This is a genomic window from Aeoliella sp., from assembly GCF_965227375.1.
Classification (GTDB): domain Bacteria; phylum Planctomycetota; class Planctomycetia; order Pirellulales; family Lacipirellulaceae; genus Aeoliella.
Map to the genome: position 1 here is coordinate 228,262 of NZ_CBDDFX010000002.1, position 230,686 is coordinate 458,947.

The window sequence follows — 230,686 nt, forward strand, 5'->3', positions numbered from 1 at the left end:
GTACAATGCGGGTGCTTATTTGGTCGATTCGCCGGCCAACCTTTTCCTCCGCTTAAAAGCTGTCGCGACCAAAGACTGGTCCCTTCCCTCGCTGACAAGAAGTTCAGGTGGTCTTGCCCCAGCGGTGGGTAGTTATGTGACAAGCCTTAGCGTTAGGGCCTTCGTGGCCACCCCCCCTGGATGGGCGGGGCGACTTGAGCATGGGAGACCTGGTTATGAAAGTATCTCGTTCTATGGCATACGCCGTGCAGGCGTTGCAGCAGTTGGCGATCGCAGACTCGAAGTCTCCCATCCCCTGCAATCTACTGGCCCGCGAGGGACAAATGCCCGAGCGGTTCCTACTGCAGATTTTGCGAACCCTCGTGAACAATGGTTTGTTGAACTCCATTCGTGGCGTGGAAGGCGGCTATGTGTTGGCCAAGCCAGCGGCCGACATTAGCCTGTTGGACGTGTTCGAAGCGTTCGATACACCGATCGTGCCGAGCATTCCTCCGCTGCCATCGCTGTCCGACTACGCTCGCGAACAGATGTCTCAGAGCATGAACCGTTTGGCGGGACTGGTGCGGCGCGAGCTTTCCCAAACCAGCATTGCCGACCTGCTGGATCCGCAGGCGATGCCGCAGCCACAGGGAGACTTGCGACCTCCGTTGCGAACGCAGCCTGTTTCGCAAACGCCCTCGGAAGTTTAAGCCGAACGCTGGGCGATGCTATTGGGCAGCCGTTTCGCGGCCTTTCGATGAGAGCAGGATCTGCTGGTCGCCTTGCAGTGGGCGGAGGTCGATGGCGAAGCCGCGCTTGCGGATGGCGGTCTGCAGCGCGCGGCACTCGACTACGCTGTCGGTGTACGCCCACAAGGTTACCACCGTATCGCGCGGGTTGGATCGATCGAGCAACTGATCCAACGAAGTTCCTTCCTGTAGCGCAAGTTCCACCGGTTCGCCCACGTCCTCGGTCAACGGCAACACTTCGCCCACCTCCATCGCGTCCACCGGTCGAACGCCCAAGGGACCGACCTGCGCCGACGCCAGGATGATGGCGTACTCCAGAATGTAGCCGTGGACCGGGCCCACCCGCGCTACCCCCTCGAGCCGGTTCAGGTCGCGACGAATGGCGTCGCCCGAACGCTCCTTGACCAGCTTGAGAAGCTGTTCGAGTGGCACCACCGATAGGCGATTTTCGTGCAGGCGGAGATGGATGTTCCGTTCCGCGCTTTTGCGGACTAGCGGTGTGGGAGAGTTGAGTAGTTTCTCGCTGTCGTCTTCTTTGCTGGCGAGTCCCACTTTCTGCAGCATGAGTTGTTGCCACTCGAAGTCGGCCTGAGCAAGTTCACTGCGGACACTCAGTCGCTCCGCCTCGCCCTGATCGAGTTTCGCCTTTTCGCGCTCCAGCTCTGCTTCCACGGCCGCCGTATAGGTGGCCAACTCGATGCGCAACGCATCCCGCTCTTCTGCTTCCACCGTGGCGGCTACGGCTTTGTCGAATAAGCGCTCGGTTTCGCTCCACTCCTTCTTCAGCGCCGCGGCGCGCTCTTCGATCGCAACTTCGCTAAGCAGGCCGACGGGTTCGTTGGCGGCGGCGACTGGTTCTTCTGCGAGCTGCGGTTGCATCGCCGCGCGAATTCCCACGACGATTACCAGCAAAATCAGTATGCCGACAATGTTGGCCACAATGTCCAGGAACGAATCCTGAACACCGTTGTCGTTGGTCGCTGAGTCGTGACGTTTTCGGCCCATGGCTGTTCCGTCTAGTTGCGAGTGTTTCCGGGAAGCATCGCCACGCGGACGTCGAACCCTCCTTGGCGGAGTACGGCCGCCAACTGGTCGGCAAGTTGCTGTCCGCCGGGGGCAACCGACATCTCCAGCACCGGCTGCCAGTAGAGTCCCTGGCCCGCCCAGCCCCAGCCGTCGATCTCGCCACGAATGGCCTCGACGAATTTGCCCGCTGCGTGCTGACCACCTTGCTCAAGCGGAATGCTGCGATCGGCGACGGACTGCTTGCCCGACCGAACTACCAGGCGGCTGGCTTCCACCTGAACACGAATGGTGCGCACGAGCGCCACACCATTCTTAGGTTTGGTGGATCTCCCCGCACCTTGGGCTCCAGCAGCCGCATGCATCGAGTGGTTCTGGCCCGCCAGGTCGTCTGCATTGCCCTTGGCCGCCCCGCCCGCAGCGTTGGGGGCATCGGCCTGCTGGTTGCCTGGTTGAGCGACCTGTTGGGCTTGTGAACTGGTTGGTTGGCCGGTTGGTCCCGCCACTTGTTGTGCGTTGGGTTGTTGTTCTGTAGCGGAGGCATCTTCGTGCTGGCCATTGCCCTGCTGCGCGGTGGTGGAGTTGGCTGGCTGCCAGCTGCGCATGGCGGCCTCCGCTCGCGCGCGATCGGCCGCGGCGTAGCGGTTGGGATCGCGTGGTGCGCTGTTGTCGCCTTGGCGACTTGCTGGCGCTGGACCACCGCGAGTCTGGGCTGCGTGAGCAGAGTCCAGAACCGACGCGATCCGATTGATGTCAATCGAATTGTTACTGAGCAAGATTTGCGAATTGGCTGCGCCAGAGCGTCCACCGACCGGCGATAGCATGCTGGGCAACAATCCCTTTCGCACCTGCTCTAGCGGGCTGGGACCTTGCTCGAACGAGTGCACCTCGCTGTGAGCGTAGGTGGGCGCGCTGTCTCGCTTGGCGGCCATCCTCCGACGAGCGTTCTCGACCGCGTGCTGTATTTCGTTCGACAGCGCGGGATCGGCGGCGGTATAGTCCAGCTCGCAATCGGCCTCCACCAATTCGTACCCGTACTGCATGTTCGCGCGTTCTAGCGTGGTTTGCACGATGGACAAGGCGCCGATCGCGTCGGGCCTGGCGACCACCAGCGGATATGCTTGCTTCTGGCTCGCCAGCCCGTGATCGACGTAGTACTGCTGAGCAGCACGAATCGCCGACGGGAGCGGACCGCCAGCGCCCAGACGCCGGTTGAAATCGGACGGCGTGAGCTCGATCCCTTCGGGCTGGATGACCACGGAATTCCGGCGGCACTCGACGTAGATCGGCTGCCGCCGGGTGCCATTGGGACCTTCGTAAGGAACGATGGCGTATCGTTTGGTGTGCTTCTCCGCCTGGCGTTTGAGTCGTTCGATCTCCTTCTTGGTTTCGGCGATCAACTCTTGTTGCTTGGCTAGCCGCTCCTTCGCCTTCTCCAGATCGTCGGTGTTGCCTTCGTCGAGCGACTTCAGCTCGTCGATCTCCACCCGCAACATTCCCAGGCGTTCATCGTAGCGGCGGATGTTTTCTTCGATCTGGCTCAACCGCAGTTGCTCATCGCCGAGCTTCTTGTTCAACTCGCTACGTCGCTGCTCGAGCTTCTGCGCAGCTTCGTCGAGTTTCTCCATCTTGGCGCGGAGCTTCTCCTGCTCTGCCTCGTCCACCTGGGGCGCGGCAGCCTGCTTGGCCAATTGCTTGCGTTCCGCCTGGTCGAGCTGCACGCTGGCCATGACCACCAGCAGCACCACCAGCACCCCCATCGTGCACAGCAGCACGGCGAGAAAGGGGAACAGCGAACCGGAGTTCGAATTGTCGCGGCGTGATGCGCGGCTCATGCGGCGTGGCTAGCTGGGTTGCCAGTCGAAGGACCGTCAAAGTCGATGTGAGGTCGGCTGCCGCTCTCGCGTCCCATCCGGGCGCTCAGCAGTTGGATGGCGGCCGACAGGCTCAACAGCGTCTCTTCAAAGTTATGCGTACGTCCCAACGCGGCCATGTTCTGGTTGAGCGTCTCTTCCAGTTGCTTCACCTGCCCGGTGGCGTCGACCACCTTCAGCAGGATGTCGCCCTGGCGAACGAGTTGTTTCTGTTGCTCGACCGTCGCGCCGGCGGCATCGACCAAAGCGGATTGCATGTCTTTGAGCAGCTTTTCGCTTTGTCCTACCAGTTTCTCTTGGCGGTCGGCCGACAGCACCATGGCCTCGCCCAACGCGGCTTCCACTTCCGACAGATGGCGGCGGTTCTCCTGCGCCAGCTCTTCCTCGCTGCGCGTGAGCGTCTCGCCGTGCTTGTGCAGTGCCTCGACCAACAGCTCGGCCATCCGCTCCAGCCCGTCGCGCAGCCGCCCGATCAACTCGGCGGTGCCTTGCTGAATGGTTTCCGACTGCGTCTGCACCGCCACGCCCAGTACGTCTACCTGCTTGGCGACCAGTGTTTCCAGTTCACCCAGCTGCTTGGCGAACACGTCGTCCACCAGGCCCAGGCGATTGACCACGCCGTTTTCGATGGCGTTTACATTGCGCTGCACGCCATCGTTGAGCATGTTAATTTGCTTTTCGATGTTGGTGTTCATCGCCGTGAGCTGATGCCCCAGCAGGTGCTCGAGCGCGGCAACTTGGCGATCGGTCGACGTGGTGAGTGTCTGGGCGTGGCGTTCCAGGCTGTCGTGCAGCGTGGCTTGCAGCGATTCGTCGAGCAATTTGCCAGTGGCTGCTGTGATATCGGCCCAGTGGCGGTGGCTCTCCTCGATGGTGTCTTGCAGGATCTGACCCTGGCGAGTGCTCATCGCTTCGACCGTGCGAACCACCTGCTCGGCCATCCGTCGCACCGCGGCCACTTGCGGATCGTTGGCCGATCCGTATTCGAAGAACCGGCCGACTAATTCCTCCTCGGTGCGAGCGTCCACTGCTTCCAGCGCGGTCTGTTCGATTCGCTCGACGACGAATTTACCGAACATAATTGGTATCGACAGGGCGAGCGACAGCGTGGTGGTGTCGAATGCCGAGGTGAGCGGCGGAATTACTTGCTTGAGCGACTCGACGATGTTCTCCGCATCGAAGGACAGATGACCAATCGCCGCCGCGATGCCGATCACCGTGCCCAGGAAGCCGAGACTCGGCACCGCCCACAACACGACTCGCACCAGCGAGTAGCCGGACGACATGCGGTCGATGTCGACTTCTTCCAGATGATGCAGTTGCTTGTCGAGCGTCTCGGCCGAATCCTTCCGCCGCACGAACTCGAGCGCCGCCCGAAGACGGCGGATCAGGTAGGTCTGCTGGAACAAGTGCGGTACCGAGTCGAGTTGCTCCGCCAGTCGTGGCGCGTCTCTCGTAGGTTGCCCGCCAACGGTGGGTGGCTCTAGCAGCGTCCGTTCCATGACCATGAACTGCGGAATGAGCCCGATCGCGCGAATCACCAAAGCGGCCATCGCAATGAAGAACAGGACCGTCGTGGCGATCTCGATCCAGTGACCCATCAGGTAGCGGTCGAGCACCGTGTTGTTAATGACGTCCTGCTTCAGGAGGGCGTACATCAACATCGATGCCAGGCCGCCCCAAATAAGGGGCGAACGAAGCAGCCATTCGGAAGCGGAGGCAATGCGTGACACGATCGAGCGTCCTTTCTCGGTCTCAGTTAGTGAACCACTCACAGCCAACGCGCAGCACCTGCGCAGCCGACCAGTGGGCCCTCAACGGTAAGATCGGCCTAATCGATAGAGTCAACCAACAAAACTGTCAAATTGAGCTTGGTGCTAGGATGGCAATGCTAGCAACTGGAGGCGGCGCAGCATGTTATCGGAACTGACCACAGCCCCGCGGTTAACGCGGCGTTTCAGCCTGCTGGCGACGCTGCTGGTGATGGTCGTGATTGCGATTCTAGCGGCGGCGGCCGTATATTCGTTCCGGTGGGCGGAACGAAATAGGTGATTCTCATGAACTTACTTCGACACGCCGTGGTGTTTGTGGTGTTGGCGACCGTGCTCTTGGCGATCGTCGGTTGCTTGGCTCGCGGTGGGATCATTTCGTTCAATCTCGACCTCGATCAGGCGCCGCTGGACGCGGGCACACAGCGGTTTGTCCGAGCGTGGCTAAGGCTCGGGCTGGTTCTCGGAGTCGTGACGCCGCTGGTTGTTTGTCTTTGCTGGCTCCGCTCCTCCGACGTCCGCCAAACGCTTGGCGTGTATGTCATGGTGCTGGTAGCTCAGATTGCCACCGAGGTGATGATGCGACGCTTGTTCTTTACATCGATGCTCGTGATCATCGGCACCACGTACACGGCGTATCGTCTGTGGCAATTGTGGCGGATAGAGCAGGTCCTTGGCACATCGGAGCAACTCAGCCAGAACGCTCGGCGGCTGATGATGGGGTTGCTCTACTTCTTGGTTGCCTTCTGGACAGTCAATCTGACAGTGGTTCTCTTGGGGATTGAATGGCCACGGTTGTTTGTCGAAGTGTGATGATAGTCCTAATGGTCGTGAACAACATACTCGACCTTCCTGTCTGTCGAAAAGCGAACGGTGACGTGGCAAAACGTGACGCCCGAGTACTCCCAATCGCCGTCGCGCGTTCTTGTGGGCGGTCCGAGTAGTGACTCTACCTCGGCCTGGGTCATTCCCGGCTGCACTTGATTTAGTCGATACAACGGAACGGGATGCGCATCCATCACGACGATGGGGAATCCAAAGACACCAACAGCAAGTATGGCTAGAATGCACAGTGTGGCGGGCAACAGCTTTCGGTAGCATACTGCCACAATGGCCAGGCAAACGAGTCCGAATAGCAACGCGAAGAGAGGTCCCAGCGGATAGAACGATCCGTAAAGCCAGGCGGCGATGGCCACGACGGCGACCAACAGCAAAAGTTGTTTCAATGAGAAGCGGCCAGATATCATTCGCTATTCTGCTCCCGATCCGTTGAACGCCAAATGACAACATACCAAGGAACGCTCGCAAATGCCTGATGATCATTCCCCCTTGGATATTTTCGAAGGTTGGTCGCTGTACGATTGTGTGGTCAACAATAACTACATGCTGCACGAGGAGTTGATCGAGGCGGTGGCTCCCCACGCGGCGCGGTATGGTGAGCCGCTGCGGGTGTTGGATCTTGGTTGCGGCGATGGTTACATGGCCGCTGGCGTACTCAAAGGCGCGAACGTCGAGAGCTATCGGGGCGTCGACTTGTCCGAGTCGGGCTTGAAGCGGGCAGCCGAGCGGCTGGCTCCGATCGCCGCGCGCGTCGAGGTGCATGAAGGGAGTATTCGAGCCGCGGTGCGCGAGTCGATCGAGCCGCCGCCCAACTTTTTGCTTGCCAGCTTCTCACTGCACCACTATCGGGTGACCGAACTGGGGCCGCTGATCGCCGACTGCCAGCGCCTGATCGCGGCTGGTGGGCTGTTTGTGTGGATCGATGCCCGTCGAGGCCACGGCGAGTCGCGCGAAGAGTACTTGCGGCGATTTCACGAAGTGCTCCTGCCCACCTGGTCGGAGTTGAGCGAGGACCAAATGCAGGAAGTCCGCCAGCACATGAATGACGAAGACTTTCCCGCCTCGGACGACGAAAAGCTGGCTCTGGCCAAGTCGGCTGGCTTCGACGAGCCCGACGTGTTGTACGCCGACGACTACTTTTCGGCACACTTGTTTCGTAAGACGGGAACCAATTCGCTGCCAACTGCGTAATACCCACGGAACATCATCTGCAACTTGCACAGAGAGGCTAGGCAAGACAGTAGCGTCGCGAGTATCCGGATAATTGCCAGAGGGGGCGATTCGGTGACCGACAGCAGTTCCTACGTGCCGCTTCCGCTGGACCGCAGGCCGCCTTGGCGGCCGCGCGTGAGCACCCAGATTATGCTGCTAGTGGTGACGCTCGCGTGCATGGGATTTGCCTACGGCGCCCGACATTGGCACGCCTACGTGGCCCACCAGCGCGACCGCGAGATCGCCCAACTGCTTGAATCGCTGGGCGGCAAGACGCGTTATCTGGGAGAATCGCGGCGAGCGTTTTGTCTCGAGTTCGAACCGACCGAACGAGTGCTGCAGGACGATGGCATGCAGCTGGTCGTCCAGATGGACGCCTTGGACTACATCGACCTGCGCCGCACGGCGATTACCGATCGGGGGCTCAAGCAACTCTACAAACTGCCAGACCTGCGGTGCGTGCGCCTCGATCTCCATTCATTTTCGGAACAAGCGGTGACAGAGTTGATGGAGCGGATGCCGCAGGTGCGCGTCGAACCCCGCCAACTCTCTCGGACGAGCACCGTTGGTGGGTTTCGCGCGATCTGCAACGCCATGGAGAGCACGCATGGGCCGCTGTGGGAAGGAAGTTTCAAGGTCCGCATGCCCTCGGAGGTGCTGCCTTACCTCAGCGAGATTGAACACCTCACTAGCGTGGACCTGAGCAAGAGCAAAACACAGGACCGCGACCTCCGCCACCTGCGGAAACTGGGTAGCCTACAAGAGCTGAAGCTAAATGGTACCCAACTAACCGATCTCTGCCTGCCGCACCTGGAGCACCATGAAGACTTGCGCGAAGTCTTTCTGCTAGATACCGACGTCAGCCGAACGGGGGTGGAGTACCTGTTCGAGCGGCTGCCCAAAGGCTGTCGGGTGCATTGGATCGAAGGCAAGTTCCGCAAAGGCAAGATCGCCAGGACACCCGACATCTTCGCCCGCGATCCCAGCGCTGTGTGGAATAGCGTCGAGTGGTTCGAGACCCACAGCGACTTGATCCGCTTGCAGCTTGTCGATCGGTACCTCGACAATTTGCAGCTCGACCAGCTCGGTCAGTCGTTTGCCAACTTGCAGGACCTCGAACTCTATCGCGTCGGTGTCATCATCAGCGACGCCGAGAAACCGGCTCCGCTGGCGAGTCTGCGTTTCTTGCGTCTGAGCCATTGCGATCTGAGCGACGAGGTGATGGAGTTCGTTGCCACGCTCCCCGCGTTGGAGGTGCTCGACTTGAGCCACACCAACCTCACCTCCGCTGGGGTCAAGCAGCTCGAAAACTCCGCGATGCTCGTGGAGATCGATCTCACGGGAACGACGGTCAGCGACGAGTCGGTGGAGCAGTTTCGACAGGCGCAACCTCGCTGTGCGGTGTTGAGGGGGGACTCTAAGGCTCCGCCGGGAGTCGGATCTACCGACACTGGTGTCGTAACAGTCGACATCGAAACGTGGTGAACCACCGATCTTTGGGGCGGAATCGCTGAAAAACGCCCGGAATGGCGCGAATCTCGCCTCCAGGTATCGACACGGGCGCGGGATGTGCTTTCAATGGCGACCAAACAGCCGGGGACGGTGTGTCCCCAGACGGAACAGAAGATCTCAGAGAGAGCGCAAGCACACAAATGGATTCTACGATATCTCCGCGCCGCCGCGGCGCGTTTACGTTGGTCGAACTATTGGTCGTGATCGCCATCATTGGCATCCTGGTTGCGCTGTTGCTGCCAGCCGTACAAGCCGCCCGCGAAGCGGCGCGGCGGAGCCAATGCAAGAACAACCTGAAGCAGCTGGGGATCGCTGCGTTGAATTATGAGAGCGGTCTCAAGCACTTGCCGCCCAGCGCGCTAGTGGACCTGACTGTCACCAGCACCGACAACAACGGGTCGTGGGGCGTGCACGGTCGGCTGTTGGAATACATCGAGCAGGCTCAGCTTCACGACCTGATCGACGTCGAAGTGGCGTGGGATGCACAGCAGGCGATTCACGATGTTCGCATCGACGTGTTCCAATGCCCCAGCGATCCCAAGGCTCGTGAGTCGCGTGTGTTCACCGACGGCAAGCCCACGTTGTGGCCAACCAACTACGGTTTCAACTTCGGCACTTGGTACGTGTTCGATCCGTCCACTCGCAAAGGTGGCAACGGAGTGTTTTATCCCAACAGCAATTTGAAGCTATCGCGCATCACCGACGGCACTAGCAACACGCTGCTGGCCGCGGAAGTGAAAGCGTGGACTCACTACACCCGCAACGGCGGCCCCTCCAGCACCGAGATCCCCAATGACCAGGCGGCGGCCATCGCTGCGGTGAACTCAGGTGACCAACAGAAGAACACGGGGCACACCGAGTGGCCCGACGGTCGCGTGCATCACACAGGATTCACGGCCACGCTCGTGCCGAACTCCTATGTGCCCTTTGAGTACAATGGCACTGAAGTCGATGGCGATTTCAACTCCTGGCAGGAGGGCAAGAATGGCAGTGCCGGTTCGGCCACCTACGCGATGATCACCTCGCGGAGCGAGCATCCTGGCGGCGTGCAGGTCGCCATGGTCGATGGCTCGGTGCAGACAGTAAATGAAGACATCAACGTCGATGTGTGGCGATCAATGGCCACCCGCGCCGGCGGCGAGACGCTGCAGAACGGGTTTTAGCGGGCAGTGCCTCAGTCCAAACCTGTGGTAGACTCTTCCACTGCTTCGATGAGCATGGCTCGTTCTACATCGAAGGGGAAGAGCAGATCGCCAAGTGGTTGCACATGAACCCGTAGGCGTTTCGAACCCTCATCCGCTGGTTTTGGCGAGAGCTGGCCGTGGAACTGCGGCGTCACCACGGCCTCGCGCGGCAACGTTTCGCGTTGTCCGGAAGTCTCGCCACCGCGCTGCGAAACCAGAACGCCGGCGCCGAAGGCAACGACAACCGCTAGCAGCAAAAGCAACGCGTGAGATCGATTGTCCGAAGGCATGACACTTCTTGCCGTTCGAGGAATAGAGGTGCGGCTGACTCGCGCAAGTTGATTGTACCGCAACTGCATAGCGTTGCCATACACGAATATCCAGGCAGTGGACTTGGGTGCTGGTAGGGTGCGATGGGGGCCTGCGCCGGGTAGAATCTCCACTAGTCCATTGGACAGGGTTCGAATTCTCCGGCCGCTTGGCAGCCATCTTACAAAGCCAGGAGCAAACCAAGTGCGATTCAGCATTCGCGAGTTGGTGGCAGTCGTTGCCGCAGTTGGCCTGGGACTTAGCGCGTTCAAGCTAGGCGGGATGACCCTGTCGGTATTCAGCGCGCTGGTTGCGATGGGCACGTTGGCGGCGATCATCGTCGGTCTGGTAGGCACCGGCGCCTGGCGAGCGTTCGGTATCGGCTTTGCCATTGGCACGGCCGGCTACCTGGTGCTTCACCTGCTGAGCCCCTTGTCGGCGTCAGACGATCAATTCTTGTCTGGCGAAGCCACCAGACTAGCCCGCCGGTACTTTCAACGGACCTTCTATATCAATAGAGAAACCGGTGAGCAGGCAGAACCGGATGATCCAAGAGTGCAGCCTAACCCTGCCACGATGCCGTTTACTAGGTGGCGTCGCGTCACGCAGCCGAGCACGTCAGACCTGACGGCGGCGGTCCATACGATGCTGGCGTTGCTCCTCGGTTACCTGGGCGGCAAGTTTGCCTCGGCGGTTTTCCGAGTTCAGTCTGGCAATCGAACTGATGGCGCCGAAACCGGCTAGTGCCAGCCTCGGCGATGGGCGTCGCCAGTTCCGTGTCTTACTCGCCGCGATTCGACACGGAGTGTCGAGCTACAGTTGGCTACTGTATCGCTCGCACCGAACCCAATCGCCCGCTGGGTGAGAGCAGGTTGATCGTGACCGGCACCTGGGTTTGGTCGCTCGAAACGTTGCCGGCCAGGTCGCGGACTTCGAGGCGGACGTAGAACGTGTTGGGCAGGTGACGCGCGAGTCGCCAGGAGTAACGGCCGTTGTTGGGCAAGTTCGAGGCCGCAGTGGCCCACGGGCCGGTGGGCGTGCTGCTGTACTGCAGCGTTGCCTTCTCGTCGTCCGACAGGCTTGCCGGGCGTTGCCACTCCACGTGCAACAGGTTGGCCTCGGCGCCGGTGCCCTGGCGAATGCCAGTGAGCTTGGCCGCCGGTGGCGTGGTGTCGACGCGAACGAATATCTCCGGTCGATCGCCGGGCCGCGGGCGGACTGGGTCGATTCCGCCCGCGGTTTCCACGACGATTTTCAGTCCATAGTCACCCGGCGCGGGTACCGTTGCCAGTATTGGACTGCGATTATCGCTATCGACACTCAACCGCCGCCAACTATTGCCGCCGTCGGGAGTGCCCCACAACTCGACGCGAGTCACCCCATACGTACCAGCCGTATCGACGTCGTAACCGATCTCGAAGTCCAGCGAGTTCAGGTGCTGTACCGCCGATGGAGCCGGTTGGTTGTTCGAACCCGCGAATCCCGTCGCCGGCTGCGCGGTACTGCCAAGCGACGGCAGTCGATGCAGATCAGGCGCCTGGAGGTTCGTATCGATGCCGCGCGACGCTGCTCCTTGGAACGGTTGCGCCGAGGCAGTTCGCATCTGTGGGTAGTTCGGCCGACTCTGCGGCAATTGAAACGGTGAAGCGGTCGACTCAGTGGGTTGCGGACTGGCGTTGGCGCTCCAGCCCATGCTGCTAGTGGTGCTACGATTGGGCGACATTGCCACGCTTGCGGGCGGAGGTGTCAGGCGGTGCACTTCGCCCGAACGGGGCGAACCAAGCGGCACGGGCGACTCGCCGTCGCTGGGCCAATGCTGGATCGCGGGTGGCGGTGTGGTGGCCGCCACCGAGTTGCTCACCATGCCCGTTGCGCCAGGTCCCGACCAGCCGACTCGCGCCGAAGAGGCCAACGAGTTCGAGGGCGGAGGAGGCAATGCATGGAAGGGACTGCCGGACGACGCTCCGTTGCCAGCGATGGCACTGCCAGCTGCAGGACCAGTCGTTGGCTGTGGCAGTCGGTAGCTGCTGCTGGCGAGTTGCGCACCAGGTGTCGCACCCACGCGGGCTTCGGCGCCCGCTTCGCGGATGTTGCCGGCCAAGTCGCGGACGCCCAGTCGGACCCACACCACTTCGGTTCCCGGCGGCACTTGCCAGGTAGCTTTGCCCTGTGCGTAGCCAGCGGCGGGAACTTGCAGCGACCCGCCCGGCACCGTTTGCCAGTGACTGTCGCTGGGCGTGCGGTATTCGAGCGTCGCCTGGGTGGTATCGAGGTTTGTGTCGCTCGCTTGCCAGACCGCTTGAACCGAACCACTGGATGCGAGCTGCGCCGTCAGTGCTCCGATGGTGGGATTCTGTGTGTCGACGACCACCCTCAGTTCCCCCTGAGGAGGCCCGGCGGGCCAAGGTTGGCCCTTGGTGTCGATGGTCTGCATGGCGAACAGGTATTCGCCGTCGCTAGGCGCGTGATACTGAAAGAACTGTACTTCGGGTTTGGCATCGGAAACGATCTCCGACCACGAGGCCCCACGGTCTTGCGACAAGAACAGTTTCACAGCCGCCGCATCGGTGACCTTGCTCCCACTATCCCACTTGTACTCAATCTTAAACAGGCACTCCGAGGAGTACGCTAACGGGGGCTGCTGCGTTGCAGCGGGGGCTGACCGTGCGGCCGAGTGCGACGGAGTCGCCGCGGGTTGAGCATGCACCGGCGGAAAGGCCGATTGCACTTCCGGAGGTGCGGATGTAGGGAACGGCGACTGGCCTTGCGCTGCCGTAGCCAAATGGGCTACGGCGAGCGCGGCCAGCACAGTCCAGCGGTCGATTTGACGCATTGGTGTACGCACAGCAAGTTCGCTTCGAGCCGGAGCGACCCCCTGAGTCGCTCCATCGATAACGCGCAGGTCACGCACGACGGCGCGGCCCACTTGCTGCCAAATACACACGCTGGCAGCCCCCCATGAGGAAATGTATCGGTTATGCCAGGCCTGCGGCTTTGGGGGAATTTGCCGGCAAAGCAAAATGATTGCTAGCAGGCGGCTGGGGGGTTATGCTGGAATGCAGCGGATCACCGTTGGTCCCGCAAGGAACAAATGCCTCACTTTTCCGCTGCCCGCCTGCCGCTCGTGATCTAACGCCACTGTCGCCCCCTCCAATCTGCCCTCGACGGGTGGCTCTGTTGGGCGAAGTCTCTTTCGCATGCGTCCCACGACCGTTTTCGGTGTATGGCTGCGCGCAGGACCGGCGACTCACGGTATTTGAATTCTCTTGAGCGGTAGGGCGTGTGGAAAAGTTTGCTGCGGCTTCGGTCGCCGACAGACCTTCAACAGAAAACCCCTGCCGATGAATGCCAGCAACTTGCTCCGCGGTCTCTGCCAATTGGCGGACGACCAGCCGCGCACGGCGTGTGGGCACCGCAGAAGCGATTGCTTTTGTGGGTCCGACGACCGTTGTGTGGGCGGCTGCGCGCGCGACGTCGGCCAACCGCCGGAGTAGCCAATGCCTCGTTCCAATTGGAGTCTCGCGTGCGCCATGGCCATGGCTTGGTGCGCGACGATACCAGCCTGGGCCTGCCAATGGTGCGGTGGTGGAGGCGGTGCGCTATCCTATTGCACGCTCGAGGCAAGTGTCTGCCCGACCGCCGCGGCGTACGAAACCAGTGGCAGTAGCGACGAGCCGGGCCTTGCGCCCTTCAACACCCAGAACAGCGGTTGGACCAGCACCTCGCAAGGCACCTCGGGGCTCGGTCGTCCAGTAAAGGCAACCTGGAGCATCGTGCCCGACGGAACACAACTGCCAACCGGCGTGGGGGAGCCAACCTCCAACAGCGACCTGGTTGAATTCCTCGACGACCTGTTCGAAGGCGGAGCGAGTCCCGGCGGCACCAGCGACCTTTCGCAGCGTAGCTGGTTTGGCTTGATCGAAAGCTCCTTCAACCGCTGGACCGAGGTGGCCGGCATCGACTTCGAGTACGCCAGCAACTCCAATGGCCAGTACGCCGTCGACGACGGTGCCCGCCTGCCCAACTCCAGCGGACTGAACAACGTGCGTGGAGATCACCGGTTGGGAGGGCACTTCATCGATGGCGACGTCCGACCCAGTGTGCTGGCTTACAACTACTTCCCCAACTTCTCCGACATGGTGATCGATACATCGGAGGTCACCATTCTGGGCAACCCGGCCGACAACTACCTGCGGTTTCGTAACACCATCATGCACGAGTTGGGGCATGGCTTGGGCCTGGCGCACAACGAGTCGGACGATACGACCGAAGGCGACGATAAGCACGTGTTCGGTTCGTTCCTGATGGAGCCCATTCTGTCCACCACGTTCGACGGACCGCAGTACGACGACATCCTGGGCATGCACCGTTTGTATGGCGACGTGCTGGAGAAGGACGGCGGAAACGACACCGCCGGCACGGCTACGGATCTGGGAATCCTGCGCACGCACGAGTCCATCATCCGCGGCGCCGATGGTCACGACGCGCACGTCGATCCTGTCGACACCGATTTTGTGAGCATCGACGACAACGGCGACGTCGACTACTTCCAGTTCACGATCACCGAAAGAAAGTCCATCAACGTCGAGCTTTCTCCGGTTGGTCCCGACGAGTACCTCAACGGCCGCGACAAGAGCGCCGAGAATGGAACGCAGACCACGTTCTACCCCAAGAGTCAGAGCGACCTTGTGCTACAAATGCTGGGCCCCAATGGCATCTCCTCGCTGGTCACGGAAAATTCCACTGGCTTGGGATCCGCGGAGGAGATCATCGAGTACGAGCTCACGGAGCCTGGCACGTACTATCTGCGGATCTCCGGCCTCCAAAACGCCGCGCAGATGTACGAGCTGAAGATTATCAGCGTGCCCGAGCCGGCCTCATGGGCCCTGGCGGGCGTAGGATTCTTGGCCGGCGCGTGGCAATGGCGTCGTCGCCGCCGGTAAGGTGTCGCCTGCCCGGTGTGCACGGTTTTTCTCGGGCCGCAAATTCTGGCGCTCCCATTTTGCGCCAACCGCGTAGAATAAGGTGACGGCGTCGCGAGGCGCCCCATCAACTGAGATTCGATGCGAGAGAGGCTCGGATGGCGTTTAAGCGATTTCTAACGTTCCTGCTACTGCTGGCCACTGCCGGTGGCTGCAGCGCGCAGTTGGCCATTGGCGAAGAAAAGCCAACGGCGAAACCAATCACAAAGGCGGACAAACCGAGGGAGAAGATGGCTCAAGCGACGTTCGGCGGAGGATGTTTCTGGTGCACTGAGGCCGTGTTCCTCGCCTTGGAGGGAGTAGAAAAGGTCACCAGCGGCTACAGCGGCGGCCAGGTCGAGAATCCGACCTACCGAGAAGTGTGCATGGGTACCACCGGCCACGCCGAGGTGATTCACATCGAGTACGATCCCGAGAAGGTGACCTTCCAGGAGCTGTTAGAGGTGCATCTAAAGACGCACGACCCCACCACGCTCAACCGCCAAGGCAACGACATCGGCACCCAGTACCGCAGTGCTGTGTTCTATCACACGGATGAACAGAAGAAGCTCGCCGAGACAGCAATCGACGAACTCAACAAGGCCGGCGCGTACGAGAACCCGATCGTCACCGAGGTAACCGAGTTCGAAAAGTTCTGGCCCGCCGAGGACTATCACCAAAACTACCTGGCGGAGAATCCCAACCAGGGCTACTGCCGCCTGGTCGTGCAGCCGAAGGTGGATAAGTTTCGCAAGGTGTTTAAGGATAAGTTGAAGAAGGAAGAGGCGAAGTAAGGGGTGTGTGGCGAAGCTTGGTGTAGTGACCATTCTCCAGCGGTTTGTTAGCCCCGGCATTCATGCCGGGGTTCGCTCTCTGCAAAGCACTGCCCGCCCCTTTAGGGGCCTTCATCAAACAGTCCTTCTCACGCATCGAACTGTTCAATCGTCTCCAAGCGTTTCGCGATACTCCCTTTCGCGTGGTGTTCCTTTTGGTTTCGAATGTAGTCGACAACCCAAGGCAGGTCCTTCGTGCCGAAACTGACTACACCATTTCCGGTTTGCCATTGCAGCATTTTGTCGCGGGTTTCGCTCTGCTAGTTCACATCGTGAGTTGAACCTCCCTTGAGTTGTCCAATCCACTCACTCGGAGACAACGTAGGTGGAACTGTGACGGCAACATGGATGTGAGTTGCGATTCCACCAATTGCGTGGAGAAATGCGCCGGGCGTGTCTGCTATGCGATCCTTAATCGCCTGATGCGTTAGAGGCTCGACCTTCGGCGTCAACAAAGGGAGGCTATTCTTGGTATGCCAAGTAATGTGCAGATTGATTTCGCTGTAGTAGTTGCGAGCCATCGGAACCCCCTGACGATGGATATGGAAGGCCCATAAATGGGCCTAAACGGTGTACTTTCAGCCGTTTCCCCCGGCGTAAACGCCGGGGCTAATGCAGCAAAAGACGTCAGTGGCCTCTTCTCTCCCCGGCATCTCATGCGGGGGTTGCCCCTTACACCTCGTACCCCAAATTCGGCGACAACCACCGCTCGACTTCCGCGACGCTCATCCCTTTCCGCTTCGCGTAGTCTTCCACCTGCTCCTTGGTGATGCGGTCCACGGCGAAGTAGCGGGATTCGGGGTGGGCGAAGTACAGACCGCTCACGCTGGCCGCCGGCATCATGGCGAAGCTGTCGGTCAGCGAGATGCCAGTCTTCGCTTCCGCGTCGAGCAGGTTGAAAAGCGTCCGTTTCTCGGTATGGTCGGGCTGCGCGGGGTAGCCGGCGGCTGGGCGGATGCCGCGGTACTTTTCGGCGATCAGCTCTTCGTTCGAGAAGCTCTCGGAGTTGCCGTAGCCCCACTCACTTCGCGCGCGGGCGTGTAGCGACTCGGCGAACGCTTCGGCCAGGCGGTCGGCCACGGCTTTGATCATGATCGAATTGTAGTCGTCGTGATCGGCCAGGAACACTTCGGCCAACTCCTGACAGCCGAGCCCAGCCGTGACCGCGAAGCCGCCCAGGTAGTCCTGGCGGCCCGAATCGACCGGCGCGACGAAGTCGGCCAGCGAGTAGAAAGTCGACTGACCTTTACGTTCCCACTGCTGCCGCAGTCCGTGGAACCGGCAAAGCTCCTTGCTCCGCGAGTCGTCCGCGTACAACACGATGTCCTGCCTGTCGGAATTCGCAGGCCAGAAGCCGTATACGCCGCGCGCGGTGAGCAGTTTCTCGTCGATCACGCGATCGAGCAGGTCGTTGGCGTCTTTGAACAGCTTCTTCGCTTCGGTGCCCAGGTTCGGGTCGTCGAGAATCTTCGGGTACTTGCCCCTCATTTCCCAGGTCAGGAAGAAAGGCGACCAGTCGATGTACTCCCGCAAGTCGGCCAACGGATAGTCCTCCAGCACCTGCGTGCCGGTGAACTCGGGTGTGGGGATGTCGACCTTGGCCCAGTCGCTGGCAAAGTGCTTTGCACACGCTTCGGCGTACGGCACGAGCGTGACGCTTTGCCGCTTGTCGTAGCTGGCCTTCAGGTCGGCTTGCAGCTTTTTGTTCTCTTCGACCAGCTTACCGAGTTGCTCGGGATTCATGATCTTCTCGACCACGGGCACGCTTCGCGAAGCGTCGACCACGTGCAGCACCGCGCCCGAATAGCCGGGTGCGATCTTTACGGCCGTGTGTTTGGCGCTGGTCGTGGCGCCGCCGATCAATAGCGGGGTCTTCAACTCCAGTCGCTGCATCTCGCGGGCGACGTGCACCATTTCGTCGAGGCTCGGCGTAATGAGTCCCGAGAGGCCAATCACGTCGACGCTCTCTTCGGCCGCCTTTTCCAAGATGCTCTCGCACGAGCACATCACGCCCATGTCGATCACGTCGAAGTTGTTGCAGCCCAGCACCACGCCGACAATGTTCTTGCCAATGTCGTGCACATCGCCCTTCACGGTGGCCATCAGCACCTTGCCGCGACTCGTGCCGGCGGTGCCGGCCGCTTCCTTCTCGGCTTCCATAAACGGGGTGAGGTACGCCACGGCCTTTTTCATCACGCGTGCGCTCTTTACCACCTGCGGCAGGAACATCTTGCCGGCGCCGAACAGGTCGCCCACGATGCTCATGCCGTCCATCAACGGGCCTTCGATGATCTGTAGGCACTTACTGTACTTCTGGCGAGCTTCTTCGGTGTCTTCATCGATGTACTTAACGATGCCCTTCACCAGCGCGTGCTTCAGTCGTTCCTCGACGCTTTCGTTGCGCCACTCTTCAGTCGCAGCGGCTGCATCGCCGGTCGCCTGGTTCTTGATCGACTCGGCGAAGTCGACCAGTCGCTCGGTGGCATCGTCGCGGCGGTTGAGGATCACGTCTTCCACCAGCTCCTTGAGCTGCGGCTCGATCTCGTCGTACACCACCAGCTGGCCGGCGTTCACGATGCCCATGTCCATGCCGGCCGCGACCGCGTGGTACAGGAACACGCTGTGGATCGCTTCGCGCACGGGATCGTTGCCGCGGAACGAGAACGACACGTTCGACACGCCGCCGGAGACCTTGACGCCGGGGCATTCCTGCTTGATTCGCCGCGTGGCGTTGATGAAATCGACCGCGTAGTTGTTGTGTTCCTCGATGCCGGTGGCCACGGTCAGGATGTTGGGGTCGAAGATGATGTCTTCGGCTGGAAAACCAATCTTGGTCGTCAAGAGTTCGTAGGCTCGCTTCGAGATACGAACCTTCTCATCTTCCGTAGCGGCCTGGCCTACCTCGTCGAACGCCATCACCACGACCGCTGCACCGTACTGCCGGCAGAGCGACGCGCGGCGGAGGAACTCCTCTTCGCCATCCTTCAGGCTGATCGAGTTGACGATCGCCTTGCCCTGCACCGCCTGCAGGCCCGCCTCGATCACTTCCCACTTGCTACTGTCGATCATCACCGGCACGGCTGCCACGTCGCTCTCGCCAGCCAGCAGGCGCAGGTAGCGGACCATCTCGGCTTTGCTATCCAGCAGACCTTCGTCCATGTTCACGTCGATCACGTTGGCGCCATTCTGCACCTGCTCGATGGCGATCTCCACTGCCTCTTCGAACTTCTGCTCTTTGATCAGCCGAGCGAACTTGCGACTGCCGGTCACGTTGCTCCGCTCGCCGATCATCAGGAAATTGCTGTCGGGGCGCAACTCAAGCGGCTGCGTCCCGCTCAAGCGAAGTCGCGAGGCGACGGTTGTCTTCTTGTGCGGCCCGATGTCCTTCAGTCGCTCGACCATCGCGGCGATGTGATCCGGCGTCGTGCCGCAGCAGCCGCCGACGATGTTCACCCAGCCACGCTCAGCAAACTCGGCGACCGTTTCCGCCATCGCGGCAGGGCCGAGATCGAACTGGCCCATCTCGTTGGGTAAACCCGCGTTGGCGTGGCAACTGATGTATGGCGTCGCCACGTTCTGCAACGTTTCGATGTGTGGGCGCATGATGTCGGGACCGAGCGCGCAATTCATGCCAACCGACAGCATGGGGAAGTGCTCAATCGCGTTCCAGAACGCCTCGATCGACTGGCCGGAGACGAATGTTCCGCCACCTTTGTCGAACGTGCCGGAGATCATCACCGGCACGCAAAGGCCGCTGTCGCGGAAGTAGTTCTCGATCGCGAACAGGCACGCCTTGAGGTTCAGCGTGTCGATCACCGTCTCGGGCATCAGGATGTCGACGCCCGCGGCCACCATCGCTTCCACCTGCACGTAGTACGACTCGACCATCTGGTTGAAGGTGACGTCGCGGTTTGCCGGGTCCTCGACGCTCGTGGAGATAGCCATCTGCTTCGAGGTCGGGCCGATCGAGCCAGCCACGAACCGCGGCTTGTCGGGCGTGCGCTCGGTGAACTCTTCGCACGCCTGCTTGGCCAACTGCACGGCAGCTGCATTCAGTTCGCGGGCCAGGTCTTCCGGGTTGTCGAACTCGAAGTCGCCCATCCCCACGGGGCTCGCGCCGAACGTGTTGGTCTCGACGATGTCCGCGCCGGCCGCCAGATAGTTGCGGTGGATGGTGATCTGCGCTTCTGGCTGCGTGATGCAGATCAGATCGGGAAAGTTTTTTAGATCTTTATGGTGCTCGGCAAACCGCTCGCCGCGAATCTCGGCTTCACCAATGCCCAAGGCCTGCACCTGGGTGCCGGTGGCGCCGTCGAGGAACAGAATCCGCCGCTGGAGCAATTCATCCAACTCGGCCGTACGATCAATCACAGCAGTCTTGAGCATGAAGTTTTCAGCAACCAGTTATCGATAACCGGACCGCCACGCGGTCCACGATTCTCAGCCCGCGGTTATGCGGTCGGGGTAAACGCTCCATCATACCATCTAACTCGGGGCTGCTTAACCCTGGAGCATGGACACACCACAGGGTTTTCCGTTCGCTTCCAGAGCTGACAATCTGCCAGCGGGCGGGGCGGGTGTCCGGGAAACTGGAGTGAATGCCGGGAAAAGAACCTATGATCCCCGCACAGCGGTACTTACAGTAGGGCTACCGCTCCAAGCTTGTGTTCCCCGCTTGCGGTGCCTCCTGCCAGCTACCCTCCAGAAAAAGGCGTTTACCATGAAGCTCCAACACGCGCTACTTTCGCTTGCCAGCCTGCTCCTGTTGCAGGTATCCGCTACGGCTCAACCGCCCCAGGGCGATGGTTTGTTCGACGTCGACAACGAGATCATTTCGCGGTCCATCTCCGAAGAGAACCCCACCGGAGAGCCCGGCGAAGGGGGCAAGGCCGCCAGCCAGATTGGTGTCGGCCGCAAGGGCGCGCCGCGCTTCGAGTTGAAGGCTGGCGAGACCCATCAACTGTGCGACATCGAGGGCTCCGGCACCATCCGCCACATCTGGATGACCGGCACCTGGGGACGCAGTCGCGAGATCCCCATGCTTCGCAGCGTCGTGATCCGCGGGTACTGGGACGGCCAGGAGCACCCCAGCATCGAGTGCCCCATCGGCGACTTTATGGGCAGCGCCCACGCCAAGTCGGTCGCCTACCAGTCGGCAGTCCACTCCACCGGCGAGAAGGAGGCATTCAACTTCTGGCTGCCGATGCCGTTTACCAAGCGGGCGCGGTTCACGCTCACCAACGAAGGCGACAAGGACTGCACGGTCTACTACCAGATAGACTACACGCTGAACGAAGACCATTCCGACACGGTCGGCCGCTTGCACACCAACTTCCGTCGCGCGAACCCCACGACCATGAAGGAAGACTTCGAGCTAATGCCCAAGCGAACCGGCAAAGGGCGGTTCATTGGCTCGGTGATGGGCATCCGTACGCTGCATCCCGGCTGGTGGGGCGAGGGCGAGGTGAAGGTCTATATGGATGGCGACGACGAGTACCCCACCATTTGCGGTACTGGCAGCGAAGACTACGTCGGCCTGTCGTATGGCATCCAGAACACGACTCACATGTACCACGGCTGCAGCTTGCTTGAGAAGTCGAAGGAGAAGTTCGAGCAGCTCGACATTCCCAAGAACGAGAAGGTCAACGTGCCGATGTCGTACATTTCGATGTACCGCTGGCACCTGCCTGACCCGATCTACTGGAAGAAAGAGTGCCGCGTCACCATCCAACAGATCGGTTGCTGCTACTACGAACGCGACGACGACTGGACGACCGCCAGCTTCTGGTACGAACCCGTGCCAAGCGAACCTCTGGGACCGTTCCCGTCCGAAGAAGAGCGCACGGCGGATTTGAAGCCGCTTTTGAATCCGTAGAACATGTTTTGAAATCGCGTGAGCCAGACGCGATACTGGAGATCGCCATGACGAAGTCACGGAGGCAAGCCGCGAAGTGGGGCATTGCCGCGGCCGTGTTCGCGCTGTCGGGCGTCGCTGCGGCGGAAACGGGCGACCTGGATCGCCCGTTCAGCCCGTTTGGCATTGGCAATTGCCACGTCAATGGTCGCTCGGTCGCCGACTTCGAGCGGTGGATGCCAGCGATGCAGGCGATCGGCATCACGGTGCAGCGGACGCCTCACTGCCATTGGGGTGCGCTCGAACCGAAGCCAGGCGAGTGGAACTGGGCGAACCTCGACGCCCAGATGGACTATCTCGACCAGCATGGTTTCCGTTACGGCTGCTTGTTGATTGGCAGTCCTCGCTGGAACACCGCCGACCCGCCCGGGCATTTGCCGGTGAACAACCTGGATGGTTGGTCGAACTACGTCACGCAACTGGCCACGCACGTTCGCGGCCGGGCCAATCGGCTGGAAGTGTGGAATGAGCCACCTAACTTCACCGGCAAAGACCAGACGCCGGAAGACTACGCCAAGATCGTGGTCGCATCCTACGATGCAGCCAAAGCGGTCGATCCCAACTTCCAGATTGGACTGGCCGCCAAGAGCGTGCACGTCAACTACCTGGAGAAGGTGATCCGCGCTGGCGCCAAGGACCACTTCGACTACATCGTGCTCCATCCTTACGAGGTGTTCGACGGCATTGCCGATAACGCCGGCAGCGAAGCGGTGTTCATGAACATCGTACCGGTGGTGCGAAAGATGCTTGCGGAGGTCAACCCGGAAAAGCAAAACGTGCCGGTCATCATCACCGAGCTCGGCACCGACGCCGACCGAGGCGCGGAGCGACAAGCTCACGCGCTGGTCAAGGCTTACGCGATGGCGATTGCCCAAGGCGTCGAGTGCCTGCAGTGGTTCGAAGGTCGCGATGGCGACAGCGGACCGAAGGGTCTGCTCGACCGCCAGGGCGCGCCGCGCCCGTCGTACCACGCCATGGCCACGATGATTAAGCATCTGGGAGCCTATCCGGAGTACATCGGTTGGACCCGCCTGGGCGGTGATTCGCTCGCTTTCGCATTCGAAGGTGCCAGCGGTCCCGTGGTAGTTGCCTGGGGCCCGGCGGGCGAGGCGGCAGAGGTTGCGCTTGCCAGCGACGTGCGGGTGATCGATCCGATTAGTAGTGAAGCAACCCTTACGCGCGAACTGTCGCTAGGCGTTGCCCCGGTGTTGGTGCTCGACGCGCCGGCTTCGACGCTCGACGCGGCCCGGGCGAATGCAGGTCGCCCGCTCGTTTGGGGCGGCGACTACTCGGATGCCGAAGAAGTTTCGATCACCTATGGCAATCTGACCGCCGAGCGAGGCCTGCACACCCGCAGCGGATCGCAGAACGACCGAATGGTGAACGTCGACGGTGTTTCCGCCCGAACTGGCGACACGCCAGGCGGTAACGCGTTCATCGTCGACCCGGGCTTCCTAAGCTACGATCGGACGCCGATCGAGATCACGGTCGAGGTCCGCCGCAACCGCGCCAACGACAACTCGGGCTTCAAACTGGTGTACGAATCGACCGACGGCTTCAAAACAGCCGGTACCTGGTACACCGTGCCCGACAACAAACAGTGGCACACCGCCCGTTGGCGAATCGACGACCCCCAATTCGTGAACTACTGGGGCTACAACTTCCGCCTGGAATCTGACGGCAACGTGCACAACAAATACCTGCTCCGCCGCGTGTCGGTGCGGAAGTTGGGGGAGTGAACGAGGGCCAACGGTCACCCGTTACGTATTATCGGCAGCGGAAAGTGTGAGGACGACGGCTACAGATTACGGATCTTGAGTGCTGCCTGGCTGCGGAACTTCGGTGGGATCACCGACCGCATTTTGCAGTTTGATCTTCGCGGTTTCTGTCCGAATCAAATTGGCAATTCCCTCGGTAGGACACAACCTGAGATACGTGACCCCGCCTTCGGTGGCTCCGCGTGCCAACGTGCCGATTACCTTCCCCGTCTGTTGGCTGATGATCGGCGAACCGCTTTGCGACTGCAGACGTAGTTCGTCGTCCAGCTCGATGCCGATGTACTTCCTGGTCACTTCGTCGACCTTGCCTTCCACCAGCACATGCCCGTCTTTGGCGTTGGGGTCCTTATTCGGCAACCACACACGCTCGCCAACGTTGGGTAGCGGGCGATCGTCCAACTCTAGCGGCTTGCACACAGCGAAGTTGTTTTCGTCGCCCACCACAATGAAATAATCGCGGCGCAAGTCGAATTCCGTCGGCCCCACCTGTCCCCCATCGCCCGGCGCGCCAAGCGAGTGCGTGAACTGAAATATCTCCTCGTCCGCTAGCCCGGCGAGCCACTCGGCCGACAGCATGGGCGCTCCCTCGAAATCCAAGAAGTGCGCGCTGGTCACGCCCACCGGCGTGCCGTCAGACGCAGCCACAACAAATCCCGTCCCCTGATGAGTAACGTCGCCATCGGCGAATTGGAAACGAGGCTGAAACACTAGTTGCCCCGTCGGCGGGGCGACTTTCGTTGCCATCGCAGGCGTGGTGGCGGCTCTGTTGCAGCCACACAATGCAGCACAGGCTATCGCCAATGTCAGACAATAGAGCTTCATAATTTTTCGATCCTTCGAATCAGGAAACCAGAGATCGACACCAGCAGTGGAGTGTTTGCATGAAGTATAACGGGAGAACCGGAGGATTGAACACCGCGCCGCAGCGTGAATCAAATCGACACCATAGACTTATGCAGTGCTAGCTAGCAACTAGCCCACGCGGCGAGCTTAATGCTCAGAGTTAGCCATGCGGCAAGCGAGGCGATCGACATTAGGGCAGTCAGCACCTTCGGCCAGATCACGAAGGAAAATATTCCCAAAAGCAGTGCCAGGCAGATGCCCGAACTAATCAGGTACTCATCGACTGATGAGGACGTGTGCAGCAGAACGAGGCCACCCGAAAAGGGATGGTGCTCGAACGAAGTGTTCGGCGTCATCTGGGCCAATTGCAGTAGACAATAGAGCAGGAAGAGGCCCGCGGGATAAAGCCGCCACTGCCATGTTGGACGGGCTGGTCGCTTCTCACCAGTCGACTGGTTTGTCGGTGCTTTGTAGGGGTTATCTTCCACGCTAGTTAACTCCGGTCAATCTAAGTCCATAACTCACCTGCCGTGTTCTTTGTACACAATCGGCTTCTAGCTGAACTCGCGATCAACGGTGTACTGCACCCGCGGGCCGGTGGCGTGTGGAGGTGTCACGATGGACAATTGTACGTACGTGTCCTTCTCGGTATCGCGCGCAAGGCATTGGATGAGTCCATCTTCGCGACGAAGCTGATCGACGATTTCATATCGGTCGAGATAGAAGCCCTTCCACTTCCCATTGCGGAGCATTTGACACTGCCAAGGGGTGAGTGCACCAGCGGAAACGAGGTACGAGCAGAACGCGGTGATCGTGTCGGGCAGGGGCGAGGAGTCGAGGAAGTTCTCTCGATAGGCGCGCACGTGGTCGGCCGCCATCTGCTCGGTCGCTAGCTTGCTTCGCACCCACAATTCGACGAGTTCTTCGATCGTATTCACGTCGCGATGATCGCCCATCGTTCCACTCGTTCTCCATGGGTTTCACGTATCTATTCGGCTCGTGCGGACCTTGCACACGGTCCATCCAATCGCGGCGACTCCGACCATCGTGAGGCTGAGCAATTGCACCAACGCAAGCAGCGCATCGAAGATGGCGAACAGGTCGGACTTTGTTGGATCGTCGCGGGTCCGGTTTGCAAAGTGATGGAAGCCTAGTAATTAGCGTTAACTTGTTGGGTAGGAGTTTTGAAACTAGCCACGGATATACCCAGTGCGGCCGAGCCACAACCAAAGTACTAATCACCGAGGGCACGGAGACCGCAGAGAACGCAAAGCCGCGACTGCTAGTCGCGTTTGAATATTAGCCACGGATGAACACGGATGGACATAGATTTTTGGCCGAGAAGCATTGAACGAGAATAGTCCCGCAGGGACGAACTTCGACAGCCAAGCGCCACCCTGGGTCAGTTATCCGCGGTCGAGGGGCAGCACGAACCGACACGGATCAAGAATGCATGAGTTTGAGACCGCCCGCGGCTAACATTGTCCGTGTTTCATCCGTGATCATCCGTGGCTGAATTCCAAACCTCAATCGCTCTCAGTAGGCTCAAAAGAAGACGACGTCCCATGCCCGATAACTCCTCCCTTCGACCTCACTCAAGCCCACCGCTACTTCGCGGCTCATTGTTTCAACGAGACGTGGCCCCAGATCGAGAAGGCCGATCGCACGCGGGAGGAGGACGATGCGATGGTGCTTACGGCCGCCGCGTCGCTGTGGCACTGGATGCAGCGGCCTGATTGCACCGATCAGAACTTGTCGGTTGGTCACTGGTTGCTGTCGCGCACGCTCGCTTTGGCCGGCGTGGGGCAGGGGGCCCTGCGCAATGCCAAGCGGTGCCTCGCTCTGGCGGCCGAAAGCTCCAAATTCTACATCGGCTACGGCCACGAAGCGGTCGCCCGCGCCGCCGCGGTGCTAAACGATCAGGCGAAGTGCCAGGCCCACCTGCTCGAAGCCCACTCCTGCTTGGCCGAGATCACCGACGACACGGAGCGCGAAATGTTGGAGAAGGACCTGCAGGAACTGGCGCACAGCTTGGGGCTGGACGTGTGAGGGCGCAGGGCTATGGGAACGTCTTGCGTCGACGACAATCTCACCAATGGCGTGCTTGGCGAATCGGGCAGCTTCAAGCTACATTCCCTGTAGCGCACTTTGAACTGCTCAGGCGAAAGGTTGCATGATGGGCTTGTTCGACTTCTTACAACGCAAACGCACTCCACCCGCGGTCCGGCCCCAGGCAGCCAGTCCACGAGCACGCGCGCCCAAGGCGGAGGACGAGGGCCCCTCGCCCCACTACGTGTTCGCCCACTACGCGCTGCGCCAGTTCGCGCTGGAGAACCCGCTGCGATTCCTCGCGGTCGTGGCCTCTCCCGACGCAGAAGCATTCTTCGAGGCCGTGCTGCAAGATGTATGCGAGCATTGCCATTGCCAGCCGCCGTTCGCGGCCAGCTCTATCCAGGTTCACACGGTGAGAATCCAGAACTCACCGTGTGCCGTGATCGAACTCCCCGAGCCTGGCGGAATGACCGAAGCATTCATGGTGGCCCTGGTGGTGCTGATCGATATCGAGTCCGGCGAGCCTCCCAACCCCGAAGACGTGGAGGCGCGGTACTTCACCCTCGAGCAAGGCTTCACCTTGTCCAACGAACCCCGAACCGTCTTGGCCGAATGGGACTCGCAACGCCACTCGAACTACGGCGACGGCCCCGAACCCACGGTCGAAGCGTTTGTTCGAGCGATTGGTGGACAGATCTAACTTGAGCCACAATGCCATGAACGAAAACAACATCGCGACGAACACCTGGTCCAATATCGATTCCAAGGCTCTCTACGAAGACAACTGGCCGAACGAACCTGAGTTGCGGCAACAATACGAAGAGGGCCAGCAATGTGGAGGCTGTTCCTTCTTCGCCCCCTTCAACGCCGACTGGGGGCTATGCGGCCACGCCGCGTCCCGCCATCACCTTGAGACCGTGTTCGAGCACTTCACGTGCACTTCATTCATCAACGAGGGCTGGGGACCGCATAGCTTCACCGAAGACGCGAGCCTTCACTGTCGCTGCGGTGGCGAGTCGTCGCAGTAGGGAGCGCATCGCGTAGCCGGATTCGCAAGAATTCGGAGGCTATCGCTGCGCAGTCCGAATTCTTGCGAATCCGGCTACGAGGGAACACTATGCGCCGCCCTTATCCAGCTTCACTTCGAACTCATGCTCACCCGGCTTCAGTTCTTGCGACTTGTCGCCGCCCGGTAGGGTGAGCGTGGCGGTGGTGTTGGGCGGCACGACGACTGTGAGTTGAGCCGAATCACCCGACTTGGTCCAGGCGCTCGAGGCGGTACCGAACGGGGTTTCGAGCTCCGCCTTGGCCGAGGTGAGCGGGCCGTCGATCAGCGGTTTGACGATCAGGTGCTTGTAGCCGGGCTGCGCGGGATCGGGCGCGAGGCCGGCTACGCGTTCGTACATCCACTGGCCGATCGCACCGTAGGCGTAGTGGTTGAACGAATTCATGCCGGCGTTGCCGAAGCCGTCGGAGTGGCTGTAGCTGTTCCAGCGTTCCCACATCGTGGTCGCGCCCTGGTTGATGGAGTAGAACCACGAAGGATAGGTCTCCTTCAACAGCAGGTCGTACGCCAAGTCGTGGTAACCTCGCTCATCCAGCACGCTGATCAGATAGGGCGTGCCAAGAAAACCGGTTCGCAAGTGGCCATCGGCCTCTTCAACCAGTCGTACCACGTTCTCTACGGCCGCTTGCTTCTGGTCGTCGGGAATCAAATCGAAAGCGATCGCCAGCAGGTAAGCGGTTTGCGTCTGCGGGGCGTTCTGCAGGTTTCCTTTGCCATCGAAGTAGTGAGCAGCGAAGGCTTTGGCTACCTCGTCGGCTTCGGCGTCGTACTTATCGGCCAGGTCGTCGCGGCCCAGCGTGCGGGCGGCCTTCGCGGTGAGCCGCGCACTGTGGCCGTAGAACGCGGTGCCCAACAGCGGGGCAGGGGTGTCGCCCTGGGTGCGCGGCGAATACGGCTGCAGCCAGTCGCCGAACGCTTCGATCTCGGTCACGAGGCCGTCCTTCGACTTCGAGCGGTAGTAGCCGATCAGCTTCTCCATCATGTCGATGTTCTCGGCCAGAATCTCCTTGTCGCCGGTTCGCACGTAGACTTCCCAGGGAATGATCGTCGCCGCGTCCACCCAACCGGGGCTGCCGCCATGGCCCAAAGCGTCGGGCAGTACGTGTGGAATGGCGCCGTTGGGCAATTGGTCGTCGCGGAGGCTTCGCATCCAAGCTTTCCAGAACGCGTGGCAGTCGTAGTTGAACATCGACGTCGGGCAGAACACCTGCGCGTCGCCGGTCCACCCCATGCGCTCGTCGCGCTGCGGGCAGTCGGTCGGGATGTCGAGGAAGTTGCCCCGCTGGCCCCAGATGATGTTGCTCTGCAACTGGTTGAGCTTGTCGTGCGACGAGGCGAACAATCCGATCTTGGGCAGATCGGTATGCAGCACCACGCCGGTTACCCAATCTTCGCTGGGCTTGGCCCCTTCAGGCAGGCCGGAGAGTTCGACATACCGAAAACCGTGGAACGTGAATTGGGGTTCCCACTCGATGGTGCCGGTCTCGGCGGCTGTATAAGTGTCGGTCGATTTGGCGCCGCGGTAGTTCTCGGTGTACATGGTGCCGTCTTGGTTGAGCATCTCGGCGAAGCGCACCGTGACCGTTTTGCCGGCCTCGACGGGAATCTTCAGGCGCTCCCAGCCCACCATGTTCTGCCCCAGGTCGAACACAAATCGCCCGGGCTCGGGTTCGGTGATCTTCTGCGTGGCAACCAGCTCCGTTTGGCGAACCGGCGCGAACGGCTTGGGCGCGAGCTTCGCGTCGTTCAGATCTTCCACGGCGACCTGTTCCCAACCGCTGACCTCGCGGCGGGCGTCGTAGATTTCGCCGTCGTAGATGCTGGAGAAAGTGATCGGCCCGTGCCACGTGCCCTGCCATTGGTCGTCGGACACGATCGTGGCGGTCGAACCGTCTTCGAGCGTTACTTCCAGTTGCAACAAAAGCTCGGGAAGCTGCCCGTAGATCCCACGGTCCTTCTTGCCCATCAACTGCCCCGCGTACCACCCGCAGCCGAGCGACGCGGCGAACTTGTTCTCTCCCTTGGCGAGTTGGTCGGTCACATCGTAGGTGAGGATGTCGATCCGATTGTTGTACGAGGTCCAACCGTTGGCGAAGTACTCCTGGCCCACCTTCTTGCCGTTGAGCGCGAGATCGAACATCCCGCGAGCAGTAACGTACAGCCGCGCTTGCTTCACGCCAGCGGGGAGGTCGAACGATCGTTGGAGCCAGGCCACCGGCTCGCGCACGTCGGGCTTGTCCTGCGAGGGACGAATCCACTTCGCCTGCCAATCTTCCTTCGACAACAGCCCCATCTCGAACGTGGCCACCTCGCTCCATCGGCTCTCGTCGCCCGCAGCATCGCGGTAGCGCACACGCCACTCGACTTCGTCGCGCGACTCAAAAGGCTTACCTCCGTAAGGCACCAGCGTCGACTGGTCCGACTCGACCCAACCGCTGTCCCAAGTCTCGCCATCGCTGGTGACTTCGAGCTGGTAGGCCGTCTGTCGCTCGACGCCGACGGGCAGCTTCCACGAAAACGTGGGCGACGCGTCGTAGAAGCCCAGCGGGTTCGTAAAGCCTTCGGAAACGGTGAGCGAATGGGCGGGCTCAGCGGCAGTGGCCGAGCTAAGGCTTGCGGTGAGGATAATCGTGGCGATCAGCGAAGTTAACTTTGTCATGACTCTATGTTGCTCCTACGGGGAGGATTTCGATAACACTGACAGAACCAAGCATAGCTGGACCACGCTCTGCTTGCCATAAGCACGTACTATGGCCGCCCCGGCCGTAGCAACTGTGTCATTCCGAAAGGAGGCTCGCCGACTGAGGAATCTACGTGGCCGAGACACTGAGCATGGCGAGCTTGGGGGCATGGTGCTCAGAACTCCCCAAATGTGTAAGGTGTGAAGTGCAAAGCAAAGTAGATTTCTCGGTCGTGGAACTCCCTTCGAAATGACACCAAAGGCCACTGGCTACGTCTCGGCGCTACGGCCGAGGCGGCCATAGTACGAATGAGCGTTACTTCACGCGGCGGGAAACGCTCGCTGCGTGGGCCGTCAGGCCCTCCTTGTTGGCCATCAGCAGCACGTCGTCGGCCACGCTTTGCAGGTTGGCCTCGGTGTAACTAATCACGCTATTAGTCCGCAGGAAGTCGTTGCTCGACAAGCCGCTGGCGAAGCGGGCGGTTGCGCCGGTCGGCAGCACGTGGCTCGGGCCGGCCGCGTAGTCGCCCACCGCTACCGGTGCGTGCGGCCCGAGGAACACCGCCCCGGCCGCGCGGATGCGATCGAGCATTTCCTCTGGCTCGCTGCAAGTGATGTGCAAGTGCTCGGTAGCCAGCGTGTCCGCCAGCTCCGCCGCTTCCGTGCGGTCGCGAACCAGGATGAGCGCGCCGAATTCGTCGAGCGATTGTCGCGTCAAATCGCTGCGCGACAACTCTGCCAACTGCGATTCGACCTCGCGATCGACTTCGTCGATCAAAGGAGCGTGCCAGGTGATCATCACACTCGAGCCGGGCGAGTGCTCGGCTTGAGCCAACAGGTCCGCGGCGGTCCACTCGGCGTTGGTTGTTTCGTCGGCGATCACAATCACCTCGCTCGGCCCGGCGATCGAGTCGATGTCGACGTCGCCAAACACGTGCTTCTTCGCCAGCGCGACAAACAAGTTGCCCGGCCCCACAATCTTGTCGACCTTACCAATCACTCCCTCCCCCTCAGGGGGAGGGCCGGGGTGGGGGTCTGTAGAAGGCGACGACGCAGTGCCTTTGTTCTGCCCCTCCCCTAACCCCTCCCTGGAACGGGGAGGGGAACTAATGCCATACGCCAGCGCCGCCACCGCCTGCGCGCCGCCCATGCGGTAGACTTCGCGGATGCCCAATTCGTGACACGTCGCCAACAGGTCCTGGTTGTAGCTGCCAAACGGAGTGGGCGGGGCGACTACCGCTAGCTGCTTCACGCCGGCTGCCTGAGCGGGCAGGGCGGTCATCAGCACGGTGGAAGGATACGCCGCCGCGCCGCCAGGGATGCACAGCCCGGCCCGTTCGATGGGCAGGTACCGCTGCCGCAGCCAGCCACCGGCAGCCAATTCGACCGTAGTGTCGCTGTGCAGGATCTCGGTCTGGAACTTCAGCACGTTCTCGCGAATCCGGCGAATGCACGCCAGAAACTCCGCATCAGCCGCCTGATGCGCGGCTTCGAGTTCTTCCTGCGGCACACGAATCGTCTCGGCGGTCAGTTCCGCCCCATCGAGCTTGGCGGTGTACTCGAGCACTGCGTCGAGCCCGCGCTCGCGAACGTCGCGGCAGATGCGATCGACCACTTCCACCGGCGTGAGTGGCTCGCCGAACACCTCCATGGTTTTCTTGCGGCCCGCTTCGCTCACCACGTCGCCGCTGGCAGGGGCGAGCTTCTGGCGAAGTGAATCAATCTGCCGACGAGCGTCGGGCTGGGAAGTGTCGATGCGGAGCATTTTTTGGGGGCTAGGGGCTAGAGGCTGGAGACTAGGGGCTGTGAGCTTGCCGCTCGATCGTCCGCCCAATCTGTCTGACAAACACCGGTGAGAACCTTATGATACACGCTTGCGATCCCCCGACCCCAGCCCCCAGTCTCTAGCCCCTCGCCCCTCACCGATGATCGATCTCCGCAGCGATACCGTAACTCAGCCCACGCCCGAGATGCGCCAGGCGATGGCCCAGGCAGAGGTGGGCGACGACGTTTTGGGCGAGGACCCCACCGTGCTGCGGCTCGAGCAGCATGTGGCTGAGATGCTCGGCAAAGAGGCCGCCTTGTTCGTCCCCAGCGGCACCATGGGCAACCAGCTCGGCGTGCGGGTGCATTGCCGGCCGGGCGACGAATTCCTCTGCGAATCGCAGTGCCACATCTACCACTACGAGCAGGCGGCCTACGCCCAGTTGTTCGGCATCGCCACGCAGCCGATCGAAACGCCGCACGGGTTGCCGAGCATCGAGCAGCTCAAACCCCGCGTCCGCGGCAGCGACTTTCATCACGCCCGGACTAAGCTGCTGTGCTTGGAAAACACCCACAACCGCCACGGCGGTGTGGTGCTCGACTACGACGCCTTGGCCGAGTTGTGCGCGTGGTCGGCCGAGGCGGGCCTCGCCCGACACCTGGACGGCGCGCGACTGTGGAACGCCTGCGCCGCGACGGGCCGCTCGCCGGCCGAGTGGGCGCAGCACTTTGACACTCTGAGCGTGTGCTTCTCCAAGGGGCTCGGCGCGCCGGTCGGTTCGGCGCTGGCGGGACCGCAAGCGCTCGTCGACGAGGCCCGCCGCGTCCGCAAGGCGCTCGGCGGCGGTACACGGCAAATGGGCATCCTGGCCGCCGGCGCGCTGCACGCGCTGGAGCACCACTTCCCGACCATGGCCGACGATCACGCCAAGGCCGACGCCCTCCGCGCAGCAATCGCCGACGCCCCGCACCTCGAGGTCGAACAACCGGGGCCGCAGCTGACCAACCTGATCTTCTTTCACGTCGACCCCGAGTGGGGCACCGCCGCAGAGTTCGCCCACCGCGCCCGCGAGCAAGGCGTGGCCATGTTCGACCTCGACCCCACACGCGTCCGCGCGGTGGTGCATCGCGATCTGACGATGGACGACGTTCACCAGGCCGGCGAGATCCTGCAGCGAATCGCACGAGGGTAACCTGGCGGATGAAGTGGTGGCCGAAATTCTCGATCGTCGACTTGCTATGGCTCACGGTGGCCGTGGCGCTCGGGTTTGCGATTACCGGTACACCAGAGGCAACCTCGATTGGAAACCCATTCAACGGGCTTATCTCGGATACGCGCTGGCCCGATGGATTGCAGGCGATCGGTAGTTGGCTGTTGTTGTTTGCACTCGTGCAGCACGGTCGCCGATTGATGCAAATGTCGACAACGGTGGCTCACGATCCGTCTGGACTTCGTTGGCGCATCTGCGTCTGTTTCCTGCTTGCGTTGGCGCTCGGATTGTTGTCGGTCTTGCGGCTACTGTTCACTCGCGAACTCATCAGCGAGCCCAACCACGAGGACACGTTTCAGGTCTGGAACGCCCTGTGGCCCAACATACTGCTTTCAATTGCAGTGCTTGTATCGCTACGCATGTTCCTGGTGATCCGACTCGATCGCCTGTCCGGAACCTGGTGGCGACGTATGGTCGATTTGCTCATGGTCGGCATCTTGCTGCTATTCACGATTTGGATGCTCACGGACCGGACAACAATCACGATGCTCGTTCACGTTGCTATTAGCGGGATCGAAGCGTATCACCCTAGTTGGCTGCAGCGACAGGGTGTGTTCCCGAATCACGTCATGGAGGGGTACTGGTCGTTCTGGGTTTCAACCATCGCCGCGATATTCGCTTTGGTGGGCGTACTTTTGCTTGCGTACGATAGACATATTGGGTCCGCCAGATGGAAGCGGAGGGCCCGGGTGTTGTTTTGGGTACTCGTGGCGTCGCTTGCTGTGTTCGCATGGTGGTTTACGTACCGCGAATTCCCACGTATCAATCCCGACATGGCAAGCGTACCCACGCCACGACTGTGGAGCGACACGTTGGCTGGTGCGATCCTATTGGGTGGATTGGCTATATACTTGGCGTTGGACTGCGCTCGAGAGCGCGACACATACCTCGACTGTCAGGTTGAGGTGCCCATGGGAGGCTTGCTCGTCGCGGCGGGAGCCGTTTTTGTAGCTGTCGCAGAGGTCTGGTCGCTTGTTGAAAGTGTCCGGGCAGTGGGCTCGCTAGCGGACGTTTTCGGGGGCGTCGGAGGGCCAATGTACCTCTTGGAGACCTTCGGCGAGATGCTCTGCTGGCCCGAGACATTGCTACCGCTGCTGGTACTCGCGTCGGCCCTGGCGCTTTTGCGGCAATCAATCCGCCGCGCGAATGCCACCAAGGTGATCTTCCCCATTTCCCCCCGGCGGTTTGGTTACTTTGCCCTAGCCTGGGCCGCGCTCCTGGCGGTGGCAGTGCCTGCTTTTTGGGCATTTGCCATGTGCTATTGGCTCGGACCGCTGGTACTCTGAGGTGCCAGGCTCGATTGTCCGGATTCCCGAAGATATACCGGCTAGCGTTTGTAGAATCTTCATTTGATTGTTACGTGCCGAGTTGCTCTAATAGCCAAGTCGATTTCTCGTTAGCCTGGGGGCCCATTCGTCATGCATTTCGACTACTTTTCCACTCAAATTCGCTTTCGTGGTTTGCTGGGTGCGTTGGCCTTGGCGGCCATCGTCGCCTCGCAGGTTCGCGCTGAGGAAGCGGTGGAAGTGTATCAAAAGGTGCACCCCTCGGTCGTCTCGTTGTTCAACGTCGAAGGCAACGGCACCGGCGTGATCATCGATGGCTCGGGGCTGATTCTCACCAACGCCCACGTGGTCGCCTCGCCACTGCCGATGCACTGCACGGTCGACATCGTGAGCAGCAGTGGCGAAGTCCAAGACACCGTCACATTCAAGAAGGTACAGCTGGTCGGCCTGCATCCGACGAAGGACTTGGCTGTGGTGCGGATCGATCCCACCGAGCATGATGTGAACCTGACCGTGGCCGGCGTGCTGAAGTCGAAGGCCATGCCGGGACAACGCGTGTACGCCATCGGCAATCCAGCGGCCGGCGGCACCGTGCTGAACAAGACCATCACCTCGGGTCTGTTGAGTGGTGTCGACCGAGAAATGGAAGGCGTGAAGTACTACCAGGTCGACGCGGCCATCAACCCGGGTAACTCCGGCGGCCCGCTAGTGAACAAGGATGGCAAGGTCCTGGGGATCGTGACGCTCAAATTTATGGACGTGGAGAACGTGGGCTTCGCCATCCCGATCCACGACCTGGAAGCCAAAGAGTTCGAATCGCCCAACAAGCGGAAGTCGAATCCCAAAGCGGCCCGCGAGGCACTGGTCATGGCGGAGCACATGGTGGCCAAGGCTAACCAAGTGGCGAAGGCCAAAGGCTCGGATCACGAAGAAGTCATTCTGCTGCGTGCTTACGCTGCTTACTGCTTCCATTCGGCACTGGCCGAGGACATGAGCAACCCGACCGTTTACTACAACTGCGGCATGCTGCTGCGAACGCTGGAGGAACCGGAGATTGCGGGCGCCTACCTGCTGCACTCGATCGAGATGAATCCCTGGTCCAGCGAGGACGGTCGGTCGTACCGCGAACTTGGTCTGTGCCTGGCAATGCAGGACAAGTTCGACGACGCCAAGGCGGTGTGGAACGAAGGCATTGCCAAGTACCCCACCAAGAGCGTTCACTGCCGTGAGGACTTGGCGATCGCTTGCGCCAGGAAGGGCGAGTTCTTCGATGCGGCCACGCAGACCGCAGTGCTGGTGCACCAGAACAACTCGACCAGCCGGATGGACGTGGTTCGCAAGCTGCAACAGAATTGCGTGGCTCGGCTGCGAGGTACGCAACGCAGGGATTACGACCGCGAGGCGGCAGACGTGAAGTCGACGCTGGAGAAAGCCGCAACCAGCGCCCGAAAGGCGAAGCGGGACAAGACCGCAGCGATGACCAAGGAGTTCGATCGCTTTCTCAAGACCCATGGCAATCTGGTGCCACCTTCGAACGAGCCACTAAGGTTCGTGCTTGGCAATGGCGGCATCCAGAGGCACACGGTGGCTCATTCCGGTCCTCGCCCCGCCTCGACACAAGATGAAAAGGCGGCCGAGTCGATGCTCAACATGGCGAAGCGTTACGCTGATTCGGGGCGCAACACCCAAGCCAAGAAGTGGTACCAGAAAGTGGTCGACGGCTACCCGCGCACCAAAGCGGCCACCGACGCCCGCACCGCGCTCGGGCTGCCCGAGCCGCCTCCGCCCGCGCCCCCCACACCCGCCGCGGCCCCCAGTACGACGTCGCCCGCGGTTGCCGGCGAGTACCGCACTTGGTCGGACACGACGGGCAAGTTCCGCATCGACGCCCGCTTCGTCGATGCCGCAGGCGGTCAGGTCCGCCTGGAAACCAAACAGGGCCGACTTCTCTCGGTGCCCATCGAGAAGCTTAGCGGCTTCGACAAGGCTTGGCTTGAAGAGCACAAGTGAGAACCCGGGCGGTTCGGTGGTCTCATATCGGATATTTGACGCACTTTTCTAGGAATCGGTCTGCGCATTCCCGCGAAACTGCGTGCCCGGGGTGACGGGTATGCCGAAAAATCGCCTCGGCTAGCTGCCAACATTTGCAATTCTGCCGACCCTAGGCGAGAATGCCCAACAACGTTCGTTGTTGCCTGCTTTTTTGGTGACAGTTCAGCACGGTTAGGCACTCTTATTAGGTAGGCCTTGCCGAGTGCAACAACGAATCCCGCCTTTACTATTGCCAAAATTACAGGAAGGTAGCCGTGGAATACCATCAGGGCGGTATCGAGCGACGGCAGTTTATCCTCTCCACCGCCGGCGTCATCGCAGCCAATGTCGCTGCGCCCTCGCTATCGCTGGCCCAGGATACCGCTGAGGCGGCCGCCAATCGCGGTCGAATCTTCAAGTCGGTGAAGTGGGGCATGATCGGCGACGGGGGCTCGGTGCTCGAGAAGTTCGAGTTGTGCAAAGAGCTCGGCTACGACGGCATGGAACTCACCGCTCCCTCGCGGCACAACCTCGACGAGGTACTGGCCGCTTCGGCCGCCACTGGCATGCCGGTTCACGGCACCGTGGGTCAGAAGCATTGGGGCGTGAGGCTGTCCTCGCCCGACGCTGCGGTGCGGGAAGAAGGCCGCCAGGACTTGCTCACCGGGCTGGCCGACACCAAGGCCTACGGCGGCGACTCCATCCTGCTGGTTCCTGGCAAGGTAACCGGCGAAGGCGAAACACACGACGACGTCTGGCAGCGTTCCATCGAGCAAATCCGATTGGTGCTGCCCACGGCCTCGAAGCTGGGCGTGCGAGTGCTGATCGAGAACGTATGGAACGGCTTCTGCGAAACGCCCGAGCAACTGCGCGACTACATCGACGAGATCGACAGCCCATGGGTGGGCGTGTACTTCGACATCGGCAACGTGCGGAAGTTCAGTCCCAGCGAGAACTGGGTTGAAGTGCTAGGCCCGCGGATTGTGAAACTCGACGTGAAAGACTGGGGTAAGTCCAACGGGTTCTGCAAGATCGGCGACGGCGACGTCGACTGGGCCGCGGTTCGTGCGGCACTTGCCGAGACCGGATTCACCGGCTGGTGCACAGCGGAAGTGAGAGGGGGAGGTCGCGAGCGGCTGGCCGACATTGCCGCCCGCATGAATCGAGTTTTGGATTTGTAGGCGCATGAGACGTTCTCGGCGGTTTCTTGTAACGTTTCGCAAGTGCGTTGACATAGACATATAACCAAGGAGTTGATTGATTATGTCCGACCAAACACCCAAACAGGCTGCGGATTCGCGCCGCGACTTCCTCAAACACTCGGCCGTGGCCGGTTCGACGCTTGCGGCGATGAGCGTGCCGCAGTACGTGCATGCCGCTGGCGCCGACGAGACGATCCGCGTGGGTCTGGTGGGTTGCGGCGGTCGCGGAACGCAGGCGGCCGAGCAAGCTCTCAAGGCCGAGCCGAACGCCCGACTGGTGGCCATGGGCGACGCTTTCCTCGACCGGGCGAAGTACTCGCGCGACGAGCTGGCCGCCAAGCGTTCGGTCCGCGATCAAGTGAACGTGCCGGACGAGATGGTGTTTGCCGACTTCGACAACTTCAAGCACGTGACCGACGCAGTGGACGTGGTGCTGCTGGCCACGCCGCCCCACTTCCGCCCCGAGCACTTCCGCTACGCGGTGGAGCAGGGCAAGCACTGCTTCGTCGAGAAGCCCGTGGCGGTCGATGCGCCCGGCGTGCGGCACGTGATGGAGAGCTGCCAGATGGCCGAAGAGAAAGGCCTGAGCGTGGTCTCCGGCCTGTGCTGGCGATACGCTCCCCCAGTGCGAGCCGTGATGCAGCAGATTCTCGAAGAAGGCCTGATCGGCGACGTCGTGGCGGTCGAGTCGCACTACAACTCTGGCGAACTCTGGCATCGTGGCGACAAGTCGGATTGGAGCCGCATGGAGTACCAGATGCGCAACTGGCTGTACTACACGTGGCTGTCGGGCGATCACATCGCCGAGCAAGCGATCCACAGCCTCGACAAGTGCGCCTGGCTGTTCGGCGACGCCGCACCTACACAGGTGATGTCGATCGGCGGCCGCCAGCAACGCACCGCCGAGAAATACGGCAACGTGTACGATCACTTCACCGTGTTCTACGATTTCCCCTCCGGCCAGAAGGCGTTCTTCACTTGCCGCCAGCAAGATGGCTGCAGCAAGGTGGTGAACGAGCGTGTGCTCGGCACCAAAGGTCAGGCCTCGATTCTCGACGGCCACTTCATCGTCGATGGCAACGGCAAAGAGATCTGGCGATACAAAGGCCCGAAGCCCAACATGTGGCAGCAGGAGCACATCGAGATGTTCCAGGCCTTGCGCGACGGCAAGGTGATCAACAACGGCCACTACATGTGCAACAGCACGATGATGTCCGTCGCCGGCCGCATGGCGGGCTACACCGGCCAGACACTCGACTGGGAAACCTGCCTGAACGACACCGAGCGATTGGGCCCCGCCGAATACGCCTGGACCGACGTGCCCGAGCCCCCCGTAGCCATGCCCGGCCGCACCAAACTGGCCGGCACCGTGGCCCAAGGCTAAGCCGTAGTCGACGGGCGGTGTCGACGGCGACAGGGGCCGGCTTTCCGGGAATTGTTCCCCCCAATCGGCGACCCGTTGCAGCTGCCCGTTTGCGCGAAAGCAACAGTTTCCAACGGATTAAAAGCCTCCCACCCCTTGTACGCTTGGGTTACGATAGAAGACATGAAGAACATTGTTCCTTGGTGCGTGCTCACTGCCGCGCTGCTGGCTAGCGGTTTATCGAAAGCCGCCCCCGCAACGCCTGGACTGGTCGACGAGCGTCCAGCCAAGGGCCACTACGTGGAGACCGACCGCGGTTTCATGGTGCCGTATCGCTCGACGATTCCGGGTACCGACGTGTCGTTCGAAATGGTCCCCGTGCCGGGCGGCGATTACCAGATGACTCGACACGGCAAGACGTTCACCGTGAAGATCGAACCGTTTTGGATGGGCAAAACCGAGGTTAGCTGGGCGGAGTACCAGAAGTACATGGACCTGACGACCGCGTTCGCCAAGTTCGACGACCAGGGCATTCGACAGATCGACAACAGTAACGAGGTCGACGCGATTACCTCGCCATCGAAGCTGTACGAGCCGAGCTTCACGTTCGCCTCGGGCGACGATCCCGACCAGCCGGCCGTGTCGATGACCCAGTACGCGGCCAAGCAGTACACCAAGTGGCTAAGCCTCACCACCGGACAGTTCTTCCGCCTGCCGAGCGAAGCAGAATGGGAGTACGCCTGCGGTGCGGGGAGTGCGGAAAACTTCAGCTTCGGCTCCGAGCTGGACGGGCTGGATGAATATGGTTGGTTTATCGACAACTGCGACTACGAGCTCGGAACCGTGGCCGAGAAGAAGCCCAACGCGTGGGGCTTGTTCGACATGCACGGCAACGCCGCTGAGTGGGTTTTGGACGCCTACGAGGAAATGGACGACGACCCCGAAGACGGCAGCACCGTGACCGTGGAAGAGTCGATCGCCTGGCCCGTGGAACTTTATCCCCGCGTGCTGAAAGGTGGCTCGTGGCAGCATGAAGCCGAAGAGTGCACCACCGCGAGCCGGTGGGCGAGCGACGACGACGAGTGGCGGATCAACGATCCCAACTCGCCACTGAGTCCGTGGTGGTTTGCCAGCGACGAAGGCCAGCAGGTGGGCTTCCGCCTGCTACGCCCACTGGTGGACGCACCGCGCAAAGAAAAAGAAAAGTATTGGCAGGCGGACGCCCCGCGCATCATGGCGCATGCCAATCGCCGCATTGACGAAGAAGGCAAGGGCGAGCGCGGCATCGCCGATCCTGAATTGCCAAAAGCCATCGAGAAACTGGATTGAGCCATGAGTAGCGTTTCAAACATTCCCCCTTCAAAATTCTCGGAGTCCGGCCGCACCATGCGTTACGACAATGCGCCGCTGGACGAAGTGGAGCACATCCCTTGCCGCGTATTCCGCCACGCCACGCAGGCCAGCCAGGCCGTGGCGCAGCAAATCGCCGCGCTGATTCGCACCCGCGAAGGCGAGGGCCGGCCCTGTGTACTTGGTCTGGCAACCGGAAGCACGCCAGTTGGTGTGTACAACGCGCTAGTGGAGATGCATCGCGAGGAAGGACTGTCGTTCCGCAACGTGGTGACGTTCAACCTCGACGAGTACTTCCCCATGCAGCCGCACGAGCTGCAGAGCTACGTCCGCTTCATGCGCGAGCACCTGTTCGACCATGTCGACATCGACCCGGCGAACGTCCACATCCCCGACGGCACGCTCGACGAGGCCGACATCGAGGACTACTGCCGCCGGTACGAGCAGGCGATCCAGGACGTCGGTGGCCTCGACCTGCAACTTCTGGGCATCGGCCGCACCGGGCACATCGGCTTTAACGAGCCGGGCTCGGGACGCAACAGCCGCACCCGCCTGATCACGCTCGATCGCATGACGCGCCGCGACGCAGCCAGCGACTTTTTCGGCGACGAGAACGTTCCCCGCCGCGCGATCACGATGGGCGTCGGCACGATTCTCGACGCTCGCCAGGTGGTGATCATGGCCTTTGGCGAAGGCAAAGCCCGCATCACCGCCGAAGCCATCGAAGGCGAGGTCTCCAGCCTGGTGGCCGCCAGCTTCTTGCAGGATCACCCCAGCGCCCAGTTCTTCATCGACGAAGCGGCTGCCGAGTCGCTCACCCGCCGCCGCGCTCCATGGACGCTGGGCAAGGTAAAGTGGGACGAGACCCAAACTCGCAAGGCGGTTATCTGGCTCGCCCAGCAAGTCAAGAAGCCGATCCTCAAGCTCACCGAGGAAGATTACAACGAAGAGAGCTTGCAGGAACTGGTCGCCACCCGCGGCAGTGCCTACGAGATCAACCTGCAGGTGTTCCGCGATCTGCAAAGCACCATCACCGGCTGGCCCGGCGGCAAACCGAGTCACCAGAAGCAGCCGGGCGATCGCTCGCGGGCGCTGGAGCACATTTTCCCCAAGCGGGTGCTGGTGTTCTCGCCCCACCCGGACGACGATGTGATTTCGATGGGCGGCACGCTCATCCGCCTGGTCGATCAAGGCCACCAGGTGCACGTCGCCTACCAGACCTCCGGCAACATCGCAGTGTTCGACGACGACGCAATTCGCTTCGCCGAATTCGCGGCCGAGTACAACCGCCACTTTGGCATCGACCCGGACCGCACCGCGGAACTCGACTCGCACATCGACGAGTTCGTCAAAAACAAGCAGCCCGGCCAGGTCGACAGTCCCGAAGTGCAGTTCATCAAGGGTTTGATCCGCAGGACCGAGGCCCGCGCGGCCACTCGCTCGTGCGGCGTGCCGGCCGAGCAGTTGCACTTCATGGACATGCCGTTCTACGAAACGGGTCGCGTGCGGAAGAAGCCGCTGGGCGAGGAGGACATCCAGATCACGATGGACCTGCTGAACGAAGTGCAGCCGCACCAGATCTACTGCGCCGGCGACCTGTCCGACCCGCACGGCACGCACCGCACCTGCCTGAGCGCAGTGTTGAACGCCTGCAACCGCCTGAAGGACGAAGCGTGGTATCAGGAAAGCGAAGTCTGGCTGTACCGCGGCGCCTGGCAGGAATGGGGCCCGCACCAGGTGGAGATGTCGGTACCGCTCAGTCCGCAAGAACTGATGCGGAAGCGGGCGGCCATCTTCAAGCACGAGTCGCAGAAGGACAAGGCCCTGTTCCCCGGCCCTGACCCCCGCGAATTCTGGCAACGCGCCGAAGATCGCAACCACGCCACGGCCCAGTTGTTCGACGCACTCGGCCTGGCCGAGTACGAAGCCATCGAAGGTTTCGTCCGGTGGAAGGGCGACATGGACAGCGTGCTGTAAGGCAACTTCGCTGCTACAATCCAAAAGCTCGAACTAGCCCCGATCAAGCTTGGTCGGGGCTAGTTCGCGATTGGTCACAAACCGAGGGAGGACCAGATGGGACGTGGTTGGTTTGTTAGTTTAGCTGCGTGCTTCATGTTACAGCCGCTTCTTCCGTGCCAAGCGGACGAGAATTCTTCGACGCTGGGCATCGTTGCCGAGCGTCCCACCGAAGGCCGCTTCGTCGAGCACAACGGCCGCTTCCTGGTGCCCTACACCACAAATATCCCCGGCACCGAGATCAAGTTCACGATGATCCCCGTCCCGCCGGGAAAGCTGAAGGTCGAGGGGGAGGTGACGTACTACGTCGAACTGCCGCCGTTTTGGATTGGCAAGACGGAGGTTACCTGGGCGGAGTACCGCGAGTACATGTCGCTTGACAAAGCCTTCCCTCGGATTGCCCGGCTGCACCTTCGCAAGATCACCGAAGAAAACAAGATCGACGCGATCACCGCGCCTTCGATGCTTTATGAGCCCGATTTTACGCACGAGGTTGGAGAGCGCGGTGATCAGCCGGCTGTATCGATGCGGCAATACGCGGCGAAGCAATACACCAAGTGGCTCAGCTTGATTTCCGGCGAGTTCTATCGACTGCCAAGTGAGGCCGAATGGACTTATGCCGCCAGAGCCGGTGCGACGACACGGTACTGCTTCGGCGATGACGAAAGCAAGCTCGACGAGTACGCCTGGTACGCCGACAACACCGAGGACACGTGGCAAACAGGATCCGTGGGTACCAAAGCTCCCAATCGCTGGGGTATCCACGACATGCATGGCAACGTTGCCGAGTGGGTGCTCGATGGAGATAGTGGCAAACTCCCCACCGTAAAACCCGACGAGCAGATCTCGGTGGAGAAATCTATCCGCTGGCCCACCAATGTATTTGGGCGAAAGGTAATGGGTGGAGGCCTGTGGGACGAGGCGGCCGATTGCACTTGCACCAGTTTTCATTTGTCGAAACTCTTATGGCTTGCAAACGATCCTGATGTTCCTGCCAGTCCAGGGTGGCTCTGCTACGACGAGGGATTGCAGGTCGGTTTTCGGATTGTCCGACCATATAAGGCGCCGCAGCGGACGGAACGAGAACGCTACTGGGAGCCCCAAGTCGCAAAGATCAAGAACGACGTCGCCCTGCAACTGCAGAACTACCGTATGCACAAAGGAATAGCCGACCCGATGCTGCCCCGCATGATCAAGCAGCTCCCTGAGGAAGACTAGGTAGGTCACGGACGCAGTGTTGTCTTCCCCGACCAGGCTTGGTCGGGGCTAGTTCTCTACGGTCCTTGCATCTGCGTGGTGGTTAAACCTTAACTTTCCTCGCAGCCACTCCGCCTGTTTGCCCCGCGAGCCAACTTCCGTCAGAATACGCCTACGCTGCTTTTCCATTCATGGGAGGATGTAGGCCATGGCTGCCACGGCGACTGCGCTCGATTTTACATACAAGTACGCCTATCCGTCGGAGGTGGGTGAACTGGACGACGGTTTTGGGTTGCAGCTAGCCACCTGTGGGGCGAAGCACGAGCAGCCGTATTTCTTTCATGGCACGCTCCGCAGCCCGCGGGAGATGGGCGAGATGCTGTTGGTGCTGTCGGACGTGGTGCGGACGCACTTCTTTCTGCCGCGGCCGCCGATGACAGATCCCGTGGTGACCGGCAGCGAGTCGATGCTGCGGTTCGAGGGATTCAGCGGCTGCTGCGGCGTGTACGCCCGGGTGGATTTGCCGGCCGAGGCGTTCGACAGCGAGATTCAGGGCCGCGGCACCACGAACGTCGACTTCAACCAGCCGATGCGCTCGGCGCTCGCCCGGCTCCGCGATCACGACGACGCCAAACTGGCGGTGGGAAAGGAAGGCGTCGAGTTGACCAAGGACGACACCCGCGTGGTGGAGAAGAAGGTCAAACTGCCGATTCGTTGGATCAAAGGCTTCAGCGAAGTGCAGGCGTATCAGCCTAATATGACGATCAAGCTCGAAGCGCCGGCCGCCGAGGCGCGGAAGTTCATTCGCAGCATGCCCAAGAGCGCCGCGCCGAAGCAACCGTCGTTCGTCACCATGACCGGCCGCGCGCTGCGACTGAGCCAGCGCGAGGGGCGCGGAGCGGTGAAGTTCGCCGGCACGCACCGCGTGAAGATCCTCGAGCCGCTGCTCAGCTCCGCCAAGTCGCTCCGCGTGTGGGGCGACGACGAGACCGGTGTCACCGGTTGGGAAGTGCTGCTGAAGAGCGGCCGGTTCTTCCTGATGCTCAGCCCCGAAGTCTACCGTGGCTTCTCCGGCGAGGGCCAAGTGCTTTCGCAACTGGCCAGCAGCCAGTGGCAGGACGCGCTACCGCGCGTGCAGGCGGCTCTCGAGTGGCAAGCATCGCTCGACGCCGATACGCTTTCGGAAGACCTGAACTTCCCCCGCGGCGAAGTCGAAGCGGCGCTGGCGGTGCTCGGCGCGCGGGGCCTGGCGGGGTTCGACGCCAATCGTGGAGCGTACTTCCACCGCGAGTTGCCGTTCGACCTGGACCGCGTCGAACAACTGCAACCACGACTCAAGAACGCCCGCAAGCTGGTCGAAGCAGGCAAGCTCCGCGTGCTCGCCGAGGCCAAAGGTCTGGCCTCCGGCGAGGCCGACATCGAAGTCGCCGGCACCGACGTGATGCACACCGTGCGACTCCGCAACACCGGCGACAAATGCACCTGTCCGTGGTTCAGCAAGTACCAGGGGCAACGAGGACCGTGTAAACATATCCTGGCGGCTCGTTTATTAACCGACGGCGAAGAAGGGGAGGGCGAGGAGGCATGACGAAGGAAGAACTCGAGAAGTCCATAAATCTGGGCGCTAGACACGCCATTGCCGATGGATTTGCTAACGTTTCCGAGGGGGAGCGCAAGAAGTCCTCAACGTACGTTGGAAAGATCCTTGCTGAGTTGGAACGACTGAATCGGACCCAGAATTCGCTCACGGATGCCGCTCTTAAGAAGGCGAGCAACGAACTGAAGTCGCTTGTCAATTCGTGTGAAGGCGGAAGGGGCCTTCCAAAAAAGCTGTCTGCCGCACACGTTGCCGCACTTGCGGTATGTCCGATCTCCGTCACTAAAAAAATCTCAGTAGGTGGGACTGACATCCGAGGTAAGATAGCCCCTTCACTTCAAGTGCTAATGGATCGGCGCCCAAGTTGGATAGACGAGTGGCTGCAAGAACGCCTGCCAGACGGATGGCAACAAATAAGTTGGAAAGAGTACCGCATTCTCTATGAGTCAGGCGCATGCCCAAAGCCAGACTCGGATGATTACTATCGATTGTTCGCCGATGCTCTGGCGGGTTACTCCGCACGGTATAATCTCGACGGTACCAAACTACACGAAGTGCTCTCAAAGGATGACGAACTTCGGAACGATGTCTGGAAGTTGTTCGAAGTCGAGACCGAGGCTTTCATTACCGAATCGTATGCTTGGGAAGGCAAGGAATTTGAGTCCTGGCCGGAGGCAATCTGCAAACTTGCCGACAACAGTCTGCTGGACCGCGATCGTTTGCTCGATAGTTCGCTGAACAGCCTGACCATGGACTTCAAGCAGAATATGATTTCGGGGGTTGCGAAGTTCCATGATCAGTTGCTCGAAAACGACGAGCAGCGGTCCGCCCGCCAAGCAAAGTACCTCGAACTGCTGAATGCCAAGGTGAGCTTGGTCGTAACCTTCGCCCTCAAACAGCTCAAAGCCGTCGATAAAGCGAAAAAGCTCGACGATCGGGCGTTCGTCGCAGGAGCCGGCTCGGCGTTTAGCGCACCGACCAAGAGCCCGGCAAAGTCGACGCTCACGCTGCTCAAGAAGATTGGCAAACGCTCGCCCGAATTGCAGCCGCGAATCGCCGAGATGCTCATCGAATCCGCCTTGCGCCACCCGGCCGACGACATCGTGACCGGGGCCATAGACCTGATGGTCCAGTGGCCTGAGGCCATGAGCAACGCAGCCGCCGAATCTTTGGCAGGCACACTGCCTGACTTGCCGGCCGCCGTGCAGGCGAAAGCTCGCGAGCTGTTGTCGTCGGCCGATGTCGAGGTAGACATCGAAGAGACGGTCGACACGCAGGAAGTGGCCGAGCAACTGCAGCAACTCAAGAGCGACGCCAACGAACTTGGCGAGCCGTGGCGCTCACTCGCCGGCGTGGGCGATGCGCTGGCGGCCATCGATCTGGAAGCCTGGCCCGGACCGCTGGAGTTCTCGCCGCTGGAAGTGCCAGTGCTCACCGGCGTCGAGCCAATCATGCCAATCGAAACGCAGGACGAACTGTTCGATGTCGTGGCCCACGCGGTGGAAGAGGTCACGAACCCAGCTGACTTCGACCGCATCATCGACGCCATCTGCCGCCTGGGGCGGGAGGAGACTCCGGAGTTCGAACGACTGGCCGCGCCGGTGTTGAAACGAATTTGCGACCGACCCTACGACGAAGCCGGCAGGTGTTTGTTCATCGGGGGTCGTACACCAGTTGGCATGGTAAAACTACTTGAGTGGTGGTTGACTGGCAAAACGAACGTTCTGTTCGAAAACAAGCAAACGCAGAGCAGCAATTGGTGGGTCGCCTCGGAAACCCTGACCAACATGCATAGCTGGATCAATTTACATTTTAAGGCCACCCTCGACCGACTAGCGAGTGGCCACACGGGGCCGCTTTTGTCGGCTCAGACGCACACAGGCGGTTGGATCGATCCGTTGGTACTCGTCGAGCGCTGGAAGGAATTGCAAGAGGCTGGCGCACCACTGCTGGAGACCGACCTTTCGCTGGCGCTATTGCGACTCGCGCCCGACAACCGACCGCCGGCGTTGGAGCAAGCAGCGGCGTTCAACCACTCGTGGGCCGATGCGCTGCGCTGGGCACTGGGCGACGGTGATGCACTCAAAGGCTACCAGTCGGACTGCGACATGGTGTGGGTGTCGGCCGCCAACGCTCGTGGCGATGAGGCGTCGTTCGAGGCGCTCGCCGCCGCAGGCATGAAAACGGTTGGTCCCGCCGTGTCCGAGCGACCGAAGCACTCTTGGGAGGCACGGATTCACACTTGGGAGTCTCGTTACCATCCTGGCGAGGTGTTGAAGAGCAATAAGTTGGACCTGTCGCTCCAACCACAACTGCCCGGCGAGCGGTACCCGTCGGTTCTGCTCCACGATAACAAGACGAAGCGATACGGTTGCGAAGCGAGGTGGATGATCGCGGTGCTTGCGAGCATGCATCCCAGCGACGCATCGGGGCAAATAGCCGCAGGCTGCCACAAGCTCATGGAACGGTTCGACGACGACGGTTCGACCTACGAGCCAAACTATCCCTACATCGATCTGCTATTTGCCGAGGATCGGCCGATGGACGAACTCGCCTGCCTGATGCTCACCATCGGGCTGGCGGGGCGCGATCAAGACGTACGGGGGCTGGCCATCGATGCGGCCATCGAGAGCATCGCCGACGGGCGGTTGCACCCGGCCGTGTGGGGCCCGGTGCTCTCCAGGCTCAACGAGCCGGGATGGCTGAAGCTCAATCGGTTCGGACCCAACCTGGCCGAAGTGGCGAGGGTCGGACCGCTGCATACTTGGGTGGTGCGGCAGTCGGTCGATGCGCTAGTGGCCGCCTACGAAAAAATGCCGCGGGACGCGACGCACCTGTTGGAACTGTTCAACGAGCTGATCGTCCAAATGGGCGGAGCCGCATCGCCGGAAGCCGCCGCGGTGCTCGCCAAAGTGAAAGGTAGCAGCAAGACCGCCAAACTAGCCAAAGCCATCCTTGCCTGCGACGCGCTCGAGTCACCAGCGGCCCAGCAGGGTCGATTGGAGCTACTAGACCGCCGAATTGCGCGCGGTCAACGCTGGGAGGGCGGTGACATCTGATCCACGCGCACGCGCCTCAACCAGTTGTGGTGCGACGAAACCAACAGTAGCCCAGCACGGCCACAGATAAGATCGTAGCCGCTGCCGGCTCGGGGACGTTGGTCCGCTGGGTAGCCGCTGTGGACGCGGACGTGCCCCCAAAGTTGGCTTTCCACACCGCGTAGTCTTCCACGTCCACAACGCCTGGCGTCGTCGTTTCGTTGGGCATGGAAACAGAACTGCCCAACAAGTTGCGCCACACGACGTAGTCTGCCAGGTTCACCGTGCCATCGTCGTTGAAGTCGCCCGCCAAAGTTGGATCGTAGGTCACAGCGAGGTACTGATCGACCGGCACGTTCAGCAGATACTGAACGGCGCCGTCTGACCAAACAATCTTCAGCTCGTCGACTACCTCCACGTCGCCCAAGCCGAAATGGACCGGTAGATCACTCTGATTGAAGGTGCCAGCGTTGGTGTTGGCCTCGCGTCGTAGCGTCCGCTGTTCAGGCCCGCCGGTGTCCAGCGTGGCGTACAGCGACGAGCCCAACCCGGTTGTATTGTAGCTGGGACCGTTGAGTTCGACCTGCAGCCAGTGGTTGCCGTTCTCCGTGGCGTTGCTCAGAAACACCCGCTCGTCATAGCCGTTGCCGGTGGTAGCGATCAGGTCCATGTCGCCATCGCGATCGATGTCGGCCCAGGGGCTGTCGTAGGAGCCTTCGTTCCCCGCAGCAAGCCCTTCGGCATTCGTCACGTCGGTGAATTGCCAGTTGCCATCATTGCGATAGAGCTTGCGTGCCTGATTGCCATCGGCAGGCAGGTGATCGTGAATGAAAAGATCGAGGTCACCGTCGTTGTCGTAGTCCACCGCTCGCCCACCACCCAGATCGCCACCAACGTCGGACAGCAGCGGTTGCCCCGTGAGAGTATCAACGTCGGTAAACTGATTCCCACCGTCGTTGCGGTAAATCTTGGTAGGCTGCTTATCGGCGCCCACGACGATCAGATCTAGGTCGCCATCGTCGTCGAAGTCCATGAACTCCGCCCCATAGCTGTTGCGATAGTTCTGAGTGCCATTGGTATCGGCGATGTCGATGAAGCTTAGCGACCCAGTCTGAGCAAGCTGATTTTCGTAGAAGTTGTTGCGAACATTGTTGTCGCCGCGGCAGGTGGAGATGTAGACATCCAAGTCGCCATCTCCATCGGTGTCGCCAATGGCCATGCCGTAGCCTTTGTAGCCAAGATCTTCCTGGAAACCGACAGCCGAGCCGACAGGCGTAAAGTTGCTACCGGGGCCTTGCAGGTAGATCTCGTGCTTCTGGGGGCCTTCCATGCCGAGCACGAGATCAAGGTCGAGATCGTTGTCGATGTCGGCCCAAGCGACATTCTGGTGAAAGCCCGCGTCGTTGAGTCCGGTTGCTACACTCGCGTTGCTAAAACCGCTCGCACCAGCATTAAGAAGAAAGTCGCCAGTAGCGGCGCCCAAGTTGCTCTGCCCAACGAATACATCGACCAAGCCATCGCCGTTAACATCAGCCCAGGCGGAACTCCACGAGGATCCCAGCCCGGTGGGTAGCAAGCTGCTCGCGTCGGTGAACCCTAGTCCGGCGCCGCCGATCAACCCGTTGCGATACAGCTTTTGAGCGCCTAGTGCGCCTTGGAAGAAAAGATCGAGGTCACCGTCGTTGTCGATGTCCGCGAGCGAGGCGCTGCGAGCATTGAGGTCCACGCCCAGCACGGTCCCACCAAAGTCGGAAAACGTCTGGGCGGCTCCTGATGGACAGAAGACGAGGCCGCACACAGCGGCGGCACTAACGATGACTCGGCGAAGCATGAGTGGGAACAACTTGGCAAGTGGCGGGACGGGCAAGCTGCCATCCTATCACCGCGCCAGCCCATACGGCAACGATTTTTTGGGCCTTGGCTCGAGTAACGAAAATAGCCCCGAGCAAGCTCGCTCGGGGCTATTTGTTGCTACGAGTAACTCTAGCGTCGTCGCGCGACCAGGATACCCAGCATCGAGAGTACGCACAGCGCGACGCTCGTTGGCTCCGGAATCGCAGCGGCGACAAAGGGTTCGGCGTTGGACAGCACCAACCCGAGGTTCGAATTCCAAATGTTGTAGTCATCGGTGGAAGCAAGGTTGTCGCCGTTACCGTCGGCGAGGCCTGTTTCGCTGCCCAGGTTGTTTCGCCAGAACGTGTAGTCGGCCAGGCTCACCACTCCATCGGCGTTGAAGTCGCCTACCGAGCGGCCATCGTAATTGGCCAGCAGCACTTGATGGTCATGCTCGCCAATCTCTCCGTCGCCGTCGAAGTCGCCGTACATCCAATAGGTGTCGTCGGCCGGCGGGGGCGAGGCCATGCTGGCCAGCACCGTGGCCACGTCGTTTCGGTCGACATCACCATCGAAGTCGGTATCGCCTGGTCGCGTGTTGCGATGCATCACGGCGCGCCAAGCTTCGATCACGCCATCGGGGTTGCGGCCGACGCCCACGATGGTGGTGCCGTCGTCGGAGATGGCCGTGGCTTCGTTCAGCCGCCAACCTTCAAAGTCGAGCCCAAAGTCGCCCGCCAACACCCGGGCCAGGGGTCGCATACCGTGGTGGGCGTCCCAAATGAAGGGCACCTTGATCCGCCCAAAGCCATCGGCGTCGCCTTCGAGCCATGCCGAGGAGTTCGTCGCGTCGGTCGACACCAGATACGCCTGGCCGACGATCGTGCCGGTTTCGGACGAGACGTCGACCGCTTCGGAGCCTACAAACTCAGGCCCCGGCGGCATGCGGAACTGCCTGAGGTCCTGCCATCCATCCTCTTCGGTCCACATCACCGCTTGCGTGAAGGGGTACTGCGTGATGGGATCGACGTTCAGATCCCACTCGAGCTTATCAACGCCGACGACCACCTCGCCATCGGCCGAGATAGCATTGGCGGTTGTCTTCTGGCGCGGCGGGGGGTAGATGGCCGGGAAGAACCGCGCCGGATTGCCTATTCCCTGCATGCCATGTTCCTCCGTCCACAGGAACGGCTGTGCGTGGTCGATATGAATCGCGTCCGTCGTCTGGTAAGGACTGCGAAACGCGTTGCCTGCAATCACACGGCCATTGGCGGTGACGTCGACCGCTTCACTGGACGAGTCCGACTCGTACTCTGGCAGGGTGCCGAGGTCCTGAATGCCGGTCTCGTCGGTGTAGCGGAACGCACGCTGAAAGTACCCGGGAGGCACCGGAGCAAACGAAGGCGGGTAGAAGTCGTCGACGCCCACCACTACGCGACCATTGCGCGAAGTGGCCCGCGCTTCGCTCGTGGCGTATCCTTCGTGCAAGTTGCCGAGCCCCTGCATACCTCCGCCGAGCGACCAGCGGAAGGCCTCTTCGTTCTGGATGTTGTAGTCGTCCCTCGAGGCCGAAACGCCCACCACGTAATTGCCTTCGGCCGAAACGCCGAGCCCTTTGCTCGTGCCACCCTCGCCGCCGGGTAGCAGTCCAAGTGGAATCATGCCGGTCGACTTCGACCACGCAAATGCCTGGCTGGAGACCTGGTTGGTGAGTACGTTGCTGGTAGTTCTGCCCGTCACCACTTGCCCGTTGGCCGATACGTCGTAGGCGGCGCTCGAAGCCCCGTGCCCCAGACTGCCGAGCCCATGGAACTCGCCCCGCGGCGGTGGATAGATCCAGCCCAGGAAGTCGGGCCCGCTCACTAGTTCTCGAATGCTGCGGTCGGCGGGATCGACCGAGTAGATTGAGCCCATGATTTCGTTCACGTCCGCAAACAGCGGCCCAAACTCTTCGGTAAGCGTCCACGGAGTGAGCGCGTCGCCGGTGCCGACATTCAAGTCGGGAGCGGAGACGGAAAAGTGTAGCTGGCCATTCACCACGCTGTGCGAAATGGCATCCGGCGCGCCGGTGTCGATCCAGGTTCCTTCCAGCGTTACCGCGCCGATGCCCCCCAGTCCGGGTGGCGAGACGCTGACCGAATCGACCCACCAGGGCAGTTCTATTGCGAGCGCCGAAGTTCCACTAGTAGCAACCAGCATCAACGCTGCAAGAGTGCGAGCGATCATCAGATACATCCCCTGCATTAGGATGGCAGTAGCCCCTGCAACGGCCGATTGTAGCAGGTGCAGTAAGTGGGTCAAGGTTGTTTGCCCGCGCGGCTCCGCGCTGTGATAGAATTCATTTTGTCTTCACGCTTCCACTCTTGCAGCGAACGCCAGCATGCATGCCCACCGATCGTTTAAAGCTTACAGTGTCCTACTGATCCTGCTGGTACTGGCGTCGATAGCAGTCGGTTACTGGGTAGTCCGGCGCGGCGACTCGGATCGCATCGAGTGGCCTCCGCTAAAGAACGCCAGCGAGGTAGCAGGAACCACCATCGTACCAACACTCGATACACCGCTTGAAGACGCCGGCAACGCCATCTGGTGCGCGACGTTTCAAGTGGCGTGGAATCTTGCCTGCGACGACGTCGTAGGGGGACCGCTCGAAGTTGCCGGCGCCGAGTCGGTCGCCCAGCGTCTGAACGACTCGCCGGTCACTAAAGCGGTACTGCCGCCGGGCAGTTACTACGCGATGGCCGGCGCGCCGGAGGATGGTGCGGTTGAAGAAATTCACGCAGAGATGGCCGAGAAGTTTCCCGGTGTCGAGCCGCCGACATTCGAAGGCGCGCAAGGACTCGTGGCGTACGCCTACTTGAAAGTGGCCGCCGAGTTCACCACTCCGTTCGAGGATCGCCGGCGTCCGATCGAGTTTATCGACGGGGCCGGACAAAAAACGCCCGTCGAAGGATTCAGCCTTTATCACGGGCACGACCACGGCATCACCTACGATCAGCTAGAGCAAATCAAAGTGCTGTTCCGCGAAACCAGCCAGGACCCTGAGTCGCGTCACCTGGAGACCTTTGCGATCGATCTGACTGCCGACCAGGACGACACGCAGGTGATCGTGGCCGTGTTGCCACACGCCGATAACCTGCAAGCGGTGCTCGACAACTTGGAGCAGCGCACTAGCGATTACGAAGGAGCTACAGAGATTCGCGACGGCGACACGCTGGGCGTACCCAACGTGCTGTTCAATCTGCAGGAAACCTTCAATCAATTAACGGGAGAGGACAGGTTGATCGAAAACTCCACGAAGCTCCAAGGGTTGTTCATCGACCAGGCGTGGCAAATGATTCGCTTCAGCCTCGACAAGAGCGGCGCGATCGTCGAATCGGAAGCAGTTCTGAAGGCGGCCACTGCCGCGGCTCCTATGCAAGAGCGATTCTACGACTACATCGCCGACCGCCCGTTCCTGGTGGTGATGAAACGCCGCAGCGAGAAGTATCCCTACTTCGCCGCATGGTTTGGGAATGCGGAGTTGCTGGAAGCAAGGTAAGCGAGAGATGTGCTGCTCAGCGTGCGGCACCCCTTCTAGGGGCGATCTCCATCCGACTTTGTAGTCGCCTCCGAAGACGCCTGGAGTCCTTCCTGATCTCCAACCATGTGCAGGTGGTTGTGGTCGAGGTAAATGACGTATGGGCGTTCGTCGGTTCCGTATGCAGAGCGGGGGTAGAGCGTGCATTTGTAGTGGGCATGGTGCTGCTGGGCGGGACCGATCATCGGATACACCCGCACTGGATCGTCGTAATCGGCAATCTTTTGCTTGACGATTCGCATTCCCCGCTTGCTGGGGAAAATCCGTCCCGGAGGAAGGACCTTGCGCAGTGCATTCAGCACCTCATTGTCGCTCGGCGGATCGAGCGCAACGGCCTTCTGTCCAGAGGTGATGGGACCAAGCACAGCGACGCGTTTGGTAAACACGCGCTCGCGCGGGATGATCTGCAGCACGACAAAGACCAACAGCGAGACGATCACCGTCAGGAACAACAGCGCTCGCATGCTGAAGCGCAGCCGGAACGGTTTGTGTATCGCACTGTAGTGGCCGATCATCTTTGCCCTTCCGTTTTGAGGTTTAAGGTCTAGCCACGGATTAACACCGATGGAACACGGATTGCTATTACTCACGCCGCGGGTCGATTGCGGTCTGGCTTGTGGAGGGCGTGCTCCTCGACCGCGGCAATTGGCTACTGCGAAAGCTTGCCAACAAAACCCAGCTCTTGGAAGCTCTCGGCCTTCAGCGGGTCGATGTATTTCAGAGCGCTTACCGATGCGTATTCCAGGACGATGAAACGCGCGCCGAGCGAGTCAGGGTTCTGGCGTTCCAAGAGCAGCATCTTATCGGTGGTCATGAAGCCCTTGAATGGGATGTGCTCGTCAAGCACGGTGGTCAGGATGCCGCGGCGGGGGATCGAGGCGGGCCACTTCAGAAAAGTCTGCTGCCACTGGGTACTGCTGCTGTCGGCCATGGGGGCGTCCTCCGGATTGACGCTTGAGGGGTGTGGTAACGCCAAACGCGGCGAACGTCCGGCAATGTAGGTCGCCGCAGGGCGGAACGCAAGTGTGGATGGCCGCTTGGGCACTGTGCCAGCGAGGGAAAGTTGCTACTTTGAATGGCCAACGCATGAGCCAAACTCGCCGCTGCACTTTCCTGGAGCACGCTTTTGGATACGCCTCAACCCGAGACCACGCTGCCACCCGAAGACCGCCCTGCGGAGTCCGCCGAACAACTTGCCGAAGAGTTGTCGGAACTGGTTCGCACCGGCGGCGACGACGATCTATCCCAGTACATCGAATGGCTCGAACCCCGCGAAGCGGCCCGGGCGGTATGCGAGCTATCGGACGAGGACGAAGTCCGGTTGCTGGAGCGGCTGGTTCCCCAGCAGGCCAGCGACTTGCTGATCGACGTGCCGGAGGTGGAAGCCATTGAAGCGGTCGCCGCGCTGCCGCCGGAGACCTCGGCCGCCATCCTCCAGCAGATGCCAAGCAACAAGCAGGCCGACCTGGTGGCGGCGCTCGCCGAAGAAGACGCCGACGCCATTCTGGCGGAGATGAACCCCACCGAAGCCATCAAGCTGCAACAGCTTGCCAGCTACGACCCCGACACGGCGGGCGGCTTGATGCAAACCGAGGTGGTGGCGTTCCGGGAGAATTCGACCGTCGAGCAGATTCTCGAGCGCATGCGCGGCGACGCCGGGCGGTTCCGCCAACTCGACATTCAATACGCTTACGTGGTCGCCCGCGGGCGGAAGCTGGTAGGCGTGTTGCGGTTGCGTGATCTTCTGCTGGCCGACGACACCGCCACGGCCGGCGAGCTGATGATCGAAGACCCCATTGCACTCGACGTGGAGACACCCATCGCGGAGTTAGACGAATTCTTCGACGACCACGCGTTCCTCGGCGTGCCGGTGGTGGGCGCCGAAGGGCGATTGCTGGGCGTGGTGACGCGGGCCGCGGTTGACGAGCAAGGCCAATCGAACGCCGAACGCGACTACCGCCGGGCGATGGGTGTGGTGCAGGAAGAGATTCGCACCATGCCGACGCTCAAGCGTTCGCGATTGCGACTATCGTGGCTCAGCGTGAACATCCTACTCAACGTCGTGGCCGCCAGCGTAATCGCCGGCTTTCAGTCGACGCTCGAACAGGTGATCGCGTTGGCCGTGTTCCTGCCGATCATCTCCGACATGAGCGGTTGCAGCGGCAACCAGGCGGTGGCCGTGAGCATGCGGGAATTGTCGCTCGGCTTGATCGAACCTCGCGAGCTATGGCGCGTGTGGCGCAAGGAGGCCACGGTCGGGGTGCTGAACGGGCTGGCGCTCGGCGCGCTATTGGGCGCAGTCGGCTGGTGGTACGCCGGTAATCCGTGGCTGGGCCTCGTGGTGGCCGTGGCGTTAGGCGCCAACACGGTTGTCGCAGTGTTGATTGGCAGCTCGCTGCCCTTGATTCTCAAAGCCCGCGGCGTCGACCCCGCACTGGCGTCGGGCCCCATCCTGACCACCGTGACCGACATGTGCGGTTTCTTCCTGGTGCTGGGATTGGCCACGCTGATGCTAAGCTATCTGGCGTAGGCGGTGAATTCTCTTCGGAGAGATGGCTCAGCGCGGTCCCTTGGCGGGCAGGGGGCTGCGGGGGTAGCCTGGAGCGATTGCAAAGCACCCCAAACCCGGAGCACAACGCATGCGCCTCTGGCTTGCCATACAGTCGTTTTTTCAAGTCTTGCTGAACCGCGACTTCGCCGACGGCGTCAAGCAACTGCAGCTCAGCGGACCAACCGCCACTGTCGAAGCGGAACCCGCGAAGCCCGAACCTCCCAAGCCTCAGCCGCCCAAGCCAGCCGCGCCGGCTCGCAACGAGGCGATCACGCTATTGGCCACGCTGCAACGCGAAGCACGCTTTGTGGACATCGTCAGCGAGTCGCTCGACGGCTACTCCGACGCGCAGATTGGCGCCGCCGCGCGCGACGTGCTGCGCGACTGCGGCAAGGTGATCGAGCGGATGTTCGCGCCGCAGCCTTTTGCAACTCAAGAAGAAGGTCAGCCAGTCGAAGTGCCCGCCGGATACGACGCGGCCGAGTACCGACTAACCGGCAACGTGTCGGCCGAGCCACCGGTCACCGGCCAGCTGGTCCACGCGGGCTGGAAAGCCACCAAGTGCGACGTGCCGAAGTGGTCGGGCAGCAAGCAGGCCGCGCTGGTCGTCGCGCCGGCCGAAGTGCAGGTAGGGTAGGGGAGGGCCGCACCATGACAGCCAAGTACGTAGTCGGCATCGACCTGGGCACCACGAACTGCGTGCTCGCCTATGCACCGCTCGAGGGCGACGCGCCGCAGGTAACCTTGCTCGCGGTGCCACAACTGGTGGCCGCCAGCACAATCGACAAGCGAGAGTCGCTACCTTCGTTTTTGTATCTGGCTCCTGAACACGAGTCGGGCGGGGCGCTCGACTTGCCCTGGGCCGAAGGGCGCAAGTTCTCCGCCGGCGAGCATGCTCGCCGCCAAGGCGCGGAGATGCCCGACCGCACGGTTGTCGCGGCCAAGAGCTGGCTGTGCCACAGCCGTGTCGACCGCCGCGCGCCGCTGTTGCCGCACGGCGCGCCAGACGATGTGCAGAAGGTCTCCCCACTCACCGCGTCGCAAAGGTACCTCGAACACCTGGCTGCCGCGTGGCAAGCCGAGTTCCCCGATGCACCGATCGCCGAACAGCAAGTGGTGCTTACCGTGCCGGCTTCGTTCGATGCGGCCGCGCGCGAACTCACACGCGAAGCCGCGCTGGCCGCCGGCCTTCCTGCCGGCCTGGTGCTGCTGGAGGAACCACAAGCGGCCGTTTACTCCTGGCTCGCCGAGCGCGGCGACGACTGGCGCAAACAGCTTTCCGCCGGCGACCGGGTGTTGGTGTGCGACGTCGGTGGCGGTACGACCGACCTGACGCTGGTCGACGTGGCGGAAACCGATGGTGAACTGTCGCTCGAACGACTTGCGGTGGGCGATCATTTGTTGGTTGGCGGCGACAACATGGACTTGGCGCTCGCGCATCAAGTTGCTGGCCTGTTCGCCGAGCAAGGGGTGATGCTCGACGCGTGGCAGTCGGTCTCGCTGTGGCACTCGTGCCGCGACGCCAAGGAAACGCTGCTGGCGCCCGACGCGCCGGAGTCGCACTCTATCTCGGTGCTGGGCCGCGGCAGCAAGTTGATCGGCGGCACCGTGTCGGTCGACGTTCCGCGGAGCATGGCAGAGCAGTTGCTGGTCGGCGGTTTCTTTCCCGAATGCACACTCACCGACCGGCCCAAGAAGCGGCGCGTGTCCGGCTTCCAGGAGATTGGCCTTCCGTTCGAGTCCGACGTGGCGATCACGCGTCACCTGGCCGCGTTCCTCGCCGCGCACGCGGACGATGGCCAGGGAGCGGCTTACCCAACCCACGTTCTGTTCAACGGCGGTGTGTTCAAGGCCGACGTGCTTCGCAAGCTAGTGCTGGAGATCATCGGCAAGTGGTCCGGCGATGCGCCGCCGGCCAGCGAACTGCCGGGCGGTCGCGACCTCGACAACGCGGTGGCTCGCGGCGCCGCCTACTACGGCTGGACCAAGGAGCACGGCGGCGTGCGAATCCGCGGCGGCGTCGCCCGTTCTTACTACGTGGGCATCGAGTCAGCCGGCCTGGCGATCCCGGGCATGCCGCGGCCGATGCGGGCGCTGTGCGTGGTTCCGTTCGGTATGGAAGAAGGCACCTCGGTCGATGTGCCTTCGAGTGAAATTGGTTTGGTGCTCGGTGAGCCGGCCCACTTTCGCTTTTTCAGTTCAGCGGTGCGCAATTCCGATCAGCCAGGAAATGTCTTGCCAACGATTGACGAAGAGCAACTTACCGAAACCGATCCGCTCGAGGCAACGCTCGAAACCACCGCCGACTCAGACGACTCGTACGTACCCGTCCGCTTTCAATCACGCATTACCGAACTTGGCATGTTCGAACTATGGTGCGTGAGCGCCACTTCCGACGAGCGGTGGAAGTTGGAATTCAACGTTCGCGAACAGTAGAATCCGCAACGGATTTTCGTCTGATTCTTGCGCAAGCCACGTTTTCTGGCACTTTCTGCCTAGATTGGACTTTTTAGGGAGAATCTTGTTCATATTGAGGCCGCTGGGGGCGTTTAACTACTGGAGTTCCCCACTCGCTTTACCGGTACAGCGGGTGTTTTGCTTGCGGCCAGCGAACGTGTAGAATAGGAGGGACCCATCGCTTCCCACCTCTCCATCCTCCCCGGAGACAGCGACGTTATGAAGGGCGGAAAACGCGCGAAGTTTTCTACGTTGGCGGCTTGTTTGACTCTGCTACTGGTTAGCGCATCCTCGGCGGCTTGGGCCGAGGCGCCGATCAGCTACAACCGGCAGATACGACCACTGCTCTCGGATCGATGTTTTCAATGCCACGGGCCAGATCAGGGGACCCGCGAAGCGGGCCTGCGGCTCGATGAGCGCGAAGCAGCCACCAGCGAAACCGACTCCGGCTACGTTGCCATCGTTCCTGGCAATCTCGACGAGAGCGAACTAGTCGCGCGCATCGCGACCGACGACGCCGACCTGGTGATGCCCCCACCCCACTCGGGCAAGTCGCTCAATGCTGAAGAGATCGAACTCTTAAAAAAATGGGTCGCGCAAGGCGCTGAGTACCAGCCGCACTGGGCATTCATCACTCCCAAGAAGGGCAAGCCTCCGGAAGTCAAACAGACCGATTGGCCCAGCGGCCCCATCGACCAGTTCATCCTGGCCAAGCTGGAAGAAGAAGGCCTGGAGCCTTCAAGCGAAGCCGACCGGGTAACCTTGATGCGGCGCGTAACGCTCGACCTGACAGGTCTGCCACCCACGCGCGAAGAGGTGGAGGCCTACCTGGCAGACAAGTCGCCCGGCGCCTATGAGCGGTTGGTCGACCGCTTGCTGGCCTCGCCGCACTACGGCGAGCACATGGCCCGCTATTGGCTCGACGCGGTGCGGTACGGCGACACGCACGGACTGCACCTGGACAACTATCGCGAGATGTGGCCGTATCGCGACTGGGTGGTCCGCGCGATGAACGACAACGTGTCATGGGATCGCTTCACGATGATGCAAGTCGCCGGCGACCTGCTGCCGAACGTATCGCTGGACGACAAGATCGCTTCGGGGTTCAATCGCTGCCATGTAACCACCAACGAAGGTGGATCCATCGCCGAAGAAGTCTACGTGCGCAACGTGGTCGACCGCGTCTCGACCACCGGCACCGTGTTCCTCGGCCTGACAATGGGTTGCGCGGTCTGCCACGACCACAAGTTCGACCCGATTTCACAGCACGACTTCTACTCCTCGTTTGCATTCTTCAACAACATGGACGGCCCCGCGCTCGACCTCAACCGGGCCGACCCGGCGCCGACGGTCAGAGCGCCGTCCCCAGAGCAATCCGAGCAACTCAACAAGCTCAAGGAGCAACTGGCGCGTGCCGAGGCCAAACTCGGTGAGCCATGGGAGGAGGTCGACCAGTTGCAAGCCGAGTGGGAAACGACCAAGCTCCAAGAAGTAGAGAAATCGAACAGCGACGCCGCGGTGTTCGGGCTGTGGCATAGCGTGGGTCCGTTCCGCAGCGACGTTCGCTACCTGCGTTCCCGCAATCACGGTCCGCAAGGCAAACCAATCGACTTGGGAGAAGAGTTCAAGGAGTCCGATGGCGAGATCCTCACGTGGCAGCAGCGTCCAGAATGGGGCGATGGAGAGATCCACAACGATTTGAGCCAGAAGATCTCCGCCACGTTCTTGTATCGCGAGATCGTCTCGCCTCGCGAGCAGACGATTACTGTTGGTCTGGGCACGGATGATAGTTGCAGGGTGTACCTAAACGGCGAACAGGTGCACCGCACCTCGAAGGCGCGTTCGGTGAAGCCGGGCGAAGACCAGATCAAGCTCGCTCTGAAAGAAGGCGCCAACGAACTGTTGATCAAAGTGGTCAACCACGGCGGCGTGTCGGGTTTCTGCTTCACCCCGCCCGCCGCGGTCGAAGGCATGCCGGCCGAGGTACTCGGCGCGCTGCGTATCGAACCCACCGAGCGAACCAGCGAGCAGCAGAAGAGCCTCGAACGGCACTACCGTTTGCAGGAGTGCCAGTTCGACGAACTACAACAACTCAAGGGCGAGGTGGCTCGCCTGCGAGATGCCGTTTTGAAGGTGGAGGCTGACATCCCCACCACGTTGGTGATGAGAGAACGCGCCAAGCCGCGCGAAGCGTTTGTGTTGCTCCGCGGTCAGTACGACGCGCCGGACAAAGAGACGGGCCCACTGTCGCGCGAGGTGCCGAAGTTCCTTCCCCCGTTGCCCGGCGGAGCCCCCAAGGACCGCCTGGGCTACGCCCAGTGGCTGGTGATGCCCGAGCAGCCGCTCATGGCGCGGGTAACCGTCAACCGGTTCTGGCAGCAGTTCTTCGGCATCGGTATTGTCGAAACGGCCGACGACTTTGGTTCGCAAGGCGCGTGGCCCAGTCACCCGGAACTGCTCGACTGGTTGGCGGTAGACTTCCGCGAGAACGATTGGGACGTCAAACGGCTCGTAAAGCAAATCGTGATGACGAAAACCTATCGCCAATCATCCAAGGCCACGCCCGAGTTGCTCAACCGCGATCCGCAGAATCGATTCCTCGCTCGCGGGCCGCGATTCCGACTCGATGCCGAGGTGATTCGCGACCAAGCGCTCGCGGTCAGTGGGCTGTTGGAAGCCAAGCTGGGCGGTCCGGGCGTCAAACCGCCGCAGCCCGATGGGTTGTGGAACGCGGTGGCCTATTCGGGCTCGAACACCCGTCACTTTGTGGCCGACACCGAGGCGGAGAAGATTCACCGCCGCAGCTTGTACACGTTCTGGAAGCGCACGTCGCCGCCGCCACAGCTCACTACGCTCGACGCCCCGTCGCGCGAGAGTTGCATCGTACGCCGCGAGCGAACGAATACTCCGCTAGCAGCGCTCTTGCTGCTGAACGACCCGCAGTACGTTGAGACGGCCCGGGCGCTCGCGCAACGCTCGATGCTCGAGGCTGTGGGTCCTCCGGAGAAGGTTTCCGCGGTAATGCTGCAATTGGCGATGCTGCGTGAGCCGACTCAAGTGGAAATCGACCGGCTAGTCAACGTCTACCAACAGAGCCTGCCGAGATACCAGGCGGATGCCGAGGCAGCGAATAAGCTACTGGCCATCGGGGTCGCGCCGGTCAGTGAGGAACTCGACCGTGCGGAACTCGCCGCTTGGACCCTGGCTGCTAACGTCGTACTCAACCTGGACGAAGTGCTCACCAAGGAGTGAGCGTTTCACCAACTTCCCCAACCTCAGGCACGGTTATGTCTCCAGTTGAGCAATACCTTCAGCATCTCACGCGTCGCCACTTCTTCGCTAAGGGCGCGATGGGCCTCGGCACGGCCGCGCTGGCGTCGATGACCGGCATTGCGCCCACGGCCGATGCCAAGTCGATCGGTGGGCTGCCGAGCATTCCGCACTTTGCTCCCAAGGCGAAGCGGGCGATCTACCTGTTCATGGCGGGTGCTCCCTCGCCGCCCGACTTGTTCGACTACAAACCCAAGATGGTCGACAAGCTCCGCGTCGACCTGCGGGGCGAGAAGTACGAAGACGGCTCGCCGGTGCTGCGAACACGAGTGACCACGATGACTTCAGGTCAGTCGTCGTTTCCCATCGCACCGACGCGGTACGAATTCAAGCAGCGTGGCCAAAGCGGTGCGTGGGTCAGCGAGTTGCTGCCACACACGGCCAAGATGGTGGACGACATCGCCATCATTCGCTCGATGTGGACCGAGGCGATTAACCACGACCCGGCGATCACCTACATCAGCACTGGCAACCAGCTGCCCGGCTATCCGAGCCTGGGAGCGTGGCTCAGTTACGGTTTGGGCAGCGAGAACGCCGACCTGCCTTCGTTTGTGGTGATGACGCCGCGCTGGTCGGCCAAACGCGACGCCCAAGCGCTGTACAACCGGTTGTGGGGCACGGGCTTTCTGGCCAGCAAGCACCAAGGCGTGTCGCTCCGCTCGGCTGGCGATCCCGTGTTGTTCCTCTCCAATCCGCCGGGCGTCGACGCCAGCGACCGCCGCAGGGTGCTCGACTCGATCGCCGAATTCAACCAGGATCATTACGAAAAGTACGCCGACCCGGAAACTTCCGCCCGGATCGCGCAGTACGAGATGGCCTACCGCATGCAGACCTCGGTGCCCGACCTGGTCGACATCTCTGACGAGCCGCAGCACATCCTCGACATGTACGGGCCGGATGTACACAAGCCGGGCACGTTCGCCGCGAGTTGCCTGCTGGCTCGCCGCATGGCGGAGCGCGGCGTGCGGTTTACTCAGATCTTCCATCGCGGCTGGGATCAGCATGGCGACATCCCCCGCGATCTGCCCTTGCAGTGCAAAGACGTCGATCAGGCGAGTTGGGCGCTCGTGCAAGACCTCAAGAATCGGGGCATGCTCGACGACACGCTGGTGATCTGGGGTGGCGAGTTTGGCCGCACCATCTACTGCCAGGGCGCGCTAACCGACAAGACCTACGGCCGCGACCATCACCCTGGCTGCTTCTCTATCTGGATGGCCGGCGGCGGCGTGAAGGGCGGCGCCGTGCACGGCACCACCGACGATTACGGTTGTAACATCGTCGACGCTTCCGGCGCGCCGACCGACAAGTTCGAAGACGGCGCCGTGCACATTCGCGACCTGAACGCCACGATCCTGCACCAACTGGGCATCAACCACGAAAAGCTGAGTATCAAGTTCCGCGGCCTCGACCAGCGTCTGACGGGCGTAGAGAAAGCTCACATCGTGACGCCGATCTTGGCTTGATGAAACGACTACCGGTCACAGCCTCTGTACGATGGTTCCTTGCGCTGGCCGCTTTGGCTGTGTGCCAGTTCGCCTTGGCCGAGCCCATTGCGTCGAAGTACCAGGGCGAGTTCCCTACGGCCAAGTCGAAGAAGGGCCTGCAAGTCGAGATGGTCGACGACGCGCTGGCGCTCGGCGTCAAGCACGCGGCCATCAACGTGGCTCTGTCCCAACTAGCCATTCCACCTGGAACACAGGTGGAGGGCGACACACTGAACTTCGAGGCCAACGGCCATTCTTACGCAGTTCGCAAGCGGTACCTGCAATCGCTCGACGCGCAGATTCGTGGGCTCAGCGACCAAGGCGTGCTGGTGTACGCCATTCTGCTGGTGTACGCGTCCGAACACCCCGGCGTCAACCAGTTGATGATGCACCCACGGTTCGATCCCGCCGCGCCCAACCACATGGGCCAGGCGAACATCGCTAACGAGCAAAGCCGCGAATACCTCACAGCTCTCATCGGCTTTCTGGCCGAGCGGTGGTCGAACCCTGACGGCGAACATGGCCGCGTGGTGGGGTACATCGTAGGCAACGAGGTAAACTCGCACTGGTACTGGAACAACGTCGGACGGGCGTCGTTCGAAGAAGTGGCCGACATGTACTGGCAAACCCTGAAGCTGGTGCATCATGCGGTGCGTCGGCAGGCGTCGTGGCCACGGGTGTACATTTCGCTCGACCACTTCTGGAACATCCGCTACCCGGCCGGCGACGCCGACCAGACGTTTGCGGGCCGCCGCCTGGTGGACGACTTCGCCCGTCGCGGCCAGGAGTCGGCCGAGGACGACTTCGACTGGCACGTCGCCTACCATCCGTACCCAGAAGATCTGTTCAATCCCCGCTTCTGGAACGACAAGACCGCGCTGCCGACGTTCGACACACCAAGGATCACGTTCAAGAACCTCGAAGTACTGGTCGACTACATGGCACAGCCGCAGCTGCAACATCAAGGTCAACCACGGCGGATCATCCTCAGCGAGCAAGGCTTCCACTCGACAAACGACCCCGAGGGCGAGCTGCTGCAGGCCGCGGCCTACTGCGCTGCGTACCGCAAAGTCGCCAAACTCAACGGCATCGACGCGTTTATCCTCCACCGGCACGTCGACCATCCGCACGAAGGAGGATTGAACTTGGGCCTTCGCACCCGAGAGCCGGATGGAACCCGCCGCCCGAAGAAGATCTACGAGTGCTTCCGCGTGGCCGACACGCCCCAGTGGCATGAAGCGTTCGAGTTCGCGCTTCCCATCCTGGGTCGTGAAGAGTGGTAACCACTTAGGCCGGGGCGTGGCTTCGCTCGCCGAGTCGCTTGAGCAACTCAGCCGCCGCGCCGCTATCGATTGCTTCGGCAGCCATCGCGGCGGCGGCCTTCGGGTCGTCGGACCGACCGGCGGCGATGAGTCCCGCGGCGGCGTTCAGCACTACCACGTCGCGCGGAGGTCCCGCTTCGCCAGCGAGTAACCGCCGCACCAGCGCCGCGCTCTCTTCCGGCGTTTCGATCCGCAGTGTGTCGAGCGGCGAAACCGCGATGCCAAAATCGGCGGGCGTCCACTCGAACTCCTCGATCCCTGCCGGTGTGACGGACAACACGCGGGTCGTGGTGCTGCAGGTCACGTCGCCCATCCCGTCGCCGCCGTGCACGACCAAGGTTCGCTTCGTGCCCAACCGTCCGATTGCTTGGGCCAGCAAGTCTTGCTGGTTGGCCAGCCCCGCGCCCAACAGTTGGTACTCGGCGCCGGCCGGATTGGCCAGTGGGCCGAGCAGGTTGAAGATGGTGCGGATGCCGAGCTTCTTCCGCACCGGGCCGACGTGCCGCATGGCGGGGTGGGCAAGGGGGGCGAAGCAGAAGCAAAGGCCCAGTTCCTCGAGGCAAGCTTCCACCTGCTCGCGCGTGGCGTCGAGGTTCACTCCCAAGGCAGCCAACACATCGGCCGAGCCGCTGCGGCTGGTGACGCTTCGATTGCCATGCTTGGCGACCGGCACGCCGGCCGCGGCCGCCACGATGGCCGCGGTGGTGCTGATGTTGAATGTCTGCGAGCCGCCCCCACCGGTGCCGCACGTATCGAGCAGCCTAGTGCGCGAGGTGCGTATTGTGGTCATATGGGTCCGCATCGACGCAGCCGCGCCGGCGAGTTCGTCGACCGTTTCGCCCTTCGCGGCCAAACCGGTCAGCAAAAGGGCAGTTTCCTCGTCGGTGCAGTCGCCGTCCATCATCAAATCGATGGTGGCCTGCATTTCGGGCATCGTCAGATCGATTCCCCCGGCCACGCGGCCGACAATTTCAGCAATTTGCGGATTCATTCTGGTATGGCTCGACCCTTGGAAAACGAAACCCACATTGTGTTATCTTGGGCGGTCCAGGATAAAGGAAGTCCCGGCCGAATCCTAGGTCGGCAGCGACACACGGATCGACAACCGCACGAGGAATGAATGCCCCGTAAAGTAATCTTGGACATGGACCCCGGCTACGACGACGCCATCGCCCTGTGCGTGGCGGTTGCAGCCGAAGAGTTGGACGTGATCGCGGTGACGGCCACGGGTGGAAATGTCGAGCCGCAATTGGCCAGCCGCAATGTTCAAGCCTTGATCGAGCAACTCGATCCGCCGCGTTGGCCGCGGATCGGCGCAGCCTCGCCCGACCAGATCTTGCGCGCCGACGCGCGGCACCTGCATGGCGACGATGGTTTGTGCGGCGCGCACTTCCAAGTGGCCCCGCTGGCGAATCGGCATATGTCGGTGAAAGTGCTGGGCGACGAAATCCGCAAGTCGCCAGGCGACGTGACCATCGTAGCCACGGGCCCGCTTTCGAACATTTCAGACGTCCTGCGGTGCGAGCCTGACTTGGCGAGCAAAATCGGCCATCTGATCATCCTGGGCGGCACGGTCTGCTCGCCCGGCAATATCACTGCCGCGGCCGAGTTCAACATCTATTGCGATAGCGACGCGGCCAGCCAGGTGTTCCGCTCTCCGGTGACCAAGACGTTGATCCCGCTCGATCTGACGAACGAGGTCGTGCTGGGATTCGACTTCCTGGAGCAACTCAAATCGCTCAATACGCGTTCGTCGCAACTGCTGCAGAGGATTCTGCCCGGCGCTTACCGCAGCGCGCGGCAGCACTTAGGGGTCGAAGGAATCCACGCCCACGACGCGGTAGCAGTGGTGGCCGCGATGCGGCCTTCGTTGTTCACCACCGAGCGGTTGTACGGCGACGTAGAAACGAGCGGCAACCTGACACACGGCGCTACTGTGTTCGACCGCCGCCCGCACAGTGTCGAGCAGCCGAACATGGACGTCGCGATCGAGATGGATGCGGCCGCAGTGGAAGCGGTGATCGTCGACACGATCCACCGCGCTCCGTGAAGTAAGCAGTGGCTTAGCTGCCCGAGTCTTCTTCGGGCGCGTCGCCGATCTTCACGTCGAGTTCAATCGCCCGCCGGTCGCGATAGACGATGAGCGGGATCTTGCGACCGATTTCCGTCAGCCCCACCAGGCTGATCAGGTGGTCCATGTCGGAGACGCGGATGCCGTCGAACATCAGGATCACGTCGTCGGGCTTGAGCCGTGCGCGGTCGGCAGGCGAGCCCGCTTCGACCGACTTGACGCGCGTGCCAGACAAACCGGGCAGCCCAAGTGCTCGGGCGCGGCGGTCGTCGAACAGCGAGTCGAGCGTCACGCCCAGGAAGCCGCGGTTCACGTGCCCCACGGTGGTCAGATCTTTGGCGATGCGAACCACCGCGTTGATGGGGATCGAAAAGCCAATGCCTTCGTTGCCGCCCGAGTTGCTGGCGATGGCCGTGTTAATGCCGACCACTTCGCCGCGGAGGTTGATCAACGGTCCGCCGCTGTTGCCAGGATTGATGGCCGCATCGGTCTGCAGGAAGTTCTGCAAACGAACATCGCCGTCGCCCAGGTCGAGATTGTAGCGTCCCTTCGCGCTGATAATGCCGCGGGTGACGCTCTGGCTCAAGCCAAACGGGCTGCCCACGGCCAGCACCTGCTCGCCGATATCCAGATTGCTGCTATTCCCCAAACGGGCGGCCAGCAGATCGTTGTCGGGCAGTCGCAGCACGGCGACGTCGGTCTGGGGATCGCTCCAAACCTGATTGGGCCGGGTGACGTTGCCATCGGCGAACTGCACACGGATGTAAGGAGCCGAAGAGTGTTTGATCACGTGGCGGTTGGTCAGCACGAATGGCTTGTTGTTGATCTTCACGATCACGCCAGAGCCTGCTTCCTGAAGATCGGACCGCTGGCCCGAACCTCGCACGGGGCTCGCTTCGATGTGCACCACAGCCGGAGTCACCAGCTTGACCACCCGCTTGATGATGCCCAGTTCGCGTTCCAGGGCCTCCACGTCGCGGGCCAGTTGGTCGTACTCTTGCTCGCGCTCGTTGGCGGTGGAGGTGGCGCCGAGTGCGGCAATCTGCGCCAGCGCCTCGGTCGGCCACATCTGGCCAAGCGCACACGATACGGCAAGCAAGCAAAGGGCTTTGGGCAAAGTGCGATGCACAGACGACCTCGAGGTGGCATCAGGACGAGTGACTGGGGAACTCTCGGGAATTATAACTCATCCACTAAACAGGCCCAGCAAATCGGAGTGGTTTACCGCCGACGAGCGAAAAAAAGAAGCCGCCGACCTGGGGGGTCGGCGGCTTCGTTGGATTGCGTGGACTCTGCGGGATGAGACAGCAGACCCTACATCTCCAGGTCGGTAAGCGACACGTCGGCATCGGTGAAGCCGGTGTCGACTACTCGCCCCCAGTTGGCGTCTCCTCGCAAGTCGAGCTGGCCGTTCTCTGCGGCGCGCTGGCAGTCGATGCACATCGTCGCGTAGGGCAATGCTTGCAGGCGGGCGAGCGGGATCTTGGCGTTGCAGATTTCGCAATTGCCGTAGGTTCCCTGACGCATACTATCGAGCGCCCGCTCGATGTTGGCCAACTCGCGCGATTCCACTTCGGCCAATTGCGAACTGATTTCGTCCTGGGCGGCATCCAGCGCGGCATCCACCACGTCGCTGCCCGACTGCTCGCGAAGCTGTTTGAGCAAGCTCAAGTCGCCGGCCAATGCCCTACGTAAAGCGTCGCGGCGCTTCACCAGCACCTCGCGCATCTTTTGGATGGAATCTTTGCGTGCCATGGGTGTGCTCCTCGTTGCCTCCGACCGATCGCCATGCGGATCTGGCTGGCCGGCTCTCTGCTCTTCCGCAGTTTTACAATCCTCAGCAGGGGCTGCCTGCCGGGACTACATGGTGAGTAACTGCCGGTTGGGATGGGCTAAACCACAACCCTCCAGCCGTCACGGTAACTATAGTACGCAAGCGGGAATGGGAAGGTTGTCGTGGAATCGGTTTTTGTGGCTTGGCTGCTCCCAGGCTGCGTAACCCGCAGGTGTGAATTTTCCCTACTTTTTGTGTTGCAAATCGACCACACGACCCGGTCGGGTGCCCGCAAAACGACACCCGAGCGGGGGAGACACCTTGGCAAATGGCCGCTTGCCACCCGAAGCGCATTCCCGCTACACCAGCGCAATCGGCACATTCGGCGCAAGTGAATGAGCCCGATCAACGGGATTCCCGAACTTCGAATTGCTCCTCTGGCAGTTTTTGACGAGCAACACGCTGCGAGCTACATCTAATCAACGGGCCTTCACTGCGCGCAGTCTACGAGAGTTGCACGTTTGCGCAAGTAGCGAGGTGACCGGGGCAGATAGACAACGACAGAAGAACACGAAACCAATGACCCAAGCAGCCCTTCAAGCACCCGACACATCGTGCGAAGCCACCTGGCTGCTCCGCCGCGCCGACGAAGGCGATTGTCTCGTCCAGCTGGCGGTCGACAAGGTGACCATCGGCAGCGGCCAAAGCTGCACCCTGCGGCTCACGGACGAGGGGGTCCGACCGCTGCATTGCCTACTCACGCCCGGGCAGGAGGGCCCAGTGGTACGTCGGTGGTCGGATGGAACGCTTCTCAACGGCGAACCTTTCACCGAAGCCACCATGGCGCTGGGCGATCGCTTGACGATTGGTCCGGTGGAACTGGTTCTCGACCACCCTGCGATGGCCGAATCGGCCCCAGACACGGAGCCCGAGGAGGCGTACGCCGGCGATGGCGAGGAATCTGAGACCTGGTCGGACGACGCGACGCCAGAAAGCAACGAGTGGACCGACGTCGAGGAGCCAGCGGCCGAAGCGGAAGAAGAACCCGCTGCGCACGCTAGCAGAATCCAGCCGCTTGAAGCTTCGGTACGAACCAACCGCACCCGCGCCCGCCAGTTGGTACAACTGGCACGCCGCCAACGGCTCGAGAACGAGCAACTGTCGGCCGACTTGGCCAATCTTCAGGTCCGCCTGGTAGAACTCGAAGCCGAGCGGCATCAGCTTACTGGCGAGCGGGACGACCTGCGTAGCCAGCTCGGAACCTTGGCGCACGACATGCTCGAGGTTCGTGAAGAACTCAACGCGCGCACCAAAGCCGAGAACGAGCGAGTCGCGGAGTTGGAGCAACGCCTGACCGATCTGGAGCAACAGATCAGCGAGCGCGACGCCCTGGTGTACGACTTGCGTGAAGAGCTGTTGCGCAAGCAGGAAGCTGCCGAAGTTCAGCAGGCTGCGAGCGAGCCAACTGAAAGCGAGCTGCCCCTGCAATACGCCGGCGAAGCGGAGCCGACCGCTATTGCCCAGCAGCCGCCCGAGGCCGCGGAAGTTGAACCGGAGGCCGAACCCACGCCCGCGCCCGAACCCGTCAGCGAGAATCTCACGGAGCGGTTTGTCGATTGGGGCGCTGCGGACGAGCCCGAGGAAGCAACAAGCCACGAAGAGCAGCCCGCCGAACCAGCCAGATTTGCTTTTCCCGAGACGGAAGAGCCGACCGCTGCGGCCGATCCCATCAGCGACTATCTGTGGGATGCAGATCAACACACCGAACCAATGGACGACGACCCGCTGAACGCCGAGGCAACGCCTGAACCCGCTCCGGCGGGCGAGGGGTTGTGGGATATCGAAGTCCAAACGCCAAAGGCAGTAGAGTCGGCCGAGTATGACCTGAGCGAGCCGGAGCCCGCAGTGGCCGAGGAGTCCCTGACTTCGACCCGCGAGCCTGAAAGCCCGCCGGAAGAGCCGACCACAGACCCGATCGCCACGGCGGACACCGAACCGGAAGCTGAGGGCGACGTATGGGGCCGTTTGAACTCGCTACGAGCGGCGGCGTCGGAAAAGTTGCATCACGAAGTGGAGCATACTGAGGAAGAAGCGGAGGTAGCCGAATCGCTGCCCGACGCTACTGACGCGGGGACAGAGATCGACACACCAGAAGCCGAGCAGGCTTTTGACCCATTCCAGCAACCGACCGACGAACCTGCGGACGAACCCGCCGCCGAAGATTCAACAAGCGATGATGCCTGGAGCAGCACTACCGATGCAACCGAGTTGGAGCCGCAGGATGAGTCTTCAGTCGAACCACCGACCGAATTGCTCGCCGAGCCGCAACCGGAGCCACTTGACGAACCAGTCGCCGAGGAAACTCCGGCGGTGCTGCCCACTACGGCATTCGACGCACCCCCCGAACCGGTCAAGGAACAGGAAGAGCAGGTTTCGTTCGTAGAGCGATACAAGCACCTGCTGGAAGAAGAAGGCAACGACCTGCAGCCACCGGCCGCAGAAACACCCGCCATTGAACCGCCGGTGCCGCAGCCGGTCGCTGAGACTCCAGCAGGTGAGGAAGACGGAGACGAGTCGATCGAAGACTACATGGCGAAGATGATGGCCCGCCTGCGCGGCGAGTCGTCTCCCGAGCCCGCACCCACCGCGAACGATTCCCCCAAACCGGCAGAGTCCTCTGAGGTAGCTTCGGCGCATCCCATGCCGAAGTCGACCGAGTCCATTTTGGCGCGGCCCAACCCACTGACCTCCATGCTGACGGCAGAGTCGGCGGAGCTGGCGGAGCCCGAGAAGCCATTGGAGAATCTGGAGGAGATCAAGTCGGCGGCGAAGCCGGAGCAAGCAACCGATATGTCCTCCCTACGCGACCTGGCCAATAGCTCGGCGCGCGAGGCGATCAAGATTGCCAACTCGCGGCGTCATCGCGAGCTGGCGTTGTCGAACCTGCTGATGTGCGCCACCGGCGCGATCGGCGGAGCGTACCTGGTTTGGTCCTCTGGCGGACAACTCGGCCTACAAATGTTCTGCGGCGCCGGCGCCATCGCGGGAGCGGGCTTCTGGGCACTGCGCACCGCACGTGCTATGTCCGCGCCTTCGGCGCCGAAAGTGAAGCAGCCGGTGCAGGACGACAGCTCCAGCGAACTGCCCATCGCCGGCGTCGAGAAGCACTAGAAGCCTCGCGAAGCGACGACGTCGTCCCAGCCGCGGATGTCGTACTCGATGCCGACAAAGTCGAGCACCCGTCGCAGTCCACGCAGCGCAACGCCCATTCCGTCGGGGCCGCTAAACCCACCGAACTGGCCGCCGCCTTTGAGGTGCGGCTCGAGATCGAGGAACACGCCCGGAATGCCCCGCCGTTTGAGCTTGCGGGTGAGCTTGGGCAGCACCTCCTTGAAATCTTCCAGAATCCGCGCGTGGCCGCTGTCGCCCATGTCGGCCGGCACAAAGTTCTTCAGCTTTTCCTCTTCGACGTGGTCGGTCTTGCCAGTGAGCGTCGGATCGCGGTAGTCCTTGATGTGCATCCAGCCGAGGCTGGGCTTCATCGCCAGGTACTCCTGGTACACCTCGTCGGTGCTCATGCCCTGACTCACGAGGTTGCCCCCGTCGAAGATGGTGACCATCGCCGGGTGGTTCACTTTGCGGTGCAGTTCGGCCAATAGCTCGCCGGTCTGGCCAATCAAGTTGGCCTCGACCTCCAGGCCGAAGGTCAAATCGCTGCGATGGCACAGCTCGGCGATTTCGCCCAACTGGTCGGCCGCCTGGTTGATGTGCTCGCGCGGGTCGGTGCCCTTGGGATGGTAGAAGCTGAAGCCGCGAATCAGTTTGGTCTCGAATGCATGGGCCAGCTCGCACGCCTTCTTCACTTCGCTCTTCAAGTACTTCTTGAACGGCACGTAGCGGTTCTTGGTGCCGTCTTTCTTGTCGAGCAGCTTGACCTTGCCGATGGGCGAGCCGATCGACGCCACGTTCATGCCGAATTCGTCTTCCAGGTGGCGGAGCTTCGTGATTTCGCTCTTGGTGAGCTGCATCACGTTCTTGATGCCGTTGCCGACGTCGACGAATCGCAGGCTGTAGTACTCCAAACCAATGGCAGCGAATGCGGCGAATTGTTCGATGGCGGTCTTGTGGTTGGCCGCTTCGTCAGCAAAGCCAGAGAGGATAACGCGGGGTTGATCGGCCATTGATTCCTGAGGGGGTACGAGTCGATACGCCTGCGCGGACGCAAGAATAGGGTTACTACATTACCGCGACGATTACATCGCCGCGGCATATTGGGCGGTTACGGTTTCGGTAATGCCGCCTCGGGCGTTGAACGCTGCCTCGATCTTCATCCAGCGCGGCTTGCTAACCGAAACCAGATCGTCGAGCATCGTGTTGGTAACGTGCTCGTAGTAAATGCCCTGGTTGCGGTAGCTCTGCAAGTACATCTTCAGGCTCTTTAGCTCAATGCAGGCCTTGTCGGGAGTGTACGAAATGGTCAAGGTGCCAAAATCGGGCTGACCTGTTTTTGGACAGACCGAAGTGAACTCCGGGGCCACGATCTCGATCTTGTAATCGCGGTCGGGAAACTGGTTTTCAAAAGTCTCGAGTAGTTGACGGTTTTCAGACATGATGGGGACCTTTCCTCCTATCGGGCGAGTGGCCATTTTGGCATGATGACCCGTGTGGCGAAAGGTGCCGCAAAACTGAGTCTAATCACTTCAGGCTGCCCGCTGACCCAAATTTTAGGGACCATGACTCTGAATAAACGCGACAAACCAAAAGCCGTTGTGCTGCTGTCGGGGGGGCTCGATTCGGCTACCACCACGGCCATCGCCCTCGACCAGGGGTTCGACGTCCACGCCCTGAGCGTCGACTACGGGCAACGTCATCGGTTCGAACTCGAAGCGGCTGACCGCGTGGCCCAGGCCCAGGGAGTGAGCGAGCACAAGACGGTTTCGATCACGCTCGACCGCCTGGGCGGAAGCGCACTGACCGACGATATCGAAGTGCCACACGACCGCGACGATGAGTCGATCGCCACCGGCATCCCGGTCACCTATGTGCCCGCCCGCAATACGGTGATGCTGTCCTTGGCACTGGGATATGCCGAAGTGGTGGGCGCGGCCGACATTTTCATCGGCGTCAACGCGGTGGACTACAGCGGTTACCCCGACTGCCGGCCCGAGTACATCGCGGCCTATGAAAAACTGGCGAACCTGGCCACCAAAGCGGGCGTCGAAGGGACGTTGCGGTTCAAGATCCACACGCCGCTAGTAGAATGGACGAAGGCACAAATCATCGAATGCGGCACCCGACTAGGCGTCGACTATGGTTTGACCCACACCTGCTACAGCCCCAACCCGGCTGGCGTAGCGTGCGGCCACTGCGACGCCTGCCATCTGCGCAAGAAGGGCTTCGCCGAGGCGGGTTTGACCGATCCGATTGAGTACCAAGCCTGAAGAAGTCTGAGAACAGAGAACCGAGTTAGAGTAAATGCGGATCGCGGAAATCTACAAATCGACGCAGGGCGAAGGACTACTCACCGGAATGCCGAGCGTGTTCGTTCGCACCAGCGGCTGCAACCTTCGCTGCTGGTATTGCGACACGCCGTTCGCCTCGTGGATGCCCGAAGGCATCGACCTGGGCGTCGACGAGATCATCGCCCAGGTGGACGAGTGGGACTGCCCGCACGTGGTGCTGACCGGCGGCGAGCCGATGCTGTTCGCCGAGTTGATCCCGCTGTGCGAGGAGCTTCGACGTCGCGGACGTCATGTGACGATCGAGACGGCCGGCACGCTATTCTTGCCGCTGGAGTGCGACCTGATGTCGGTGAGCCCGAAGTTTGCCAGCTCCGCACCCAACCGCCAGGAGCACCACCGCTGGCATCATCGCCATAACGAGACGCGTCACCGTCCCGACATCGTGCGCGAGCTGATCGACCAGCACACCTACCAACTGAAGTTCGTCGTCGACACGCCCGACGATCTCACCGAGGTCGACGAGTATCTTGCGGAACTCGGCCCTGTGGAGGGCGACCGCGTGCTGTTGATGCCGCAGGGCACCGAACAACCGGAACTCGATCGCCGCGAAACATGGCTGCGACCCTACTGCCAGGAGCAGGGCTACGTGTTCTGCCCACGCAAGCAGATCGAGTGGTACGGCGGTGTGCGCGGCACTTGAGTAACCAGAAGTTTCAGGGTGGCTGGGGACGAGCTCCGCGAGCCCCCAGAAACTCACTTGCTGGGGGCTCGTTGCACTCGACCCCAGGCACCCGCAGACCGCGTGGCGGTCCGGCTATTTCGCACTATTTGGCCAGTGGATTTCGTGCTTCCGCCGGTTTGGCTTCGTCCACTTTTGGCTCTGGCTTGGGTTTCTCTTCCACTTTCTTGGCGGGTGGTTTGCCCCGGGGAGCGAACACCAGCACCATGGCCGAACCGGTGATAGCCAGGATCAATCCGGCGAGGAACCACGGACTCAGGTGCTCGAAATGTTCGTTGTACCAGGTGTCGAACAGCACGTTCACAACGGGTGCTCCGCCGAACACCAGTGGCATCACAAAGACTGGCTTGCCGCCGAAGTTGAACGCCATGATGATGCCCAAAGCGCCAACCGCGCCCGCGGCGCCGGCTCCGAGGCTCCACAGGGTTCCCGAAACCTTGGCGAATGAACTCGCTTCCGGCAGCACGCTGTTGAGCAGCATGAACGGCACCACCACCGCAATGGCAAAGTAGGCCAAGCCGACGCATAGCAGTGGTCGCAGTCGGCTGTGATCCATCGCCGCCTGACCTTTGTGCAGCACTGGCCCGTAAGCGCCCCAGCAGGCAATCACCGTGAGGATCGAGAGGATTCGATACACCCAGTCCATGAAGCCGCCGCTCAGGTCGGCCTCGCCGGTCGAAGGTTTGAACACCAGCACGGTCACCGCGCCGATCAACACGATGATCAAGCCGGCGAGGAACAGCGGCCCCACTTCTTTCAGCTTCTTGGCCCATACGATGGTGAGGAACGAGTTGACCACCGGCGCGCCGCCGAACACCAGCGGCATCACGTAAACCGGCTTACCGTCGAAGTTGAACGCCATGATGATGCCCAATGCGCCAATCGCACCGAGCGCACCGCCCGCCAGGCTCCAGATGACGCCCGACATGCTCCAGTGGCCCTTTTCGCCTTTGAAGTACAGGATCAAGGCCGGGACAATCACGCCGATCAGAAAGTAAGCGAGTCCCACGCAAACAAACGGCCGTAGCCTTGCAATATGTGGAGGCGGGACGTCGGTAGGACCGGTATACATGCCGTGCTGCCCGAAGTGCAGCACCGGCCCGTAAAGACCCCAGCACAGGATCGTGATGGCGAACGAGGCAACGACGAAAAGCAGGCTGCGCATGTGGAGTAGCCGGGGGAGATGGGAAGGGGAGGTGTTGGCGGGAACTCTACTCTAGCTAAAACGACGCTCATCGGCCACCGCAGCCGTAGGAAGCAACTCGCTGGGGGCTCGCGGAACTCGACCCCAGACACCCAACAGCAACTGGTCCTCAGTCGCCGCGCAGGGCCGGCAGGATGGCCTGTCGCAACGCGCCACGGGTGGCGAGCCACGTGGCGGCCACGCCAACCGCCACAACAACCGCGAGCAAGCCCAGCATCGTCCGCCAGGGCAGGGCGGTTTGGTACACGCTCAATTGCGGTAGGAGGGCCAGCGCCGCCGCGATGCCGCCCAGCAGCAGGCCGCCCAACAGCAGTGCGAGGTTCTCGAGCAGCACCAGCGCCACGACGCGCCGACGGGAGAAACCGACCGCCTGCACCAAGGCCAACTCGCCGCGTCGTTCCAGGACATTGCGAAGCTGCACCACGGCCAGGCCAATGGTACCGAGCAACAGGCCCAGCCCGCCGAGGACCTGGAACGTCGAGAGGTACGTGTTCTGCACCGCCAGGAAGCCGGCGAGTCGATCGCTGGCCGGAGTGACTGCCATGCCGTAGTCACCAAGCCGGTCCTCAAGCATTGCGCTGAGCGAGGTCTCTGCATCCGTTGCAAGTTCATCGGTGTCCTTGATCAGAAACAACTGCGAACCCGACTCGCCGGGGTAGAGCCGGCGGAAGTTTTCGTCGCTCACCACCAGGTCGCCCTGTAGGATGCTGTTCTTCAATAGCCCCACCACTTCGAGCGTAACCAGTTGGTCATCGCCATCGCGAATCGTCAGCCGGTCACCCGGCGAGCCCGACAGGTGCAGGCTGTACATGGCCGTGGCGAAGTCGAGCACCACCGGCACCACCCGACCATGCTCATCGGTTCCCAAGTCGGCACTAAGGTCGGGCACGGCCCGCTCGGCAGCGAGTTTCGCGCCCCAGGCAAAGTCGGCCAGCACGCGGTCGCTATCGCGCACACCCACCACGCGAGGCTGCGCGGTGCGGTACAGATTCAAGCAGCTGGCGTCTTCGCCGCCGTGCACGCGAAGCGACTCGACCCGGCAACCGGCCAGGCGGTCCATCTCCTCGTCGCGGAAGGCGAGTTCGATCTGCCCATCTTCGGTGCCGAAGTCGTAGTGCAGCGGGACGTCGCTGGTGGTAAACCAGTCGTAGCCGCCGGTGCCCTCCTCGGTGGGCGCTAACCGGAACGCACTGATCGACAGCAACAGAAAACTAGCGGCCGCTACCAGTCCGACGGTCAGTGTGCTCCGCCCCGGGCGGCGGGCGAGGTTCGCCAAGGCCAACTGAACGAGCGACATGTGTCGCACCTGCTGCCGACTGGCGGCCGCGCGTTGCCAGTGCCGACGAAGCAATCCCAACAGCCCGGCGAGCACCAACGCGCCGACGCCAAAGAACGCCCCCGCCTGAGCTTCGCCGCGGATGGTGGTGCCAAACACGGCAAGCCCTACCGCGGCCAGCAGCATCAGTTCCGACAGATGCCAATTGCGCCGCGGCTTGCCTGTCGGCGTGCGGTCGTCGACCACTCCCGCGAGCAGACCGCGGGGCGATTGCCGCAGGACGCTTCGCAATGTCCACCAAGTGGTTGCCCACGCGGTGGCGAGCCCCAACAGCAGGCCGATTGGCAGGCTCCAGGGGCCGACGTGCACCTGCAGGAACGGCGCCGAGATGGCCGCTACCCACAAGGTCTTCAGCCCCGTGACCATCGCCCAAGCGTAGAAGATCCCGAGCAACACGCCGACCAGTGCCCCGGCCGCCGCGACACACATTGCTTCGACGGTGAGCAGCCGGCGGGAGCGTTTGGCGTCGAATCCCACGGCCGACAGCAAGCCGATCTCCTGTGCGCGGCTTTCAATGCCCAGGCGGAACAACAGCACCAGCAGCATAATGGCCGAGGCGATCAGGAACATGCTGAAGCCCAGGAACAACCCGTCGAAAGGAGTCGTGCCGCTGGCCGCCGCCAGGCCCTGTGCTTTGACCGGCATGAAGGTGAATCCCAGCGTCCCCGGGTCGATGGCCGCCCGCAGCCGCTCAGCGACCGTCTCGGCGGTGACGTCTTCGGAGGCTGCAGTGCGAAGTAAACTTACGCTGCCCCACCGGGTACTCCAGGTGGCACTCGCCAGGCGGAACGACACGAAGGCCTTAGGCGTGGTGCGGAACTCGTCCCAGTAGTCTTCGTCGTGTTGGGTGATTCGCTCCACCAACTCGAACGGCAGATCCCAGTCGGCGATCGACTGCTGGTCGGTCACGCCTTCGAGTTGCGGCGTCAGGTTCGGGTCGGCCGCAGCCGTGGGTGTGCCGTCCGGCTTTTGCAACTCAACAATCGCAGCCAGCGTTAACTCCAGCGGCGGTTCGTGTTCGCGGAGGTTGCCGTGCGTGCTCTCGGGCTCGTAGTAACGCAGCGTTACTTTGTCGCCAACCTCTGCGTCAAGTTGATCGGCGGCCCAACGATTGAGCACGATCTGGTCGTCGGTCAGTTCGATCACTTTGCCTTGCTCGTCCAGCGTCGGGCCGAGTTTGTCGCTGGAATAGACGCCCGTCACCGTGGAGTAGGGCACTTTCTTGCCATTCACCTCGAGCGTGTTGGCCAGGTAGGTGATGATGGGCTGCAGCGTCTCTTCGGCAAACTCACGCTGCGCGGCCAGCACCACTTCGGGCGGGATCACCAGCCCTTCGGCCGAGATCTGCACATACGGGCCATCGACGTCGTGCTGCTCGACAGCGAGCCCCAGGTCGACAAGTTCGGGATCGAAGTAGGCGGCCAGCCAGTCGCCGGCCGAATCGTCGGTGGCTCGGTTGATCTCGTCGCTGGTGACCAGGATGGCGTTAGCGCGGCCCGGTTGTTCGATCGCGCTGGCAAGCTGCTCGAGCGGGGCGAACACCGCCCGCGGCGGGCGCTGCGAGGGACGCAAGCCAAACCGCGCCAGCCCGCGATCCGGCAGCACGCCGGCCACCCTGAATCGCTCGCCGGCCACGGTGTCGACCTTCTCGCCCAGCGGGCTGTCGGCCGGCACGTCCGACACCAGCGGCAGTTGCAACAGGATCTCGTCGCCGGCCGCAACACCGAGATCGTTGGCCACTTGCTGCGTGATCCAAACTCCCTCGGCACCCGCGTTGGAACGTGGATCGCGCTCGCCGACCGACCAGAACGCTTCAGTCACTCCGTACAAGTCGAGTTCGCTGGCGCGCCGCAGTTTGTCGTCCACGCGAGCAGTGGCCGAGCCTCGCAGGATGAGAGCCGGCATGGCCGACTCGAAACGCTGCTCGAAGCCTTCAGTCGCGGCGAGTTCGCTGGCTAGCTCTGCGCGAAACAGCCGCGGCGTCGTGAGCACCTGATCGATTCGACCGAGCCGCTGTAGCGTGAGATCACGCAGGCTGCCCCGCACCGAATCGCCTACCACCAACGCTCCGGTCAGCACGGCCGTGGCCACCGCCACCGCGGCGGCGACCGCCAGGTGCATCCGCCAATGATGCCGGAGGTTGGCCACGATGTAGCTGAATGCGTCGATGTCGATTACCCCGCCGAGATGGCTTTGTCGGCGATGTCTTTGCGGCACCAGGCGCCTTCCCAGCGGATGCACTTCACCGCCTGGTAGGCCAGCAGTTTGGCTTTGGCGACCGTGTCGCCCAGGGCGGTGACGCCCAGTACGCGGCCGCCGGTGTTCACCACCTGGCCATCGACGATCGAGGTGCCCGCGTGGAACACCTTCACGTCCTCCAGCGCGGCCGCTTCGCTCAATCCGCGAATCGGATAGCCCTTCTCGTAGCTGCCAGGATAGCCCTCGCTGGCCATCACCACGCAAACCGCCGGGCGGGGGTCCCACTCCAGGTCGCCCACTTCGTCCAGTCGCCCGTCCACGGCTGCTTCGAGCACATCCAACAGGTCGGTCTTCAGTCGCATCAACAGCGGCTGGCACTCGGGATCGCCGAAGCGGACGTTGTACTCCAGCACCTTCGCGCCGCCCTTGGTGAGCATCAGTCCCGCGTACAACACGCCGCGGAACGGCTTGCGGCTGCGCTTCATCTGATGAATCGTCGGCACCAGCACGCTCTCCTCGACGCCGGCCAACATATCGTCGGTTACCAGCGGTGTGGGGCAGTAGGCGCCCATGCCGCCGGTGTTGGGTCCTTGGTCGCCATCGTAAGCCGGTTTGTGATCCTGCGCGGCCGGCAGCGTGATGAGCGTCCGCCCGTCGGTGATGGCCAGCACGCTCGCTTCCTGGCCGACCAGCCGCTCTTCGATCACCAGTTGATTGCCGGCCTCGCCGAACTCCTTGCTGCCGGCGATGCGATCGACCGCGATCAGCGCCTCGGCGCGATTGCTACACACGATCACTCCCTTGCCGGCAGCCAAGCCATCGGCTTTGACCACCACGGGATCGTCATCCCGCTCGGTCAAGTAGTGCGTCGCACTCTCGGCGTCGCGAAACACGCGGTAGTCGGCGCTTGGCACGTCGGCGTTGCGAAGCAAGTTCTTGCAAAACACCTTGCTGCCTTCGAGTTCAGCCGCGGCCTTGGAAGGACCAAACGCGCGAAGGCCCGCATCCTGCAGCGCGTCGACCATGCCGGCCACCAGAGGAGCCTCCGGACCGACGACCGTCAGGCCGACGTCGTTGTCTTTGGCAAACTTGACCACCGCGGGGATGTCGGTGGCCGAAATGTCGACGTTCACCGCGTCGGTCGCCGTGCCGGCGTTGCCGGGCGCGACGAACACCGTCTCGACGCGCGGACTTTGGGCAAGCTTCCAGGCCAACGCGTGCTCGCGGCCGCCGTTGCCTACGACTAGAACGTTCATGACTTCACCAAGCTATGGATACAGAGTGGAATGAATGCCCAAATTCTACGCCTTGGGGTGGTTTGTCGAAACCCACACGAATCAGCAGGTCCCGGTGCGACGATTCGTCGCGGGTGGCCATTTGGCGGGGCTTTCGATACGCTAACATGGGCTGTTTCCACCTCTCCTGCCAAGGATTGATCCATGCGAACTCTGGGACTGCTGCTGGCCGTTGTCTGCGGGTCGATGATCGCCACGGCCGCGCTCGCGGACGAAGGCTGGGGCACCTTGCGGGGCAAGCTGGTGCTCAAAGGCGCCCCGCCCGAAGCGTTGAAGCTCGACCTGGGCAAAGACAACTACTGCTGCGACGCTGAACCCAAAGACCAAAGCCTGGTGCTCGACGAGTCGCAGGCCATCGCCAACGTGGTGATCTACCTGCGGCCGCCGCGCGGCGAGAAGCTGGCGGTGCATCCCGACTATGAAAAGGCGGCCGACAAACCTGTGGAGCTGGACAACAAGGGCTGCGCGTTCGAGCCGCATGTGGTGACCGTTCGCACCGGGCAACCGCTGGTGCTGAAGAACACCGACCCGGTGGGCCACAGTGTGAAAGCCGAGCTTGGCGACGAGTCGTTCAACTTCATGCTCTCGGCCGAGGGCGACCAACAGCTCGAGTTCGAAGAGGCCCAACGCCTGCCGCGGCCCATCTCGTGCAGCATCCATCCCTTCATGCGGGGGTGGATCGTCGTGCGGGACGATCCCTACATGACGATCAGCGCGAAGGACGGCACTTTTGAGATCAAGAACCTGCCGGCCGGCGAGCATGAGATCCAGTTCTGGCACGAGCGCCCCGGGTACTTGAAGAACTGCAAGTCGGACGCAGCCGAACTCGATCGTCGCGGGCGAGTGAAAGTGACCATCACTCCGGGTGAAGAGACCAACCTCGGCACGATCGAAGTCGATACCGCGTTGATGGCCGTCGAAAGCGAGCCAGCTGAGAGCGAGCCCGCCAAGAGCGAATAGATGCGACCCATGCGCTTTCACTGGCTCCTTCCCACCGCACTGCTGGCGCTCTCCGCCATCGGATGCAAGAGCCGCGCGCCGCAATTCACGCCCAACCACATGGCGATGGACAACGTGCAGTTGGTCGCCGAGCACCAGCAGCAGGTAGCTGACGTGCTCGAAGAGTTGTTTGGCACGCCCGACGATCCCCGCGTGCCCGACGGTGTGGATTTGGACTTGGAACTGCTGCAGATGGCGGCCGGCCAAGCGGGCTACGTCAAAGACCCTGAAGACCCGCAAGGCGAGGAGTACCTGCAGCGCGGGCTGTACCGCCAACATTGCGCAAGTTGCCACGGCGTCACGGGCAATGGCCGGGGCCCAGCGGCCGCGGTGCTCGAGCCCTACCCGCGCGACTTTCGTCCCGGCGTGTTCAAGTGGAAGTCGACCCGCCTGGCGAGCAAACCAACTCAGGACGACCTGCTGCGCGTCATCGAGCGCGGCGTGCCCGGCACCTCGATGCCGTCGTTTGAACTGCTGAACGAGCAGCAACTCGCCGCGGTGGCCGAGTACGTTCGTTACCTGGCCGTGCGAGGGCAAGTGGAGCGCGAACTGGTGCTCACGGTGGCCGACGAATTGGACTTCGATCCCACCACCGGCACGACCGACGACCCGTTCGACCCGGCGGGCGATGAAGACCATCAAGCGATCGTCGACGAGATCGTCCGCAACGTGGCCACCAGCTGGCAGAGAGCGGGCGAGCAGATCGTCGAGCCCGATCCAAAGTTCATTCCGGCCGAAGATCGTACCGAGCAACAAATCGCGCAATCCATCGAGGCCGGGCGAGAGTTGTTCCTCTCGCCGCGGGCCAAGTGCACCGATTGCCACGGCCCCGACGGCAACAGCCCCGTGGTAAAGGACTACGACGACTGGAACCAAGCGGTGCTCGACTTCCGTAAGCAGACCGCCACGCTGGCTGCGCAGTTGGATCGCGAAGCCGAAACTCTGCAGTCGCTCGACCCGCCCCAAGCGAAGCGGGCCAGCGAGCGACTCGCGGCCGAACGCGAGCGGCTGCAAGAGCGCGAGCGGGTGGCGGCCGAGTTGCTCACACCGCAAATGTCCCGGCCGCGGGACTTGGCCGACGGGGTGTTTCGTGGGGGTGACGAGCCAATCGACCTGTTTCGCCGCCTCCACCAGGGCGTGGCCGGCACGCCGATGCCGGGGCAGGGGAGCCCGCGGCCCGGCGTGGAGGGAGCACTGACCGAAGAGGAAATCTGGCAATTGGTCGATTTTGTGCGAGCCGCACACGACCAATGACACCCCCATGGGGTGCGACAATTTGACCACTTTTGTCGGCCCCTTGGGTGTCCGTATACTACTAAGTTTGCTCATGTCGCCTCCCGAATCCCAACGCCGAACCTCCACCGACGCCGAGCTTGCGCCCGCGCGCTGGACTCGTCGGGTGGCCTGGCTGTTGTGCGGCGTGACGTTTCCGCTGCTGTGGGTCGGCGGGCTGGTGACCACCACCAAAAGCGGCATGGCCGTGCCCGACTGGCCGGCCACCTATGGCTACAATCTGCTGCTCTACCCATGGACCACCTGGATCTTCGGCCCCTGGGATCTGTTCGTCGAGCACGGTCACCGCCTGCTCGGTATGCTCTCGGGGCTGGTGACCATCCTGTTGCTGATGATGTTCTACAAGTACGAAACGCGACCCTGGATAAAAACCGTGGGCGTGGTCGCCCTGGTGGCTGTGATCGCCCAGGGCGTGCTCGGCGGCTTGCGCGTCGTGCTCGACGAGCGACTGCTGGCCATGGTGCATGGGTCGGCGGGTCCGCTGTTCTTTGTGCTCACGGTGGCGATCGTGGTGTGGACGTCGCGCACCTGGCTCACCGCGCAGCGAAACGATCAACAAAGCTTGGTGCGCCTGGCAACGCTGGCCACCGCCACTGGGGTACTGGTGTACGTGCAAATGGTGGTCGGGGCGATGCTTCGCCACATGCCGGTCACCGTGTCGCCCTATTCGTTCGAAAGCGTGGTAAAGGTTCATCTGCTGCTGGCCGGCATGGTGCTGTTGCTCACGCTGCTGGTCGCGCGCATGGCGCTAGCCACCGACGCGCCGACTGGCGTGCGCCGCACCGGATGGGCCATGCTGTTGGTCGTCGTCGCACAAATCACTCTGGGACTCGCCACTTGGGTGAGTAAATACGGCGTGCCGGTCTGGGCGCGGAGCATGTATCCCGTTGCGACCAAGTCGGTGCTGGCCGACGGCTGGACACAAGCGCACATCGTAACCGCGCACCAGGCGGTCGGCTCCGTGCTACTCGCCACGCTTGTCGTTTCCGCGATGCTCGCCTGGCGATACGCCCCTGAGACCATTACACAAACCGATTCGTTGCCTACAGGAGTTGCCACAGGATGAGCACTTCGACAACCACCACCGCAACTTTGGCCCCCGAGCGAACCGGTTGGACGGCGCGGCTGGCCGACTACTGGGAGCTGACCAAGCCCCGCATCGTGGCGATGGAACTGATCACCATCGCAATGGGCTTCTACCTGGCGGCTTCGGCCGATTGGTCGGGTTGGGTGCTGTTCGCGACGTGTCTCGGTACGGGACTGGTCGCCGGCAGCGCAAGCGCGCTGAACATGTGGCTCGAACGTCGACTCGATGCCCTGATGGTGCGGACCGCCAACCGGCCGCTGCCCGCCCAGCGATTGCGGCCGCGCGAAGCGTTGGTGTTCGGCAGTGTGCTGCTGGTGGCCGGAGCAATTCTGCTGGCCGCGGGTCCCGGCGTGCCGACGTTGGTGCTGGGCATCGTCACCTGGGTCCTGTACGTGGTGATCTACACCCCGCTGAAGACGCGATCCACGCTGAACACGGCCGTCGGCGCGGCGAGCGGTTCGTTGCCAATTGTTATGGGCTGGGTCGCTGCGGGTGGTGAGTTCGGTGGCTTTGTCCTTTCGCTGTTTGGCGTGTTGTACCTGTGGCAGTATCCGCACTTCATGGCCATCGCCTGGCGTTGTCGCGACGATTACCAGCGTGGCGGGTACGTGATGAGCACCACCGTCGACCCAACAGGTCGCCGTGCGGGCATCGAAGCGGTGGTTGGCTCGCTGCTGTTGTTGCCGGTGAGCCTGGTGCCCGCCTGGCTGAGTTCGTCTAGCCTGTTGGCTGGTTTGTACATGGTGTGGGCCGTGTTGCTGTCGAGCGTTTACATTTGGGCGTCGATTCAGTTTGCCCGCTCGCCCGGCGACGCCACGTCGCGGACGCTGCTGCGGGCGAGCTTGCTGTACTTGCCGCTGTGGATTCTGGGGCTGCTGTTGGTGGCCGTTTAATTTCGCCCGGCGGGCAGTTACAGTGTTACCTTTCGCGGCCATCCGTCCCTCGCCCTGGTTCGTACCCTCATGCCCGACACGCCAGCCCTCTCGATTCGCGACGTTCGCTACCGCTACGGCGAGCACCAGGCGGTCCGCGGCGTCTCGCTGGATGTCGCCCCCGGCGAAGTGTTCGCCCTGCTGGGCCCCAACGGCAGCGGCAAAACCACGCTGTTCCGGCTGATCTCGACGCTCGTGCCACTGCAAGAGGGCGAGATCGACGTACTCGGCGTCAGCCTCCGCGAGCACCCGGCCGCGGTTCGCGGCCACCTGGGCGTGGTGTTCCAGTCGCCCAGCATCGACAAGAAGCTCACCTTGCTCGAAAACCTGATGCACCACGGGCGGTTGTACGGGCTCGGCGGTAGCCTGTTGAAACATAGGGCCACGGAGATGATCGAGCGGCTCGGTCTGGCCGACAAACTGACCGACTCGGTCGAGACGCTCTCCGGCGGCCAGCGCCGGCGAGTCGAACTCGCCCAGGCGATGCTGCACGATCCAAAGCTACTGGTGCTCGACGAGCCAGCCACCGGGCTCGACCCCGGCGCGCGAAGCGACATCTGGAAGTACTTCGCTACGCTCTCCGAAGAGGGCGTCACCATCGTGCTCACCACGCACCTGCTGGAAGAAGCCGAGCGGGCCGATCGTTTGGGCATCATGCACCGAGGCGAACTCGTGGCGCTCGACACCCCGCTGGCCCTGCAGTCTTCGCTCGGCGGCGACACGATCACGCTTCGCACCTCCGGCGCGCAGCCGCTCGCAGACGAGATCGCCGGCAAATTCAGCCTCACGCCCACCGTGGTCGACGGCACCGTGCGACTCGAACACCCCGACGGGCACCAGTTGATACCGCAACTGGTCGAAGCGTTCGGCGACCAGATCGACGCAGTCACGCTGGGCAAACCAACGCTCGAAGACGTGTTCATCGCTCGCACGGGGCACCGTTTCTTTACCGACACCGAAAACGAGTGATGCAGCAGGATTCGCCAGAATTCTGACCAAACCACCAGACCATCCGAATTCTTGTGAATCCGGCTACGAATTATTCTCTCAACTACCAAACGCATGTCTTCCACCACGCTCGAAACTCGCTCGGTGCCTGTGCTTCCCGCCATCGCTACGCTGGCGTGGCGCGAACTGGTGCGGTTCTTCCGCCAGCGCACCCGGGTGTTCGGTGCGCTGGGGCAGCCGATCATCTTTTGGCTGATGTTCAGCGAAGGATTCAAGGCGGTTGACCTCGGCTACGCGTATCAGTTTCCCGGCATCCTGGCGATGATCCTGCTGTTCACTGCCATCTTCACCACCATCAGCATCATCGAAGACCGCAACGAAGGCTTCCTGCAAGGCGTGCTGGTCTCGCCGGTGCCGCGGTGGGCCATGGTGTTCGGAAAGGTGCTCGGCGGATCGATCATCGCCTGGTTGCAAGCGCTGCTGTTCATGCTGTTGGGCTGGGCGACTATCTCCGAAATCAATCCACCGATCTCCGGCGTGCTGGCCGCGATGGCGCTGATGATGGTCATGGCCATCGCGCTGACCGGCCTGGGGTTCTTCCTGGCCTGGAAAACCGACTCGAGCCAGGGTTACCACGCCATGATGAGCTTGCTGCTCTTTCCCATGTGGTTGCTCTCCGGTTCGTTCTTTCCTGTGCATTCCGACAGCATCATTGGCTGGCTTGTGATGGTGAACCCACTGACCTACGGCGTCGCCGGATTGCGACATCTTTTGGCGGATGGCAAGACCATCGACGACGGTTGGCTGCCCAGCTTGGAACTCTCCTGGGGCGTGACGATTGCGTTCGCCGTGGTGATGCTGGTGCTCTGCACCCGCATCGTCGAAACTCGTACCCAAGGCGACCTTAAGTAACATGCTGCCCCTTGCCGCTCATCCGCTGGTCCATGTGAACGCCTCGCTCAACTCGCTGGCCACGGTGCTGCTGGTGGTTGGTTTCTTGCTCATCAAGCAACGCAAAGAGGCGGCCCACAAGCGGGTGATGCTCTCAGCGTTTGCGGTGTCTGTCGTCTTTCTAGCGTGCTATCTGTATTACCACCTCATGCTGCAATTGCAGACGCCGTTCGGTGGCGAGGGATCGGTTCGCTACGTTTACTTTGCCATTCTCATCTCTCACATCGTGCTCGCGATGGCGGTACCGCCGCTGGCGATTACTTCGATCCTGTTCGGCCTCTGGGCACACGGAGAGCATCTACCCAAGAAGCTCGCCGACATGTCGGACGCCGCGCGGCAGGAGTTCAAGGGCCGCGCCCGCAACATCCATCGCCGTTGGGCACGGATCACCTTTCCCATCTGGTTGTATGTGTCCATCACCGGCGTAGTGGTGTACCTAATGCTGTACCACCTCTACCCAGCGGCGGCCGGGTAGTGCCAGCCAACGTGGCTCCTACCACGAGCACGAGCGCCGGCCCAACCGCCGAAGGCTCCGGCACCACGACCGCCGTGGCGGTGCTGGCCGATGCACCGAGGTTGTTTCGCCACACCGTGTAGTCCGCCAGGTTCACCTGGCCGTCGCCGTTGCCATCGGCGAACAGCAGTTCGGTCGAGCCGAACGTGTCGCGCCACGATTGATAGTCCTCTGCGTCGACCAATCCGCTGCAGTCATAGTCGCCCGCCAGCATGCAGCTCGGCGGAATCGCCTGGAACGCTACCACCGTATTGCTGCTCAGCGAGTCGCCACTATCCACCACTCCCACCAGCACCCAGCTTCCATCGGCCAGCTTTGGCCCCAGAGCCAGGCCTTCGAGGTTCTGCCCAAAGCCACCGCCCGCCTGGCCCGACCAGAGCAGCGTCTTGCTTGCCGGCGTGAATGTCTCGCCTTCGAGTCCCGAGTCGAATGCCGCGTCACTGGTGTCTGTCGCACCGGCCAGGTCGACTTCGTAAATGCGGCTCTGGAACGGGGGAATGGCAACCGCCAGCGAGCGTTCCAAAGCGAGTAGTGACCCGTTCGGCATGAGCACCAGATCGGACAGACCGCTGCGGGTGTCAGCGTTTGTGCCCCCATGGATGGGATCGACCTCGTAAGCGAACTGCCGGCTGGCGGTGAATTCGTTGCCCGACACGTCGTACTGCTGCAGCCGCACCGTGGTGCTTGCCGTCGACGTCGAAGCGGGGCCGTCGACGAGCAGCGCCTCCTCGTTGGCGGTCCACATCCGCGTGCCACCCACCGAGCGCGTGAGCGACTCGAGCGCCCGATTGTTCCTCCGCTGCCCGTACACCAGCGGAGGCAAGTCCGACTGCAGGTGAGTGCCATCGGCCAAGCTGTATTCGCGCAGGGCCGGCGTGCTCTCTTCGCTCAGGAACACGCTGTTCCGCGTTGGGTTGGTGAACGCGATGCCTTCGAAGTCGAGGTCGATCCCCAGCGGCAGCGCGCTGGTGGCTGTGGCCGACTGGATCGCACCGCTCGAGGAGAACGATGCCGCGAACCGCACCACCTGCCCGCCGGAATCCTGCGCGGCGGCAAACTGATGCACCCCGTTGATGGCGCCCAGGTTGGTCACGCCGCTCATCTCGGCCACCCCGCTGACTCCGCCAGAGTCGAGCACCACCGACCCCCGCGGCACAATCGTCCACGCCGCCGGGCTCGGCGGGGCGAACCACCAGAACAAGGCCAACACCAAAAGGGCCAATTGTCGCAGTGGTGCGACATTCCGATTCCCTGCGACAAAACTCCCCGCTGTCAAATCCCACGCGACGCCATAAGTCGTTACACAGTTACAAGTTGCGAATTCCATGAGGTTCCATGTCCGACGAGTTGTTGCGCTCGGTTCACCGCAGGTGCGACAAAACCCCGATTCTTCCCTCCCCCGGGCGGTTTCGCGCGCGGATCATTGATGCTGCCACAATGCTCGTACGCGAAATCGTCTGGGGGAGGGCTAGGGTGGGGGCTTGCGTGCAGACCACTCCGCTCGCACCATTCTCCCACGCCATCTGTCCAATTCCCACAACTCGGCCGGGGAAACCCGAAATTCGTCGCCGACGTGCGCGGGGCACTTTCGACTCGCGGAGCCGCCTTACAGCTTCCGCCCGTACCACCAGGCGAGGCTCTCGTAGTGCTGGTTGGTGTCGTTCGCGTGGCCCGACTCGATGGTGGCCCGCAGCGACTTGGTGAATCCGATCGGATCGCCCAGGTGCCAGCGGTACACCACGAACCGCCCGTCGAAGAAACGGTCGTGATCGGTAATCGGCTTCTCGAAGTGCGACACGCCGTGATCGTGGGCCTGGTACGGCCGGTGGATGCCCCACGCCATGCCAAAGTAGTCTTCGGTCCCGGTGCCGTGCAGGCGCGGCGGCCAGGGCTCGTCGTCGATCACGAACATATCGTCGCCTTCGTACCACTTGCCTGCGCGGTCAGGGTGCGACTCGACACACAGCACCGTGCCGACAAAGTTGCCGCGATAGCCCTGGATGTTGGCGATCTGGTAGTTCCGCTCGACGTTCTTGGTCGCGTCTCCCGGTTGGGGCTTGGTCATCCGCCGGTTGTAGTCCGCGTGCAGCAGCAGCGGCGGGGTGTCGTGCTCGAGTTCTTCGTAGTCGATGTAGTAAAACTGCTTAACGGGCTGGTCGGTCTCGTTGGTGATTTCGATCTTGAATCCCTCGGCAAACGGCATCTCCCAATGCAGATTGAAACTGCCGTGGCCCACGCCTTGCTGCTCGCGTCCTCCTTGATGCGACCGCATCACGTTCACCACTGGCGTGACCACGTCGTTCACCCGCCACGGGCCCGTGGCGAACAACATGCCAACCGGCACGCGTTCGATGGTCTTCTGGCCGTCGAAGGTAAAGCTGTAGCGGATTTTCTGCAGGTGGTCGTCCGTGGTCGACTTGTACGTCATCCAAATGCGGGTAACCTTGCCACTGCCGGCCACATCGGCCACGGTGAGCGTCTCGCCAGGCTCGATGGTCTTGTTGTCGCCGTTGCGCCCGGTCGGGTTCCACGACGAAACCCGCATACGCTTGCCGGCCGGTTCTCTCCACAGCTTCGCCAGTGGCTCCTCGGCGATGCCGATGTTGGCCGTGAGGAGCAGGACCGCGAGCAACATGGTATTTAGGCGCAGGTTCATGGACAGTCGTCTCCATCTGGAAAACGGGAAAACCGAAGTCTCTCAATATAGCTGCCCAGCGGGGCCGATTCAGCCGCGCTTGCCCCGAGCAAAGCTTGCTCAGGTCTGGTGCGGGGAATCTTCCAGAGAAATCCCTTGCGTAGCTTGGCCGAAGCGACGATACTAACGCCATGGCAAGCAAGTTTTGGTACTACTTTTGGTTTAGCTTTACCTGCCCGGGTTCCGGGGCCGGAGGTTGTGCCTGATTGCTTTGCCAAGCACCAAATGACCAAAGCCCTGAGAACCCCGCGGTTCTCAGGGCTTTTTTCGTTTTGGCGCGTTGTCCTTCCCTGACCCTCGAAACCTGATCCCTAACCCCTCGTTAAAACAATGATCATCGTAATGAAGCGGAACGCGTCCGAAGCGGAGATTGAACACATGATTGCAGAAGTCGAAAGCGCCGGCCTGAAACCTACCACGCTGCGTGGCACCGAACGAACGGTGATCGCCGCAATTGGCGACGAACGCAAGGCGGGCGACTTGCGAAAGCTCGAAAGCTCGCCCGGCGTCGACAACGTGATGCCGGTGCTCGCGCCCTACAAGCTGGCCAGCATCGAAACGCAGCCCGAGCGGTCGGTCGTTCAGGCGGGATCGCTCGCAGTGGGTGGCAAGCACGTCGGCATGATTGCCGGTCCTTGCTCGGTGGAGAACGAACAGCAGATCATCGAAACGGCTCGCGCCGTGAAAGCGGCCGGCGCTACCGCGCTGCGAGGTGGAGCCTTCAAGCCGCGAACCAGTCCCTACAGCTTCCAGGGACTCAAGGAGGATGGGCTCAAGATGCTGGCCGCCGCGCGCGACGAGACCGGCCTGGCGGTAGTGACCGAAGTGGTCTCGCCCGAGGACGTCGACCTAGTGAGCGAATACGCCGAAGTGCTGCAAATCGGCGCTCGCAACATGCAGAACTACCGCTTGTTGGAAGCTTGCGGCAAGAGCCATCGCGCGGTGCTGCTAAAGCGTGGGCCGAGCGCCACGATCGACGAACTGCTGCTGGCGGCCGAGTACATCCTGGATGGCGGCAACCCCAACGTGATGCTGTGCGAGCGCGGCATCCGCACTTATGAAGCCCACACGCGATTCACGCTGCCGCTGGCTTCGGTGCCTTACCTGCAGGCGAAGACCCACCTGCCGGTCGTGATCGACCCCAGTCACGGCACGGGGCACGCCGCGCTAGTGCCGGCGATGGCCAAAGCGGCCGTTGCCGCCGGCGCCGATGGCGTGATTGTCGAAGTGCATCCCGAGCCGGAGCACGCGATGAGCGACGGCTACCAGACCCTCGACTGCGAGGCGTTCGCCCAGATGATGACCGAGTGCCGCCGTGTGGCCGACGCGGTGGATCGCACGATGTAAGGAGAATAGCTCAGTCCCCTCTCCCGGACCTCACCTGGGTGAGGGCCCGGGAGAGGGGACTCTATTTGAGTGCCGCCTGATGCACGTGGCGGTTGCCGTACACCAAGACGAACCGACCCGATGGGTCGGCCTGGAGTACGAATTGCTGTAGGAACTGTGGCTCGACGGTAGTCTCGATCCGCTCGCGGAGCTTATCGGCGTCGGCCTTTGTGTAGAACTCCACCCAGCAGGCGCGGTCGGCTGCGGCCAGCGTGGTGAGTTGGAGCGTACTGCCATCGGCGACGGTCCAACCCATGTCGAGCGGTGCAAGGCAACGGTCGAGCGCGTCGCCGAAGGCCACGTTGTCGACCGAGCCAGCCATCGTCGCCAGCGGTCGCAGGTCGCTGTCCGCCAACTGCTCCCAATCGGCCAGCACGGTCAGGCCACTTACGTCGCTCCAGTAGTCCTGCACTTCACCCAACGGTGTCCAATCGACGAATGCAAAGGTGGTGGGCCGCGCGAGCTGTTTTTTCATGCTCGCCAAGCGTGGCTCAATCGTCAGCATCGACTTGGGATACTGGCTTCGCGTGGGCAGGCCGCGCGCCATTCGCAGGCGTTCGAGGAACCGCAGCAAATCGTAGTGCACGTTCAATTGCTGACGAACCTTCAGCGCGGTGCCATCGACCGCCAGCTTCGCCTCGGTGTTCTTCCAAGACTCGGGAGCGACGACTTGCTGGATAAGGTCGGCCAGGGCGTTTACTTCATCAGCCCCCTTCGCCAGGTCGGCAATGTCGTACTGCGGCGCACCGACATCGCGCCACTTTTCGGCGCCTGCTCGAACCAGCGCGAGCCCATGCGGTGTAGTCTGGGCCTTTAAGCGAGCCGCCTTGGCAAGCTCGGCAGCGAGTTGACGCACGGTAGCGTTCTCTTGCGACACCGACACTTCGTGCACCGCCGTGATGCCTGCCATCTGCAAGTCGGCCGGACGCACGGTGATCGGCACGCCGGAAAGCTGTTCGAGTTCACGCACCGCCACCGCCAGCGGAGTCCGCTTCCACGCCACGCCCGGTAGTTTCATTTCTAGACGCGAAGCAAGTTCGCCGTCGGCCAGTGGTTCGGCGTACGAAGGACCACGGCTCGCCGTGCCGGGCTCGAAGCGAATGTTCTTGGGTTCGGGTAGGTCGACTTCCGGTGGCTCGGTGTCCATCGGTTCTTCGGGACCGAACTCAACCGGCGCGTCGGCGGTGACTTCTGTGTCGCCGTCTGGGATCAACAGCAAGTCGAGGTTCGCTGAATCGACCGCCAGCGGATCGAGCGGCGCCAGGTTCAATCGCTTGGGCTTGGGCTCGGTCGGCTCTGGTGCGGCGGGCTCGGTGTCGTCGAGCGAAGGTAACTCAGGAAGCGGTTCTACCGGCGGAAGTTCTGGTGCAGGGGTTTCGGCCTCGGGCTCAACGACCGGCTCGGTGGGTTCTTCTGGCTCGGCTTCTACTTCCACCGCGGGCTTGTTGACGGACACCTCTTCGGAGGGCTGCTCTTCGGTCACTTCCACAGCGCTCTCAGGCTCTGGAAGCTCGGTGATGCTGGCGACCTGCGCGGCCTGGGGCTCGTCGCCGCCACGCGTCCACCATGCAGCCGCCAACAAACCAAGTGCAAAGCACCCCACGCACCCGGCCGTGGCCCACACATAGAACGCGGTGCGACTGGTGCCGCTGGCGACCAGCGTCTCAGCCGAAGCAACTGGCTCATCTGCGGCCGGCTCTGCGGCTTGAGGCTCGCTGAGATCTGGCTCCGGCACCTCCGTGGGGGCGCTTTCAGCGACTGGTTCTGGCGCCGGGGTCGGCTGCTGCAGCAGGTCGTCGATCTCGGTGGCGAAGTCGTCTGGGGCGATGGTGCCATCGGCGGCGGAGCTTTCGACGGGTGCCGCTGCGGCGGGGGGCGAGGGAAAGCTCGAGGCGGCCGCTGGCACCGCGATCAGCACCATGCTTTCGCATTTGGGACAAGAGTGAATCTGACCCACCACCGCCGGATCGCGAACCTTGAGCTTCGCGCCGCAAGTCTCGCAGAATACGGAAAAAGGCTGCATGGGTGGTGCGTCAGGTCGAAGATGGTCGCAGCGAGCGAGATATGGGTGGTCTACGGCGGCAATTCGTCAGTGGATCGCTCGATTATTCCAGCTTACCACACAGAATTGCGCCGCGTGAGCCGTACAATCGGAACAGGCGTCGGAAGTCCCCACTCCTGGGCCCTCCACCTTGGTGAGGGCCCGGGAGAGGGGGCTTTTTGCCTATTCGGCGAACACCATAGGCAGTTCGTCGCCCCGCTTTGCGGCTTGGGCTCGGGTGGTGACCAGCACGGCGGGCTGACCGGTCTGGGGGTGCTTGCCAATCACGTACACCAGCTTCTGCTTGGGGTCGGCGGGGCCGGTGGCCGTCTTATCTGGGTTCGCCAGGCGGAGGATCGACACCAGGATCTCGCCGGCCGGCTTGTTCTTTTCGTCCAGCGCGAACGACTGGTTCTTCGTGATGCCGTCAAGTTGCAAGTCGCCTCCCAGCAGCACGATGTCGACGCCCACGTCCTCGCCCAGCAGTTTCACCGCCATCTCCAGCGTGTCGCGAGCGAAGCTCAAACTTGTCATCTGGTTCAGCGCCTCGTCGATGCTCTTGGGCTTGGCCTCCGGTGGTGTCGCCGCTGCCACAGAACCACCTCCTGCAGCGCGCTCGGCCAACAGAAGCTCTCCGGCCATCAGCAGGTTGTGCCCAGCCGACGGAGGCAAGTACACCCGCAACAGCGCCTGCTCGCCATCGACGCCGACGCGCTGGTAGCGGTTCAGCACCCGCAACATGGCCGGCAGCCGCGCGACCACCGCCGCGCTGTGCTGCGAAGCGGGCACACTGGCGATGGTTCGCTCGACACTCGCCGGCCAGGTGGCCACCTTGTCGGCGAACTTCTCCCCGAACGCCTGGGGGCGTTGGTCGATGGTGGCCGATAGCCGCGCTTCGGCAAAAAAGTCGTCGCCGGCATGCAGGCTGAGCGCCGCGCAGCGAGTTGTGTCGGGCAGCATCTGGAACAACAGGTCGCGTAAGCCGCTTAGCGAACCTTGCCACATGGCGCGGCCGTCGTCGAACAGGAACATCGGCGAGGCCATCAGCGTCACATGCCGATCGGCGTCGGTGGCCGCGACCAGCGACTCGACCTCGCGCCGCAGCGGCGGCGCCCAACCTTCCAGCTCTTTGACCTCGTCGAGCACGCGCGGAGTGGCGAACACGTAGTAGTCCTTCTCGCCAGTGACGTGGTAACCACGGGCGCGCGGCGTGACGCCGGCCGTGGGCGTGACCACTAGCGCGGTCTCGATGGCCGACTGCGGGGCAGGGCGGACGCCGACCAATAGCGTGTTGATGTCTCGCAGTTCGAGACCGCACGTTTGTTCGACGTACTGCTTGGCCAACTCTCCCCGCGGTCCCAGCGCGGCGAGCCACTTCGCTCCGTCGCCGCTGGCCAGTAACTCGGCGGGCCGCAGGGCGACGAACAACTCGCAGCCTGGCGGCAGCCCCGCCAAGTCGATTGGCCCGCCGTCGGTTGGCGACATCCACATGGTGCGTCCATCGTCGTCCACCAAGGTAGCGGACGCGGGTTCTGGTTCGTCCGGCTCTTCCACCGCTGCTGGTTGCGGTGCTGGCACCACTGGTTGGCCGCCTTCGGGTGGTTCCTGCACCGCTTGCGGGGGCTGCTGCTCGCCCGACCGCATCGCCATGATCACCAGCAGCCCCACAAACAGCAGGCCGGCTGCCGACGCGCCGGTGATCACCAGCCGCGTGGTGTTATTCTTTCGCCGCGCGGCCTGGCGTTCGCTGACGGAGGTCTCGCGGGTTTGGATCTCGAAGTCAGACATAGCAGTGGAGCTACCAAATCGGATAGGATGGTTCCCTTCAGCTTACGACAAACCCGGGCCGCGGCAAACGGCTCGGCGGCCCCAGGGACCTACCATGCAAGCATTCGAGGCAGTTCAGCACTACTTCAACACGGCGGCCGACGAATTGGAACTGTCCGAAGAACTGCGGACACTCCTCTCCACGCCCGAGCGGGAAATCACCGTCCAACTGCCGGTGGAGATGGACGACGGCCGGTTGGTATCGCTCCTTGGCTATCGCGTGCAGCACAACCGGGTTCGCGGCCCCATGAAGGGCGGTTTGCGTTACCACCACGAGGTCGACCTCGACGAAGTCCGCAGCCTGGCGTCGCTGATGACTTGGAAAACGGCCGTGGTGAACATTCCCTTCGGCGGCGCCAAGGGCGGAGTGACGGTCGATAACCGCGCGATCAGCCCGCGCGAGAAAGAACGCATCACGCGCAAGTTCGTCGACGAGATTCACGAACTGATCGGCCCCGACAAGGACATCCCCGCACCCGACATGGGAACCGACCACGAAGTCATGGCGTGGTTCGTCAATCAGTACAACAAGTACGCAGGATTCAATCCCGCGGTGGTGACCGGCAAGCCGGTCGAGCACTACGGCATTCCCGGCCGCGAAGAAGCCACCGGCCGTGGTGTCGGCATCCTGACCATCAAGTCGCTAGGGCGACTCGGCTGCAAAGCCCGCGGCGCGACGGTCGCCATTCAGGGTTTTGGCAACGTCGGTTCGCACGCGGCGAAGTTCCTCTCCGAAGCCGAGTGCAAGGTCGTGGCCGTGAGCGACCTCTCGGGCGGGTACTATAACCCGGAAGGATTGGACATTATGGAAGCGGTCCGCTACGCGCGCGAGCATGGCAACTCGCTGGCCGGTTACCCCGGCGCCGAAGCGATCACCAACCACGACCTGTTGGAACTCGATGTCACCGTGCTGATTCCCGCGGCGCTGGGTGGTGTGATTCACACGGAGAATGCCGATCGCATCCGCGCGAAGCTGATCGTCGAGGCGGCCAATTCGCCAGTGCGCCCTGAGGCGGATGAGATCCTCGCCCAGCGCGACGTGGCCATCCTACCCGACGTACTGGCCAACGCCGGCGGCGTGACGGTCAGCTATTTCGAGTGGGCCCAAAACCGACAGTTCTACCAATGGAACCTGAATCGCGTGCGCGGCGAACTCGACCACCTACTGTCGACCGCGTTCGAGCAAGTGTGGGACCTGTCGGCCGAGCGCAACGTCACGCTCCGCACAGCCGCGTTCATGGTCGGCATTCAACGCGTAGCGCGCGCGGCGAAGTTGGCTGGGTTGACGTCTTAGCCAAGATATTTGTCAGTGGTTCCCGTAGTTGGTGCAGACACCGCAGGAATTCGTCGCGGATCGTCGCAGATTTATGCGGATCAGCGCGCATTGAGTGACTTCTTCTGAAGCACGTCCTCGACGAAAGTGCATTGTCGAGCAAAATCAATCGGCGTCGCGAGACTTCTGATCTGCGCAGATCCAGTTCAATCCGCGCTGATCCGCGACTGATTTTCTTTGAGCAAAGACCCAACGCTCAAAACGGCAAGGGCTACAGCGAGTCGATCACCATTTGGCCGATCTCGTCGGTGCCGTAGCCGGAGCGGTCGAGGCTTTTGCCTGCGAACTTTGGTGTCACCGCTTTGACTGCCGCGCCGACTCGTTCGCCGCACGCCACGGAGGCCTTGTCGCCCTTGATGCGGCCGGTCTCACGCAGCAGGAGCCCCAATGAGTCGATCGTCGCGATTGGGTTGGCGAGGTTCTGGCCTGCGATGTCTGGTGCGGAGCCGTGTACCGGTTCGAACATGCTCGGCGCGGTGCCGTCGGGATTGAGGTTGCCGCTCGAGGCGATGCCCATGCCGCCGGCGATCGCTGCGCCCAGGTCGGTGATGATGTCGCCAAACATGTTCGGCACCACAATCACGTCGTACACTTCGGGCTTGGCCACCATGTACATGCAACACGCGTCGACGTGGTGGTAGTCGGTCGTAACCTCGGGGTAGTCGCTGGCTACGTCTTGGAACGTGCGGAACCAGGTATCGCCGGCGAACGTGAGCACGTTGGTCTTGTGCACCAGCGTCAGTTGCTTGCGCTCGCGGGTCTTGGCCAGTTCGAACGCGTAACGAATGCACCGCTCGGCGCCAAACCGCGTGGCGACCATCGTTTGGTTGCTTACCTCTTGAGGCGTGCCTTTGCGAACAAAGCCGCCGACGCCGCAGTACAGGTCTTCGGTGTTCTCGCGGACGCAAATGAAGTCGATGTCGCTCGATGTCTTGCCAGCCAGTGGCGTTTCGATGCCCGGGTACAGCGAAACTGGCCGCAGGTTGATGTACTGGTCCAACTCGAATCGCAACTTGAGCAGGATGCCTTTCTCGATCACGCCGCCCGCCAGCCGCGGATCGTTGGGCAGCCCGCCCACAGCGCCCAGGAAGATGGCGTCGTACTTGCGAAGCTCCGCGATGTCCTTCTCGTCCAGCACGTGACCCGATTCGAGAAAATGGGTAGCCGAGAAAGGGAACTCGGTCGACTCGAACTTGCACCCGCTGGCAGGCGCTGCGGCTTCAAGCACGTTCATGGCGGCCCCGACCACTTCGGGACCAATTCCGTCGCCACCGATAATGGCAAGCTTCAGTAGATCGGACATCGTATTTGAGGATACTCAGGGTTCAATGAAGGGCCCGCAGAAGTCGACTGGTGCAGGTCGAAACACGTAGTTTATCAGGCCGGCCGGCACCGCGTCAGGCCCGCACTTTTTTGCGGCAAATGCGTGTTGGTCTCTAGGATCGAGCGGTTCATCGCTTACACTAAAGGTGGGACGCTGCCAGACCCACCTTGCCCCACCGAGAACTGATTTTCTCGGTGTACCTTCTCAACAATTGTTGCATTGAATCTGGGGAGACTCGAACATGAAACTCGGCCCTTCACTCATTGGCGCCGTTGTGGGCGGACTGGTTGGCGTGGCAGCCCAAATTGGCTTGGAAAGTTCCATGGGCAACGAGGCGATCTGGTTTGCGCTGGTTGTTGGCCTGCTCACTGGCTTGGGCGCTCGCATCATGGCCGGCGATGGCATGCGGCAAGGCAGTTTCATCCGTGCCGGGCTGGTGGCGTTTATCGCCTTGGCGGCCATTTTTGGCGCCAGCATGACCTCGGCGAAATTAACTCGCCAACGCAGCTTGGAAGCCTATCAATCGAAGCCAACTGCGCCGCCCCGGGACCAAGACAAAGCAGACCAGGCCGAAGAATCGGAAACCGACGAGACGGCCACCGAGCCGGACGACGAAACCACCGAGCCCGCAGAGACCGGAGCGGAGGACACCACCGGTGAGCCCAGCGACGAAGAGCCTGCCGACGAGGCAGCTGCCGACGATGTGGCCGATGACGAGCCTGCGGATGACGAAGCTACCGAGCCCGCCCAGCCGCCCAAGCCGGTCGACTTCAAGAAGCTCGAGGCCGACCCCAAAGACACCCCCAAGCAGAAGCTCGACGTGCTGCAGCTAGTCTTCGTGGTCGTAGGCACGCTGCTGGCATACGAACTATCTCGCGGCGGCGGCAAGAAGCAACACGCCTAGTCCGACTTCAACCGATCGTTGAAGCGAATGACACAACGCTCCACATACCCCAGGCCCTGCCGCTCAGCGGCGGGGCCTGTTTTCATTTCGTCCTGCAGCTTCTTCTGCACGCGCTGGACGACCGGCCGAATCTCGTCGGCGTGCTCGTCGAAGTCCGGCAGCAGGTCGATCACGTTGGCCGCCTGAAGTCGGTCCCAGGGGGATTCGGCGTTTTCGAGGGCGTCGAGGAGGAAGGGTATATATTCGGTCTGTCGATGAGACAGTGTGAGCATTTCGGCTGCCGCGATCCGAACTGAATCTTTGCGATCCAGTAATGCCTCTTCAAGTAACTCATGAGCGAGCCCAGCACTAGGTGCATGTGGACCTCCTTCGCCGGGTGGAGCGCTCGGGCGGCCGACACCATAGGCGGACCAATATCGGTTCTCGGGTTGCGGCAATGATATATCGCGTTCTAGAAAAGAAACGCGGTCTTTCATCTTATAGGCGGGGAAAGCACACGAAAATCCGAGAGCGCTTATGGTGTACGAACGCGTGCTAAGTTCATTTATCGGAAAGATCGGAGATTGGAAGAACCAACCATAACGGGACCCGCACTTCGTTTCCAAAGTTGCGAATTCGCTCTCCGGTAATATTCCCAAGTCGCGATAAGCCCGCTCGCAGAACAATAGGTGCCCTTGCAGAGACTTCGTTTCATCATTCTCGGGCCTTTCGGTGGATGCAAACAGATTCACCAATTCATGCGGATCCTCATCCAGATCGTACAATTCGTCAACCGGCTTCACGTCCGCCATCCACAACAACTGCTCATCGCTAAGCTTCCCCTCCGCCTTCAACCGCCGCAGTTCCTGCATTGTCCCGCACTGTTCGGCGTAGTTCAGCCACTGCGTCCACGGTCGCCATGGCATGTAGTTGCGAATGTACTTGTACCGCTTGGTCCGCACGCAGCGGCTCATGTCGTAGCGCTCGTCCATCCGGTCGCGGGCGGCGTAGATGTACTCTCGCTCGGGCGTGAGGTTCGTTCCTAAAAACGCGCGCCCTTGCATGTAAGTCGGAATCGCAACTCCCGCGAGATTCAAAACGGTTTCGGGAAGATCAATCAGCGAAACCAATTCATCGGTCCGAGTCCCCGCGTCCATCGACGGACCCTTGTCACCGAGCTTCTTCTGCCACTTCTCCGGGATGCGCACGATAAGCGGCACCTGGATTCCCGAGTCGTACAGCCAACGTTTGCCGCGAGGCAGTCCGACTCCGTGGTCGCTCCAGAAGAACACGATCGTGTCGTCGGCCAGCCCCGCTTCGTCCAGTTCCTTGAGTTTCTCGGCTGCCCACTTGTCCATGGCGGTCATGCAGTTGTAGTAGCGGGCCCAGTCCTGGCGAACCTTCGGCGTGTTGGGGTAGTAGGGGGGTAGTTCGAGCGCGGCAGGGTCGTGCAACTCGTCCTTGCTGAGCACCGAAATCACCCGGTCGTACTTTGGCTGATCGCCCCTTGTGGCGCTTTCGTGGGTGCCCGTGAAATTAAACACCGCGAAGAACGGCTGATCGTCTTTCCGATTTTTCCAGTGAGCCTTACCACTCGAATCGTCCCAGGTGCCCTTGGGCGTCTTGAACTGGTAATCCTGCTTGCTGTTGTTAGTGCAGTAGTATCCCGCGTCGCGCAGGTACGTGGTGAAGGGCCGAATCTCGGGCGGCAACTTCACCGTCGAACGCATGTTATGCGTGCCCAACGACGTGGGGTAGACGCCGGTGATGATGCTCGATCGGCACGGCGCACAAACCGGAGCGCAGACGAACGCGTTCTCGTACAGTACGCTCTCGTTGGCGAACTCATCCAGATTGGGTGTTCGCGCATGCTCGTCGTCGTAACAGCCGAGATGACACGAAGCGTCCTCGATGCTCAGCCACAGAATGTTCGGCCGGTCGCTAGCGATTGCACTCGCGGCCAAGAAACAAAGAGATACTGCGATGCAACCACGAAACACGGCCCGACTCCTCGAATAACGGAAGCAAAGAACAAGCTATCTTCGCATCGTAGCAGAAGTGGGGGAGAGAAGGGGCGAGAAATCGGCTACCGAACTCCGTCTGTTCGGATACTTCCGCACGCCAGTACTATTGTGGCGTCACCCAGCGGCGGTGCTCTTGCGGTGCAAGCACCGCCCACGACCGGCCGATAATCAGCTCTGCCGGAATCACGCCGTTGAAGCGGCTGTCGTCCGAGTCGCGAGAGTCGTCGCCCAGCACGTAGTAGCCCCCCTCGCACACGAATTCGCTGCCACGACGCAGGTTCCCGTAGGGATAGTACTTGATGTCCGCCAAATCCCTCGGGCGCGGGAGCACCTTGCCGTCGATCATCAACTCGCGGTCGCTATTCAGCGATACCGTCTCGCCCGGCAGGCCGACCACTCGCTTCATCAGCACGCCACCTGGCCCCGGAAACGTGACGATCTCCCAACGTTTGGGCGTACGAAAGTGGTAGCTGACCTTTTCAGTCAACACCAAGTCGCCCGATACATGATCGGTGCCCCACAGCGTCGGCGCCATCGACTCGGACACCACGCGCGACATGTGGAAGCACGTGTGATAGAGAACCAGCACTACGCCGACAACGGCAAATGCATCGCGGGCGACACGAAACAGCACGCGCGGCTTGAAGAAGCACCGCCAACACTGGTGGCTTTCAGTCGTTGTGTTGTTCGGCTTGGCCATCGGGCGCTTGCTCGCTTATGGCTTGATCGATGAGCGCTTGCTGCTTCTGCCACTTGAGTCGCGACGAGCGCGTCGCGCCGGCGCAGGTGGTGGACTGAAGAGCGGGCACAATCAAAGCGAGGCCGACACACCCGAAGCCGACTCCCGCCAACAGCTGGCGCAAACTGAACCTGGGAGGCGTCTGGTTGGTCACCGGCATCACCGGTCCGTTGGGGTCCGGCAAGCCGATAGGGTCGTGGATGCCCCTTTCGCGGGATTCACGTTCGTCATCGCGATAGTCCATAGCAGAGTCCTTTCGTGGCTGTCAGGAGGTGGCCAATGCGTGACTCGCGGCGGAAAGTCGCTCGAGTACGCGTCGGGTCTCTCGGTAGCAAGCCTGGTCGAACAGGCAGAGCAGCCCATCCGGTTGGCGAACGTCGCCCGTGCGGATGTAGTTGTTGCAGCGGCATACGGTCGAACACTGCGGCTGCAGCACGCAACCGCTGCAGCCGGTGTGCAAAGGTCCGTCGGGCGACTCGAGATCCAGAAAGTGCTCGCCATCGAGCGCTGTGCCAAACAGCCGAGCGGCGTTGCCGCTGCGGTCCTCGCCCACCAGCCGTTCACACGGGTACAAGTTGCCCGACGGAGCAATCGCCACCTGCCCATGCCCAAATCCACATCGCGCGGTGCAGCCCGAGCTCGGTGCATCAATCAGCGCGGCCGCTTTCTCGTCGAACCAGCTCACCGCCAACTCCGGCAGGTGCTCCGCCCACACGTCGGCCGCTTCGGCAATCGACTTGGCAAGTGCCTTGGCATCGCTGGCGGACCAATTCGACCAGACGTCGAGCGACGGAGTCACGTGGGACACACCCATCGCGTGCAACATCTCCAACCCGGCCGCGAAGTGCTGTACCGTGTTCGGCCGCACCACCATCACCGCGCGGACCTCTTGCCCTGCGGCGATTAAGCGCCGAATGGTATGCAGCACCAGTTCCGAAGTTCCCAACCCACGCCGGTCGACGCGGTTCAGGTCGTGCACTTCGGGCAGTCCATCGCAGCTTACGTGCAAGGCCAGCTTGGGGTGCATCATCACCGTCCACGCCGCTCCGCCGCACAGGGTGCCGTTGGTCGTAAGCCCCAGTCGAAGCTGCATACCCGCTTCTTCCGTGCGGCTTCGAGCGTAGGAAATCCACTCCCAGATGGTTTCCGCTTCGAGCAGCGGCTCGCCACCAAAGAAGTCGAGTTCCAACACTCCGGCAGGTGCAAGCGACGCGATGGCGCGGTCGATACCGCGACACCCAACCGCCAGCGGCATGGCCCGCTGGAACTTCGCACCGGTGTAACAGTAGTTGCAACGCAGGTTGCAGGCGTGGTTTACCACCAGGGTGAGATTGAACGCAGGAAACACAGAAACCGCCTCCGTGGTTTGCCAATTGGCACGCCAAGAGAGCGCATGGGCGTCGCACGAGCGCACCTTGACGCTGCTCCTCATCGGAGGTTCGCAGTCCCGGGCTCGTTTATTCCCGGCCGGTTACTTAACCGGCGTGAGAGTCAAACTGCGGAGGTTGATGGGCTGCCACTGGCTGGAGCGGGGTTTGAGTTCGACAGATAAATCGCCAGCTTTCCGCAGGTCGACTTCGCCCCAATCCTGAGTTTCGAAATCCTGGTAGCTGCGGGTGGCGCTGACTGCCACGTCGACCTTGGCGTCGCCCACCGCAACCACCAGTTTGCTGCGAGACGGAGCGGCCACTACGGCCGAAATGCGATACTTGCCGGCCTTGGCCGATTTGCAATGCCAAACGATCACGTCGGCTGCGTCGGTCCAGTAGCCGATGTTCGACTTGCTGTCGATCGCCTCGACTTGAGCGTTGCCTTCGATCACCGCGTCGTCGGCTGCCAGAACCAGCTTGCCATCAGCGCCCGGCTTGATTCGGCGGAATATCTCTTTGGGCGTACCCACGATGTCGAGTTCCACCACGGTGTCGATCGCGTCGATCGGCTCGCCCTTCAAATGCACCACCACGCCCGCTTCGCTGGTGGAGACTTCGAATTTTCGCGACGATTCGGCCAGCAGCTCACAGCCGGTCGCTTCCACCTCGACCGGCACGACGAGCTTTCCATCGCTCGGCCAGTCGAATACGTGCAAATACAGCTTGCCGGGCTTGCTGGTGATGCGTCCCCAATCAGGTCGTCGGCAAGGGCTGGCGGTGGTGCCGTAAATGGAGTCGCCGTTGACGTCCATCCACTGGCCAATCTCCGCAAGCCGCGCAATCGACTCGGGCGGTATCTCGCCTTCGCTCGTCGGACCGACGTTCAACAGATAGTTGCCGCCCTTCGAGACGATGTCGACCAGGTTGTGCAGCAGCACTTTGGTGCTCTTCCAGTTGTGGTCGTAGCTCTTGAAGCCCCACGTGTCGTTCATCGTCATGCACGTTTCCCAGTCGCGGTCCTTGTAGCCGGTCGCGGGAATGTGCTGCTCGGGGGTTTCGGTATCGCCACGATAACCGCCGCCCAGGCGATTGTTGGTGATGATGTCGGGATAGTCGGCCAGTGCATCGTGGAGCGGCTTCGCGCGTTGCTCGTTCATCCACGTCGGCGTGTCCCACCACAACACATCGGGCTGGAACTTCGCTAGGATCTCTTTGGTCTGCGGCAGCGCTATCGCGCGCAGGTACTCGTCGAAGTCGCCCTTGTTGGCCTCGTCCCACGACTGACCTTCTTGAAGCCCCGCCTTGGCGCCGCCGGGATGCGTCCAGTCCTGCGCCTGCGAGTAGTACAGCCCGAACTTCAGTCCCTCGCCACGGACCGCATTGGCCAAGGGAGTCAGCAGGTCCTTGCCGTACGGCGTGGCGTCGGCGATGTCCCAGTCAGTCACCGCCGAGTCGTACAGCGCGAAGCCGTCGTGGTGCTTGGAGGTAATCACCACGTATCGCATCCCCGCCTGCTTGGCCAGCGCGGCCCATGCTTCGGGATCGTACTTCACGGGATTGAAGTCGCCAGCGCAAGCCCGGTACTCGGCCACCGGAATCTCTGCGCGGCGCATAATCCACTCGCCAATGCCGCCGATTTTTTTGTCCTTGTAGGTTCCTGCAGGAACCGAGTAGACGCCCCAGTGAATGAACATGCCGAACTTCGCATCGCGCCACCAGTGCATGCGAGCGTCGCGCTCGGCGGGAGTTTCGCACCAGGCGTTCGGCGTGAGAGTAGCAAACGCAAGCACAACACACAGACAAGTCGTAAGGCGAGCCTTCATCGTCAGAGTCCTCATCATGACCAGTGACACAAGCAGTCGGCCGTTGGAAGCAGTGCTTCGCAGGCCGCGGAATACCTGGCGATTATAAGGGCTCCGCGCGGTGCAAGTGAACCAGTGTCGTCGATGGGATAATGACTATCGTTGTCCGCTTTTCCAAACCGGATCGTGGTGCGACTCATGCTCCTGCGGCCAGCGGGTAAGCGTCACTTTCTGTCGCGTGTAGAACTGGATGCTCTCGGTGCCTTGGATATGCAAGTCGCCGAAGAACGAGCGATTCCACCCCGTGAATGGCAGCCACGCCATCGGGGCCGGCACGCCGACGTTCACGCCGATCATGCCCGCGTTGAAGTGCTGCTTGAACTCGCGGGCAGCGTAGCCACTGCGGGTGAAGATCACCGCGCCGTTGCCGAACTCGCAGTCCGCGCCCATCGCCAGGGCGTCGTCGAGCGAGTCGACCCGCGCCACCGACAGCACCGGGCCGAAGATTTCCTCCTTGGCCACCCGCATGCCGGGCTTCACCTGGTCGACTACGCTCGGGCCAAGCAAGAACCCATCGCCGGCAAAACCCCGCCGGCCATCGAGCGGCACCGTGGCGCCTTCGCCGGTGGCGATGTCGAGGTACTCGGCCACTCGCTGGCGGTGTTCGTCGCGAATCACCGGGCCCATGTCGACATCTTCGTTGCCGTCGCTCGGACCAACGCGCAAGCTGCCCGCGTAGTCAACAAGTCCGTTGACAACGGGATCGGCCGCGCCGCCCACGGCCACAGTCAAGCTACCGGCCATGCAGCGTTGCCCCGCGCAACCATAAGCGCTGGCGGCGAGTTGCTTCACCGTTTGATCCATGTCGGCATCCGGCATCACGATCAGGTGGTTCTTCGCGCCGCCCGCCGACTGCACGCGTTTTCCATGAGCCGTACCGGTCTCGTAAATGTACTTGGCGATCGGCGTCGAGCCGACGAACGACACGGCCGCCACCTTAGGATGAGAGAGTAGCGTGTCGACGCACTCCTTGTCGCCATGCACGATGTTGAACACGCCCGGCGGCAAACCGGCTTCGAGCAGAAGCTCACCGAGCCGCACCGCCGATAGCGGCACCTTCTCCGATGGCTTCAACACAAACGTGTTGCCGCACGTAATCGCCACCGGGAACATCCACAGCGGGACCATGTTCGGAAAGTTGTACGGAGTGATCCCCACGCACACACCAACTGGGTGCTTCACCACTTCGGCATCCACGCCCGGTGCGATGTTCGGCAGCGCGTCACCCATCAGCAGGCTCGGGATGCCCGCGGCGAATTCCACCATCTCCACACCGCGATTCACCTCAGCCCGCGCCTCGGCCAAAGTCTTGCCATGCTCGCGAGTCACTAGCGCGGTCAGCTCCTCGAAGTGCTGCTCCATCAGCATCCGATAGCGAAACATCACCCGCGCCCGCTCCACTACGGGAGTCTCGCTCCAGGAGGGTAGGGCGGCAGCCGCGGTTTCGACCACCTCGGCGGTCTCGGCGGACGTGGCCAGCGGAGTGCGGGCGATCACCTGCCCGGTCGATGGGTTGTAGACGTCGGTCGTGCGGGCGGCATCCAGCGTCTGCCAACGCTCGCCACATAGCACGGGGACAACATCAACGGCGGCAGCACTGCTCATGGCACTTTCCTTGGCGCTGGTAGGAAGCGGGGTTCGGTTTCGTTAGGATAACCGAGTGGCCGCCTGCAACCAAGTTGCTGGTTGCCACACGCCCACTGCACTAGCCAACTTTTCAACACCACTCAGGCGAGTTGGAGGAACTACCACATGCCACGCCCCGTCCGCGGTGCTTTGATTCAAGCCACTTTGTGCGAACCCACCACGTCGCCGGTCGAGAAGATCAAGCAGGCCATGATCGACAAGCACGTCGCCCTCATCGAAGAGGCGGCCAGCCAGGGCGCGCAAGTCGTCTGCCTGCAGGAGATCTTCTACGGGCCGTACTTCTGTGCTGAGCAGGAGTGCAAGTGGTACGACACCACCGAACGCATCCCCGACGGGCCGACCACCAAGCTGATGCAAGAGCTGGCCAAGAAGCACAAGATGGTAATCGTCGCGCCGATGTACGAGGAAGACATCACCGGCGTGTACTACAACACGGCCGCGGTGATCGACGCCGATGGCGAGTACCTGGGCAAGTTCCGCAAAATCCACATCCCGCACTGCAACCCGGGCTTCTGGGAGAAGTTTTACTTCAAGCCAGGCAACCTCGGTTACCCCGTGTTCGACACCCGCGTCGGCAAGGTGGGCGTTTACATTTGCTACGACCGCCACTTCCCCGACGGCGCGCGGTGCCTGGGCCTGAACGGCGCGGAGATCGTTTTCAATCCGTCCGCCACCGTGGCCGGATTGAGCGAGTACCTGTGGAAGCTCGAACAACCGGCCCACGCGGTCGCCAACCAGTACTTCGTCGGCGCGATCAACCGCCCCGGCTGGGAAGAGCCCTGGCGGATCGGCGAATTCTACGGCCAAAGCTACTTCTGCGACCCCCGTGGCCAGTTCATCGCCCAAAGCGAGAAACGTACCGAAGACGACATCGTGATCGCCGACATGGACCTCGACATGATTCGCGAGGTGAGGAACACGTGGCAATTCTTCCGCGACCGCCGGCCGGAGACTTATGGGGCGATTACGGAGTTGTAGAGTCGGAATCAGCCGCGGATTTGCGCGGATGATTATTCGCCCTGGCAGTAAGTCATTCGGACCGAATCTATGGCTGCATCTGGTTGGAACTACTTGGTAGAGTTCGACGGCACGGCAAAGGCTTTGCTGCATAAGGTTCAGCAGCAAGCCTTTGTCGCAGGAAAGTATCAGATTCCAATTGTCGAATCCGAATTTCTCGACGAAATCGAATTCTTCGACGTAGGCGATGTGGAACGTGAGGACATCGTAGAACATTACGGTCTTCAGCCGCTGCTTGCACAAGCGAACAAGATTGGGTTAAACAACATCGTTCCATGGTGCATCGAGCGCATGCATGAGAATCGAGTCAAAACCATTGACGAACTCCGTGCGATGCAATGTTTGTCTTCGAGTGGCACGCATTCCCCACTGGATATTTCTGGCGTCTCCGAAGTACCCGCAGATTTCCGGTTGTTTCCGTTGACTCGACAGCAGATTGCCCGCACGTTTGGTGTCGACCGCGTTACGTTGGATCATGTGAGTTCTATGGATATGTACGTAGCACGTGCAATCCCTGACGCGTATGCTCCATGGCAAGCTGTGTTTGTGCCCGTATATGAAAACGTCTCCCTCACACACGCCTATGTTGAAGGTGCAAGTGGAGACTGACAGATCGAGGCCACTGTGAAACTAGTTGCAATCACCCTCAACCTGCTCGCGGCAATCATCTTCATTGCCCTAGGATTGGTCGCACTAGCGATCTACGAGGCGCACTGCTTTAGCACCTATCGCGAATTCGTGTTCGCCGAAGCCATCAACGAGCAAAGGCTTGAAACGTTACGAGATCCGTCCAACCCGGAGGCGACGGGCTACGACATGCATGCCAAGATGCAGCAGATTGGCAACGTGAAGACTTGGATCGTGAGGATTTCGGTTCTCGCCGCGGCTGCATGTGTTTTGAATGCGGTGGCCGCTGGGTTTCTTGTGCCGAAGCGTAGTGTGCTGAGCGACAACGGCAACGCCGGCTAGCCTAAAGCGAGATATCCAACACTACTTTCATCAACCTTGGGCAGGAATCGCGGATGGCCCGAGTGGCTCGCTCACCAATTGAATACCCGAAAGTAAGCATCCCATAGCTCATCGGCGTACTTCAGGGCGTAGGCTTCGGCGTATGGTTCGCCTCGTGCCGAATCCATCTGGCTGCGAGTGCTCATCCGATCGTGATGGTGTCCCAGTTCGTGAAGCAAGATGTGCATCAGTTGGAACCCCTTGATGGACGATTCACTGAAGTAGCAAAAGGATGCTTTGGAATCTTCGGGCATCGGCTCCCACGTGACGCCCAGGCGTTCGAGGATCTCGGAGTGATCCTCGATGAAGTCGTTGTCCCAATCCGATACTAGCTCCCTCTCCCAAGCACAGATGGCCACGATTCCGTTGAAATGCCATCCCATCGCGTCGCCACCCTCGTCGAGGATGATTGCATCGAGTCCGCGCGACAATGCGTCCCAATCCGGCAGAATGTCAATGAACTGACGGACGTCGGCGATCGTCAAGTAGTGCTTGTATCCCTCCCCAGGTCGGAGGCGGTCGATGACTGTCTTGTCTTGCCTGACTTGAGAGTAGTGGTTCGACAACTCGGTGCGATTCTTCCGAGTCACCTTCCCGTTGCGAACCTTAGTACCAGTTTTACGTTGAGAGCGGCGCATGTCGGATCAGGCGAAGCAAGTAGTAGCAATTGCGTGGCACCCGATTGTAAGTGTCGCCACAAGCGGCGTTCAAGACCCGGCAGTACGCGTATTGCTCTCTAGCCCTCTCCAACTGCTGCGGCATCCACCCGCGGCAACCGCACCATCGCCGTGAATACGCCGGCGACCAACGTCGTGGCCGCCAAGCCGTACAGGGCAGGGGCGAAGGAGCCGGTTTGTTCGAAGGACTGGGCGAACAGCACCGGGCCGATCGCCGAAGAGAGCACCGTGAGCATTTGCGCGGCGCCTTGGATGCGGCCGAGGTGGGCGCGGCCGAATTGTTCGGGCCAGATGGCGAAGAACACGACCGTGATGATGCCACCCGCGGCGCCCATCAATACCGCGTTGGCCCACAGCGCGGTGTGGCTCGTAACGTGCGGCAGCCACACGAGGGCCGTGCCGTACAGTGTCATGGCCACCACCAGCAGGCTGCGAAGCGACCAGCGACCGCCGGCCCAGCCCGTAAACATCTGACTCACCAATCCGATCAGCGCGGTGCCAGCCAGGATGGCGTGGTACGTTGAGGTTTCGAATCCGAGTTCGCGGAGGATCGCCTCGTTGAATAGCCCCACGCCCGACACGGCGAGGCCAAACAGCGAAGTCGCCAGCGCAAACGCCCAAAACGCCGGCGCGGCGAGCGCGGCCGCCAGTGTCATGCCCTGCTGAACCTGCTGCGGCGCGTCGCGACCCGAGTTTGTCGGCTCGGCGGGATCCCCTTCGAGGCCGCAGCGTTTGGGATCGGCTCGAACCAACCACCACGCCAGCGGGGCCAGCCCGCACAGCAGCAGCAGGCCGATCTCCTGCCAGGCGGTTCGCCAACCTTGCTCGCGAATCGCGTAACCCACCGCGCCAAATGCAATGGCGAACAAGAAGCCCACCATCACAGAGAAAGTGCCCATCGCCAGACTCACTTTACGGTCGAACCACTTGCCCACCAACGAGATGCTCACCACCGACAGCGCACTCTGCCCCAAGGCACGCGTGAGCAACAGCAGCACCAGCAGGCCGCTGGATGACTGCAAGCCGCTCATCGCGATGACCGTGAGTCCCAACCCGACCGACACGACAACGATGACTAGTCGCGAGCCAAAGCGATCGACCGCGCGGCCCACTGGCAGACAGAACAGCGAGCCCAGTACGGTCGCCCAGAAGTTCATCGTCGCATACGCTCCGCGCGTGAGCGACAGGTCGGCCAGCAGCGACTCGGTAATCAGCCCAAGGCCTTGCGTGCGACCCGGCAGCGTGCCCACCATGGCCAGCGCGGCGACCGGGACGATCACCCAACCGTAGTAGAAGGGAAGTGGCAGCGGGACGCGCGCCGTGGACTCGGCCGATGGACTTGGTTCAGCAGTGATGGTCGCGGTCCTCTTGTGCGTGGCGTGAATCTGGTGAGCGAAACAGTGGGCGTTCAGAGCGGCGGAGTGGTGATGCCAACATAAGCGGTCTGGCTCGGCCTGTTTGCCGTGGCATACATCGACGTCCACCAGACGATCGGCAGCAGAAGGAACATCGCCACGCCTGCCCAACGGATGAAGCCGGTCTCGAAGACCACCATGCCATTGAACACGATGAACAGCATGAACGCGTGCAGCGCCCGCCCCACGAGCGGAGGCCGCGCGGCATACGCCTGCGGCCGCCACCACCAGAACAGCACATCCAAGCCCCATAGCAGCAGGAACAGATATGAAACGTAAATGCCCTCGCCGGCGCCGCTCACTTCGCGGGTTCGGTTGAACGCGTCGGCGTGCGACCAGTGATGGTGAAAATGGAACGCCATGGCGACGTGAATCATGAACACCACCCACGCCCAAGTCCAACTCCAGCGGGCGACCTGGCCAAGTGCCGACTCGGCGCTCCACCCAGGGCGGTCCAAACGCATCATCATGCAGAGCGCCGCGGCGTACCAGGCGAGGGACAGCCGAATAGTGTTGCGAGTGAGCAGCATGCCGGCTTCGCCAGACAAGAGCAGCGACACCGCGACCACCAACACCAGGCTCAAAAGGCCTAGTGCCAATAGCGATGCGTTCAGCTTGCTCCGCTTCCCATCACTCATTTCGTCCGCTCGTATTCACCCCGTTCGAGATTGAAGCATAGAGTATACCCACCCGACGATCGGCTCGGCAAACGCTGCATAGAGTGGTCTCGTGTGCCACTGCTGGTTTATAGAGCATTGACACCCGATGAGCCGTAGCAGCCCACTTGGAGTCTAACAATCACCGCCGGCTTGCCCAGAGCCAGCAGTGTTCTCGGCACGACCATCTTGCAACGGCACTGCTGGCTCACTTCAGGCCGGCGGTGCTGCAGGAAGATCCAATAGCCCGCGACAGGCTTCCTGGAAGCAGCCACCGGTAAACCAGCAGTGGCACACGAACAACCTTCCCGAGGGAGGGTGAAGTTGTTTGCCGCTCGCTAGCAGTCCGATCTTAAAAAATTTCGCAACCCTCTCGCTGCTGCGGTGTTCTAACTGTCAGCGGCGCACAATGCGCAGGCTTTGGCCTGCGGTGTTCCAAGGTGCGTCGTCCTCGCCCCATGCGCTGAAAGGGATCGCCGTGCGCACTCACCTATCGGGCCGCGGCTTCACGTTGGTGGAGTTGCTGGTAGTCATTGCCATTATTGGCATCTTGATTGGTCTATTGTTTCCTGCGGTGCAAATGGCGCGCGAGGCGAGTCGTCGCACCGAATGCAAGAGCAACCTGCGGCAGATAGGGCTAGCGCTCACGCAGTTTCTCGACATTCAAGGAGAGCGCGGCAAGTTTCCCGCGGCCGCAATGTTGCCATCGGCCACGCCGTACGACGAGAAGGACAAGAGCACGTGGCCTATCTATCAGGTGCTGGCCGATTTCGGCGAGGGCAACCAAGGCATGTACCGTTGTCCGAGCGACTATGGACCGCTGAAATACAACGAAGACCGCATCGCCTACGACGGCTACGTCCGCCCCGACGGCACCCCGTACGCGAACGGCGATTCGTACTACAACAACGAAGGTTTGAGCTTCGAATACCCGTCGTTCCGCCTGGAAGACCGCACCCGCCAGCAGGTGCTCACCACTCGGCGGGGCAACCAACGGGGCTCGGGCGAGGTGTGGATTGTGTACGACTTCGAGTCGTTCCACGGCAGCCCGGGCGAAGACGGTTCGCGGAATTTTCTGTATCTCGATGGGCACGTCGATGCGCTGATTGTCGCCCAGTGAATCCCCTGACGCCCCGGTGGTTTTCTAACGAGCGGCTCAAGAGTAGCTTCCGCAGTTCTTTCTCCCCCCTCCTCACCTCTCCCCGCGATGGGGAGAGGGAAGAATTGGTGGAAGCTACTCTTGAGCCGCTCCAAAAGGAGTGCAAGACATGAATCGTAAACGTGTGATCGGTGTCGTGATCGTGTGTCTGATGCTGCTTTGCGGTGGTTGGGCGCTCGGTTGGTTCGGCGGCGAAGACCGCGAAGTGGCGGCGCTGCGCGAGCAGATGGAGAATCGAGAAGATATGACCGAAGCGGAGCGCGAGGCGTTCGGCGAGCGAATGCGCGCGCTGAGCGACGACCAGCGACGGGCGCTGTTTGAACCGATGATGCAGGCCCGGCAGGCCGAGATGCAACGTCGCGTGATGAACCTCCTATCGATGCCCGAGTCGCAGCGACGCAAGGAACTCGACAAGTGGATCGACGACATGGAGCAACGCCGCCGCTCCTGGGAAGACCGCCGCGCCGCTGGCAATAGAGGGCCCGGCCGCTTTGGCGGCCCCCCGCGCGGCGAAACGTCCGGCGCCCGGCGCGCTCAGCGTGGCAAAGGCCGCCTGGATCGCTCCACGCCCGAAATGCGGGCGGCGATGACACAGTTCTTCAAGATGGTGAACGACCGCCGCGAAGAGCGAGGGCTGGAGCCGATGGGTCGGTATCGGTAAGTGCGTGGGCAGAAGCAATTGAAACGGGGGTCCACTGGAGACCTCCCCGATCACCCGACTTTCGCATCCCCACGCAACCATGCGACCACATACTCTGCATACGCGTCCCATATTTCAGGGAAGCGTGTGACATTCGGAATATGGTTGACTTCGAGTAAATGGGGCCTGTCATCGTTAGTGACTATGTAGTCATTTGCTACGACTTCAAGTCCGAAACCGCGAGCGATGTTCCTTGTGTCAGCGACTAGTCGCGGATCGGGTGTCATGAAACTTGCTGTGGGATCGTGGATCGACTTCAACCACTCGGTGCCTTCCAGCTTGATCTGCCAGTAGCGATCTCCAATGATCACAACACGTACTGATTCGCCCTCGAGGAAGTGCTCGATAATCGCCGGCTCCTCGGGCCGATAGCTACCATTGAATCTTGCCTTGTTTTCGCCGCAGTGCCAGTTCCCCCATTTGGCCACCCGCTCGACGGCGGAGTCGTATTCCACGTTGGCGCTGGCAAAGCCACGCTGGGGTGATGGAAACTGGCTGAGTTGCAATGCACGAACCAGGCACGGAAGCTTCAGACGGCAATCCATCATGCCCGTGGCGTTAGGCAGGCAGGGACCTCCCCACAACGCCAAGCCGGCTATCAGGTCATGATCATTTTCGAAGATGCCATGGAAGACTACTCGGGAGGTCGGAAGCATGCCGAATCCCGATGGAGACTCAACAAAGAGTTCACCATCACGGACCATGATTCGCGGCAGCGTATCGTGCGCGCAGAAGGGCTCCGCGATGCGATTTCTAAGATCAGCGATCTGCGGTTCGTCCAGCCCGATAATGCAAGGTCGGCGTTTCATGACACTCCGCGGGCGGAGCATTGCCCGCTATCCTCCCCGGTAGACGAAGCGTTGGTTTGCAGTTTTCGGCGCTGCCGAAGCCGGTATTAGACAGTGCCTAACGGCCGAAGGTTCACGCGCGAGTTGAGCCCAGCGCGTATCGGCTCGCAATGATTGCCGCCAGCAACAACAAAGCGACCGGGCCCCAGTAGAACGTCATCAGTGCGCGGCAAACCGCTGTGAATCCACTGCTACTAACCGAGTCGGGACCGAGCCCGTCCCTCAGTACCCAGCAAAATGGGCCTACGAAGACGACCCAGACAAACAGGGCAGCCGCCGACAGACTCAGAACCGCTTCGCCGACCATTGCCGTGACCGATCGGCGGGGAGGATCGTAATTGGCTGTGGTTTCAGACGAGTACTTCGATCTCGGAGATTGATAAGGGTTCATTACTGTGCGAAGAATACGCAGTGGCGACTCGGCTGCTAACCCCCGTATCCGCTATACCGGTTGAACCCTCGCTGCATCGCCACTCGGCAGATGATGATGAACACGATGACCCAGATGGCTTGGACGATCAGGCCGTTGATGAGTTCGGGGCCGGTGATCTTGCCCAGGAACACCGCGGCTGGGAAGTAGGCCAGGTACTGCAGTGGCTGGTAGTGGGCCACTGGTTGCAGCCAGCCGGGAAGGAACTCGGTGAGGAACGTGAGCGGGAACATGTGGCCGCTGAAGAAGAAGTTGAACAGCATGTACACGAACAGCAGCGAGCTGACTTCCAGGAACCAAAAGCCGATCATGCCGATAGCCGCTTCGAGGAAGAATCCCAGCAGGAACGCCATAATGAGCGACATCACAAACGCAGCCAGCACCGGGGCAGGGGGCCAGCCGGCGGTGAAGAAGTCGCGGCACAGGTAGAACACCAGCGCGAACGGAATGATGGCCACCGCGTAATACACCAACTTGTGGGCGATGCGTGCGAGGAGCAGAAAGCCGATCAGGTCAATCGGCTGGATCAGAAACTTCTTAATCTCGCCCTCGCGAATCTGCCGCGCGATGCCCGACGCGAGTCCTGGCATGCTGGAGAACGCGCGGCCGACCATCGTAAGCAGGTAGTAGGCGATCACGTCCTTCCTACTGAAGCCGCCAGGCAGTTCCTTGACGCTGGCGGCGGCGTACACGGCGGTCCATAGGAAGATCTGCGTGATGATCGGCATGAACCGCATCAACGTACCGAGCATGAAGTCGCCCCGATAAACGAGCCGCTCTTCGATGCAGATGCGGAGGATGGTCCACCAAGTTTGAGCTTTTGCAAGCATGGCTACTGCGCAGCTCCCACTTCTTCGTGCTGGGCTAGTTCGCTTGACTGAGTAAACAGGTCGGCGATCACTTCTTCCAGCGGCGGGTCTTCGACGCTTACGTCTTCCACCGAATGGTCGGCCAGCACGGTAGACAGGATTCGCGAAATGTCGGCCCGCTCGACGCGCAGCTTTACCTTGGGCGGCACCAGTTCGATCACTTCGCCGTACCGACCGAGGTCGCTCGGAACGTGGTCGTCGGCGAACTGCAGCGTAAGTACCTTGCTTGTGCTGAAGCTATCGATCACACCAGCGAGCGAGCCGTCGTACATGATCTGTCCCTGAGCAATGATCACCACCCGCTTACAAAGTGCGGCGACGTCCTTCATGTAGTGGCTGGTCAACAGGATCGTGATCTTGCGGACTTCCTGGTAATGCTTAAGGAATTTCTGGATGTTGTGCTGGGCGATCACGTCGAGGCCGATCGTCGGCTCGTCGAGGAACAACACCTCGGGCGAGTGCAGCAGTGCGGCGATCAGCTCCATCTTCATGCGCTCGCCGAGCGACAACTCGCGGACCGGCTGGTTGAGCAGCTTGCCGACGTCGAGCAAATCGGTCAGCTCTGCCAGCGTGCGATCGAAGTCGGCCGGCTCGATGCGATAGATCTGCTGGTGCAGGCGGAACGACTCGGCGGCTGGCAGATCCCACCACAATTGGTTCTTTTGGCCCATCACCAGGGCGAAGCGGCGGCGGTACTCGTTGGTTCGCTCCCACGGCACGAAGCCCATCACCCGGGCGTCGCCGGCCGAGGGGCTGATGACGCCGGACAGCAGCTTGAGCGTGGTGGTTTTGCCAGCACCATTGGGACCAAGGAAGGCGACGAACTCGCCCTCGTCCACGGTCAGATCGATGCCCCGCACCGCGTGTACGTCGCGGAATTCGCGACTGAACAGGCCCGTGAGCGACGCCCAAAGTCCTTCCTGCTTCTGATAAACCCGGTAGGACTTCTTCAGCCCGCTGATTTCGATGACGGCCATAGCCACCGATTATAGACCGCGGCCTCGGCTGCGGGTAGGACACACGATTCTGCGAGCCTTTCGGTGCAGGGCGATTCCGATTACGCTGTGTGGTTTGCGTTCACCCGTCCGGTCTCGCCCGATACCCACCCGATGAAGCTGCTCGACTGGTTAGAGCGACGATTGTCGCGGTTCGCCATCCCGAACATCACGCTGCTCCTGATCCTGGGGCAGGTGGTGGTGTACGTGGTGAGCTGGCCGCAAATGCGACCCGATGGCGGGGCGCCGCTGTTGGACAACATCGAGCTGGTGCCCAACCAAGCAATGGCCGGCGAGTGGTGGCGGGTGCTCACGTTCCTGATCTTCCCGCCAATCACCAATCCGCTGTTCGCGTTCTTCGCGTGGTACCTGTTCTACCTGATGGGCACGGCGCTGGAGAACGTGTGGGGCGTGTTCCGCTTTAACGTGTTCCTGTTGATCGGTTGGGTAGCGTCGGTGGCCGCTTCGTTTCTCGCGCCGGCCGAAGTCGCCAGCAACGCCTTCCTTTACGGAACCGTATTCCTGGCGTTCGCGAGGTTCTATCCCGAATTTGTGATCAACCTGTTCTTCATCCTGCCCATCAAGATCAAATGGCTTGCGCTGCTAATGTGGCTGGGCTATGCGGCTCGGTTTGTCACTGGCTCTTGGGTCGACAAAGTGCTGATCATCGCCGCGGTGTTGAACTATATCCTGTTCTTCTGGCGCGATCACTGGACCGCTGCGCACGATCACCGACGGCGACTGAAGTTCGCCACCAAATCGGCCAAGGTCAAGGCCATTGTGCATCAATGCGTCGTCTGCGGGCGCTCGAGCGCCGACGAGCCAAAAACTTCGTTCCGCTACTGCTCGCAATGCGCCGGCCAGCAGTGTTACTGCCCCGACCACATCCGCGACCACGAACATGTGGCCGAGCCCGTGGCGAACGAGTAGACTGAGGGGTGGAATAGGCTGGGGACTGTGGGGCGAATATACCCAACTGCTCTCCATCCATCCGTTGCCTCGCCCTTGGATGTTCGCCATGAACTGCCTCCAACTATTTGTTGCGCAAGCCATTGCGTCACCCCCGCCAGGACCGAGTTGGACCGCCTACTGGTTTGCCTTCTTGATCGTTGTCGTGTTGGTGCTCTTGCAGTTGTGGATCCTGTGGCGCATCGGCTCGCTGGTTCGCGTAACACGACAGCTTCAGCAGGGTAGTGGCCAAGGCCAGCCCGTCCCTGGGCCTCTAGGCTTCTTGCGATTTCGCATGCGGACCATGCTGGTCGCCTTCACCATCGCGGCGGTGTTGCTCGGTCTTTTCGCCAACGAGTTTTCCCGTGCTCGGCGGCAGGGAAAAATTGTTGAACACCTGCAGATATCTGCCGACTTCAGAGAATACGATGGAGTGCACTACCAATTGGGCAAGTTGGGCGATAGCAAAGTCGCCAGTCTAATCTGCGACTGGGTGCATCCGCACTTCGGCTGCCGACTGACGCGACTGGTCCTCGAAGGCGACCGGTCTCGCGTGGTGACCACGCCGGAGTTGGAGGCGGACTTCCTGGCGAGCCTGGCAGATCTGCGCGATCTTGAAGCACTGCAGATCATCCAGGGCGATCTTACCGACGAGGAGCTGGAAGCCATCTGCAGCCTGCCAAAGCTCTACAAGCTGTCGCTCTCCGAGTGCAACCTCCCGCAGCATCTGGGGCAGCAGCTAGAGAGGTTGCCCCAACTTCAGGAACTCGAACTCAGTAGTTGTCACCTCGTGGACGAGGCCATTCAGGGCATTGGCAATCTGAAACAGCTCAGGCGACTGTCGGTGCGCTCGAATCGCTTGACCAATAGCTCGCTACGTGAGATTGCGAGGCTGCATACTCTCGATGTGCTGGACGTGTCGGACAATCCAATCGACGATGCGGGAGTAGGTCAACTGCTGAAACTCAAGAAACTCGTCCGACTGCATGTCGGGCAATCCAACTTAACCCCCACGGCGGTAGCCAAGCTCGACCAGCTTCCTCGGCTCCGATACCTGAATCTCGTTGGTATCGAGTCCATACACTGGAACGAGAGGGGCGAACCCGAGGCGTTTCTGGAAGAGCTTAGAGAGAATCCCCTCATCGAGATCGATTGGGATTATGGAGCCGGCCACGGCGAACCGTGGGAACTGCGGGACAACCGGCCCGGTTCGTTGTACTTCGGGGGCGGTGGAGTGTTTTGAAATTGCAGACAACAAGGGAATCCGCGATCACGAACAAGTGGTCGAGCCGGCACTGAACGAGTAGACTGAGGAGGGAATAAACCAGGCGCCGCAGGGCGAACGTCCTGGGCCAGTGTTCCTCTCCTACCAAGGGGCGACGTCATGCCCGCCGACCTCCAAGTGAGTTATTCGCCGGTCGTTCCACCGTCGCCCGGTGGACCGCGCGCTCCGGACACGTATGACATCTCCTGGCTGCTGCTGTGTGTCTGTTTTCTCTTGTTGTTTGTCCTGCTCGCGGCGTGCGGCTGGCTGATGTGGCGGATGAGTTCGCTGGTGCGGGTAGTGCAGCAGCTGCAATCCGGCGATGGCAACGCAACCAGCGTCCCTGGCCCATTTGGCTTCTTGCCGCGGTTCAAGATGCGTACGCTGCTGGCGATGTTCACCGTCGCGGCGATCCTGCTCGGGCTGTTCGCCAAGGAGTTCGCCCGCGCTCGGCGGCAGGGACAGATTGTCGAGCAAATGGAGATGACCGACGCATTCGACACGTTTGGTTCCTCCTACTACGAGCTCGGCATGTTGGGCGACAGCTACGTGGCCGGGCTAATGTGCGAATGGGTTCACCCCCACTTCGGCTGCCGCCTGACGCACCTGAGTCTCGATCTGGAAACCGGTTACTATGCCCAGTCGCACCCCATTGAGACGGCTGTGCTGGAGCACGTCGGCGAATTGCGCGACTTACAGGCCCTGCGAGTCGCCAACTACCATTTGCTCGATGAGAATATCGAGGCCATTGCGCGACTGCCAAAACTAAAGATGCTCTCGCTGGCAGGCTGCAGCTTGCCACAGGGCGCCTTGGACAAGCTCGGCGGCATCGACACCCTGGAATACCTCGACTTGTCGAACTGCAATCTACACGACTCGGAGCTTGCCGCGTTGGGCCCCTTGAACAGACTCGAGTTTCTTTCGCTGGCATACAACCAGCTGACCGATGAAGCCACCGAGCATCTCGCGCAGCTTACGCAGCTGCGCATTCTCTCTCTGGAAGGCACGGATATCACCAGCGCCAGCGTCATCGAGCTTGTCCGCCTCGACCAATTGACCGAGCTGAATCTCGCCAAGACAGAGGTGGACACACAAGGCGCAGAATTCCTGGTGGAGCTTCCCAACCTGCGGAGCCTGAACCTCGCTCAGTGCCACAACCTGACAGGCCGAGATGAGCCTTATGTTGAAGATGCACTTCGAGAGAATCACCGACTGAGCATCGAATGGGACGAACCGAACGACGAGTCGGAAGCGTGGGATTTCTACGACAACCGTCCAGTTGGTCCTCAGTGGCGTGACTCTGGCAGCGTCGGTGCGTTTGGTTCGTCAAGCTATGTTCCCGCCCCACCCACTTCCAACAGCAGCAGCGAATGACAGCTTTCGGCATGTTCAGCCTCGCCTCGAGCTACGTCGCGCCGGCAAATGGTCCGACGTCGGCTTCCGCCACGCCCTACGGGTGGGCGGTGGTGGTCATGGCCGTATTGCTGCTGCTGACGATGCTAGTCTGTGCGTGGCTCGTATGGCGGGTCCGCACGCTGGTGCGCGTGGTTCAGCAAATCAACGACAAGGAAGCTCCTGACGTCGCGGTTCCTGGGCCGCTCGGCTTCCTGCGTTTCAAGATGCGCACGATGCTGATCGTGTTCACTCTCGCGGCAGTGGTCCTGGGGATGTTTGCCGCTGAACTCTCCCGCGCCCGGCGACAGGCCGATGCGCTCGATCGGCTGATGGTTAGTAGCCAATTCTTTGGAGGCGAGACAACGTACTACCGCCTGGGCCGACTGGGACGAGGCAAGCTGGCGACGCTGGTGAACCAGTGGATTCACCCTCACTTCGGCTGCCATCTGACGCATCTGGAAGTCGGCCAGGCGATTAATCGGTTTGGTCAGATGCCTTCCCACCAGGTAGACCTTGCCGCGCTCGGCAGCCTGCGCGAGTTGGTGGATCTGCGAATCCACGGCCAGCAAATCAACGAAGACGACATCGAAGCCATCGCCAGGCTGACGAATTTGAATCGCCTGATAATCACCGACTCGACACTGCCCACAGGAGTCGTGCAGCAGCTTCAGCAGCTAGAGCAACTGGAAATGCTCGAACTGTTGAGTTGCAACCTGGAAGATACGGATGTCGCTGGCGTCGCGAGGCTCAAGAAGTTGGAAGAGCTGTCGCTGGGGTTCAATGCGCTGACGGACAAGTCGCTTGTCGAAATCGGCCAACTGCCGCGTCTGAATGTCCTGTTACTGACTGGCAACAAGGTGACGACCGATGGCCTCGAGCATCTGGTGACTTTGCCACAACTCTCTCAGCTGAGCCTTTCGTACACCGATGTCGACCAGAATTGTGACAAACCACTGCTCGACATGCCCCAGCTACGTTACATCAACTTGGCGGGATGCAATTCGATTCCGATTGCCGAAGTGGATCGTCTCAGCAACCGGTTGGCGGGGAACACCCGTCTCGATATGGAGTGGACTTCGCCGCGACCGAAACTCAAGCTGGAGGGATTCACCGACAACCGTCCCACCATGCCCGACTGGTCGACCGCCCCCGGCGGTGGGGCGTTCTAGTCTTGGAGTAAACGATGGATGCGGTATTTGAAGATTTGTATATCCCGAACGGCGAAACCACGTTCTCCGTGGCGCCGGGCGAATCACTTGGCATCCCTATTCAGCAACCGAAATCCACCGGTTGGGACGTCGCGCTCACGGTGCTCAGTTTGCTGGCCATTTTGCTCGCTGCGCACCTCTGGTGGCGACTCCGTGCGCTGCGGCGCGAGGTGCGCCAGTTGGCCAGTCAAGTGGTTGATGGTTACACCCCACCGCCCAGCCGCTTTGGCCTGCCGAAGTTTGGTATGCGAACCTTGCTGGTCCTTGTCACTCTGGTGGCAGTTGTCCTTGGTACGTTTGGTAGCGAGTTGATGCGCGCGCGACGCCAGTCGCGGGTATTGGAAGAAATAGAACAGGCGGGAAAGTTCGGCACTAATGTGGCCTGCGCCTACCAACTTGGTCTATTGGGCGATGGAGCTTTGGCCCAGGGAATATGCCAGTGGATCCATCCCCACTTTGGTTGTCGGCTGCAGCGATTGTCGCTGAACTTCACGAACCATTTGAGCTTCTCCAACCGACATACGGAGGAAGGACAGCGAATCCAAGGCGATGTCGATCTGATCGGCCTTTCCACCTTCCGTGACCTGGAAGAGTTGCAGCTCTCCCAGGCCGATTTGGGCGATGAGTCACTGCAGGCGATCACCAGCCTAAAGAAGCTCCGCCGACTGTCGCTCATCGACTGTCGCTTACCTGAGAACTCCGTTCGGGAGCTTGCGAAACTTCCCAATTTGCGGTCGTTGCAACTTCGATACTGTAGTGTGACCGACGAAGCGCTTGCCGGTCTGGAACGGATGACCGAGCTGCGGGAATTGAATCTCTCTGAAAACCCTTTCTCTGACGCCTCGGCCGAACGACTCACCAACCTCGAGAAGCTCACCACGCTTAATCTGGCGGGTGTGAAAGTTTCCGGCGCGACCATGGAAAAGCTATCATCGCTCCCCAAGCTGCAATCTCTCGATCTGCAGCGGACCGAAGTCGATCTCGATGTCCTGCAGCCGTTGACCGAGATCGCGTCACTGCGATACGTCGCGCTGTTCGGCAGCAAGGTGGGGTGGCAGCTCAAGCCATCGGAACACAAGCAGGCCGAAGAGGTTTTCGGCGACCATTCGGCCGTGAAACTTCACTGGCACAGCTTGAAGAATGAAGCGCTTTGGAACTTGTACGACAATCGTCCCGGCGTATCCGGCAACCCGTTTGCGTTTTGAGCTACTCTTCCACCACGAACAGCAGTTCCACCTTCCGCTTGCCTTTGGTGAACTCGAGGCCGGTCTGCTTGGAGATGTTTCGCAGCACTGCCACGGGATCGTGATCTCGGCGGCGATTCTCCTCGTTGTGCGGGGATTGTTCGTACTTTCTCCAGGTAAGCCGGCGTCCGGTCGGCACGTCCAACTCGTTGACGATTGGCATACCAATCCAGTCGCCCACCGCGTTGAGGAATTCGTCGAAGTCGCCGAGCCCGTTGCCAACGAACTGGTCGGGTAGCGACTTCGTGCCGAACACCTGAATTGGGTCACTGGCTCCGCGGCGTTGTCCCGCTTCTTCGTCCTCCAGCGGACTGTAGTGATATCGACCGCTCACGACGTAGACGTCGCGCTCGACCTCGCGGAACTCAAGCTTCACGTTCATACCAAACTCATCGCGTAGGATGGCCTCGACCTGGGCAACGACTTCATCGCGGTCCGCACTCCGCCGAAGAACCCAGTCGCCGGGCAGTCGCTTATTGAGAAGCCTATCCGGTCCATCCATCTGAGGCGGTTTGATCCGCAGTAGGGCGTTCATCAGCTCCTTGAGCGTATATCCCGGATTGTCTGTATCGCCGTAAGTTGTCGACCACCGCGTGAGGTTCTCGCCGTCCCAGCGAAAGGTCATGGAGGTTGGCAAAGAGGAGTCCGCCTCGGCATTTCGATCCAAGCGGTGCCATTCTCCGCGAAGCGGCGCAAACGGCGGGGCAACCCGACCGACCACCTGGTGCTCCGCCAAACCGTAACCATTCAACAGCGCCATCGAGTCGAGTAGCGACTTCAGTGTGTCACTTCGGTCTTGGTACGAGATGGATGGTAGATTTGTGTCCTCGGCTTTGCGCTGGAGGGTGAAGTTTACGTCGTCGGTTGGTTGTTGATTCTTCCGCACCTTGAGTATCCTGGCCTCCTCCTGCCGCTCAAACTCGGGTGGCATCGAGCCGAGGTGCAGTCCGAACGTCCCGCTCGGCAGACGTAGCGTGTACGAACCATCTGCTTTGGTCGAATCGCGCCGGACTTCGTGGTGCGTACGATTCTCGACGAGTGCTGCAATGGAGACGCCCTTCACTGGCTCGCCCTCTGGGTCCGTTACCCGACCCGATACGGTCACTCCAGCTTCCAACTGCAGGTCCAGCGTCTCTCGACTACCGGGCGAGAGGAAGAATGGTTCGCTGGGGCATACAATCCAGCGCTGCTGTGGGTCGCGAATCGACACAACCAAGTCCCATTCGGGTAGCCCCCGCAGTTCGTAGCGACCTTCCGCGTCGGTCACGGTGCGGAAGGTGGTTAGGAATCCAACAGACTGATTCAAGCTGGCTTGAATCCTCGCCGCGACCTCGATATCCGCTGCCGGCAAACCGTCGGGCGTGGTGATTTGACCTGTTAGCACCCCTTCGGCAACACACTTTAACTCGAGCGGACCCTTCAGGTTACCTGTGTCTCGGTTGTGCCACTGGGCTTCTGCCACACCTTCGGCTTCACCCACCAGCGTTAGGCGCCCCTCGACCGGTACATCATCGATGCGAAACGTGCCATCGGGTGCAGGCTTCCGCTCGAATAGATGGGGCAGGGCGGTGTCGAGCGTGGCGAACGAATAATGGCGGGGGAAACTCTTGAAATCCATCTCTCCAGGACCAGTCTTCACCGTCAAATACCTGACGGATAGTCGGACCTTCGTCGGATCGAATCCCTCGGGAACCGTCACTTTGCCAGTCAACGCTTGCGAACGCCGCATTTCGATCTTGCCTTCAGCGTTAAAGGGGTCTTGATTCTTCCAAGTAGCAGAGCGACCCACGCCCACCAGCTTGCCCGGCAGGCGGGCGTAGTAGAAGCGGTCGTAGTTGCCCTCGTCGCTGGTGAACACCGCCGGGTCGCACTCGGCGTGGCCTTCGCTATTGGTAGTGAATGGGCCGTGCTGCTGGTAAACCCCGTCGTCGCCACCGGTGTGCTGAAACACGTAGACTTCGGCGCCTGCTACTCCGTTGCCTTTGGAGTCGACGCAGAGGATGGGCACTTTGGGCGCAGTTTGCGAAGACTTGTTCTTGCTACCGGATTCCAAGGCACGCTTTGCCAGCCTCAGCGACTCTTGCGATTCCAACAGCTCGCGTTTAGCTTGCAGAATCTCCTCCTCCAACACGGCGCCGCCCGCTTGATGCATTTGCTCCAGCATCTCCACGTTCTTCTGATTCGCAGCAAACGCTTCGGCCATGAACTTGGACTCTTCCGCGTCGCCCTGAATATGGGCGAGTTCGGCCTGGGCGACAGCCAGCCGGCCCTTGGCCAACACTTCATCGCGAAGCGAGCTCTCGCCTGTTCGAACTCGCATTTCGACGATGGCGAGTTCCTTGCGGCAGGACTCGACAACCCCTTCTTGATACTTGATGGCAGCTTCATCAAAGTCGTTCGACTTCAACTTGTCGACACGGTTTGTTTTGCCGTCAGCTAGCGCACTCTGTGCGCGCCTCAGTCGTTCCTTCGCTTCGGCCCGCTGCTGCTGTGCCGCGAGCACATCTTCCAAGGGAACCATACCCGTCTTGTACGCGGTCTCCAGAATTTCAACATTCTCTTGAGCTGCTGTGCTTGCTTCGGTGTAACGTTGAACCGCTACTTCCGCATGCCCTTGCTCGTCCGCCAGTTCCGCCAACGCGGCGGCCACCGCGTATTGAGCCAGAATCACGTCGCTTCGTGGCCTCTGTCCCTGCTTGAATCTGCTCTCAGCGAGTTGGAGCACCTCCCGCGTCGACTTCACCAGCTCTTCGAGATACGCGATCCGCTCAGCGTCGGGAACGGGCCGTGATGGCTCGAAACTACTCTGCAACTGCTCTTCCACCTCGGCAATCTCACGCGTGATTGCTTCTTCGTCCGGCGCGGCGTAGAGGAACACACCGTGCGCAGGTTCATTGGGGTCGAGCAGACTCTGCACAAGGTCGTCGGAGTAATTGGCTTCCAACACCTCGATCTCGACATAGTAGCCAGGCTCATCGGACTTTCGCTCCGGATGTCCGCGATAGTCGGTCCGCGACCCAATGACCCGCCAAGAGTCTTTGTATTTCTTAAGTCGCGTGGCGTTCCACTCCGAGTGGAGTTGATCGGTATCAGCATCGATTCTCTGCATGCGGGTAGGGAACCAATCGTGCTTTGCGCTCAGCCAGACGACGAAGTTAGAACGAATGCCGGGTTCTCCGAAGGAGAACCTCAACTGCGCGTCGTCGCCGCGCCAGTCGAGCTGCACTTCTGTTTCACCTAGCTCGATTGCCTTGGTTAGCGGCCGTCCATTGGAGTACATCGACAATGGCAGCACGCCCAGAATCGGTTCGGCCCAGCTATAGGTCATTACCCCGGTGGCGTCCTCCGTGATGCGTGGTGCGTCATCACCCCCTGGATTGTCGTGCGACACCACGGTCACCACCTCGCCATCACAGAACCAAGCCGCCTGTGAGGTGACCTCGTGGTCGATGAGCGAAATCTCCTTGCGCATCCACTTGCCAGCGTCGCCCTGAACGTACTCCATCAGGTCCTGGTGCAGTCGGCCGTTGCCCCATGGCAGGGCCTCCCGCATTTCTGGGCTCGCCTCCTCGTCCATGCCAATCGTCTTGAGCGCCGTCAGGTAGTGGGGCAGGTGGGCATTCTCGTACGCAGCGAACCTGGTGAGCAGTTCATCCAGCGTCGGCCTGTCGGAAACTGCCTCGGCTGCGTTGTCGATCTTGTCGTGGTCTTCGACAGTAGCCTGCGACTGCGCGAACACGCCGCAGCCCACTAGCATTGCTACGCCTACGAGCCACATCGCACCGCGCGATAGCCGCACCGGCTCGGTGAGTGGCTCGCCGAACAACCGCGCCACGCGGCGACGCAGTTCCGACGGAGTGCGACCTGTTGCGGCGAGTGTGGCCAACTCGGCGCACGTGATCCTGGGCCGCGCGAGTTCCACCACCCGCAACAGCGTGCTCGCGTACTCAAGGCGCGCCTCGCTTGTGGCATTCACTTGCCGACAAGTCATTTCATCGCAGCAGTACTCGCGCAGCGATCCGATGCGGCGACTTAGATACCAGAGCGCGGGATTGAAGAACAGCGCCACCTCGGCCACGCGTTGCAGCAGGTTCACCCACAGGTCGTAACGTCGCACATGCGCAAGCTCGTGCAGCAGGATCATCTCCAATTCGCCGGCCGAGAGACCGGTTACGGCCGAAGCCGGAAGTAGGATCGTGGGTTTCACGAACCCCACGACCGTCGGCACCACCACGTCGCACGACGAGGCCAGCGTGCATCGCAGTCGCATGGCGAGCTCGCGCGACAGTCGCTCGAGCGTTTGAGCAAGCGGGCCAGTGGTTATTGGCTGCGACTTGCCGCGGAGGCGTTCGGTGCGGTGGATGCTTCGCACCAACCGCAGCAGCATCAGCGCCACGCCCAACAGATAGGCCGCGCTAACCCACGCAGCGATGCTTGGCCACCAGCTTTTGATTGGGGTGCTCGGTTCGAGGTTGGCCACCTCGGGCGCCGGCACCGCGTTGGGCAGCAGCGCTGCGGAATCAGGTTCTGCCATCTGTGGCTGCGGCTCCACCGGCGTGACGCCTCCGACCGGTGCGGCCGACGATTCGACAGCATTATCGGTAGCTTCAACGGGTGCGGGCTCGTTCGGCGTGGAGGTTGGTGGGGAATACAGCATGGCGTAGGTTACCGGTAGCGCGGCAAGGCACACTACCAGCCCAGCGACGTACAGAGCGTAGAGCCGTTCGACCGATAGACGCCGCGCCAATCGGCCGATGCACCACAACAGCGCCACGGCCAAGCTCACCTGCCACAGCGAGTGAACGAGCGTCAGGCAAAGCGCGGCACTAGCTTCGGAATTGAACCAGGTTAGCGGGTTCATTGCTGTTGCTCCTTGGCTTTGCGGCCTATCAAGCGACGAAGCTCGGCCAGCTCCTCGGCGTCGAGGTCCGACGATTCAATGAGGTTGAGCATCATGGCCGCCGGCGAGCCGTCGAACGCCCGCTTCACCAGATCGGTCATCATCTGCCCGGTCACTCGCTTCTTCTGAACCTTGGGCGAAAACAGAAACGCCTTGCCTTCCTTCTTGCGATTCACCAAGCGTTTGCGGTGCATGATGTTCAGCATGGTGATCACGCTGGAGTGGGCCAAGGTGCGCCCCGCATTGGACTCGAGCCTCGCCCGCACTTCGCGCACTGGCAAGGGTGACTCGTCCCACAGCACCTTGAGGATCTCGAGCTCCAGCTCGGTAGGATGTTCGGATTCGGGCCGAGGCATGCTGGCTCTCCTGACGCAAGCAGAACGATCATCGAATTATTTAGATGATCCTATCGATGCTCCATCGCCGAGTCAACGGAATCTTCTAATTTTTTCGACGATCAGGTGGGCATCCCCATTTGCAGTGACTCTGGCACGCAGTGGTTTCACCACTTGTGGGACCAAAAGTTCCGGATTTCGGGCTCGATCGCAGACCTCGGCGTCCAGGTTTGGTTCGAAACTGCAACTTGTTGGTATGCTGCGAAGATCCGAGATACAATGGCGTCCACAACCTGGAGGGGCACTCATCGACTTGGCAACTTTAGGGTATTGGCATGCGACATCGGTATGTTGGGGACCGGCGGCGTGGATTCTTTGAGCAGCTGGAAGGGCGGAACCTGCTGGCCCTGGTAGGCGACGCGCCCGATCCCTATCCCGAAGCCAGCGTCACCGCGTCCACAGGTCCGCGGCTGGGCATCTCGCGAGCCACCGACGACGGGGTCGAGTTCAGCGCTATGCTGGTCGGCCAGCTCGACGCGCAGCTTGTGCTGACGATCTCCGGCGCCAGCAGCGGCGCGATACTCGACGCGTGGATCGACTTCGACCAGGACGGCTCGTTCAGCGGCGCCGCCGAGCAGATATTCGACTCTCTCGACGTGAGCAACGGCGCAATGCTACTGGAGTTCGACATCCCGGCCATCGCCGAAGACGGAATCACCTACGCACGGTTCCGCGTGAGCAATGGATCGATCGTCGGCGGGGTAGGGCAGGGGGGTGACGTGAACAACGGAGAGGTGGAGGACTACGCGATCGAGATACTGCCGCCGGCCATCACCGATGGCACGTTTGGCTCGGCGCGTACCGTGTCGCCTACCAACACGGCCAACGGAGTCGTCGACGTGCTGGCCGCCGACATCAACAACGATGGGCGGATGGACATCGTTTCCAGCTCGCACCTGGACGGCGAAATTGCCGTCTACCAATCCAACGCGAGCTTCAGCAACTGGTCGCGAACGATCGTGGAAACGGTCGCACCCAGCGGCGCTCCCTTCGAAGTCTCGCCGGTGGGCCTGGCGGTAGCCGACCTGGATGGCGACGGTGACTTGGACCTGGCCTCGGCATCGGCCTCCGACGACACGGTTGCCTGGTACCGCAACGACTCGTCCGGTTCGAGCTTGTCGTTTACCAAATTCACTATCACCAACACGGCCGACGGCGCCCGGGCGGTGGTCGTGGCGGACTTCGACCAGGATGGCCGACTGGATCTTGGGAGCGTCGCCCTGGTAGACAACACCATTCGCGTGCATCGCAATACCGGAGGCGGAGGCAATTCGCAGTTCAACACGATGACCGCCGCTTTCTCGCCGGGCAGCGAGCTATCGGACATTTACGCGGTCGACATCGACACCGATGGGTTCATCGACCTGGTGAGCATCTCCGCCGGCGCGAACGATGTGTTCTGGCACCGAAACGATGGCACTCCGTTCGTCGGCACCTGGAATTCGAGCACGATCATCTACAACGGCCCGAACTCGACCGGCGCCCCGTTCGGATCGGGAGTGTTCGCAGGGCACATCAACGGCGACGCTCAGATCGACGTGGTGTACACCTCGTTTGCCGAGAATCGCGCCGACTGGTCGGCCAATCCAGGTTCCAGCGGCAGTTGGACCGGCCCGAATTCGGTGGACACGGGACTCGACGGAGCCAACCCACCGTTTGTGGCGGACGTCGATGGCGATGGCGACATGGACGTCGTGGTGCCAGCGTACGACGACGACAATATAACCGTACACCTGAACAACGGCAGCGGCGGGTTCACACTGAGCGACACAACCAGTTTCTTCTCCACACCTACCAACGTGGTGCTGGCCGACATCAACGGCGACGGCGCGCTCGACCTGGTGGCCGGCGGCAACGACAACGATCGGGTGAGTTGGTGGGAAGGCGAAGTGGTACCGCCAGAAATCGTCGTCACCGGAAACGACCTAACCATCAGCGATGGCGACGGCACCCCCCGCTCGGCCGACGGCACCGACTTCGGGGCGGTAACGCTGGGTTCGATCGCAACCCAGGAGTTCGTGATCGAAAACGATGGCACGGGACTGTTGACGCTGGGCGAAGTAACGTTGCCGAGCGGCTTCCAAATTGCCGCGCCGCTGGAAAGCATCCTCCTGCCGGGTGAGTCAACGGGGCTTTTGATCCAGCTCGACACCGCCACGCCGGGCTACTATTCTGGCCAGCTGAGCATCGCCAACAACGACCCGAACGAAGACCCGTACAACTTCGCCATCCGCGGTGCAGTGATCACCGTGCTAGGCGACTACAACCTCGACCACAAAGTAAACCTGGCGGACTACACGGTGTGGCGCAACTCGCTGGGCGCACTCGTGCCGCGCCACACCGGCGGCGACGGCAACGGAAACGGCGTCGTCGACTCAGCCGACTACGCGGTGTGGAAAACTCACTTCGGCGAGTCGATCCCCGCGGCCACGACGAGCGAACCCGCCACGATCGCCGCGCCTGCGGCGTTCACTACCACGAAAGCGGCCGCACCGGATGCTTCACCACCAAGCATTCAAGTCGAGCGAGGTTTGCTGGACGAGAAACGACAGCCATCCAGCACCGCGCTACCGCAGAACGCCGAACCACTTGGCTCCACTTCGTTGCCTCTCGACGTGGCCTTCGCCGAAGAAGACGATACGTCCAGCACTCAAGCTTCCAGCAGCCAGCAGGAAGATAGGGAAGGGCAGGTGGGCAAGTCGCCGTTCGAGCCATTGGATTTGGCCCTCGAACTGCTTGGCGACACGCTGTAGGTTGGTGACAAAAGAGAACAGCTCCAAGCCTCGCGGCGTGGAGCTGCTGGGAGTTTCGTTTGGCGAGACACAAAGCGGCACTATTGCTGCTGCAGCTTCATCATCTCTTCGAACTTCTTGCTCTCTTCCTGCGTTCGCTTGAAGTGCTTGTGAATCAGCTTCACCACTTCCGGATCGTCGGAGGTAATGAGCGTGACACTGCCAAAGCCGGTTTCGACGTCTTCCATGTTGGCTCCGGCCTCCATCAACGCGCCGTACGACTTGCAGAAATTGCACAGCGGCAGATCCTTTCCTTCGCTGGCCATTTCCGTCATCGAATCTTCCATCGTCTTGCAGACCGCATCCCAACGCTTCTTGTGCTTCTCGGGCACCGCGGCGGTCATGATGCCGCCGTTCTTAATCAAGTGGTTCTCCCACTGTACTTCCATCAACATGTCCATGTTGTCGCCCAGGTGCTTACAGCAGGTGCAACCTTCCATATCGAACCAGGGCTCGGACTCCGCCGTCTTCTCGTCCGCCGCCACGGCCCAGGCGCCGAGGGCAGCCACACCGAGAACCAACGCGAGACTCATGAATCGTTTTTTCATCGTCTGCTCCTTGAAGAAAAGGTCGGAAACACAAATCGCCACCGCCGGTCATTGTGGCAGAGGATTGTGAGGAATTGAAGTAGGAGAAAACGACTAGCTGGTGTAGCTGCGCACGGCACCCTGCAGGGGGGAATGCGCAATCGCAACAGTGGCTACCGCTATCGCGTGGCCAAATCCCGCAGTACCGCCAGCCCGCGTTCGATGGTCTCCTCGCTCGCCGCGTAGGAGATGCGGAAGTGGGTGTCGCGCTGGCTAAAGATATTGCCGGGGATGATCAGCAGCTCGCGGGCGATGGCCTCGGCGACGAACTCGCTGCCGGTGCCCCAGGGGGCTTTAGGGAAAACGTAAAACGCACCGCCCGGCTGCGCCACTTCGTAGCCGGCGTCGCGTAATCCATTGACCACCATGTCGCGGCGCAGGCGGTAGGTATCGACGTACGGCAGCATGTCGACGTCCATCGCAGCCAGCATGGCCCACTGCAGCGGCTGCGGCGCGCAGACAAACGTGTACTGCTGCAGCATGGTCATCTTTTCAATGATCTCGCTCGGCCCGTGCATGAACCCCAACCGCCAGCCGGTGACACCGTACGTCTTGCTGAAGCCGTCGACCACGATCGTCTGATCGTTGTACTCCGCGGGGCTCACCAGGTCGCCGTCGTAGCAAAACTGGCGGTAGATCTCATCGGAGATGATCGCCACGTTGTGCTTGGCGGCCAGCTCGGCCAGGCCGCGTGCTTCGTCGGCAGTGGCCAGTGCGCCGGTGGGGTTCGCCGGGCTGTTGAAAAGGATGGCCTTGGTCTTGGGCGTGATGGCCGCTTCGACTTTGGCCAAGTCGATGTGGAAATCGGGGTAGGTATCGACCTTCACGACCTTGCCGCCCACCATGCCAACCAGGGCAGGGTACATCACGAAGTAAGGGTCGAGGCAAATGACCTCGTCGCCAGGGTCGACCATCGCCATCAACGCGAGCACTAGCGCGCCCGACGTTCCGGAACTCACCAGCACGCGGCGATCATCGTGACCGTACCGCGCGTCGACTTCGGCCTGCAATCGCTCGCGCAACGCCGGCACGCCCTGAGTGAGACTGTAGCCGTTCTTGTCGTCGTTGATCGCGTCGGTGGCCGCCTGCTTGATCTCGTCGGGTACGGCGAAGTCGGGTTGGCCGATCGAAAGGTTGATCGGATTCTCCAACTTGGCCGCCAGGTCGAACACTTTGCGGATGCCGCTGCTGTCGACGTATTCGGTACGCTTCGCAATCCAGGGATGCATGGATGTGTGGGGGCTAGGAGTTGGGGGCCAGGTATTTGGGACTGGGGGAGGCTACTCTGAAGTAGCGTAATTTGCTTGACTCGACTGCACCAGGGCGACCATCGCCAGGATGCCGGCGATGCCTACCAACTGAAGGGCGGTAATGGCTTCGCCGTCGGCAAAGCCCCACGCCAATGCGACCGGCGGCACCACGTAGGTGACCATGCCGGCGAACAAGGGTCCGCGATCCTGCACCAGGTTCACAAACAAGTAGATACACAAGCCGGTCCCGATCGGTCCGAGGATCAACATGGACATGATGGCCGTTCGCCATTGGGCTGCGTCGGCCTCGATTGACCGAGTGGCGATTTCGTGCGCCGCGCCGGGGGCGAGCAATACTCCGGCGGAAAGCAACAGCAGCGTCGAGGTAACCAAGGACGAGACCCCACGTAGATTGCGCCGCAGGTAAACATTGGCAATCGCATAAGCCAAGGGAACGGTCATCGCGATCGGTACTAGCCAGTCGGGAAAGTTGTGCGACTCGGAGTCGTGCAGCACGATGCCTACCAAGAGAGCAAAACCAACCACCACGCCCACCGACTGCTGCCAGGTGGGGCGGACACCAAGCATCGGCACCGCAGCGGCAATGGTCAGCAGCGGAGTCATCGGCACGAACACGGCCAGGAAACTATGATCGGCGCCGTGTGAGAGAATCCAGGGCTGGATAAAGAATGGGTAGGCGTTTCCCACCACCGCCACAAACAAGATGCGGCCCAGGGTAGTGCGATCGACTTTGAGCGACTCGCGTTTTGCCAGTAGCACCGGCAGCAGAACCAATGTGCCACCCCACAAACGCCCGATCGCGATGGTGAGCGGCCCGAACACCTGCGTGGCGTTGTCCATCAGCTTGAAGTTCGAGCCGAAGACCAGACAGACAATGGCAAAGTAGACGTACGCCATGCAACACAAGCGGGGCAGGGGGGTGAGGGGGGAACCGCCGATTCTAGTCCACGGGCCGCCACCGCGGGAGTGCGACGGTGCTCCGCAGACGCTGAGATGTGCTTCAGCACTCGTCGCCGTACGCTTCGCGCTCGAAATAGTTGTCGCGGTAGGCTCGGCGTCCGGTCCACCAGGCGACCAGCGAGCACCACGCGTACGCCGGCAAGAATAGTGGTCCCCACTGCTGGTATTGCCGCACGTGGACATGTTCGTGGTCGCGGGCGATGTCGAGCGCGGCGGGCGAAAGCCCCAAAATCGTGTGCCCGAGCGTCATCGCGAGAATGCCCTCCGGCGAGAGCCGACTCAGCAGCCAACTGGAGAATCCGCCGTAGAACTCCAACACGCCGCGACGCACCTGAGCCCGGCCGCCGGTTGCCAGCGTGGCCAATCCCAGCACCAGGCCAATCAGCGAATTGGGCCCGGCCCACAGCACCGCAAGTGTCTGTTTCATCAGGAGCCTCTTGGCAAGGGGCGATTGCTGCCGGCCTGCGGCCAACGGCAGGGGAAAAGAAGCGCACTTTATCCGGTAGGAGTGGCTGGATAAACTGTTAGGGGCATTCCTGCGCAAGGCGGCAAACGCCCCGTGCGTCATCATTACGGTTCAGCGGCAAAGGTCAAGCGTGTCGGCAGGCAGTGAATTTGTAGGCAACTATCGGATGTTTCACCTGATTCGCGCCGGCGGCGTGTATCAAATCTGGGCCGTGCGCCCGATGTCCGAGAACAAACTGTTCGCCATGAAATGGCTGCCTCCGGGGGAGAAATACACCCGCCAGGCGTTGGGCGAACTGCGACACGAGTTCGCCGTGGGCAAGACGCTGGATCACCCCGAGATCATCAAGACCTACGAATTCAACACCACCAACAACGGCGCCTACATGCTGCTGGAGTTCTTCAAGACTCCTAACCTCAAGCAGCAGATCGTCGGCAATCCGTACGACGTGAAGTGCAGAGCTAAGGAGATTCTGGTCAACTGCGCGTCGGGACTGGCGCACATGCACAAAGTTGGTTGGGTGCATCGCGACGTCAAGCCGGATAACTTCCTGGTCGCCGACGACAGCGAAGTCCGCCTGATCGACTTCAACTTGGCGCGCAAAGTAAAGACCGGGCTCAGCAAGATGTTCGCCGGCAAGGCGGGAGTGCAGGGCACCCACAGCTACATGGCGCCGGAACAAATCCGCGGCCAGCACGTGGACGCCCGGGCCGACATCTACAGCTTGGGCTGCGTGGCGTTCGAACTATTCAACGGCAAGCCGCCGTTCACGGCCAACTCGTTCCAGGAATTGCTCAGCAAGCACCTGAAGTCGAAGCCGCCCGACCTGACCGTGGTCGACAAGAACATCACGCCCGAGTTCGCCGCGTTCGTCAAACGCCTGATGGCAAAAGACCCTGCGGAGCGGCCGCCGAGCATGAAAGACGTGCAAATGGAACTACGCGGCATACAACTGTTCTACGCACCACCCAAACCACCCAAAGAAAAGCGCGAAGAGGAAGAGGCTTAAGACCCTTCCGATTCGACTCAACCAATCTACGCACCACAACACGGATGGCGAATAGCCATCGCACCACCTAATGGCGAACACATCGTACCAACTCGACTTCGAATCTCCCCTGCGCGAATTGCAGGAACGCATCTATCAACTGGAAGCCGACGACCAGGACTCGGCCAGCGTACGCGACGAACTGCGTGCAGCGCGCAAGGCGTTGCTCGACAAAACGCGCGAAGTCTACACCAACCTCGACGAATGGCAGACCGTCCGCGTTGCCCGTCATCCCGATCGACCGATGTTCACGGACTACATCGACTTGATCTGCGACGAGTTCGTCGAACTACACGGCGATAAGTTCTTTGGCGACGACCGCGCGCTGCGCACCGGCTTTGCCAAGATCGACGAGTTCAAGGTGATGATGGTCGGCCATCACAAAGGCAAGACACTCAAAGAACGCAACGAGTGCTACTTCGGTTGCGCGCACCCCGAAGGCTATCGCAAGGCGATGCTCAAGATGAAGAAGGCCGCCAAGTACGGGCTGCCGATCATCTGCATGATCGACACGCCGGGCGCGTACCCGGGCATCGGCGCCGAGGAGCGTGGTCAGGCGCAAGTGATCGCGGAGAGCATGTTGGAGATGTCGCGGCTCGAGACGCCCATCATCTGCGTGGTGATCGGCGAAGGTGGCTCCGGCGGCGCGCTGGGCATCGGCGTGGGCGACCGCGTGGCCGTGCTGGAGTTCTCCTATTACTCGGTCATCAGCCCCGAAGGCTGCGCCGGCATCTTGTGGAAGAGCCACGACTACGCCGAGAACGCCGCCAAGGCGCTGAAGCTCACTTCGCGCCACCTGGAGCGGCTCGGCGCCATCGACGACGTGATCGAGGAGCCGACCGGTGGGGCGCATCGCGACCACTACCAGATGGCCGCTCGACTGAAGATGTACCTGGTGAAGACGCTCCGCGAACTGGCGGAGCTGCCCGCCGAAGAGCTGCTCGCCCAGCGGTACGACAAGTTCCGCAAGATCGGTATGTTCCTGGAGGAAGCGACCACCGTGTGACCCATCGGCACCCGCGACGAGGCTGGCGAATATGAAGCAAAATCAGGCGGTCCGATACTCCGTTGCGTTTCTCTTGCTGCTGATCACCACGGCGGCGGTCTGGATAGCCGCCTTTCGGCACGGCTACCACTCCGGCGACCGGGCTTGGCGTTACAACGAAGTCTACACGCTGGCGTACGACGTCCACGATCTGGTCGAGCCGATCCCCAACCAGCCAATCGACCTCGGCCCGAATGCGCCCGCGGTGAGGCAGGGCTCGGTCGACGCCGAGCCGCTCCTGGCGGTGCTCGAGTCGGCCGTGGACCACGTGCCTGGCGACTCGACGCGCATCGTTTTCTTTTCCGGCAATCTGTCGGTCATCGTCTCCGGCAACGGCCGCGCTCATCGCCACGTGACCGAGACACTTCAGCGGTTGCGCGAGGGGCCCGCCAAGTGGAAAGTACTCGTCGCTGGAGACGAGAAGTGGATCCCTGAAGGAACGGTTGTTTACGACGAACTGCCGTAGGTCCGTTGTTTAACAGCAGATTTTTTCGCCGAATCGAGCGTACAAGTAACGACTGACTATCACAGTTCATTTACCCGAGCTCGCAGGTGACCTGCGGCGGCATCCCATCTTGATCCCGCGCGAAACCTAGAATTCCCCCATCGTGGGAGATTTTAACCGCAAGTCCGTATCTGGCTAGGGCAATCGCAGCTGCCCGACGCGCCCCTGCGTGGCTTCCTGGTGGAACTTCGACAATTGCGCCTGCGCTGAGCAAGTTGCCCGTGTGATCGAGGATTGTCGCGCCGTCAATCGCGACCAGCTCTTGACGCAGTCTGCGATCCATCTCCGGAAAAGGCCGTTGCATTATCTGTTGGAGGCACCTTGATTTGATTGCAGGTGCGCTAAGCAAATCATCGTCATGGATAATCTGCCCTAGTCGAGATGCAGCACTACTGCTGATGATTGCGATACATCCCCCCGTCCTAGCAAAGGAAACGTCCAGACACGTTTCATAGACTGATTCTCGAAGCGTCGTCGTACCAATTCGTCCTAATCTTCTAGCCATCGATTCATGAGGAAAGTGAAACCAACGTCCACGCCGCTTTGCGAATGACAGATTACCTTGATTAAATATTAGTAACTCGCCATTGCGGTTCAAACTGAACAGAATCCGTCCTTGTTCTGTCCATTCAGCAAGCTGCATTAGTCTGTATGGGGCTAGTCCCGTGAACTTTGGCGGTGGGAGCGCATCAAATGAAAGTACGTTTAGATCTTGTGTAGCAACAAGAACTGTGTCTAAACCCGAAGTCAACACCGCACTAAAATCGTGATCCCAGATCTGATCGAGCGTTGGTGTCTGGTCATTCTCTTCGTGTGAGTCAATGCCGATTGCACAGGTTATCGGCTGCCCTTCGTATGTCTGTGCGGCCCAGCTCTCAAGCTGTCGAATTATTCGGAAGGCTGCTGGTCGAGCGCGTTGAAACTGAGACGTGAGGTAGCCAGAAATGGCACTTGGAACCGCGTTCTCAACGAGAGCTTCGAAGAAGTCACGCGAATGCAGTTCCGAAATCTCGGAAACAGCCGCCATAAACCAAGACGCGAATACGACGTCTGAATGAGAGAATGCCTGGCTTCGGTTCACCAGCAGCCGAGAGCTCGGCGTGAACGAAAGTGAGATCGCAATAGTGCAGGGATCGGAAAAGGATGCTAAGTCAACTTTCCGACTCGTGGGTAAGGTCTCATAAAGAAGGCGAGAGCCCGGGAACATTGGGAGCAAGTACTTGGAGACAACATTGCGTAGCTGCGTTTCATCCATTTCCAGCGCTCAGCAGCTGTTTGGAATTTAGGAATCCGAAAGCCGTCTCTTCGGCAAGAGGAGTATCGCCTGAAGGCCTACTTGCAGCAAGCGCGAAGGCTCTTCACACCGGTACGCAACGTCCGATAATCGCTGTTATGTTCGTTTTGGATCCATTTTTCCCGGGGTTTTACGCTCATCCCCTTGGGTACGGACGTTAGATCTCAAAGCGACGATTCGCGCGAAGCTGATGCGCGCGTAGCAGCGATCGCGAGATTTCACGGCGCGCTGGCGCCGCGGAACGCGCGCCGGCGATGCTTCCAGCCGCCCTGTTATTGGTTCGGCCAGGGGGTTGGATTCGTGGCCGTGCTGGGCCAGGAGTTGGGCGTCGAACCGGTACCGCCAGACGTGGGCCACGGCGTTACGCCTCCGTTGGCAGGGGGCCTCGGGGCAGGTTGCACAGGGGGCTGCGAACCCTGGTTGCTGGTCGGCCAACTGGTCCCCTGCCCCCCCTGCCCGCTCGCCGGCCAATCGCTTGATGCGGGCCATCCGGATCCTGCCGGTTGGTCGGGATCGAGCCCTTGTTCGATGCGATCGACGTACGGGCCGATGACCTTCTGGACCTCGGGCGGGAACACCGCGTCGCTCTTGGCCAGCAGCACCCCGATGTAGTGACCGGCCTTGGAATTGAGAATTGCCGACCGCTGCGACTCGAGTAGCATCGATGCAAAGAACGTGATTCCGATGCACCACAGCACGCCCCGGGCGAAGCCAATCAGGGCGCCCATCTGGCGGTCGAATTCGTTGAGCTTCACACGATCGATCGCGCCGGCGACGCCACGGAAAATGAGCCAAATGGCGAGCGACGTTGCCACGTAGATCGCCAGCATGGCCGCGAAGCGGTTAAAAGGCTCCGTTTCGCCAAACACCGGTGCAAGCTGCGGACTGAACTTCACCGCAGCGAAGTAGCTCACCACCAGCGACGCCAGGTACGCCACCTGCCAGGCCATGCCTTTGACGAAACCAAACAGCGTGGCGCCGGCCAACACTACCAGCATCAATAGGTCGTAGGTCTGCATGTCGATCCACTCGATCGGGCAAGAAAGGTAGTAAGCACGTCTCGCGCTAGCGACGCCAGCAGGGGGCCCAAAGTGGGGAAGGTGGGCGGGGCGGAAGTATAGCGGGCAACTGCGGCATGGCGAAGGGCAGTTGCTCCGCCTGCAAGATGCTAGCGGTGATAGCGATGCGTCAGGCGATATTGTCTCGGCGCGAGAGGATACCTATCCTTCCGGCGCATTCTGCTCACCGCCTTTTGCGCGCATCCACCATGGCCGACTTTCGCACACACGTGACCACCAGCTCGGTGCTCGGCGTAGGCTACGCCGGCATGGGGATCGCGATGGGTTTCCATGTCGATTCGGCAATCGTCGCAGGAGGACTGTGCGGCGTGTCGGGCATGCTGCCCGACTTGGATAGCGACACCGGCATCCCTATTCGCGAGTCGACCGGCTTCGCTGCCGGCATTGTGCCGATGCTGCTAGTGGATCGCTTTCACGCATTCCACTTGTCCTACGACGGAATCGTGCTGATCGCTGCTAGTTTGTATTTCCTCATACGCTTCGGCGGCGCGTCGCTGCTGGGACGCTTCACGGTGCATCGAGGAATGTGGCATAGCATTCCAGCCGTGCTGATCTTCGCAGGACTCGCCTTTCTGGTTTGCGGACCCGCCGGCAACGCACCGATCCGCTACTTGAAAGCAGGCGGGGTGTTCTTTGGTGCGATGTCGCACTTGTGCCTCGACGAACTATGGAGCATCGAGTGGAAAGGTGGCAGTTGGCGACTCAAACGTTCCTTCGGCACGGCGCTGAAGTTCTGGAGCAAGAACGGTTGGGCCAACTTCAGCACCTACGCCAAATTGGTCATCGTAGGCGTCATGGTGGCCGGTGAGCCGAGTGTGATGAGTTACCTCGAAACGCGCTACCCGGAACTAGCCGGCAACGTACAACGCATTCACAACGTCCAGGAGGAGTTGGTCGAGGATGTCCGCGAGCGCGTTCGCAGCGCTGAACAAGCGACCGATCCGACGTTCGATACATTCGATGCGCGAGCGAACACCGAAACGGCATCGTCACCCACTCCGCCGGTTGCGCCATGGGGACGCTCGCCGGCGTTCGAGCAACCTTTCACGGAGCCACAACCGTACACTCCCAGAGAATACCCGCCACCGGGCGGAGGCTTCTCGCCCAACTCGGGCGCGCCCAACCGCGTGCAACCCAACCCCGGCACCGCCGAGCCGGTGTACAACGCGAGTGGCGGGTTCGGACCGCGCTAAGCAACTGCTACGGCGACTCAATCCATAGCGTCACCGGCCCGTCGTTCACCAGCGCGACGTCCATGTGCTCGCGAAACCTGCCGGTGCCGACCTCGATTCCACGCTCGCGAACAGCGGTGACAAACTGCTCGTAGAGTTCCACGGCCAACTCGGGCGGTGCGGCGTTGATGAAGCTGGGTCGCTTCCCCTTCTTGCAGTCGCCGAACAGCGTAAACTGGCTCACGACCAGCATCGCGCCGCCGACGTCGGTGAGCGACAAGTTCATCTTACCGTCGGCGTCGTCGAAGATTCGCAGGCCGGTGAGCTTTTCGGCCATCCACGCTACCTGCTTCGGCGTGTCGTCGTGCCCCACGCCTAGCAGCACCAGCAACCCCTGCTCGATCTGACCGGTCACTTCACCCGCCACGGTAACACTGGCTTGGCTCACACGTTGTACAAGGGCTCGCATGGGGACTCGTGGTTGGTCAGTTGTAACTGGGAGCGAAAGTGCCCATACTAACGCGCTTCCCTGCAGCTTGCCTACGCGCCCATCGGTCTCATGTCGTCCACCGCATTCCTCGTTTACTACTGTGTGCTGATTCTGCTCTCCTCAGTGGTGGGCGGGATGATCCCCGAATGGTGGAAGCTCACGCACCGTTGGATGGAAGTGGCGGTAAGCTTCGTGGCCGGTATCATTTTCGGCGTGGCCGTGCTGCACATGCTGCCCCACGCCCTGGTTTCGGCGCTCGAACAGTCGGGCAGCGACATGACTACGACCATCACCGGACTGATGGTTTGGTTTGTAATCGGCTTTCTGGCGATGTTCTTCATCGAGCGGTTCTTCTGTTTCCACCACCACGAAGCACCGGCCGACGAAGAGCACGTGTACGACGAGGACCACGTGCATGGCCCGGGCTGTTCGCACGAACCCCATTCCGACCACGCGCATGACATCACCTGGACCGGCGCAGCGATCGGGCTGACGCTCCATAGTCTGCTGGCCGGGGTGGCGCTCGCGGCCAGCGTCGCGCATGGGCACGGCGGCGGCACGCTGCCGGGCCTTGGCACCTTTCTGGTGATCTTCCTGCACAAGCCGTTCGACGCGATGACCATCGCCATGCTCATGGCCCGCAGCGGCTACTCGCTCTCCGCGCGGTCGATCGTCAACGCCCTTTTCTCGCTGGCGATCCCCGCTGGTGCAGGTTTGTTCCTGCTGGGTCTCTCGCCCGAAGTGGGCCCCGTGTGGTTTGCCCTGCCGGCTGCGTTGGCGTTCTCGGCCGGCGTGTTCCTGTGCATCGCCGGCAGCGACTTGCTGCCCGAGTTGCAGTTCCATCACCACGACCGCTGGAAGCTCTCGGCCGCGTTGTTGTTGGGCCTGGCCGTGGCGTATGTGGCGGGAAGAATGGAAGGTCACACGCACACGCATCAAAAGGATGCTAACACTCCAGCATCCGCTGAGTCGTAGTGCTGTCGTCCCCCCTGCCCCGCAATAGAACGATCGCCTGCTCGATCGGCAGCCGGCAGTAGCACACGAAACCGAGTTACGAGTTTATTTCCAAGAGCACGACGTCGTTTTCGTCGCAAATAGCAACCAGCTTCGAATCTTCCGAAAATTGGACATCGAGGCTTCCTGGCAGGTGGGCAACAACTTCACCCTCGGCGGCATTCACTAGCGTGGATGTCTTGGAACCTGCTACGGCCAAGAGTTGGCCCGAGGGTGAGTAAGCAAGACTCCTCGCAGGGTATTCGAGGGGTGGGCCGACTAGCTCGCCGGTGGACCGATCGCGAATGCACAGCCGGTCTTTGTACTCCCCCGAAGCGATTTGGGAGCCGTCGAGCGAAATGGCAAGTTGGAAGACGTAGCTGGCATGGTCGCGACAGTCAGCTAGTTTGGTCGCATTGGGCAAGGACCAAACCACCGATCGATTGTCTTCGCCACCGCTGACGAAGAACTTGCCGTCCGGACTCACCGCCAACGAGCCTAGCAATTTCTGGTGCTCGGCAATCGAAGCGACCTCCGCTCCCTTTGCCGTGTCCCAGACCTTGATGTACTTGCCGCCACAGGTGATCAGAGTATTCGATTCAGGGACAAACTCCATGAGGTGAACCTTGCTGGTGTGGCCCTTGAGTTCGCCCACCTGCTGCCAATCAGCAACTGAGTAGAGTTCGACCTTTCGCCCCATTGCGCAGGCCAGCACATCTCCGGCGGGGGAGAATCGCACGAGTTCTGCGGAGTTGTACATGCTCTTGCGGAGTTTGCTAAGTCGCGCCTTTCGCTCCCCCGACTCGGCATCGTATACCTTCGTCGTGAGGTCGCTTACGCCGGTCGCAATCCACCGTCCGCAAGGAGAAACATCAAGAGCGCTGATCGCCTGATGCGATCCTTCATCGAGGTCGTTGATCGCACAGACCTGGTTGCCTGACAGCACATCCCACACAAATAGCCCGTCCGGCGTGGAGGTAAACAAGCGAGTCCCACGACTCACGATCCGCCTTGGCGTTCTTGCATGTCTCAGGCGATGGACTTCAGGTAGCGCGAGCCCAATGGGACGATTCAACTTCTGTCGACCTTTAGCGGATTTACTCATCTTTACCTTGGTGGGTGTATCCTATGAGAAACAAACGACCTTAGTATCGGCGTCGGACACACCTCCCCACAAGTTTGCTCAGTCAAAGTCCCGGTTGCCACTCGATTATGCGGTTTTGGCCACTGGTGGATTGTCGCAGCACTTCGATGGCCTCGTCGATCGGTAGAACTCCTGCCGGGTGTACTTCGGTGGCGAGCCCAAGATTCGTGAGTTTGCTTTCAGCGTCGTTGATGTCGAAATCCACTTCGACATCAAACTGCTCGCGGAGGTACTGCTCGACTTGCTCGCGCGGGTTTGGTGGCCGTGAGTCGTTTCTGGTGTCGCTGGCGTGCCGCAGGACGTACACCAGCAGCACTTCCTTGAACTCCTCTTGCTTCACCGTGGCCACCAGCAGCTGCAAGGCGCTGGCGTTGTTGCCCATGTTCTGGAAGTACAAGTGCCGCGTCCGCTGCCAATCGCGATTCATGCGGGCGTTGCGGTAGCCCAGCGCGCTGCGCACCCCAAGCGTGGCAACGCCGATCAGTAGGATCCAGGCCAGCTTCCAGAGCGCCGCAAAGCCAATGGCGATCTTCAGCACCTTACTTAGCGTGACGCCGAGTGTGCCGGCGCCGGTACTCAGGAGCTTGATTCGGTCCCACAGGCTCATCGTCACTTCGGCGTGCGGCAGCAACGCTTCAACCTCCGCCTCGGGAATCTCTTTGAACAGTTTGAGCCGCACGTAGGGCTCGTCCTTCAGCCGCGCCACGACCATCAGCCGCTTGAACACCGGGACGTTGATCTTTTGCTTCTGCCAAGGCTTCCACCGACATCGCTCAAGCTTCGTCGTCTCCCCCCTGCCCCGCACCCACAACCGCAAAAATTCGACGCGTGTGGGGTCGACCCGCACGCTCAGGTTTCGCGATCCAGCGCGAAGCACCGCCTGGGCGATTTCCACGTCGCTCAGTTCCTCGTAGTTGGCCTTGTCTAGCAGATACGCCAGCTGCGTGCAGAGCAACTCGTATTCGTCGGCCGTGGCAGGCTCGTCGGCTACGATGGGCTGCGTGTCGCGATCGGGATTGAAACGGGCGTAGGCATCTGCCAGCCGCCGCTCGAACGTGCCCGTTTCGCGATCGATCACCTCTTCCAGCGCGGCGGCGAACTCGTGGACCGAATCTGACTCGAGCCCGAACAACCCCGCATCGGTGGCCAATCGGTGGGCCAAGTCGCAGGCCCGCACCGGAATGAAACGATCGTCGGGCCGCGACCACGACTCGTCGGTCGACTCGGGCATCGCCAACGGTGGGGTGGTTTTGGACATTCGATCGTGGTGACCGCCCGACGTGGCGGCCAAGGTGCTTAGCTAATCGATGACTTTCGAGGGTGAGTTTCGCCGACGTAGCCGCGCGGCAAACCAACGCGTCGTGGTAGGCGACGGTTCTGGCGGCGTTGGCTCTCCAGTATCCTCCGTGGTGGTAGTCTCGGCGCCGGTCACCCATTCGATCACACGCCAGTCGAGCCAGTAGCGATCCGGGTCCGTACCGCGGCGCCCGACAAATCCGAGATGTCCACCACAACCGGTGGCCAGCAAGTGCGTCTGCGTGCCGAGGTTCGCGGTGAGCAGTGGTTCGATGGGCACGATCGGATCGTTGGCCGCGGCGATGATTCGCGTGGGCACCGAAATCTTATCGAGCCGGCCCACCACGCTGGCCTGCTCGTAATAGTCGTCGGCGTCGCGATACCCGCCGAGCGGCACGGTGTAAGCTTCGTCGAACTCGCGCAGTTTGCGCGGCCGTGGCAAGTGCTGCACCTGCGGCGCACCTGGAATCGTCTCGGCGCGCTCGACCACCTTCTTCCACAATTGGCGCGCAAAGTATTGGTCGTACTGCTTGTTGAGCGGGCGCTTGAGCAAACGCTCCACGGCCAACAGGTCCACCGGCGGGCAGATCGCCACGACGCGGGCCAGGTTGGAAGCCGCGGAGTGCGTCGCCGCCAGGTTGAGCGACAACGCTCCGCCTAGCGAGAAACCACACAACGTAACCGGCGACTCTGGCGCGAGTTCGCCGATGTGCAACAGCGGCGGGTCGAGATCGCTCCAACGACCGCAATGAGTCGAAGTGCGGGCGAGTTGCTCCCCTGCCCCGCAGCCACGCAGGTCGACACGGAACGTTCGCACACCGCGCTCGTGCAGCTTGTGCGCGATCCGCACCACGTAGCGACTTTGATGCGAACCACACAGTCCGTGCACAAACATCGCCACCGGATCACCCGGCTGCCAGCGGTTCGGTCGGTCATCGTGCAGTACGAGTCGATCGCCATCGTCGAGCTCGACGTGGTGCTGCACGGTGCCCGCCAGCTGATACCGCGCGGCAATGTAATGCGCGGCGAGCGTTTGGCGATGACCGCCTGCTAGCAGCGGATACGGGCGAAAATCGGATTTGGAAGTTCTCAATATCTGCCTCCCTGGGCGGGCTGTAATCCGCCAATCTCGCCTGCACTTTCCATTTTCGAAGTACGGCCGATGTTTCTGAGCCCCCCAGTCGACTGTCGAGGATACACGCCGACGGCCGATGGAAGTGAAGTCGGCAGAGTATCAGCAATGGGTCTGCCCACCTAGCTCGATTGTCGTCTGAACTTGGGGGAAATGCAAATGCGATGGATCAGCCGCTGGTTTCGCTCGCCCACCGCGCCGCGCGTCGCCATCACGGTGTTGCCCATCGGCCAGCGCCATGGCACCGACAACCACCTCCCACTCGAGCAAGCACTAGCAGTTTTGGAGGAACGCGGCCTCACGGCCACCTGGGGCGTTGCTAGCTGCGTACGCGACTTCCGCTTAGCGGGATCGCTCGTCGCCAGTCGCTGTCCCCATGAGTTGGCATTCGTCTTAGGGCGTGCCGATATTGCCAGCGAAGTTGCGACGTTTGGGGAGTTCTCGCGCGTCGCTCGACGCGTTGCCCTGCCGCTGCGGTGCCTGATAGCCACCGGAGCCGGTGTGCACCCTTCCCTGCTGTCGCAGTGGGAAGTCGAAGCAGTCGTACCGGTCGGCTTGAGCGTCGAGCCGAGCCGCACAGGCTCGTTACGCGCGTTAACCTGGGGCGTTTGGGAAGCTCCCGTAACCGATCGGCTGGCCACGCCCATCAGCGCCACGGAGTTCGCTGGGTTGGAGAGCCGATTGCAGTTGGCCGTCAGCCAGTCGATGCGGATGCACTTGCTGTGGCAAGTGGGACCTCATAGCCTGCGGCCTGACTGGCGGTACGTTTGCAAACTGCTGGACCAAGTGGCCGAGTTCCACCAGCGAGGTTGGTTGAAGGTGGAGACCGCCGGTAGTGCGGCCGAGCAACTCTCGCGGCAAGCGACGCCGCGCGTCGCAGGGTGACCTGGAATTACAGGTCGCGGTAGGCGCTCCAGCTCAGGTAGCCCAGAATCCCGGCGCAGATCACGAAGCCGATATCGATCAGCCAGCTCTGCCTGCCAAACGGGAATGTGGTTGCCAGGTCCAACCCAAATAGCAGCAGACTCAAGCCGGCCACGGCCATGCCGCCGAACGTCATTGCTTTGGCCATGTTGGTCGAATCCTGCGGGCGCGAGTCGGTCAGAGTAGTGAGGTTGGGTAAAATACGCCAGAACTACAGTATAGTTGCCCGGCGGCGGTTGTCATCGGACCACTTTGCCTGGAGGCCCCAGTCTGCACGGGGAGAGAGCCGTACACAACCGTCAACATTGTTAAATTCGGACTGCGAGCGGCGATTCTTCCGCGAAAAACGCCTTCCCGCAGGGCCCGTTCTGCTGATCGAAGACGTGCGGTAAAATTGCGGGTTTGCCCCGACTATCCCGCTGCCCCTGCTTTAGCCACACATGTCCAGTGCCCCACTTCCCCTGCTTGCCGTGACCATGGGCGACGCCGCCGGCGTTGGGCCGGAGGTCATTGCCGGGGTTTGGCAAGACGAGCGAATCCACCGAATCTGCCGCCCGATGGTGCTGGGGCAGCCGGAAATCATGAGGCGGGCGTGCCAGCTGCGGAAGGTCGACGTCGAGGTGGTCGAGGTCACGTCGGTGCACGATCTGCCCACGGGCCCCGCCCTGCCCTGCCTTCCTGTCTCGAAGGACGGGCTGCTCGACGTTCGGCCGGGAACATCGGATGCCCGCACCGGCGAAGTGGCCTTCCAAGCGGTGTTGAAAGCGGCCGAGATGGCGCTGGCTGGCGAAATCGAAGGACTGGTGACTGCCCCGCTCTCGAAAGCCGCGCTGCACGCCGCGGGGCACGACTATCCGGGCCACACGGAACTGCTGGCCGATCTGTGCGGCACGCCGCGCTTCGGCATGATGCTCTACTTGCCACCGGGTGTGGCAAACCACTCGCCCGCCGGGCTGGGCGTAGCCCACGTCACGCTGCACACCTCGCTCCGCAAGGCGCTCGACATGATCACCGTCGAGGCGATTCTGGAGAAGTGCGAGTTGGCCAACAACATGATGCGCCGCCTGGGCGTATCCGAGCCCCGGATCGGCGTCGCCGCGCTCAATCCCCACGGCGGCGAGGAAGGTCTGTTCGGCGACGAGGAAATCAAGATCATCGCCCCGGCGGTCGAGGCCGCCCGCACCGCTGGCATCAACGCCACTGGGCCGATGCCGGCCGACACGCTGATGATCGCTGCGCGCGATGGCCGGTTCGATGCCGTGGTGGCCCAGTACCACGACCAGGGGCACATTGCTTTCAAGCTGCTCGCCATGCACTCGGCGGTGAACGTCACGCTGGGCCTGCCGATCGTCCGCACCAGCGTGGCGCACGGCACCGCGCTGGACCTTGCCTGGCAAGGCACGGCCGAGACCAGCGGTATGGTGGCGGCCATCGAAACTGCGGCCAAGCTGGCTGTGTCGAATAGAGTTGCCCTTTAAGTACCTGTCCTCGATAGCCCCACATCGACTGACTATGCCCAACGACTGCTTGATCTACCTGGTGCGCCACGGAGCCACGGCTCACAACCTGCTGAATCCGCCGCGGATGCAGGGTCGCCACATCGATGAGCCGCTCACCGAGTCGGGCATGGCGCAGGCCGCGCAGGTGGGTGCGGCGCTGGCCGCGAAGACTATTGCTGCGGTCTACTCCAGCCCACTCCGCCGCTCCATGCAAACCGCCGAAGCAGTCGCCAAACACCACGATCTGCCGGTGACCGCGGTCGAGGGGCTCGCCGAGGCGGACGTCGGTCAGTGGGAAGATCGCTCGTGGGTCGACATCGAAGCTAACGATAACGCGGCCTACCTGGCGTTTCGCGAGGATCCCGTCGCGAATGGTTACCCCGGCGGTGAAAACCTGCGGCAGGTAACCGACCGCGTCGTAGACGCCATGAACACTCTGGCGGCCGACCACCTGGGGCAGCACATCGTGGTGTCGGCGCACAGCGTTGTGAATCGCTTGTACTTGGGCGAATTGCTATGCGTGCCGATCGCGCTGCGACGCCGACTCCCGCAGGACAACTGCAATCTGAATATCATTCGTTGGCGGACGCACAAGCAGAGCGTGGTCACGGTCAATGCCTTGAATCATCTGTCCCGCTAGCCATGCGCCGCTGTTGCTGTGCCACCTGCACTGCCTCGCGTTGCTCTATCCGTTCGGCGTAGTGGTCGGTCACGTCGTGTGGCTCCTCGGGTGGCTCGTAGAGGAACTTGAACGTGGCGATCTCCTGGTCGAACACCACGTCGTGCAACTGCAGTCGGGCCAGTGGCTGGCGGCTCAGTTGGAACAGTTCCAACGGCTCGAGCTGATCGCCGGCCAGCGGATCGTCGATCGAACGAAACTCGATGAGGTAGGGAAACAGGTCGTTCTTTCCCAACAGCACCATGACGTTGATCGGCAACCGACTGGGCAGCGGGCCTTTCGCCATCCGCTCTCTCAGTCGGTCGCGCAGCATTTCCGAACTGATGTCCTCGGCCGACACGTCAGACAAGTCGGTCAGCACTCCGGCAAGCGACTCGGCGCGCCACCGACCAATGAGTCCCAACACCGGTTGCGAGCCCAAGCCAAGGCTTTCCGGTGCGCGGAACGCACCTGGCGCGGTGAACTCGAAGTGCGTACGTAGCGACTCCAGCAGCATCGGCAAACCGCCGAAACTGGCCGTGAGTTGTGGCGAGATGGGCATCGAGCCAAGGTCGCCCGGCGATTCATCGCCAAACGCCTGCCGGCCGCGGCGACGCAATCTCCATAGGTCGACCTTCTCGATTCGCTGGCCGCCGGCGGTTTGCCGATCTATCAACAAGTCGTTGTCGTACACGATTTGCAGCAGCGACGCCCGCACTCCGTCATGCTGGCTCTCGAGCTTCCAGCGGACTTTCCTCTGATTGCCGCGGTCCCGCTGCAAGTACTCGCCACGCCCATCGATCCGCAGCCCTTGCACATGGGCTTCGTGCAACAGACGGGCCTCGACGCTGTACCGCTGCTCGAGTCGGGCGATGGCCGATAGCAGTTGCTGGTCGCCGTTCGGGTCGACCTTCACGTTGGCCGCCAGCACCCGGCGCAAGTTGGCTTGCTGCCGCTGATCGACCTCCTGCTCCTTGGCCTGAGCCGACTCGGCGCGCGATCGCTGGATGGTGGGCTTGGCCACCATGTAAACCGCAGCCGCTGCGCCCAGCACGATAATCAGCGTTGTTAAATGGCGTAATATAAGCTTCATGCGCCGGTTTTGTCGGTTTTGCCAAAGATTCAGGTCGTAGGGGACCGACTTCATACTCCCAGAGGCGTGCTCTGTCTGTCGTCAACGGGCGTCAGGCAGACCGCCAAATGAGGGTCGCGGATTCTAGCCCAGTGGCTGGAACAGCGTCCACCGCACTTCGCGACCGGTGCTAGCAGGTGTGCCGGCGAGATCATTCCCAAGGGGGGACACAATGCGTTTAACACAATGGTTGCCTTGCTGTGTGCTGGCAGCCGCACTGACCACCATCGGATGTACCGGCGCCAGAATGGCCCACAACATACCTCCAGCTCAACAGCTCATGGAACCAGGCCCCGGTGTCGGCGGTCCTGGTCCCGGCGTGATTCCAGTACCCGGCCAAATGGGTATGGGTGGCATGGGCATGGGCGGCATGGCTGGCGATATGGGCTACATGGCCGGCGGACCACCTAGCCAACCTTCCAACATTCAACAGGTTCAGTACTGCGAAGACGGGGGCTGCTACGGCGGAGGTTGTATGCCCGGCGCAGGAATGCCCGGCATGCCCGCCACGTCGCAGATTTCGTTCCTCGGCGAGCAACCACTGCAGATCAACTGGGACGTCAGCGGCCAAGGCTGCTTCGACTCGGCCTCGCTGTTCGTGCCTGGCAAGCAGGACTTCTACCAGGGAGCGATCTATCGCTTGAAGGTCTCGAACCTGCCTGGTCGCGAAACGGTGGTGCTGTATCCCACGCTGGAAGTGGCTCCGGTCACTCCCCGCACCGATGCTTACCTGGCCCACGCGCCGATCCCTGTGCAGTTCACCGAAGAGGACTTCGATCAGGTCCTCAGTGGCAACTTTGTCACCAAGGTGATCTACCTGCCGGATCCCGAGTTCACCGAAGTCGCCCTCGCTGGAGTGGAGACCCTGGTGAGCACGCGACTCGATCCCGGCGTCGATCCGATTGCCGAGGCGGACCGCCGTGGTTCGATCCTGGCCATCCTGCGTATGGGTAACAAGGACCTCAGCCGCTCGGCCGGCGGCATGTGTGCCGGTGGCGGTGGCGTGATGCCTGCTCAGTACAGCGAAGGCGAATTTGAAGTCGGACCCGAGCACGTCCCCGCTCCTGCGGACGGACAGTACATGGGCGAAGGATACGTCGACGGCTACGCCGAAGGTGGCTGCCCCGATGGCGGTTGCTACGGCGGAGGCTGCTACGGTGGCGCTGGCGGCTACTACGGTGCTGGCGGCGGCATGGGCCAGATGCCCATGGGTGCTCCCACCGCAGGCATGATGCCTCAGGGGGGAATTCCTCCGCACATGGTAGCCAACATGGCGCCCGCCTACGGCATGCCGATCACCGGCACTCCGATTGGTCTGCCCGGTCCGCCCCACATTCCGCTGGGCGTGCCTGCTGGCCTGAAGAAGCATAGCATGCGTAACCGCACTCGCGTCGTGCTGCCGGATCCGGTGCACGAGATGAAGGTGACCGTCAAGCAGCGTCCGGGCATGAACTACCCGGCTCCGGTCGACCACGTTCGCATCGACGAAGTGAACCGTGCTCCGAAGCAGCTGTTCGGCGGAACCGTGCCTGGCTTGATTCCTTCGGCTTTGAACAAGTCGTGGAACCACCTGAAGTCGGGTGCTCATAACGCGGACTGCAATTGTGAGTACTGCCAGTAAGTAGCAAACGAGCCACCTGGCTCGATTAGTAAAGCGATAGCAGAAGGCGGTGAGTAGGTGAGTAAATGAGCAGGTAACCGAGCGACGCTCGCAGCCTATCTGCTTGCCTACTTGCCTACTCACCGCCACTTTAGAACCCTTTCCGTACATACAACGTAAGTACAGTGACGCATTCAACAACAACGGTCCGCCGCCTCAGACGCCTTGCATCCGTGCAAGCGATGGTTGCTGGCAGACTGGGTTTGGTTGTTCTGTCATGCATGTTGGTTGCCTCCCACGCTGCGGCCCAAACCCCAGCACGGCATCCTTTGCACGCAGGCGCCATGCCACCGGGAGCGATTGGAAGTCAGCGACTTCTGAGGGGTGGACCGTTGTTGGGTTATACGCAGCCCACCGCAATCCGCGTTCCAGCGGGTGTCGAGGTGGGTTATGCACAGGGCGGGCAGTTCACGCAGCCCGAAAGCGGCGATGTGCTGCTCGGCCTGCAAGTCGGCAGCGTCTATCGGCTGCGGGTGACTAATGTGTTCGATCGTCCCGGCGTCGAGATCTTCCCGACCGTCGAGTTGATCGACCGCCTGTACCCGCCACCCGGCGCGGCGCTCAAGTTCCCCGTGCCGATCGACATCACGGCCGAGGACCTCGAACTCGCCGCTCAAGGCATGTACGTCACGCGCGTGATCTACGTCGAGGACCCCAACCAGGCGCTGCCCGTCGACGAAGTCGACGGCAAGACCACCTGGTACGAGGCACGCCCCGAGGAAGATCCGCTGGAAGTTGCCGACGCCGCGGGCCGGCCGATCGCCATCCTGCGAATCGGTGGCCGCGATATCTCGCAAGCCGCTGGGCAAGGTTTCGCTACCTATGGTTGTCCTCCGATTGTCGAGTACGGTCGCAAACATAGCGCCGAGTAAATCCACGGGCGCCGGCGCCGCCACGAAGCGTGCGCCGAGTCGCCGACCTTTTCCAAGCTGTTCGAACATCATGACGACCACAAGCGCGCAACACGTTGAGTTCTTTCCGCGTTGGTTCCGCGCGCTGGTGATCGTGCTGGCGGTCATCGCTTTGTGCGCTTGCCAAAGCACGTCGCCGCTCACGCCGCATACCGGCATCGGCGGTTACTCCCAAGCGGGAAGCGACGGCTCCTTGAGCCAGGCCCCGGTACCACAGCCACCCCCCTACCCTGTTCAGCAAGCTCAATACGCTTCGCAGGAGTGGCTCGACAGGGTGCCCACCCAGCCTTATCACGGCGAGGTAGCTCCTTGTAGTTGCCACGGTTGCCAAGGCGCGCCGTGCGACTCTGGCGCGTGTGGCCCGATGACCGGTTGCGATCCCATGACGGGTTGCGATCCTTCCTTTCAATGTGGTTGTCAAAGTTGTTCAGTCGTCGGACCGTCCGACGAGTACCTCTGCGACGGTGGCGACTTCCACACGCCCGCCGGTGTTGGTTACGACTGGCGACTGCATGGTGTCGAGCAGGAAGACACCATCACCCACTACGACACCAAAGACGGTCGCGTGATCGTCAAACCAAGTAACCGCGTCTGCATCTATGCTCCTCGCTTCGGCGCGGTCCGCCGTGTGGACACGCTCACGGTGAACCATCACCGCGTTGGCCCCGGTGGCATCATCGACGAGATGGGCCTGGCGGCTGCCAATCGCACCGATCAGGTCACCACCGCGGTCGAGCAGAAAAGCCCGCTCGCCAGCCTCGGCGACCAACCGCCTAACTTGTTCCGCGCGCGCGTCCAAGCCGGCGGCATCAAAGCTCGTCTCGCGGCCGCCGACCTCGAAGGCATCCTCGCCCCGCAGCTCAACCTGCAAGTGGTCAAGCTCGGCATCATCGACAACGGCGAAAAGCCTCGCTTGGCCAAGGCCATCGTCTCGGCTTACACCTGGGCGTCCGACGTGTCGGCCCAAGTGGTCGTCGACGGCAAGCAGGTCCACCAACAAATCGGACGCACCCAAGCAGGCGAGATCTTCGGTCTCGAAGAACCCGATTCACCACGCATCCGCTTGATCAAACTCGCTTCGACCGGTGCCGCGGAGCTCGGCGAAGAGGTCGAGTTCGCCCTGCGATTCGACAACGTCGGCGACCAGCCCATCGGCAACGTCACCATCGTCGACAACCTGGCGACCCGCCTGGAGTACGTCGAGGACTCCGCCAAGTCGACCCTCGACTCCGACTTCACCACCGAACCGAACGAAGGCGGCTCGCTCCTCTTGCGGTGGGAAATCAAAGAGCCGCTCAACGTCGGCCAAGGCGGCGTACTCCGCTTCAAAGCCCGCGTGCGATAGTGCGATCTCCGCACCCCGCCGCGGTACCATCCAAAATGGCTCTATGGGTTTTGGACCAGGGGGTTTTGTCCCCCTATTCGATCCATTGGCCCAAAACCCCAACCGTTTTGGTCCTATCCGAGTGGTGAAACCACTTGTTTTCCAGGCCAAACCATTCGGGGGGGTGCGACAAAACCCTCCGCGTTGTTCCCCGCATGTTTTTCGGTGGGGCAAAACGATAGTAGCCGTTCGCTCCGCCGAACGAGCACGCTGGCGAGCCGGAAGCGTCAGCGCCCGGAGCATACCCGCGAAGGGCAAGCCAATGGATCACCGATACTCACCTACTCACCTACTCATTCACCTATACATAATGCCACGCACCGCCATTAGATCAGCGCAGTGTAAGAATTCAACCGCGCTTTTCTGACAAATGGTCTGGCGTCCCGCCCGGCACCAACCCGGCTGTGAAGAACCACGAATTCTCTGCAACGACCGTACCGGTCCATCGCGACTTCCGCTCAGGCCACTGAACTGCAGCGGATACTACCGCGCCAACGTACGTAGCCCGCAACCAATGCCAGGGCATATAGAAGCACGCTGGTCGGCTCAGGCACTAGCGTCAGTGTCAAGGTGGCATCCGGTGAGAAGAAGTCATCGACCAAAGAGTTGGAGGCGAAAAGATCGAATTCAAAGTCGTTTCCATCGGCGAGCCGTCCGCTCAACCGCACGTTGCGGTCAGCAACCACCATTGGCACACCAAACTCAAGATCCACCTTCGTTCCATCAAGGTAGAACTCCGTGCCCGTGATGTTGATGTCGCTACCGGATAGGGCTTTGAAATCGTCACCAAATGTTCCCCCTGTGATATTTACCGTGCTACCGTAGCGAGCCTCGAACGACCGGCCTACACTTCCCCCTCCGATGTTCACTTCGCTGCCGATGTACGCGGTGAATGAGCTTAGCACCGTCCCCCCAAGGATGTTCACCGCTCCAAAGGCACTGAAGGAGTTTCCCACTGTTCCTCCGCCTACATTCACAGTACTGCCCTCCGAGGCGCGGAAGCCGCTGCCCACGCTCCCTCCGTCAATGTTGACCGTGCTGCCGAAGTTAGCTTCGGCGTAAATGCCCACGGTCGCATCCCGGATGTTGATCGTGCTATCCGAGTCCGCTCTCATGTAGTTTCCGACCGTCCCGCCATTGAGATTCACCAAACTGCCCGAATTGGCTGCAAAGTGATCCCCAATCGCGCCATTGGTCATATTCACTACGCTACGTGCGCTGGCGAAGAATCTGTCACCAATCGTTCCATTGTGAACACTTACTATCGTTCCTGCTATTTCTAACCTGGTTCCTACCGTTCCCCCCTCAAAGTTCATATTGGCATCGACCGCAGTGAAGTTGCGGTCGAGCATTCCACCATCATGCAACGATAGAGTTTGGCCTGCACGAAGTCTGTGAACGTTCGTGGCAGTCGATCCATCAATAAAGATTGGCGATGTGTCAATCGCGGGCAACGGCACCCGAGTGAGCGTTGCCGATTGGAGCATGTCGGAGTAATTTGTGTCCGAAATGAATGGCGTTACATCGGAGAAAAGAAACGATGCACCATCCATAAACGTACCAGTGAACACGTCTCCTGCTGCGAGTGTGATCACCGAATCTGCGAACGGCTCACCATTTAGCTGAAACTCGCCCCCAACTAGCTCTACGTTGCTGTTGATTTCGGCGTCAAAGTCGGAGCGAACCCTCCCACCGCTCATCTGAAGACTACTGCCGCCGTAGGCTCTAACGAGATCCGTGGCGCCGCCACTGATGCTAACAGTGCTGCCAAAGCGGGCGTTGATGCTCGCCACGGTCCCTTCGTTGATATCCACACGACTACCTGAAGTCGCGTCCAAACTGCCCAAAGTCCCGCCACTGACGTACACCATGCTGCCAGTATGCGCATCAAACGAATTACCAATGTTTCCGCCTCTTACATGGACCGTGCTGCCTGAGTTAGCACTAAAACTAAAGCCCACAGTGCCACCTTCGATGTCTACTATCACGTTCGTGCTCGAACCATCGGACAATCCCGCATCGAACCTGCGTCCAACTATTCCTCCTTCGCGCACGTTCAATGTGGTGTTCGACCCGATCGACTGGTCGTCCCCGATCACCATCGGTGGAGCGTCAATGATTCCCGGCGGGAGTGTCTGAGCCGCACTTGGATGCGGCCCGATAATGGCAAAGAAAACAGTGGCGACAAAGGGTGCGAAGAAGTGACCCTGCAAGCGAGATTCGTACATGGAGCATTCTCTGGAGGCAGGAGCTTGGCCGATCAGCCGTTGCGAATCTGAACATTGCCGACCTAGCATTATACGTGAATCGAGAACGCGGCTACAAGTTGCTATTGCCAATCACCAAGGCAGCTGGACCAGAATCCATGCCCCACAGAATCTACACGATGCGCAACCAGAAGCCACAACACGCGTCGCGATCAATTCATCATGGTCACAATCGAGGCAATGACCTAGAGCGCTTTCAGCTTCATCGCCCACCCAACTCACTCATGCTCGGCCCCTGCCCCGCCACCAACTCATCACAACGCTCGCGCATCGCTGCCAGTGCCTCTCGTTGCACATCACTCTGCTGATCGGCCGAAGTCGATGCAATGTTAGCCAACTGGTCGGGGTCCTCCTCGAGGCTATGCAGAAACTCGAACGGCGGCTGGTCCGGTCCGTCGACGTAGTAGCGGGCGTAGCTCCATTCGGTGTCGCGAACACCCTCCCACCGCGGTATTGTCTTCGGCACGGCGAGGAACTCACACAGGAAATCAGTCCGCCAATCCGCTGGAGCTGTCCCCTGAATCAAAGGAACTAGACTGCGGCCCGAGTGGTTTGCGGGCGGAGCCTCGCCGGCCAAGTCGATCATGGTTGACGCGAGATCGATGTTGAGCGCCATCTCACTGCAAACTTTGCCTCTTGCTTCCTCCGATAGGCGTGGGTCGTACACCACCAGTGGGACGCGTAGCGACTCGTCATAGTGCGTCCATTTGCCTGCGAAGCCGCGATCGCCGAGGTAGTAACCGTTGTCGGCCGTGTAGATGATCACGGTGTTGTCCGCGAGTCCTTGCTTTTTGAGTTGCTCGACAAGCCGTCCAACCACGTGGTCGATGCCACTAATCATGCGGAAATAGGCCCGCATGTTAGTCTGGTATTTCTCCGGCGTGTCCCATCGCCAGAAGTAGCGCTGGCGGTTGATCGAGTCTTTCAGGAACTGCGGCTGCGATGCGTAGATCGCCGGATCGTTTAGCCGCGGTAGCGGCATCTGCTGATCCTCGTACATGCCGTCGGTAACCTTCGGCCAGGGGTAGTGACCAACGCCCGGGCGGCGGTCGCCATCTTCGGCGTGCGAAGCGTTAAAGCTGATCGTCAGGCAGAACGGCTGGTCGGTTGGCTGATCTTTGAGAAATTCAATGCCCCAATCGCCCAAGACCTGGGTTTCGTGTCGCTTGGTCCCATCGGGCTGTGGTTGGAAGTACGGATTGCGGCCCAGCCGTCGACGCACGTCGAACATGGCTCTCGCCGAGTCTTTGGCGATTGCGACGTGCTCTTTGCCCAAATGGCCGGTGCGATACCCGGCGGCTTTGAGCACCGCAAAGTACGAACTGGTGCAGAGTTCTGGGTCAAGCGGTCTTGGACGGACATTGTAAAGGTGCTTGCGTTCGTAACACCCGGTGAACAGACAAGCGCGGCTCGACCAGCAGGTCGATGTCGTGACAAACGCATTCTCGAACCGCACCCCGGCCACCGCCAGTTGATCGATGTTCGGAGTCTCTACAATTGGATGGCCCGCACAGCCGAGCGTGTGATTGCGCTGATCATCTGCAAACAGCAAGAGGATATTGGGGCGGGATTTGGACGCCAGTGCACTCTGCGTGGAAAGCATCGCGAACAGCGCGGTGAATGCTGCCAGAACAACGAGGACCGATAATGCTTTCACGGTTCCGTGGCTCCGCTGTTGAAGTAGAGTTTATCAGTACGGCATACTTGGCGATCAACCAACTCGCTTGCCATTGTACCCAATCGACGGGGAGTGGTGCCGCATTACGGTCCGGATTCCGGAGCGGAAGTTGCCTCGAGACCTGCCCCCGATGTAAGATACAGGCAGACACCCCGGCCAGTCAGGCTGTGTGGAGATTCTTATCGAGCGATGGCGCGCAGGCCGGGAACGACTCGTACTCCTGAAGGGAGGATGATGAGATGAAGGTCGTGAAGATTGTGTTGTCGATCTTTCTTCCGCCGGTGGCCGCCTTCATGCAGGTTGGCTTATCGACGCACTTCTGGATCAACATCGTGCTAACGCTCTTGGGCGGCATTCCCGGTGTTGTTCACGCGCTGTGGCTTGTGCTGGCGGACCGAACCGCTGCGTCCGCCTAGAGCGAGCAGAGCGCCTCGGGTCGCGAAAACAGGAACTGGCGGTGGGGTGCGCAGGCGCCGAGCCTAAGCGTACGTCACCTGCACCAGCACCAATCCATGCGCTGGCGCGTTCGGTCCGGCGGTTACGGCTAGTCCGATTTTGGTTTCCCTGCGATGCATATTCGCTGCACTTCGTCGATTGCTAAGAATATCTTTGCCCTTCCGAAGTCATGGGAGTATCGCGACTCTGCAGCCACATCGATATTTGTGTAGAGGTCAGTAAGCTCCTCTAATCTACCTTCACCCTCACGATATTCTTTAGCTGCATCAAGGTATGCATCTATCTCCTTGGAAATCACATCCCATTCATTCATCGCTTGGCTAATTAGCCCCTCATTCTCGCTTATCCTATCGCTAAACTCCTTTGCGTAAACAGCTCGGTCCTCTTCCCATGCTTTTAACTCTGCTCGGTTTTTCCAATCGTCAACAACGACATTCAAACCCAAGTCGGCACTGCTGCTCTGGTCAAACTCTTCCACGGTGGGACCAAGAATATCGTTTAGTTTCTGGTCGTAGGCCTTAGTAAGAAATGCTCTAGCCTCCCTTCCCGTTAATTCCACCACCAGATCATGCGCGGCGACTGGTCCTTTCTCGAAATCCTCGTCAGTGACTCGGTCCAGGTCGACTGACTTATTCCACTGGAGCAACTTTGAAGCACGTGTACGAAGCCTCTGAGCCCAAGCATCAAGTCGTTGCTGCTCCTGCTCGACAGCCGCAATTGCGGCCGGGAATGGATCAGGACCTGCAGGTGAATTAACAGGCCAACGCCAAGCAAGGACTGAAATAACTATCCCAATCAATGCAATGAGAATGCTCAAAGTGACATGCCGGCGAATCCAGCCAAAAAGGGCTTGCATGGTCACGCACCTCCCGTAAGTGTAGGAGCCCGCGCACTGAGCGATTCAGTGAACTGCAGCGACTCCGAAATAGCTTCAACAGGCCAACGTCGAGATCTAGATCGCAATGAAGTCACTCTAAACTTCCGCATTGCACTCCATCGGCAGATACGTGATTCTGGACCGGCTGAAGCTGGAACCCGCGACTCCAGCAACGAAAAGTATACAATGCTGGATACAGTGTAACCAGTAGTCGCCAGTATTGAAATCCGTGTACGACCTATGACACCATAGCGAAACGGAAGGAGAGATGACCTGAGATGTCGGACCTTTTAACCCGCTTTTTCAACAGCCGTACGTCACCCGCACCAGCACCAATCCATGCGCCGGGGCGTTCGGTCCGGCGGTTCGGCGATCGCGGCTGGCGAGCACTTCGCTGATCCACTGCGGCTCCCGCGCGCCGCGGCCTACCTCGACCAGCGTGCCGGCGATGCCGCGGACCATGTTGTAGAGGAAGCCATCGCCCTCGACGTCGATGTCGATCTTCTCTCCCTCCGCGCCCCCCTGCCCTACCTCGACGTGGGTAAGCGTGCGGACGGTGCTGCTCCGTTCCGAGCCGGTCGTCTCGAAGCAAGCGAAGTCGTGCCGGCCGACCATCAGGTCCGCCGCCGCCTGCATCGCACTCACATCGAGCGTCTGCGGCAAGTGCCAGCGGTAGCGGCGATCCATCAGCGGCCGTACGCGCGAGTTGTGAATCTGATAGCGGTACAGCTTCCTGAGCGCGTCATGCGTAGCGTGAAAACCGGCCGGCGCTGTTTCGACCTGCGTAACGACAACATCTTCCGGCAGCTTGGCATTCAGCGCCTGCACCAGCCGCTCGCACTCCAGCGCGGTGTTGGTCCGTAGTCCCACGACCTGCCCCAACGCGTGCACGCCAGCATCGGTGCGGCCACTGGCGGTGAGCGTGACTTCCTCGCCCGTGATCGCCTGCCACGCCTGCATCAACGTACTCTGCACGGTCGGCTGCGCGGGCTGAATCTGCCAGCCGGCGTAGGCAGTGCCATCGTAGGCAACGGTGAGCTTGAGCCAGCGCTCGGACATGGAAACCACCAGTGATCTTACACAGGGGTGGCTGGGGTCGAGTGCAACGAGCCCCCAGCATTCTCAGCTAGTCATTGCTCATTAACTGGGGGCTCGCGGAGCTCGTCCACAGCCACCCGAAGTTAAAGCTCCCACTAAACCGCCGCCGCGCTCTTCACCAACAACTCGGCGATCTGCACCGCGTTGGTGGCCGCGCCCTTGCGCAGGTTGTCGCTCACGCACCAGAAGGTGAGGCCGTTTTCGCACGAGAGGTCCTCGCGGATGCGGCCCACGAACGTGGCGTCGTCGCCGTCGCAATCCTTGGGCATCGGGTACTCGCCAGCATTTAGATTGTCGACCACCTTAATGCCTGGCGTGGCGGCGAACAGCTCGCGCGCTTCCGGCACGGTGATCTTGCGTTCGGTCTCGACCAGGATGCTCTCGCTGTGGCAATTGCTCACCGGCACGCGGACGCACGTGGGGCAGACCTTGATCGACTCGTCGCCAAAGATCTTTTGCGTCTCGTACACCATCTTCATTTCTTCCGACGTGTAACCAGCGTGCTTCTCCGAACCAATGTGCGGAATCAGGTTGAACGCGATGGAATGCGCGAACGCCTTGTTCTCCACCGGTTGGCCATCGAGATGCGCTCGGCTGCTGTCGACCAATTCTGCCTGGCCAGCCACACCAGCGCCGCTCGTGGCCTGGTAAGTGCTTACCACCACGCGCCGGATCTTGCCCGCGTCGTGCAGCGGCTTCATGGCCAGCACCATTTGCGTGGTCGAACAGTTGGGGCTGGCGATCACCCCTTGATGCGCGAGCGCCGCTTCGGGATTCACCTCGGGCACCACCAGCGGCACACTGGGGTCCATCCGCCAGTAACCACTCTCGTCGACCACCACGCAGTTGCGCTCCTTGGCCCACGGCACAAAGTCCTTGGCCACGGGGTCGGGCGTGCTGCCGATCGCCAGGTCGATGTCGTCGAACGCTTCGGGTTTGAGTTCCTTAACCGTGTGCGTCTCGCCTTTGAATTCGATCGTGCTTCCCGCCGATCGGGCGGAAGCCAGGAACGTGATCTTCTCGTACGGAAAATCTCGCTCGGTGAGCAGGCGACGAATGATCTGACCAACAGCGCCAGTGGCGCCCACAATGGCAATCGACTCGAACACGGAATGTCTCCCAGGAAAAAGCAAAAACGGCCCAGCCAGTCAGCCGCTGGACACTCCCCTCCCCCCATTGGTTCGCGGGAAAAAGGGAACCTCAAAGTATAGTGGGTTGGAGGCCATTGATCCAGCGGCGCACGGGGAACCGCGAGGGCTCAAACAGGTGGAAAATGTCTGAAAACCGGTCCACCTGCTCGCCGTTCGCGGCGTAGTGGTTTACTCGGCCTCGCTGGGAAGCTCGTTCTGTCCACTACGTTTCCATGCTCGTACGGCCAGCCCTAGGATCACCGCATCGGCAACGATTAGCACGACCACGACCACGGCAAATCCAAACCAATGGTAACACGCGGCGAGTACCGCCACGCAGGTGACCGCAATCAGTAGGTGCCGGGAACCGAACTGCGCACGCTCGCGGATAATGGCAGCGATGGTGACATAGCTGTAGAAGGCGGATCCTAGAGCAAAGAAGACCGCAAACGCTGGGCTGTTATTGTGCCAGCTTATAAACGCCATCGCAGCAAAGAAGACAGTGCCGGCAAGGTGGTAGTGCCATGTTAGAGAAACCATCGTTCCAGCCACTCGCTGCGTTGTCCTCTGAAACCGGAACCGCAGCAGGAGGGCGAGCACCAGCCCCAGCAACAGGCCAATCCCCATACAGAGTCCGAGTAGAGTCCAGTCGTTCATGCCACCCCTACGCTACTTGCTCAATGAACTCACGAATCGCCTCCGCCGTTTCTTCCGGATGCGAAACCGGTAACGCGTGACGGCCGCGATCGACGACCACATCCGCGTCGATGTAGCGAATGGGGAATGTCGTGTCGGCGGTGCCGTGAATCTGCAGCGTTGGTACATCGCAGACGTCGGTGGTCGGCTGCCAATTGATCACCGACGAAGCGGCCCAGCGATGCCAGGCGCCTTGTTCACCAGCGAACTGCCTCGCCTGCACGGTACCGCCAGTTCGGATCGATCGGGGTACCGAAGTGGCGAGCCGGCCAGCGGTGCTAAAAAGAGTGTTGCAGTTGCGAGTTCCCAGAGAACGCAACACGCGGGACCATCGTGGTAACTGGTGCGGGCCGCGAACGCTCGCAACGACAACGCACCCCTTGGCCGGCATCATGCCTGCGAGTTCCTGTGCCAATACTCCTCCAAATGACACACCAACCAGAAACGAGTTGGGCTCCAGTTGTACTGCAATCCGCCTTGCGTACTCAGTCAGCGTGCATCCTGGGCGCGGCATGGGGTAACGGACGATCGTGGCCTCCGGCAACAACGGTGCGATGCGAGCAAAGACCGGATAGTCCTTCGCCACGCCGGGCAGCAGATAGATTGTTGGCGATAGAGTCACTTCGCGGACCTAACTCTGTGGCGGCGATTTGGGCGTTCGAAACCGCCGCGAGTTGAGCAATGCTCTCGCCATGTTGCGAATCTTTTTGTTCTTTCCGTGCACTTGCAACCACTCCAGCTCTTCCCGCCCCACGTCGGGGTGCTCCACGATGTCGCGTTCCAGTGGCCCATCGGCCAGATGCTTCACATCCTCAAACACTGCACGCACCCCTTCGATCTCGATACGTCGGTACGCGACGTGGCGATTGTAGAACTTCTCCGATGCTCTGTCGAACAGATCTGCGTGTCTGGTTCGCAGTGTTAGGAGTTGATCGAGTGGCAGCCACCGGATCATCTCGAAGAGTCGGTTCTCAGTAAGATCGACATCATCCACGTTGTCATGCAGGCTCAAGAGTTCGTCGACCTCCGCGTCCGTAAACTCCGAGCGATTTCTGACGAAGTAGACAAAGGCGCCGTGCCGATAGTGCTCGCCATTGTGGTCGTCGGATTCGTGATAACGCTGCCACTGGCGACGCAGCAACTCCTCGTCAATCACGCCGGCGGCCATCCAGGCGTCGGTGTAGCCAATCTTGCGGGCGAACGCCTCCAGGTCGTCGGGTAGGTCCGAGAGTTGCATGAGCTGATTCTATCGTCAAACAGACTAGGAGTATCACCTTGCTGGTACAAAACTGTGCGCAAAACACATTTTGCAATCCCTGCAAGGAACGGTTAAGATAACGAGCACCTACGGCGGCCGCTGGTTCGCCTCCCACCTGGCTTCCTTCCTGCCAAAACAATGCGATGAATCGTCCCCTTAAGCTTCTGGCTGCGGCGATGGCTCTTAGCCCGCTGTTGGTGCGCACCGCGGCGGCCGATGAAGGGGTCGACTTCTTCGAGCAACACATCCGCCCGGTGCTGGTGGAATCGTGTTACGGCTGCCACTCAGGGGCCGATGGCACGACCGAAGGCGAACTGGCCCTCGACAATCGGGCGAGCATGCTCCGCGGTGGGCGCGGTGGAGCGATCGTCGTACCGGGTAAGCCGGATGAAAGCCGGCTCCTGAAGGCCATCGAATACCATGACGCGGCCCTGCAGATGCCGCCGGACGAGAGACTCTCCGACGAAGCGATCGCCGCGTTCCGCCAATGGATCGCCATGGGCGCGCCCGACCCGCGGGACGGCGCCGCGCCAGAACTCGACACCATCGCCAGCCGCGCAGACGAGCATTGGGCATTCCAAAAGCCCGTTCGGCCCGAGGTTCCGGAAGACGCAACCGGTTGGAGCCGCAGCGACGTTGATCGTTTGATCGTTGCGAAGCTCGCCGCAGCAGAACTCAAACCGTCTCCGCAGGCATCGAAGCGGACGCTCATCGAGCGGCTGTACTTCGACCTGGTGGGTCTCGCGCCGACGCAGGAAGAGATCGAGCAGTTCGTCGCCGACGACGATCCCGAAGCGTACCACAAGCTCGTCGACCGCTTGCTGGCCTCTCCGCAATTCGGCGAACGTTGGGCGCGGCATTGGCTCGACCTCGCACGGTTCGCCGATACCAAGGGCTACGTGTTCACCGAGGATCGCACCTTCCCCCACGCCTACAAGTACCGCGACTGGGTGACGAGCGCGATCAACGACGACATGCCGATCGATCGGTTCATGATGTATCAACTGGCAGCCGATCGCATGATCGACTCGCCGGACGAACAGCACCACGTCGCCGCGCAAGGCTTTGTGACGCTCGGCCGGCGGTTTGTGAACAACAAGCACGACATCGTCGCCGACCGCATCGACGTGGTGTTCCGCGGCATGATGGGATTGTCGGTCGCCTGCGCGCGATGCCACGATCATAAGTACGATCCGGTGAGCGACGAAGACTACTACGCGCTGTATGGCATTCTGCAAAGTTCGCGCGAAGAGCAAGACGACACGCATCCCCTGCGGCTGGTGGATAAGGACAAGCCTGAGAACGTCGGCGTGTTCATTCGCGGCGCGGCGCACAATCGCGGGCCGATCGTCGAGCGCGGCTTCCCCAAGTTCTTCGCCAGCTTTGCTAAAGATGTCGAAGCAGGCAGCGGCCGGTTAGAGCTGGCCGAAGCGATCGTCCACCCCGACAACCCGCTTACCGCCCGCGTGTTCGCGAATCGCGTGTGGGGACACTTATTCGGGGAGCAACTGGTCGGCACGCCGAGCGACTTTGGGCTGCGATGCGACGCTCCGCGCCAGCAACAGGTGCTCGATCTGTTGGCGGTGGATTTTCAGTCGAGCGGTTGGTCGCTGAAACAACTGGTGCGGCAGCTCGTGACTTCCAGCACCTACCAGCAGTCGAGCACCGCGAGCGACGAACTGCTGGCGGCCGATGCCGAAAACGCCCTGTGGGGTCGGGCGAATCGCCGCCGGCTCGATTTCGAATCGCTGCGGGATCGACTGCTCGCGGTAGCCGACCAACTCGACACCCGCGTTGGTGGTGAGTCGGAAAACATCACCGCTGGCAACGGTGGCTCGCGTCGCACGCTCTACGCCCACATCGATCGGCAGAACCTGCCGAACCTGTTCCGCACGTTCGACTTCGCCAGCCCCGACGCCCACTCGCCCGAGCGTGCCCACACGCTGGTGCCGCAGCAGGCGTTGTACCTGATGAACGGCGGGCTGGCCGAGCGCGTGGCCACTGCGCTGAGTAACTCCACCGCTGACGCTCCATCCGACCAACAGCGCGTCGAGCAGTTGTACGAGCGGATCCTCGCACGCAAACCGTCCGCCGGCGAGATAGAGCTTGCGCGGCAGTTCATCGCCCGCCAGATGCCCGAGACCTTGCCGCCCGACGAGTGGAGTTATGGTTTCGGCGGGATCGACGCGGGCTACGTGCAATTCGAGCCGATGCCGCACTTCATCGAAAATCGCTGGCAGGCCAAGGACAAATTTCCGGCCGACGACAGTTTTGGTTACGTGTCGGTCAGCAACAGCGGAGGCCACCCAGGGCGAGCGCCCGACTTGAGTTCCATCCGTCGCTGGACCGCGCCGCGAGAAGGTACGCTGGTGATCGAGGGACGCCTGCACCGCCCTGAGCAAAAGGGCGATGGTGTGGATGGCCTGGTGGTTTCGTCGCGACAAGGCATCGTCGGGCAGTGGACCATCGAACACGGACAGCGCGCCACGCCGGTGCGGCTCGAACGTGTGGAGCCAGGTGAGCACATCGACTTCGTCGTGGCCTGCCGCGGCAACGATGCTTACGACAGCTACCAATGGCGGGCCACTGTGACGCTCGAAACACCCGGCGACCGCCAGACTTGGAGCACCGAACAAGGCTTCCACGGCCCGCAAGCCGAGCCGCTCGACCTGTGGTCGCAACTGGCCCAAGTGCTGTTGATGTCGAACGAATTCTTATACGTGGACTGAAAGACCATCATGCCGCACCGCCCCCTACCCACCGTTTCGCGCCGCGAATTCTTCGCCACTGCCGGCATGGGCATGGGCGCGATGATGGCCGGTGGACTCCTCGCTGAGAGTGCGCAAGGCGCGACCGATCCGTTCGCGGTTCGCACGCCCCACTTTCCGGGCAAGGCGAAGCATGTCATTCACTTGTTTATGAACGGCGGTCCTTCGCACGTCGACACGTTCGACCCCAAGCCGATCCTCGACCGCTACGAAGGCAAGCCGCTGCCATATAAGAACCCCGGCACCGAACGCCCAACGGGCGGAGCGTTGCCCTCGCCGTTCAAGTTTCGCAAGTACGGGCAGAGTGGCATCGATGTGAGCGAGCTGTTTCCGCACGTCGCGGAGAACATCGATGACATCTGCGTGGTCCGCTCGATGCACGCCGACGTGCCGAATCATGAACCGTCGCTCCTGCTGATGAATTGCGGCGACGGGCGGTTGATTCGGCCGAGCTTTGGCTCGTGGGTCACCTACGGGCTGGGGAGCTTGAACAAAAACCTGCCAGCGTTTGTGTCGCTCTGCCCGGGCTACCCGATTCAAGAGTCGCAAAACTGGCAAGCCGGTTTCCTGCCGGGCGTGTACCAGGCGACGTACGTCAACACGCGGCACCAGCAGGTCGAGCAGTTGATCGACAACATCAAGAACAACCGCGTCGCAAGGCGCGATCAGCGCAGTCAGCTCGATTTGCTCACCGCCCTGAACGAGCAACACGCTAGCGAGCGCCAGGGCGATCCACAACTCGAGCAACAGATGCAGTCGTTCGAACTAGCGTACAGGATGCAGATCGAAGCAACCGACGCGTTCGACGTGACGCGCGAGCCGCAGCATATTCTCGACATGTACGGCTCCGGCTTGCAGGCGCGGCAGATGCTCGTCGCGCGGCGGTTGGTGGAACGCGGGGTGCGATTCGTCCAATGTTGGCACGGCGATGGCCAGCCTTGGGACCACCACGACGACATCGCCGTGGGCCACGCCCGACTGGCGAAAGAAAGCGATCAGGCAATCGGCGCTCTGCTGACCGACCTCAAGCAGCGCGGCCTGTTGGACGAGACGCTCATCCTGTGGGGCGGCGAGTTCGGCCGCACGCCGGTGGTCGAGCTACCGAAGAAGGGTTCGAACCAGGGCAAGATGAACGGCCGCGACCACAACCACCACGGGTTCACCGTGTGGATGGCGGGCGGCGGCATCCAAGGCGGCCAAGTGTATGGCAATACCGACGAGTTCGGCTTCCGTGCCGAAGAGAAGCCGGTGCACGTGCACGACCTGCACGCCACGATGCTGCACTGCCTGGGCTTCGACCACGAGCGACTCACCTACCGCTACGCTGGCCGCGACTTCCGTTTGACCGATGTGCACGGCAACGTGGTTCGCGATTTGCTAGCCTAAGTTCTGGCAGATCTGGCGCAACAACTCAGCAGCGGTCTGCTGTTCGACCTCCGCGATCCTTGCATCGACTCGCTCGAACTGCTCCGTGTTTCGGTCCGTCGGCGCGATCGTAGCGCGGTGGGCTCGCAGCACTCGCACCTTGGCAGCACGCACCTCTTCGGCTGCTGCTAGCAACTTGGTAACCGAGGCATCGCTGTTCAGCAACCGCACGAGGGCTGCTTTCCGCCGAGCAAGCTGCTGTCTTCTTGGTGTAGTGGGGGATGTAGTTCATGAGCCGAACATGGCGAGTGGTTCTCTCCAATGGACCGACAACCAGCGGAATTGAAAGGTTCGTCACACAGCGCACTCTTTTGTTGCGATTACACGCCGGACGCCCTAGAATCGACCTACGGGCCTCGGCCATCCATTTTTTACAGGAACATAGAGGGGCAAATATGTTGACGTCGCGTGTTGCCAATGTTGCGTTGTTGCTCTCGACTTGCTTAGTCACCGCGGTCCACGCCAAAGAGGGGAAGCGCGAGGCGGAGGTCATTCGCAACGTCGAAACGGCGATCGGCCGTGGCGGCTTTGGAGAGATCTACCGAGTACACGTGGTCGGTGTGGCAGTCGATCCACAGGGCGATCCGGTGGCCGGCGCACGAGTATTTGCTGTCGACACGCCCGACATCGGCGCCGTGGGGCACGAATCACCCCCCATCGAAACCAAGTCGGACAACGACGGCCGCTTTGAGTTCGAGCTGGAGGTGCTCGCAGGGCGTGAACCGTCCGTGCCGAAGAGCGAGGCCACGGTTGGCGAGTTTTGCGTGTACGGGGTGGCCGACGGGTTTGGTTTTACTTGGGCGCCCGAGACAAAGTTCATCGGGCGGCGTTTGGAGGAAGCCGAGAGCGACGAAAGCTCACCCGACTACCATATCGACCACAGCCCAGCGGTGAAGCTCGAGTTCAGCCCGCCGGCGGTGTGGGAAGGCATGCTGACCGACGATGAGGGCCAGCCGCTTGCCGATGCGCTAGTGCAAGTCGGATTCATCCAAGAGCCGCCTCGACGCCCAGGGCGAGGTGGTTGGCGCTGTCGGTACTCGACCGATCCAGGTAATCGCAACGTTCCGCCGGTCGAATTTGCAGCGATACGCCATCTTCCCGCCGAGTATCGCCAGGCGCGCACCGACCAGCTGGGCCACTTCTCGCTGCCACAGCTTCGCGACAGTACCGATTACCTGGCCTTGGTCGATCCGGGGCCCGAGTTCGACCACAAGTCGTTCACGTTAATCACGGCCCAGCGACCAGAAGCTACCGACCCCCGTGGCACAGTCTACGCGGGCGATGGAATTTACGTCGGTGTGTTCGACCGTCCGCGAGAGGTGCAGATTCATGTGGTCCAAGGCAAGGGACAACCAGTGGCGGGCGCGAGAGTGTCGGCCCACGGACAGCAAGCACGCCAGAGGGGCGCTAGTGCGGTGGCGGACGAAACCGGACTGGCGTCGTTGAAGTTGCCACCTGGCGAGTACCAGTTGATGCTCGAGCCACCATTGGGCGCGGCGCTGCTGTTGCAGAAAGCCACCATCACGGTGGGCCGCCAGCCAAGTGTCGAGCAGCAATTCCGGCTGCCGGCAGCGGCGCGAGTTACGGTGCGAGCCGTCGACGTAAACGACGGCTCGCCCATCTCCGGCGTGCTTTTCCGATACCAGACCGAGTCGATGGACAAGCCACACCTGCTATCGTCCGAACAGATCGTGTGCGATTATCGCTCGACGAATTCCGCAGGCGAGATCCATGCAATCCTGCCTCCTGGAGAAGTGCAGATCCTCACCTTGACCAACCCCCGCGGCCTAACGCCGGAGACAACCGAATCGGAGCCGCTTCAACTAGCACCCGGCGCGCCGACCGAAGTTGTGTTTCGGTTCGAACGGGTTGCGTCAGAAGTCCCAACCGAAGAATCGCGCCTACCGGAGATGGCCGCCGAGATCACCAAGCAGCAGGAACTGCTCATTCAATCGCGAGGTATCGCGACGGTACGGCGCTATTTGAGCTCGTGCGATCTGGCCTTAGGCGAAATTCGCGCGTCGCTTGACGCGGTGCCAGCAAGCTCGGTGCCCGACATTGGCGCGATGTACAAGCAGTGGACTGGAACCGAGTTGCGGATGTCGCAGCGGCGACTGACCTTCGACGGTACACGACGTAAGAGCGAGAGGCTTCCCGTCGACGAAGATCCATCGCCGGGCATCGACTACATGCTCTTCAATGGAAGCGAAGGTGCGTGGTACGACGCAGGCAATCGTCAGATCACGATTCAGCCCCAGGATCGATTTCGCATGCACGTCGACAGCCTGTTCGACTGCGTGACGCTGTTGTCCCCACGCACGCTAAGTGTTGGAGAAGTGGTTGGCGATGAGTACGTTGTCGTCGACGCGTCCGAATCGTCCAAGGCCGAGATCGCCGCCGACAAGTCGACTGGTTTCTTGTACCGTCAGATTGTTACCTCCAACAGTGGCAGCGGTCGGGCCATCTGGCAGTTTGGCGCTACCGAATACAAGAACGGCCTGCGACTGCCCAAGCTTCACATCGAGGCCCGTATGCGCGACGGCAAGGTGGCGATGCTCGACATGACCGAGATCCAGAGCGCCGAGTTCGTCGACGAGCTACCCGCCGATGCGTTCGCAGCGCCCGTCCCCGGCGGCACGGTGGTGGTGGACTACCACGGGCTGACCGGCAACGGCCCCGGAAGCCCAGAAGTACGCCGCATCGCCGGCCCGCTCACCGACGCCTGCTGGTACGTACTTCGGCGGGCGCAGTGATCGGGGCCATTGAGTTTTCCGAAGCGACAGAGTGGGTGCGGGAGTGGATGTAAGGAGCAGACCATCACACATCCGTGTTGGTTGGCGGCGTGGCGCCACTAGCGCTCATCTGCGCGATCACCTGCCACGCCCCCAAACCCAGCCCAGCGAACGCCAACACGTAGCCGATGCCGAGGGTGGCGTCGCCGCCGAGCGTCGTCAACAGGCCCACGACAAAGAACAGTCCCACCACTGCCAGGGCCACCAACAGTGCAGCCGAGGGAACCTTGGTTACGTCCGCAGCGTTCAGCGCGGCCAGTGCAATCGTCGCAGCGCCAGCAATCGCGAGCAGCCAAATAGGTGTCTTCACGCCCATCGTGATCGAGCCGTTCAGTCCGGTCACGTTCATGCTGATCGTAGGCGTCGGCATGTTGAAACTGCCACCACCAAATAGCCCGCCATTGAAATTCAATTGAGCATTGTTAATCGTCAGCCAGGTGGTAGGCAGCGAACACAACAACAACCCTGCGCCAATCGCGCATAGCACCACTTGATTCTTATTGGCTCCGCGCATGGATCGATCCTCCCCGTTGGAATAGGTGAACACTCAGGACGGAATACTCCGTCGCTCACTTATTCGCTCGGATGATCAGAATCTTGGTCGGCCAGGGAGCTACCGCAGTGGCACGACTGCCCTGCGGAACTCCTCCGCGGCGGGAGTAACAGAATCGGGCGGTCCCGCACAGATGAACTGAATCAGGTGTCCGCCATGTCGCTTCACGGTTTTGCCGCAAGCTTGCGCAATCTAGCAAGGCGCAAGCGTGGGTAGGCAGCTACTCTGTAAACAAGATATCTTCTTCAGTTAACCCAGCGGGAAACTCACCGTACGCGAAACTGGCGAAGCTCGTGCCAACAGCGAACTCCGGTAGACCAATCGCTTGAATGAGGTCGTGATGGCGTTCTACTTCAAACACGTACTTGTCGCCTGTTTGCTGGCAGCGTTGCAGAATTGACTCGACCTCTGCTGCGCGATTGCTACCGAACGCCTCACATAGTTTCAGGGCGTTCCCACCTTTCGGTGGCGGGGGCGATGGGAGTTTCCTAGCAGCCGCAGCCAGATCGTCCGGGCTGCCGATGGCCCCCCAATCGAGTCCTTTCATAGAGTCAAAATCAAAATAACCTGGATTGGAGTCATACTCGTCCTCCAGAGCGCCGGAGACATGCAGCCAGTATTTCAGAATGTCGTCATCGTGGTTAAGCACTGACAAGCACGGACACGAGAGTGATTTGGACACACTCGCTGCAAGCTGCAAGATAACGGCGTCGTCCTGTGAGTCGGAAGCCTCGTCGAATACGACAACACACTCTTTTAGATAAGGAGTTGCCGCTGCTCGGCGACCCTTCAGCGCATGGGCGACATCCTGTTGGCTGGGTCCGCGGAGCGTGTAATTGACGTAGAAGTTCCCCACAATGCCCTCCACTTCAACTGCGGCGAACCAGTCGTTCCAAGCCCTACAAACAAGCTGCTAGCAAAACCCTACAGCTTTGCAGCAAACTTGGGCCCGCCGTACGTGGCGGCCGAGCCGAGCATTTCTTCGATGCGGAGTAGCTGGTTGTACTTCGCCATGCGGTCGCTGCGACTGGCCGAGCCGGTCTTGATCTGACCAGTGGCACAGGCCACGGCCAGGTCGGCGATGGTGCTGTCCTCGGTCTCGCCCGAGCGGTGCGAAGCGATGCTGGTGTAGCTGTTGTCGTGGGCGAGATTGATCGCATCGATCGTCTCGGTGAGGGTACCGATCTGGTTGACCTTGATCAAGATCGAATTGCCGATGCCCTCGTCGATGCCGCGTTGCAGCCGCTCGACGTTGGTGACGAACAGGTCGTCGCCCACCAGTTGGCACTTGCTGCCAATCTTGTCGGTCAGCTGCTTCCAACCGGCCCAGTCGTCTTCGCTGCAACCGTCTTCGATGCTGCAGATGGGGAACTTCTCAACCCAGCTCGCGAGCAGGTCGACCATGCCGGTGGGATCGAGTTCCTTGCCATCGATCTTGTAGATGTTCTTGTCGGTGTCGAAGAACTCGGTGGCCGCGCAGTCCATGGCGAACCAAACCTGCTCGCCCGGCTTGTAACCAGCCTTCTCGATCGCGGTCAGGATCACGTCGAACGCTTCGGCGTTGGCCTTCAGGTCTGGTGCGAAGCCACCCTCGTCGCCCACCGCGGTGTTCAGTCCCTTATCGCTCAGCACCTTCTTCAGGTTGTGGAAGATTTCGGTGCCGCAGCGGAGCGCTTCGCTGAAGTTGTCGAAGCCCAGCGGCATGACCATGAACTCCTGGATGTCGACCGAATTGTCGGCGTGCTCACCGCCGTTCAGGATGTTCATCATCGGCGCCGGCAGCAGTCGGGCGTTCGAGCCTCCGAGATAGCGGTACAGCGGCAGACCACAGAACTTGGCGGCCGCGTGCGCGGTGGCAAGCGACACACCGAGGATGGCGTTCGCACCCAGGTTCTTCTTGTTGGGCGTGCCGTCCAGGTCCATCATCATCTGGTCGATGCCCACCTGGTCGAGCGCGTCCATGCCTTCCAGCTCGTCGGCGATCTTCTCGTTCACATTCGTGACGGCCGTCTGCACGCCCTTGCCCATGTAGAAGCCCTTATCGCCGTCGCGGAGCTCCCACGCTTCGTGAGCACCGGTGCTCGCTCCGCTAGGCACGGCGGCGGTGCCGACGGAGCCATCGGCCAGCGTCACATCCACCTCAACGGTGGGATTTCCGCGGCTGTCGAGAATCTGGCGTGCATGAATGTCGATGATCGTGGACATGGGGGCCTCTTGAAGTGATGAAGATATGCGGAGTTCCTGGGGCCGAAGCTGCATTTGCGGCAATCTTCGCTCTGGGAACGGAAGTTCGTCTTTACGCCGCCATTTTAAGGTCCCCCCGCCCGGTGTCGAGGGCGGGCGGACCCCGCTGGGTTTCACAGTGTGACCAGACTGTCCGATTCCGCACGCTGCAGCTAACTGTTCTGTTAAGATGGGGCAAACTCCTCCGGCTCCCATCGCAACCCAGGAATATCAGGCGTGACGCAACCCAGGATCTCTCGACGCACCGCTCTCGGAACCATCACCACCGCCGCAGCCATGGCAGCCAGTGGCCAATCGGCATGGGGCCAGCCGCGTGGTAGGGCACCCGCAAATCTGGTAGTCGACCCCACGCCCACCTATGAGCTTTCGCCCTACTTGTACATGCAGTTCATGGAGCCGTTGGGGGCGACCGATGGATCCGTGGAGGCGGCCTGGGACCATGCCGAGATGCGGTGGCGGCCTGACGTGATCGAGACCACGCGCGAGCTTGGTCCCTCGCTCATGCGGTGGGGTGGCATCTACACCGACTACTACCGCTGGCGCGAAGGTGTCGGGCCGCGCTCCGAGCGGCCGCCGATGTACAACCTACTGTGGGGCGGCATCGAGTCGAATCAGGTTGGCACCGGCGAGTTCGTCGACTTTTGCCGGCAGGTGAACGCCGACGCGCTGATGTGCGTGAACTTCGAGTCGGACGGCCGCGAGCGGTACATGAATTTCCAAGGCAGCGTCCGCACTGCTGGCGCCGGCGAGGCGGCCGACTGGGTTTCCTACTGCAACGACGCCAGCCATCCGCTGCGGGCCGCGCATGGCTCGCCCGAGGCCTACAACATTCGGATGTGGCAGATCGGCAACGAAACGTCGTACGACCGAAACGGCTTCGACCTCGATACCACTGCACGGAAGACTGTGGAGTTCGCCAAGGCGATGCGCGAGCGCGATCCCACTATCCAACTCATCGGCTGGGGCGATAGCGGTTGGGCGCCGCGAATGGCCGAGGTCGCCGGCGAGCACCTCGACTACCTGGCGTTCCATCACATGTTCAACCCCGACGATCACCGCGATCCTGTCTTGAAGAACTTGGAGTATCGCAAGGACCCCGCGCGGACCTGGGATCAACTGATGAACGCCTGGAAGCCGCATGACACGAAGATTCGCGAAGTGCGCGACTCATTGGGCGGCGCGGACATTCCGCTCGCCATGACCGAATGCCACTTCGACATCCCGGGCCGCGACCGCTGCGACGTTTCCAGCACGTGGGCCGCCGGCGTGTCGTACGCCCGGATCTTGAACAACCATCAGCGGCACGGCGACGTGCTGAAGATCGCCACCGCGGCCGACTTCTGCGGCACCCGCTGGCAGGTGAACGCGGTGATGATTCCCGTGCCGGCATTCCGTGGCAAGGCGTTCATGATGCCAGTCGCCCGGGTGATGAGCCTCTACCGCCGGCACAGCGGCACCCACACTGCCAACTTGACGAACACGCCCGATGGGCTCGACATCGTTTCGAGCGTGGATGGAAACAAAGTCTACCTGCATGTGGTCAACACCGAGCGGACCAAAGACATTTCTACCACCCTGGCGATCGCCGGCCGAAAGATCACCGGCGGCACGGTGCACCAGATCGTCACCGACCCGATGAACGAAGTAACGCGCTACAACCCGGACGACATCGCCCCGGTCGAGCGACAAATGGAGGGCAATCTGGCCGAGTGGACCTTCCCGGCCGCGAGTGTCTCGGCGATGGTGCTGGATGTTGAGTCCATCGAAACTTAAAGCACGTTCCAGGTAGAAGAGAATCTGCAATGCGGCCACTCGGACAGATTGTACTGCTAGTCATTTGCGTGCTCACCGCATGCTGCAACGCCGAGGAGTTTCCTCCGTACAACACGAAGGATGGCCGCGGCGAAGTATTCGTTTCTGGAGAACAAAAGCTGTGGCACAACGTCACGTTCAACTTCAGTGGCCCCTACGCCAGCGAATCTGACAGCGAGCCCAATCCGTTTACCGACTACCGCTTCGAAGTTGAGTTCACCCACGAGACGGGCTCGCCGCGCTACGTCGTGCCGGGCTACTTCGCGGCCGATGGTCACGCTAAAGACTCTTCGGCGAAGGAAGGCAACTGCTGGCGCGCCCACCTGGCGCCCGATCACGCGGGCAGCTGGACTTACGTCGTGCGGTTTCGCCAAGGGAAGAACGCGGCGGTAGCTGACAAAGCGTCAAGCGTCCCCGTTAAGCCCTTCGATGGAGTACGGGGTAGCTTCGGCGTCGCGAGGTCCGACAAGACGGGTCGCGACTGGCGGGCACATGGTCGGCTCGAGTACGTGGGCGAGCGGTACCTCCGCACGGCCGGCTCGGGGCGCTACTTCCTGAAAACTGGCGCCGACGCGCCGGAAACTTTGCTGGCATACGCCGACTTCGATGGAACCGTCACGCAAAAACCCAAGCGTGCACCATTGAAAACCTGGAAACCGCACGTCAAAGACTGGCAACGCGGCGATCCGACGTGGAAGGATGGCAAAGGCAAAGGCCTGATTGGCGCCATCAACTACCTGTCGGGCAAAGGCTGCAACGCCTTCTCGTTTCTCACTTACAACGCGGGTGGCGACGGGGACAACGTGTGGCCGTTCGTCGATCGCGACGACAAGCTGCATTACGACTGCAGCAAGCTCGACCAGTGGGGCGTGGTATTCGACCACGCGACGCAGAAAGGAATGTACTTGCACTTCAAACTACAAGAAACCGAAAACGACGACCAGCGGACCGGCAATAGAAATAAGAGTGGCCGCGTGCCGGAAGCGCTGGACGGCGGCAAGCTCGGCGTTGAACGAAAACTGTACCTCCGCGAGTTGATCGCGCGGTTTGGTCATCAACTGGCGCTCAACTGGAACCTGGGCGAGGAGAACACGCAATCGGTTGACGAACAGCGGGCCATGTTGGACTACATCGATTCGGTCGATCCTTATGGCCACCTCCGCGTGATGCACACGTACCCAAACCAGCAAGACCAACAGTATCGCCCCCTGCTGGGCGATGCCTCGCGGCTGACCGGTGTGTCACTTCAAAACAGTCACATTCGCGACACCCATCATCAAACCGTGAAATGGGTGAAGGAGTCGACCGACGCGGGCAAGCCGTGGGTTGTGGCGTTCGACGAGTCGGGCTCCGCGGCGCATGGGCAGTGCCCTGACTTAGGCTATCGAGGTTTCGACGGGACCGATTCCAAGGGCAAGTACATCTACACCGAGCACGACGTCCGCCGGCAGACCTTGTGGGGCAACTTGATGGCAGGCGGCGCGGGCGTGGAATATTACTTTGGCTACGACTTCGCCGAGAACGACCTGTTGTGCGAAGACTGGCGCAGTCGCGACCATAGCTGGGACTACTGCCGCATCGCCATCGAGTTCCTGGGCTCGGGCGAGATTCCGTTCTGGGAGGCCACCAACCGAGACGACCTGGTCGGCAATCCCAAGCACGACAACAGCGCCTACTGCCTGGCCAAGCCGGGCGAGTTCTATCTGGTGTACTTGCCCACCGGCGGCGAGCGGCAGATCGATCTATCCGACGCCGACGGAGAATTCAGCGTCGAGTGGTTCAGCCCCCGCACCGGCGGCACAACTCAGAGCGGCAAGCCAGTCGTAGGTGGCGCCAAGCGAACACTCGGTCCGCCACCGAGCGACGCGGGGGAGGATTGGCTGGTGGTGTTGAAGGCGATTCCAGGGTAGCGGCGACGCCGCAACCCTTCGCTGGGAGCCGCAATGCCTTCGGCATATCCCGAAGGGATTCCGTCCATCAGCCCAGTGTTGCGGCTACGCCGCTACGCTGGGGGGTACGTCTGGAACGCCGCGTGATCAGGCTACCGCGGCAAGCTACTCCTCGTCCGCCTTCACCTTGGCGTTGGCCAGAATCTCCGCCTGCACGTTGCCCGGCACGGCTTCGTAGTTGGCGAATTCCATGGTGTAGCTGCCTTGGCCGCCGGTCATGCTGCTGAGTGTGCGGGCGTAGGTGGTCACTTCGCCCAGCGGGCACTTGGCTTCGACGGTGGTCATGCCGCCGCCGGCCGAGTCCATGCCGACCATCTGGCCGCGACGCCCTGCCAGGTCGCTAGAGACGTCGCCCACGTTGTCGGCCGGCACGGTGATGTGCATCATCACCATCGGTTCGAGCAACACGGGTCGGGCTTTCTGGAACACCTCAGCGAACGCCTTGGCGGCGGCCATTTTGAAGGCCGTTTCGTTCGAGTCCACGGGGTGATCTTTGCCGAAGTGCACTTCGACGCAGACGTCCTGTACCTTGCAGCCGGCGATCACGCCGTTGGTGATCCGCTCGAGGAAACCCTTTTCGATGGCCGGCATGAAGTTGCCAGGGATCGCTCCGCCCACCACCGTATCGACCCACAGGAAGTTCGACTTTTCGTGGTAGTGCACGTTCTTGAGTTGCGGGAACCGCGCCTTCGTTGCGTACTCATCGATGTCGGTTCCCTCGGGCAAGGGGTACATGCGGATGTGCACCTCGGCAAACTGCCCTGCCCCGCCGCTCTGCTTCTTGTGGCGGTACATGCCCTCCGCGTCCTGCTGGATCGTTTCGCGATAGGGAATCTTGGGGTCGTGCGTTTCGATCTCCACGTGGTCGCGCCGCTTGAGCCGTTCCTGAATCAGTTGCAGGTGCAATTCGCTCATGCCGGTGAGCACGGTCTCGTGCGTCTCTTCGTCGTGCTCGACGTGAATCGTGGGATCTTCCTCGGCCAGCTTGTGCAGCGACGCGGAAAGCTTGGTCTCGTCGCCACGACTCTTGGGCGACACGGCCAGCCCGACCATCGGCATGGGGAACTTGATCGGCGGCAGGGTCACTTCGCCGAGCGTTACGCCGGTGTGCAACACTTCGCTCTTGGCGATGGCGACGATTTCGCCGGGGCCGGCCGAATCGACCGGCTCGGACTTCTCGCCCTGCATCTTCAGCAGTTGACCGACCTTCATGCCCTTCCGTTCGCCTGGCGTTTCGACGGTGTCGTCTTTCTTCAGGGTACCGGAGATCACGCGGATGAAGCTCAGCTTCTGCACGAACGGGTCGATGCGGGTGCGGAACACCTGGGCGGCCAGCGGCGCCGAGGCATCGGGCTTCAGCGTCACGGTATCGCCATCCTTCTTGGCGGTCCGCTCGACATCGGCCGGCGTCAGGGTGACCTGCGTCAGCAGGTCCAGCAGTTCGGTGGTACCGACATCGTTCTTGGCCGACACGCAAACCACTGGCGTGAGCAATCCGGCGGCGATGCCTTTGGCGGCCAACTTCATCAGTTGCTCGGTGCTGGGAATCTCGCCCTCGAAGTACTTCTCCATCATCTCATCGTCGATCTCGATGATGGTCTCCACCGCCTTCTCGTTCAGCTCGGCAACGTCCATCACCGCGCCGCTGGTGTCGGAGGGTGGATTGATGGTGCTAACGACGCCCTTGAGGTCTTCGCCGGTGCCGAGCGGCACGTTGAACAATACGCACTGGGGTCCAAATACTTCGCCGATGGTCTCCATCAGCCCCGGCAGGTCGACACTGTGATCGTCGATCTTGGTGATGCAGAGAATCCGCCCCAGGTTGCGATCACCGGCTTCCTTCCACACGCGGCGGGTGTTCACTTTGATACCGGCATGGCCGTCGATGGCGATCAGAGCGTTGTCCACACCGCGCAGCGCGCCAATGGTCTGGCCGATCAAGTCCGGATAGCCGGGCGTGTCGATGAGCGTGAGCTCTTTGCCGTTGTGCGTGCAGTGCGTGATGGCCGCTTCGATGGAATGCTTATGGTGTTTCTCTTCTTCGTCGAAGTCGCAAATGCTCGTGCCGTTCTCGACATTGGGATTGCCCGTGACGGCGCCCGTCTTTATCAGCAAGTGATCCACCAGCGAGGTTTTCCCCGCCGATCCGTGGCCGCAGACAGCGATGTTCCTCAGGTCATCGACTTGCTTAGACATACATAGCTCCATTCGTTGAGAAGAGAACAGCCTGCCGCTCGCGGGAAGCTGGTTCTTTGTAATCTACCGCTTGTACATTCCGGCCGCTGCGAGCAACACGGGTTGGCTCGCCGATGGCCGTCCGCTGTTAACTCTTTCCGGCGGCCGCGTTGGCCACCGCAATTGCCTCGCTCAGTTCAAACGCTTCCTCATAAAGTGCCCGCCCAATGATGGCCGCCGCCAGGCCCGCGGTAGCGAGTGCGCGGACGTCATCGATGGTGGTCACCCCGCCGGAAGCCACCACCGGCAGGTTCACCGCGTCTTGCATTTCCTTCATCGCCGAAACGTTGGGGCCCGACATCATGCCGTCGGTGGCAATGTCGGTGTAGACAATGGCCGCCAGTGGTTCGGTTTCGAATTGCCCCGCCAACTCCACCGCCGAGATGCTGCTGGTCTCCAGCCATCCGTCGGTGGCCACCAACCCGTCGCGGGCGTCGATGCCGAGGACCAGCTTGCCGGGATACTGCTGGCACGTTTCGCGAAACCACTCCGGGCGTTTGATGGCCGAAGTACCTACCACCAGGCGATCGATGCCAAAAGCCAGCAGCTCCGCGATCGACTGCTCGTCGCGTACCCCGCCGCCAAGCTCGCATTGCATGTCCACACCCGCTACGATGTCTTGCACCGCGGGCAGGTTGACCGGCAAGCCTTCCCGAGCGCCGTCGAGGTCGACGATGTGCAGGTGCTTGGCGCCGGCTGCCTGAAACGACTTAGCCACCGAGACCGGGTCGTCGTTGAACACGGTCTCCTGGGCATAGTCGCCTTGGCGCAGCCGCACGCACTTACCCCCTCGCAAGTCGATGGCCGGCCAAATCTGCATACCCACAGCGCTCCTATCGCCCATGTTCCGTATCAAATGAACCCTAAATATCGCAAATCGCCGGTGCCGGTTCAAGTAGCTCGCCAGTGCAGTGCGCCAGGGTCAAAAACCAGCCTTCCAGTTTCCAAGACGGTCATTCCCGGAGTCAATATGCGACACGTGCTCTACTTATTGCTGGCTGCGATATGGTCACACACACTGGGCATTTACGCACACGCTGCGGAGCCACGAGTGCTGGTCGATGGGTTCACGCTTGAGCGCATCGCCAGCGAACCCGACATTGTGACCCCCGTGGCCGTGGCTTTCGATCGGTCGGGCGCCATGCTAGTCGTCGAGTCGCACACGCATAAACGACCCGACGAGTACGACGGCCCCACCAGCGATCGCATTCGACGCTTCGCCGACACTAACGGCGATGGCAAGTTCGACACTTGGAGCACGTACGCCGATGGCTTGCGTCATGCGATGAACCTCGTCGTGCGAAGCGACGGCGCGGTGGTCGTGGTGACGCGCGGCGATGTGTTCCTGCTACGGGATACCGACGACGACAACGTGGCCGACGAGCGAACGACGCTCGTGCACCTCGAAACCAACATCGACTATCCACACAACGCGCTGGGCGGGTTTACTTTTGATCGCGAGGGAGGTTTCTATCTGGGCCTCGGCGAGAACTTTGGCGGCGCGTATAAGCTGATCGGCAGCGATGGAAGCGCGTTCGCCGACTCGGGCGGCACTGGCATGGTGTTTCACTTCGACGGCGACGGATCGCACCTTACCCGCGTCGCGCAGGGCTTTTGGAATCCGTTCGGGTTGTGCATGGTGGGCTGGCATACGCTGTTCGCGGTAGACAACGACCCCGACGCCAGCCCGCCGTGCCGATTGATCCACGTGGTGCCGACCGGCGACTACGGACATCGTTGGGAGTACGGCCGCGCCGGCGTGCACCCGCTGCAAGCCTGGGACGGCGAACTGCCCGGCACCCTACCGATGATCTGCGGCACCGGCGAAGCACCCTGCGCGGTGGTGCCCCACAACGGCTACCTGTGGGTCACCAGTTGGGGCGATCATCGCATCGAACGCTACAAACTGGCGGCCGATGGCATGTCGTTCTCGGCCACGTGCGACATCGTCGTCCAGGGCGACGAGGATTTTCGCCCGACCGGTTGCGCGGTCGGTCCCGATGGAGCACTGTACTTTGCCGACTGGGTTTCGCGCAGTTATCCCGTGCACGGCAAGGGACGCATTTGGCGGTTGGAAGATTCAACGCCCATCGAGTTGGATGCGGAGCAATGGCCGGCCGTGCAGGAGGTGGTTCGCAATCGCAACCTGTCCGATCCAATCAACAAAGCCGATCAAACAGACCCGTTCGCCAGACAGATTATCGTAGAGACGTTAAACGAGGGTGATGCCCGTAAGATTGGACCGCTTCCTCGTTTCCGCCTTGCAACTTTGCAGTATCTCCGCTGGCAGGGCGTTGATGACGAGCCCGAGTTGCTCCGCGACGCGCTTGCCAATCCAGATCCCGATGTCCGCTTGTACGCGGTCCGATGGATTGCCGACAATCACCTCACCGAGTTCCGTGACGAGGTGGCCGCGCTGCTCGAGGGCGAGATTCCCGACCAGCGGTATTACTTGTGCATCTTGGGCGCGATTCATTGGCTCGACAGCAATCGCGAGACGCCGCCGAAAACGGTGGTCGATGGGCTGCTCGCCCGCGAATTGCGCAATTCCCGCCGTCCCGACGACATCAAGGCGCTCGCCCTGCGGTTGATCTCGCCGACGCACAAACAACTAACGCTCGACACGCTGAATGGGTACATCGAAGGACCGCATGCCGGCTTGCGGACCGAAGCGGTGCGCACCTTGGCGCTGGGCAGCCACGCCGAGCGGTTTCAGTACCTGGCGAAGGTGGCGGGCGACGAGACGGTGGCCCCTGATGTGCGGGCCGACGCGGTAGCAGGATTAGCCGCTGGGCCGGAGCACTTTCAGCCGCTGTTGGAGCGGCTTTCGGCGAGCGACCTGGAAATGGTCGCCAAAGAGGCCATGCGCGTTCGCCGTCTGAAGGGTGAACTCGAAGTGCCCGAGGAGTTTAAACCGGAGATTACCGACCTCGATACCTGGCTGGCGCTCACCGACGGCCGGGGCGACGAGGCGTCCGGCCGACGGTTGTTCCACAGCACGCTCGGCCCCAAGTGCGCAACGTGCCACACGATCGATGGCCGCGGCGGCACCTACGGCCCCGACCTCACGCGTTACTCCGCCAACCACGACCGCCGGCAGGCCCTCACGGCCATCCTCCACCCCAGCCGCGACATCGCTCCGCGGTACGTGCCGTGGGTGCTGGAGACCGACGAAGGCAAAACGCTTGTCGGCTTGCGTTTACCACTCCCCGGCGACGGTGGCACCGAACCTTACATCGACACCGATGGCAAACGGATCGACCTGAAGAGCGAACAAATCGAATTCCGTGAGCCCTCGAAGAACTCCATCATGCCCGACGGGTTGGAGAAGACGATGACCGTCCAGGACGTGGCCGACATCCTGGCATTCCTGCTGGAGCGGAACGAAAACGAATAGTCCAATCTGTTTACGAACAAGACATGTCATTCTGAGGGAAGCGCAGCGCCCCGAAGAATCTCGCCTGCCCGTCAATCAGTTTTCGGAACACTAATCAGCGCTAATCTTCACTAATAGTTATTAGCGCAGATTAGCGAAAATTAGCGTTCCGAAACACAATTCACCACACTTTCACGCTCCAACTCATCGTACTCCGCTTCGATTTCGTCGTAGTAGTCAGCGAGTCGATAATCGCGGTGGGCGTGCTTCCAGTCCACTAGAGCCTGAAGTATCGCCGGGTTCTGCAGCGCGGCGCTGGCAACTTCGGCGACTTTCAAGTTCGGAATGTGCCTGCGCGGGTTGAGAAGCTGCGCCGCGGCATCGGCGCCTATCAGGTGATACGCCAGCGCGAAGGCCAGCGCAGCACTGCGGGACTGGCCTGCGCGGCAAGTTACCACGCACGCTTCTGATTCCTCGACGAACTCCATCGCTCGCAAGACATCCGCCTGCTCGACAAGGCGCTTGCACTGCTCGGCTGAGGTGATGTCGTCGAACCTCAGTACAACGTGCCGCTGGGCGAAGTCAGAGATTCGTGGAGAGAGCGCTAGATCGGAATCGAGAATCGCAATGGCGTCCCACACTCTGGGGTCCGCCTGCAAAAGCTGGCTCGCCTGCAGATAGCTACCAAATGTGATTTTCATCGATCGTACTAGATCACTGATCTGCGCTAATCGCGCAGATTGGGGACTACAACTCGTTAGGCAAGCGAGATTCTTCGGGGCGCTGCGCTTCCCTCAGAATGACAGCAAGCCGTTCCACCTACAACGCCGCAAAGTTCTCCAGCAACTTTAAACCCACCTTTTGGCTCTTCTCGGGGTGGAACTGCGTGGCGTACAGCTTGCCTTGTTGGATGCTGCTGGTGAACGGTTCGGGGTAGTCGGTCGTGGTGGCGGTGACCTGCGGGTCGGTGGGCACGACGTAGTAGGAGTGGACGAAGTAGAAGTACGCGCCCTGGTCGATGCCTTCGTACAGCGGCGAGTCCTGCTGCTTGGTGATTTGGTTCCAGCCCATGTGCGGCACCTTGTACTCGCGGGGCACCTCGAAGCGGACCACCTCGCCCGGCAGAATGCCGAGCCCCTCGTGCTGGCCGTCTTCGTAGCTGGTTTCGAACAGCAGCTGCATGCCGAGACAGATACCGAGCGTCGGTGTGCCGGCGGCCACCGCCTGGCGAATGGGCTCGATGAGCTTTCGCTCGCGCAGCGCGGCCATCGCATCGGCATACGCCCCCACGCCGGGCAGGATCAGCTTGTCCGCTGCAGCGATCGCCTGCGGGTCGTCGGTCACCTGAGCCTCGTGCCCTACCTTCTCCAGCGCCTTCTGAACGCTGCGAAGGTTGCCCATTTCGTAGTTGATGATGGCGATCAAGGGAGGGACTGGGGGCTAGGGGCTGGGGACTTGTGGGGCTGAATTTGGGTGGCTGGGGTCGAGCTCCGCGAGCCCCCCCAGAACCAACATCAACCAGACCGAACGCAACCTAGTGTATCCCAAGTTCACTTGCGATGAGAGAGCCCAATAGCACAGCCGCCTCGGCTGTGCCTTGAAGAACCACTACAGCCGGGGTGGCCATAGTATCGGCTGCCCGAGTTAGCGGCGGCGTGTGGTTTCGGGATAGACCACCAACTCGATGCGGCGATTTTGAGCCTGGCCAGCCGGGGTAGCGTTGGAGACCAGCGGGTGGTTGGCCCCGTGGCCGATGACGAACAACTGCTCGGGCGACGCGCCGAGCGACTGCCGCAGTTGCTCGTACACCACGGTGGCCTGGGCCACCGACAGATGATGCGGCGTGGGATACTGGCCCGACAGGCCGGTTTGGCTGTCGGTGTGCCCCTCGATGCCGATGCGATGCTCGGGGTAGTTCGCCAACAGGTCGGACGCCACGTTGCGAACTAGTTGATCGGCGCCAGCCTGCATTTGCGGGCTGCCCTGCACAAACAGCGCGTCGCCAGCGATCGTCACGCGGATCGTGTCGCCATCCTGACGCACACTAACGCCCTCGATGTTGGCCGACTGCAGCGGCTTGAGCAACGTATTGTTGGCGCGAATCTCCGCTCCCACCGGCGACGGCACACTATTGCTGGCCGTGAGCGCCTGGGTGCGGTTCTGCAACTGCTGGTTATCGGCCGCCAGTTGCTGGTTGTTCTGTTGTAGCGCGGCCAGTCGGTCGGTCGTGGCCTGCAACTGTTGCTGCATGGCGACCGTTTGGTCGCGCATCAATCGCTCCTGCTGCCGCGACTGGGCGAGCAGGGCTTCGAGTTCTTGATTGTCGCGATCGAGCGCGTCGGCCCGCTGCTGCAACTGGTGCTGCGTGGCAGCCAATTGTTGTTGCTGCTGTGGCGAAAGCGCGATCGGCTGCCCCTGCGGTGCGCCCTTGGGCGTAAACACAACCCGCCCGCAACCGCTCGTCATGAGAACGAGCAGCAATAGCCAGGCGGTAGTGGCGTAACGAAACGTCATCGAATCACTGAGAAGTCGGGACACACGAGCCAGCGTCGGTCAGCTTCAGCGCGCGGACTGTAGCAGTCGCTGGTGGCGGCCACAATAGCAAGCATCACGAGTGGCAATAGGTCGCCAGTGGCCGCCAGCACTGCTTGCACACCTCGCGCGCCACCTATCTCGCGCTACGCTTCACTTGACGTCGGACCCGGCGATTCAGTACTTTTCGCCCTCCCCCCTGCCCATTCCACCGAGGGATCGATGGTCCGATCCATTCCTGCCGCTATCGCATCACTTACGGCCGTGCTGGCGGCTGCGCCGTGGGCGGTGTGCCTCGGCGAGGCCCCGGTGGTTGCCGGCCCGCTATTGGTTGCCGCCGAACAAACAGTTGCTCCCACGCCCGAAGAACAGACGCTTGCCGAAGAGCGGCAAGAAGTCGCCGAGCGACTCCGCGTGGCGCAACGCTCGCTGCCGGAACCAGATACCGGCGACCAGCAGACTCCGGAGCCAACTTCGCGAGAGGTCGAGCTCCTGAAACAAAAGGACCTGGTGCTGCAGCAGCGGGAAGCGGCCGAGCAGTTCAAAAAGGAACTCGAAGAAAGTCGCGCGGAGGTCCAGCGGCAACTGGACAACCTTCGCCAGAATGGACCCGATGCCGAGAAGCCTTACTCGTTCCTCTACTTGGAGTCGCTTAACGACTCACTGGCGGCGGAGCACGACCGTCTGAAGTCGCGCGAGGCAGCCACCCAAGCTTCGAAAGAATCGCACGAACGCGCGAAGACCGTAGCCGAGGACGCAGCCAAAGAGCGACGCCGCGCGGCCGAACGCGTCAAGACAAACGAAGACGGCACAGAAGCCGGCGAGCTGGCTCTGGAACTAAAGTACGCCACGCTCGAAAGCGAGTTGGCCGCGGCCGTCGTGGAACTGCGACGACTCGATGTGGAGAATGAGAAGTACATTGAGCAGACCAAAAAGCTCGAAGCCCAGCTGCTGGAAGAGACGGTTGCCATCGTCGAACAGGACGTCAACTTCTCGTCGGTCGACCTGCAGAAGCAACTGGTCGAACTTGATCAGCTCAAGAAGGAAATCAATAGCGAACTGGAAACCAACGAGGCGGGGCGTCGCTATCTCGACGAACAATGGAGCACCGCCCGACGCCGTTTGGACGAAGCCGCCGACCCGTCGGGCGCACTCCGGGCCGAGGTCGAAGCCCGCGAACAGGCGCGGTCGCTTCGCACCGAAGAAAAGCAGATGCTCAGCGACCAACTGCAGTGGTTGGTGCCGATGCGGCAGACCTGGAACCGTCGCTACCGTATCGCGACCGGCGACTACACCACGACAGAACTGACCGACTGGGAAGACAACGCCGAGTCGCTGGTCGACGAGCTGAGCTACGAGCGAAAGCTAATCGACGCCCGCATCGACGAGCTACGCTCGAGCCTGGCGGCGGTCGACCGGCGGATGAAGGATACCAGCGAGGACGACGCCCAGGTGCGTCGCTGGCTGCGTGACCAACAGCGGACCTTGCGAGCGGGCATCGAGTTCTACAACGACTCGTACATCCGCCTCGACGCCGCGACTCGGCTGCACGAAAAGCTGCTGCTCGAAATCGAACGCCGCAGCTCCCACTTCTCCTTCGGGCAGTGGGTAAGCGTGTACTGGCAGAAGATTGGGGACATTTGGTCGTACGAACTCACCAGCACCCGGGACGATAATCCGATCACCGTGGGCAAGGTAGTGCTGGGCGCGCTGCTGCTAGTGCTGGGATTCGCCATCTCGAAACGATTGAGCCGCTTCTTCGGTCGCCGCGTCCTGCCCCGTTTGGGCGTGCAGGAAGGCGCGGCGCACGCACTCGGCTCGCTCACGTTCTACGCCCTGGTGTGCTGCGCCACGCTGGTTGCTCTGCGACTGGTGAACGTACCTCTTACGCTGTTCACGTTCCTGGGCGGTGCCATCGCGATCGGCGTGGGCTTCGGCAGCCAGCGGCCGATCAACAACTTCCTCAGCGGTCTGATCCTGCTCACCGAGCGCCCCGTGCGCGTGGGCGACATGATTCAGTTGGGCGACTTGAACGGCATCGTCGAGTCGATTGGCACCCGCAGCACGCGACTGCGAACCGAAACCAACCTGGAAGTCATCGTCCCCAACAGCGCGCTGGTGGAGAACAATGTCTCGAACTGGACGCTATCCGACCCGACCATTCGCTCCGTGGTCAAAGTGGGCGTGCAGTACGGCACGCCGACCGACAAGGTGATCGAGATACTGGAGTCGGTGGCCGAACAACACATTCGCGTGCTCGACGCGCCGGAGCCGTTTGCCTGGTTCACGGGGTTCGGCGACAACGCGTTGGAGTTCGAACTGCACTTCTATTTGGTATTTCGCAGTCTCACCGAACAAAAGCGGATTCAAAGCGAGCTACGACTGGAGATCGAGCGACGCTTCCGCGAGGCGCACATCGTGGTCGCCTTCCCGCAGCGCGACGTACATCTCGATACCACCAAACCGCTGCAGATCCACGTCACCGGCGATGCACCAAGCGGCAAGCGAAAAGCCGCGTAGCTCTCAGGCCGTAAGACAGCCAGCCGGGTACTGACCGTAGAACCGGCGGATGAAGTTGCGGTGCCACCGCTGCGGCTTGTGCGGCTCCCAGCCCCACCGCTGCATCAGTCGATCGCTCAGGCGGATGTTGGCAGCGTCGCACACGATCGCGTCGGTCCGCTTGATGGCTGCAATCTGGTCCAAGGCCGCCAGCGCCGCGCGGAACGTGGCGTAGCTGCTCCCCTCGGTCGACACGATGTACTTCAGCGCCAGGAAGTTTTCCATGCCGCGTGGCTGATTGAAGTACAACCGGCAGCGATCCTGTGGCCCGCGCGCGTGGAACTTCAGTCGCACCGGCCACACCTCGGGCAGCGAGATGAGCTTTGGCAGCGGGCGGTATTCCAGCGAGTGAAACTCGCCGTTGCGGCTTTCGATCACCCCGTACCGGCCGCGCGCAACCTGGTCACGATCAGTAAGCAGATCACGAATCGGGGTAAACCAAAGCATGGCAGGGTGAACCGGCTGGGGAGACTTAGCACCCCAAACCTAGGTCACTCTGCTTCAGGCGCCGCGAGAAAACGGTCCTTCAACGCCTGCCAAACCGCTAGAATCGCGCCACACAGAACCAAACAGACCACCAACACGGCCGGCACCAGCCACGGCACGGCAAACGCCAACACCGCCCGATCCCAGACGTCGGCCCAGCGGATGATCACAAACACGGTCGCTGCGCACAGGAACGGGCCGTAGGGCAGTTCGTTCTCCTTGCGAGCGATGAGCTGCACCAGCCCGTACGCCAGCGCGGCAAACGGCGCGAGGAAGAACACAACAACCCCCGCCTGCCAACCGATCAGCGTGCCGATCATCATCATCAGTAGCACGTCGCCAAAGCCCATTGCCTCCTTGCGCAGCGCCGCGCCCGCGAAGATGCGAATCAACCACACCACACCACCGGAGCCTACCAAGCCCACCAGCGCGGTGAGCAACCCCACCCAAGCGGGTCCGCCCCACCACCACACGGCAACCACTGCCGCGGTACCGATGGCTGTCACTTCGCGAAGCGGCTGGGCCCACCATTCGCGCATCACGCGGGCGAAGAAGTGCCGCACCGCGCGCAAGAAGCCTCGTCGCCGCAGCCAACTACGTCGTACGAACGCGAAACACCAAAGCCAATAACAAGCGAGCGCTAGTACCAGCGAATTCCAGTTCGGCGCGGCAGCCAGCGTGGCGGGCCACTCGCTTGAAGCGGCAAGATGGACTGGTTCGAGGTAGAAGTGCGTAGGCGCGCCCGCTCGGTCGACGAGTTGCTGCCCTGCGATAGGTGGCACCTTAGGCATCGTAATCTGTGGCAACAGCGCCATCGGCGCGAGCGTCGCCAGAACGAGTCCAAAGATAGTACCCGGAACGGTGATCACATCGGGGATGATGCGGTCGTCGGCGTCGATGAACGTGGCGGCCAGCATGAACCAGATCAGCACCGCGTGCGCGAGGAACTCGAGATGCGTCGCGACAGCGAACTGCTCGACGGGGAACTTCCCGATGGCGCCGGCGGCTTGCCCTGCAATGAGCCCTAGCGCTTCGGTCTCCCACCAATAGAGCCACGCCAGGCCAAGCGGGAAGATCAGCTCGATCATCATCGGCCGCACCCAATGGCCGGCGCCGTGGTGCTTGGCCTCGCGCCGCAGGAACCACCACCCGACGATCGGAATGCGGTCGGCCCAGGAGCGAGGGCCCACTTCCGGCGGCTTCGATTGCCAGGGCGAGCGGAGCCGCAGGTCCCATCCGAATTGGTAGATAGCCGCGTTGGCCAGCGACGCCAGTACCGACGCGATCACGAACACCAGGGCGAGCCGTGCGGCTAGCGGGATGTCCAGTATCAACTGCATGACGTCGTGTCGTGGAGGTCGTTAGTTGGCGGTCAGCTTCTGGAGGATCGCTTCGGCGATGGCCCGCGGAGCGCGGCCCTCGGTGTCGACCTCAAGCGTAGCACATTGGCGGTAAATGGGCGTGCGGTCGGCGAGAACCTGCTCGATTTCCTCGGTTAATCCCGCTCCGGTCAAGCTGGGGCGCTGCGAGTCGGACGCTTCGTCGGCCGTGAGACGCTCGGCGAGCACCGCCGGCGAGGCGGTGAGCCACACCACGTGGCAGCCATCGATCGCCCGACGGCTGGCCTCCCGCAGCACCGCTCCGCCCCCTAAGGCAACCACCTGCACCGGCCCTGCGGCCAGTTCCGCCACCACGGCTTGTTCCAGGTCGCGGAAATACGGTTCACCATGCTCGGCGAAGATCTCGGCGATCTGCTTACTCGCGCGAAGCTGCACCACGTAGTCCGAGTCGGTCCATTCGCAGCCCAGCCGTTCGGCCAACTCGCGCGCCACGGTGGTCTTCCCCGTGCCACGGTAGCCAATCAAAAACAGGCTGCGATCGAGTGACATAGGTTTCCAGCGGTCGGCGGTCGGTAGATCGTGGGCAAACCAATAGCTTACAGCTTATAGCCTACCGCTACGAGCGCTAATACTTTACTGGACCCGTCACTCGCTTGAGGGTCGCCTTCATTACGTCCAACGGCGCTTCCTCATTGGTGAAAAGATAATACTGCAGCGCCGCCTGGCCGACGAACATCTCCACGCCGGTCACCGTGTGGCAGCCGTGGCTGCGGGCTTCCTTGATCAACAGCGTCGACTCGGGGTTGTACACCGTGTCGAACACGTACATCGATGGCTTCAGGTACGAGCGGTTGTACGGCGTCTCGTCGACGTTGGGATGCATGCCGATCGGGGTGCCGTTGATCACCACGTCCGCAGGCACGGTGTGCCGGGCGCCCCAGTCGACCGCCTTGGCTTCGAATTCGGCGGCCAGCTTGTCGGCCCGCTCGCGAGTGCGGCTGGCAACGATCGTGCGTGCGTTGCGCTGCTTCAACCCGTAGAGGATGGCTCGCGACACGCCACCCGCTCCCAGCAGCAGCACGCGCTTGTCCTGCAGTGGGCTTGGCTCTTGCCCCGCGCCGCCCATGGCGTGCTCCAGCGAGTTCATCGCAGCGGTGCAGTCGGTGTTGCAGCCGATCACTTCGCCATCGCGGAACACCAGCGTGTTGACTGCTTTGATCCCTTTGACCGCCGGGGTGACTTTGGTTACGTGCTTCTTCACCGCTTCCTTGTGGGGAATCGTTACGCTCAACCCCTGAATGCCCAGGCGAGGGACGTCCTCGATGAATTGGCTCAGCGAATCCGGCGGCACGCGGAACGGCACGTACACCGCGTTGACGCCTTGCTCGGCCAGCGCCGCGTTGTGAATGTGCGGGCTTAGACTGTGGGCGATCGGATCGGCGATCACTCCGAACACCTGCGTGTCTTCGTTGATCGAGTCGTAGCGGTAGAGGTCCTTCATCTGATCGAAGGCCAACTGTCCCGGTGCCAGCGCCCGCTCGTGGTGGAACGTCGAATAGGTGAACGGCGCGCCGTACTTGGCCAGCAGGATGCGCGACGGGGTGCCAATGTCGCCCATGCACATGCCAACGGTGGGCAGTTCTGCGTTCTTCACCATCTCGAGCATCCGCAAGTTGTCGTGCGGATTCTGCGCCATGGTGGTAATCTTCACCACGTCCGCGTCCAGCCCCGCCAGTCGCTGGTAAATCTCATCCAGATCGTCAGGCGTGTGGCGGAAGTTGTGGTAGCTGATGATTCGCTTGGTCTTGCCATACCGCGGAATGCTGGCGGCGACGTCGTCTTCGAGGTCGACGTACTCTGCACCCAAGGCGACCGCTTCGCGGAGCACCATCTGCCGCGCTTGCTCCTCGCCGCTGAACTTCCCGCCATCCTCTTCGCGGCGGCAAGTGATGATCACCGGGCAGGGACGGTCCTTCAGCAGCCGCTGCAGGTTGAGCCGGCTCGACACGTAGTCCAGCCGCAACTCCACCAACTGCGCACCACGCTTCACCAACTCCTGGTACTCGGCCAAAAGGTGCTTGTGACGGCTACGACCTATCGAAACGCAAATCATAGGAGAAGGGGTCAGGGGTCGGGATTCAGAGGTCAGAGATACAACTCCTGACCCAAAGGGAAAGTAACGTTCCAGTGTGATTCAAACGGTCCAACTGTGCAATTCGTTGTGCAATCTCAAGCGACCAGCTTCCCTGCCCCCTGATCCCCGCCCCCTGAATCTTTCAAATCCTCTTAAACTGCTTGTCCAAATCGTCGCAGCTGAATACCAGGGCGGTGGGGCGGCCGTGGGGGCAGTGGTGGTGGTTCTCGGTCAGGTGCCGGTGCTCCAGCAGGGCGGTGATCTCTTCATGCGTCAGCCGGTCTCCGTATTTTACCGCCGCTTTGCAGGCAACGGTATGGAGCAAATCGTCCAATAAGTCGGTCGCCTCCGGTAGCCGATCCGACGCGGTGAGCCGGTCGACCACCTCGTGCAGCACCTCTCCAGGGGGAAGGTTCGCGAGCATCGCTGGGTAACTGGAGACCAGGACCGTGTCGCCGCCGAAAGGTTCAATCACCACGCCCAGCTGCTTGAGCAACTCACGATTCTCCAGCGCGGCGGCTGCCTCGTCGGACGTAAGGTCCACCGGCTCGGGCACCAGCAGGGCCTGGGTCTCCAGGCTGCCGGCGGCCACCTTCGCGCGAATCTGCTCGTACAAGATCCGCTCGTGCAGCGCGTGTTGATCGATGACCTCCATGCCGCTGTCGGTCTCCACCACCAGGTACCGGTTGTGCAATTGAATCACCTTGCCGGCCGCCGCCAATGGTGGATTTACAACCGGCGCCGGTTCTGCGGCGTGGGCTCCGTTGGTGTCCTGCGTCGCCGCCGGAGCGCGTTGCATCCCACCGGTATCGGGGAACGGCTTGAAGTCCTGCGGCAAGCGGTGCATCACCAGCGGCTCGCCCACGGGGCGCGATGTAGGACTCGGTGCATTGGAATCGTCGAACCGCCGCTGCGTAAGTTGCTCCTTGGCCCAGTCGACCATCTGACTGGCACCGCTGGCCGCTACGTCTTCTTCGCGCGTCGGCGACACGCCCTGCCCTCCCGGCCCGGCCCTCAGGTCGCTCGACAGGAACTTGCTGCGAAGCGTGCTCAGCAGTTGGCTATACAGCCGGCCGCCATCCTGGAATCGCACCTCGAGCTTCGTGGGGTGGACGTTCACGTCGGCCAGGTTGGCCGGCATGTCGAAACGCAGGAAGCAGATCGGGTAGCGCCCCGTGAGCAGCAGCCCGCGATACGCCTCGCCCAGCGCGTGCTGCAGCGCCCGATCGCGAATGTTGCGGCCATTGAGGAACAGGTACTGCAAACGATTGTTGGCCCGGCTGTACTGCGGATTGGCCGCGAAGCCGGAGAGCGATATCGGCGGGTCAACGCTTTCGACTTCGATCAGCGACTCGGCTAGCTCGTCGCCAAACAGCGCCGCGATGCGCACCCGCCAATCGTCGGTCGGCGCAAGATCGTGCACCTCCCGCTGCCCATGCTCCAGGCGGCAATGCACGTGCGGGTTGGCCAGGGCGATTCGCACAAACGCTTCGGTGGCGTGGCCGATTTCGGTTTGCGGTGTTCGCAGGAACCGCTGCCGCACCGGCGTGTTGAAAAACAGGTCGCGGACTTCGATGGTCGTGCCGACCGGGCAGCCGGCCGGCTGGATGTCGTCGGCCGCGCCGCCGTTGACGCGCAGCTCCGCACCGGTATCGGCATCGGCGGTGCGTGTGCGTAGCAAGGTGCGGCTCACCTCGGCGATCGATGCGAGCGCCTCGCCGCGAAAGCCCATCGTGCCGACTTCGAACAAGTCGTCGGCCGAGCTGATCTTGCTGGTCGCGTGATTCGACACCGCCAGCATCAGATCGTCGGTCTCGATGCCGCAACCGTTGTCGGTTACGCGAATCAGGTCCCGCCCGCCCGCTTCGAGCCGCACGTCGACCCGCGTCGCGCCGGCGTCGATGGAGTTCTCGAGCAGTTCCTTCACCACACTGGCGGGCCGCTCAATCACCTCACCGGCGGCGATCTTGTTCACCACCGAAGCGGAAAGTTGCTTAATCCTTGGCATGACTGGTTCGTCCGTGGTCGATCAGTTGTTGTTTGGTCGTAGGCCGCAACAAGCTCCGCGCCGTTACGGCATTGGTCTATTCGTGCCTGGCGCTTCCTCTTTGTGGCGATACTCGGCCTGGTTGCGGTCTCGTTCGTACTCCGGTTAATAGCAAATCCTTCTCTCGACCGCGGAGGCGTTTTCGTAACCAAACCCAGGGCGGCGTTTCGGCTCGTACCTCGTCTCCACTCTCCCTAAGGTCCGTGTCCATCAGTGTTCATCCGTGGCTACAACTCTAGCGAGACCATTGTACCGGCTTTGCAATCTTCGTTACCTCTGTTTGCTCCTGTTCAAACTGCCGCTGGCTACGGCTCGGCCTCGCCGGGTCCTTTGCGTCTTTGCGCCTCTGCGTGAGACGTCCCTACCACAGGGTTCACGCGAGATTCTACAGTCGTTGAAACTCCCTCAGGATGACACGGAGCCAGTTGCTAAATCCTCATCACAAATCGTACTCCTTAATCTTCCGATACAACGTCCGTTCGCCGATGCCCAGCATGCCCGCGGCTTCTTCGCGGTTGCCGCCGGTCACTTTGAGCGTCTCGGCGATGAACAGGCCTTCGATTTCCGATAGCGGCTTGCCGACCAGCGTGTGCAGACCGTCGGCGGCCGAGCCGCCCGACTCGCTTTCTGGTGGGCTGAACTCGGGTGGCAGGTCGTCCAGGTCGAGTACTTCGTCGTAGTCCACCACCACCATGCTGTCGATGGTATTCGAAAGTTGCCGGACGTTGCCGGTCCAGTGGTGCGCCATCAGCCGGCGGCGGGCCGCGGTGGTCATGCTCTTGATCTTCTTGCCGTGCCGCGCGGCGTGGATCTTAGTGAAGTGGTCCACCAGCAGCGGGATGTCCTGCGTCCGCTCGGCCAGGCTTGGTAGCTTGAGGCTGATCACTTTCAGCCGGTGGTACAGGTCCTCACGAAACTCGCCCTTGGCGACCGCGTCTTCCAGGTTGCGGTTGGTGGCCGAGATGATCCGCACGTCGACCTTCACCGTTTCGTTGCTGCCCACGCGAGTAATCTCGCGACTCTCCAGCACCCGCAGCAATTTAATCTGTGTCGGCACCGGCATGTCGCCCACTTCGTCGAGGAACAAGGTGCCGCCGTCAGCGTATTCGAACTTGCCCTTCCGATCGCGGGCATCGGTAAACGCGCCGGGCACGCTGCCGAACAGCTCGCCTTCGAGGATATGCTCGCTCAACGCCGCGCAGTTCAGCCCGACGAAGTGCCGATTCTTGCGTGGGCTGTTCTGGTGGATCGCCTGAGCGACCAGTTCCTTGCCGGTGCCGGTCTCGCCTTCGATCAACACCGTGGCGTCGGTCGGGGCGATGCGGCGGAGTCGTTCAATCAGGTCCTGCATCGGCGGGCTGTTGCCGATCAAGCCTTCGAAGCCGAACTTCTCGTCCAGCCGGCGATTCAGTTCGGCGTTCGCGCGACGCAAATGCTGCGCGCGGGCCGCGTTGTCGACCACACTCCGCAGTTGTCCCAGGTCGAGCGGCTTCAAGAGAAAATGCGATGCACCCTCACGCATCGCTTCAACGGCCGACTCCACCGTGCCATGCCCGGTGACCATGATCACCTCGGCGTCCGGCAGGTCGTCCTTGGCCTTGGCCAGGATCTCCAGCCCACCGACCTTCGGCATCTTCAAGTCGGTCACCACGATCTCGAACGACCGCCGCTCCATCAGCTCCGCGCCCTCCTGCCCGGTCGTGGCGATCGTGCAGGCGTAGCCCTGGCTGGTGAGCGAGTCGGCAATCGTCTCGGCGTGCGCAGGATCGTCGTCGATCACCAACACGTTGATGGGAGGTCCGACTTGAGCAGTTTTCGATTTCGCCATGGGTTGTATCTAAATTCGACGCGGACTTTCGTGCTACTGCCGCAATCGTGTCATTCCGAGGGAGGTACGACCGAGGAATCTGGCTTGCAGCTTGTGGCATCTATGCCTTAGTGGGGGTCAGGGAACTCCATGCTCTTCCATTGGCAGCTATTTCGCGATCGGCCAACCAGATTTCTCAGTCGGCGAGCCCTTCGAAATGACACTAACATATTGGCAATCGTTCTTCGAGGTTTCCATCACTTCGGCAGCACCACCTCGCGCTCGACGCTCCCCTGCCCTGCCAGTCGCGGCGGCACAGGAAGCGAGATTGTGAAGTGCGTGCCGCAGTCCACTTCGGTCTCGACGCGAATCGCGCCGCCGTGGGCTTCGATGATCTTGCTCGTGGTCGGCAGTCCCAGTCCCGAACCGCCGGGCTTGGTGGAGAAGAACGTCTCGAACATGCGGGCGGCGGTCTGGTCGTCCATGCCGCAGCCGGTGTCAATCAGGTGCAGCAGCACCCACTCTCCGTCGCCACCGGTCGCCACGGTGAGCTGCCCGCCGTCGGGCATCGCTTGCTTGGCGTTCAGCAGCAAGTTGAGCACTGCGCCGCGGAACGACTCGCGATCCAACAGCACCGTCGGCAGTTCAGGATCGAAGTACCGCACCACGTCCACGCCGGCAGCTTCCGCTTCAGGCGCGAAGAAGTCGAGCAAGTCGCCAAGTTCTGCATTGAGATCCGTCGGGCGGAGCGTCAGTTTGCGGACCTTGGCGAAGTTCAAAAAGTCGTCGAGCAGTCCCTGCAGCCGCTGACACTCGCTCTGCATGGTCGCCACGCGGCGGAGCGAGCGATGCTGGTGCGGCGAGGGCTCGTCCTCGATGTCCTCGGCCAACAGTTGCAGATTGAGCCGAATGGTGGAAAGCGGATTCTTGATCTCGTGCGCAAGCGCCCCCGCCAACCGAGCAATCTCGGTGTACTGATCCATCAGTCGCTGGACGGCGGAAGTGGTTTGCTCAGACATGCGTGGAGGGGCTAGGGACGAGAGTCGAGGGACGAGCAACGCAGATCTCTAGCCTCTCGTCCCTCGATCCTCGCTCCTCTACAAAAACGGGCCCCGCAAGCGAGGCCCGTGTGGGTTTCGTGTTGTCGCTTGCAGCGGTGTGTTTACTCCGTTGCGGCGGGCTCGCCGTTCGACTCGGCTTCGGCCAGCACGGCCTTGCGGCTGAGCTTTACGCGGTCCTGCTCGTCCACGGCGATCACCTTCACCTGGATGGGATCGCCCACGTTCAGGATGTCGGCCACGCTCGAGACGTAGTCGTTCGACAGTTCGCTAATGTGGCACAGCCCGTCCTTGCCCGGCAGGATTTCGATGAACGCACCGAAGTCCTTGATGCTGGTGACCTTGCCATCGTAAATGCGGCCGACCTGCACGGTGGCGGTAACCGCTTCGACGCGGGAGAGTGCCGCCTTGAGCGCTGCCTCGTCCGCGGCGGCGATGGTGACGGTGCCGTCCTCGTCGATGTCGATCTGCGAGCCGGTGTCTTCCTGGATCGAACGGATGTTCTTGCCGCCAGGACCAATCAGCATGCCGATCTTGTCGGGCACAATGTTGGTTCGCACCAACCGCGGCGCCGAAGAGGCCGTGTTGGTTCGCGGACGCTGGATCGTGCTGAGCATCGACCGCAGAATCTCCATCCGTGCTTCACGCGACTGTTCGAGCGTGCCGCGGATGATCTCCTCGCTAATGCCCTTGATCTTCAGGTCGAGCTGAATGCCGGTGATGCCGTTCTGCGTGCCGGCGATCTTGAAGTCCATGTCGCCGAAGTGATCTTCGTCGCCAATGATGTCCGTGAGCAGCACAAAGCTGTCGCCTTCCTTCACCAGACCGGTCGAGATGCCAGCCACCGGATTCGAAATCGGCACGCCAGCTGCCATCAGGCCCAGGGTTGCACCGCACACGCTGGCCATCGAGCTCGAACCGTTGCTCTCAGTGATATCCGAGATCACGCGGATCGTGTAAGGGAAGTCGTCGTGGTCCGGCAGCACCGGATTGACGCTCCGCTCGGCCAGCATGCCGTGGCCAATTTCGCGGCGGCCAGGGCCACGAATCGGACGGCACTCGCCCACCGAGAACGAGGGGAAGTTGTAGTCTAGCATGAACCGCTTGGAGTACTCTTCGAACAATCCGTCGACGCGTTGCTCGTCGCGCCCGGTGCCGAGCGTCACGGTGATCAACGCCTGCGTCTCGCCACGTTGGAAGATGGCCGAACCGTGCACTCTTGGCAACACATCCACTTCGCACTCAATGGCGCGGAGCGACTTGTGGTCGCGGCCGTCGGCACGCGTGCCAGCGAGGATCAGGTCGCGGATGACCTTCTCTTCCAGGTCGTGCCATCGCTTGCCGAACGAAGCCATGGTGAATGCACCCTCGGCATCCGGATCGGGAATCAGCGCCGAAAGCGCTTCTTCCTTTACCGCCGCACAAGCGGCAGCGCGGTCGTGCTTGCCTTCGGTCTGCTTGGCCGCGTGCAGTTTGTTGTAAAATTGCTCGTTGACCTTGTCCCACAGCCCATCGTCAACCGGCGGCACAAAGTCCATCTTCTGCGGCTGCACCTTTTCGGCCAGCTCGAGTTGCAGGTCGCAGATTTCGCCAACGTACTTGTGGGCGGTCATCAGCGCCTCGGCCATCCGATCTTCCGGCATTTCGCGAGCGAAGCCTTCGATCATCAAGATGGCGTCCTTCGTGCCCGAGACAATCATGTCCAGGTCGCTGAACTCCAACTCGTCGGCCGTGGGGAAGGCGACGAACTCGCCATCGACCTGACCGATCCGCACCGAGCCCAGTGGGCCCATGAATGGCAGGTGCGAGATGGTGAGCGCGGCGCTCGCGCCGTTCATCGCCAGGATGTCGCCATCGGTCTGGCGGTCGCTCGACATCACGAACGCTTGAATCTGCACCTCGTCCATGAAGCCGTCGGCGAACATCGGACGGATTGGGCGGTCCATCAATCGGGCGGTGAGTGTTTCCTTGGTGGTGGGGCGACCTTCCCGCTTTAGGAAGCCGCCGGGGAACTTACCGGCCGCCGCATGACGCTCGCGGTAGTCGCAGGTGAGCGGGAAGAAGTCGATACCCGGACGCGGAGCACTGTGGGCCGCGGCGACCATGACCACCGTCTCGCCATACTGCACCAGGCACGCCCCCGCGGCCTGCTTGGCCAAGGCTCCGGTTTCGATACTAAGAACTTGACGCCCGATTTGTTTTTCTACTTTAACTCGATTCACAATACTGTCTTTCCTACTTAACTTGATTTACTTTCGTTGCCTACGAGCGGCGGGCTCTAGTGGGCAAAGGGGCGATTGCTCCCCAACTAGGTGTGCGAGACGTACCTCTGCCAAAGGTGGCCAACCGAAGGGCAACATTTGGCAAACGCACGATTGGTGCAGCAGAGAAATGGCCTACCAGCCCCAGCACTCCAGTGCAAGAAGCACTGGAGAACGAGAACACCGGGAGGATTGTCGGCCAAGTCGTAGCGGGCGAGGAGATTACTTGCGAATCTCGAGACGCCGCAACAGGTCGAGGTAAAGCTGCGGGTTGTGTCGCTTCACGTAGTCCAAGAGACGGCGGCGACGACTCACCATGCGCAACAAGCCCCGGCGACTGGAATAGTCCTTGGGGTGCTGCTGCATATGCTCGGTCATCTGGCTGATGCGGTTGGTAAGCAGCGCGATCTGGACCTCCGGCGAACCCGAATCGTTCGCTTCGCGTCCAAAATCACCGACCAGCTCTTCTTTCCGTTCCTTAGTAAGCGGCATACTCGAAACCTAAACCTCTGGGCAAACAAAAAATATCCGATGCTTCGTGTCTGGCGTCCAACCACCCCTGATGCTGTGGGCCGCGAGAAACGCCGACCGCTTCGAGGCCGGGAGTTCCTGGATGGCTCCTCGCGCGACTCGGGGGGCGTTTCACTCCTTTTCCCAAGGGCCCAATTGCCCTTGCATCAACAGGGTTTCATTTGACTTACATTACACGTCGCTGCTAAGCCCAGTAGTTTAACGCGCACGAGCCCCTCCGCAACCCCCACCCCTGCCATTTTTGCAGGTTCCGGGTCGGCCCGTTTTCGCCTACGTTTCACGACATTTGGCCAACTGACGAGCCAGGTCAAACCTCGGCCGTGTCCAGCTCGGCCGGGCTCTCGCGGTGCACCAGACTGCCGATCTGGCTGAGCCGCCGGCCCATCACCGAGACCACGTCGTCCAGCGTCACTAGCGCTACCAGCCGGCCCTGCTCGTCCACCACCGGCGCTCGCCGGCACGGCACGCTCTGCATCAATCGCAGCAGCTCGTCGTCGCGGTCGCACGGCCGCACGCACTGCGGTGCAGCGGTCATGGCGTCCGCCACGAGCACCTCGGTGGGATCGAGCCCGGCGGCTACCACCCGCGTGGCTAAATCGCGATCGGTCACGATGCCCACCGGCCGCTGCGCCTCGTCGACCACCACCAGGCAGCCGACCAGATGATCCCGCATCCGCGCCGCGGCTATCTGTACGGTCTCCTCGGGCGAAATCGTGTCCACTTGCAGGGTGCCCATCGAATGAATCGTCATCGCTGTGCTCCTTCCTGGGATTCTGGATCAACGGAAACGACCTATCTAAATGCTACGCGCACGAGGCGGAGGTTCAAGTTGCTCCATCCTTTCGCCAGGGTGAGTTTTGTCGCACTTTGCCCCGAAATCGATTGGGTGCGGCAAAACTCCGCTCGGCCTGGCGGACAGGATCGACGTAAACCTTTATGTAACAGCAGTTTGCGGCGTCGACACTTCTCCGATTGCCGCGGGTTTTGGCGCTCGGTTCACCGCAGGTGCGACAAAACTCATCTGCGGCCGTTGATGAGCCGGCACCTCTGTGGCGGTGCATGAACAAATGGCCACCCCGTATTAGAGCATCCTGGCGGGCCAGTTCAACAACGATTCTTGGACAGCCGTCCGGAGCACCGGCGGCACCTCTTCACTTCGCCAGGTCCAAGAACACGATGCACGAGGGATTGCCAACTGGTACATATTGCTCGGTGAAGTGGAGCTTGCCCGTGGCCCGGTCGACCTGGAACACCGCCAGGTTGTCTGCCCGCTGGTTGCAGGAATAGAGGAACTCACCCGACGGTGAGAACTCGAAGCTGCGTGGATAGTCGCCCCGCGACCACTGGTACTCGACGAATTCCAGTTCGCCTTCGGGCCCCACGGCGAACACGCTGATGCTGTCGTGCAGTCGATTGCCGGCGTACACGAACCGGCCCTCGGCGGAAACCAGAATCTCCGAACAAAAGTTGCTGCCCGCGTAGCCGGGTGGAAGCGACGAGATCGATTGCCGCTGCTTCAACTGGCCGCGCTTGGCATCGTAGTCGAACAGCACCACGGTCGAACCCTCTTCTTGAATCGAGTACAACCAGCGGCCGTTGGGATGAAACGAAAAATGCCGCGGGCCATCGCCCGGTGGCAAAGGCACTTCGTGATGCTCGCCGGCGGTGAGCTTGCCGGTCGTCGCGTCGAAACGCCACACAAAAATCCGATCCAATCCCAAGTCCACGTGCAGCACAAATTGGCCGCTGGGATCGGACTGAATCATATGCGCGTGCGTGCGATCATGGCCGCTGAACGCAAAACTGCCGCGCGGCGCGCTGGTGGCTCGCGTCGGTCCAATCTGCCCAGCATCGTTCTTCACATCGACCGCTTCGGCCAGGCTGCCATCTTCTTCGACCGGCAGCACGGCAATCGATCCGCCAAAGTAGTTGGCCACCAGCAGGTACCGCCCGGAGGGATGAAGACTCACGTAGGTCGGCCCCGCACCACCGGAGCCAACCGTGTTCAGCCGCTTCAAACTGCCGTCCGCTGGTTCGATGGCAAACGAGCTGACCGTGCCGTGCTTGTCCTGGCCCACGTGATCGGTTTCGTTCGCCGAGTACAGCCGCGTCCCATCGGCACTGACAGCCAGATGACTGGGACTGGTGCCCATCCGAAACTCGCCCGCAGGCGTCAAGCTGCCCGTCGTGCGATCGACATGAAAAATATGAATCCCACGCCCATTGCCCTCCGGCAGGTCGATCTGCGTGGGCAACGGATCTTGCAGCGGCGAACTGAAAGTACCAACGTAAGCCACCAGTGGCGGCTCATCGGCACCGGCTGCACTTACTACGCACAGCAGAAGGCAGCACAGAAGCGATGTTAATGAGTACTGTCGCGGGCGAGACATCATGATGGCTGCTCAATCTTGAGTTGCGAACTTGCGAAGTGCCTTGTGACCAAGATTGTAGTTGGCCTGCGTGCGGATTCCAAACGGTGGCTGAATGGGCGAGAACAGAGATTACGCGGTCGATCACCAACCAAGCCCGGCGCCGCTGGTAGAAATAGGCCCGGCGTTTACGCCGGGTAAGCAGAAAGCGAACTGTCAGTGGTCGAGGAGCCGACTGACCACTAGCCGGACCGCGACCGAGACCGCAATCAGGCCGCCTCCTGCTCCGCTGCGGTCTCGGTCACACTCTGCTGGTTAGAGCGATTCCTTCTCGACCGCGTAGTTGTTAGATGCATCAACCCGGCGTAAACGCCGGGCCTAATTCGCGCGACCGATAGTCGCGGGTTTGTGTCCGCTGTCGACTCTGTTGTTTGACCGACGAATATGCGAACTAGCGACCACCGAGCAGGTGCTCGTCCAAAAAACCAACAATCTCGTCCTTGTACTGCGCCGCGTCGTGCTTTAGCAAGTCGTTGTGGCCGGCGCCGCCGAAGATTACCAGTTGCTTCGGCGCGCTGGCCTCCGCGTGAAGGCGCTCGGTTTCGGCGAGCGTCGTATGGCGATCCTGGTCGCCGGCTGCCACCAGCACCGGGCAGCCGACCGTGGCGATGTGGTCGATGGGTCGCAGGTCCGATGTGGAGATGCCGAGTCGCGGCTCGAGTTGCACGAGCAGCGCTGGGGCGAGCACGTGATGTAGCGGGCCGAATCGCATCTCCATGCGGTCGTGCACCGCTTCGTCGATGGTAGGATAGACCGATTCGAGCACCACAGCGTCGACCTCCAGAGGCGAACCTAACAAGGCCGCCGCGCCGCCCAGCGATCGGCCCACGATGCCGATCTTGTGCTCCGGCGTGCGGCGGCGGACGTACTCGACCGCCGCGCGAGCATCGTGCCGCTCGAGGTGGCCAATCGTGATATGCTCGCCGGGCGACTCACCATGCGCCTGCAGGTCCACCAGCAGCGTCGAGTAGCCGGCCTCGTGCAGCAACCGAGCACGAGAGAGCATCGCGCGGCGGTCCGCCCGAATCGGATGCAGCAGCACCACCGTGGCCGTGGCGCCCTCAGCCGGGACATACCATCCCGCGAGCGAAGAGCCCGACTGCGAATCGATGGTGACCGACTCCACAGGCAAATCATCAGGAGGCGGCCCCACCACATGAAGCGCCGGAGCCACAAGCCTTCCACCAACAATCCACGACGCGACAGCAAACAGCGCCGCGAGCACGGCCACCGTCGATAGGCCCCGGCGAACGATGCGGCGTTTCATGAGTATGGGATCCGGGGCTTCGAAGGACCGTGGCGGGTGCGCTGTTGATACGCTACTTGCACTCGGAGGGTTCGCGCTGCTGCGAGGCGAACGTTCACTCGTCACTCAAGGCCGCGTTGCTCCCACCGCGTCGCGCGTTACTCATCAAAACCATCCATCAGGCCACCAAGGAAATTTTCCATGTCCCCCGCCATGGAGGCGAAGGTCTCCACGCGTTGTTTCACTTCGGGATCGCAGACACCATCCTGAATCAAACCGACCGTGCCATCGCTTTCGTCGTGACTCATCTCCCAGACAATGCCGAACTCGTGCGACAGTTTGCACAGCACATCGAGCATATCTAAAGTTGTACCATCCGGCATACCCTCGGCTTCTGCGAGTTCGAGCGGATCGAGTTCCGTCATGAAATTTGGTTTGCTACCTCCTTCCATGTGTTCATCATCCGTTCGCCAAAAACAGACTGGCTCGCAGCTCAACCAGGATCGATCCTGACATAGTGCCGACGCACGCGCTTTGATGGCCTTGGTGGTGGACTCGTCGACCACCGAGGCCGAACGATAGTAGATGGTAAACCCCATAGTAAATCCGCCGAAAAAGTGCTGAAGAAAAAATCACTCCGACAAAGTGCCCACCACATAGTCGCCCAGTGTATCACGTTTGGCCTTCTTGAATTCACGCTCGGTGATCGAACAGACGAACAGCAGCATCTCGGCGGTAGACTGGAAGGTTCGAGCTGCGATGGCATCCGTCGTCCCTATGAAGGGATTGTGAAACTCCCTTTCAGGCACCTCAAGCGTGAAGTCGTCCTTCTGGTTCTTCAATGTCTTGATAGCAGTATCGAGTTTGGGCATTCCCTTGAAGAACTCATCCCCCGGATGGGGAAGCAACTCCCCGATGTCGATGCAAATCACCTTGCCGCGTTTCTTGCTCAGCAGTGCGAGCAGCGACTGGCCATACTGTTCAAACAGAGCGACTTGCGGGAAAATGGATACCATGAACGGCAAGTGCTTTTCACCTAGCTTAATCGCAGCCGCTCGATCGATCGTGAAGTCCCCACGCTTGGCGAGGTCTTTTTGATTCTGCCCCGTCAGCAGTGCCAACCAGAACAGTGGGAAGTAGCTTGCCGATTCGGCGAGCAAGCGAGACTTGCTGCTGGTGCCTGTAGTGATAGACGCGCGATTGGACATGCAAGCAGTTTCTCTTTGTGTGAGTGGTTCGTCAATAAAAGCCCCCCAGCGGCGAATACCCAGTAAGCTCCTCCCACTGCGGGAGGCGGCTCGATTGTCCTGGTTTCTACGGAAAGGCGATGACCATGCGCTGTTATCTGTTGTTTGTAGTTTTGGCTATGGTGGCCTGCGGCGGCACCGCCGCGTGGGCTGAAGATGCCGAGCCCGAAACCGACTTGAGCGGCCAGGCCCAGGAAACGCTCGACAGCGCCAAGGAGACTGCCGACCAGGCCGCGAAGGCGATCGACAAAAACGAAAAGGCGCAAGAGATTTCGGCCGGCATCCTGAAGCCGATCTACCAACTGGCCGAAGCGATCTCGCACCCGGCGTTTCACTGGATTGGCTTCGCCATCATGGTGGCCGGCGTGGTGAGCTTCGCGTTGCAACTGACGCTCGGCAAACTGGTGGTGCTCGCCCACGCGGGCTTCAGTCCAGCGGAGATCCTCTCCGACTCGCTGGGGCTGGTGGTCAGCCTGGTGGGCCTGGTGCTTACAACGCAAGCGGCCGCCGAAAACTCGAGCTTCACCGGAAGCGCCTCGGCGGTGATATCGGCCACGGTGGTCGGCGCGGTGGTAGGTTTCGTGTTCTACCTGTGGGGCCAGCGGCAAGAAGTCGAAGCGGCCAAGGGACGTTCGGCCAAGGCCGCCATAGCCAAAGAGAGCAAAGAGAGTAAGTAACCGATTCGCTACACCGCGACGGCGATGATCTGAGGCGACAACGAGAGCCCCGCGCACGCTTGCGCGGGGCTTTTCTGTTTGTTCGCGGTCTTCCTTGGGGAGAACGCCTGACGACAAGCCTTGTGAAATCGCGCTCTACGCACCCGTTTCGTCGATGATGGGAATGCCGCGGGCGTTGGCACGTTCCAGGAACGGCACCGCAGCCGCTTCGGCGCAGGAGGTTAGACCAACCGATTAGACCCAACGAAAAAGCCCCGAGCAAACTTGCTCGGGGCTTTCGTGAATTCGAATTGTGTCGCCCGCCTTAAGCAGGCTTGGTGTGCTTGACGTCCTTCAAGCGGACGATGTCCCAGGCGAGGCCGGTCTTTTCCATCGCCAGAATTACCCAGTAGGTGACGTCGACCTCCCACCATTTGTGGCCCTGCGAGGCGACGCGCTGGTAGGCGTGGTGGTTGTTGTGCCACCCTTCGCCGAACGCCAGCAGGCCAACCCACCACAGGTTGGTGCTGTCGTCGTTGGTGTCGTAGTTGCGATAGCCCCACATATGCGTGACCGAGTTCACAAACCAGGTGACGTGCATCACGTACACCATGCGAACGCCGGTGCCCCACAGCAGCATCGACATGCCGTCGAACCAACCGCCGTCAAGGCCGAACCAGCCAAAGTAGCCCATCAGGAACAAACCAACGCCCAGGATGAAGTGGCTCGGCAGGAACATCTTGTGCAGGAAGCGCATCATCGGGTCTTTCAGCAGGTCGCCGGCGTAACGCTCGGCGATGTCCTGGCTGATCTTGTGACCCCAGTTGGGCATGAACCACAGCATGTGCGACCACCACGCGCCGTCACGGGGCGAGTGAGGATCGCCATCGTGGTCGCTGTACTTGTGATGCTTGCGATGGTTGGAAACCCACATGATGGCCGAGCCTTCACCGCTCAGCCCACCGAGCATGGCCAGGAACCAGCGAATGGGTTTGTAGGTCTTAAAGCTGCCGTGCGTGAGCAATCGGTGGTAACCCATGCAGACGCCCAGCGAGCCGGTCGCCAGGATCAATACCAGGCAGGTCACCAGTGCTTGCCAGGTGATGAAGAAGGGTGCGGCAAGTGCGAGCACGTGCACGACACCAATCCAGATTACCACGGGCCAGTCGAGGCCCAGCTTCCAGGTCTCGGGCGAGTTGGCCGGCGGGCGGCCATCGATCAACTTAGGGTCTGATTCCACCTTCTCCACAGGGCGGGCCTTGGCCGAAGGGCGATTCTTAAGCACCGCGCTGCTGGAGGGGGAAACGGGGTCGGTATGGGGGTTGTCCAGACTCATCGTCTTCAGGGCTCCGACGGACAGGCGTATGCAACGGTCGAACCAGAAGTGCCGGATGGCAGGGCCAGTGCGTCCGTTTGCCTATTGCTTGGTTCATGATTGCCGAACTCAACAAGGCTCGGCAAGTTAGAGATCTATCGCAGGTGGCGTGATGAAGCAGTTGGTTCCGTGAGCAGTGCTGCGGGCAAACTGCTCTAATTTTGCACGAGGATAGAGGGTTTAGCCCTCAAGGGCTAGCCCACTATGCCGGTGCACGCTAGTCAGAGAGGGATAAACAAAGGACTCCTGCGACGCCCCGTACTACGCTGGTACCCGGTGCCGGGTTCGGCGGTTTCGAAAGGGATGGCTCGATTCACGGCAGAAACGTCGAGATTTCCACCCCATCGGCGTCGACCACTGCGGTAATCGCCCCCCGCTGGGCGGTGTAGAGGACCTCGGCACCCGCTTTCTGGTAGCTCAACTGGACATTGCGGTCCACCGTGTTCGGGCCGCCGCTCACGATGACGATTTCCGGCGTGCTCCAAGCGGCGAAGCCGGGTGGGTCCGATCTTCGACTGCCATGGTGTGGTGCCAGAAGAATCTCACAACTGGTCGGCGGCTCGTCCATCACGTAGTCGATGCCGGGAGCCTCCAAATCGCCCGGCAGCATCACGCGCTGGCCGGCCGACTCGATCACCAGCACCAGGCTGTTCGAGTTGTCACCGCCGAAGCTGCCAAGCTGGTCGGGATAGAGCACGTCGACATGCGTGACCGAGTCGAGCGTAAGCCGATCGCCCAGCTCGATCTCTTCGATCGGAATGTGCCGCGCGGTGAGCAACCGCTGCAACTCGGCGGGCGCGGTGCGAGTGGTCGAGTCGCCTGGCGGGGGGAACATGTGCGGCGAGACGAACACGCGACCGACCGCAAAGCGATCGACTAGTCCCGGCACCGCGTTGAAGTGATCCACGTCGGCATGCGAGAGCACGATGCCATCGATGTGGCGGATGCCGCGCGACCAGAGGTACTCGGAGATGGCCGAAGTCGCGTGGTGCGGAGAGCCCAGCGAGCCAGCGTCGCACAACAGCGTTGCGCCTTCGGGCGTGGTGACCACCGCGCACACTCCGTGTCCGACGTCGAGGAACGCCACCTCCAGTTTGCGCGGTTCGAACCGCTCGACGATGCCGGGCACCGCGCCGATGGCAATCCACGCGGCCGCGAGTTGTGCGGTGCGCCGCCAGCCGAGTCGCGTGCCGCCGGCGGCCAGCAGCAGCGGCGCGAGCATGTACCAACCAACGGTCCACCACGTCCACGGCGCCGGCGACCAACTGTAGGCGTGCGGCCAGTGGCTGGTCGAGTTTACAAGCCCATCGAGCGCGTCGAGGCAGAGCCCGTTCGCCGCAGCGAGCGCCCCTTCCAGCGGTGGGATGAGCCAACCCACGACCAACAGCGCGAAGCCGGTAACGAGCGACGCTGCCACAGTGAGGAACAGCGGCACGCACGCGAGGATCGCGATTGGTGTCACGAGGTGATATCGCGCCAGCAAGAGCGGTAGCGAAATCACCCACACCGCCAGCGTGGCCAACGTGGCTAGCCCTGCCCTGCTGCCCGCCCAGCGCAGCGCGCGGACCGGCAGCGGTTCGCAACTGCGGAGCAACCGTTGCAAGGGATCGAGCGGCTGGCGCCAGCGAACCGACACGAACCACAGCAGCACTGTGACGCACAAGAAGCTGAGTTGCGGGCCGGTGCGGAACAGGTCGGCCGGGTTTAGTGCCAGCACCACCACGGCGGCGATGGCCAGGGAGTTGAGTGCGAAGGGTTGCTCGTCGAACCACAGCCCGATGCACGCCAGCACGGTGAGCACCGCCGCCCGTACGACCGGCGGGTGTGCTCCGGTCAGCACCGCGTAGAACAACACAATCGCCACGGCCACCAATAACGCCTGCCGCCGCGGCAGCAGGCCCATGCCCAGCAGCCCGAACACCATGCTCATCAAGATGCCCGCATGCAGGCCCGACACCACCAAGACGTGCAGCGCTCCGGTCACGCGAAACGCATCGACCTCCTCGCGCGGCATTGAGTTACGGGCACCCAGCAACAGCGCCGCGGCGGTCGGTGCACGCTGCGGACCGAGCGCGCTCCACAAGCGGCTCTGCCAGCTGCTGCGGAGGTTGTCGATCCACCGCGCAGGATTCCACGCGCTACCTTGCTCTAGCTTCGTCACACAGTCGGGCGAGCCGGCCCGCATGAACGCCAATTCGCGGTCGGCCCGCATGTGCAGCGCGTAGTCGAACTGGCCCGGATTGCGCGCCGTGGAGGGATCGCGGAACGAACCGAATACCTGCACGCGATCGCCAGCGCCCACGCCCAACAGGTGCCCGTCGACGATCAACTCGCAGCGCCCCGTGGCCGCTTGCCAATCGGCGCCGTTGCGAACGCGGTTGATCTGGAGCAGCAGTTGGCTCTTCTCGCCTTGAGGAATCGCTCGATACGGCGACTGCGGCGCGGCTGCCACCCGCTCCGGCGCGCCGGTGGCCACGGCTTCGAAGCAGCACGGGTACGGCTGGAGCGTGGCCATCCGCCCGACTTCGTCGGTTTCGAACAGATTCCAGTGCCAGTGATGCCAGCCAGCCGCGAGTGCCGCGGCAGCGCACAACACCGTCGCGCCGGCCAGTCGATGCCCCGTGCGTCGCATCCAGGACCACACACCAAGCAGCGCGAACGAGAGCAACCACCACGCACCGCAGCTCGACCAACCGACCGAGTGGTCGCTGGCTAGCCGGTCGAGCAAAATGCCAGCCATGCCGGCCAAGGCCACCGCCACCATCGGCGCACGCCGCCGCCGGCCAGGGCGTGGGGGCGGTGTGGAGCTGGCAGTGGGCATGGCGGATTCGTACTAGCAGGCTCACATAGGCGGATGCTGGCAGTCTAACTGGAAACGTGGCCGGCTGCCGAACGTTTTCGCTCCCCGCTGCGTACGCAAGCAGTGGAGAAGGCCCCCGCGGAGCGGTGGTCGTCACTCCCGGCCGGTTGCGATATACTCGGTCGCTGCGGCGTGTGAACTTCCTGCCCGGAGGGGTTTTGGGCTTGGATTCACGCTGTCGCCCTCTCCCCAGCACCACCAAGGAGGTAGTCTCGCCATGTTCAAAAACGCCCTGCTTACGTTCTCCGAACTCGCCCTGTGGATCGTGATCGCTGTGATCGCCACCAGTGGGTGCGGAGTGCAAACTACGACCACCATTCCCAACCCCGACGCTACCCAATCGAGCGACCTATCGAGCGACCCGTCGAGCGACGACTCGTCCACCAAGATTGCCAAAGTGCCCGAGCTTAACGAACCCCGATCGAATCCAACCGACGGCGAAACAACCACCGTTACGACGACCGAAGAAACGAAAGTTGAAGCAATGCCCGAGCAAACTACCAGCGATAACAATGCCGCGAAGACCGTTTTGGCCGACGTGCCGCTCATCCCACGCGACGTGTTATTTGGCAACCCCGAACGTGCCCAAGCGCGGTTGAGTCCCGATGGCAAGTGGCTCAGCTTCCTCGCGCCGGTCAAGCAGGAGGGCGACCCGAACGGCGAAGGCGTGATGAACGTGTGGGTCGCCCCGGTGGACGACCTGGCCAGCGCCGAGCCGGTGACCGACGACACCTTCCGTGGCATTCGCTCGCACAACTGGGCCTACAACAGCGAGCAGATTCTCTACTCGCAAGACAAAGGGGGCGACGAGGACTTCCACGTCTACGCGACGAACGTCAAAGACAAGACCACCATCGACCTGACACCGATCGAAAAAGTCCATGCGCGACTGGCTGGCGTGAGCGAGATGTTCCCCGACGAAGTGCTCGTGGCGCTCAACGATCGCATTCCGCAGTTGCACGACTTGTACCGCGTGAATCTGAAGACCGGCGAGCGCGAGCTGCTGCAAGAAAACCCCGGGCTGGCCGCGATAATCCCGGACGATAACTACAAGGTCCGCATGGCATTCAACTACACGCCCGACGGCGGTGCGGCCTGGCTGGTGCCCAAGGGCGAGCCAGGCGAGAAGGGCTACGAGGAATTTGAAGTCGCCGAAACGTTTGGTCCCGAAGACGCGATGACCAGCAGCCCGGTTGGCTTCAACAAAAAGGGCGACGTGCTGTACTACGAGGACAGCCGCGACCGCAACACGGCCGCTCTGTTCGCCCGCAACTTGGCCGAGGGCGATTCGAAGCTACTGGCCGAGAACGACAAGGCGGACGTCGGCGGCATCCTGGTCCATCCCACCGACCACACGATTCAAGCGGTGTCGTTCACGTTCGCTCGCCGCGAGTGGGACGTGCTGGACGAAGCGATCCAGGGCGACGTCGACTTCCTCACCGACTTTGCCGATGGCGAATTCGAAGTCACCGGCCGCACGCTCGACGATCGGTACTGGACCGTGGCCTACATCCTCGACGACGGTCCCGTGAAGTACTACATCTACGACCGGCAGGCCGAGGGCGACGGGCGGATGCGTTACTTGTTCAGCAACCGCGACGACCTGGACGACTACCCGCTGGTAAAGATGCACGCCCCGGTGATCAAAAGCCGCGACGGGCTCGACCTGGTTAGTTACCTCACGCTGCCGCCGGGCTCCGACCCAGACGGCGACGGCGTGCCCAACCAACCTGTGCCGATGATCCTCGACGTGCATGGCGGTCCCTGGGCCCGCGACGACTGGGGATACAACCCCTACCACCAGTGGCTGGCCAACCGTGGGTACGCGGTGCTGAACGTGAACTACCGCGGCTCGACCGGCTTCGGCAAGGATTTCATCAACGCGGCCAACGCCCAATGGTCGCGCAAGATGCACGACGACTTGCTCGACGCGGTAAAGTGGGCGGTCGACAACAAGATCGCCATCGAGGACAAGATCTGCATCATGGGCGGCAGTTACGGCGGGTACGCCACGCTGGTTGGCCTGACCTACACGCCTGATACGTTCGCCTGCGGCGTGGACATCGTGGGTCCCAGCAGCCTGGTGACGCTGCTGGAGAACGTGCCGGACTATTGGATACCGTTCATGCCGGTGATGAAGATCCGCGTGGGCGACGTAAGCACCGAGGAAGGCCGCGCCGATCTGCTGGCGATGTCGCCGCTGACGCACGTCGACCGCATTGAGCGTCCGCTCTTGATTGGCCAGGGTGCGAACGATCCCCGTGTTACGCAGCTCGAAGCCGACCAGATCGTCGAAGCGATGACCGAGAAGAACATCCCGGTCACCTACGTGTTGTACCCAGACGAAGGCCACGGCTTCGCCCGCCCGCAGAACCGCACCAGTTTCAACGCGGTGACCGAGGCGTTCCTCGCCAAGCAGCTCGGCGGCCGATTTCAGAAAATCGGCGACGACTTCGAGGGCTCGAGCATCCACGTCCCCACCGGCGCTGCGGACGTTCCCGGCTTGAAGGACTCGCTCACCGAGGAGCAAATGAAGATGCCACCGGAGCCCGAGAAGGAAGAAGAGCCCGCCGAACCAGCGGGCGAGAAGGCCTGAGGGTCGAGAATCAAAGCGAGGTGGTCGCGGTCCGTCGTCGGCGCTAACCGCTGCGCCCAAAGCACGCCAAGCACATGTCGTCGCTTTGGGCGAAGTCGCCTACGAAGCCGCGGACGTCGTTGAGTACGTGGCGGCCGAGTTCTTCGACGTTGGCGTCGCCGACCGAAATCTGCTTGGCGAGCCGCTCCAGGCCGTACAGGTCGCGGGAGGAGTTCATCGCCTCACTGAAGCCGTCGGTAAACATGGTGAGCGAGTCGCCCGGGCCGAGTTCGATGTCGAGCGATTCGTACTCAAAGTCGTCGATCACGCCGATCGGCAGGCCCGCGATTTCGTCGCCCACTTCCACCACCTCGCCGGTGGCGCGACGCAAGAACGGTGGCATGTGCCCGGCGTTTACCAGCGTCGCGCGGTTTGTCTGCGGGTCGACCACCGCCACGATCATCGTTACAAAGCGGTCGGCCCAGTCGTGTTGGGCGAAGGTGTGATTGGCCTTCGACACCGCCGCGGCTGGCGACTTTTCGCTCGCCAAGCTGAAACGCACATCGCTCGAGAGCCGAGCCATCAGGATCGCCGCGCTGACGCCTTTGCCCGCCACGTCGCCCAGCACCACGGCAAAGCGGCCGTCGGCCAAGGTCACGTAGTCGTAGTAGTCGCCGCCCACCTGGCGGGCCGATTCGTAGTAGTCGAAGAAGTGGTAGCCATCTACCTCCGGCGCGCTCGATGGCAACAACGCCCGCTGCATCCGCGCCGCCAAGTCGAGATCGCGCTGCAGGGCTTGTTGCTCGATGGCGAACTCGTGCATCCGCGCGTTGTCGATCGCCACGGCCGCCTGACTGGCCACGGCGGCTAGCACTTCGAGGTCGTCGTTGGAAAACTTGCTCCGCTGGTTGTTTGTGTCGATCTGAATCACGCCGAGCGGCTGACCTTCCGAGTCGAGCATCGGCGCGCACATCATCGAGCGAATTTGAAAGTCGGCGATACTCTCGGCCATGCTGAACCGCGAGTCGGTCGCCGCGTCGGCCGACAGGATGGCCGACTTGTTGGTCATCGCCTGCTCGACAATCGTGCGGCTGATGCGAGTCCGCTCGTCCCGGCCGGGCATGCGGTACTTGTCGGCTACCGGCACCAGTGGGGCATCTTGGTCGGGTCGCATGATTACGAACCCGCGGTCAGCTTGCACAAAAATCTTGAACAGACTGTCGAGAATCTTCGGCAGGATCTCGTCCAAATCGAGTGTCTTGCTCAGGTTGGTCGAAATCTCCACTAGCGCGGCCAGCTTGGCCTCGGGCTTGGCCGAGAGATTCACGCTGGCCGACCCGCCCGACACGTCGAGCGTGGCCATCACGCTGGCGGTGCCGGTGTCTTCGATCATGGCCAGCGAAGTTTCGTGCTTCGGCTGCTGCCCGCCGAGCGCCGCATCGCCTTCGTCGGTGTGCACCGAGAGTACTTGGTCGCAGATCAGAATGCGGTCGCCATGCTTGAGCGGAGTGCGATGCATGACCTGCACTTCGTTGACGAAGGTGCCGTTGCGGCTCTTGAGATCCTCGACGAAGTAGTCGCCGCCTTCGAGGATCACGGCCGCGTGTTGCCGGCTTACGGCTGCCACGTCGAGCGGAATATCGCAATCGCTGCTGCGGCCAATGACCGACCGCCCGTCGGCCAACTCAATCCGACGCCCTGGCTCGATTCCCTCTACAATTTCCAAATAGGCCATGGACGGTTCACCCCGATCGATAACAAAAGCGCAGCACCCACACAGGCAAGCAGCGTATCACCCCGCCCCCTATCTTAAAAAAAGGGTCGCTCGCGGGGAAGTATTCATGCTTGGGGATTCTCGCTATCGCGCAGGAATGTTTCGCGGCCGCCCGCCGGGTTGGCTACCATGGACTCAGCCGTTTTGCTCCGATTCCACGTTCCCAAGCACGCTCGCTATGCATTTCGTCACGCCCTGCCGATGTTTTCCTGGCCGTCCTTCGCTGCTGGCGATGGCCGTTTGCCTGCTGCCCTTGCTGCTACCAACGGCTGGCTCGGCCGAAGAGAATGCCAGCACCCGGCCGCTGCTGCGCGAGTTGGACATCGAAATCGGCACGCTGGAACCAGGTGAGACCAACACGCTGGTCGACGTACCCGGCGTTGCGGTGGGGCACTGTTCGGTAGTGGAAGACTTCGCCGATGGCTCCGCGCTGCGCACCGGGGTGACCGCCATTCTGCCGCACGGCCAGAACATCTTTCTGCACAAGGTGCCAGCCGCGGTGCACGTGGCGAACGGCTTTGGCAAATTCGTCGGCAGCACCCAGGTGAACGAACTGGGCGTGCTCGAAACGCCCATCCTGCTCACGAACACGCTCAGCACGTTCGCTGTGGCCGACGCGCTGGTGGGTTGGACGCTCCAGCAGCCCGGCTGCGAACTCGTTCGCTCGGTGAACCCGGTGGTCGGCGAGTGCAACGACGGTTACTTGAATGACATCCGCCGCCGCGGCGTGACGTCGGAGCACGTGCTCGCAGCCATCAACAACGCCAACAGCGATGCGGTGCAGCAAGGTTGCGTCGGCGCGGGCGTCGGCACGCGGTGCATGGGCTTCAAGGGCGGCATCGGCAGCAGTTCGCGCAAGCTGCCCGACTCGCTTGGCGGCTACAGGGTTGGCGTGCTGGTGCAAACGAACTTCGGCGGCTCGCTCTCGGTCGACGGCGCGCCGATCGGCGAGCGGCTGGGCAACTACTACCTCCAAGACCACGTGGTGAAGCAGGAACACGGCTCGTGCATCGTGGTAGTAGCGACCAACGCCCCGCTCGACGCGCGGCAACTCGCCCGACTGGCCCGCCGCGGCCCGCTGGGCCTGGCCGCCGCCGGCTCGAGCATCTCCCACGGCTCCGGCGACTACGTGCTGGCCTTCAGCACTGCCGAAGCGCTGCGCACCAGCTACGAATCGGACCAAGCGACCGAAACCAAACCCACCCTCCGCGACGACCGCCTCTCCCCGCTATTCCAGGCCACGAAAGACGCCACCTGCGAAGCGGTAATCAACAGCCTGCTGCAGGCGACCACGACGACCGGCCACCAGGGCCGGGTGACCGAAGCGATTGACCCGGCGGAGTTTATGCGGGCGTACGGGGCGGGCAAGACAGGTCGACCTTGATTTTTTTGGACCCCCCGTCCCTTTGCCATCGGGCTGACCGGTGCCCGCGTTCCCTGAAATCCGGTAGAATCAGGGCTTGGGGTGTCGGGGGTGACACCCGGTTAAACCAAAGGGCCACAATGGGCGATGCCATCGATACGGTGAAGGCGGGCATAGAAGGCATGCGGAAGCTAGCCAGCCTTCCAGAGCTACGCCAGTACTCGGAAGTGCTGACCGATTTAAACGCAGCCTTGCTGGAAACCCAGTCTCTCGTCTTTGACAATCGCGAGCTTCGCGAGGCGATCGACGAAAAGGAAAAGCTGATTGCGGAGCTTCGGGACAAGTTGAAGTTCGCGGGAAAAATCAAATTCTACGAAGGTCTCTACTATGAGGAATTGGACAACGGCTTGCTAGACCCTCGCGCATACTGCACCAACTGCTGGGAAGGGTCGAATGTCGCTTTGCATCTAACCTGGGTTTCCCAAGGATTCTACGGATGGGAGTGTCCCGCCTGTTCGTCGAAATTCCATGGGCAAGAGTACTTCAAGCACGACAAACCGTTTGCTCCGAATGCCGGTGGCAGTGAATCCAAGAATCGCTGAAGCGTGGCGAATAGCCTTCGATCCTTCCCATTCTCGTTTGCAAAGGGGTTGCAGTGATTGAGTCCGCGGTGCTCGCCCAGACTGAAGGTAGCGAAGTGCTAACGCTCGGCCCTCTAATTCAGCAGGTTTCGATTCAGCTCGTTGTAACGCTAGTAGGTGTGCTTGGATCACTGTTAATTGCTGCTCGTACTGATTGGTTTCGAAGGCTAGCTGGATGGGAGCCATACGGCCAAGAGATTTGGCGTGAGAAGTTCAAACACTACTCGAATATAGTGTCTTGTGGTGGAGAACTCCTGAGAACCACTTCGGAAGTTCTGCAACAGTACGAAGCTTGCGAGAAAGCAGATGGGGTAGTCAGCCAAGAGGAAAAGACAGCGACTAACTACGGTGAAGTGGTCTGGAAACTCATGTCCGATAGCTTGGGCGAGCCTCTTATCACGAGCTTTGAGGTCGACCAGTCTCTAATGAAATTGATTGACTCTTGTCTAACTCTCGGTCGGTATGTCGCTACAGTGCCTTCCTCAAAGCAGTCTATTCAAAAAGCCCACGAATTAGCGAGCAATCTTTCTTCGGACTACTTCAAGGTCCAACTTGCAATGAAGCATTGCCTTGGTGTACCGACTTTCGAAGCTGCTCAGAAATCACAATTACTGGAACTTGCAACAAAGAATCGTCACTACCTCACAGCACCACCCCAACCACCACACAACGGCAGTTGACCCGCTCGCCTGCTGTCAGTGACCATTGGCCAGAAGACTGCGGGCAACCTCCCTCGATCCACCTCGATTTTCCGAACCCCGCGTCCTGCCCAAACAGTATTGCGAAAACTACCGTCTCTGGAGGCGACAGATAACATGACAGTTTTGGTGACAGAAGAGCAGGCGAAAAGTATCGCAAGAGAATTTGGAGAAAAGGAGGGCATACAAGAATTTATTGTCGACGGATGCACCCTAACGGAGGAAGATGGTGCTCCGGTTTGGAAAGTGTTTATGGGATTTGTTGAGATAACAGGTCCCTTCTCACGTGTCGTTCTGACCATAAATCCTGCGTTTGGAGAGGTAATAGCCGCTAGGACGTTGTAGTGACGGGCTGGGTACCTACGCTCACGACACTACGGCAGCTGCCCCGCTCGCATTCTGGTAGTGACCAGTGGCCAGAAGACTGCGGGCAACCCGATCCACCTTGATTTTCCGAACCCCGCGTCCTACATTTGTGTCCCTGCACAACTCACGCACTGGGGAGTGGTGTAATCGGTAGCACGATGGATTCTGATTCCATTAGTCGGGGTTCAAGTCCCTGCTCCCCAGCTTCCAGAAACCCCGGCCAAACGCGCGGTTTGCCGGGGTTTTTTCGTGTGCGTGGCGAATCGACGTTGGCCCCGTGTCATTGCGGGAAGAAACCGGGAGCGCTGACCTCTTGCCGCAGCGCGTCTGCCGAAGTTTCGCTATCCTCCGATTCTATCGGTGGCATTCCCTTGCGATACAGCACCACTTCCTGGCCTGCGACAGGCAGGTATAGTTCAAATGTCACTTTCGCCCGCCCATTCAGTTCGGACGCAAGTGCCCTGAGGGCTGGAAGCCTAGTCTGTTCATCTTGTCGGATCAGGGGCGACATTTTTTCTAGCGCAGCTATTCTTGCTTCATTGGCATTGACCTCCGCCCTGGCTCTTGCGATTGCTGCCTTTTTCTGGTTGCGAAGAGCCACCGTCGTCCCACCCCCTGGGATCTTAATGTTCATATTGTTGGCGGCAGTCAAGTTTCGATTCAAGACGCTGCGTTTCCTCACTCGTCGGTTGTAGTCCTTGGTAGCATCCCGTTTGTCTTTCTCCAGACGCTTCTCTGCCTTATCCACTTCGCTGTTGGAAAGAACAAATAGATCGCTCGGATAGGAGACCAAACGAAAGCCGGGCGACACCTTTACAGAGATCGTCCTGACTTTGCTCTCCCAGTAGGCACCCAGCCCTGCGAAGTCGGTGCCCCTAAACGACAATAACAATTGCTCCTGTTCACTCAGTCTACCTGGCTCACCATCAACCACTGTGGTTGTGGGAAAGCCGTCGTTGGCAGCAACTCGGAGGAATAGCTCACTTGGTGGAGGTAGATTGGGAATCGAATCTCGAGGGATTTGATGTTCGTGAATCTCTCCCCAGTCTCCCAGCACGATGGGTTCTGGATCTTCGATTGGCTTACGCAACTGCATGTCATGAACTTGGTCGCCCAAAACTAGACGTAGAACGCAAAGCTGCAATCGGTCAGTCTGAATTTCACCAACCGTATCCGTCAACCATGAGAAACTAAATTCGTTTTCAGTGGCCCGAAACATTCCAATTGGCTTGGCGTCGCCAGGATCTCGTCCGGCGGCAATCTCCCGCGCCGAATTGGTTGGCTCGTCGAATACCAGCCATTGAACGCCTTCGTCGGTATCGTGATGTGGGCGCAGGAAAACCATGCGATTCGCACGGTCAAGATACGCCGGTGCCGACAGGTGGAGATTAAGCTCGTCGAGGTCTTCGATTGGCAATCCAAAAGTACCAATGATCTGCTGATCCGCATCCATATCAGCCAGGGAAACTATGGCTGGCAGCGGCCTGAATGGCGGGACAAACACTGGTCGTGGGTCGGTGCGGACCAGATCCGTGTTAGGCTGACCAAAACCGTTTCGTTGCTTCAGGTTTGAGTCTTGTATCGCAGGCTCCTGGCGGCGAAACGCAGGGCTAACTGACCGCGATATTGGCTTCGTGGGTGGTGTCTGTTCTGGTTCTACCTCTTCGACTTCGGAGGGGTTGGGAATGGTGGTGGTAGTTGCAGGAGATTCAGACTGGGCGGTTGTCTTAGTAACGTCGGGTGCAGTTTGCTGTGCATACCAAAGCAAACCAGCTAGCACCACAGCGCTAACCAAAAAAGTACCGACATAGATCGCAATAGGAGAACTTTTTTTGCGGCGCTTGTAGCGGATCGAGTTGGACGGTGCGGTAACCAATGTCTCCAACGCCATCGTCGAATCCGATGGCTTAGAACTGACAAGAGGCTCAGAATTGGGAGTAGGCTGAGGCGTCGGAGCTGCTGGCCGCGCATCGGCCGCAGCGGCGGATATCGCTTTTAGTCTTTGCGATCGCACCTTAACCAATTGCTGATCGTAAATCGGCTTCAGGTTGGGATTGAGCAGGCAAACCCGCGCTTTCGATAGCTCATTCAAGAGCAATTGAGAATGAGCGGCGTAAGGACCTGTGGCAAAGGCTTTTACGTGCCCCATTTGGCGGTCAGCGGCCGCCGTGATTACCTCGGGGTCCTCCTCGAAGAGTTCTAGGCCGAGAAGCCGGTAGTGGTTCGGAGGTTGCTCTGACTCCGGAATACCAAGCCACTTGTAGTAAGGATCAAATCCCGTGGAGTCTCTCGTGCTCATCCCCCGCACCCCTACTATGATCTATCCAACCAAAATACATGATTGCCGCGTGCCCGCAGCTTAGCTAGTGGATGCCTCTCTAGAAGGGTATACTAGCCGACAACTGATCAATCTACAACAAATATCGGCCCACCGATCGGGGGGACTCATGCCAAGATTTACCTCGGTGGGCATCGATTTAGGCACAACTCTATCGGCCGTTAGCTACGTAGATTTCCAGGGCGAAACTCGAATGCTTGAGAATTCAGTGGGCAGCCTGCTGACGCCAAGTGTAGTGCTTTTCGAGGAGAATGGAATCAAAGTCGGAGTAGAGGCCTGGGAATTAGCCCCGAGCAGGCCCGAATCTGTAGCGGAGAACGTCAAACGGGATATGGGTGCATCTTTGTACCGCCGCAGAATACTCGACCAAGAATTCCCGCCGGAAGCCATCCAAGGATTCATTCTTCGTCAACTGGAGAAAGACATCTCTAGGAATATCCCTGGGGAGTACGGTGCCGTAATTACCGTGCCAGCCTATTTTGACGAGGCGCGTCGCAAGGCCACGGCCGATGCTGGTAAAATGAGCGGTTTGCCAGTGCTCGACATCGTCAACGAACCCACAGCGGCGGCTTTGGCATTTGGTGAGCGGCTGGGCTACCTGACTCCCGAAGGCGCACCCAGCGAGCAATTAACGCTTGTAGTCTACGACCTCGGTGGTGGAACGTTCGATGTGACCGTTATGAGATTGTCCTCAGAGGGAGTGACGACACTTGCCACGGATGGCGACTATGAACTAGGTGGTATTCACTGGGACGAAAGACTTGCCGACTATGCTGAGCAACAGTTCCTACTGCTTTGGCCCCAAGTCGAGTCGCTATCCGAGTGCGACCGTCTACGTTTGATTCGGGCTGCTCGGGCCACGAAGCATGAACTGTCGACTAGCCCGATCGCCAGCCTTTGCGTCGAAATCGCAGGATGCGAGATGAAGCTGCCAGTGAGTAGAACAGACTTTGAGGACTTAACAGCGGATCTGGTGGCTCGCACTGTATTCACAACGAATCAAACTTTGCGCGAAGCGGACGTTTTGTGGCACCAAATCGATCGACTACTGCTTGTCGGCGGATCTACTCGCATGCCGGCCGTTCGCAGAGCAATGGAAGAGGCAAGTGGGCTTCACGCGGACGACGAGGTACATCCAGACGAGGCTGTTGCCCGAGGTGCTGCTATCTACGCTCGCTTCTTACTGGGTGCGAAGGGCATCGATCCCGCCGTTCCTAAACTGAAAGTGACAGACGTCAACTCACACGGCCTAGGTATTGAAGGCGTAAACCAAGAAACGCTGCGTACCGAGAACGTCACTATCATTCCGCGCAATACACCTCTCCCGTATGAGGTGTCTCGGAAGTTCGTGACCAAGGTCGATAACCAGCGCAGCGTAAAGGTCCAACTGCTAGAGGGGGATAGCTCGATGCCTGAGCAATGCTCTCGCCTAGCTGTTGCAGCAATCAAGAACCTGCCACCTGGGCTGCCGGCAGGAACGTCAATTGGGGTGAACTATCGCTTCGAGGCAAATGGCCGCCTATCGGTTGATGCGAGAGTAGAGGGCCATGGCACGGAGGCGAAGATTGAACTTGAACGTGTGAGGGGACTGCCGAATCAGAAGGTGAAGAAGTGGCGAGAAATTATCTGCCGTGATGGTGGGTACCGTGATTTTGAAGAAGCGGTTTCCACCTTGATCGACGATATGGCGAGCCGAACGGGTAGCGATGACGCCGCATTACGCACCGACGACTACAAGCCAGCCGAAGTTCCGCCATCAGCCCGCAAAGATGACCTTCAGCCTGCTATACCATTTGGAGCACCGCTCGCTGCTTCCAGTCATCTCCTCAAGATTGCTGAAGCGCCGGCTACCGAATTTCCGGTGACAACGAGTGCCACCGAGTACGAACCAACAAGGGAAGCAGAGCAGATCTCCACTCCCGTAGTCCCTACGATCCGCAGGCGATCGGTTCGCGGAACGAGCCTGCCAGTCGTAGTCCACATGCTGGGACACCTGATCGCAGGCCTGGTAGGGCTCTCGCTCGGATACTATGCCTTGTGTTGGGTGCGACCGGACCTAAATTTCTTGAACCTCGAATTACCAGGCATAAACGTGTCTCCGAACACCACACCTGGAGTCCCTCGCTGAACAGACCACCTACCACTACCGGCTTGTCACCAGCAGTGCTTCCCGGCTTCGAGAAATCCCGGCCAAGCGCATGGTTTGCCGGGGTTTTTTGCAGCGTTAGAAGCGTTGGGGAAGGAGTCTCGGCCAGCCGCTACTTCTTCAGCGGCTCCGGCTCGTCGCTGGTAACTTCGAACTGCTGGCGGAGTTCGGCCAGCTTCTGTTCCAGCTCGGCGCGGACATCCGCGTAGGTGGGGTCGTTGAAGACGCTCATCATTTCGTTCGGGTCGTCCTCGAGGTCGAACATCTCCCACTGGTCCAGGTCGTAGTAGTGGATCAGCTTGTAGCGGTCGGTGGCGACGCCGTAGTGGCGGGCGACGTCGTGCGAGGCCGGCGGGCCTTCGTAGTAGTGGTAGTAGAACGAGTCGCGCCACTGGTCGACCGGCTGGCCGCGGAGCATCGGCTCGAGGCTGGCGCCTTGCATTTCGGCGGGGATGTCCACGCCGGCGATGTCGAGGAAGGTCTCGGCGAAGTCGAGGTTCGAGACCATCCGTTTTTCGACCGAGCCCGGCTGCACCACGCCTGGCCAGCGGACGACGAGCGGGGTGCGGAACGACTCTTCGTACATCCACCGCTTGTCGTACCAGCCATGCTCGCCGAGGTAGAAACCCTGGTCGCTGGAGTAGACGACCACTGTGTTGTCGGCCAGCCCGTGCTCGTCGAGGTAGTCGAGCACGCGGCCCACGTTGTCGTCCACCGAGGCGATGCACCGCAGGTAGTCCTTGATGTATCGCTGGTAGTTCCAGCGGGTCTTGGCCTCGCCGGTGGGTGGGTCCTGCATGTAGGCGTCGTTCTCCTCTTTGTAGGCCGCTTTCCACGCCTGCTGTTCTTCGGGGCTCATCAACTTGAACTGCCGCTCGGCGTACTTCGCACCCTCGGGCCAGACCTTCAGGTCTTCCATGGGCCGCATGTGATCGCCGACGCGCATCGTGGCGTCCTTGGCGGCGTCGCTGCGGTTGCGATAGTCGTCGAAGAGCGTTTCCGGCTCGGGCAGGGTCTCGCCGTTGTAGTCGGCCACGTGGTCAGGACCCGGCGCCCATTCGCGATGCGGCGCTTTGTGTTGCAGCATCAGCAGGAACGGCTTCTGTTGGTCGCGACCGTTCTCGAGCCACTCCAGCGCGGTGTCGGTGGTGACGTCGGTCACGTAGCCCTTCTTCACCACGCGTCCCTCGGGCGTGCGAAACACCGGGCTGTAGTAGCGCCCCTGCCCGGGCAGCACTTCCCAGAAGTCGAAACCCGTGGGGTCGGTCCTCAGGTGCCACTTGCCAACCATGGCGGTTTGGTAACCGGCCTGCTGCAGCAGTTTGGGAAAGGTCATCTGCGTTCCGTCGAACACGCTGCGGTTGTCGTAAAAGCCGTTCTTGTGACTGTACTTGCCAGTGAGGATGACCGCGCGGCTGGGACCGCAGATGGAGTTGGTTACCACGCAGCGGTCGAACCGCATTCCCTGGTTGGCGATTCGATCGATGTTGGGCGTCTGGTTGCGATTCGAGCCGTACGCGCTGATCGCCTGGTAGGCGTGGTCGTCGGCGAAAATGAACAGGATGTTCGGTTGCTCTGTTGCAGCATCTGCAAGCGAGGCGAACGAACTTAAGGCGGCGAAGAAGGCGTACGCAAATAGGCTGGTGATTCGCATGAGATGCCTGGCTCTAGTCGGAGGATGGAAGTTGCAACTCGCCGATGGCTTCCAGGTGCCCGGCGTAGTGCTTGGCTGCTTCGTGCGGTTCCATGTTAAACAAAACGCGCCCAGCGGTGCACCACTGTCCGCTGCGCCATTCTAACAGAGCGGTGGCGCACCGCAGGTTGCTCACGGCGGCCACGTCCTCCATATCGCCGCCCAAAACGGCCTCGAAGGCGATGGTAATGCCCACCAGGGCGTACAAATCGCCCGTGGAGCGGTCGCGGGCCAATAGCGCCGCGTCGTGAAACCGCGACTCCTTCCACACCAGCCCACGTGGTTTCCCGGTGGCGGCAGCCGATTCGAGAAACTGCTGCTCGAGCTGCCGCCAGACTTTAGGCAGTTGCTCACTGCCCCGCTCGAGCTGCCTTCGCCACCGCCGACGACCCCACACGCCGCGCAGCATCCAGGCGGCGACGAGCATCAGGGCGACCAGCAGCACCAGAAGTTCCGTGTACACCAAATCTCCTCGGGACACCGCAGACGAACGACGGTGCTGAGCTTAACGCGCTCGCATGGCCGGTTCCATCGCCCAAAGTAGATGCCCCAAGGATCTAGATGCCCAAGCAGCGGTCGAGAGGTCACGGCACCGGCAGTTGCTCGGCGGCGGGCTGCTCGGAAGGCGAGGCGGGCGTTTGCGGAGATGCAGCGGCCGGACGCTCTAGTGTTGGAGCTTCGAACAACTGCGGTGTCACAGTCTCCGCGCCTGGAAGCGGCACCGTGGGAGCAAACGTCGGCTGCCGGTGGATAGGCTGATTGGTCATCGACTGACTGGGCGCCGTGGGCCGATACTGCGGCTGGTACTGCTCAACTTGGTACTCATGCTGCGGCGTGTAGTGCTGCTCGTGGTGAACCATGCCCACCGAGTAGCGCGGCAGGTGCAGCGGGGTCGGCACTCGGCGAACGCCCGGGCTGGCGGCCTTGCCCCGCCACGCGTTCCCCATGACCATCGGCGCGTGATAGCCGGGACCGAAGCCGCACCCCATGAACTGGTTGGCTGTCGAGGGCAGGTTCCACCACCCGGTGGCCATGCACTCGCTGGCGGCCAGACAACTGGCAGCAGCCAGCAGGGCCATGGGAACGCTCAAACGGAATAGGTTGGACATGACGGGCGGAACTACGGGGGTGGATAGTGGCAGGCGAGCGCGCGCGGTTGCCAGCGCAGCAGGTAGTCTGTTCATCGTCGTGGCTGGCCGCGGTACGACAAGCGATCGCGCGCGGCAGTGGCAATTTGCTCCTGGCGCCCGCCTGTCTGACACGGTTAGCCAAGCTCCACCGGCAGATGGTGAGCGGGAAACCCCTACGAACCAGAGGCAAAAGCCGTGCGTACCTTACACATGCATGCAGTCTCAGGATTGTGAAAACTGGGCGAATAACCTCGATCTTGCCGCTTGCGCAAAGTACGGGTATCATGCACTAAGTGTCGAAAGTGAAGTAACTTAGGTCGTTTACGGTCTTTACGGGCCACGTTTCAGGCCCGGCCAGCTTCAAAACGCCGTTGGAGGTCTTCAAGTCCCGCAAACGGTGTTGTCGATGGTGGTAGGTTCGGACCGATAAAACGCCTACTGGACTTTGTCCGCCTGCCCTTCGGCCAATTCGGCCGCTGATTCTTATTGAAGGAAGTTTCGCCATGCAGCACGCTACCGCCGTTCGACCAGGCTTTGCCAATTGTCTGTCCCTTGGTGTGGCTGCCCTGTTGGTCGCAGCACCAACCTACGCCCGGCCCACGGAACAATCGGCTGAAGACCGACAGATCGCCCTGGCGGTTTCGCTGCTCATGGAGAAGCAACATATTTCGCAGAAGCGAATCGACGATCAGGCGTCGGAGCGATGCCTGGAGTCGATGCTCAAGTCGCTCGACCCTCTGAAGCTGTTCTTCTATCAGTCGGACGTCGACGAGTTCAGTCGCAACAAGCACGAGCTGGACGATCAGGTTCGCGGCGGCAGCATCCGCATGGCTTACAAGATTTTCGAACGCTTCATGGAGCGTGTCGATGAGCGAATCGACATCGCCCTGGAGCAGGTCAACGCCGAACACGACTTCACGCTGAAGGAGGAAATGATCCGCGATGCGGATGCGGCCAAATACGCCAAAACGCCCGAAGAAGCCAAAGACAAGTGGCGTCGTCGCGTGAAGTACGAGATGCTGACGTTCATCGCGGATGACATGGAGCCCTCCGAAGCCCGTGAGAAGCTCACGCGCCGGTATACCAGCATTCGCAAGCGTTGGGACCAGACCAGCAACGACGAGTTGCTGGAGATGTACCTGACCGCGATGACCACCGGCTTCGACCCGCACTCCACCTACATGTCGCCCAGCACGCTGGACAACTTCGAAATCCAGATGCGTCTGAAGCTCGACGGCATCGGCGCCTCGCTTCGTAGCGAAGACGGCTACACCAAAGTGCACCAGATCATCGCCGGCGGCGCTGCCGACGAGGACGGCCGCTTGAAGGAAGGCGACGAAATCATCGGCGTAGGACAGGGCGACGATGGCGAGATCGAAGACATCGTCGACATGAAGCTCAACGACGTGGTGAGCAAGATCCGTGGCGAGCGCGGCAGCATTGTGCGACTCGAAGTGCGTCCTGTCGACAATCCCAAAGACCTGCAGGTCTATAAGCTGGTGCGGCAGGAAATCAAACTCACCGAGAGCGAAGCCCGCAGCGAAATCGTCGAGTGGGGCACCAAGCCCAACGGCCAGCCTTACCGCGTGGGCGTGATCGCGCTGCCAAGCTTCTACATGGACATGGACGCCGCCCGGGCGGGAGATCCGAATTACAAGAGCACCACGCGTGACGTCCGCCGACTGCTGAAGGACTTCAACGCCAAGGGCGTCGATGCGGTGATGGTCGACCTCCGCTTCAATGGCGGCGGTTCGCTGACCGAAGCGGTCAACATGACCGGCTTGTTCATCGACAAGGGCCCCGTGGTCCAGGTGAAGGGTCCCGACGGACGCGCCCAGCGGTTCGAAGATCCCGAGTCGGGCATGGTCTGGTCGGGTCCGCTGGTGGTGCTGACTAACAAGTTCAGCGCTTCGGCCAGCGAGATCTTCGCCGGCGCCATGCAGGATTACAACCGTGGCCTGATCGTCGGCGACGACGCCACCCACGGCAAAGGCACCGTGCAGCAACTGTACGACGTCGCCCAACTGCTGTTCCGCATCAACAAGGACATGAACATGGGAGCGATGAAGCTCACCATCCAGCAGTTCTACCGTCCCGATGGCGCCAGCACGCAGAACAAGGGCGTGGTGTCCGATGTGGTGATTCCCTCGCTCACTTCGCACCTGGACGTCGGCGAGTCGGACCTCGACTACGCCCTGGCATTCGACAAGATCGGCAGCCTGAGCCACGACGAGTACCAGATGGTCGACTCGAACATGGTGAGCCAGCTCCGCGAATCGTCCAAGGCTCGCATCGCCAAGAGCGAGGACTTCGCCAAGGACATCAAGCGGATCAACAAGTTCGAAGAGCAAAAGGACCGCAAGACGGTTACCTTGAACAAGGCGGAGTTCCTGGCCGAGCGTGAAGAACTGGACGCCGACAAGGAGCAAGAGGACGCCTTCGAAGAAGCGGTAAGCAACGACCGCCCGGTGTTCGACATGGAAGACCACTACAATCAGGAAGCCTTGTCGATCTTGATCGACTACCTGATGCTGCTGAAGAACAACCGTGTGGCCATCGGCCGCTAGATAGTACCTCCATACTCCTTATGGAGCTGAACCACCAAGACGCTCCGCGAAGTCGCGGAGCGTCTTTTTTGTGCGCCCACGGTAGTGTAGCTGGATTCGCAAGAATTCAGACGACCAACCAACACGTCCGAATTCTTGCGAATCCGGCTACAAGTTGAATGGTGGCCCTACGTCAATGCGATCCGCTGGCCGTCGTAGGCCAGCTCCATGCCCTTGGGCAGTTCGGCGTTAGTGGCTTCGTATTCCAGCTCGTGGGCCACGTGGGTGAAGTAGGTCCGCTTGGCTGCCAACTGGGTGGCCACTTCCACCGCTTGGTCGATGGTGAAGTGGGTCTTGCTGGGTGTCTTCCGTAGCGCGTCGAGCACCAGGACATCGAGGCCTTGGAGCAGCTCCATGCTTTCGGGCGGGATGCGGTTCACGTCGGTGCAGTAGGCCACGTTGCCGAAGCGGAATCCCAACACGTCGAACGCCTCGCCATGGTGCAAGCGAACGGGCGTGACCTGGGCGCCGAGTACTTCCAGGGGCTCCAGACCGATGCGGTGCAGCTCGAGTTGCGGCACCAGGCTGGGCGATTCGTCCTTGGCGAACGCGTAGTCGAACGACTGGCGGATGCGCCGCTCGACGATCTCCTCGCAGTACAGCGGTACCGGACCGTCGAGGTAGAACTGCATCAGCCGCAGGTCGTCGAGCCCGAACACGTGGTCGGCGTGCTCGTGCGTGTAGATCACCGAGTGCACCAGGCCGATCTTCTCCCGCAGCAGCTGCAGCCGCAGGTCGGGCGAGGTGTCCACCAGCAGGTTGCCCTCGGGCAGGCCGAGGATAGCGCTCGCCCGCAACCGCTGGTTGCGGGGATTGTCCGAAGTGCACACCTCGCAGCCGCAACCCACGGCCGGCACGCCGACGCTGGTGCCGGTGCCCAGGAGGATCATCTCGCCGCGGATGTCGGTGGTGGCAATGGACTTAGGCACGGGCAAATCTCTGCTAGCAAACCGCGAACGACTGGCAGGCGTGGGTGGTCGGCACCCCCTCGAAAGGCGCGGTTGACCGACATTTTGTGTGGCTGTAAACTTTTGTGCTGTAGTATCTTACGGCGACAACCTCTGGTTTGCCAGGGCGAACGCCCTGCGGCCAGAACGTTCGCGGCATCATTATTGCCTCTGATATCTGGCTTGCCGACAGGGTACCCTGCCCTGCCATTTTGACATTCTATCACGATAGCTGCGGTTGACGGCCATGGAACTGTTGGAACGTATTTGGGAATTCCTCTCGGGCATCGCCAACGCGATACTCGGCAAGTTCGAGCGAGCCATCACGTCTCTGTTCGGCTCGGCGAACGCCCGCTATTTGAGGCGACTGCAACCCAAAGTGGATGCTATCAACGCGCTGGAGTCGCGATACCAGTCGATGAGCGACGAAGAACTCGCCGCGCAAACGGTGAAGTTCCGCGAACGCCTGGAAGCGGGCGAAACGCTCGACGACCTGCTGGTCGAAGCGTTCGCGGTGTGTCGCGAGTCGGGTAAACGCTTCCTGAATATGCGGCACTACGATGTGCAGCTGTTGGGTGGCATGATCCTGCACGAAGGCAACATTGCCGAAATGGTCACCGGTGAAGGTAAAACGCTGGTGGCGACGCTCCCGGCGTACCTCAACGCGCTAGCGGGCAGCGTGCACGTGATCACGGTGAACGACTACCTGGCCCGCCGCGATATGGAGTGGATGGGTCCCATCTTCACCAACCTGGGCCTAGTCGTCGGCGCCATCTACTCCGGCATGAGTCCCAGCGAACGGCAAGCGTCGTACTCCTGCGACATCACCTACGGTACGAACAACGAGTTCGGCTTCGACTACCTGCGCGACAACATGCGGATGGCAGCCCGCGGCGACGAGCGTTTCGACAAACGCGACCAACAAGCCCAGGGCCCGCTGAACTACGCGATTATCGACGAGGTGGACAACATCCTGATCGACGAGGCGCGTACGCCGCTGATCATCTCCGGTCCGGCGGAGGACGACATCTCCAAGTACCAGAAGGCCGACAAGGTGGCGCGGGGCTTGAAGAAAGACACGCACTTCGAGGTCAAGGAGAAAGAGCACTCGGTCACGCTCACCGACGAAGGTGTTCGCGAGGCGGAGAAACTGGCCGGCGTCGATAGCTTCTACACGGCCGGCAACATGCAGTGGCCGCACTTGATCGACAACTCGCTGAAGGCTCACAACCTTTACAAGCGCGATGTCAACTACGTGATCCAGGATGGCAAAATTGTCATCGTCGACGAGTTCACCGGCCGCCTGATGGAAGGTCGCCAGTGGAGCGACGGTCTGCACCAGGCCGTGGAAGCCAAAGAAGGTGTGCAGATCAAGGAAGAGAACCAGACGCTCGCCACGATCACGCTGCAGAACTTCTTCAAGCTGTATAACAAGCTCTCCGGTATGACCGGTACCGCGCTGACCGAGGCGGGCGAGTTCTGGAAGATCTACCAGCTCGACGTCATCGGCGTGCCGACCAACAAGCCGCTGCAGCGGATCGGCCATCCCGACGTGATCTATCGTACCGAGAAGGAAAAGTACGAAGCGATCGCCGAGGAGATCGAAGGCCTGATCAAGTACGACCAAATCCAACTGAAGTCCGGCGAGATCCTCCGCGGCGAGATTCTCGCCGAGCGCAACGAGGTGGTGGTCTTCCAGGCGGAGGATTCCAAGAAGGAAGAGAAGATTCCGCTCGACAAGATCGCCGAAATGCAAAAGCAGGGTCGGCCGATTCTGGTCGGTACCGTGTCGATTGAAAAGAGCGAGCGGCTCAGCAACCTGCTCAACGGCCGTGGCATCAAACACGAGGTGCTGAACGCCAAACAGCACAAGCGCGAGGCGGAGATTGTCGCCCAGGCTGGCCGCAAGGGCGCGGTGACCATCGCCACGAACATGGCCGGTCGCGGTACCGACATCATCCTCGGCGGCAACCCCGAGAATATGGCCTGGGCCGAGTTGCAGCAAACCTACGAGAGCCGCTTGGACGTGCCCAAGGAAGAATGGAAACGGCTCACCGACGAGTACGACCAGAAGTTCGGCATGCGCGAGCAAGGCAAGGACATCCGCCAGATCGGCGGATTGCACATCATCGGCACCGAACGCCACGAAGCCCGCCGTATCGACTTGCAGCTTCGCGGCCGTTGCGGTCGTCAGGGCGATCCCGGTTCGAGCCGATTCTACTTGTCGCTCGAAGACGATCTGATGCGGATCTTCGCCGGCGAGTGGGTCAAGAACATGCTCACTCGGCTCGGCATGCAGGAAGGCGAGGCCATCGAAAGCAAGATGGTCAGCCGCAGGATCGAAGGTGCTCAGAAGAAGCGCGAAGAGTCGAACTTCGAGATTCGCAAGAACCTGCTCGAGTACGACGAGGTGATGGACGAGCAGCGAAAGCGCGTGTATGGCTTCCGCCAGCAGATCCTCGACGGGGTAAACTGCCGCGACCTGATCACCGACATGATCCGCGAGCAGATCGACCACCACCTGGGCATCATGCTCGAACCGAATTACGGGGTCGAGTCGTTCGCCACGGTCGCGTCGAACCTGCTGGGCGTGCAACTTGAAGCTCGCGACTTCCGCAATCAATCGTACGAGGAAGCCCAACGTAACGCCCGCGACGAAGCCCAACGGATGGCCGAGTCGCAGGTGCTCGATGCGATTGAGGAGAACCTGCCGGAGGACGAGCCGAACGACTGGAACTGGAACGCCCTGGCCAAGTGGGCCAATGCACGCTGGGGTTACAATTTCAGCGAGCGCGACGTCAAGAAGCTCGGTATCGAGCACATCGCCGAACACTTGATCGAAAAGGCCCACGAAGCGATCGACAAGATCGACCTTTCTTCGTGCGAGCGGTACCTCGAGCCCGACTACTCGGTGCAAACCGCCTGTGCGTTTCTCCGCGACAAGTTCGGCGTGGAAGTTACGCCCGAAGAAGTGAAGGACAAGTCGGCCGCAGAAATCATCGACACGGCGCACGAGCGAGTACTCGGCGCCTACGACCTCCGCGAGTCGGAATACCCGGTGCTCGCCGGCCTGTATCGATTCATGGGGCCTGCGGCCGGCGCTGCGGGACTGGGCCGCGAGGACTTGGTGGCTTGGGCTCAAAAGCGATTCGACGCCAAGCTGACGATCGACGACCTGAAGAACAAGCAGCGCGAGGAGATCCAGAAGGTCCTGGTGGCTTGTAGCCAACAGTCGGCCGCCAAGGCAAACGAAGTGGCCGAGGAAGCTCGCGAGCGAGTGGAGACGCTATTCGCCGGCACCGATGGCACGTCCACTCACTTGGGACTCGTGACCGGCGGCAACGGCAAGCTCGACGACTTTACCAGCTGGCTGCAGAAGTCGTGCGACTCGGAGATCACCGCCGAGGAACTCGCGAAGCTCAACCGCGACGAAGCGCTCCGCCGGGTGTCGCGCGAGGTGGAGGACAAGTTCCGC

At 61.3% G+C, this 230,686-nt stretch carries 179 protein-coding genes and 1 tRNA gene (1 of these 180 cut by a window edge); 85 read left to right on the top strand and 95 right to left on the bottom strand.

From position 1 onward, the window contains the following. Positions 1 to 215: 215 nt before the first annotated feature. Positions 216 to 689, top strand: coding sequence for an RrF2 family transcriptional regulator (locus ACQK2L_RS14030; protein ID WP_425397646.1), 474 nt, complete (start codon positions 216 to 218; stop codon positions 687 to 689). Positions 690 to 707: 18 nt separating this feature from the next. Here ACQK2L_RS14030 and ACQK2L_RS14035 read toward each other — a convergent pair whose 3' ends face one another. Genes ACQK2L_RS14035 through ACQK2L_RS14045 form a run of 3 tightly spaced genes read right to left on the bottom strand, consistent with a single transcriptional unit; the run spans position 708 to position 5,358 of the window. After that, positions 708 to 1,733 carry a hypothetical protein gene (locus ACQK2L_RS14035; protein WP_425397647.1) on the bottom strand — a complete coding sequence of 342 codons (1,026 nt, stop codon included), beginning with the start codon at positions 1,731 to 1,733 and terminating at the stop codon, positions 708 to 710. Positions 1,734 to 1,744: 11 nt separating this feature from the next. Further along, positions 1,745 to 3,586: a hypothetical protein gene (locus tag ACQK2L_RS14040; protein ID WP_425397648.1), complete on the bottom strand. Its 1,842-nt coding sequence runs from the start codon at positions 3,584 to 3,586 to the stop codon at positions 1,745 to 1,747. After that, a complete protein-coding gene (locus ACQK2L_RS14045) occupies positions 3,583 to 5,358 on the bottom strand; it encodes a MotA/TolQ/ExbB proton channel family protein (protein WP_425397649.1) in 1,776 nt (591 codons plus the stop codon). Before ACQK2L_RS14045 ends, ACQK2L_RS14040 begins: the two co-directional genes overlap by 4 nt. Before the next feature lie 324 nt (positions 5,359 to 5,682). On the opposite strand from ACQK2L_RS14045, the gene ACQK2L_RS14050 reads away from it, so the two are divergent. Then, positions 5,683 to 6,207 carry a hypothetical protein gene (locus ACQK2L_RS14050; protein ID WP_425397650.1) on the top strand — a complete coding sequence of 175 codons (525 nt, stop codon included), beginning with the start codon at positions 5,683 to 5,685 and terminating at the stop codon, positions 6,205 to 6,207. Positions 6,208 to 6,215: 8 nt separating this feature from the next. Here ACQK2L_RS14050 and ACQK2L_RS14055 read toward each other — a convergent pair whose 3' ends face one another. Continuing rightward, positions 6,216 to 6,620 (bottom strand): hypothetical protein, encoded by a 405-nt coding sequence (locus ACQK2L_RS14055; RefSeq protein ID WP_425397651.1) that lies wholly within the window; start codon positions 6,618 to 6,620, stop codon positions 6,216 to 6,218. Between the two features lie 82 nt (positions 6,621 to 6,702). On the opposite strand from ACQK2L_RS14055, the gene ACQK2L_RS14060 reads away from it, so the two are divergent. The 3 genes from ACQK2L_RS14060 (at position 6,703) to ACQK2L_RS14070 (ending at position 10,121) form a co-directional block, all read left to right on the top strand. Next, the gene (locus ACQK2L_RS14060) at positions 6,703 to 7,425 is read left to right on the top strand and encodes a class I SAM-dependent methyltransferase (RefSeq protein WP_425397652.1); all 723 of its coding nucleotides are present in this window, start codon (positions 6,703 to 6,705) and stop codon (positions 7,423 to 7,425) included. A 93-nt stretch (positions 7,426 to 7,518) separates the two neighbouring features. Then, complete coding sequence (locus tag ACQK2L_RS14065) at positions 7,519 to 8,931, top strand: hypothetical protein (protein ID WP_425397653.1); 1,413 nt, start codon at positions 7,519 to 7,521, stop codon at positions 8,929 to 8,931. A 167-nt stretch (positions 8,932 to 9,098) separates the two neighbouring features. Further along, positions 9,099 to 10,121 carry a DUF1559 domain-containing protein gene (locus ACQK2L_RS14070; RefSeq protein WP_425397654.1) on the top strand — a complete coding sequence of 341 codons (1,023 nt, stop codon included), beginning with the start codon at positions 9,099 to 9,101 and terminating at the stop codon, positions 10,119 to 10,121. An 11-nt stretch (positions 10,122 to 10,132) separates the two neighbouring features. On the opposite strand, the gene ACQK2L_RS14075 is transcribed toward ACQK2L_RS14070, so the two are convergent. Next, entirely contained in the window at positions 10,133 to 10,432 is a 300-nt protein-coding gene (locus ACQK2L_RS14075; protein ID WP_425397655.1) for a hypothetical protein, read from the bottom strand. A 223-nt stretch (positions 10,433 to 10,655) separates the two neighbouring features. Between ACQK2L_RS14075 and ACQK2L_RS14080 the strand changes: the two genes are divergently transcribed. Next, positions 10,656 to 11,195, top strand: a complete 540-nt coding sequence (locus ACQK2L_RS14080) for a hypothetical protein (RefSeq protein ID WP_425397656.1) — start codon at positions 10,656 to 10,658, stop codon at positions 11,193 to 11,195. 79 nt (positions 11,196 to 11,274) lie between these two features. Here ACQK2L_RS14080 and ACQK2L_RS14085 read toward each other — a convergent pair whose 3' ends face one another. After that, complete coding sequence (locus tag ACQK2L_RS14085) at positions 11,275 to 13,296, bottom strand: hypothetical protein (RefSeq protein WP_425397657.1); 2,022 nt, start codon at positions 13,294 to 13,296, stop codon at positions 11,275 to 11,277. 652 nt (positions 13,297 to 13,948) lie between these two features. Here ACQK2L_RS14085 and ACQK2L_RS14090 point away from each other — a divergent pair. Together ACQK2L_RS14090 and msrA are read left to right on the top strand one after the other, a co-directional pair. Next, positions 13,949 to 15,394 carry a matrixin family metalloprotease gene (locus ACQK2L_RS14090; protein WP_425397658.1) on the top strand — a complete coding sequence of 482 codons (1,446 nt, stop codon included), beginning with the start codon at positions 13,949 to 13,951 and terminating at the stop codon, positions 15,392 to 15,394. Positions 15,395 to 15,531: 137 nt separating this feature from the next. Continuing rightward, a complete protein-coding gene (gene msrA, locus ACQK2L_RS14095) occupies positions 15,532 to 16,206 on the top strand; it encodes a peptide-methionine (S)-S-oxide reductase MsrA (RefSeq protein ID WP_425397659.1) in 675 nt (224 codons plus the stop codon). A 299-nt stretch (positions 16,207 to 16,505) separates the two neighbouring features. Here the strand turns inward: msrA and ACQK2L_RS14100 are convergent, their stop codons facing one another. Both ACQK2L_RS14100 and metH read right to left on the bottom strand, forming a co-directional pair. Then, on the bottom strand, positions 16,506 to 16,766 hold the full coding sequence (locus ACQK2L_RS14100; RefSeq protein ID WP_425397660.1) for a transposase: 261 nt from the start codon (positions 16,764 to 16,766) through the stop codon (positions 16,506 to 16,508). Between the two features lie 151 nt (positions 16,767 to 16,917). Then, positions 16,918 to 20,631, bottom strand: coding sequence for a methionine synthase (gene metH / locus ACQK2L_RS14105; protein WP_425397661.1), 3,714 nt, complete (start codon positions 20,629 to 20,631; stop codon positions 16,918 to 16,920). A 334-nt stretch (positions 20,632 to 20,965) separates the two neighbouring features. Between metH and ACQK2L_RS14110 the strand changes: the two genes are divergently transcribed. After that, positions 20,966 to 22,120, top strand: coding sequence for a glycoside hydrolase family 172 protein (locus tag ACQK2L_RS14110; protein WP_425397662.1), 1,155 nt, complete (start codon positions 20,966 to 20,968; stop codon positions 22,118 to 22,120). Between the two features lie 47 nt (positions 22,121 to 22,167). Further along, on the top strand, positions 22,168 to 23,898 hold the full coding sequence (locus ACQK2L_RS14115; RefSeq protein ID WP_425397663.1) for a GH39 family glycosyl hydrolase: 1,731 nt from the start codon (positions 22,168 to 22,170) through the stop codon (positions 23,896 to 23,898). Positions 23,899 to 23,964: 66 nt separating this feature from the next. Here ACQK2L_RS14115 and ACQK2L_RS14120 read toward each other — a convergent pair whose 3' ends face one another. From ACQK2L_RS14120 to ACQK2L_RS14130, 3 genes are all read right to left on the bottom strand, one after another. Beyond that, positions 23,965 to 24,681, bottom strand: a complete 717-nt coding sequence (locus ACQK2L_RS14120) for a hypothetical protein (RefSeq protein WP_425397664.1) — start codon at positions 24,679 to 24,681, stop codon at positions 23,965 to 23,967. A gap of 221 nt (positions 24,682 to 24,902) precedes the next feature. Further along, positions 24,903 to 25,268 carry a hypothetical protein gene (locus ACQK2L_RS14125; protein ID WP_425397665.1) on the bottom strand — a complete coding sequence of 122 codons (366 nt, stop codon included), beginning with the start codon at positions 25,266 to 25,268 and terminating at the stop codon, positions 24,903 to 24,905. 66 nt (positions 25,269 to 25,334) lie between these two features. Continuing rightward, a complete protein-coding gene (locus tag ACQK2L_RS14130; RefSeq protein ID WP_425397666.1) occupies positions 25,335 to 25,736 on the bottom strand; it encodes a hypothetical protein in 402 nt (133 codons plus the stop codon). 730 nt (positions 25,737 to 26,466) lie between these two features. Here ACQK2L_RS14130 and ACQK2L_RS14135 point away from each other — a divergent pair. From ACQK2L_RS14135 to ACQK2L_RS14145, 3 genes are all read left to right on the top strand, one after another. Beyond that, on the top strand, positions 26,467 to 26,829 hold the full coding sequence (locus ACQK2L_RS14135) for a hypothetical protein (RefSeq protein WP_425397667.1): 363 nt from the start codon (positions 26,467 to 26,469) through the stop codon (positions 26,827 to 26,829). 124 nt (positions 26,830 to 26,953) lie between these two features. Further along, on the top strand, positions 26,954 to 27,532 hold the full coding sequence (locus ACQK2L_RS14140) for a hypothetical protein (protein ID WP_425397668.1): 579 nt from the start codon (positions 26,954 to 26,956) through the stop codon (positions 27,530 to 27,532). Between the two features lie 16 nt (positions 27,533 to 27,548). Beyond that, positions 27,549 to 27,860: a high-potential iron-sulfur protein gene (locus ACQK2L_RS14145; protein WP_425397669.1), complete on the top strand. Its 312-nt coding sequence runs from the start codon at positions 27,549 to 27,551 to the stop codon at positions 27,858 to 27,860. Between the two features lie 87 nt (positions 27,861 to 27,947). On the opposite strand, the gene ACQK2L_RS14150 is transcribed toward ACQK2L_RS14145, so the two are convergent. Beyond that, a complete protein-coding gene (locus ACQK2L_RS14150; RefSeq protein ID WP_425397670.1) occupies positions 27,948 to 30,557 on the bottom strand; it encodes a family 78 glycoside hydrolase catalytic domain in 2,610 nt (869 codons plus the stop codon). 337 nt (positions 30,558 to 30,894) lie between these two features. Next, on the bottom strand, positions 30,895 to 32,343 hold the full coding sequence (gene hisD, locus ACQK2L_RS14155; protein WP_425397671.1) for a histidinol dehydrogenase: 1,449 nt from the start codon (positions 32,341 to 32,343) through the stop codon (positions 30,895 to 30,897). Positions 32,344 to 32,503: 160 nt separating this feature from the next. Here hisD and ACQK2L_RS14160 point away from each other — a divergent pair, with 160 nt between their 5' ends. The 10 genes from ACQK2L_RS14160 (at position 32,504) to ACQK2L_RS14205 (ending at position 48,714) form a co-directional block, all read left to right on the top strand. Next, positions 32,504 to 33,535: a threonine aldolase family protein gene (locus ACQK2L_RS14160; protein WP_425397672.1), complete on the top strand. Its 1,032-nt coding sequence runs from the start codon at positions 32,504 to 32,506 to the stop codon at positions 33,533 to 33,535. Between the two features lie 8 nt (positions 33,536 to 33,543). Then, complete coding sequence (locus ACQK2L_RS14165; RefSeq protein ID WP_425397673.1) at positions 33,544 to 34,899, top strand: hypothetical protein; 1,356 nt, start codon at positions 33,544 to 33,546, stop codon at positions 34,897 to 34,899. A gap of 132 nt (positions 34,900 to 35,031) precedes the next feature. Continuing rightward, positions 35,032 to 36,909 (top strand): trypsin-like peptidase domain-containing protein, encoded by a 1,878-nt coding sequence (locus ACQK2L_RS14170; RefSeq protein WP_425397674.1) that lies wholly within the window; start codon positions 35,032 to 35,034, stop codon positions 36,907 to 36,909. A gap of 296 nt (positions 36,910 to 37,205) precedes the next feature. Next, entirely contained in the window at positions 37,206 to 38,111 is a 906-nt protein-coding gene (locus tag ACQK2L_RS14175) for a sugar phosphate isomerase/epimerase family protein (protein WP_425397675.1), read from the top strand. Between the two features lie 82 nt (positions 38,112 to 38,193). Next, positions 38,194 to 39,516 carry a Gfo/Idh/MocA family protein gene (locus ACQK2L_RS14180; protein ID WP_425397676.1) on the top strand — a complete coding sequence of 441 codons (1,323 nt, stop codon included), beginning with the start codon at positions 38,194 to 38,196 and terminating at the stop codon, positions 39,514 to 39,516. Positions 39,517 to 39,678: 162 nt separating this feature from the next. Continuing rightward, entirely contained in the window at positions 39,679 to 40,824 is a 1,146-nt protein-coding gene (locus ACQK2L_RS14185) for a formylglycine-generating enzyme family protein (protein ID WP_425397677.1), read from the top strand. Positions 40,825 to 40,827: 3 nt separating this feature from the next. Next, positions 40,828 to 42,822, top strand: a complete 1,995-nt coding sequence (gene nagB / locus ACQK2L_RS14190; RefSeq protein WP_425397678.1) for a glucosamine-6-phosphate deaminase — start codon at positions 40,828 to 40,830, stop codon at positions 42,820 to 42,822. A 135-nt stretch (positions 42,823 to 42,957) separates the two neighbouring features. Next, positions 42,958 to 44,079 (top strand): formylglycine-generating enzyme family protein, encoded by a 1,122-nt coding sequence (locus ACQK2L_RS14195; RefSeq protein ID WP_425397679.1) that lies wholly within the window; start codon positions 42,958 to 42,960, stop codon positions 44,077 to 44,079. 187 nt (positions 44,080 to 44,266) lie between these two features. Continuing rightward, positions 44,267 to 45,646 (top strand): SWIM zinc finger family protein, encoded by a 1,380-nt coding sequence (locus ACQK2L_RS14200; RefSeq protein WP_425397680.1) that lies wholly within the window; start codon positions 44,267 to 44,269, stop codon positions 45,644 to 45,646. Then, positions 45,643 to 48,714: a DUF6493 family protein gene (locus ACQK2L_RS14205; RefSeq protein WP_425397681.1), complete on the top strand. Its 3,072-nt coding sequence runs from the start codon at positions 45,643 to 45,645 to the stop codon at positions 48,712 to 48,714. Before ACQK2L_RS14200 ends, ACQK2L_RS14205 begins: the two co-directional genes overlap by 4 nt. A 16-nt stretch (positions 48,715 to 48,730) precedes the next feature. On the opposite strand, the gene ACQK2L_RS14210 is transcribed toward ACQK2L_RS14205, so the two are convergent. After that, on the bottom strand, positions 48,731 to 50,524 hold the full coding sequence (locus ACQK2L_RS14210; RefSeq protein ID WP_425397682.1) for a CRTAC1 family protein: 1,794 nt from the start codon (positions 50,522 to 50,524) through the stop codon (positions 48,731 to 48,733). A gap of 152 nt (positions 50,525 to 50,676) precedes the next feature. Beyond that, complete coding sequence (locus tag ACQK2L_RS14215; protein WP_425397683.1) at positions 50,677 to 52,752, bottom strand: hypothetical protein; 2,076 nt, start codon at positions 52,750 to 52,752, stop codon at positions 50,677 to 50,679. A 154-nt stretch (positions 52,753 to 52,906) separates the two neighbouring features. On the opposite strand from ACQK2L_RS14215, the gene ACQK2L_RS14220 reads away from it, so the two are divergent. Next, positions 52,907 to 54,064: a hypothetical protein gene (locus tag ACQK2L_RS14220; RefSeq protein WP_425397684.1), complete on the top strand. Its 1,158-nt coding sequence runs from the start codon at positions 52,907 to 52,909 to the stop codon at positions 54,062 to 54,064. Positions 54,065 to 54,099: 35 nt separating this feature from the next. On the opposite strand, the gene ACQK2L_RS14225 is transcribed toward ACQK2L_RS14220, so the two are convergent. Together ACQK2L_RS14225 and ACQK2L_RS14230 are read right to left on the bottom strand one after the other, a co-directional pair. Further along, complete coding sequence (locus ACQK2L_RS14225) at positions 54,100 to 54,618, bottom strand: hypothetical protein (protein WP_425397685.1); 519 nt, start codon at positions 54,616 to 54,618, stop codon at positions 54,100 to 54,102. A gap of 134 nt (positions 54,619 to 54,752) precedes the next feature. Then, positions 54,753 to 55,034 carry a hypothetical protein gene (locus tag ACQK2L_RS14230; RefSeq protein ID WP_425397686.1) on the bottom strand — a complete coding sequence of 94 codons (282 nt, stop codon included), beginning with the start codon at positions 55,032 to 55,034 and terminating at the stop codon, positions 54,753 to 54,755. A gap of 195 nt (positions 55,035 to 55,229) precedes the next feature. On the opposite strand from ACQK2L_RS14230, the gene mgtE reads away from it, so the two are divergent. The 6 genes from mgtE (at position 55,230) to ACQK2L_RS14260 (ending at position 65,208) form a co-directional block, all read left to right on the top strand. Then, positions 55,230 to 56,633: a magnesium transporter gene (mgtE, locus tag ACQK2L_RS14235; protein WP_425397687.1), complete on the top strand. Its 1,404-nt coding sequence runs from the start codon at positions 55,230 to 55,232 to the stop codon at positions 56,631 to 56,633. Positions 56,634 to 56,742: 109 nt separating this feature from the next. Further along, positions 56,743 to 57,291 carry a DUF2760 domain-containing protein gene (locus ACQK2L_RS14240; protein WP_425397688.1) on the top strand — a complete coding sequence of 183 codons (549 nt, stop codon included), beginning with the start codon at positions 56,743 to 56,745 and terminating at the stop codon, positions 57,289 to 57,291. Positions 57,292 to 57,305: 14 nt separating this feature from the next. Further along, a complete protein-coding gene (locus ACQK2L_RS14245) occupies positions 57,306 to 59,090 on the top strand; it encodes an Hsp70 family protein (protein WP_425397689.1) in 1,785 nt (594 codons plus the stop codon). A gap of 285 nt (positions 59,091 to 59,375) precedes the next feature. After that, entirely contained in the window at positions 59,376 to 62,363 is a 2,988-nt protein-coding gene (locus tag ACQK2L_RS14250; RefSeq protein ID WP_425397690.1) for a PSD1 and planctomycete cytochrome C domain-containing protein, read from the top strand. 35 nt (positions 62,364 to 62,398) lie between these two features. After that, the gene (locus tag ACQK2L_RS14255) at positions 62,399 to 63,904 is read left to right on the top strand and encodes a DUF1501 domain-containing protein (protein ID WP_425397691.1); all 1,506 of its coding nucleotides are present in this window, start codon (positions 62,399 to 62,401) and stop codon (positions 63,902 to 63,904) included. Beyond that, positions 63,904 to 65,208: a DUF5722 domain-containing protein gene (locus tag ACQK2L_RS14260; protein WP_425397692.1), complete on the top strand. Its 1,305-nt coding sequence runs from the start codon at positions 63,904 to 63,906 to the stop codon at positions 65,206 to 65,208. Before ACQK2L_RS14255 ends, ACQK2L_RS14260 begins: the two co-directional genes overlap by 1 nt. Before the next feature lie 4 nt (positions 65,209 to 65,212). Here ACQK2L_RS14260 and trpD read toward each other — a convergent pair whose 3' ends face one another. Then, positions 65,213 to 66,238: an anthranilate phosphoribosyltransferase gene (trpD, locus tag ACQK2L_RS14265; protein ID WP_425397693.1), complete on the bottom strand. Its 1,026-nt coding sequence runs from the start codon at positions 66,236 to 66,238 to the stop codon at positions 65,213 to 65,215. 129 nt (positions 66,239 to 66,367) lie between these two features. Between trpD and ACQK2L_RS14270 the strand changes: the two genes are divergently transcribed. Continuing rightward, complete coding sequence (locus tag ACQK2L_RS14270) at positions 66,368 to 67,297, top strand: nucleoside hydrolase (protein ID WP_425397694.1); 930 nt, start codon at positions 66,368 to 66,370, stop codon at positions 67,295 to 67,297. 13 nt (positions 67,298 to 67,310) lie between these two features. On the opposite strand, the gene ACQK2L_RS14275 is transcribed toward ACQK2L_RS14270, so the two are convergent. After that, a complete protein-coding gene (locus ACQK2L_RS14275; RefSeq protein ID WP_425397695.1) occupies positions 67,311 to 68,447 on the bottom strand; it encodes a S1C family serine protease in 1,137 nt (378 codons plus the stop codon). A 185-nt stretch (positions 68,448 to 68,632) separates the two neighbouring features. Next, complete coding sequence (locus ACQK2L_RS14280) at positions 68,633 to 69,073, bottom strand: TraR/DksA family transcriptional regulator (protein WP_425397696.1); 441 nt, start codon at positions 69,071 to 69,073, stop codon at positions 68,633 to 68,635. Positions 69,074 to 69,671: 598 nt separating this feature from the next. Here ACQK2L_RS14280 and ACQK2L_RS14285 point away from each other — a divergent pair. Beyond that, positions 69,672 to 72,263: an FHA domain-containing protein gene (locus ACQK2L_RS14285; protein ID WP_425397697.1), complete on the top strand. Its 2,592-nt coding sequence runs from the start codon at positions 69,672 to 69,674 to the stop codon at positions 72,261 to 72,263. On the opposite strand, the gene ACQK2L_RS14290 is transcribed toward ACQK2L_RS14285, so the two are convergent. Both ACQK2L_RS14290 and queF read right to left on the bottom strand, forming a co-directional pair. Further along, a complete protein-coding gene (locus tag ACQK2L_RS14290) occupies positions 72,260 to 73,273 on the bottom strand; it encodes a sugar phosphate isomerase/epimerase family protein (RefSeq protein ID WP_425397698.1) in 1,014 nt (337 codons plus the stop codon). The genes ACQK2L_RS14285 and ACQK2L_RS14290 overlap by 4 nt on opposite strands. 72 nt (positions 73,274 to 73,345) lie before the next feature. Then, positions 73,346 to 73,702, bottom strand: coding sequence for a preQ(1) synthase (gene queF, locus ACQK2L_RS14295; RefSeq protein WP_425397699.1), 357 nt, complete (start codon positions 73,700 to 73,702; stop codon positions 73,346 to 73,348). 123 nt (positions 73,703 to 73,825) lie between these two features. Between queF and queC the strand changes: the two genes are divergently transcribed. After that, complete coding sequence (gene queC / locus ACQK2L_RS14300) at positions 73,826 to 74,533, top strand: 7-cyano-7-deazaguanine synthase QueC (protein WP_425397700.1); 708 nt, start codon at positions 73,826 to 73,828, stop codon at positions 74,531 to 74,533. 34 nt (positions 74,534 to 74,567) lie between these two features. After that, complete coding sequence (locus ACQK2L_RS14305; protein ID WP_425397701.1) at positions 74,568 to 75,254, top strand: 7-carboxy-7-deazaguanine synthase QueE; 687 nt, start codon at positions 74,568 to 74,570, stop codon at positions 75,252 to 75,254. 124 nt (positions 75,255 to 75,378) lie between these two features. Here ACQK2L_RS14305 and ACQK2L_RS14310 read toward each other — a convergent pair whose 3' ends face one another. The 3 genes from ACQK2L_RS14310 to purD all read right to left on the bottom strand — a co-directional run bounded on the left by ACQK2L_RS14310 (position 75,379) and on the right by purD (position 81,288). Then, on the bottom strand, positions 75,379 to 76,458 hold the full coding sequence (locus ACQK2L_RS14310) for a hypothetical protein (protein ID WP_425397702.1): 1,080 nt from the start codon (positions 76,456 to 76,458) through the stop codon (positions 75,379 to 75,381). A gap of 148 nt (positions 76,459 to 76,606) precedes the next feature. Beyond that, the gene (locus tag ACQK2L_RS14315) at positions 76,607 to 80,050 is read right to left on the bottom strand and encodes an FtsX-like permease family protein (RefSeq protein WP_425397703.1); all 3,444 of its coding nucleotides are present in this window, start codon (positions 80,048 to 80,050) and stop codon (positions 76,607 to 76,609) included. After that, complete coding sequence (gene purD, locus ACQK2L_RS14320) at positions 80,008 to 81,288, bottom strand: phosphoribosylamine--glycine ligase (RefSeq protein ID WP_425397704.1); 1,281 nt, start codon at positions 81,286 to 81,288, stop codon at positions 80,008 to 80,010. The genes ACQK2L_RS14315 and purD overlap by 43 nt, the downstream gene beginning before the upstream one ends. Positions 81,289 to 81,471: 183 nt before the next feature. Here purD and ACQK2L_RS14325 point away from each other — a divergent pair, with 183 nt between their 5' ends. From ACQK2L_RS14325 to ACQK2L_RS14355, 7 genes are all read left to right on the top strand, one after another. Then, positions 81,472 to 82,287: a hypothetical protein gene (locus tag ACQK2L_RS14325; protein ID WP_425397705.1), complete on the top strand. Its 816-nt coding sequence runs from the start codon at positions 81,472 to 81,474 to the stop codon at positions 82,285 to 82,287. Next, positions 82,288 to 83,580 (top strand): c-type cytochrome, encoded by a 1,293-nt coding sequence (locus ACQK2L_RS14330; protein WP_425397706.1) that lies wholly within the window; start codon positions 82,288 to 82,290, stop codon positions 83,578 to 83,580. It abuts the gene before it with no gap. A gap of 73 nt (positions 83,581 to 83,653) precedes the next feature. After that, positions 83,654 to 84,685, top strand: a complete 1,032-nt coding sequence (locus ACQK2L_RS14335) for a COX15/CtaA family protein (RefSeq protein ID WP_425397707.1) — start codon at positions 83,654 to 83,656, stop codon at positions 84,683 to 84,685. Continuing rightward, a complete protein-coding gene (gene cyoE, locus ACQK2L_RS14340; protein WP_425397708.1) occupies positions 84,682 to 85,599 on the top strand; it encodes a heme o synthase in 918 nt (305 codons plus the stop codon). Before ACQK2L_RS14335 ends, cyoE begins: the two co-directional genes overlap by 4 nt. Before the next feature lie 69 nt (positions 85,600 to 85,668). After that, positions 85,669 to 86,607: an ATP-binding cassette domain-containing protein gene (locus tag ACQK2L_RS14345; protein ID WP_425397709.1), complete on the top strand. Its 939-nt coding sequence runs from the start codon at positions 85,669 to 85,671 to the stop codon at positions 86,605 to 86,607. Between the two features lie 93 nt (positions 86,608 to 86,700). Next, entirely contained in the window at positions 86,701 to 87,498 is a 798-nt protein-coding gene (locus tag ACQK2L_RS14350) for an ABC transporter permease (protein ID WP_425397710.1), read from the top strand. Position 87,499: 1 nt separating this feature from the next. Continuing rightward, entirely contained in the window at positions 87,500 to 88,012 is a 513-nt protein-coding gene (locus ACQK2L_RS14355; protein ID WP_425397711.1) for a DUF420 domain-containing protein, read from the top strand. Here the strand turns inward: ACQK2L_RS14355 and ACQK2L_RS14360 are convergent. Further along, a complete protein-coding gene (locus ACQK2L_RS14360; RefSeq protein WP_425397712.1) occupies positions 87,954 to 89,378 on the bottom strand; it encodes an esterase-like activity of phytase family protein in 1,425 nt (474 codons plus the stop codon). The genes ACQK2L_RS14355 and ACQK2L_RS14360 overlap by 59 nt on opposite strands. A gap of 279 nt (positions 89,379 to 89,657) precedes the next feature. Further along, a complete protein-coding gene (locus ACQK2L_RS14365) occupies positions 89,658 to 90,686 on the bottom strand; it encodes a glycoside hydrolase family 172 protein (protein WP_425397713.1) in 1,029 nt (342 codons plus the stop codon). 390 nt (positions 90,687 to 91,076) lie between these two features. Here ACQK2L_RS14365 and aroF point away from each other — a divergent pair, with 390 nt between their 5' ends. Further along, positions 91,077 to 92,093: a 3-deoxy-7-phosphoheptulonate synthase gene (gene aroF, locus ACQK2L_RS14370; protein WP_425397714.1), complete on the top strand. Its 1,017-nt coding sequence runs from the start codon at positions 91,077 to 91,079 to the stop codon at positions 92,091 to 92,093. Between the two features lie 61 nt (positions 92,094 to 92,154). Here the strand turns inward: aroF and ACQK2L_RS14375 are convergent, their stop codons facing one another. Beyond that, positions 92,155 to 94,155: a hypothetical protein gene (locus ACQK2L_RS14375; protein ID WP_425397715.1), complete on the bottom strand. Its 2,001-nt coding sequence runs from the start codon at positions 94,153 to 94,155 to the stop codon at positions 92,155 to 92,157. A gap of 201 nt (positions 94,156 to 94,356) precedes the next feature. Continuing rightward, positions 94,357 to 95,961 carry a hypothetical protein gene (locus tag ACQK2L_RS14380; RefSeq protein WP_425397716.1) on the bottom strand — a complete coding sequence of 535 codons (1,605 nt, stop codon included), beginning with the start codon at positions 95,959 to 95,961 and terminating at the stop codon, positions 94,357 to 94,359. 94 nt (positions 95,962 to 96,055) lie between these two features. Here ACQK2L_RS14380 and ACQK2L_RS14385 point away from each other — a divergent pair, with 94 nt between their 5' ends. Continuing rightward, complete coding sequence (locus tag ACQK2L_RS14385) at positions 96,056 to 97,294, top strand: Glu/Leu/Phe/Val family dehydrogenase (protein ID WP_425397717.1); 1,239 nt, start codon at positions 96,056 to 96,058, stop codon at positions 97,292 to 97,294. 250 nt (positions 97,295 to 97,544) lie between these two features. On the opposite strand, the gene ACQK2L_RS14390 is transcribed toward ACQK2L_RS14385, so the two are convergent. Further along, positions 97,545 to 98,636: a 3-isopropylmalate dehydrogenase gene (locus tag ACQK2L_RS14390; RefSeq protein ID WP_425397718.1), complete on the bottom strand. Its 1,092-nt coding sequence runs from the start codon at positions 98,634 to 98,636 to the stop codon at positions 97,545 to 97,547. 262 nt (positions 98,637 to 98,898) lie between these two features. Between ACQK2L_RS14390 and ACQK2L_RS14395 the strand changes: the two genes are divergently transcribed. Then, a complete protein-coding gene (locus ACQK2L_RS14395) occupies positions 98,899 to 99,561 on the top strand; it encodes a hypothetical protein (protein WP_425397719.1) in 663 nt (220 codons plus the stop codon). Here the strand turns inward: ACQK2L_RS14395 and ACQK2L_RS14400 are convergent. The 6 genes from ACQK2L_RS14400 to ACQK2L_RS14425 all read right to left on the bottom strand — a co-directional run bounded on the left by ACQK2L_RS14400 (position 99,558) and on the right by ACQK2L_RS14425 (position 107,140). Continuing rightward, positions 99,558 to 101,540, bottom strand: coding sequence for a sulfatase family protein (locus ACQK2L_RS14400; protein ID WP_425397720.1), 1,983 nt, complete (start codon positions 101,538 to 101,540; stop codon positions 99,558 to 99,560). The genes ACQK2L_RS14395 and ACQK2L_RS14400 overlap by 4 nt on opposite strands. 127 nt (positions 101,541 to 101,667) lie before the next feature. Next, positions 101,668 to 102,264, bottom strand: coding sequence for a signal peptidase I (gene lepB, locus ACQK2L_RS14405; protein ID WP_425397721.1), 597 nt, complete (start codon positions 102,262 to 102,264; stop codon positions 101,668 to 101,670). Then, positions 102,236 to 102,547, bottom strand: a complete 312-nt coding sequence (locus tag ACQK2L_RS14410; RefSeq protein WP_425397722.1) for a hypothetical protein — start codon at positions 102,545 to 102,547, stop codon at positions 102,236 to 102,238. Before ACQK2L_RS14410 ends, lepB begins: the two co-directional genes overlap by 29 nt. 21 nt (positions 102,548 to 102,568) lie before the next feature. Next, on the bottom strand, positions 102,569 to 103,651 hold the full coding sequence (locus ACQK2L_RS14415; RefSeq protein ID WP_425397723.1) for a radical SAM protein: 1,083 nt from the start codon (positions 103,649 to 103,651) through the stop codon (positions 102,569 to 102,571). A 123-nt stretch (positions 103,652 to 103,774) separates the two neighbouring features. Then, entirely contained in the window at positions 103,775 to 105,496 is a 1,722-nt protein-coding gene (locus ACQK2L_RS14420; RefSeq protein WP_425397724.1) for an alpha-L-fucosidase, read from the bottom strand. A gap of 135 nt (positions 105,497 to 105,631) precedes the next feature. Next, entirely contained in the window at positions 105,632 to 107,140 is a 1,509-nt protein-coding gene (locus tag ACQK2L_RS14425) for a CoA-acylating methylmalonate-semialdehyde dehydrogenase (protein WP_425397725.1), read from the bottom strand. 147 nt (positions 107,141 to 107,287) lie between these two features. Here ACQK2L_RS14425 and ACQK2L_RS14430 point away from each other — a divergent pair, with 147 nt between their 5' ends. The 3 genes from ACQK2L_RS14430 (at position 107,288) to ACQK2L_RS14440 (ending at position 109,168) form a co-directional block, all read left to right on the top strand. After that, positions 107,288 to 108,160 (top strand): nitrilase-related carbon-nitrogen hydrolase, encoded by an 873-nt coding sequence (locus ACQK2L_RS14430; RefSeq protein WP_425397726.1) that lies wholly within the window; start codon positions 107,288 to 107,290, stop codon positions 108,158 to 108,160. Between the two features lie 69 nt (positions 108,161 to 108,229). Continuing rightward, positions 108,230 to 108,808, top strand: a complete 579-nt coding sequence (locus ACQK2L_RS14435) for a hypothetical protein (RefSeq protein ID WP_425397727.1) — start codon at positions 108,230 to 108,232, stop codon at positions 108,806 to 108,808. Positions 108,809 to 108,823: 15 nt separating this feature from the next. Then, positions 108,824 to 109,168, top strand: a complete 345-nt coding sequence (locus ACQK2L_RS14440) for a hypothetical protein (RefSeq protein ID WP_425397728.1) — start codon at positions 108,824 to 108,826, stop codon at positions 109,166 to 109,168. Positions 109,169 to 109,239: 71 nt separating this feature from the next. Here the strand turns inward: ACQK2L_RS14440 and ACQK2L_RS14445 are convergent, their stop codons facing one another. The 3 genes from ACQK2L_RS14445 to ACQK2L_RS14455 form a co-directional block, all read right to left on the bottom strand. Continuing rightward, a complete protein-coding gene (locus ACQK2L_RS14445; RefSeq protein WP_425397729.1) occupies positions 109,240 to 109,797 on the bottom strand; it encodes a hypothetical protein in 558 nt (185 codons plus the stop codon). A 146-nt stretch (positions 109,798 to 109,943) separates the two neighbouring features. Beyond that, complete coding sequence (locus ACQK2L_RS14450; RefSeq protein ID WP_425397730.1) at positions 109,944 to 111,368, bottom strand: MFS transporter; 1,425 nt, start codon at positions 111,366 to 111,368, stop codon at positions 109,944 to 109,946. Continuing rightward, positions 111,293 to 111,937, bottom strand: a complete 645-nt coding sequence (locus ACQK2L_RS14455) for a hypothetical protein (RefSeq protein ID WP_425397731.1) — start codon at positions 111,935 to 111,937, stop codon at positions 111,293 to 111,295. The genes ACQK2L_RS14450 and ACQK2L_RS14455 overlap by 76 nt, the downstream gene beginning before the upstream one ends. A gap of 496 nt (positions 111,938 to 112,433) precedes the next feature. Here ACQK2L_RS14455 and ACQK2L_RS14460 point away from each other — a divergent pair, with 496 nt between their 5' ends. Next, positions 112,434 to 113,075 (top strand): type II secretion system protein, encoded by a 642-nt coding sequence (locus ACQK2L_RS14460; RefSeq protein WP_425397732.1) that lies wholly within the window; start codon positions 112,434 to 112,436, stop codon positions 113,073 to 113,075. Between the two features lie 148 nt (positions 113,076 to 113,223). Then, complete coding sequence (locus ACQK2L_RS14465) at positions 113,224 to 113,775, top strand: hypothetical protein (RefSeq protein WP_425397733.1); 552 nt, start codon at positions 113,224 to 113,226, stop codon at positions 113,773 to 113,775. A gap of 50 nt (positions 113,776 to 113,825) precedes the next feature. On the opposite strand, the gene ACQK2L_RS14470 is transcribed toward ACQK2L_RS14465, so the two are convergent. The 3 genes from ACQK2L_RS14470 to ACQK2L_RS14480 all read right to left on the bottom strand — a co-directional run bounded on the left by ACQK2L_RS14470 (position 113,826) and on the right by ACQK2L_RS14480 (position 116,938). Further along, positions 113,826 to 114,623 carry a hypothetical protein gene (locus ACQK2L_RS14470; protein ID WP_425397734.1) on the bottom strand — a complete coding sequence of 266 codons (798 nt, stop codon included), beginning with the start codon at positions 114,621 to 114,623 and terminating at the stop codon, positions 113,826 to 113,828. Positions 114,624 to 115,088: 465 nt separating this feature from the next. Continuing rightward, complete coding sequence (locus ACQK2L_RS14475) at positions 115,089 to 115,922, bottom strand: ABC transporter permease (protein ID WP_425397735.1); 834 nt, start codon at positions 115,920 to 115,922, stop codon at positions 115,089 to 115,091. A 2-nt stretch (positions 115,923 to 115,924) separates the two neighbouring features. Beyond that, complete coding sequence (locus ACQK2L_RS14480) at positions 115,925 to 116,938, bottom strand: ABC transporter ATP-binding protein (RefSeq protein ID WP_425397736.1); 1,014 nt, start codon at positions 116,936 to 116,938, stop codon at positions 115,925 to 115,927. Positions 116,939 to 117,070: 132 nt separating this feature from the next. On the opposite strand from ACQK2L_RS14480, the gene ACQK2L_RS14485 reads away from it, so the two are divergent. The 5 genes from ACQK2L_RS14485 to ACQK2L_RS14505 all read left to right on the top strand — a co-directional run bounded on the left by ACQK2L_RS14485 (position 117,071) and on the right by ACQK2L_RS14505 (position 122,976). Next, positions 117,071 to 117,886, top strand: a complete 816-nt coding sequence (locus ACQK2L_RS14485; protein WP_425397737.1) for a hypothetical protein — start codon at positions 117,071 to 117,073, stop codon at positions 117,884 to 117,886. 88 nt (positions 117,887 to 117,974) lie between these two features. After that, a complete protein-coding gene (locus tag ACQK2L_RS14490; protein ID WP_425397738.1) occupies positions 117,975 to 119,147 on the top strand; it encodes a leucine-rich repeat domain-containing protein in 1,173 nt (390 codons plus the stop codon). A gap of 141 nt (positions 119,148 to 119,288) precedes the next feature. Next, positions 119,289 to 120,542 (top strand): leucine-rich repeat domain-containing protein, encoded by a 1,254-nt coding sequence (locus tag ACQK2L_RS14495; RefSeq protein WP_425397739.1) that lies wholly within the window; start codon positions 119,289 to 119,291, stop codon positions 120,540 to 120,542. Continuing rightward, positions 120,539 to 121,732 (top strand): hypothetical protein, encoded by a 1,194-nt coding sequence (locus tag ACQK2L_RS14500; protein ID WP_425397740.1) that lies wholly within the window; start codon positions 120,539 to 120,541, stop codon positions 121,730 to 121,732. Before ACQK2L_RS14495 ends, ACQK2L_RS14500 begins: the two co-directional genes overlap by 4 nt. Positions 121,733 to 121,746: 14 nt before the next feature. After that, positions 121,747 to 122,976 carry a leucine-rich repeat domain-containing protein gene (locus ACQK2L_RS14505; protein ID WP_425397741.1) on the top strand — a complete coding sequence of 410 codons (1,230 nt, stop codon included), beginning with the start codon at positions 121,747 to 121,749 and terminating at the stop codon, positions 122,974 to 122,976. A gap of 1 nt (position 122,977) precedes the next feature. On the opposite strand, the gene ACQK2L_RS14510 is transcribed toward ACQK2L_RS14505, so the two are convergent. Together ACQK2L_RS14510 and ACQK2L_RS14515 are read right to left on the bottom strand one after the other, a co-directional pair. Further along, a complete protein-coding gene (locus ACQK2L_RS14510; RefSeq protein WP_425397742.1) occupies positions 122,978 to 127,876 on the bottom strand; it encodes a M56 family metallopeptidase in 4,899 nt (1,632 codons plus the stop codon). Continuing rightward, a complete protein-coding gene (locus ACQK2L_RS14515; RefSeq protein WP_425397743.1) occupies positions 127,873 to 128,271 on the bottom strand; it encodes a BlaI/MecI/CopY family transcriptional regulator in 399 nt (132 codons plus the stop codon). Before ACQK2L_RS14515 ends, ACQK2L_RS14510 begins: the two co-directional genes overlap by 4 nt. 314 nt (positions 128,272 to 128,585) lie before the next feature. On the opposite strand from ACQK2L_RS14515, the gene ACQK2L_RS14520 reads away from it, so the two are divergent. After that, on the top strand, positions 128,586 to 131,063 hold the full coding sequence (locus ACQK2L_RS14520; RefSeq protein ID WP_425397744.1) for an FG-GAP-like repeat-containing protein: 2,478 nt from the start codon (positions 128,586 to 128,588) through the stop codon (positions 131,061 to 131,063). An 80-nt stretch (positions 131,064 to 131,143) separates the two neighbouring features. Here ACQK2L_RS14520 and ACQK2L_RS14525 read toward each other — a convergent pair whose 3' ends face one another. The 4 genes from ACQK2L_RS14525 to ACQK2L_RS14540 all read right to left on the bottom strand — a co-directional run bounded on the left by ACQK2L_RS14525 (position 131,144) and on the right by ACQK2L_RS14540 (position 134,347). Then, a complete protein-coding gene (locus ACQK2L_RS14525; protein ID WP_425397745.1) occupies positions 131,144 to 131,650 on the bottom strand; it encodes a hypothetical protein in 507 nt (168 codons plus the stop codon). Between the two features lie 158 nt (positions 131,651 to 131,808). Then, on the bottom strand, positions 131,809 to 132,918 hold the full coding sequence (locus ACQK2L_RS14530) for a pyridoxal phosphate-dependent aminotransferase (RefSeq protein WP_425397746.1): 1,110 nt from the start codon (positions 132,916 to 132,918) through the stop codon (positions 131,809 to 131,811). A 51-nt stretch (positions 132,919 to 132,969) separates the two neighbouring features. Further along, positions 132,970 to 133,857, bottom strand: coding sequence for a DMT family transporter (locus ACQK2L_RS14535; protein WP_425397747.1), 888 nt, complete (start codon positions 133,855 to 133,857; stop codon positions 132,970 to 132,972). Between the two features lie 103 nt (positions 133,858 to 133,960). After that, positions 133,961 to 134,347, bottom strand: coding sequence for a hypothetical protein (locus ACQK2L_RS14540; protein ID WP_425397748.1), 387 nt, complete (start codon positions 134,345 to 134,347; stop codon positions 133,961 to 133,963). A gap of 205 nt (positions 134,348 to 134,552) precedes the next feature. On the opposite strand from ACQK2L_RS14540, the gene ACQK2L_RS14545 reads away from it, so the two are divergent. From ACQK2L_RS14545 to ACQK2L_RS14555, 3 genes are all read left to right on the top strand, one after another. Next, positions 134,553 to 135,395: a serine/threonine protein kinase gene (locus ACQK2L_RS14545; protein ID WP_425397749.1), complete on the top strand. Its 843-nt coding sequence runs from the start codon at positions 134,553 to 134,555 to the stop codon at positions 135,393 to 135,395. A 70-nt stretch (positions 135,396 to 135,465) separates the two neighbouring features. Beyond that, positions 135,466 to 136,440 (top strand): acetyl-CoA carboxylase carboxyltransferase subunit alpha, encoded by a 975-nt coding sequence (locus ACQK2L_RS14550; protein WP_425397750.1) that lies wholly within the window; start codon positions 135,466 to 135,468, stop codon positions 136,438 to 136,440. Between the two features lie 31 nt (positions 136,441 to 136,471). Beyond that, a complete protein-coding gene (locus tag ACQK2L_RS14555; protein WP_425397751.1) occupies positions 136,472 to 136,945 on the top strand; it encodes a hypothetical protein in 474 nt (157 codons plus the stop codon). Between the two features lie 70 nt (positions 136,946 to 137,015). Here the strand turns inward: ACQK2L_RS14555 and ACQK2L_RS14560 are convergent, their stop codons facing one another. After that, on the bottom strand, positions 137,016 to 138,239 hold the full coding sequence (locus ACQK2L_RS14560; RefSeq protein ID WP_425397752.1) for a hypothetical protein: 1,224 nt from the start codon (positions 138,237 to 138,239) through the stop codon (positions 137,016 to 137,018). Between the two features lie 311 nt (positions 138,240 to 138,550). Beyond that, the gene (locus ACQK2L_RS14565) at positions 138,551 to 139,297 is read right to left on the bottom strand and encodes a CvpA family protein (RefSeq protein WP_425397753.1); all 747 of its coding nucleotides are present in this window, start codon (positions 139,295 to 139,297) and stop codon (positions 138,551 to 138,553) included. 248 nt (positions 139,298 to 139,545) lie between these two features. Here ACQK2L_RS14565 and ACQK2L_RS14570 point away from each other — a divergent pair, with 248 nt between their 5' ends. Beyond that, positions 139,546 to 140,550, top strand: coding sequence for a metal-dependent hydrolase (locus ACQK2L_RS14570; RefSeq protein WP_425397754.1), 1,005 nt, complete (start codon positions 139,546 to 139,548; stop codon positions 140,548 to 140,550). Between the two features lie 7 nt (positions 140,551 to 140,557). On the opposite strand, the gene dtd is transcribed toward ACQK2L_RS14570, so the two are convergent. Beyond that, positions 140,558 to 140,998, bottom strand: a complete 441-nt coding sequence (gene dtd, locus ACQK2L_RS14575) for a D-aminoacyl-tRNA deacylase (RefSeq protein ID WP_425397755.1) — start codon at positions 140,996 to 140,998, stop codon at positions 140,558 to 140,560. A 90-nt stretch (positions 140,999 to 141,088) separates the two neighbouring features. On the opposite strand from dtd, the gene ACQK2L_RS14580 reads away from it, so the two are divergent. Continuing rightward, positions 141,089 to 141,994, top strand: coding sequence for a ZIP family metal transporter (locus tag ACQK2L_RS14580; RefSeq protein WP_425397756.1), 906 nt, complete (start codon positions 141,089 to 141,091; stop codon positions 141,992 to 141,994). A gap of 76 nt (positions 141,995 to 142,070) precedes the next feature. Here the strand turns inward: ACQK2L_RS14580 and ACQK2L_RS14585 are convergent, their stop codons facing one another. From ACQK2L_RS14585 to ACQK2L_RS14595, 3 genes are all read right to left on the bottom strand, one after another. Beyond that, positions 142,071 to 143,015, bottom strand: a complete 945-nt coding sequence (locus ACQK2L_RS14585; protein ID WP_425397757.1) for a WD40 repeat domain-containing protein — start codon at positions 143,013 to 143,015, stop codon at positions 142,071 to 142,073. Between the two features lie 184 nt (positions 143,016 to 143,199). Then, the gene (locus ACQK2L_RS14590) at positions 143,200 to 144,414 is read right to left on the bottom strand and encodes a DUF3754 domain-containing protein (protein WP_425397758.1); all 1,215 of its coding nucleotides are present in this window, start codon (positions 144,412 to 144,414) and stop codon (positions 143,200 to 143,202) included. Between the two features lie 42 nt (positions 144,415 to 144,456). Continuing rightward, a complete protein-coding gene (locus ACQK2L_RS14595) occupies positions 144,457 to 145,545 on the bottom strand; it encodes a YheT family hydrolase (protein ID WP_425397759.1) in 1,089 nt (362 codons plus the stop codon). Positions 145,546 to 145,743: 198 nt separating this feature from the next. On the opposite strand from ACQK2L_RS14595, the gene ACQK2L_RS14600 reads away from it, so the two are divergent. Next, a complete protein-coding gene (locus ACQK2L_RS14600) occupies positions 145,744 to 146,469 on the top strand; it encodes a hypothetical protein (protein WP_425397760.1) in 726 nt (241 codons plus the stop codon). A 7-nt stretch (positions 146,470 to 146,476) separates the two neighbouring features. Here ACQK2L_RS14600 and ACQK2L_RS14605 read toward each other — a convergent pair whose 3' ends face one another. Continuing rightward, a complete protein-coding gene (locus tag ACQK2L_RS14605; protein ID WP_425397761.1) occupies positions 146,477 to 146,656 on the bottom strand; it encodes a hypothetical protein in 180 nt (59 codons plus the stop codon). Positions 146,657 to 146,948: 292 nt separating this feature from the next. Here ACQK2L_RS14605 and pdxA point away from each other — a divergent pair, with 292 nt between their 5' ends. Then, the gene (gene pdxA / locus ACQK2L_RS14610) at positions 146,949 to 147,986 is read left to right on the top strand and encodes a 4-hydroxythreonine-4-phosphate dehydrogenase PdxA (protein ID WP_425397762.1); all 1,038 of its coding nucleotides are present in this window, start codon (positions 146,949 to 146,951) and stop codon (positions 147,984 to 147,986) included. Between the two features lie 34 nt (positions 147,987 to 148,020). Next, the gene (locus ACQK2L_RS14615; protein WP_425397763.1) at positions 148,021 to 148,647 is read left to right on the top strand and encodes a histidine phosphatase family protein; all 627 of its coding nucleotides are present in this window, start codon (positions 148,021 to 148,023) and stop codon (positions 148,645 to 148,647) included. Here ACQK2L_RS14615 and ACQK2L_RS14620 read toward each other — a convergent pair. Next, positions 148,619 to 149,758 carry a hypothetical protein gene (locus ACQK2L_RS14620; protein ID WP_425397764.1) on the bottom strand — a complete coding sequence of 380 codons (1,140 nt, stop codon included), beginning with the start codon at positions 149,756 to 149,758 and terminating at the stop codon, positions 148,619 to 148,621. The two genes, ACQK2L_RS14615 and ACQK2L_RS14620, sit on opposite strands and share 29 nt — an antisense overlap. Positions 149,759 to 149,969: 211 nt before the next feature. Here ACQK2L_RS14620 and ACQK2L_RS14625 point away from each other — a divergent pair, with 211 nt between their 5' ends. The 3 genes from ACQK2L_RS14625 to ACQK2L_RS14635 all read left to right on the top strand — a co-directional run bounded on the left by ACQK2L_RS14625 (position 149,970) and on the right by ACQK2L_RS14635 (position 153,713). Continuing rightward, positions 149,970 to 151,418 carry a hypothetical protein gene (locus ACQK2L_RS14625; RefSeq protein WP_425397765.1) on the top strand — a complete coding sequence of 483 codons (1,449 nt, stop codon included), beginning with the start codon at positions 149,970 to 149,972 and terminating at the stop codon, positions 151,416 to 151,418. A 371-nt stretch (positions 151,419 to 151,789) separates the two neighbouring features. Further along, positions 151,790 to 152,329 carry a hypothetical protein gene (locus ACQK2L_RS14630; RefSeq protein WP_425397766.1) on the top strand — a complete coding sequence of 180 codons (540 nt, stop codon included), beginning with the start codon at positions 151,790 to 151,792 and terminating at the stop codon, positions 152,327 to 152,329. Between the two features lie 70 nt (positions 152,330 to 152,399). Beyond that, a complete protein-coding gene (locus tag ACQK2L_RS14635; RefSeq protein WP_425397767.1) occupies positions 152,400 to 153,713 on the top strand; it encodes a hypothetical protein in 1,314 nt (437 codons plus the stop codon). 497 nt (positions 153,714 to 154,210) lie between these two features. Here ACQK2L_RS14635 and ACQK2L_RS14640 read toward each other — a convergent pair whose 3' ends face one another. Continuing rightward, positions 154,211 to 155,740, bottom strand: a complete 1,530-nt coding sequence (locus ACQK2L_RS14640) for a hypothetical protein (protein WP_425397768.1) — start codon at positions 155,738 to 155,740, stop codon at positions 154,211 to 154,213. On the opposite strand from ACQK2L_RS14640, the gene ACQK2L_RS14645 reads away from it, so the two are divergent. Next, the gene (locus tag ACQK2L_RS14645; protein WP_425397769.1) at positions 155,727 to 155,891 is read left to right on the top strand and encodes a hypothetical protein; all 165 of its coding nucleotides are present in this window, start codon (positions 155,727 to 155,729) and stop codon (positions 155,889 to 155,891) included. The two genes, ACQK2L_RS14640 and ACQK2L_RS14645, sit on opposite strands and share 14 nt — an antisense overlap. A 330-nt stretch (positions 155,892 to 156,221) precedes the next feature. On the opposite strand, the gene ACQK2L_RS14650 is transcribed toward ACQK2L_RS14645, so the two are convergent. Then, the gene (locus tag ACQK2L_RS14650) at positions 156,222 to 157,676 is read right to left on the bottom strand and encodes a sulfatase family protein (RefSeq protein WP_425397770.1); all 1,455 of its coding nucleotides are present in this window, start codon (positions 157,674 to 157,676) and stop codon (positions 156,222 to 156,224) included. 260 nt (positions 157,677 to 157,936) lie between these two features. Here ACQK2L_RS14650 and ACQK2L_RS14655 point away from each other — a divergent pair, with 260 nt between their 5' ends. Continuing rightward, positions 157,937 to 158,113, top strand: a complete 177-nt coding sequence (locus ACQK2L_RS14655) for a YqaE/Pmp3 family membrane protein (RefSeq protein ID WP_425397771.1) — start codon at positions 157,937 to 157,939, stop codon at positions 158,111 to 158,113. 128 nt (positions 158,114 to 158,241) lie between these two features. Here ACQK2L_RS14655 and ACQK2L_RS14660 read toward each other — a convergent pair whose 3' ends face one another. The 6 genes from ACQK2L_RS14660 to ACQK2L_RS14685 form a co-directional block, all read right to left on the bottom strand. Further along, complete coding sequence (locus tag ACQK2L_RS14660; RefSeq protein ID WP_425397772.1) at positions 158,242 to 159,009, bottom strand: hypothetical protein; 768 nt, start codon at positions 159,007 to 159,009, stop codon at positions 158,242 to 158,244. A 324-nt stretch (positions 159,010 to 159,333) separates the two neighbouring features. After that, positions 159,334 to 160,089 (bottom strand): tRNA pseudouridine(38-40) synthase TruA, encoded by a 756-nt coding sequence (gene truA, locus ACQK2L_RS14665; RefSeq protein ID WP_425397773.1) that lies wholly within the window; start codon positions 160,087 to 160,089, stop codon positions 159,334 to 159,336. 134 nt (positions 160,090 to 160,223) lie between these two features. Beyond that, a complete protein-coding gene (locus ACQK2L_RS14670; protein ID WP_425397774.1) occupies positions 160,224 to 161,237 on the bottom strand; it encodes an aspartate-semialdehyde dehydrogenase in 1,014 nt (337 codons plus the stop codon). A 210-nt stretch (positions 161,238 to 161,447) separates the two neighbouring features. Beyond that, complete coding sequence (locus ACQK2L_RS14675) at positions 161,448 to 161,915, bottom strand: hypothetical protein (RefSeq protein WP_425397775.1); 468 nt, start codon at positions 161,913 to 161,915, stop codon at positions 161,448 to 161,450. Between the two features lie 7 nt (positions 161,916 to 161,922). After that, positions 161,923 to 162,576, bottom strand: a complete 654-nt coding sequence (locus ACQK2L_RS14680) for an alpha/beta fold hydrolase (protein WP_425397776.1) — start codon at positions 162,574 to 162,576, stop codon at positions 161,923 to 161,925. Between the two features lie 9 nt (positions 162,577 to 162,585). Beyond that, complete coding sequence (locus ACQK2L_RS14685) at positions 162,586 to 163,191, bottom strand: hypothetical protein (protein ID WP_425397777.1); 606 nt, start codon at positions 163,189 to 163,191, stop codon at positions 162,586 to 162,588. A 164-nt stretch (positions 163,192 to 163,355) separates the two neighbouring features. On the opposite strand from ACQK2L_RS14685, the gene ACQK2L_RS14690 reads away from it, so the two are divergent. Together ACQK2L_RS14690 and ACQK2L_RS14695 are read left to right on the top strand one after the other, a co-directional pair. Next, positions 163,356 to 165,941 carry a PSD1 and planctomycete cytochrome C domain-containing protein gene (locus ACQK2L_RS14690; protein ID WP_425397778.1) on the top strand — a complete coding sequence of 862 codons (2,586 nt, stop codon included), beginning with the start codon at positions 163,356 to 163,358 and terminating at the stop codon, positions 165,939 to 165,941. A gap of 9 nt (positions 165,942 to 165,950) precedes the next feature. Continuing rightward, on the top strand, positions 165,951 to 167,366 hold the full coding sequence (locus tag ACQK2L_RS14695; RefSeq protein ID WP_425397779.1) for a DUF1501 domain-containing protein: 1,416 nt from the start codon (positions 165,951 to 165,953) through the stop codon (positions 167,364 to 167,366). Here ACQK2L_RS14695 and ACQK2L_RS14700 read toward each other — a convergent pair. Continuing rightward, positions 167,358 to 167,576, bottom strand: a complete 219-nt coding sequence (locus tag ACQK2L_RS14700) for a hypothetical protein (RefSeq protein WP_425397780.1) — start codon at positions 167,574 to 167,576, stop codon at positions 167,358 to 167,360. The genes ACQK2L_RS14695 and ACQK2L_RS14700 overlap by 9 nt on opposite strands. A gap of 224 nt (positions 167,577 to 167,800) precedes the next feature. Here ACQK2L_RS14700 and ACQK2L_RS14705 point away from each other — a divergent pair, with 224 nt between their 5' ends. Next, on the top strand, positions 167,801 to 170,158 hold the full coding sequence (locus tag ACQK2L_RS14705) for a hypothetical protein (protein WP_425397781.1): 2,358 nt from the start codon (positions 167,801 to 167,803) through the stop codon (positions 170,156 to 170,158). Between the two features lie 64 nt (positions 170,159 to 170,222). Here the strand turns inward: ACQK2L_RS14705 and ACQK2L_RS14710 are convergent, their stop codons facing one another. The 3 genes from ACQK2L_RS14710 to eno all read right to left on the bottom strand — a co-directional run bounded on the left by ACQK2L_RS14710 (position 170,223) and on the right by eno (position 172,955). Then, positions 170,223 to 170,711 carry a hypothetical protein gene (locus ACQK2L_RS14710; protein WP_425397782.1) on the bottom strand — a complete coding sequence of 163 codons (489 nt, stop codon included), beginning with the start codon at positions 170,709 to 170,711 and terminating at the stop codon, positions 170,223 to 170,225. Between the two features lie 259 nt (positions 170,712 to 170,970). After that, a complete protein-coding gene (locus ACQK2L_RS14715) occupies positions 170,971 to 171,606 on the bottom strand; it encodes a hypothetical protein (RefSeq protein WP_425397783.1) in 636 nt (211 codons plus the stop codon). A gap of 68 nt (positions 171,607 to 171,674) precedes the next feature. Then, positions 171,675 to 172,955 carry a phosphopyruvate hydratase gene (gene eno / locus ACQK2L_RS14720; RefSeq protein ID WP_425397784.1) on the bottom strand — a complete coding sequence of 427 codons (1,281 nt, stop codon included), beginning with the start codon at positions 172,953 to 172,955 and terminating at the stop codon, positions 171,675 to 171,677. A 255-nt stretch (positions 172,956 to 173,210) separates the two neighbouring features. Here eno and ACQK2L_RS14725 point away from each other — a divergent pair, with 255 nt between their 5' ends. Together ACQK2L_RS14725 and ACQK2L_RS14730 are read left to right on the top strand one after the other, a co-directional pair. After that, entirely contained in the window at positions 173,211 to 174,767 is a 1,557-nt protein-coding gene (locus ACQK2L_RS14725) for an alpha-L-arabinofuranosidase C-terminal domain-containing protein (RefSeq protein WP_425397785.1), read from the top strand. A 29-nt stretch (positions 174,768 to 174,796) separates the two neighbouring features. After that, positions 174,797 to 176,716, top strand: a complete 1,920-nt coding sequence (locus tag ACQK2L_RS14730) for a DUF5060 domain-containing protein (protein WP_425397786.1) — start codon at positions 174,797 to 174,799, stop codon at positions 176,714 to 176,716. A gap of 144 nt (positions 176,717 to 176,860) precedes the next feature. On the opposite strand, the gene ACQK2L_RS14735 is transcribed toward ACQK2L_RS14730, so the two are convergent. Both ACQK2L_RS14735 and hisA read right to left on the bottom strand, forming a co-directional pair. Then, positions 176,861 to 178,951, bottom strand: a complete 2,091-nt coding sequence (locus tag ACQK2L_RS14735; RefSeq protein ID WP_425397787.1) for an elongation factor G — start codon at positions 178,949 to 178,951, stop codon at positions 176,861 to 176,863. A 127-nt stretch (positions 178,952 to 179,078) separates the two neighbouring features. After that, positions 179,079 to 179,810, bottom strand: a complete 732-nt coding sequence (gene hisA / locus ACQK2L_RS14740; RefSeq protein ID WP_425397788.1) for a 1-(5-phosphoribosyl)-5-[(5-phosphoribosylamino)methylideneamino]imidazole-4-carboxamide isomerase — start codon at positions 179,808 to 179,810, stop codon at positions 179,079 to 179,081. Positions 179,811 to 179,960: 150 nt separating this feature from the next. Between hisA and ACQK2L_RS14745 the strand changes: the two genes are divergently transcribed. Beyond that, on the top strand, positions 179,961 to 182,387 hold the full coding sequence (locus ACQK2L_RS14745) for a PVC-type heme-binding CxxCH protein (RefSeq protein WP_425397789.1): 2,427 nt from the start codon (positions 179,961 to 179,963) through the stop codon (positions 182,385 to 182,387). Between the two features lie 140 nt (positions 182,388 to 182,527). On the opposite strand, the gene ACQK2L_RS14750 is transcribed toward ACQK2L_RS14745, so the two are convergent. The 3 genes from ACQK2L_RS14750 to ACQK2L_RS14760 all read right to left on the bottom strand — a co-directional run bounded on the left by ACQK2L_RS14750 (position 182,528) and on the right by ACQK2L_RS14760 (position 184,880). Next, positions 182,528 to 183,067 carry a hypothetical protein gene (locus ACQK2L_RS14750; protein WP_425397790.1) on the bottom strand — a complete coding sequence of 180 codons (540 nt, stop codon included), beginning with the start codon at positions 183,065 to 183,067 and terminating at the stop codon, positions 182,528 to 182,530. Between the two features lie 118 nt (positions 183,068 to 183,185). Further along, on the bottom strand, positions 183,186 to 183,791 hold the full coding sequence (hisH, locus tag ACQK2L_RS14755) for an imidazole glycerol phosphate synthase subunit HisH (protein WP_425397791.1): 606 nt from the start codon (positions 183,789 to 183,791) through the stop codon (positions 183,186 to 183,188). A gap of 219 nt (positions 183,792 to 184,010) precedes the next feature. Then, positions 184,011 to 184,880, bottom strand: coding sequence for an OmpA family protein (locus ACQK2L_RS14760; RefSeq protein WP_425397792.1), 870 nt, complete (start codon positions 184,878 to 184,880; stop codon positions 184,011 to 184,013). A 240-nt stretch (positions 184,881 to 185,120) separates the two neighbouring features. Here ACQK2L_RS14760 and ACQK2L_RS14765 point away from each other — a divergent pair, with 240 nt between their 5' ends. After that, the gene (locus tag ACQK2L_RS14765) at positions 185,121 to 187,418 is read left to right on the top strand and encodes a mechanosensitive ion channel domain-containing protein (RefSeq protein WP_425397793.1); all 2,298 of its coding nucleotides are present in this window, start codon (positions 185,121 to 185,123) and stop codon (positions 187,416 to 187,418) included. A gap of 3 nt (positions 187,419 to 187,421) precedes the next feature. Here the strand turns inward: ACQK2L_RS14765 and ACQK2L_RS14770 are convergent, their stop codons facing one another. The 14 genes from ACQK2L_RS14770 to ACQK2L_RS14835 form a co-directional block, all read right to left on the bottom strand. Further along, the gene (locus tag ACQK2L_RS14770; RefSeq protein WP_425397794.1) at positions 187,422 to 187,904 is read right to left on the bottom strand and encodes a hypothetical protein; all 483 of its coding nucleotides are present in this window, start codon (positions 187,902 to 187,904) and stop codon (positions 187,422 to 187,424) included. A 44-nt stretch (positions 187,905 to 187,948) separates the two neighbouring features. Next, on the bottom strand, positions 187,949 to 189,283 hold the full coding sequence (locus ACQK2L_RS14775; RefSeq protein ID WP_425397795.1) for a prepilin peptidase: 1,335 nt from the start codon (positions 189,281 to 189,283) through the stop codon (positions 187,949 to 187,951). A 21-nt stretch (positions 189,284 to 189,304) separates the two neighbouring features. Beyond that, the gene (locus tag ACQK2L_RS14780; protein ID WP_425397796.1) at positions 189,305 to 189,832 is read right to left on the bottom strand and encodes a shikimate kinase; all 528 of its coding nucleotides are present in this window, start codon (positions 189,830 to 189,832) and stop codon (positions 189,305 to 189,307) included. A 76-nt stretch (positions 189,833 to 189,908) separates the two neighbouring features. Beyond that, positions 189,909 to 191,396, bottom strand: coding sequence for a shikimate dehydrogenase (gene aroE / locus ACQK2L_RS14785; protein ID WP_425397797.1), 1,488 nt, complete (start codon positions 191,394 to 191,396; stop codon positions 189,909 to 189,911). 163 nt (positions 191,397 to 191,559) lie between these two features. Next, entirely contained in the window at positions 191,560 to 193,425 is a 1,866-nt protein-coding gene (gene mutL, locus ACQK2L_RS14790) for a DNA mismatch repair endonuclease MutL (protein WP_425397798.1), read from the bottom strand. 478 nt (positions 193,426 to 193,903) lie between these two features. Next, entirely contained in the window at positions 193,904 to 195,292 is a 1,389-nt protein-coding gene (locus tag ACQK2L_RS14795) for a sigma-54-dependent transcriptional regulator (RefSeq protein WP_425397799.1), read from the bottom strand. 236 nt (positions 195,293 to 195,528) lie between these two features. Beyond that, positions 195,529 to 196,290 (bottom strand): two-component system sensor histidine kinase NtrB, encoded by a 762-nt coding sequence (locus ACQK2L_RS14800; protein ID WP_425397800.1) that lies wholly within the window; start codon positions 196,288 to 196,290, stop codon positions 195,529 to 195,531. A gap of 143 nt (positions 196,291 to 196,433) precedes the next feature. Continuing rightward, positions 196,434 to 198,551 (bottom strand): polyribonucleotide nucleotidyltransferase, encoded by a 2,118-nt coding sequence (gene pnp / locus ACQK2L_RS14805; protein ID WP_425397801.1) that lies wholly within the window; start codon positions 198,549 to 198,551, stop codon positions 196,434 to 196,436. 261 nt (positions 198,552 to 198,812) lie between these two features. Continuing rightward, positions 198,813 to 199,082, bottom strand: coding sequence for a 30S ribosomal protein S15 (gene rpsO, locus ACQK2L_RS14810; RefSeq protein WP_425397802.1), 270 nt, complete (start codon positions 199,080 to 199,082; stop codon positions 198,813 to 198,815). A 346-nt stretch (positions 199,083 to 199,428) separates the two neighbouring features. Next, positions 199,429 to 199,872 carry a CBS domain-containing protein gene (locus ACQK2L_RS14815; protein WP_425397803.1) on the bottom strand — a complete coding sequence of 148 codons (444 nt, stop codon included), beginning with the start codon at positions 199,870 to 199,872 and terminating at the stop codon, positions 199,429 to 199,431. 400 nt (positions 199,873 to 200,272) lie between these two features. Continuing rightward, positions 200,273 to 201,514 (bottom strand): lactonase family protein, encoded by a 1,242-nt coding sequence (locus ACQK2L_RS14820; RefSeq protein WP_425397804.1) that lies wholly within the window; start codon positions 201,512 to 201,514, stop codon positions 200,273 to 200,275. Positions 201,515 to 201,941: 427 nt separating this feature from the next. Then, complete coding sequence (locus tag ACQK2L_RS14825; RefSeq protein ID WP_425397805.1) at positions 201,942 to 202,817, bottom strand: alpha/beta hydrolase; 876 nt, start codon at positions 202,815 to 202,817, stop codon at positions 201,942 to 201,944. Between the two features lie 137 nt (positions 202,818 to 202,954). Beyond that, on the bottom strand, positions 202,955 to 203,395 hold the full coding sequence (locus ACQK2L_RS14830) for a hypothetical protein (protein WP_425397806.1): 441 nt from the start codon (positions 203,393 to 203,395) through the stop codon (positions 202,955 to 202,957). Between the two features lie 33 nt (positions 203,396 to 203,428). Further along, positions 203,429 to 203,956, bottom strand: coding sequence for a hypothetical protein (locus ACQK2L_RS14835; RefSeq protein WP_425397807.1), 528 nt, complete (start codon positions 203,954 to 203,956; stop codon positions 203,429 to 203,431). A 173-nt stretch (positions 203,957 to 204,129) separates the two neighbouring features. Between ACQK2L_RS14835 and ACQK2L_RS14840 the strand changes: the two genes are divergently transcribed. Next, positions 204,130 to 204,720, top strand: coding sequence for a hypothetical protein (locus tag ACQK2L_RS14840; protein ID WP_425397808.1), 591 nt, complete (start codon positions 204,130 to 204,132; stop codon positions 204,718 to 204,720). A gap of 304 nt (positions 204,721 to 205,024) precedes the next feature. Here ACQK2L_RS14840 and ACQK2L_RS14845 read toward each other — a convergent pair whose 3' ends face one another. Together ACQK2L_RS14845 and ACQK2L_RS14850 are read right to left on the bottom strand one after the other, a co-directional pair. Continuing rightward, positions 205,025 to 206,035: an acyl-CoA desaturase gene (locus ACQK2L_RS14845; RefSeq protein WP_425397809.1), complete on the bottom strand. Its 1,011-nt coding sequence runs from the start codon at positions 206,033 to 206,035 to the stop codon at positions 205,025 to 205,027. A gap of 352 nt (positions 206,036 to 206,387) precedes the next feature. Beyond that, positions 206,388 to 208,895 carry a ComEC/Rec2 family competence protein gene (locus ACQK2L_RS14850; protein WP_425397810.1) on the bottom strand — a complete coding sequence of 836 codons (2,508 nt, stop codon included), beginning with the start codon at positions 208,893 to 208,895 and terminating at the stop codon, positions 206,388 to 206,390. A 256-nt stretch (positions 208,896 to 209,151) separates the two neighbouring features. Here ACQK2L_RS14850 and ACQK2L_RS14855 point away from each other — a divergent pair, with 256 nt between their 5' ends. Further along, entirely contained in the window at positions 209,152 to 211,530 is a 2,379-nt protein-coding gene (locus ACQK2L_RS14855) for a prolyl oligopeptidase family serine peptidase (RefSeq protein ID WP_425397811.1), read from the top strand. A 43-nt stretch (positions 211,531 to 211,573) separates the two neighbouring features. On the opposite strand, the gene ACQK2L_RS14860 is transcribed toward ACQK2L_RS14855, so the two are convergent. Continuing rightward, the gene (locus tag ACQK2L_RS14860) at positions 211,574 to 213,244 is read right to left on the bottom strand and encodes a SpoIIE family protein phosphatase (protein WP_425397812.1); all 1,671 of its coding nucleotides are present in this window, start codon (positions 213,242 to 213,244) and stop codon (positions 211,574 to 211,576) included. Between the two features lie 217 nt (positions 213,245 to 213,461). Here ACQK2L_RS14860 and ACQK2L_RS14865 point away from each other — a divergent pair, with 217 nt between their 5' ends. The 5 genes from ACQK2L_RS14865 (at position 213,462) to ACQK2L_RS14885 (ending at position 216,555) form a co-directional block, all read left to right on the top strand. Then, entirely contained in the window at positions 213,462 to 214,667 is a 1,206-nt protein-coding gene (locus ACQK2L_RS14865) for a P1 family peptidase (RefSeq protein ID WP_425397813.1), read from the top strand. Positions 214,668 to 214,786: 119 nt separating this feature from the next. Next, complete coding sequence (locus ACQK2L_RS14870; RefSeq protein ID WP_425397814.1) at positions 214,787 to 215,248, top strand: hypothetical protein; 462 nt, start codon at positions 214,787 to 214,789, stop codon at positions 215,246 to 215,248. A 53-nt stretch (positions 215,249 to 215,301) separates the two neighbouring features. Further along, positions 215,302 to 215,967, top strand: a complete 666-nt coding sequence (locus tag ACQK2L_RS14875) for a hypothetical protein (protein ID WP_425397815.1) — start codon at positions 215,302 to 215,304, stop codon at positions 215,965 to 215,967. Between the two features lie 135 nt (positions 215,968 to 216,102). Beyond that, the gene (locus ACQK2L_RS14880; RefSeq protein WP_425397816.1) at positions 216,103 to 216,330 is read left to right on the top strand and encodes a hypothetical protein; all 228 of its coding nucleotides are present in this window, start codon (positions 216,103 to 216,105) and stop codon (positions 216,328 to 216,330) included. Between the two features lie 153 nt (positions 216,331 to 216,483). Continuing rightward, positions 216,484 to 216,555 (top strand) — tRNA-Gln (locus ACQK2L_RS14885). 76 nt (positions 216,556 to 216,631) lie between these two features. Here ACQK2L_RS14885 and ACQK2L_RS14890 read toward each other — a convergent pair. After that, positions 216,632 to 218,650, bottom strand: coding sequence for a hypothetical protein (locus ACQK2L_RS14890; RefSeq protein ID WP_425397817.1), 2,019 nt, complete (start codon positions 218,648 to 218,650; stop codon positions 216,632 to 216,634). 148 nt (positions 218,651 to 218,798) lie between these two features. Between ACQK2L_RS14890 and ACQK2L_RS14895 the strand changes: the two genes are divergently transcribed. Beyond that, positions 218,799 to 220,817 carry an Hsp70 family protein gene (locus ACQK2L_RS14895; protein WP_425397818.1) on the top strand — a complete coding sequence of 673 codons (2,019 nt, stop codon included), beginning with the start codon at positions 218,799 to 218,801 and terminating at the stop codon, positions 220,815 to 220,817. Between the two features lie 130 nt (positions 220,818 to 220,947). On the opposite strand, the gene ACQK2L_RS14900 is transcribed toward ACQK2L_RS14895, so the two are convergent. The 3 genes from ACQK2L_RS14900 to ACQK2L_RS14910 all read right to left on the bottom strand — a co-directional run bounded on the left by ACQK2L_RS14900 (position 220,948) and on the right by ACQK2L_RS14910 (position 223,637). Beyond that, on the bottom strand, positions 220,948 to 222,489 hold the full coding sequence (locus ACQK2L_RS14900) for a sulfatase family protein (RefSeq protein WP_425397819.1): 1,542 nt from the start codon (positions 222,487 to 222,489) through the stop codon (positions 220,948 to 220,950). Positions 222,490 to 222,502: 13 nt separating this feature from the next. After that, on the bottom strand, positions 222,503 to 222,991 hold the full coding sequence (locus ACQK2L_RS14905) for a hypothetical protein (RefSeq protein WP_425397820.1): 489 nt from the start codon (positions 222,989 to 222,991) through the stop codon (positions 222,503 to 222,505). A gap of 121 nt (positions 222,992 to 223,112) precedes the next feature. Further along, positions 223,113 to 223,637: a hypothetical protein gene (locus ACQK2L_RS14910; RefSeq protein ID WP_425397821.1), complete on the bottom strand. Its 525-nt coding sequence runs from the start codon at positions 223,635 to 223,637 to the stop codon at positions 223,113 to 223,115. A gap of 524 nt (positions 223,638 to 224,161) precedes the next feature. On the opposite strand from ACQK2L_RS14910, the gene ACQK2L_RS14915 reads away from it, so the two are divergent. Further along, positions 224,162 to 226,225: a carboxy terminal-processing peptidase gene (locus ACQK2L_RS14915; RefSeq protein ID WP_425397822.1), complete on the top strand. Its 2,064-nt coding sequence runs from the start codon at positions 224,162 to 224,164 to the stop codon at positions 226,223 to 226,225. Positions 226,226 to 226,392: 167 nt separating this feature from the next. Here ACQK2L_RS14915 and ACQK2L_RS14920 read toward each other — a convergent pair whose 3' ends face one another. After that, complete coding sequence (locus tag ACQK2L_RS14920) at positions 226,393 to 227,193, bottom strand: MBL fold metallo-hydrolase (RefSeq protein ID WP_425397823.1); 801 nt, start codon at positions 227,191 to 227,193, stop codon at positions 226,393 to 226,395. Positions 227,194 to 227,458: 265 nt separating this feature from the next. On the opposite strand from ACQK2L_RS14920, the gene secA reads away from it, so the two are divergent. Then, on the top strand, positions 227,459 to 230,686 hold the 5' portion of the coding sequence (secA, locus tag ACQK2L_RS14925; protein WP_425397824.1) for a preprotein translocase subunit SecA. It continues 459 nt past the right edge of the window; only the first 3,228 of its 3,687 coding nucleotides appear in the window; it begins with the start codon at positions 227,459 to 227,461; its stop codon lies beyond the right edge, outside the window.

Coding starts and splice junctions, on each gene's coding strand:
- ACQK2L_RS14030 (WP_425397646.1), top strand. CDS start 216: ATGAAAGTATCTCGTTCTATGGCATACGCCGTGCAGGCGTTGCAGCAG.
- ACQK2L_RS14035 (WP_425397647.1), bottom strand. CDS start 1,733: ATGGGCCGAAAACGTCACGACTCAGCGACCAACGACAACGGTGTTCAG.
- ACQK2L_RS14040 (WP_425397648.1), bottom strand. CDS start 3,586: ATGAGCCGCGCATCACGCCGCGACAATTCGAACTCCGGTTCGCTGTTC.
- ACQK2L_RS14050 (WP_425397650.1), top strand. CDS start 5,683: ATGAACTTACTTCGACACGCCGTGGTGTTTGTGGTGTTGGCGACCGTG.
- ACQK2L_RS14060 (WP_425397652.1), top strand. CDS start 6,703: ATGCCTGATGATCATTCCCCCTTGGATATTTTCGAAGGTTGGTCGCTG.
- ACQK2L_RS14070 (WP_425397654.1), top strand. CDS start 9,099: ATGGATTCTACGATATCTCCGCGCCGCCGCGGCGCGTTTACGTTGGTC.
- ACQK2L_RS14075 (WP_425397655.1), bottom strand. CDS start 10,432: ATGCCTTCGGACAATCGATCTCACGCGTTGCTTTTGCTGCTAGCGGTT.
- ACQK2L_RS14090 (WP_425397658.1), top strand. CDS start 13,949: ATGCCTCGTTCCAATTGGAGTCTCGCGTGCGCCATGGCCATGGCTTGG.
- msrA (WP_425397659.1), top strand. CDS start 15,532: ATGGCGTTTAAGCGATTTCTAACGTTCCTGCTACTGCTGGCCACTGCC.
- ACQK2L_RS14100 (WP_425397660.1), bottom strand. CDS start 16,766: ATGGCTCGCAACTACTACAGCGAAATCAATCTGCACATTACTTGGCAT.
- metH (WP_425397661.1), bottom strand. CDS start 20,631: ATGCTCAAGACTGCTGTGATTGATCGTACGGCCGAGTTGGATGAATTG.
- ACQK2L_RS14110 (WP_425397662.1), top strand. CDS start 20,966: ATGAAGCTCCAACACGCGCTACTTTCGCTTGCCAGCCTGCTCCTGTTG.
- ACQK2L_RS14115 (WP_425397663.1), top strand. CDS start 22,168: ATGACGAAGTCACGGAGGCAAGCCGCGAAGTGGGGCATTGCCGCGGCC.
- ACQK2L_RS14120 (WP_425397664.1), bottom strand. CDS start 24,681: ATGGCAACGAAAGTCGCCCCGCCGACGGGGCAACTAGTGTTTCAGCCT.
- ACQK2L_RS14130 (WP_425397666.1), bottom strand. CDS start 25,736: ATGGGCGATCATCGCGACGTGAATACGATCGAAGAACTCGTCGAATTG.
- ACQK2L_RS14135 (WP_425397667.1), top strand. CDS start 26,467: ATGGTGCTTACGGCCGCCGCGTCGCTGTGGCACTGGATGCAGCGGCCT.
- ACQK2L_RS14140 (WP_425397668.1), top strand. CDS start 26,954: ATGATGGGCTTGTTCGACTTCTTACAACGCAAACGCACTCCACCCGCG.
- ACQK2L_RS14145 (WP_425397669.1), top strand. CDS start 27,549: ATGAACGAAAACAACATCGCGACGAACACCTGGTCCAATATCGATTCC.
- ACQK2L_RS14150 (WP_425397670.1), bottom strand. CDS start 30,557: ATGACAAAGTTAACTTCGCTGATCGCCACGATTATCCTCACCGCAAGC.
- hisD (WP_425397671.1), bottom strand. CDS start 32,343: ATGCTCCGCATCGACACTTCCCAGCCCGACGCTCGTCGGCAGATTGAT.
- ACQK2L_RS14160 (WP_425397672.1), top strand. CDS start 32,504: ATGATCGATCTCCGCAGCGATACCGTAACTCAGCCCACGCCCGAGATG.
- ACQK2L_RS14165 (WP_425397673.1), top strand. CDS start 33,544: ATGAAGTGGTGGCCGAAATTCTCGATCGTCGACTTGCTATGGCTCACG.
- ACQK2L_RS14170 (WP_425397674.1), top strand. CDS start 35,032: ATGCATTTCGACTACTTTTCCACTCAAATTCGCTTTCGTGGTTTGCTG.
- ACQK2L_RS14180 (WP_425397676.1), top strand. CDS start 38,194: ATGTCCGACCAAACACCCAAACAGGCTGCGGATTCGCGCCGCGACTTC.
- ACQK2L_RS14185 (WP_425397677.1), top strand. CDS start 39,679: ATGAAGAACATTGTTCCTTGGTGCGTGCTCACTGCCGCGCTGCTGGCT.
- nagB (WP_425397678.1), top strand. CDS start 40,828: ATGAGTAGCGTTTCAAACATTCCCCCTTCAAAATTCTCGGAGTCCGGC.
- ACQK2L_RS14195 (WP_425397679.1), top strand. CDS start 42,958: ATGTTACAGCCGCTTCTTCCGTGCCAAGCGGACGAGAATTCTTCGACG.
- ACQK2L_RS14200 (WP_425397680.1), top strand. CDS start 44,267: ATGGCTGCCACGGCGACTGCGCTCGATTTTACATACAAGTACGCCTAT.
- ACQK2L_RS14205 (WP_425397681.1), top strand. CDS start 45,643: ATGACGAAGGAAGAACTCGAGAAGTCCATAAATCTGGGCGCTAGACAC.
- ACQK2L_RS14210 (WP_425397682.1), bottom strand. CDS start 50,524: ATGCTTCGCCGAGTCATCGTTAGTGCCGCCGCTGTGTGCGGCCTCGTC.
- ACQK2L_RS14215 (WP_425397683.1), bottom strand. CDS start 52,752: ATGATCGCTCGCACTCTTGCAGCGTTGATGCTGGTTGCTACTAGTGGA.
- ACQK2L_RS14220 (WP_425397684.1), top strand. CDS start 52,907: ATGCATGCCCACCGATCGTTTAAAGCTTACAGTGTCCTACTGATCCTG.
- ACQK2L_RS14225 (WP_425397685.1), bottom strand. CDS start 54,618: ATGATCGGCCACTACAGTGCGATACACAAACCGTTCCGGCTGCGCTTC.
- ACQK2L_RS14230 (WP_425397686.1), bottom strand. CDS start 55,034: ATGGCCGACAGCAGCAGTACCCAGTGGCAGCAGACTTTTCTGAAGTGG.
- ACQK2L_RS14240 (WP_425397688.1), top strand. CDS start 56,743: ATGCGCCTCTGGCTTGCCATACAGTCGTTTTTTCAAGTCTTGCTGAAC.
- ACQK2L_RS14245 (WP_425397689.1), top strand. CDS start 57,306: ATGACAGCCAAGTACGTAGTCGGCATCGACCTGGGCACCACGAACTGC.
- ACQK2L_RS14255 (WP_425397691.1), top strand. CDS start 62,399: ATGTCTCCAGTTGAGCAATACCTTCAGCATCTCACGCGTCGCCACTTC.
- ACQK2L_RS14260 (WP_425397692.1), top strand. CDS start 63,904: ATGAAACGACTACCGGTCACAGCCTCTGTACGATGGTTCCTTGCGCTG.
- trpD (WP_425397693.1), bottom strand. CDS start 66,238: ATGAATCCGCAAATTGCTGAAATTGTCGGCCGCGTGGCCGGGGGAATC.
- ACQK2L_RS14270 (WP_425397694.1), top strand. CDS start 66,368: ATGCCCCGTAAAGTAATCTTGGACATGGACCCCGGCTACGACGACGCC.
- ACQK2L_RS14280 (WP_425397696.1), bottom strand. CDS start 69,073: ATGGCACGCAAAGATTCCATCCAAAAGATGCGCGAGGTGCTGGTGAAG.
- ACQK2L_RS14285 (WP_425397697.1), top strand. CDS start 69,672: ATGACCCAAGCAGCCCTTCAAGCACCCGACACATCGTGCGAAGCCACC.
- ACQK2L_RS14290 (WP_425397698.1), bottom strand. CDS start 73,273: ATGGCCGATCAACCCCGCGTTATCCTCTCTGGCTTTGCTGACGAAGCG.
- queF (WP_425397699.1), bottom strand. CDS start 73,702: ATGTCTGAAAACCGTCAACTACTCGAGACTTTTGAAAACCAGTTTCCC.
- queC (WP_425397700.1), top strand. CDS start 73,826: ATGACTCTGAATAAACGCGACAAACCAAAAGCCGTTGTGCTGCTGTCG.
- ACQK2L_RS14305 (WP_425397701.1), top strand. CDS start 74,568: ATGCGGATCGCGGAAATCTACAAATCGACGCAGGGCGAAGGACTACTC.
- ACQK2L_RS14310 (WP_425397702.1), bottom strand. CDS start 76,458: ATGCGCAGCCTGCTTTTCGTCGTTGCCTCGTTCGCCATCACGATCCTG.
- purD (WP_425397704.1), bottom strand. CDS start 81,288: ATGAACGTTCTAGTCGTAGGCAACGGCGGCCGCGAGCACGCGTTGGCC.
- ACQK2L_RS14325 (WP_425397705.1), top strand. CDS start 81,472: ATGCGAACTCTGGGACTGCTGCTGGCCGTTGTCTGCGGGTCGATGATC.
- ACQK2L_RS14330 (WP_425397706.1), top strand. CDS start 82,288: ATGCGACCCATGCGCTTTCACTGGCTCCTTCCCACCGCACTGCTGGCG.
- ACQK2L_RS14335 (WP_425397707.1), top strand. CDS start 83,654: ATGTCGCCTCCCGAATCCCAACGCCGAACCTCCACCGACGCCGAGCTT.
- cyoE (WP_425397708.1), top strand. CDS start 84,682: ATGAGCACTTCGACAACCACCACCGCAACTTTGGCCCCCGAGCGAACC.
- ACQK2L_RS14345 (WP_425397709.1), top strand. CDS start 85,669: ATGCCCGACACGCCAGCCCTCTCGATTCGCGACGTTCGCTACCGCTAC.
- ACQK2L_RS14350 (WP_425397710.1), top strand. CDS start 86,701: ATGTCTTCCACCACGCTCGAAACTCGCTCGGTGCCTGTGCTTCCCGCC.
- ACQK2L_RS14355 (WP_425397711.1), top strand. CDS start 87,500: ATGCTGCCCCTTGCCGCTCATCCGCTGGTCCATGTGAACGCCTCGCTC.
- ACQK2L_RS14360 (WP_425397712.1), bottom strand. CDS start 89,378: ATGGAATTCGCAACTTGTAACTGTGTAACGACTTATGGCGTCGCGTGG.
- ACQK2L_RS14365 (WP_425397713.1), bottom strand. CDS start 90,686: ATGTTGCTCGCGGTCCTGCTCCTCACGGCCAACATCGGCATCGCCGAG.
- aroF (WP_425397714.1), top strand. CDS start 91,077: ATGATCATCGTAATGAAGCGGAACGCGTCCGAAGCGGAGATTGAACAC.
- ACQK2L_RS14375 (WP_425397715.1), bottom strand. CDS start 94,155: ATGCAGCCTTTTTCCGTATTCTGCGAGACTTGCGGCGCGAAGCTCAAG.
- ACQK2L_RS14380 (WP_425397716.1), bottom strand. CDS start 95,961: ATGTCTGACTTCGAGATCCAAACCCGCGAGACCTCCGTCAGCGAACGC.
- ACQK2L_RS14385 (WP_425397717.1), top strand. CDS start 96,056: ATGCAAGCATTCGAGGCAGTTCAGCACTACTTCAACACGGCGGCCGAC.
- ACQK2L_RS14390 (WP_425397718.1), bottom strand. CDS start 98,636: ATGTCCGATCTACTGAAGCTTGCCATTATCGGTGGCGACGGAATTGGT.
- ACQK2L_RS14395 (WP_425397719.1), top strand. CDS start 98,899: ATGAAACTCGGCCCTTCACTCATTGGCGCCGTTGTGGGCGGACTGGTT.
- lepB (WP_425397721.1), bottom strand. CDS start 102,264: ATGGCCAAGCCGAACAACACAACGACTGAAAGCCACCAGTGTTGGCGG.
- ACQK2L_RS14410 (WP_425397722.1), bottom strand. CDS start 102,547: ATGGACTATCGCGATGACGAACGTGAATCCCGCGAAAGGGGCATCCAC.
- ACQK2L_RS14420 (WP_425397724.1), bottom strand. CDS start 105,496: ATGAAGGCTCGCCTTACGACTTGTCTGTGTGTTGTGCTTGCGTTTGCT.
- ACQK2L_RS14425 (WP_425397725.1), bottom strand. CDS start 107,140: ATGAGCAGTGCTGCCGCCGTTGATGTTGTCCCCGTGCTATGTGGCGAG.
- ACQK2L_RS14430 (WP_425397726.1), top strand. CDS start 107,288: ATGCCACGCCCCGTCCGCGGTGCTTTGATTCAAGCCACTTTGTGCGAA.
- ACQK2L_RS14435 (WP_425397727.1), top strand. CDS start 108,230: ATGGCTGCATCTGGTTGGAACTACTTGGTAGAGTTCGACGGCACGGCA.
- ACQK2L_RS14455 (WP_425397731.1), bottom strand. CDS start 111,937: ATGAGTGATGGGAAGCGGAGCAAGCTGAACGCATCGCTATTGGCACTA.
- ACQK2L_RS14465 (WP_425397733.1), top strand. CDS start 113,224: ATGAATCGTAAACGTGTGATCGGTGTCGTGATCGTGTGTCTGATGCTG.
- ACQK2L_RS14470 (WP_425397734.1), bottom strand. CDS start 114,623: ATGAAACGCCGACCTTGCATTATCGGGCTGGACGAACCGCAGATCGCT.
- ACQK2L_RS14475 (WP_425397735.1), bottom strand. CDS start 115,922: ATGCTTGCAAAAGCTCAAACTTGGTGGACCATCCTCCGCATCTGCATC.
- ACQK2L_RS14480 (WP_425397736.1), bottom strand. CDS start 116,938: ATGGCCGTCATCGAAATCAGCGGGCTGAAGAAGTCCTACCGGGTTTAT.
- ACQK2L_RS14485 (WP_425397737.1), top strand. CDS start 117,071: ATGAAGCTGCTCGACTGGTTAGAGCGACGATTGTCGCGGTTCGCCATC.
- ACQK2L_RS14490 (WP_425397738.1), top strand. CDS start 117,975: ATGAACTGCCTCCAACTATTTGTTGCGCAAGCCATTGCGTCACCCCCG.
- ACQK2L_RS14495 (WP_425397739.1), top strand. CDS start 119,289: ATGCCCGCCGACCTCCAAGTGAGTTATTCGCCGGTCGTTCCACCGTCG.
- ACQK2L_RS14500 (WP_425397740.1), top strand. CDS start 120,539: ATGACAGCTTTCGGCATGTTCAGCCTCGCCTCGAGCTACGTCGCGCCG.
- ACQK2L_RS14505 (WP_425397741.1), top strand. CDS start 121,747: ATGGATGCGGTATTTGAAGATTTGTATATCCCGAACGGCGAAACCACG.
- ACQK2L_RS14510 (WP_425397742.1), bottom strand. CDS start 127,876: ATGAACCCGCTAACCTGGTTCAATTCCGAAGCTAGTGCCGCGCTTTGC.
- ACQK2L_RS14515 (WP_425397743.1), bottom strand. CDS start 128,271: ATGCCTCGGCCCGAATCCGAACATCCTACCGAGCTGGAGCTCGAGATC.
- ACQK2L_RS14520 (WP_425397744.1), top strand. CDS start 128,586: ATGCGACATCGGTATGTTGGGGACCGGCGGCGTGGATTCTTTGAGCAG.
- ACQK2L_RS14525 (WP_425397745.1), bottom strand. CDS start 131,650: ATGAAAAAACGATTCATGAGTCTCGCGTTGGTTCTCGGTGTGGCTGCC.
- ACQK2L_RS14530 (WP_425397746.1), bottom strand. CDS start 132,918: ATGCATCCCTGGATTGCGAAGCGTACCGAATACGTCGACAGCAGCGGC.
- ACQK2L_RS14535 (WP_425397747.1), bottom strand. CDS start 133,857: ATGGCGTACGTCTACTTTGCCATTGTCTGTCTGGTCTTCGGCTCGAAC.
- ACQK2L_RS14540 (WP_425397748.1), bottom strand. CDS start 134,347: ATGAAACAGACACTTGCGGTGCTGTGGGCCGGGCCCAATTCGCTGATT.
- ACQK2L_RS14545 (WP_425397749.1), top strand. CDS start 134,553: ATGTTTCACCTGATTCGCGCCGGCGGCGTGTATCAAATCTGGGCCGTG.
- ACQK2L_RS14550 (WP_425397750.1), top strand. CDS start 135,466: ATGGCGAACACATCGTACCAACTCGACTTCGAATCTCCCCTGCGCGAA.
- ACQK2L_RS14555 (WP_425397751.1), top strand. CDS start 136,472: ATGAAGCAAAATCAGGCGGTCCGATACTCCGTTGCGTTTCTCTTGCTG.
- ACQK2L_RS14560 (WP_425397752.1), bottom strand. CDS start 138,239: ATGGATGAAACGCAGCTACGCAATGTTGTCTCCAAGTACTTGCTCCCA.
- ACQK2L_RS14565 (WP_425397753.1), bottom strand. CDS start 139,297: ATGCAGACCTACGACCTATTGATGCTGGTAGTGTTGGCCGGCGCCACG.
- ACQK2L_RS14570 (WP_425397754.1), top strand. CDS start 139,546: ATGGCCGACTTTCGCACACACGTGACCACCAGCTCGGTGCTCGGCGTA.
- dtd (WP_425397755.1), bottom strand. CDS start 140,998: ATGCGAGCCCTTGTACAACGTGTGAGCCAAGCCAGTGTTACCGTGGCG.
- ACQK2L_RS14580 (WP_425397756.1), top strand. CDS start 141,089: ATGTCGTCCACCGCATTCCTCGTTTACTACTGTGTGCTGATTCTGCTC.
- ACQK2L_RS14590 (WP_425397758.1), bottom strand. CDS start 144,414: ATGTCCAAAACCACCCCACCGTTGGCGATGCCCGAGTCGACCGACGAG.
- ACQK2L_RS14600 (WP_425397760.1), top strand. CDS start 145,744: ATGCGATGGATCAGCCGCTGGTTTCGCTCGCCCACCGCGCCGCGCGTC.
- ACQK2L_RS14605 (WP_425397761.1), bottom strand. CDS start 146,656: ATGGCCAAAGCAATGACGTTCGGCGGCATGGCCGTGGCCGGCTTGAGT.
- pdxA (WP_425397762.1), top strand. CDS start 146,949: ATGTCCAGTGCCCCACTTCCCCTGCTTGCCGTGACCATGGGCGACGCC.
- ACQK2L_RS14615 (WP_425397763.1), top strand. CDS start 148,021: ATGCCCAACGACTGCTTGATCTACCTGGTGCGCCACGGAGCCACGGCT.
- ACQK2L_RS14620 (WP_425397764.1), bottom strand. CDS start 149,758: ATGAAGCTTATATTACGCCATTTAACAACGCTGATTATCGTGCTGGGC.
- ACQK2L_RS14625 (WP_425397765.1), top strand. CDS start 149,970: ATGCGTTTAACACAATGGTTGCCTTGCTGTGTGCTGGCAGCCGCACTG.
- ACQK2L_RS14635 (WP_425397767.1), top strand. CDS start 152,400: ATGACGACCACAAGCGCGCAACACGTTGAGTTCTTTCCGCGTTGGTTC.
- ACQK2L_RS14645 (WP_425397769.1), top strand. CDS start 155,727: ATGTCTACTATCACGTTCGTGCTCGAACCATCGGACAATCCCGCATCG.
- ACQK2L_RS14655 (WP_425397771.1), top strand. CDS start 157,937: ATGAAGGTCGTGAAGATTGTGTTGTCGATCTTTCTTCCGCCGGTGGCC.
- ACQK2L_RS14660 (WP_425397772.1), bottom strand. CDS start 159,009: ATGCAAGCCCTTTTTGGCTGGATTCGCCGGCATGTCACTTTGAGCATT.
- truA (WP_425397773.1), bottom strand. CDS start 160,089: ATGTCCGAGCGCTGGCTCAAGCTCACCGTTGCCTACGATGGCACTGCC.
- ACQK2L_RS14675 (WP_425397775.1), bottom strand. CDS start 161,915: ATGAACGACTGGACTCTACTCGGACTCTGTATGGGGATTGGCCTGTTG.
- ACQK2L_RS14685 (WP_425397777.1), bottom strand. CDS start 163,191: ATGCAACTCTCGGACCTACCCGACGACCTGGAGGCGTTCGCCCGCAAG.
- ACQK2L_RS14690 (WP_425397778.1), top strand. CDS start 163,356: ATGAATCGTCCCCTTAAGCTTCTGGCTGCGGCGATGGCTCTTAGCCCG.
- ACQK2L_RS14695 (WP_425397779.1), top strand. CDS start 165,951: ATGCCGCACCGCCCCCTACCCACCGTTTCGCGCCGCGAATTCTTCGCC.
- ACQK2L_RS14705 (WP_425397781.1), top strand. CDS start 167,801: ATGTTGACGTCGCGTGTTGCCAATGTTGCGTTGTTGCTCTCGACTTGC.
- ACQK2L_RS14710 (WP_425397782.1), bottom strand. CDS start 170,711: ATGCGCGGAGCCAATAAGAATCAAGTGGTGCTATGCGCGATTGGCGCA.
- eno (WP_425397784.1), bottom strand. CDS start 172,955: ATGTCCACGATCATCGACATTCATGCACGCCAGATTCTCGACAGCCGC.
- ACQK2L_RS14730 (WP_425397786.1), top strand. CDS start 174,797: ATGCGGCCACTCGGACAGATTGTACTGCTAGTCATTTGCGTGCTCACC.
- ACQK2L_RS14735 (WP_425397787.1), bottom strand. CDS start 178,951: ATGTCTAAGCAAGTCGATGACCTGAGGAACATCGCTGTCTGCGGCCAC.
- hisA (WP_425397788.1), bottom strand. CDS start 179,810: ATGCAGATTTGGCCGGCCATCGACTTGCGAGGGGGTAAGTGCGTGCGG.
- ACQK2L_RS14745 (WP_425397789.1), top strand. CDS start 179,961: ATGCGACACGTGCTCTACTTATTGCTGGCTGCGATATGGTCACACACA.
- ACQK2L_RS14750 (WP_425397790.1), bottom strand. CDS start 183,067: ATGAAAATCACATTTGGTAGCTATCTGCAGGCGAGCCAGCTTTTGCAG.
- ACQK2L_RS14760 (WP_425397792.1), bottom strand. CDS start 184,880: ATGACGTTTCGTTACGCCACTACCGCCTGGCTATTGCTGCTCGTTCTC.
- ACQK2L_RS14765 (WP_425397793.1), top strand. CDS start 185,121: ATGGTCCGATCCATTCCTGCCGCTATCGCATCACTTACGGCCGTGCTG.
- ACQK2L_RS14770 (WP_425397794.1), bottom strand. CDS start 187,904: ATGCTTTGGTTTACCCCGATTCGTGATCTGCTTACTGATCGTGACCAG.
- ACQK2L_RS14775 (WP_425397795.1), bottom strand. CDS start 189,283: ATGCAGTTGATACTGGACATCCCGCTAGCCGCACGGCTCGCCCTGGTG.
- ACQK2L_RS14780 (WP_425397796.1), bottom strand. CDS start 189,832: ATGTCACTCGATCGCAGCCTGTTTTTGATTGGCTACCGTGGCACGGGG.
- aroE (WP_425397797.1), bottom strand. CDS start 191,396: ATGATTTGCGTTTCGATAGGTCGTAGCCGTCACAAGCACCTTTTGGCC.
- mutL (WP_425397798.1), bottom strand. CDS start 193,425: ATGCCAAGGATTAAGCAACTTTCCGCTTCGGTGGTGAACAAGATCGCC.
- ACQK2L_RS14795 (WP_425397799.1), bottom strand. CDS start 195,292: ATGGCGAAATCGAAAACTGCTCAAGTCGGACCTCCCATCAACGTGTTG.
- ACQK2L_RS14800 (WP_425397800.1), bottom strand. CDS start 196,290: ATGTCTGAGCAAACCACTTCCGCCGTCCAGCGACTGATGGATCAGTAC.
- rpsO (WP_425397802.1), bottom strand. CDS start 199,082: ATGCCGCTTACTAAGGAACGGAAAGAAGAGCTGGTCGGTGATTTTGGA.
- ACQK2L_RS14815 (WP_425397803.1), bottom strand. CDS start 199,872: ATGACGATTCATTCGATGGGCACCCTGCAAGTGGACACGATTTCGCCC.
- ACQK2L_RS14820 (WP_425397804.1), bottom strand. CDS start 201,514: ATGATGTCTCGCCCGCGACAGTACTCATTAACATCGCTTCTGTGCTGC.
- ACQK2L_RS14825 (WP_425397805.1), bottom strand. CDS start 202,817: ATGAAACGCCGCATCGTTCGCCGGGGCCTATCGACGGTGGCCGTGCTC.
- ACQK2L_RS14830 (WP_425397806.1), bottom strand. CDS start 203,395: ATGGGGTTTACCATCTACTATCGTTCGGCCTCGGTGGTCGACGAGTCC.
- ACQK2L_RS14840 (WP_425397808.1), top strand. CDS start 204,130: ATGCGCTGTTATCTGTTGTTTGTAGTTTTGGCTATGGTGGCCTGCGGC.
- ACQK2L_RS14845 (WP_425397809.1), bottom strand. CDS start 206,035: ATGAGTCTGGACAACCCCCATACCGACCCCGTTTCCCCCTCCAGCAGC.
- ACQK2L_RS14850 (WP_425397810.1), bottom strand. CDS start 208,895: ATGCCCACTGCCAGCTCCACACCGCCCCCACGCCCTGGCCGGCGGCGG.
- ACQK2L_RS14855 (WP_425397811.1), top strand. CDS start 209,152: ATGTTCAAAAACGCCCTGCTTACGTTCTCCGAACTCGCCCTGTGGATC.
- ACQK2L_RS14860 (WP_425397812.1), bottom strand. CDS start 213,244: ATGGCCTATTTGGAAATTGTAGAGGGAATCGAGCCAGGGCGTCGGATT.
- ACQK2L_RS14865 (WP_425397813.1), top strand. CDS start 213,462: ATGCATTTCGTCACGCCCTGCCGATGTTTTCCTGGCCGTCCTTCGCTG.
- ACQK2L_RS14870 (WP_425397814.1), top strand. CDS start 214,787: ATGGGCGATGCCATCGATACGGTGAAGGCGGGCATAGAAGGCATGCGG.
- ACQK2L_RS14880 (WP_425397816.1), top strand. CDS start 216,103: ATGACAGTTTTGGTGACAGAAGAGCAGGCGAAAAGTATCGCAAGAGAA.
- ACQK2L_RS14890 (WP_425397817.1), bottom strand. CDS start 218,650: ATGAGCACGAGAGACTCCACGGGATTTGATCCTTACTACAAGTGGCTT.
- ACQK2L_RS14895 (WP_425397818.1), top strand. CDS start 218,799: ATGCCAAGATTTACCTCGGTGGGCATCGATTTAGGCACAACTCTATCG.
- ACQK2L_RS14900 (WP_425397819.1), bottom strand. CDS start 222,489: ATGCGAATCACCAGCCTATTTGCGTACGCCTTCTTCGCCGCCTTAAGT.
- ACQK2L_RS14910 (WP_425397821.1), bottom strand. CDS start 223,637: ATGTCCAACCTATTCCGTTTGAGCGTTCCCATGGCCCTGCTGGCTGCT.
- ACQK2L_RS14915 (WP_425397822.1), top strand. CDS start 224,162: ATGCAGCACGCTACCGCCGTTCGACCAGGCTTTGCCAATTGTCTGTCC.